Raw genomic sequence first — 179,303 nt, 5'->3', positions numbered from 1 at the left:
CGCTGCGGGTGACTGTACAACAGTACCTTATAAACAAATCATCATTGCCACTGGTGAAGGCGCGAAAGCATCACTGTCAGCGTTTGATTACATCATTCGTTCTGGACAGTAATTTCAGCCTTAATATACCGCATTAAAGTGTAGCCCTGAGAAAACTCTTTCTCGGGGCGTTTTTATAAGCCAATATTATCTTTACAATTTTTGAATAAAACTTTATTTAAAATCTGCTTATATTGTTCTCATCCATGCTACTTGGATACTCATTGAATTAAAAAAGGAAGATAAAATGAATAAGATTCTTGTTGCTTTAGGTCTTGCTGCTACAGTTGCTTTGGTTGGGTGTAATAAGGATAAAGCTCCTGAAACTGGCGCGACAACTGGTGAACATTTAGAAAATGCCGCTGAACAAGCAGGTGCAGATATTCAGAATGCGACTGAAGATGCAGCTCAATCAACTGCAACTGCAGTCGACAATGCTGCTGATGCGACAGCGCAAGCTGCAGATAATGCTGCTGCACATGCTGAAAATGCTGCGCACAACGCTTCAGAAGCGGCTAAAGAAGCAACTGCTAATGCAGCAGCAGCTGTAGAAGAAGGTGCAGCGAATGTAAAAGAAAAAGCTCAACAATAATTTGAGTTCTACCAATTAAAGCCTCTTTAGAGGCTTTAATTTTTTCTCTAACAGAGCAATTTTACAGCCCCAAGATACGAATCAAGCCTATACTGTATGAATAACAACTCTTTTTTGAATAACATTTTCAGATAATAAGACAAAATCCTATGAGCTATTCACATCATACAGAACCACATTATATACATCGCACAGGTTGGTTAAGAGCTGCTGTTCTTGGTGCCAACGACGGTATAATTTCAGTCACTAGTTTAATCATGGGGATGGCAGCAAGTGGCGCGAATCAACATACCCTTTTAATCACTTGTATTGCTGGTTTGATTGCAGGCGCAACGTCCATGGCAGCTGGTGAATATATTTCAGTAAAATCTCAGTCTGATATCGAAGAAGCTGATCTAAAGTTTGAAGCAAGTGAGTTAGCACGCAATCCACAAATCGAACTGAAAGAATTAACGCATATTTATATACAAAGAGGACTATCACCCGAACTTGCTCATCAAGTTGCTATACAACTGAGCGAGCATGATGCGTTAGCTGCACATGCACGTGATGAAATTGGTATCCATGAAAATACAACAGCTCAACCTTTTCAAGCCGCTTGGTCTTCTGCCACCGCCTTTTCAATAGGTGCAGCTTGCCCTATGATCGCTATACTGATCAGTCCTCCTGCATATTTAGAATACAGTGTTGCCTTTTTTTGCATTTTAGCGTTATTTATTCTAGGGGCTTTATCTGGATATTTTGCTGGAACGTCTAAAGTAAAATCTGCATTGCGAATTACGCTTTGGGGAATCGCAGCGATGGCATTTTCAAGTTGGATTGGCTCACTGTTTAATGTACATGTCGGCTGACATATAAGAATTACAAATATATAAAATCAATATTACTCAGCAGCATTTAATGCATAAATGCAGTGTAGGACTATCAACCCACAATCAATCAATTAAAATACTGATGTGTTTTATCAGCTTTTCTTATCTTCATGTCCATTATTGCAGCTCAATCTGACCGATCACACTCATCGGTCTGGATCGCTATTGTTTTATTGATTGTAGGCACCCTTGGTGCTCATCAAATTGTGGGAATTAATCAAGCCCTGTTATTCCTTATTGGTGGTGCGCTTGGTATGACGCTCTACCATGCATCATTTGGTTTTACATCGAGCTGGCGCGTTTTTATTAAAGAACGCAAAGGTCGTGGTTTACGTGCACAAATGATTATGCTCGCACTGGCAGTGCTGCTCTTCTTCCCAGCTTTAGGTGCAGGTGAATTATTTGGTCAACCAGTTAAAGGCAACGTCAATCCCGTATCGATGTCCGTGATGATTGGTGCATTTATTTTCGGAATTGGCATGCAACTGGGTGGTGGTTGCGCATCTGGGACACTCTATACAGTCGGTGGTGGTAGCTCACGTATGCTGATCACTCTATTCTTTTTCTGTTTAGGCTCACTGATCGCTACTTCACATATTGAATGGTGGTTTGCACTGCCACACTTAGCCCCTATTTCAGTAGTACAAAGCTTTGGTGTTATTCCAGCGCTAATACTCAATTTCGTGCTATTTGGTTTGATCGCATTAGCAACAGTCTACTTCGAGAAAAAACGCCACGGTCAGCTTGAACAAGAACCTGTTGCAGCACATCAAGGCTGGAAACGTTTCTTAAAGGGACCATGGCCTTTAATTTGGGGTGGTATTATTCTCACCCTGCTTAATTTCGCCACGCTTGCATTGGCTGGTCGCCCATGGGGTGTCACATCTGCACTCGCAGTATGGGCAGCGAAAGGTGCAACATTAGTCGGAATTGATGTAACAGCTTGGGACTATTGGCAACAACCTGGAAATGCTAAAGCTTTAGCAAATTCGTTGTGGTTTGATATCACCTCTATGATGAATTTTGGCATCATGCTCGGCGCTTTACTTGCAGCAGGTCTCGCTGGAAAATTTGCACCGAGTCTCAATATCCCTAAACGCTCAATTCTAGCAGCAGTCATTGGGGGGATCATGTTGGGTTATGGCGCTCGATTAGCATACGGTTGTAACATCGGTGCTTATTTCAGCGGCATTGCATCAGGCAGTCTACATGGGTGGTTATGGCTGATTTTCGCTTTTATTGGTAATGGTATAGGTGTGAAACTTCGTCCACTATTTTTCCCGAATGAAAAGCCTCAGCCTGAAAAACTTACAGGTTGCTAATCAGCAAATATCGATATTTGAGAACGCCTAATTTCAATTGGGCGTTTTTATCTTTCTATAGTGCAATTACAACCACTTAATAGAAAAAGAAAAAGAAAAAGAAAAAGAAAGGAGTATTAAATTTCAGCTGATTGAAATCAGCTAAGTCACCAAAGTTTGTTCTTATAATAAATCTGAATGTGCTTACTTTGAGTTTGTTAAATGCTGCATCATCTATATAAAAACCCATCCGAAGATGGGCTTAAGATTTAGATATTAAAAATGAAGTCAAGCCTCTACTTTCTTTTTCAAAGTTGCATCTAATTGTTCTTTATCTAATGCATTATCCCAACGTGCTACAACGATTGCTGCACAAGCATTGCCAACAAGATTAGTTAATGCGCGGCATTCAGACATAAAACGATCGATACCTAAAATAAGTGCCATCCCTGCAACAGGTAATGCTGGAACAACGGATAATGTAGCTGCCAGAGTAATAAAGCCCGCACCCGTTACACCTGCAGCCCCTTTTGAACTAATCATCGCAACCAACAAAATTGTGATCTGTTCCCAAATGGTCAAATCGATATTACAGGCTTGAGCAATAAAAAGAGCAGCCATCGTCATATAGATATTTGTACCATCTAAATTAAATGAATATCCAGTTGGAATGACCAAACCAACGACCGACTTTTCACAACCCGCTTTTTCCATTTTATTCATCAGCGTTGGCAGTGCAGCTTCAGAAGAGCTCGTGCCTAATACTAACCATAATTCATCTTTGATATAGCGGATGAGATCAATGATAGAAAATCCATTGTATCGTGCAACTGCTCCCAGAATAAGCAGAACAAATAAAAGTGAAGTAATATAGAACGTTACGATTAATAATAGTAAATTTCCAATACTCGAAATACCGAAAGCACCAATCGTATACGCCATCGCACCAAATGCACCAATTGGAGCTAGTTTCATCAACATACCGACAAGGTAAAATACCGGAGCGGTCAGTGTCGTTAAGAAGTCTGTAACTGGTTTCCCTTTTTCACCCACCGCTGCAAGCGCTAAACCAAATAGAACAGCAACAAATAAAACCTGAAGAATATCACCACCCGCCAAAGGACTGATTAAAGTCTTTGGTATGATATTCATGAAGAAGTCAACAATAGAGGCATCCTGAGCTTTTTCAACATAAGTTGAAACTTTGTCACCTTCTAAAGCAGCAGGATCGATATTAAGACCTTTACCCGGCTGAATAAGATTAGCAACAATCATGCCCACAATCAGCGCAAGCGTAGAGAAAGTTAAAAAGTAAGCCATTGCTTTACCCGTCACTCGCCCCACTGCGCCCATATTCGTCATACCAGCAATACCCGTGACCACAGTCAAGAAAATAACGGGTGCAATGATCATTTTGACGATTTTAATAAAAGCATCGCCAAGAGGTTTTAAACTTGCCCCCAACTCCGGCATAAAATGTCCAAGTGTGACACCCGCAATAATTGCAAAGATGACTTGAACATATAAAATTTGATAAAACTTTTGCTTCTTAGGTGGTTGAGATTGCTCATCAACGTGAATATCCATGGAAGACCCTTCTAATTCAAAAAAGTGAATCCATTGTTAAATGCAATAAATTTCACACTCAAAAATGAATTGCGCGTTAAATAATTTCAAAGGTCGAAATTCTAGTGACATTCACTTTTTGAATGAAAAAGTCGGGCTTAACTATTAGTCTAAGAAAAAAAGATTTATAGAGTCCAATTGGGCTGAGATGACTAAATATGAATCGTCATAAAAATTAACTCATATAAAATTAAGTTTTGATATTTTTAGAAAAAAAATGAAAATTAAAAATTCATAAGTTAATTTTGAATATTAAAAATACAAATAATTTTATTTTATGACCTAATATATACCTATAAAGTATAATTAAATTTCAATGCAATCTAAGAACAATATATATAAATATATAATTCAATATCTTATGTAAATAACCCTTAAAGAAATATAATCAAAAAATATTAATAATTTTAGTAGTATAAATTTAAAACACTCTTAAAAAATTGTTTTTATTATATTTTATCAAATAAATTCAACAGCTTATTTTTAAAAAATCATACTAAACCCGTTTTTCATTCATATATCTCCAATACCTTTTAGGTACGTATTGAACATGCAACTTAGGATTATCACGTGCCACTATATTTACACTCTTAAAATAATCCTTCCAAAGTTGATCATATAGCTCTTCTTGATCATCGAGTTCAATCATGAATGATTGACTAGAACCTAAATGGATATTTTGATCAATTTCGGCCGCATTCAAATTAACTTGATGGACTTGCTTCAAATCATAGTAAATTCCGTAGCGTCGCTTTTCATCATAAATTAACCAACGCTGATCTTGATAACGTGCTTTGAAATGCTTAGAGATTAAAGGTAGAACATTAAAATCTGGTCTTACTAATGATAAAAATAAACCATCCTTACACTTTTTAAAGCGAACAAATGCCTCCATTCGGTGCTTTTCACGACCAACTTGTTTAGCCCATTGTGCAAGCGCTAAAACATCATGATGACCGAAATTTTTTTCAACGGCATATTGGTGCTTAAAGATATAAATGGAATAATCAAATAGATGTTGGTATGCCACTTCCTGCTCAGACAAAAAAGTAAAATACCAATTACGCAAACTTGAAGCAGAAATTTTAGATTTTAAACCTTGCCAGACTCGTTCAGCTTGCTTTTCTTCACTGTAAACTCGGACTGACTCATCAAATAAATTCTGGTGAGCGTTTCCTTCAGTTTGAACTTTTACGTCGAACTCTTTGAATTGAAAAGCTCTAAAAACACAGCACAGCAACCCAGTCATCGTACCATCAAAAACATACACAGCCATTTAAAACCCAAATCCTAGTTGAGGTGACAGTTGTTTCACATATTTTGATTGCCCACTTTGTAAAATTTGCTGGCGGATCTGATGAGCGTGCTGTTCTCTTTTAAACTTAGGTGTATCAGCACATCGAATAAAATGTTGAGCACGATTATAAGCAACGCCTAAGCGCTTTAACTGATCGATATGAATTTTTCCAAAACGGCGAGCCTGTACAATTTTCTTAGCAGATCTCACACCAATGCCAGGAACACGCAAAATCATTTTATATTCAGCAGTATTAATATCCACTGGAAACTGCTCTGGATGTCTTAAAGCCCAACCTAATTTAGGATCAACCTCTAAATCTAAATTGGGATGTGCTTCATCCACAATTTCGTTGGCTTCAAATCCATAAAAACGCATTAACCAATCTGATTGATATAAGCGATTTTCTCGCAATAACGGCGGTGCAGAACCTACAGCAGGTAAAGCAGACTCTTCTGGATTGATAGGTATATATCCTGAGTAATACACCCTTTTTAATTTAAAATCTTTATAGTGCTTGTCAGCCATCAAGATTACATCACGATCTGTTTCGTGATGCGCACCGACCACCATTTGAGTTGTCTGACCTGCAGGCACAAATTTAGGAACCGACTTGATTAGTTTTCTCTCATCTTTCAACTCAATCAAACGGTCTCTCACAATACCTAAATCTTTCTGCACTTCTGCATGCGACTTTTCAGGTGCAAATTTCACCAAGCCTTCTTCTGTCGGCATTTCTAAGTTAATGCTCATCCGATCGACATACAGTCCAGCCTCATGAATAATTTCTTGCGAAGCACCCGGAATAGTTTTGAGATGAATGTACCCATTAAAATTTTCTTCCAGTCTTAATTTTTTTACGACTTGAAGCATTCTCTCCATGGTGTAATCCGCGGATTTAAAAATTCCTGAACTTAAAAATAACCCTTCTATATAGTTTCGACGATAAAAATTAATGGTCAGATCTACCACTTCTTGGACGGTAAATGCTGCTCGCTTTACGTCATTTGAACGGCGAGAGACACAATACGCACAATCATAAATACAGACATTTGAGAATAAAATTTTTAATAATGAAACACAGCGACCATCTTCGGTATAACTATGGCAAATTCCGGAACCTGTATTACCAAGACCTTTATCTTTGTTCTTGCGGTTACTACCACTTGAGGAACAAGACACATCATATTTGGCAGCATCAGCTAAAATCTGTAATTTTTCACGGATACGATCAGACATATATGTATGGGGAAGCAATGAGATTTCGAATATTATAATTGTTTATTAATTCTACCAAATGTCAGTGATCACTCATGCGACACAGTTTGACGCTTTGCATTTTCACACTAAATAATGAATATAATTTGATTCTCTGACCATGATTGTGCAAAGTGAAATTGAATCATGGAGCTTGATTATGTCTTTACTCGAACAATTATCCATTCAGCACCCCATTTTTTTAGCGCCAATGGCTGGGGTATCCACACCAGAACTGGCAGCTGAAGTATCCAATCAAGGTGGATTGGGGTCTCTTGGTTTAGGTGCTGCCAGTATCCAAAATGCTCGACAACAAATAGTTGCAACTCAAAAATTAACAGATTTACCCTTTCAGGTGAATTTCTTTTGCCACAAACCAACTGAACTTGATTCTGAACGGAATCTAAATTGGATAAATTATCTAAAACCCCACTTTGATAACTTTAATACTGAACCACCCAAAGAATTAAAATGTATTTACCCCAGTTTTTTAGATAATGATGATTTTTTAGATTTAGTCTTAGAAACTCGACCTAAGGCGGTGAGTTTTCACTTTGGGATACCTCATGCACATCAAATAGCTGCCCTCAAAGAGGCTAGTATTATTACGATGGTATCAGCAACGAACTTAGCGGAAGCTAGAGCAATTGAAGACGCTGGGATTGATATCATCATTGCACAAGGTATTGAAGCGGGAGGACACCGTGGTATTTTTAATGAGCATTTTGACAGTGCAATCAAAACAGCAGATTTAATAAAATTACTTGTTCCTACCTGCAAGATACCTGTCGTAGCAGCTGGTGGAATCATGAATGGCTTTCAAGCTAAATATATGATGAATCTCGGAGCTTCAGCCGTACAACTCGGTACTGCATTTGTACAATGCAAGAGTTCAGCTGCAAATGCAGCTTATCGTAATGCATTATTAAGTAAGCCTTTAACTCAAATTACATCAAGCATCTCTGGGCGACCAGCGAGAGGGATAATCAACAGTTGGTCAACTCTCGTAGATTTACCTCAGCGTGAGTTAGTTGCTCCCTACCCTTATGCATATGATTTAGGTAAACAACTAAATGCAGCAGCATTAACCAACAAAGATGAAAGTTTTGGTGCATTCTGGGCAGGAAGTAATGTAAATCAAATCAGAGTTTTAGAAGCACCTGATTTAATCAATCAAATCATATTAGAAATTGATCAATATGATGCTTAAATAATCGATAAAACCCATACCGAGCTGTAGTTTTTTAATTTACAATGAATTGTTAAATTATGTAGCGAAAAGTATGGGTTTTGTATTATTAGCACTTATGGCGTTTGGATTCGGAATAGACACCTATTCACATGCTCAAGATAAAGATCAGTCCACTCAACATAATGTTGAGCAGCTAGATGCTCAAATTTTAAATCAAGATCAATCACATTCTTCTGAAGAGAAAAAATCGTATTCTGAAATAAATTTACAACCTCTTGAATTTAAACAGTAGAATCTATGAATAACTTATTTCAGTTAAGTGCAGACATATAGAAACTCAACCTGATTTTAATAAATCCACAGATTCCACTTGAACATCACTCATAATTTGCCCTTCTGCCAAAAGTAAATCGAAATAATTGGCTACGACTTTGGCTTGTTCCGCTGTACTTTCTACTTTGTACATATTCTGACGAAATTCATTACTTGAGTGGAGACCTTTGGTGTACCACGCGATATGTTTACGTGCAATGCGACAGCCTGAATACTCACCGTAAAATTCATATAGCTCATTCAGATGACCCAATAGAACTTCTTTTACTTCAGCAATCGATGGCGCTGCAAGTGGCTGTCCCGTTTTTAAATAATGAGCAATTTCTCTAAAAATCCATGGACGACCTTGTGCTGCTCGACCAATCATCACGGCATCAGCACCAGTATGATCTAATACATACTTGGCTTTTTCTGGGCTATCAATATCTCCGTTTGCAATGACTGGAATAGAGATATTTTGCTTCACTTCTTTAATTAGATCATAACGTGCAGTATTTAAATACATATCTTCCCGTGTACGACCATGCAATGCTAAAGCTGCAATACCCGCTTGTTCTGCGCGCTTCGACACACGCATAATATTTTCATGTCCGTTTAAAAATCCTAAGCGCGTTTTAAGTGTTACAGGGACATCTACTGCCTCCACCACCGCATCTAAAATTCTGGCTACCAAGTCTTCATCTTGTAAGAGTGCAGAGCCTGCTAATTTATTGCACACCTTTTTCGCTGGGCAGCCCATATTGATGTCAACGATTTGAGCACCATTTGACACTTGATATCGTGCAGCTTCAGCTAAATCCCGTGGGTCTGATCCTGCTATTTGTGCTGAAATTGGAGCAATTTCACCATCAAAGTTGGCTCGGTAGAGACTTTTCTTGCTCATACGCAGCGTTTTGTCAGAAGTCATCATTTCACTAACTGCATGTCCTGCGCCAAAATATTTACACAATGTTCTAAATGGTCGATCCGTTACACCTGCCATGGGTGCTACAAAAACAGGAGTTGTTTTTTCGCGATCAAATAAATCACGGATCACAGGATGTTGAGACATGAATAATACCAATGATGATGAAACAGTTTCAGAATGCTTAACTTTTTAAATCTGCACTCATTGAGAGATTGAAATTAGATACAAGCATTAAATTATATAACGTTTGAAACTAAAAATATGTTTTATCTCATTTTGCTTGAATGTTAATGGATGAACTTAAGCTCAACACTTAGATTTATATTTGAAGCATGCTGCCATTATCTTGTATACATATAAGTTCTCACAAATCGTGAATGAAATAGTATACTTCGCTAGAATCTTTATCCCTGATACTTTGCATTTATGAAAAATAGCTTTCGCTCTAATGTAATTTTTAAAGCCTGTAGTGTTGCTACATTAAGTTTATTCATGAGTGCTTGTGGTGACTCATCATGGTGGAACACACAAGATAAAACGATTGATGCAGAACAAATCTCAAAACTCATTCCTGGCCGTGTTAATAATCGTGGTTCATGGGCCGAGGATATTTATAAAATAACCGAGCAACTCGGTATACCCCAAACGAAAGAAAATGTGTGTACCATTATTGCTGTAGTCGATCAAGAATCTAATTTTGTTGCAGATCCCCATGTACCCGGACTAGGTGCCAAAGCAGTTAAAGAAATTGAAGATCGTTTAGATGAAAAATTTAAAGATAAATTAGGAGATAGTATCGGAGGCACCGTTGCGGGGTATTTCCAAGAAGTCTTAAAAAATCAACCAACACCTGAAGACAATTATCTAAAACAAATGCGAAAAGTCTCCACCGAACGAGAATTAGATGAATTGTATCGTGAGATTTTTGCTCACATGGCAAAACACTACCATGTCAGTGCACTCACTGGTGCAGCTAAACTCGTTGGTCAAGATATTGGTGAAAAACTAAATCCCATTACCACTTTAGGCTCTATGCAAGTTCATATTAGCTATGCAAAAGATCATAAGCGCCAAGGTGGAAGTATCGCAGATCTAAGATCAGACCTTTATAGTCAATATGGCGGACTCTATTATGGTATTCACCGCCTGATGATGTATCCAGCAGATTATGATCAACCCATATATCGCTTTGCAGACTACAATTCAGGCATGTATTCAAGTCGTAACGCCGCTTTCCAAAGCATGCTCAATGAATTAACAGCAGCGGAGTTAACGCTTGATGGAGACTTATTACTGTACAATAAAAATGGCAATCCAAAAGCTGAAAAGAGTCAATCTGAACAAGAACTTATCAATGTATTTGCCGCAAATAATGTATTTATTACACCTCGTCAAATTCGAGCTGATTTAAAGAAAGAAAAAGAGAAAAAGTTTGAAGATACGCAAACCTATAAAGCTGTGACTGAGCTTTACGAAAAGAAAATTGGAAAAGAAAAATTTTATGCCATTATGCCTGAAGTGGTTATTTCAGGTCCTAAGCTTAGTCGCGACTACAATACCAACTGGTTTGCTACGCGAGTTAACGGTCGATATCAAACATGTATGCAGAAAGCAAAAAGAATCAAAACCTAGCATTATTTGATTTTGATGGAACATTATGTGATAAAGATAGTTTTACTAGCTTTATCTTTTACGCCTTATCAAAACGACATATTGTTAAGCAAGGACTAAAAACCCTGCCTTGGATTCAAGCCTATTTTTTAAATATTTACCCCGCGCACGCAATGCGCCCTAAGCTATTCAAGGCAATGTTTACTGGATTTTCTAGGTCTGATGCAGATCCGATTGCACTTGAATACGCCCATTCATTACAACAACACTTAAACTCACCCATTTATGAACAATTGATCAAGCATCAACTCCGTGGTGACCGCATTGCGATTGTCTCTGCATCCATTGATATTTATTTAAAACCCATTTCTCAGATTTTAAATGTAGATTTGATTTGTACTGAAACTGAAGTGCTCAATCAGTTTTATACGGGTCATTATTCTTCTCCTGATTGTAGTGGCGAAGAAAAAAGACAGCGCATACTCAAGCAATATGATGTAGACCAATTTCAATCAATTTATGCTTATGGAAATTCTTATGAGGATCAAGCGATGTTAGATATGGCTGATTATCCTTATATGGTCGGATCATCTCATCAATTACCCGATCTTGACCCACAAAAAAAGCTCGCCTAAGCGAGCTTTTTTTAATAAGAAATTAATAGATCGCCATATGATTGCGATGAATCATTTCTAATGAACGTGCTTCACCTAGAACTTGGTGTACCTTATCTGAGGGTAAGCCTTTGACAATTTCAGCGCTACGTGAACTAAAGTTAACACGACCAACTGCGACGCGATGCCGTTGCTGATCCACACACTCCACCACATCACCACGCTCGAAATGCCCTTCAACTGCTTTCACACCTACAGGCAATAAACTCCGATGATTTTCTTTGATTGCTTTCACAGCACCATCATCAATCACCAATCGCCCTGCAGTTTGCAAATGTGCAGCTAACCATTGTTGGTGAGCAGTGATTCGATCATTATCAGTGATAAACAACGTACCCAGCATCTCACCCGACATTAATCGAGTTAACACATGATTACTGTCTCCACTGGCAATCAGTGTAGGACATCCTGATTTCGCAGCTAAACGAGCAGCACGTACTTTGGTCAGCATTCCACCTCGACCAAACTTACCACCACCACCTGCCATATCAAACAAACTTTCATCTAATGCGCGAACTGTATGAAACAACTTCGCATTAGGATTTGAGCGAGGATCTGAATCAAACATCCCCTCTTGGTCTGTCAAAATAATCAATAAATCAGCATGAACTTGGCCTGCAACCATTGCAGCTAAAGTATCATTGTCTCCGAATCGAATCTCATCAGTAGATACAGTGTCATTTTCATTAATCACTGGAATCACTTTCCAATCGATTAGATGTTGTAAAGCATCACAAGAATTCAAATAACGGCGACGGTCAGCCAAGTCATCATGAGTCAATAAAACTTGGGCAGATTGAATATTGTGATTCAACAATACACTTGACCAAGTTTGTATGAGCCCCATTTGACCAATGGCAGCACAAGCTTGAAGACTGGGTAGATCCGTGGGTCGATTCTCAAGTTTCATTCGAACCATACCTTCAGCCACAGCACCGGAAGACACGAGAATAATCTCATGCCCTGCATTGTGTAGATCTGCAATTTGCCCCGCCCAATGCGAGATTGCATCTATATCTAAACCTTTTCCGTTTGCTGTGAGTAAAGATGATCCGATTTTAACAACGATTCTTTTGCAACCCTTGAGCTGACGTTGCCCATCTACCACTTCTATCATCTTGTCCTCTGTCTCTTATATAAAGAGATTAACGTACGTAGTACACTTCCATTTCGCCATCATCTTCATCATCGTCAAAATCGTCATCCTCTTGACTGGCAAGACGTTGTTTACGACGCATTTCACGATAAGCCTCTTTTGCGGCAATGGTTTGTTCACGTGTTTCAGCTTCAAGCTGATCACGGAATGCTTGCATTTCTGCTGCATACTCTGGATCTTCAACTTCGCGTTCGCGCTGTTGTTCAATTTGATCCATTAAATAATAAACGACTTCTTTGGTTCCCTCAGACATCAAGCCTGAAGTCTTAAATACTGGACCCTCCCATTTCAACTCTTCAAGGATGTGATTGCACCACTCATCTCTTGAGTCTTCAGGCAACTGATCTACTTTATTTAAAACCAACACCACTGGGAGTTTTGACAATGTTGGAGAGAACTTTAAAAGTTCATTTAAAATTGCCTTAGCATTATAAGCTGGATCTGATCCATCAATTGGCTGTACATCCACGATATGTAGAAGAATACGAGTACGCGCCAAATGTTTTAAGAAGCGAATACCAAGACCTGCACCTTCTGCAGCACCTTCGATCAAACCTGGAATATCAGCCATTACAAATGAACGGTGACGATCTGCATCTACAACACCAAGATTAGGTACCATAGTTGTAAATGGGTAATCTGCTACTTTTGGTTTTGCTGCAGAGACAGCACGAATAAATGTTGATTTGCCCGCATTTGGCATACCTAATAAGCCAACATCTGCCAAAACTTTCAGCTCTAGGCGAATTTCGCGGAACTCACCTTTGTTACCATGTGTACATTTACGTGGAGCACGGTTCGTTGATGACTTAAAGTGAGTGTTACCTAAACCACCGTCACCACCTTGAGCAACAAGAACACGTTGACCATTTTCAATTAAATCACCAATGATGTCGCCAGACTCAGTATCTACAATTGTTGTTCCTACTGGAACATATAGTGTTACGGATTCACCACCGCGACCTGCACAGTTTGCGCCAGCACCATTTTTACCACGTTCAGCACGAAATCTACGGGTATAACGATAATCTACAAGCGTACTGGTGTTGTCATCAGCTTGAATATATACGCTGCCACCACGACCACCATCACCACCATCTGGACCACCAAATGGTACGAATTTTTCACGGCGAAAACTGGCTACGCCATTGCCACCGTCGCCAGCCTCTACGGTAATGACTGCTTCATCAACAAAGCGCATAATGCCAATCCTCTAAAAACTTTAAAACCGCCTATTCTGCCATATTTTAAAGTATTTCTCGACTATATTTATGCAGGTTGAGAATAAGTTAGCGACTTTTTTCATAAATTGAGTCTTTAATATTTTGGTGTATCACTGCATTAAATTTGATTTATTCATTACTCATTGTTTTATCAAATGACATCATTGGTTTTATTTATTTCTGAAACCATAAAATAATGCCTATAGTGCATTAAATTGCACTCTAAGATTTTGACATGGATCGCTCTGCTACCCCTTTATCCTCACAATTCGTGCTTGTTATGGCTTTGGCCTGTGGTGTCTGTGCAGGTTCAGCTTATTTCAATCAACCACTGATTTATTCAATCGAAAGAAGTTTAGAAATTTCGACCAGCCAAGCTGGATTTACCGTGGTTATCGCTCAAGTGGGTTATATGCTCGGACTCATGCTTTTGGTACCCCTTGGAGATTTTTTTAATAAACGAAAACTCATTGTGAGTTTAATGATATTTGCGGCAATTTCGCAGATCCTTTTGTCTTTCAGCTCAGATATCAGCACTTTATATATCTTTACACTCTGTGCAACATTTGGAGCCATATCAGCACAAGTATTAATTCCTTTTGCTTCTTCCATTAGCCCACCTGAATTAAGCTCAGCAGTTGTAGGTAAACTCATGAGCGGACTGGTCATGGGGATTATTTTATCTAGGACATTTGCCGGCTTTGTTTCAACTTATTGGTCTTGGGAAGGCGTTTATTTTAGTAGTGGTATTTTGACTTTATGTTTTGCATGTTTAATGTGGAAAAAACTCCCCAACACTCAACCTGCTTCGCATTTACAAGTCACCGATATTTACAAATCACTTTGGAGCATCGCAAAGCATAATCCGCATCTCATACGCCGTGCCTGCGCGGGTGCCCTAGGATTTGGCATTCTCTCAATGGTGTTTACATCGATGACTTTTGTTTTAGGGAGTGCCCCATATCAATTTACTGATTTTCAAATTGGTCTATTTGGTCTGTTAGGTATTATCGGAATTTATTCCTCGAGTTGGTCTGGTAAAACAGTTGGCAAAGGGAAAGAAGAAATTGTCGCTCAATTATGTATCACCTTGATGCTGTTCTCTTGTATTCCATTATATTTCGCGCAACAGAACATCTTCATTTATGCACTTGGCGTATTGATGAGCTATTTTGGTCTCACTGCATTTCATGTTTTGAATCAAAATCTAGTCTATCGTATTGATGGTCAAGCACGCTCACGAATTAATGCTGTATATATGACCATTTACTTTTCAGGCGCTGCATTAGGTTCTTTAGGTGCTGTCTATGCTTGGGAACATTATGCATGGATTGGTTGCGTTGCTTTGGGACTGTTTTTCTCAATTTTAATTTTATGTATTGATCGTTATGATTTTAAGATCATGAAAACCATATAAACTTCTCGCTCAGTACACACTTTAAACTGAGCGATAACGAAATGATGAAGTATAACTATCGCGTAATAAGTGCCTTACTTTCCAAAATCTCGGGTAAATTTCGCTCTATCCAATGGATCAACTCATTTAATTTCATCGCTGCATTTGAACCCAATACAGTGAGTTGATACTCCACCTTTGGAGGAACTACTGGATAAACAGTGCGCAAAATAAAACCATCTTTTTCTAAGGTTTTTAGTGTCTGAGCCAACATTTTTTCGCTCACCCCCTCAATTCTTTGTTTTAGCTCACTAAAACGATGCACACCATCACTCAAGCAACTTAGGACGAGAACTGACCATTTACTGGTGAGATGCTCTAAAATTTCACGAGAAGGACATTCACTGGATAAAACTTGACCTAATAAATCACTATGCGCATATGTACTCATCATTTTTCTCTTAACAGTTAATAACTTACTTTTAGGTACGTACTTTCATTAAGTAAGTTAACAGATTAATATGCCTGCATCAAGTTTATTTTTTAGCCACATTAAGAGGAAATTAAAATGAAAATTGCGATTACAGGTGCAACTGGTGAATTAGGTCGTTTAGTTGTTCAAGAACTTAAAAAAATTCATAGCAAGCATGAAATTATTGCTTTGGTTCGCAACCCAGAAAAAGCTAAAATTTTATTTTCTGAAGATATTCAAGTACGCAAATTTGATTATGATCTGCCAGATGATCTCGCAAATTCCCTTCAGGATGTTGATAAACTCCTGCTCATTTCTGCCAATGAAATTGGTCGTCGCACTCCACAACATAAGGCTGTTATTGATGCTGCGATTCAAGCTAGAGTTCCTCACTTAATCTATACCAGCTTACTGAACGCAGATCATTCTCCGCTTGGCTTAGCCAATGAACATCGAGAAACGGAAAAATTAATACGTGAAAGTTCTATTACCTACACCTTTTTAAGAAATAATTGGTATAGCGAAAACTATTTATCTGCGCTCACCCATCAAATCGAGACAGGCATTGTGTACGGAGCGGCTCAAGATGGTTTAATTAGTTCAGCTTCTCGTTTGGATTATGCCACTGCTGCAGCTCAAATATTAAATGATGAATCCACTCAACATTTCAATAAAGTTTACGAGCTTGCTGGTAGCGAAAGCTTTAGCTTAAAAGATTTTGCGACCCTACTTTCTGAGTTTTCACAACAGCCTGTGAAATATCAAAACTTATCTCCAGAAGATTATCGTCAAGGATTAATTCAAGCTGGTTTACCAGTAGGTCTCATTGACGTCATTGTAGATGCAGATCTTCACACTTCCCATGGTGCGATGTACAGTGAACACAAAGATCTTGAACATTTAATTGGTCGAAAAACCACATCGATTCGTGAAAGCATTCAGCAAGCCCTGAATGCTTAGAGGATAGACTCCCCTTAAAGGGGAGTTTTTACTTTTTAATATTGCGAAGGGGTAAATCCAAGTTCATATCTAAATTCGCCTTTGTTTGTCGCTCCAAGTTATACATTGTTGCTCTAAAACTAGATATATCCTTCATCAAAATTGGATCATTTAAATGCAATACCGGTTTGAAAACATGATCAATATCCACATCAAGCTGCTCATGCAAATCTAAATAGACAGGACCATCAAAATCAATCGTAATCGGAACCTGATAAGTCCGCTTTAAATGAAATGGAACTTCAAGCTGAATAGGCAAATCTAAATTTAACGGAAATTTAGGTAAAAATCGTGTTTTATACACCAAATCTGTTGTTGCACTAATTGGAATCGTTTGATCGATTTTTACTTTCGTTTGATAATCCACACTCACAGAAACAGGGACTTCGACTTTAAACTTGAGATTGGTTTTGTATTTACCCTGCAAATCTAAATCAATATTTTCCTGTACTTTAATTTGTGTATTTAGCGCGCCAATCGCTTGTACCTCAAGATAATTCCCAACATCAATTTTGGTCGGCAATGATTCTGACAACTGTACACTTGCATTCTTCGCACTGACTTGAACAGATGCTTGAATATTGAGATATAGCCAAAAACCTACGGCGACAATGCTTGCCACGATAATAAATAAGAGCGAACCATATCCCACGATTTTTTTAGCACTCATGCTTCTCGAGCTCACTGGGCTTTCACCGATTCAGCAGATTGATCATCCTTCTGAACTTTAATGGGTGATGCTGCTTCCACTTTTTGATTTTTTTGTAATGTTAAAGTATTGAGTGGGATAACCAACTCACCTTTTTGTATTTTAATTGGCAAAGTATTTTGTACGTTGACTGAAGCCTCTAACGCAGTTTTAATTGGTGCATTCAAATGACCTTCTACTGGTATATCCACATCTAAATCCGTTTTTAATGGGATGCGTAGATTCTCTTTTAAATCCGCTTGAACAGGTGCTTGAAATTTCAAGTGAACCATTTGATCTAAGGGAACATCCATTTCAACAGGTACATCAAGTTTAATTGGAATCGTCCCTTTCAATGGCAATGTAATATCTTTGCCCAAAATGCGAACCTTTACTTTAGTATCTACTGCTAAATTTTGATCTACAATCAAATTTTCACGGACTGGAATAACCGTTTTAATTGGTACTTGATTGTCGAAATGAACCATAGGATTCAATGTTTGTTGTACAGGAATAGAAAGATTTTCTCGTATTGGAATGGTCGTTTTCACACGACCTGTCACATTTACATCCAAAGCATCATGAATTTGAACTTTCGCTTGCAATGGCTCCTGAAGATCAATATTCACGGCTTGATCTTCAAGTGGAATGTAAATTTTAAAATGTTGAAAAACCCAGAAGGCAATTGCTATACCACTCGCGGCAGCCAAAGCAATCAGCACGAAGCCAATGACAAGATATTTGATGCGCAAAAATATAATCCTTTAACACTTATTTTTTTAATCACCTGCTCACAATCCATATTTTATGTGAACAAATACGCAATTTTTCAATATTAAACCACTTATTTTGAAGAAACCATATTGCTCTAAAGTCTTAATTACGTAAATTTAGGCAAATAAAAAAGAGCCTCGAAAGAGGCTCTTTTTATGCCTTACAAATTATGCATTTGTTTCAGCAGGAACTTTTGGATAGCTTACGCCGCCCATTTGTTCAGCGATACGCAGAACTTGGCAGCTATAACCTACTTCGTTGTCGTACCATACATATGCTGTTAAACGGTTACCAGACGTAATTGTTGCTTGCGCATCAAAAACACCTGCAGTGCGTGAACCGATAAAGTCAGATGATACAACTTCAGTAGAGTTTGTATAACCGATTTGACCTTGTAGATTAGAGTTGATAGAAATTTGACGAATATATTCGTTCACTTCATCACGATCAACTTCTTTATCTAAAGTCAGATTAAGGATTGCTAAAGACACGTTAGGTGTTGGAACACGTACAGAGTTACCAGTTAATTTGCCTTTAAGCGCTGGAAGTGCTTTAGCAACTGCTTTAGCAGCACCCGTTTCAGTGATCACCATGTTCAACGTTGCAGCACGGCCACGACGGTCAGCTTTATGGTAGTTGTCGATCAAGTTTTGGTCGTTCGTGAATGAGTGAACTGTTTCAACGTGACCATTAATCACTGTATATTTGTCATGAAGTACTTTCAACGTCGGTGTAATCGCGTTTGTAGTACAGCTTGCAGCAGAGATGATTGTATCTTCATCAAGAATGTCAGCTTGGTTAACACCAAACACAACGTTCTTCATATCACCTTTACCAGGTGCAGTTAAAATTACACGTGCAGCGCCTGGGCATTTAAGGTGCTGAGCAAGACCTTCAGCGTCACGCCATTTACCAGTGTTATCAATCACCAATGCATTTTCAATACCATATGCAGTGTAATCCACTTCTGATGGATTAGATGCATAGATCACTTTGATGAATTGACCATTCGCAATAATTGCTTCGTTCTCTTCATCTACAGAAATCGTACCTGCAAATGGACCATGAATAGAGTCACGACGAAGTAAAGAAGCACGTTTCTCTAAATCACCATCAGATGATTTACGAACAACAATCGCTTTAAGGTTTAGACCACGACCAAGACCAGACTGACCAATCATAAGACGTGCAAGGATACGACCAATACGACCAAAACCATAAAGCACAACATCTTTATGCTCAACAGATGCGGCATTGCCTTGTAGTGATTTAACAGCGTCAGCAACGAATGCATCTACATCGCCACCTTTTGCTTTAAATTCTACAGCAAGTTTGCCTAAATCGATTTCAGCTGTGCCGATATTTTGTACTTTAACCAATGCTTCAAGGATTGGGAAAGTATCTACAGCAGAAAGTTCAACGTCTAAAACACGTGTACGACGGTGAGCTTTAAGAATTTGGATAACCGAGCGGTTAATTAAAGAGCGACCGTATACTGTAGCTACGATATTTTTTTCACGGTATAACTGACCAACAAGGGCAATCATACGTTCCGCGAGTTCTTCACGGTTTTTCCAGCGACCTTGGTGCTCTGCATGTAGGGCAACGATAGTGTCTTTGCTCACAGATACGTCCTCTAATTAATTGTAAATCTAAGCATAAATTTCAAAACCCCATAATTGTAAAGGAATTAACTCAGAGTTGAAATGAAAACTCGGTTTATTTTTTACTAAAGCAATTTTCTCTTTGTAAAAAATATATTTTAGCCATTGAATTACAATATAATTTTTTGGGTAAATGATTTCATTTAGATATCAAATACTGATCATTAAGCCTACAAATCCAATTTCGACACTGAGTTGCAGCTAGTTCAACTAAATACTGGTGAAGCCGAAATATCCTGACTCAACATCATATTTAAATCTTCTAAATTAAAATCTTCTAAGTTTTCTGGGAGTTTGACCAATACTGGAAGCTTAGTTAAACCATTTTGCCCCGAAGGGAATGCATAATGTCGTTCAAAATCACTTGTAGCTGAAAAACTTTCAAATTCAATAAATACACTATATTTTCGATAGTTTTTAGGCACACTTAAAATATCTAGATAAGCCTGCTTCTTGATTTTCACCATGGCCAATGAAGTTTGTTGAAGTTCTTTTTCTAGCTTTTCTCCAGCCACCATTCTTTTTAAAAATGAGCCTTGAACTTCAGCATAATCTCGTTTCAAACGCATCGTATGAGACAGCATTTCTCGGTAATCTTGAATATGTTGGCTTAAATCTTCTTGTAATGCATTTAACGGTTTCTTGGAGCGCTCATGCATGACTCCACGCTCATACATATTCAATGGTACAAATATTTCATCTTTACGCTTTTCAAGTAGTTTTAAATAGGCTAACAACTTGTATTCAAACAATTGAACTGAGGAATTAAAAAATAATGAAGGCTGTTGTTTAAAATCTTTATAATTCGCCAGAATATCTGAAAATATGCGATGCACACTTTTAAACAGATGCTCATATTCTTCAATATGTGATAAATGCTGTTCTAAAGCCACCACGAGAGGTTGTAGCAATTCGACAGTCAATGCTTGCTCAATCTTCCGTAAATGCTGTTTGGCTACAAAATCACTATTACTTCCAGCCATCCCTAAATTTTGTGTCAAAAGCGGTAATATCTTCTGTTCAGCAACATCTTCAAATTCTTGCACAATTTGAATGACATCTTTATGCACTTGATGCTGAATAGTAACCATCATCTGCACGTGTTCCATAAACTGTTTGATATACCCCTCTTCATTGTAACGGCGCATATCCAAAACCAACCCATTGAGATAAATTTGCTGGTTGTATTCCATTCGATCTTCAAATAAAAAACGACGGATCGAAAATGGATTCTGTTCAAACTGACTGGTTGGTGCGATGACGAATAGAAATTCAGAGGTTTTAACAATATCAAAGTGTCGAATGGACTGTTCTTTCAGCAACCATTGTGCAAAAAAAGGATGCTCCATGATCGATGAGCTTCTAGGTAGAAGGGGTTTAAACCAATACCCCAATAATTGTTGCTTAATAAATACTTCTATCATAAAGCTCTTAATCTGAGCTGAAGTTAACTGACGAGCTCCAACTGGTGTTTCAAGATTTAATTCACGAATTAACTTAGCAACATCTTGCAAAAAAACCCGACGCATTAACATTTTTTCGCGTTGTAATTTTAAATTGTCCTCAACAGCAATCTGGTCAATTTGATACAGCGCATTTTCCAAATAGTCCGCCACTTGTACGCAATCCGTCATCTCCTTCAACCATTGGATAGATTGACATAACTTTGCTGCAATGGAGCGCATTCTTTCACTAGAAAAACTGTGCTTTAAAATTCCCAGCGACGTCGTGACTTTATATTCGAACGTGTTATTCACACGATTCCAAAATATATCTTTAGGTTTTAGAATTTGACGATCAATTTCTTCGCGAACATCACTATCAGAATGTTGAAATATACGCTCTAAGAGTCTTTGCCAGTTTAAATCCAGACTAGGCTCCATCTGTAATAATGCTGCTCTTGTTTGGTACTGAATCATGATTGTTAAATTAGAATTATTATTGATTTAATAAATTTATCACATTTTTATATTTTAGTTAATTGTGTCACAAATATTTTTAAAGAATAAGTAATTATTCTTATCATTCAGTCAAAAACTCTTATGTACAACTCATCCTTATGTAATGATATGAAACTTAGTGCTCATCATTTTGGGCTAGACGCGATTGTAGTTTCTTATGTTGATATTGAAGTAACTTTTCAGTTCTTCTTTGACGATAGAGATAAATTGCACCCTCCAAAATAAGGAGCAATACAGCAAACCAAATTGGAATATAAGTCAACCATTCTCCTGCTTCCACGCGTTCACCCATTGCCATTGATGCTCCTGCCAACAAAATCGGCTCTAAATAACTCAATAACCCAAAAATCACAAATGGAAGATATCTGCTCGCCAAGATGTAACTTCCAAGCCCTAAGGCACTTAAGCAACCTAGACCCAGTACTGCTAAAATGAGATATTTAAACTCAATAATCAGAGGTAATGTGTTTGAATAAAAAAATGCTAGAAAAACAGCAACTGGAATCACCAGCAATAAATCCCACCAGAATCCACCTAAATGATCTGTTGCAAATTTTCTTCTTAAAAAAAAGTAGATCGGATAAGCCACAGCAACATACATGGTTTCCCATGCCACAGTACCGATGCGCCAGATTTCATGGCTGACACCAAGAATTGCAAAAAACACTGCTGCGATTTGCCACTTTGAGAGCTTTTCTTTGTAAAGAACGCAACCAAAGAGAACCATCACCAGAGGCAACAAAAAATATCCTAAAGAAACCTCAAGCCCCCGACCATTGATTGGTCCCCACAAAAATAACCAGAGTTGAGTTGTACACAAAAACGAACTGATCAAGAGCCAAATTAAAATAGATGGTTGTTTGCAAATTTTATTATAAATTTCTCGAACATATTTTAGATCACCCGACCACCACATAAACAGCGTTAAAAAAGGTAACGTGGCTAACATTCGCCAAGCAAAGGTTTGCTCGCTGTCTAGTGGTCTAAGAAAATACGTATAAAAATATAGCACCCCAAATGTCACTGATGCCATAACTGACAATGCTATACCTTTTAACATATCTGAACCTAAATTTTACCAAACGATATTATAGCTAGAATTCATAGCAATAGATGTTGATGCATAAAAAAACCACGCCTTAGCGTGGTTCTCATCATTTTCAACATTATTTTGTTGAACCAGGTGCTTGACCCGTTTGCTTTGTACGTATCACATCGCTTAAGTCATAACCAACGGATTTAGCATAATCAAGATACTCATTCACAACTGCTTGATCAGGATTATGCGTGCGAGAAAGCACCCACATGTACTTACGTTTAGGCTCACCCACAAGTACAGTTTGATAATCCTCATCCAGTTTCAGCACCCAATAATCGCCACGACCAACTGGTAACCATCGAATAGCACTCGGCAAGAAACTAACTTTCAATTTTGTATTAAATGGCTGATTTTGTACAAATGCCTCACCCACTGACTGAGTAACTTTACCGTCAGCAGTAAAACAACGGTTATCAACATTGACATTACCATTTTCATTTAATGTATATGTCGCAGTCACATCACGATCACACTTGTTTTGGAAATAAAGTGGCTTACGTGCTACTTCATACCAAACACCTAAGTATTTATCGAGTTCAACTTTCTCAACAGTGTTGAGTGGCTTCTCCTGAGCATAAACCATCGTTGCTGCCCCTAAACCAACCAATAACGCACCACCCAATACAATCTTGCTAACATTGAAACCAGCAGATGGGAGACTCTTGATCATCTAAATAACCCCTATTTATTGAATTTGTTTGTGAGTATTCATTTACTCTTCAACAATAACGGTTATTTTTCGGCTTAATGTTACGTTATGTGATGATTTTACAATGTTTTCTGTAAATTAAATCACTGAATTAACTGTGCTTTTAAACGCACGATCTCATCACGGAAACGCGCTGCTTGCTCAAACTGAAGCTCTTTCGAAGCTTTGAGCATTTCCTTCTCCAATTTAGCCAAATGTTTTGCCAATAGTTTTGGATCGGAAACTATATGGCGCTCATCCGCACTTAATGCACGTTCTTGTCCTGATACATTCTCATCAATTGACTCATCATCATACACTTCACCAGTATCAATTTCTTTGATGACTTGGCGGACTGCCGAACGCGGAGTGATGCCATGTTCTAAGTTAAAATTAATTTGTTTGGTACGGCGACGCTCCGTTTCATCAATCGCTTTTTGCATTGAATCCGTAATACGATCCGCATATAAAATAGCCTTTCCCTCAACATTTCGAGCAGCACGACCAATGGTTTGGATAAGTGAACGTTCAGAGCGTAAAAAGCCTTCTTTATCGGCATCTAAAATTGCAACTAAAGATACCTCAGGCATGTCTAAACCTTCACGGAGTAAGTTAATTCCAATCAATGCATCGTAGACACCTGTTCGTAATTCATGAATGATCTTCACACGTTCAACAGTATCGATATCAGAGTGCAAATAAGCCACTTTGATCCCATACTCTTTTAAATATGAAGTCAAATCTTCAGCCATTCGTTTGGTTAACGTTGTGACCAAGACGCGTTCATTTTTATCTTTACGTTGATTAATCTCCGAAAGGACATCATCCACCTGAGTCAATACTGGTCGAATTTCAATGACAGGATCAATCAATCCTGTTGGACGCACCACCTGCTCAGCAATTTGTTCTGATTTTTCTAATTCATAATTTGCAGGCGTCGCACTGACATAAATTGTAGTAGGAATAATACGTTCCCACTCTTCAAACTTCATTGGTCGATTATCCAATGCACTTGGCAAGCGGAAACCATAATTCACTAGGTTTTCTTTACGTGATCGATCGCCTTTATACATCGCACCAATTTGAGGAACCGTAACATGTGATTCATCAATAATAAGTAATGCATCCTCAGGTAAGTAGTCGAAAAGCGTTGGTGGAGCCTCTCCAGCTGGTCGCCCTGATAAATGTCTCGAGTAATTCTCAATACCATTGGTATAACCAAGCTGTTGCATCATCTCAAGGTCATATCGAGTACGCTGTTCAATACGTTGAGCTTCAAGTAATTTATCTTCGGCTCTGAAATATGCCAAGCGCTCTTTGAGTTCTTCACGAATCGTTTCGATCGCACGCTGCAAGTTATCTTTAGGCGTCACATAGTGACTTTTAGGATAAATCGTGATTCGTGGGACTTTACGAATCATTTTTCCAGTCAAAGGATCAAACCAGCGGATCGAATCCACTTCATCATCAAATAGCTCAATCCGCACTGCATTTTGTTCTGACTCTGCGGGGAAAATATCAAGAATTTCTCCACGAATTCGATAAGTACCTCGTAAAAATTCGAGTTCATTACGCGTATATTGCATTTCTACCAATCGACGAATCAACTCATCACGGCTGACTCGATCACCTGTCACAATATGTAAGAGCATATTCATATATGCGTTAGGATCACCTAAACCATAAATGGCGGACACCGAAGCAACGATAATAGCATCCTTACGCTCAAGCAAAGCACGCGTTGCGGACAACCGCATCTGATCGATGTGATCATTAATAGCAGAATCCTTTTCAATAAAAGTATCAGATGACGGTACGTATGCTTCTGGCTGATAGTAATCGTAATAACTTACAAAATACTCAACTGCATTATGTGGAAAAAAAGCTTTAAATTCTCCATAGAGTTGAGCCGCAAGGGTTTTGTTGTGTGCCATTACAATAGTAGGACGTTGTAATTGCATAATCACATTCGCCATCGTATAGGTCTTACCAGAGCCTGTTACCCCTAATAGCAATTGATCCTTAAAACCTTGATGTACTCCTTTAACAAGTTTCTCAATCGCTTGAGGTTGATCTCCTGCAGGCTCGTAATTAGTTACTAATTCAAATGGACGACTGTCACTCACTCGATAATTCTCGCTATACAGATGATGAAAATATGCAATAACACTGGTAATGCATGGCTTGCTTGCTCAAATCTTTATGATTTACTCATCTGATGATGAGGGTGAAAACCATAAATTCAATCAATTTTACTTGACCCTTACAGCAATCAATTGCACCATGAACTTAAATTGCATGTTGATGTAAAAAACTATGACTTACCAATATCACGATGAAACGATTATCAACAGTTTAAATGAAGATACAGTATTTGTATTTGGTAGTAATTTAGCAGGCACGCATGCAGGTGGTGCTGCAAAAATTGCACTTCAACATTTCGGTGCGATTAAAGGTGCTGGCCGCGGCTGGGCTGGACAGAGCTATGCAATACCTACCATGAATGAGCATTTGCAACAAATGCCTCTATCCCAGATTGAACACTACATCAATGATTTTAAGATCTATACAAAAAACCACCCCAAGATTAAGTATTTTATTACAGCCGTTGGTTGTGGTGTAGCAGGTTACAAAGTTGCTGAAATAGCCCCCATGTTCAAAGGTATATCAAAAAATGTGATTTTCCCGATTTCGTTTAAACCTTTCGTTGAACGAACCTTTCCTAAATTAAACCAACCTTTATTACATGCCATTTTTTCTTCCGAACTGCTGTTCGCGGATTCTTTAGAAACGGCATTTGAGCAACTTAATTTAAATGAATCTGAAAAAAAACTAGCCAATATTTTGATTGAAACTCCGATGTTCCCTGTGGATAGTAATGGACGTGAACGCATATTTGAAATCGAAGATATCCTCTATCATCTAAAAGATCAAACCTTCCAATATGAACCAAAGTCCGATCGTGCATTCATGATGGGTGGTGTGGTATTGGCTTTACTTGAACTCTACCAAATTAATGAACAAGATTTTGTTGATGTTTGGCAAGGGCTTAAGTCAATTTCTGCGCCAAAACCTGAGCATCGAGCAAAAAAATCAGTTTAATAAGATGTTGATTTTATAAGATTCATTCACTTATATTGTATAAATGAATGAATTTTAAACACCAAGGCTCGCATCTATGGATCATTTAGATCTGACCATCTTTGATTTATCTCCAATTGCGATGTGGCTACAAGACTTCAGCGGTGTTAAACAAATTTTTGAACAATGGACTGCTGAAGGTATTGAAGATATTGAAGCATATTTGATGGAGGATCACAGTCGTCTCCACCTTTGCTTGAGTACGATTCATACCTTACGTGTTAACCAAAGTACGCTTAAACTGTATGAAGCAAAAAACTTAGAAGAAATTTTAGAAAGTTTTCAGAAGTTCCTTCATCCTGAAGTCAGCACTTTCCAAATCCAATTTTTTGTATCACTTTGGAAGAATACTGAACATCATATTCCAGTGATCAATTATACGACCAATGGAAAGCGTTTAGATGTTCAATTACGCGGTATGAAATTAAAAGGTTATGAGGATAATTGGAAATGCCTACTCATGACCACCGAAGATATTTCCCAATATCAAAAAGCACGTCATTTTGCCGAATCTTTATTTACTTATAATCCAACAGCACTATGGATCATGGATTTTAGCCAAATTAAAAAAAGATTTGAGCTGCTCCGTTTGCAAAACATTGAGAATTTAGACCAACACATTCATCAACATCCAGAATTTGTTGTGGAATGCTTTGAGCAAATAAATTTCATTGATGTCAATGAAGCGGCGCTCAAACTTTTTGCTGTGAAAGATAAATCTCAATTTTTACATCATTCTCATGATTTATTTGATATTAAACGTTTGGAAAATTTTAAAAGCCAGTTACTACAATTGTGGAATCATGAAGAATATCAACAGCGAGAAAGTAGTTTCTACAACGCGAATGGAGAACAAATCTTCGTTTTAGAACAATTAAATATTTTTCCACATAATTTAGATGATTGGGCGGTGATACAAGTCGCCCTTACAGATATCACTGAGCGAAAAAAATTAGAAAATCACTTACATTATTTGGGTCAACATGACATTTTAACGGATTTACATAACAGAACTTATTTTAATGAAGAAATTGAACGGATTGAGCAACTTGATCTCTATCCAGTGTCTTGTATTTACATTGACATGAACGGTTTAAAAATCATCAATGATCAGTTCGGACATGATGTCGGTGATCAGTATCTAAAAAACTTTGCCGAAATTCTTCAATTTGTCACTCACAAAAAAGATTTTTCAATTTCTAGAATAGGTGGCGATGAATTTGTATTATTGATGCCTCATGCCGATGTTGAGCAAGTTAAAATCCTTGTTCATGATCTTGAAACTCAAATACATCAACATAATCTAGATCACCCTCATCTTTCTATCAGCGTTTCACTCGGACATGCCACAAGACTTAAAGGCGAAACCTTAGAAGATATGTTACGCCGTGCAGATAAATGCATGTATATTAACAAGCATCATTTTTATCAAAATAAAAATCTAACGAATTGAGCTTAGGATTTAGCTCAACGTTAGCTTAGCTTAAAAAAGTGTCTTAAATCACGTAAATAATAAAAAATTTGAATTTTATATCAAAATAATTTAGTGCTATATTATCCACAATTTATTGTTTTAAAAGAAAAGTTCAAGGATAGTTATGGAGATACTTGATTCATCAATTTTTGATTTATCTCCTATCCCAATGTGGTTGGAAGATTTTAGTGCCATTCAAACCATCTTTAACCAATGGCGTAGTGATGGGGTTACTGATTTAGCTTTACATCTGCAGCAAAATCCAGATCTTGTGACTTTATGCGCACATCAAATTAAGATTGTTAAAGTAAATCAAAAAACACTCGATCTTTTTGAAGCACAAAGCCTTAAACATCTCACCCAAAATTTAAGCACCATTTTCCAACATCAAATGTTTGATGCACATGTAGCGGAATTAGTTGCACTTTGGAAGGGTGAATTAGAGTTTACAAGTACAACCACTAATTTCACCTTGAGTGGTCAACCCTTAGACATAAAACTGCGAGCTGTCGTTTTACCTGGTTCAGAACAAAGTTTAGACCGTATTTTGCTTACTACAGAAGATATTAGTGGTTATATGCAAGCTCGGCGTTTAGAAGAAAAAAATCGTCGATTAGCTGAAGCAAGATTTAGTTATTCACCCACATCATTATGGGTTGAAGACTTTAGTCGCATTAAATTAAGACTCGATCATCTTAAATCAATTGGTATTGATGATTTCAGAACTTTTTTAGATGTGCATCAAGATTTCGTACAACAATGCATTGAAGACATTGTATTACTTGACGTCAACCAAGCAACATTGGATTTGTTCAAGGCATCGACGAAATCAGATTTATTTCAAAATCTAAAAAAAGTTTTCTCGAAAGAAATGCATCAAACTTTTAAGGAACAATTGATCGAACTATGGAATGGGAAAATTCATCATAGTCGTGAAGCGATCAATTATGCTTTGGATGGTTCAATTCGCTATGTTTTACTTCAATTCACTGTGTTTCCAGGTTATGAAGAAGATTGGGGACTTGTACAACTTGCCCTAACGGACATTACAGCGCGAAAAAAAGCTGAGAGCTATTTAGAATATTTAGGTAAACACGACGTTTTAACAAAACTCAAAAATCGCTCGTTCTACACTGAAGAAATCCATCGATTGGAACGCGCACTTATTCGCCCAGTTTCTGCAATTTTTCTAGATATGAATGGCCTTAAACCGATTAATGATCAATTTGGTCATGATGTAGGTGATGAGATTTTACGCAGAATGGGTAATATCTTAAGTAGAACGATTCACAATACCAGTTATACAGCCTCTCGAATTGGAGGTGATGAATTTGTTATCCTGATGCAAGGTGCAAATGAAACTACCGTTCAGTCGACGATTTTGACCATTCAAGAATTATTGAATATCGATAATCAATATTATTCTAACCATATCATCAGTGCATCAATGGGATTTGCTACAAGCCTTGAGAATGAAACAATTGAGGATATGTTAAAGCGTGCAGACCAATCCATGTATGATCACAAGAGACAATACTACAAATATTTATCCAATAAAAATCAATAATTTACAGTATTTATATTTTTAGATCATACATTTTATTTGCCCTTGAAACACTAGTCATTGCACTGGTGTTTTTTTTTTAAAAAAATCAATCTTATTTAGTTCTCATATAAGCTTTACTATATTTTTCATTAAATTATGACAAAAAATTCATGATCTTGTCTAACAAAAGCAATTGATTTTAAATTAATAAAATGTGATTCTCATCACACTTTAATCACGAACAATGATTAAAAACACTTTATTTTTATAAGAGACTATAACAATGGCTTTGTTCAATTATAAATCATTCGATTACTTACCTAACTTTAAATTAAGTTCAGTTCTCTCAATTCCAGCTCAACTCGTTGGTAATGGTCTAATCGCTGCCACCAATGCTGTGAATACTGTTCTTGATGTAGTATCTCCTATTGGTTTAGCAGGTAATGCTTTACTTGGCAAACCTTTCGAAGCAGTGCACGAACTTGGTGATAAAATTATTGATGCAGCTTCAGATGCAGTGAATTCAGTGGGTAAAGCACTTGGTGCAACCATCGAACCGAATGACACTCATCATAAAAATGAGTGGGAAGACAAAGAACTCAGCTTAGATAACATTTTAAGCCTTCCTGGGGATTTAATTGGAAACACCATTATCGGTGCAACCAATATTGCCAATGATATTCTTGATGCTGCTGCACCGATTGCTATTGCAGGAAATGCGCTTATCCCTGGTTTTGATGTTGTTCATAAAGCAGGTGATACGATTATTGATGCTGTCTCTGATGTGGCTCATGACATTGGCTCAGCGATTGGCGGGACAATTGAACCTAAAGATACTCATTATGATAATGAATGGTCTCAAGAGCTTCCATCAGCTACTGAAAACCTAAAATCAATTGTGAATACAGTTGCAAATCAAGTTGAAAATGCACTTGAACCTATTTTCGATTATGTTCCTGATTTCAAATTTAGCTCAGTACTTTCTATTCCAGCTCAGTTACTAGGTAATGGTTTAGTCATGACAGCAAATTTAGTCAATACAGTTTTAGATGTGGCTTCGCCTATTGGCCTAGCAGGTAATGCTCTACTTGGTAAACCATTTGAAGTTGTTCATGAGTTAGGTGACCGCATTATCGATGCAGCATCGAATTTACTCAGTGGTGCTGGTGAGGCCCTCGGCTCAAATGTAGAAGCAAAAGATACACACCACAAAAATGAATGGAAAGATGGCGAACTTAGCCTTGATTCAATTTTAAAAATTCCAAGTGAGCTGGTTGGTAATTTGATTATCGGCAAAGATGGCATCGTGAATGATTTATTAGATAGCGTTGCGCCATTGGTTAAAGTTGGTGATAAATTCATTCCTGGTTTCGAAGAAATTCATAAAGCCGGTGATGCAATCATTGATCAAATTTCAGACATTATCGTAAATATTGGTAAGGATATTGGTGCCACTCTTCCACCTTCAGACTCACATTTTGATCGAGAATGGGGGCAACCAAAACAACCAGATCAATCTAATCCATCAGATGACGGTCGTCCTAAATTCTACAAAATTGACAATCAATTCAGTTACCGCGTAAGTGAATCTGCATTTAAACAAGTTCAAGAACTATATAACAAGTTTATCTCAACTGGTTCTTTACAAGGTAAAAATTTCTGGCGCCCTATTTATACCGTGATCAAAGAAGATTTAGCATCAAATGACGCAGTTGATCAGGGTACTAAAAACTGGCTAAAAGTTGCTGAAGCTGTTGCAATAGCTGATCCTCAGAGCTTCCTTTATCAATATGTTCGCTTAGGAACAGGTAAATCACTCGCAGATAAAGGCATCTATATTACGGATGAACAATTCTGGCAAGCATCAAATGTATTGATCAAAACTTTAGCTGACAATTTCTTGAATGGCGTTAAAAATGCTGATGGCGAGACTGTTGTTCCAGCAGGATATTTACCAAGCTCTGATGGTAAGTTTGGATTGGTACTTATGGATGCAACTCAAGCTCTTGAAAACTTGGGTGGCGAGCTAGGTGATTGGACAGGTATCACACCATTAAGTATTCTTGATCACTATTTAGGTGTGGATACTTCACAATTGAACGGTGGTGATAGCCGTCCGTTTACTTGGTATTTAGAGCTATTAGGTGATGTGGTTAAAGCGAACTTAAAAGCTGGTGCGAGTATCTTTGATGTTGTGAATCAAATCGTGACTGAGGGCTTAAACTTCGTTGGACAATTCATCAAAGGTGAAATATTTGATGATGGCTTCTCTTCACGTGATCAACTTGTAAATACATTGACTCAACTTGCTTACGCATATGCAGGTGATTTAGCTGGTTCTGTAGCAGTAGCGACAAACTTATTTAACCCTAACACCAACATTATTACCACTTACTCAGTTTTCGGACGTACCTTAAACGGTAAAGATGGTAATGACATCATTAAAGGCGGTGTCGGCAACGATACGCTTGTAGGTGGTAAAGGTGATGACTTGCTCTTTGGTGGTTGGGGCAATGACATTCTAAAAGGTGGTGAAGGCATCAATGTCCTCGTAGGTGGTCGTGGTGACGATACCTATTATGTACAATCAAAATATGACTTCGTACTTGAACACAACTATGAAGGTACAGACACTGTCATTAGTTCTGCAGATCAGTATCAATTAACCGAAAATATTGAAAACCTTACGCTGATCAATCCAATCAAAGAACTTTTGATTGCTGGATCAGAAATTCAACAAAGTGGTACGGGTAACCAATCTGACAACATTATCACAGGTAGCAAATTCGTAAATAACGAACTAAAAGGCCTCGCTGGAGATGACACCTTAATCGCAAACGGGGGTCTAATTAACATCTTAAATGGTGGTATTGGTAACGACAAATTGTATGGCGATCTTGGTAACGAGACATACTATTTTGATCAAGGCTTTGGAATAGATACAATCTATGAAAAAGGTGGTCAAGATACCATTCAATTTGGTGCTGGTATCTCAATTGATGATTTACTCGTTCAAGACTCTGGGAATGATCGTATCATCAAACTTAAAGATTCTGCTGATCAAATCACTATTAAAGATTGGGCTAAAGGTGAAGCACATCAAGTTGAATCAATCGTATTTAAAGACGGTTCTACATTCAACTTACTGACTCTAGATCAAAACTTAAGTTACGTGTAATTCTTCCCTGCAAAAAAATAGGTGCTTAAAGCACCTATTTTTTATCTTTTACCCATCGAGCGACGTGTACCACGGGGCGGCATCCATGTGCGATCAGCATAGCGCTGAGGCTTTGGACGTAGAACTTCGATTTCTTCATCAGCTTGCTTTGCGTCATTCACTTGCTTGATAGGAAATGGAAGATTCACTACAGGCTTCTTTTTGGGAGAATTTTCCGAACTCATTTGAGACTACTCATTTCAATCTAACGCTATTGTACGGAAATTTGTTTTTTTATGCGACCCACGTTGTTTAATGTGGATATGTATCATTGCATTAAAATTCGGTGAATTTCGTGATTTTTTGCTAATTTGCCTAGATATTGGACGACTAAAACATTCAATTTAAGCTAAGATAGTGTGCTTTTTATTTTTTAATCCCTATAAGAAGGAATACTGCCGTGGACGTACGTCTCTCTGATCGTGTCAATGCCATCAAACCGTCCCCAACGCTTGCTGTGACCAATAAAGCTGCAGAACTTAAAGCTGCTGGTAAAAACGTTATTGGCTTAGGTGCAGGTGAACCGGATTTCGATACACCACAACACATCAAAGATGCAGCAATTGCAGCGATTAACAACGGTTTCACTAAATACACCGCAGTTGACGGTACGCCAGGTCTTAAAAAAGCAATTATCGCTAAATTAAAACGTGATAATAACCTTGATTATGCTGCTAACCAGATTCTCGTTTCTTGTGGCGGTAAGCAATCATTCTTTAACCTTGCGCTTGCATTGTTAAATAAAGGCGATGAAGTAATCATCCCTGCTCCATTCTGGGTAAGCTATCCAGATATGGTGATCATCGCAGAAGGTGTGCCAGTTATTGTTAAATGTGGTGAAGAACAACGTTTCAAAATCACACCAGCTCAATTAGAAGCTGCAATTACTGATAAAACTCGCCTAGTTGTTTTAAACAGCCCATCTAACCCAACAGGTATGATTTATACCAAAGAAGAATTAGAAGCATTAGCTGAAGTTCTTCGTAAATATCCTGAAGTATATGTTGCTTCTGATGATATGTACGAACCAATTCGTTGGGACGACGAGTTTTATAACATTGCTACAGTTGCACCAGATCTTTACGATCGCGTAATCGTTCTCAACGGTGTATCTAAAGCATATGCAATGACAGGTTGGCGTATCGGCTATGCAGCAGGTCCTGCTAAATTAATCGGCTCAATGAAGAAAATTCAATCACAATCTACTTCTAACCCAACTTCAATTTCGCAAGTTGCGGCAGAAGCTGCATTGAATGGTCCTCAAGATGTACTTAAACCAATGATTGAAGCTTTCAAACGCCGTCATGATTTGGTTGTTAATGGCTTGAATGATATCAAAGGCATTACATGCTTACCTGCTGACGGTGCATTCTATGCTTATGCAAACATTCGTCCATTGATCCGTGCAAAAGGTTTAAAATCTTGCACAGAATTCTCTGCATGGTTATTGGAAGAAACTGGTGTTGCGGTTGTTCCTGGTGATGCATTCGGTTTAGGCGGTTATATGCGTATTTCATATGCAACAGCAGATGAAGTATTGGTTGATGCGCTTGCACGTATCAAAAAAGCAGCTGACTCAATCGAAGGCGTAGATGCAGCAATTGCTTCTATCGCAGCTGAAAAATAATCTGATAAATTAATCAGATCAAAAAACCCGCGATTTTCGCGGGTTTTTTTTATTAAATCTAAACCCCTTCATGCACCTACATAACCCAATACGCAACATAAAACCTTTTGGTTAATACGCTCTCTCACTGAAGCGAAAAAAGTGTGCTTTTAGGATTGGATAAACGTCGGAGGTTTTTTTAAAGCTATCCAAACATGATCCATCAGTGATCCAAATAGAATATTGAAATTTAAACACTATTCATAGTATCGATAGCTCATTCTGAAAGATCATATTTATCACTGAAAAATCCCATTTATAGATATGCTTTGCACCATCATATAGAAGTTGGAACTGATCTAAGTAACCATAATATGGGATTTAATTAATGAAAAATAAGTTCTAGAAACACCAATTCACCCTACTAAAGAAGATAAAATGACACAGGCTAACTTGGACTATATTAAAAAAAAATCAATTCACTCAACAATTTCAGATTTGACTTGTGAAAATTTGCCTAAACTGCAAGCTGTTTATTAAACAAATGCTTTGAAGGACGAGAACAACTTAGGCATTCAACATAATATTTAAGTGGTGACTTTAATAAAATCTCACTCACCGCATTCGATTCATTTAACCAAGCAAGCGATTTATTCGTGCCAAGAATGGCATTCCCTTTTATGGAGTAGATATAGACTTTATTTACGTTAGGTGTTAAGTCATTTGCTGCCAAATATTGTTCAAGCGTGAATGATTGATCTTGATCAACAGACCATTTTTCAGAAAACCACAGCTGTAATAACTCACCCAAAACCAGATGATGTTTTTTAAAAGGAAATACATCAATTACCGCGCCCTCTACTTCAATGAAATAAGAACTAGGCGAATTCAAGATAGACAGGTAATTTTGTTTATAGAATTCAAGATTAGAAAAGATCTGAGAAATGGTAAGCGTATTCATTCGCTTTCTCCTATTTTAGCCATTTAGTGCTGGCAAGTTGGTATAAATCCACACTGCTTAAAACTCTGTTTCAAGCGCTCTGTTGTTAAATAAATCTAACAAGCTCATTCTAAATTGGCAAGTAAATTTAAAAAAAACATTTTATTTGAGCAAATAAACAACATGCGGCTCAAAAGTGACAATTGTATGGCAATTTACACTTGACCCAATCTTAAATCCCCTTATAATCGCATTCAGATTCTCCAATAGCTCAGTCGGTAGAGCGACGGACTGTTAATCCGCAGGTCCCTGGTTCGAGCCCAGGTTGGAGAGCCAAATACTAAAAAGCCCAAGCATTTAAGACTTGGGCTTTTTTTTATGTCAAAAAAATCCCCCACTTGGGAGGATTTTCTCAACCATATTTTAAGCTGCTTTTGCTGGAACTCCACTGTGAAAACGGAAGGTTTCATCAGGTGTTAAGATGAGTTGCTTTTCAACTTCACGAATGTGCTCTATACGACTTTGAATATCCTCCTCAGGATCTTTCAATTTCGCAGTTTTAGCCACATCCAGAGCTAGAGCCAAATAATCCTCATAATGGCGTGATTCAGATTTTAGTAAGTAGCGATAATAGCGCCCTAATTCCTCATCGACTCTAGGCGCTAATGCATAAAAACGTTCACATGAGCGTGCTTCCACAAACGCACCAATAATTAAAACATCAATTAGCGCTTCTGGTTCATACGTCCGAATTTCTTTGCGTAAGCCACCCGCATAACGCCCAGCACTTAAACCGACCCATTGCTGCCCGCGCTTGTTCATAAACTCTAAAACCTGCTCATAATGCAGCATTTCCTCACGCACTAATTGAGCGAGCTTAACTTGTAAATCTACAAAAAAGCTGTATCTAAACATGAGATTCATGGCTGTACTGGCTGCTTTCTTTTCACAGTTCGCATGATCTTGCATCAAAATATCAAGATTATTTACAGCCTCATCTAACCAAGCTTGTGGAGTTTTGCAACCAAGGAAGCTTATGACAGGCTTCATTAATTCATCATAATCAATATTTGACATAGTACTCATCAATCTTATCGTGCAGCTTTGATTGCTGCTTTCATATCTTGAACTGCTTGCGTAAGTCCTTTGAAAACAGCATCGGCAATCAGAGAATGTCCAATATTCAATTCGTGTATTTGAGGAATTGCTGCAATAGGAGCAACATTGTCAAGATTAAGTCCATGCCCAGCATTTACGACCAAACCTTTAGCAGCAGCGTATTCTGTTCCACGGATAATACGTTGTAACTCTACCTGCTGTGCTTCTTCTGTTTCAGCATCTGCATAAGCACCTGTATGAATCTCAATAGTTGGCGCACCACAGGCAATTGCAGCATCAATTTGTTCAATATCAGCATCGATAAATAACGATACATCACATCCAATCTCTGCTAATTCCTGTGTAGCAGACTTAACAGCCTCAAAATTACCAACAACATCTAAGCCACCTTCGGTCGTGACTTCTTGACGCTTTTCAGGCACAAAACACACGTGATGCGGCTTTATTTCTTTAGCAAATGCCACCATCTCATCTGTCACTGCCATTTCAAGGTTCATGCGTGTTTTAAGTACAGGGCGCATGCGACGGACATCATCATCATGAATATGACGACGATCCTCACGTAAATGTAATGTAATGCCTTCAGCCCCTGCCTCTTCACAAATTAGTGCTGCCTGTACTGGATCCGGGTAGCGTGTGCCTCGAGCCTGTCTTAGAGTTGCAACATGATCAATGTTCACACCAAGCAATGCAGCCATAACATTTTCCTAATTTGATTTTGATTGAGCGTTTTGAATCCACAATTGACGACTTTTTAGTGGGCGATCACCCAATAATGAAGTAATCATTTGACGATATAATTTATTCAACAATTGTAACTGTTCAGCGTTGAAATCTGTACCATTTTCATAATTTATCATGCTGCGAATTTGCTCACCTGTCAGTGTAGCGGCACTTGAATACTGAACTGGTATGAAGCCTTCGTTTAATTGAAATTGATATTTTTGTGAAGTTAAAATTTCATTTTGGTGTGCATCTATCGAGTAATCAATCGCATAACCAAGCTCTTCTAGAAGTACGTATTCAAATTGACGAAGAATTTGCTTCAAGAATTCGTTAGGATTTGAATGTTGAGCTAATTTTTGTAAACTTTCTAATGTCTTGTGGTACTGTGCAAAAGTATCTGGCATTGCCTCTTCTAATGGACATAATCTCAATAAGATTTCATTTAAATAAAATCCTGAAAAGAATGCATCTCCATGAAAAAAAATAGGATGATTAACAATTTCTAATTTTGTGAAATTTTTTAATTCAGACTTACCTGTCGCTTGGAGTGCGATAGGCTGATATTGCGGTGGTGGAGGTTGTCTTAGTATGCCGTCAACTCGTCCATACTCTTCAGTGAATAAATGGACAACATGACTCCGCTCTCGATACTTTCGATGATGGATTAAGTATCCATGCAAAAGTTCATTTCGCATCGACTAATCTTATTATTTATCTTTTTTTAGTTCTTTTTCATCATCGTCATCACCATCGGGAATAACAGCCCCAACTACTGCTGCAGTACCTTTGACGACTCCTTTGGTGGTTTTATACGCAACTTTTACAGGAACTGTGACAACTTTATGAATGCAACCTTGTAAAACCAAAGCACATACAATTATCGCAACCATCTTCATCATCATCAGCTCCTATAACCGTTTAATCCTTAGATATCACTATATCCTAGGCTTTTTAATGCACGCTCATCATCAGACCAACCGCCTTTGACTTTAACCCAAAGGGTGAGCATGATCTTTTCTTCGAACATTTTTTCCATATCAGCACGTGCATCCATACCAATTTTTTTCAACTTTGATCCTTTTTCACCGATGACAATGGCTTTTTGCCCAGGGCGATCAACAAAAATCGTAGCATCAATATAGGTACAAGCAGGCTTCATACGACCAGTTTTCTCATTTAAAGTCGCTTCTTCTGTTTTAAACGATTCAATTTGAACCGTTAAATCATATGGAAGCTCTTCACCCAGTTGACGCATGATTTTTTCACGAATAATTTCAGAAGCTAAGAAGCGCTCAGAACGATCTGTGAGTTGATCTAGTGCATACAATGGTGGTTGAAACGGTAAGTATTTTTCGATCGTATCACGAAGATGATCAAGGTTAGCGCCACGCAATGCCGATACTGGAACGATCTCAGCAAAATTCATTAATTTAGTACGCTCTTGAATTAATGGTAATGCCTGATTTTTATTCTCAAATGTATCCAATTTATTAATGACCAAGATGACAGGCATTTCGGCATTTTTGAGCTTCTCAAGGACTAATTCATCATTTTGAGTCCATTTGTCAGCGTCTACAACAAACAGTACAAGATTTACATCACGCAAGGCTGAATGAGCTGCACGATTCATCATTTTATTGATAGCACGGACTTCTTTCTTATGCATTCCAGGGGTGTCAACAAATACTGCCTGAGATTTCTCACGCGTATCAATGCCCACAATCTTGTGTCGAGTTGTTTGAGGCTTACGAGACGTAATCGAAAGCTTCTGACCCAAAATATGGTTCATTAATGTAGATTTACCTACATTCGGACGACCTACAATTGCTACAAAGCCACTTTTGTAGTCTGAGGGAATTGTAGTACCTTGAGAACTAAAAAATTGATTGATTAAATCATTGCCGCTGTCTTGCGACTCGTGATCAGCATCGATGTGATCGGAATGAGTAGTCATGAAGACTTTTGCTCCAAAAATTTTAAAATTTCCGCCGCAACTGCTTGCTCAGCAAAACGACGACTTGAACCCTCACCCATACATTTTGGCAAGCCTTCAACCATACATTCCACTTTAAAATGTTGGTTTGGTGCATCACCCTGAATATCAACAACCTCATACACTGGGAGAGGTTTTTTACGAGCTTGAAGATACTCTTGTAAACGGGACTTAGGATCTTTCAATTGATCTGTTGGTTCAATATGATCTAAATAAGGTTCATACCATTTCAACACAATTGATTCTAACAACTTTAAATCTTGGCTATCAGTATAGATTGCACCAATAATCGCTTCGACTGTGTCAGCGAGTATCGACTCTCTATGATGACCACCAGATTTTAATTCACCAGTACTGAGTATTAAACTCTGACTAAGTTTCAAATCTGTTGCAATTTTGCCTAACGCTTCTTGTCGAACCAAAGTAGCTCGCATACGCGTCAGACGACCTTCGTTTTCATGTGGATAAGCATGATAAAGGTAATTGGCAATAATCATACCTAACAATGAATCGCCTAGAAACTCTAGGCGTTCATAGTTATGTTTATGGCTAACCGATCGGTGTGTCAATGCAAGTTGAAGTAATTCAATTTTCTTAAACTGATAACCGATGCGACTCAGTAAGCGAGAATCACTTACTTTGAACTGACCTTTGATCAAAACTTTTCTCGAATGTGAGGACTAAATCAATATTAAATAAGAATGGCTTTCTTACTTCATATTTCTTTGTCACTTGTAAACCTTGTTTAGATTTGACAGTCGCAATATCTTTGAACTCAATGTCACGGATATTGTTCATGCTAAATTTCTGCCCCATTGTTGAAGCAAACTGTTGTGGTGTTGTCGCCTTTGAGCTGATTGCAACTTGTTCTTCAATCAATTGATTGATTAGTCGGTCATCCCAATAAGGCTGCCACAATGCTACGAGCACTTTAAGTCCAAATGCCGCAACAATTACCCCTAATAAAATCGCTGTATACGATGCACCGCGTTGAGTGTTACGCATTTTTTATTATCCATATATTTGAAGATTACTGAATTTGACCATTACGACTGAATGATGGCAATTTCAAACCAGCTTCTTTATGCATCCATACATAAATTGCTTGTCCTGTTAAATTTGCCTCAGGTACGAATCCCCAGATTCGACTATCAGCACTCTGATCACGGTTGTCACCCATGGCAAAATAATATCCTTTCGGAACAGTTACTTCCCAGCTTTGACCATTTGTTCTCACAAAGCGATCATTCGCAGTGGCAACATAAGGAAGATCTTGTTTGGTTTGTGCATAATTGAAATGCGCAATAATCGGGTTTTGACCTTCCAAATTACGAACCAAATACTTATGATCACCTAAAGTTTCATAATGATAAATTGAATTTGGCGTGTCTGAAACATCTTTTACACGATTAAATTCAGCCGATTCCGTTACAACTTTTTCACCATTGATGGTTAATTGATTATTCTCAAAAACGATATGATCACCAGGTAAACCAATAATACGCTTAATATAGCTAATTGATGGGTTTGGTGGATATCTAAATACCGCCACATCACCACGTTCAGGCTCATTGACATTCAAGACTTTGGTGTTGCTAATCGGTAAACGAACACCATATTGATATTTGTTCACCAAGATATAATCACCCGTTTCCAATGCCGGAACCATGGATTCAGAAGGAATATTATAAGGTTCAAAGAAGAATGAACGCAGCACTAACACAACTGCAAGTACAGGCCAAAAATCATATGCCCATGTAATAATGAAATTTTCATTCCCTTTTCCTTTGGTTGCTCTTTGTTTGAGCACCAATTTATCCAGCAACCATAATCCAAAAAAGATTAGGGTTGCAGGTACGAGAATGAGGTTAAAATCAAAATCCATGGGATATTCCTTGTTGTTATCGCTCTACTTTTAACACAGCTAAGAAAGCTTCTTGTGGGATTTCTACACTACCCACCTGCTTCATACGTTTCTTACCTTCTTTCTGTTTAGCGAGAAGTTTCTTCTTACGTGAAACGTCACCACCATAACATTTTGCCAATACGTTCTTACGCATTGCTTTTACTGTTGAACGAGCGATAATTTGAGCACCAATCGCAGCTTGAATCGCCACATCAAACATTTGACGAGGAATCAAATCTTTCATTTTTTCTACAAGTGCAATACCACGATGACGCGCATCTTGACGGTGACAAATCATTGCCAATGCATCAACTTTTTCACCGTTGATCAAGACATCTACTTTTACAAGAGAAGAAGACTCAAAACGGACGAAGTTGTAATCTAATGATGCAAAACCACGTGAACATGATTTCAATTTATCGAAGAAATCCATCACGACTTCAGCCATTGGTATCTCAAATGTAATGGCTACTTGATTTGCCATAAATTTCATGTCTTTTTGAACACCGCGTCGTTCAACGCACAACGTCATTACATTACCAAGATATTCTTGTGGCACAAGGATATTACATTCTGCGATCGGCTCACGAAGGTCTTCTACAGTAGATCCATCTGGCATTTTTGATGGACTGTCGATATAAACTGTCTCACCACTCTTCATAACAGCTTCGTAAATTACAGTCGGTGCCGATGAAATCAGGTCTAGATCATATTCACGCTCTAAACGCTCTTGAACAATCTCCATGTGCAGCATACCCAAGAAACCGCAACGGAAACCAAATCCTAATGCATCTGAACTTTCAGGTTCAAAGAATAATGCTGAATCGTTAATTTGCAGTTTTTGTAATGCTTCACGGAAAGGTTCAAATTCACTCGAATCAATTGGAAATAAACCAGCGTATACCTGTGGTTTAACTTTTTTGAATCCAGGTAAAGTTTCTACTTCTGGCGTTGTAGCAAGTGTAATCGTATCTCCAACTGGCGCACCAAAAATATCCTTGATACCAGCAATCACAAAGCCAACTTCACCTGCTTCTAAAATATCAGTTTCTGTATGTTTAGGATTGAAAATACCGACAGAGGTAATGATGTGCGTTTGACCTGTTGATTTCATCAACATTTTATCGCCTTTACGCACCCGACCTTGCTTAATACGAACTAAGGATACAACACCTAAATAGTTGTCAAACCATGAGTCAATAATTAAAGCTTGAAGCGGCGCTTCACGGTCACCCGTCGGAGCAGGAATGGTATTCACAAGTGTTTCTAAAACACCTTCGATTCCTAATCCAGTTTTAGCTGAACACGTAGGTGCTTCAGTTGCTTCAATTCCGATAATGTCTTCAATTTCTTGAATAACACGCTCTGGTTCAGCTTGAGGTAAATCAATTTTATTAAGTACTGGAAGAACCTCAAGACCTTGCTCAATAGCTGTATAACAGTTTGCAACTGACTGAGCTTCAACACCCTGAGCTGCGTCAACAACTAAAAGTGCACCTTCACAAGCAGCAAGCGAGCGCGAAACTTCATATGAGAAGTCAACGTGCCCAGGTGTATCAATAAAGTTCAGTTGATATTCTTCGCCATTTGGGTGTGTATAATAAAGCGTCACAGATGCAGCTTTAATGGTAATCCCGCGCTCACGCTCAAGCTCCATTGAGTCTAGAACTTGCGCTTGCATTTCGCGATCTTGCAAACCACCACAGGTCTGAATAAAACGGTCAGCTAAAGTTGACTTCCCGTGATCAATGTGAGCAATGATCGAAAAGTTACGTATATTTTTGATATTTACGGATTTTTTAGCTTGCGCCATGGGTTACCTTGAACAATAAATTGCGCTATGCATGAAATAAAAACTACATAGCAAAAGCTGTTTAACAAATTGCGGACGATTATAGCAGATGGATTTTTCAAAGTATTCATAATAATGAACACCATGTGGTGAAATATTTAATTCGTTCGACTCAAGCAATTCTTTAGTTAGCGGGTAAAGAATAATCTTGAGTGAAATCCAAAGGATTTACTACCTCAGAAATAGGCTGATAAGCTTGAGTAAATGTTGGCGATAATCGTTTAGGTCTGCCTGTCGCAATCTCTACACAGGCCCATTTGGTATTTCCCACAAATAATAATGATTGGTCTGAAGGTCTAAAAAAAGCGTACTGACGGAATGAATACATCGCATTCAAATCATTAAGCCAAGTTCTTAAAATAATTTCATCATTTTCAAAACACGCCTTTCTGTAATTCATGTGATGCTCAACTGCAACCATGGCATGTTTGAGTTCTAGATATTGCTCAACCCCTAAACCCAGTTGTTCAATATGTGCTGTTGCAACATCTTGCATCCATTTTACATACACCACATTATTCACATGACCTAAAATATCAATGTCTTGTGCTGTTGCTTTTATTTTAAGGTCAAAGATTGTACTCACTGTATTCCCTTGTATTGCGTATTCATCATCAACATTCGAAAAGAGTTTAATATAATTTTAGGGTTAAATAAAAAAGACCTTGCTGTCGCAAGGCCTTTTATTCAATTTATGTTTATTTGATTCTTAATCCGATCATGGCATTTCGCCCTTCACGGATGATACCCACTCGTGCAACTGTATTCGTTTTAAGATTAGCCACCGCTTCCACAAAATCTTGTGTTGTACTTACATTCTTACCATTAATCGAGGTGATCACATCACCAGCCATAATACGAGATTGTGCCGCCAAACCTCCGCGTACAACCTCTTGAATGTAGACACCACCTTTAACACCAAGGCGTGTTTTTTCAACAGGTGCAAGTTCGCGTATCGCAACACCTAATGTAGGTCCGCGTTTTTTAGCTTCACTTACATTTTGCGCTTGTGCAGGTGTTTCATCTGGTGCTGATGCAAGTGTTGCTGAAATCGTACGTACACGTTCATCGCGCAAGATTTCTAGCTGAATTTTTTGATTTGGCTGTGTTCTATTTAAGTAATTTAATAGCTCACTCGTTCTTGAAATTGCAGTTCCGTTGTACTTCAAAATAATATCATTTTGCTTTAAGCCAGCGCGCTCTGCTGGGGAATTTGGCGCAATTTCTGTGATTAAAGCACCTTCAGGTTTTGGTAGTTTATAAGCTTCTGCGAGGTTACGATCAATCTCTTGTAAATGAATACCAAGATATGAGCGAGTAACTTTACCATTTTTCTTTAATTGATCCGCCACATCCATGGCTACATCGATTGGAATGGAGAACGACAATCCCATATATCCGCCAGTACCACTGAAAATACGAGAATTCACACCAATCACTTGACCTTGTTGATTAAACAATGGTCCCCCAGAGTTACCAGGGTTTAATGCGACATCAGTTTGAATAAACGGAACTGATGTTTCACCCAACATATTTCTTGATTTGGCACTGACAATCCCCGCAGATGCCGAGTACTCAAAACCAAACGGTGAGCCAATGGCAAGAACAGGTTCTCCAACTCTTAATTGGTCAATATTCCCAGTCGAAAGTGCTGGGTAGTTCGTACCTTCAACTTTCAGTAATGCCACATCAGTACGTTCATCACTACCAATAACTTTGGCATCAATCTCGCGACGATCATTTAACATGATGGTGATTTGTGAAGCATTTTCTACAACATGATGGTTGGTAATCAGGTAACCATCACGGCTAATAAAAAATGCACTCCCAAAACCCGTTTTCTCTTGAGGAGCTTGGCGCTGCGGAATAATAATTTGATTGCCGAAGAATCGTTTCAGTAGTTCAGGTACTTGTTGTTGAAGAATTTCTTCTTGTGTCATTTTCTTAACAACATTCACGCTGACGACACCCGGACTTACTCGCTCTACAAGATTTGAAAAGTCAACAGTAGCCGCCGCTTGAGTTTGCACTGCCGCAGTAAAGACTGCAGCAAAAAGTCCTGATGCTATAACGCCATTTTTCATGTTAAGTGAACTCTCATTTATGATTCTTGGATAAAATAATTTTTAGCACAATCAAAATTCTCTGTGCGTAAATAAATGTTTCTATATTAATAGAAAACAATACTTTACTTAAAATATGATTAAAAACTAATAGTTCAAGTGCATAAAAAAAAATTTGATCAATCAAACTCTTGAATTTTGCTTTGAAAAAGAGCCATATTAACGCACTTTTAAAATTCAGTTTGCGAATGGAAATGCCGAAAAATACAAGTGCGCATCAATTTGATGTGATTATTGTGGGCAGTGGCGGTGCGGGTTTAAGTCTAGCACTCTCATTACCTGATCATTTTAATATCGCAGTGTTAGCAAAATCTCATTTGAAAGATGCCAGCACGTATTATGCACAAGGCGGCGTTGCAGCTGTTCTTGATGAGGCTGATTCTATTCAACAGCATATTGATGACACGCTTATTGCAGGTGCCTATCTCTGTGAAAAACAAGCTGTTCAACACACGGTTGAAGGGGGAAAACCCTCTGTTGATTTTTTACTGAAACAAGGTGTTAAATTCACACTAGATGATGAAGATAACTTACATCTCACACGTGAAGGTGGGCATTCTCAGCGCCGCATTATTCATTCTGCCGATGCAACAGGGAAAGCTATTTCAACCACTTTAGTTGAACGGGCACAAGAAAAAAACAATATTCACATCTTTGAAAATTACATTGCGATTGACCTCATTACAGCGCATAAGCTGGGGCATTTGAATCAGGAAAATCGTGCTTTAGGCTTATATGCTTTAGATGAGCAAACCGAGCAAGTGCATACTTTCTTAGCACCATTTACTGCACTGGCATGTGGCGGTGCCATGAAAGCATATTTATATACCTCTAACCCTGATATCGCTACAGGCGATGGTATTGCAATGGCATATCGTGCTGGATGCCGCGTCGCCAATATGGAATTTAATCAATTCCACCCAACCTGTTTATATCACCCTCAAGCACGTTCCTTCTTAATTACTGAAGCAATGCGTGGTGAAGGCGCTTATCTTCGTTTACCTGACGGCGAACGCTTCATGCTTCGTTTCGATGAACGTGCAGAGTTAGCACCACGTGATATTGTAGCTCGAGCTATCGACTACGAAATTAAACGATTGGGTATACGACATGTATGGCTAGATATTACCCACAAAACCCCTGAGTTCATTAAAGAGCACTTCCCTACGTTGTATGCTCGCCTACTCGAGCTGGGTATTGATATTACCAAAGATATGATCCCAGTTGTGCCAGCAGCGCACTACACCTGTGGTGGTGTCGTAGTCGATGAACATAGTCAAACGGACATTCAAGGTCTATATGCGATTGGTGAGACGTCTTATACAGGTTTACACGGCGCTAACCGTATGGCAAGTAACTCACTTTTAGAATGTTTTGTATATGGCATGAGTGCAGCAAAGCATATTCAAGATCAACATCAAAATATTATAGATCACTATGAAGTCCCTGAATGGGATGCTTCTCAAGTCATGAATCCTGATGAAGACGTTGTCATTTTACAAAACTGGGATGAGTTACGTCAGACCATGTGGAACTATGTAGGTATTGTACGAACGACCAAACGTTTAGAACGTGCATTACACCGCGTTGAAATGCTGAAACATGAAATCACCGAATATTATCAAGATTATCATGTCAGTAAAAATCTAATTGAGCTTCGTAACCTTGTGCTCGTTTCTGAAATGATTATTCGTTGTGCGATGCAAAGAAAAGAATCACGCGGATTACATTACACTTTGGACTATCCTGAGCCTTCGCAAGAATTACGAAAAACCGTACTCACCCCACCAAATTTTGAAGTGGAAACACCTTTAGTTGAGGTTTAAGTTCAAATTAAAAAAAGCGAGTTCATACTCGCTTTTTTATGCCCTTTTGGGAGGAATTGAGTAAGTTCCAGTAACGTGAGCTATCGGCTCATCATTCCCAACAGAGTACAAGTAAACCTCTCCGACAACTAGAGTTTTGCCAACTTTCATTAATTTACAAACACCCTTGATGTCACAACCACCTTTCGGTTTTTTAAGAAAGTTTATATTCATATTGGTCGTCACTGTAAGACCTACAATACCAATTTCTCCGAGTATTGCGATATACAATCCATAATCGGCTGCTGTCATCATAGTCGGACCTGAAACTGTCCCTCCAGGTCTTAAATCATTTTCATCAACATGATAAATGACTGTAGCACCACGTGGCTCTACTGACATTATTTCACATTTTTGGAGACTTTGTGGAAATTCGGTTTGTAGGAATTTGAGTATTTCTTCTTTATTACTGATCATATTGAGTCTAATCGTTCTTCCATAAACAATGACTCAATATAAATCATATTTGCATCTTTTAATTAGCATTTATGCTCAGCTTTCCATGAACTAATTCGTTCAATTGCATCATTAAATACTTGCTCAGGACTTTGTGTTGCATCAATACGCTTAACACGATTCGGCTCTAACTGCTGCAATTCAGCAAATCCTGCACGTACTTTTTCAAAAAAAGCTGCTTTTTCTTGTTCAAACCGATCCAATGCTCCACGCGCTCGTGCTCGTTGCATCCCGAGTTCTGTCGGTGCATCCAACCAAAATGTCAGGTCTGGCATTTTTAGGACAAAGTTTTGGTTTAAAAGTGCTAATTTTTCACGACTTAACCCACGACCTGCACACTGATACGCGAAACTGCTGTCACAAAAACGGTCGCATAACACAATCGAACCATTTTCAAGTGCAGGTATTATGACTTGTTGCAAATGTTGCGCTCGAGCTGCGTACATCAATAATAGTTCAGTATCATTACTCATTCTTTCTTCATGATTCACCGTCAGAAGTACGGAACGAATTTGCTCAGCGAGCGGAGTACCACCTGGTTCACGAGTTAGAACAACTTGCTTTGATTGCTCAAGGAAGTAGTCACGAATTTTATGGATCAATGTCGTTTTACCAACACCTTCTGTGCCTTCAAAGCTAATAAACACGTCTATTTTACCCCTTATTTTTTAGATCGAATCACAGCAAGATATTCTTGAACAGCGCGATTATGGTCATCTAGATTGGTACTGAATTTGTGACCTCCATTTCCAGTCGCCACAAAATAAATATAGTCAGAATGATCTGGATGCATTGCCGCTTCGATCGCTTTATCACTTGGTAATGCGATCGGTGTTGGTGGCAATCCGTAAATCGTATATGTGTTATATGGTGTCGGCGTTCTTAAATCTTTACGGGTAATGTTGCCCGTATATTCATCACCCATACCATAAATTACGGTTGGATCAGTTTGTAAACGCATACCTATTTTTAATCGACGAACGAATACGCCCGAGACTTTATCTAACTCATGATCAACATTGGTTTCTTTCTCAATAATTGATGCCATGATGAGCGCTTCATATTTATTTTTATAAGGCAAATCAGAAGCTCGATTTTCCCAGGCTTTATCTAGTGCCTTCATCTGATGTTGATACAAATCAGTTAAAATTTTACGATCTGTTTCACCCTTCGCAAAAAAATAAGTATTAGGCGCAAATAAACCTTCTGGATGTGAAAATGGAATATTCAATTCCTTTAATATTTCTGCATCACTCAAATGAACCAGCTCTTTCGTCACCAATTCATCATTTTTGAGTGCATTTTTTAACTGCTTAAATGTTGTACCCTCAATGACCAAAATTCGATTCAGTTGTGCATTTTCAGAATTCGAAATCATGTCTAGAACTTGACGGACACTCATTCCCTCTTTAACTTCATAGACTCCAGCTTTCATGCTGTCATGAATCATGAATCGTTGATAAATCTTTAAAATAATGGGAAATGAAACTTGTTTATTTTGAGCTAAACGATCAATAAATTGTGAGTAAGTATCACCATGATTAATCGCGAGCATTTGCTTTTTACCTTCTACAGGATAATCCTTCCATAGACTTGCAGATAGAATCATGGTTGCAAGCAACATTAGGCCTGCAATAATGAATAAAAGCGCTTTAGGTTTAAAGGATGTCTTGCTGTTCTTTTTCTTTGTTGATTTCTGAGGAGAGGACATAAGCTTTAAATCTGATTAAGTTGAAGGTGGTGAAAAAGATCAATACACGCTTGTGTATCTAATCGACGATCATCAAGGCAAGAGGCGATTTTCATTGGGTGGAGCGCATTACAATAAAATACACTTTGAATGTGAAGAAGTTCATTCAAATCAATTACTCTTTTTTGGAACGTTATACAATAATGATTCATACGCTCCAAAATTTCAGCACGCATCACCCCATGAACGCCATTATAACGAAGTTCAGGGCAAATCCACGTATCATTCAATCGTATAAAGCAGTTGCTGCTGATTCCTTCAACAATATAGCCTTGCACATCTGTAACTAAGGCTTCTTGAAAACCCTTCTCATCGGCTTCCTGCTTTAGTAACACTTGTTCTAACCGATTCAGTGATTTAATTCCCACCAATTGTGGCATGGTTAAACCCATCGCTCGCTCAAGTAAACCACTCACAATGACTTCATAGTGATGATCAGTCACGTTTTGCGGATAATAATACAACCAAAGATCTGCTGAATGATGAGGTAAACTGTATCCTCGTTGCCCCTCACCTCGACTCAGTACAATTTTAATGGTCCCGTTTAATTGATCATACTTTTGCTGTAAATACTGGATAGACTCAGAAATATAGTCAAGATTAGCTTGAAGTGACAATCGCTCAATGGCGGTATTCAATCTTTTTAAATGACGTTCAAATAATTCAATTTTATTATTTCGAATTCTCGCCGTGGTAAAACAGCCATCTCCATAATGGAAGCCTCGATCAAAAATAGATATTGCATCCATTGGCTTGGCATTTTTTAAACAGATCATTTCAAGCAACCTCATTCCGTTCTCATAGTGTAAAAAGTCACTCACAAAATGAATAGCTGTTTTGATCATAACTTTTTCATTTCTTCTTATTTTTTTATTTTAAAAAATTTCCCTATGCTCAAATCATCAAAAAACGACAAACACATGGGATAATGATGCGTTCTTTTAAAATTGGGGTCATTGCGGCTTTACTTTCAGTCACTTCTGTTTCCACACTCGCAAAAGATTTTTTAAATGTTTCATATGATCCAACTCGCGAACTCTATGACAACTTTAATAAAGAGTTTGGAGCATATTGGAAAAAGCAGACTGGTCAAGATTTGAATTTTAAACAATCTCATGGTGGATCTGGTAAACAAGCGCGTGCTGTCATTGATGGCCTAGATGCAGACGTTGTGACTCTCGCACTCGCAGCAGATATTGATGCCATTGCTGAAAAAACCAATTTATTACCAAAAGACTGGCAGAAAAAATTCCCACAGAACTCTACACCCTATACCTCAACCATCGTGTTTTTAGTCAAAAAAGGCAATCCCAAAGGGATCAAAGACTGGGGAGACTTGATTAAAAATGATGTTGGAATTATTACGCCAAACCCTAAGACATCAGGTGGTGCACGTTGGAATTACTTAGCAGCATGGGCTTGGGCAAAACACCAACCCGGCGGTAACGATGCTAAAGCACAAGAATTTGTACGAAAAATTTATAAAAATACTAAAGTGCTAGACTCTGGTGCACGTGGTGCAACAACAACTTTTGCAGAGCGTGGCATTGGAGATGTACTCTTGGCTTGGGAGAATGAAGCACATTTAGCTCTTCGTGAACAACCTGGAAAATTTGAAATCATTACACCAACACTTTCCATTCTTGCTGAGCCCCCTGTAGCAATTGTTGAGAAAAATGCGCAAAAAGATGGCAACCTCAATGTAGCAAAAGCCTATTTGAATTATCTGTATTCTCCAGCTGGTCAAACCATTGCTGCCAAAAACTTTTATCGACCACGAAATGCAACGGTACTTTCAAAATATCAATCCGTGTTTAAACCTTTAAAATTAGTCACGATTGATAAAGAGTTTGGAGGTTGGACAAAAGTCCAAAAACAACATTTTGATAATGGCGGGATATTCGATCAAATTGTCAAAGCAAACAGTAATAAATAAATTAAGATTTAAGCATTAACTTATCGCTTGCCGATCATATTCATGATCGGCATTTTTTTAACAACACACATAAATCTTTTTTTTTCATATAAAGTTCATTTTTTATTATTTTTTATGCATAAAGATTAGATTTATTCTAGCGCCATGTAACAGAATATTTTCTTTTGAGGTTGCCATGCGCTTTTCAGCTAAATTAAAACTTGGGGTTCTCGCAGCTTTTGTTTCAGCTGCTTCGCTTAGCGCTTCCGCTAAAGATTTATTAAACGTCTCTTACGATCCTACTCGTGAATTCTACGTAGAAGTAAATAAAGAATTTGGTGCGTATTGGAAATCTCGGACTGGGCAAAACGTCAACTTTCGTCAGTCACATGGCGGTTCAGGTAAACAAGCGCGTGCAGTCATTGATGGTTTAAATGCAGATGTCGTGACTCTCGCACTGGCAGCTGACATTGATGCGATTGCTGAAAAAACCAATTTATTACCAAAAGACTGGCAGAAAAAATTCCCACAGAACTCTACACCCTATACCTCAACCATCGTGTTTTTAGTCAAAAAAGGCAATCCAAAAAATATTAAAGACTGGGGTGATTTAGTAAAACCGGGTGTGGACATTATTACACCAAACCCTAAGACGTCAGGTGGCGCACGTTGGAATTATTTAGCGGCTTGGGCATGGGCCAAACACCAACCAGGTGGAAATGACGCCAAAGCACAACAATTTGTTCAGCAAATTTATAAACAAACTAAGGTCTTAGATTCAGGTGCTCGTGGCTCAACTACAACTTTTGCTGAACGCGGTATTGGCGATGTTTTGCTTGCTTGGGAAAATGAAGCTCATTTAGCACTGCGTGAACAACCCGGTAAATTTGAAATCGTGACGCCATCACTTTCTATACTTGCTGAACCACCTGTAGCAATCGTTGAAAAAAATGCAGAAAAATCAGGCAATAAATATTTGGCGCAAGGTTATTTGAATTTCCTTTACTCGCCTAAAGGACAACATATTGCCGCAAAGAATTTCTATCGTCCGCGTAATCAAACTGTATTAAAACAATATTCATCAACATTTAAGCCACTGAAATTGGTCACAATTGATCAAGAGTTTGGTGGCTGGGCGAAAGTACAAAAAGCTCATTTTGAGAATAATGGTATTTTTGACCAAATTACCAAAGCAAATAACACAAAAAAATAACCAATGGAGCATGACATGATACATACACTCATTGTACCCGGCGTCGGCGGAAGTGATGAAAATCATTGGCAATCATGGTTGCAACGTCAAGTCATGCCATGCTCACGTGTTCAACAAGATGATTGGAACTTTCCTTTACTCTCAGATTGGATCCATCGTTTTGTAGAAAAAATTTCGCAGATAGATGCACCCGTACAGATTGTTGCACATAGTTTTGGCTGTTTAACGTCTGTCGCTGCTCTGCATCAGCACCCAGAAATAGCACAGAAAGTTAAACAACTGGTTTTAGTTGCACCAGCCAATCCAAGTCGTTTTGGTGAGAATGGTTTTGCTCGTTTGAGTTTGACTGATTATAGTTTTTACTTTCATCAAATTAAGATTAGCGTTCCCACAAAAATGCTCATCAGTGAAAATGATCCGTGGTTAGGTTTTGAGGATGCAAAAAAACTAGCAAAATCATGGGGTGTAAAACCGATTAACTTAGGTCAAGTTGGTCATATTAATGTTGATTCAGGATTTGGACCATTTCCAGAGATCTTCGATTTTTTGATTCATGATAAGCTGTCGAACTATATCAATAGTATTGATAATGGCAAGTTGTATTACAAATTTGCAATTTAAAGTTCGCCACTTATTCTTGATAAATTTTTCAATTCAATTGCTTATTGATTTCGGTAAGCTTTTTCTCTCATTTGAGGAGTAGTCATGTCGCAGCGATCCCGAGTGCTGCCAGGATTTGGTCTATCTCTAGGCTTTACCCTAGCGTATTTATCTTTAATTGTGCTCATACCCTTGTCGGCTGTTTTTATTAAGTCTTTAGGTATTGGCTGGGAAGGTTTATGGGAGATTTTAAGCTCTGAGCGTATCTTAAAATCATTACAACTAAGTTTCAGTGCTGCACTTATTGCTGCCTTCATTAATGTTGTATTTGGCTTATTACTCGCTTGGTGTCTCGTGCGCTATAGTTTCCCTGGTAAACGAATTGTTGATGCATTGGTTGATTTACCCTTTGCGTTACCAACAGCTGTTGCTGGGATTGCATTAACATCTTTATATGCTCCGACAGGCTGGATTGGTCAATATCTTGAACCCTTAGGAATTAAAGTCGCTTATAGTCCTATTGGGATTACATTAGCCCTGATATTTATTGGCTTACCTTTTGTGGTTCGTACAGTACAACCTGTACTGAGTGACTTAGAGACTGAACTTGAAGAAGCAGCGTCAGCATTGGGTGCGAATCGACTGCAAATTGTTACCAAAGTGATTTTACCAATTCTTTTCCCTGCTTTAATCACAGGATTTGCTCTCGCTTTTGCCCGTGGCGTGGGTGAATATGGTTCAGTTATCTTTATTGCAGGTAACCAACCCTTCGAAACTGAAATTGCGCCATTAATGATTATTTCTCGATTGGAAGAATATGACTATGCAGGTGCAACAACGATCGCCGTTGTCATGCTCCTTATTTCATTCGCTATCTTGTTCTTGATTAACTTGTTACAAGCATGGGCGAGTCGTCGTACAGGGAGAACTGCACAATGAGTTTGAATACAAATAGCAATGCTTTAGCGGAAAAATTGCAATCTCGTGATGCGACGCGTGAACCGACTTGGGTTCGTTATACACTCATTGTCATTGCCATGATTTTCTTCCTCAGTTGCTTAATCCTGCCTTTGATTTTAGTTTTTGTTGAAGCATTCAAACAGGGTATCGGCGTTTATGCGCAAGCTTTAGTTCATCCAGACACGTTGTCGGCTGTAAAGCTCACCTTACTGACAGCTGCAATTGCTGTACCGCTCAACGTAGTATTTGGTGTGGCGGCAGCTTGGTCTGTTGCGAAATTTAATTTCCGTGGTAAATCCATATTGACCACGATTATTGATATGCCTTTCTCAGTATCTCCCGTAATCGCAGGTCTGATGTTGGTATTGATGTTTGGTACGCAAGGTTGGTTCGGTGGATGGCTGATGGATAACGACATTAAGATTCTATATGCCGTTCCAGCAATTGTACTAGCAACCATCTTTATTACAGTTCCTTTTGTGGCGCGTGAGCTCATTCCACTGATGGAAGCTCAAGGTACAGAAGAAGAGGAAGCGGCAATCGTTTTAGGAGCTTCAGGCTGGCAAACTTTTTGGAAAATCACGATTCCAAATATTAAATGGGGCTTGATATACGGGGTTATTCTTTGTAACGCACGTGCAATGGGTGAATTCGGGGCAGTCTCTGTAGTATCGGGTCATATTCGTGGAGAGACCAATACATTGCCACTGCATGTAGAGATTCTCTACAACGAATATACCTTTAGTGCAGCATTTGCTGTTTCATCCCTCTTGGCTTTATTGGCGATTGTGACATTGATTCTTAAAACATGGGTCGAAATTCGCCAAGAGAAATTAAGCAAACGTAATGAAGATTCTACAGTTTAAAGGAAGTATCCGATGAGTATTCAAGTTAAAAATATTGAAAAACACTTTGGTGCTTTCCATGCACTAAACAATATCTCCCTAGATTTTCCTGATGGCCAACTCGTAGCATTATTAGGACCTTCAGGCTGCGGTAAAACAACTCTACTTCGCATTATTGCTGGTCTTGAATCTGCCGACAGCGGTCAAGTGATCCTCGAAGGTCAAGATTCAACGAATGTTCATGTCCGTGAACGTCAAGTTGGCTTCGTATTCCAACATTATGCTTTATTCCGTCATATGACAGTATTTGACAATATTGCTTTTGGTTTACGTGTTCGTCCACGATCTACACGCCCCTCAGAATCTGAAATCAAAAAACGGGTTACACGACTACTCGATTTAGTTCAATTAGGATTCTTAGCTGATCGTTATCCAGCACAATTGTCTGGTGGACAGCGTCAACGTATTGCACTTGCACGTGCGCTTGCAGTTGAACCTCGTGTACTACTTCTGGATGAGCCATTTGGCGCACTTGATGCAAAAGTTCGTAAAGAGTTACGTCGCTGGCTGAGAACTTTACACGATGAACTTCACATCACCTCGATTTTTGTAACTCACGATCAAGAAGAAGCGCTTGAAGTTGCAGATCAAATCATTGTAATGAATAAAGGTAATGTTGAACAAATTGGCTCACCTCGTGAAGTTTATGAAAAACCAGCAACGCCTTTTGTATTTGACTTCTTAGGTCAAGCCAATAAGTTCGAAGGTCATAATCAAGCGGGAATCGTACAGATCGGAAATGATCGCATTCAACTACCTTTAGCTAAAGATGCACCTGAAGGTAAAGTGATTGCCTTCATTCGACCAGATGAGTTCCAAATTCATGCTCAACCTACAGACAATGCAATTCAAGCAACGTTCTTACGTGAAGTTTGGATTGCAGGAAAAGTGGTTGCCGAACTTCAAGGTCAAGATGGCAATCTCATCGAAATTCTACTCACTCCAGATGAAGCTAAACTGCATCAATTCCGCCCAAATCAATCGGTTTGGTTAACGACTAATACATTGCACTTATTTGCACAAGAAAACGCATAAAAATGTGTAGATGGGGCTTTTATATAGCCCCATCATTTTAAAGGTAACAAAGACTATGAACTTTCAACAATTAAGAATTATTCGAGAAACCGTCAGACAAAATTTTAATTTAACGGAAGCTTCCGCTGCCCTTTACACGTCTCAATCAGGCGTAAGTAAACATATTAAAGATTTAGAAGATGAATTAGGCGTTCAACTATTTATCCGAAAAGGTAAACGCTTATTAGGGTTAACTGAACCTGGTCAAGCTTTGCTCGGTATCGTAGAGCGCATGCTGGTCGATGCAGACAATATTAAAAGATTAGCCGATGATTTTAATCGTGTAGATGAAGGTACATTAACCATCGCAACCACTCATACTCAAGCGCGATATGTATTACCACCTATCGTAAATTCATTCAAAAAATTATTTCCGAAAGTCCATTTGATTTTGCAACAAGCAAGTCCAACTGAAATCACTGAAATGTTACTTTTAGGCGATGCAGATATTGGTATTGCGACTGAGAATCTGACTACTGAAGAAAACTTAGCAAGTGTTCCTTTTTATAACTGGAAACACAGTATTATTACGCCTCAAGGTCATCCACTTACTCAAATAGCAGCGAGAGAGATTAGCTTAGAACATTTGGCAGAGTATCCGATTATTACCTATCACGGTGGTTTTACGGGACGTTCAAAGATTGATAAAGCCTTTGAAGACTCAGGACTTGATGTTGATTTAGTGATGTCTGCGCTTGATGCTGATGTAATCAAAACTTATGTGGAATTAGGTATGGGTGTCGGTATTGTCAACGATGTAGCCTACGATACAGAACGTGATCATCGCTTAAAACAAATTGATACTGATTTATTTGGGGTGAATACCACTTGGATTGCTGTACGTAAAGGTCATTTGTTACGTGGATACGGTTACGAGTTTATTTCGCTATGTGCACCTAGTGCTGATATTAAAGCGTTAAAACGTGTGGCTTATCCTGAAGATTAATAAGCTTCAAATAATAAAGGTGCAATAAGCGCCTTTATTATTTGCATTAATTTGCTTAAAAAAAACGAGCCGAAGCTCGTTTTTTTTAATTGGATCTTACCAGTGGAAGCTCACACCAACTTTACCAACTGGAAGCCATTCGTATTTGTCATCATTACGGATTTTATCTGCTTCGGCTGCAATAGATTGCTCAATTGTTGGGGCTCCAGCCGCACCAGTCAAATTACCATACGAGGTTAAGTTAACAGATGGATTACCAGTATAGAAGGCACCAACTTCACCAAACACACCGAAGTTTTTGTTGATTTTAGGAGCAAAACCAAAACCTACATATGGAGCAATTTCATTATCATAAGATAATTTACCATTCACACCACCGTTACCAACGTAAGCAACATTGTTAACCTCGATTGAGCCCTGTGCATTTTTATTACGTTTATCTAGATCATATTTTGTATCAACATAACCTACACCCGCTGCCATATATAAGCCTTGAGCCCATGGATTTTCGCTCGCACCCCAAGGACGAATTTCAGCGTTTAAATAAGCTACATTATTATCCATTTCAGCATCGTATTTAGTACCGTTGATTGATAAATCATCAGACCAAGAGATATCACCACCGTTGTAACCTAAAGCAAGACCAACGTATGGGTTAGCAGTCCAAAGTAATGCACCACCGTAACCAGTTGTACCAACTTCAGCACGAACACCAGTAGGGATTAATTGATTAGCTTCAAATACATTACCTGTACGTACAACTTGAGTGTCCGCCATAGCGAAACCTGAAACAGATAATGCTGTTGTAACAGCGAGTAATTTTAACACTTTCATTTTTTTCTCCTCAAAGAAATGAGTTGTTCTTTAATCATTAATGTGTTCGACTCGGAAGCATCTTAATGGAGATTTCAAAGCTGGTTAATATTCAAATTGATGCTTTTTTGTTATTTTTTGATACAATTTTGATTTAGTTGTTGTTTTATAAATAATTTGCACTTAAGTCTTTTATTAACTTTTATTAACATACTTATAAAGAATAGTCATTATTGTCGGACATTTTTTCAGGATTAATTGTAATTTTTATAATCAATTTAGTGTAAAATCTTTGAAATTTTTTTTGGAAGAGAAGATTATGTCTCAGCTTTCGTCAATCATCGAACAAGCGTTTGAAGATCGTGCAAACTTCACAGCTACAGATTGCCCTGCTGAAATTCGCCAAGCAGTCGAGGAAGCAATTGCTGGCTTAGATAATGGTTCATTACGTGTTGCTGAAAAGATTGATGGTGAATGGGTTGTTCATCAATGGTTAAAAAAAGCTGTTCTATTGTCATTCAAACTTAATGATAATAAACCAATCGAATCATGCGATCTCCAATTCTATGACAAAGTAGACACTAAATTTACAGGTTGGACTGAAGAGCAATTTAAAGCAGCTGGTGTACGTGTTGTACCGCCTGCAGTTGCACGCAAAGGTTCTTATCAAGCTAAGAATGTTGTACTTATGCCATCTTATGTCAACATTGGTGCTTATGTTGATGAAGGTACAATGGTTGATACATGGGCGACTGTAGGTTCATGTGCGCAAATTGGTAAAAATGTTCACCTTTCTGGTGGTGTTGGGATTGGCGGTGTACTTGAGCCTCTTCAAGCGAATCCTACGATCATTGAAGACAATTGTTTTATCGGTGCACGTTCTGAAATCGTTGAAGGTGTAATCGTTGAAGAAGGCTCAGTGATTTCAATGGGTGTTTACATTGGTCAATCAACTAAGATTTATGACCGTGAAACAGGTGAAATTCACTACGGTCGTGTTCCAGCAGGTTCAGTGGTAGTTTCTGGTAGCCTTCCTTCTAAATGCGGTAAATACAGCTTGTATGCTGCAATTATCGTGAAAAAAGTCGATGCTCAGACTCGTGCTAAAACAAGTTTGAACGACTTATTACGCGCTGACTAATTTTTTTATACTTTATAGTATTTGGAGTTACACTCCACATCTCTACGGTTAGTAATAATCGTAGAGATTTTTCTTTTATATAATCTCTATTTTAGTTTGGTTTTGTCGATATGAGTAATTTGCGATCTTCCGCTATTCCTGTTTCTGATCCGTCTGCGGGGTTACGTATTACGGAGATCTTCTATTCATTACAAGGTGAAGCCAACACTTCAGGCTTACCTACAGTGTTTATACGCTTAACAGGTTGTCCACTGCGTTGTACTTATTGTGATACCACCTATTCTTTTGAAGGCGGTGAACGACACTCTTTAGAGGATATTATCCAGACCACCCTTGATTTTAAGACACCTTATATTTGTGTTACTGGTGGTGAACCATTAGCCCAACCCAATGCGTTACCACTCATGGAGCGTCTAGCAGATTTAGGCTGTGAAGTTTCCCTTGAAACGAGTGGAGCACTAGATGTTTCAAAAGTGGATCGTAGAGTTTCCAAAGTCCTAGATTTAAAGACACCAACTTCAGGTGAAGACTCACGTAATTTAATGAGTAATTTAGACCATTTAACTCAACATGATCAGATTAAATTTGTCATATGCAATCGTGAAGATTATGAATGGTCTAAACAACAAGTGAATCAATATGAATTGCACAAGCGTGTAAGTACCGTTTGGTTCTCACCTGCGTTTGCTGTTGAAAAAGGTGCTGCAAAGTTACCGCAACTTGCGCGTGATTTAGCACAATGGATCTTAGAGGATCACTTACCAGTTCGTTTCCAGCTTCAATTACATAAGTTGCTCTGGAATGACGAAACAGGTCGTTAAAATGTAACAAATAGCTCAAATTAAAAACAGTACAGCACTTTTTGTGCTGTTTTTTAAAGAGAAAATGATCTTTTAGTGCGCTGACACTTTAATGGTCGTGCCATTTAAATTAATCCCTTTCATTGAAATATCCCCAATCTTATTATTTATTGTTGATGCATCTCCAACGCCTACTCCCCATAACATTGCATTAAAGCCATTCTGATCTCCAAGACGATTTATTTTGAGTTCCAGTCCATCTGTACGTATCGAACCTGCAACATCGAAATCAAGATTATTGATGCCGAAACGCCCTGGTTGAGTATTTTTTAAATTAATAAATTCTATTCCGAATGCGCCACCACCATCATGATCGTGGACTTTGAAGCCCTCTAAACGTAAGCCGTCTTTAAATATTCCATTCAGTTTTAAAAGACTGCCTTGAGGTGCTGAACCGAGCTGAATATTGGTAGAGAGATTGGATACATAAAATTTCATATTATCCATAATTTTAACGGGGTCACTATAGCCTCGTCCTGTTGGACTAACTTGACCCGATTTACCCACCCAAATATCACCGGTATTAATAATAATATCTTCAGGAACAAATACACCTAAATTCAGAAAAGGGCCTGAAGTACTACTCCCTCCTTGAGCATCGATTTTTAAGGTAATACTAATATCTGCCGAACCAGAAGAAAGTGATAATGGATTCTTACTACGTCCATTCGCTGTACCGAAAATTAAGGCACCTGCTTTTGTGTTTCCTTCGTTGTAATCTGGCCCGAATCCACTGTTATCGTGCCAAATCAAATCAGCTTGAATGGGTCCACCTGGTAAAAGGCTAATCGTAATACCATCTTGTGCTGCATATGTTGACAATTCTTGATCTGAAAGCTCCTCAAATGCAAAAGAATTTGTACTGATCAACGCAGCAGTGGTTAAAATTAAAGTATTAATTTGATTCATTTTCATTCCGTAAAAATTATTTTTGTAAGTTTTAATCAAGTGTTTGTTAAATTATATTTAATATTTAAACAAAAACAACAACTGTTTAAACTTTATTCGACTCAAAAGAGAGTTTTATCTCATCTTCTAAAACGAACATTTCACTTTCTTTATAATAATCTCATTTAGTCTTGTAACTTCTGCAGATCAATATATTCAAAAATTTATACCCCATTATTCTTTATATAATCAGTTATAATTCATTTTTTATTTGCTTTAATTTTTTGGAGTTCTCCTATGCGCCCTCGTGCCATTGTATTGTTATCAGGTGGTTTAGACTCAACGACTTGCTTGGCTTGGGCGCAAGCACGCTATGAATGTATCGCTTTAAGTTTTATGTATGGTCAACGCTCAACAACTGAATTGGATGCTGCACGTAAACTGACACAACAAGCAGGCGTTGAACATCGCGTGATTAATATAGATTTGGGTAATTTAGGTGGTTCTGCATTAACTGATCATTCCATTGATGTTCCTGATCAAGAACAAGAAGGAATCCCTGTCACTTATGTTCCAGCACGTAATACGATTTTCCTGTCTTATGCACTTGCAGCAGCAGAAGTGTTTGACGCAGAAGCCATCGTAATTGGAATTAATGCGGTAGATTATTCGGGTTATCCAGATTGTCGACCAGAATTTATTGAAGCATTTGCCAATATGGCAAGATTAGCGACAAAAGTAGGTGTGGAAGGAAAACCTCTTAAATTTGAAACACCTTTACTACAATTATCCAAAGCAAATATTATTCGCTTAGGCATCGAACATGGCGTAGACTACAGTCAAACGGTGTCATGCTATCAAGCAGATGACCAAGGACGAGCTTGTGGAAAATGCGACAGCTGTCGTTTGCGTAAACAAGGTTTTGCAGATGCAGGTGTTGAAGACCCAACTCGTTATATACCGTAATAACAGGGTGCCATATATGAAAAATTTAAAATCAAACATTATTCTTTCAGCCATTGTTTCTGCTGCAGCACTTTTCGGTTCTGCTGCTCAAGCAAATGAGCCGAATAATAAAATGCAGCAAGCCTACAAAAGTACTAACGTAAAATCTGCACTGATTAATGTTTGTAAGGAAGAAACTGCTAAAGGGAATAAGCTTTCTGCTGCTGAAGTCAGCAAATATTGTACTTGTGCAATTGAAGCAGACGGCAAGCTCACTAATGCTCAAAAATGGGAAATCCAAAGTGCGATTAACCAAAAGAAAAGCCCTTCTACCTTAGCTATCGTGAAGAAACAGAACGCTGATCTTCAAGCATGCTTCGGTCCACAGTTAACGTCTAAGCTACAGTCGTTAACAGAGGAAGCAATGAAAGCAGCACAAGCTAAAAAATAATCGCAGTTAACATAAGATAGCCACCTCGTGTGGCTATTTTTTTTGAATTCCCCTATAAATGTAGTGACAAATTTTGAGGAAAATATAATGTCTACGGAAACGATTAGTTTACCCAATCAAACATTCCCAACGACTACAGGTTCTGTGAATTTAACTGAGTTGAATGCAGATTGGCTCATCATTTATTTTTATCCAAAAGATTCAACGCCAGGGTGTACAACGCAAGCTGTTGGTTTTTCATGTTTGAAAGATCAGTTTGATGCGCTTCATACCACTATTTTCGGTGTTTCTAGGGACTCAGTGAAAGCCCATCAAAACTTCACCGAAAAGCAATCTTTAACAATTGATTTGATTAGCGATAAAGAAGAAGTGCTTTGCCAACACTTTGATGTGATTAAAGAGAAAAATATGTATGGAAAAAAAGTGATGGGGATTGAGCGCTCAACTTTTATTTTTCATCAAGGAAAACTCGTTAAAGAATATCGTAAAGTCAAAGCTGCAGGGCATGCTGAACAAGTGCTTGAAGATTTAAAAGCTTTGCAAAGCTAAGAAAAAAACCCACGATTGACGTGGGTTTCATCTATTTATACTTCTTTTTAACTACGATTAGAAATCAAAACTTACTCCAAGTTTATAAGTTCTTGATCCACCAATCAGCGCATAATTCGAGTTAAAAGCACCTTCCCAATATTTTTTATCTGTAATGTTATCAACATTAGCTAAGAACGTCGTATTCACGCCGCCAAGCTTGGTCTTATAACGTGCACCTAAATCGATGACAGTATAATCTGGAAGTTCCAAGGTATTGGTATCATTTAAATACTGTTCGCTGACATAACTTGCTCTGGCATTTAAATTTAATCCTTCGAGTTGTGGGACATCATAATCCACCCCAAGCGTTGCGGTAAAATCAGGTACGCCAAAAACTTGATTTCCTTGATTCATTTGAGCTTTGGAATATTTTGCATCAATATAAGCCATACTTCCCATTAGGTTTAAATCTTCAGTAATGGCTCCAGAAAATGACCACTCAATGCCGCGTGATCGAGTTTCAGCACCATCTGTTGTAATTTGATTAATTGTTACACCATTTTCTGTATAAGGTTCAATCGACTTGCTCATCGTGCTTGGTTTTTCAATTTGATAGAGTGCCAGCGTATTCAGCCAAGTTCCATGCTGATGTTTTGCACCTAACTCATATTGCTTCGTCACAAACGGCGCAAAAGTGACTTTGTCGTTTGCATCATTGACATTATCAACGGTCGATCCTTCTGATAACCCTTCTACATAGCTTGCATATAGTGACAAGTCTTCACCAAAAGGTTTAACGACGATCCCTAAACTTGGTGAAATACGGCCTTCTTGGTAATTTTTTTTGGTCTGTAAATTATTCGTTTCAATATCTTGATAACGAGCGCCTACAATCAATTGAAGCTGATCATTCAATAATGAAATTTGATCAGTCAATGTATAACTGATGTACTTATTATCTGCTAAAGGTGCAATTTCTGGACGCTGTAAAGGCATATTGCCTTCTTTACTTGGGTCATAAAGATTGGTGTTAAAATCTACAGGAGGAGCTCCACGTCCTTTATGTTGATCCGATTTTTTATTTAAATAATCTGCACGCAATCCAACATTATGCTGTATTCCAGCAGTATCAAATTTTCCTTCAACCCCAATGTGTGCTGTTTTATTTTTTTCATTTGCACCCACTCGGTAATATTGGGAAGAGGCATCGCCGTCCTCATTCTTTACGATCATTCGTGTACCGAATAAATGACCATCATATGATTTTTCAGCATATCCTAGACCAGCAAAGGTTTTCAAATAGGGAGAAAATTGATATTCACCTGATAAGCCAGCAAATTTACTGTCAGAATTCCCTTCTAACCACGGAAAATAGTTTTGGTCACCTTTAGGCGGTGCAATGACTTTGTTAACTGTATCTTTTCCACCCAGTGCAACCATTGTTGGTGACCCACCATCGCGATTTTGCTTAATAGCATAACTATCAAAATTAATTTTAAGTTTATCCGTGGTGTAATCCGCAGCGATGGAACCAAGAACTAGGCGATCATTCATATCATTAATGATATGTTCACCATCACCATATGCACCATTGACCCGAACACCAAACTCACGGTTTGCACCAAATCGTCTTGAGACATCAATACCTGATTGATAGTAGCCGCCATCTTGGTATTGTGTGTTTAGTCTTGTCATGTCTTGGTCAGCGCGTTTAGAGTTGGCAATGACCACACCACCAACGCCTCCATTCGGTGCCATACCAGCGACAATTGCATTTGGTCCTTTCAAAACTGTCACTGATTCTAAAAATTCAGTCGGCACTTTTCCGTATGGTGCAATACCATAAAATCCGTTGTAGTTCATATCCTCATGATTTAAGTCAAAACCACGAATTTTGAAGTTTTCGTTTAAATGACCTTGATTTGTCGTCAGTCGAATACTGGCATCATTTTTTAAAACATCACCTACGGTGGATGCCTGTCTTTCTCGTATTAATTGCTCCTCATATTGCATTACAGTGAATGGTGTATCGATTAATTTTTTTTCACCTAAAGCACCCAACTTAGATACATTGCTTAATTTTCCATCTGCATAAGCATTTATCGCTTCAGCTTGTGTTGTAATCGTAGGAAGTTGGTTTTGATCATTTGCCCATGTGATAGTCGCTATACCGCCACTCATCATAAGAACACTTACAGATTGAGAGAGTAATTTGGTACTGTAATTTTTCATTTTCGGAACAATTAATAATAATGAGAATCATTATTATATGATTCTCATTATTATCTTTATGTGAGTTTTTGTTCATTAAATGTTGTCATCTAATCGACGTACAAGCTTTAGAGGAATTTATCTAATCAATATTCATATAATTAAGTGATAGGCGATGTACCACATGATTAAAGCAATCAAAATATCCAAGACTTGCCATGCGCGGGGATTGTGAAAGTAAGCTGATAGATATTGCGCACCAAAACCCAAACTAAAGAAAAATAACCATGATGCCGTGATCGCACCGATAGCAAACGATAATAAGTGATCTTCAAATTGCGTCGATATTGCGCCTACAAGCACGACAGTATCTAGATACACATGGGGATTCAGCCATGTGAATGCCAAGCAAACGAGAATAATTTTAAACCATGAAACAGCCGTATGATGATCAAGACTCATCGTTTTTTTGGGCGAAAATGCTTGATAAAAATGATGGACACCATATATCACTAGAAATGCAGCGCCACCCCATTGTGCATATGTCATCACTTGTGGATGGACTGAGATAAACTGCCCAAATCCAAATACACCAGCCAAAATTAAAAGTGAGTCTGAAAAGGCGCAAATGAGGCAAATAGACAGAACATATTCTTTTTTTAAGCCCTGTTTAAGCACAAAAGCATTCTGAGCACCTATCGCCATAATCAAACTTAAACTCGTTACAAAGCCATTAAAGAGTACGGATAAAGACATAAAACACCTAATATTTATCATTAGGCGGATTATGAACAATTCAATCTTAAATTGAGTATTATTAAATTAATATTAAGTTCATTAAGTTTTATTAAATCATGATGTTCAATTATAAAGACTGTGTCGCGTTTATCACCGTGGCGGAAACTGGAAGTTTTGATCTGGCTGCTAAAAAGCTTTGTCTCTCTGCGGCTGCAATTACTCTTCGAATCCAACAATTGGAACGGCAGATTGGGCAGACATTAATCCTGAGAGAACGACCTTGTCGTGTGACACATTCAGGTGAAATATTGCTTGAACATTTATTAAGGCAAAAGCGTCAAGAAGAAAATGTTCTGCAACTTATTCAGGGGAAAAATCTAAATTCTGAGTTTTATAAAATTATCATTGGAACGAATGCAGATTCATTAGAAACTTGGCTTTTGCCCACGATTGCTAAACAATTAATAGAGCATAAAATCACAATACAACTTCGAATAGATGATCAGGATCATACGCATCAATTAATGGAATCTGGCTATGTAAATGCGTGTATAAGTGCTGAATCCCAACCTAAGACAGGTTGCCACTCAGAATTTTTGTTCACGATGCGTTATCAAATGGTATGTACGCCAGAATTCAAAATAACATGGTTTAAAAACGGACTAAATCGCGATTCCTTTCGCCGTGCGCCTGCGGTCATCTTTAATGATAAAGATCATTTACATGAAACGGTTCTATTGAATCAATTTGGATTACCGCAATCTAGTTATCCATATCATTATGTCCCCTCCTCAAAGTCATTTGTCGATGCAATCCAACTCGGCTTAGGCTATGGCATGGTGCCTGAACTGCAAATTCAACACTTACTCGATCAAGGACTATTGATTTGTTTGTTGCCTGAGGCAACACAAGACGTTGATCTATATTGGCATCATTGGAAACAGCAGTCCCTACAACTCAAACATATTACTGACATACTCATGACACTAAAAAAGCAGTGAGTGAATCACTGCTTTCTTTTCATCGATTTAGTTGGCTTTCCATTGCCCTTCAAGCTTGATATTCACTTTTTCGCCAATTCCACCAATCGCTTTGCGCATACCGAAATCACTCCGGTTGATGACTGTTGAAGATTGTACATTCAACACATTTGGATTCAATGCATTTGGAGTTAAAGTTGTATCAAATGAAACTGGGCGCGTCACACCACGCATGGTGAGTTGTCCATCAAATTTGTATTTATTATTTCCTAAAGCACGAATTTGATTACTTTGAAAGGTCACAGTTTTATATTTGCTTGCATGAAAGAAACTGTCACCAAAGACCATATCCTTTAAAGAGTTTTTGCTCAGTTTAAGGCTATTCACATCCATCACAAATTTAGCTGAACCTTGATTAGGCTGTGCCGGATCAAAACTCATCTGTGATTGATACTTTTGAAATTGCCCATTTACAATCGACATTCCTGCAGATCGGATATCAAAGCTGATCTTACTGCTAGGTGATAGTGTCCATGTTTGCGCTTGAGCAAAAACAGAAGCAGACAATAGCACTGTGGCCAAACTCATTTGTGTAATAGTACGCACGATTTCCCTCGGTTTTCTTGTGTTAAACACAATCATTCAATTGATTCACTCAAACTTGTACTGTCTTGACGTTGGTATTTAGTTTTCAGTTGTTTGTAAATTTCTAAATTTTGAAACGCTTGTAAAAATTGAATGGTTCCGTGGGGAAGTTCTTTTTCCATAATTTCCCCCCGATAGTATGCTTCACGAAGTGGTGTTGCAGAAATTGCACCTTTTAAACTATCGAGTTCCAACATCTCCCATTCTGGGAAAAATTTGAGGTAATAGGATGAGTCATCTTTAAAGTGACCGATTAAGCCGACTTGATCACTTGGCTGTACTACATCCGCCACTAAAGATTTGACCAATTTTTGCCATTTTTCATCATTATAAACATCAATGACGTGTACAAATTTGATTCTTGCCTGTTGATCAGGAGAAAAGTTAGACAAAATCATCTGTTCACGTTCAATGGCTAAAAATGGATTTTTTATATTCCGCTCTAATTGAGCAGAACCAAGCGCTAAAATAACGTTCTGGCTATGCGTCAGCGCAATTTTAATGGTTTCCATATGTGCCAAATGAAAAGGCTGAAAACGTCCGATATAAACCAAATAATCAAATTTATAATTCATCGCCAAGTCACGTTTATGAACTGATCAGTTATGTCACTCTTCGCCAGAATACGACATAATAGATTTCATAAAATCTATATTAATTGAAAGCAAGGATAGTACGATGTCATTAAGTTGTATTCAACAACCTCATGAGCATTTAAATGCAAAATTAGAAGATGGTGTGCTGACCTTGGCGATTAATCGTCCTAAAGCCAAAAATGCATTATACGGCGAATTATACCTATGGATCGCCAAAGCCCTTGATGAAGCAGACAAAGATCAAGCTGTTCGTGTGGTCATTTTACGTGGCGAAGATGCGGATTTCAGTGCTGGTAATGATATGCAAGACTTCATGAAATCTGCGGCGATGAAAGATCAAATTCGTCCAGAAGATGGTCCTCCTTTTGTGCTTTTAAAATCTGCTGCTAAATTTTCTAAACCCTTGATTGCTGCGGTACGTGGTGTCGCAATTGGTATTGGCGTAACGATCTTATTGCATTGTGACTTAGTTTATGCAGATAACACTGCTTTGTTCCAAATTCCATTTGTAAGCTTAGGTCTTTCACCTGAAGGCGCATCTAGTAAATTACTAGCACGTCAAGCAGGTCATGTGAAAGCAGCAGAACTTTTATTAACTGCTGATAAATTCGACAGTGAAAAAGCATTGGCTGCAAACTTGATCAACAGTATTGAATCTGACGTTTATGCAATTGCCGCTCAAAAAGCCACTCAACTGGCTTCACTACCACTTGCTTCTCTCGTGCAATCTAAAGCCTTAATGAAACATGATGTTGATGAGATCGTGTCCTGGATTGATCATGAAGCAGTAATCTTTATGGGGCGCGTCGGTTCTCCAGAAATGATGGAAGCTGTACAAGCTTTTATGCAAAAACGTAAACCTGATTTCACACAATTTAATTAAGCTAAAAGATCCGAGTCTCACGACTCGGTGAATACTCTCTATCTAAGGAATGGATCATGACGACTGAAAAAAAACGCTACTACGAACCTGCACCACAAGGCATTGATGTTGAAAATTTCAAAAAGGTCGTGACCAGTCGTCGATCTGTTCGGAAGTTTACAGAAAAACCTATACCGTCTGATATCCTCGATCAATGTTTAGATTTAGCACTCTTGGCCCCTAATTCATCTAACTTACAACCTTGGACTTTTTATGTTGTCCAAAATCCTGAAAAGAAACAAAAGATTGTAAAAGCGTGTCTAAATCAATGGGCTGCGCGCACAGCGGCTGAATTGATTGTCTGTGTCGCACGTACAGATCGAATTAATGAAATGGCAAAGCTGAATATTCAAGAATTTCCATTTCCTGAGATTCCTCCACTCGTCAAAAAATATTACACCTATATTCCACTGAATTATAAAACGGGTTACTTAAATGCAATTGGTAACTTTAAGAAAGTAACTTTCAAAGTAGCACGTACTTTTGACAAACAAATGCCTGTTACCGCTTTTACACCTGCGGATGCCAAACTTTGGGCAGCGAAGACAACAGCTTTAGCCTGCGAAAATCTTGTACTCGCGCTCAGAGCTTATGGATTCGACAGTTGTATGATGGAAGGTTTTGACGAACCTTTAGTATGTAAAACATTGGGGCTCAATGCTAAAGAGTTTCCAATTATGGTCATTGGTGCGGGAGAGCGTGCTGAAGATGGTGTGTTCTTCCCACAATATCGTTTCGATCGAGACTTATTTATTCAAAAAGTTTAAATGTAATATCACACATTTTTGATGACTTATTTTTCGTGTTGACACTTCAAACAATTGCTTAATGTTTGTAGTGTCAATTTTTTCTTTTATCTCGATTTATATTTTTGATTGTATTTTTCCAAAAATGATTTTAAGCCAAAATATTAATTGAGAATAAGATGAAAATTAAACTTCCCTCAAGCATTGTTAAACATATAGATTATTCATCTCTTGTAAATGGTCAAGCTTTTGATCCAAACACTGCGACACACACACCTGTCGGGAAATATACCTGTGTACACTACGGGATCATGATTCCTAATCTACCTGCCCCATTCAACTTTTTAAATATGATTGTGGTTGCAGGACAACCTCTCGTTAAAATATTCAGGTCAATTCAAAGGTCAGCATATTCAGGGTCGAGGTTATATTGAGTATATTGATCCTATAAGCAATTAAGCGCTTCAAAATAAACTTTCAATAATTAAGCCTCATGAGATGGGGCTTTGACATTTAAAGACATGTTCATTCATTCAAATTATTTCTAAACTCATTTCAACATTATAATTTCAGCATTTTAAACTGAGGATAGAGCATCCTTAGTTTTTCCAATGCATGACTTGAGTCTTGAATATCGGTATGAGCGCAAGAAAAAGTAAAATCAGAACCGATGCTGGTATTTTTCCAAGCATGGTATACGAGACAATGCAAAATATGGGCGTTGATGTGGATTTAATATTTTCGCAATTAAATGCGTTACAACATCCAATCGACTATCCTCAACGCGATTTAAGATATGACAATCGTGTTCAAAAAAAATTCTGGGAACTCACAGAAGTTATTACACAAAATTCCAATATTGGTTTAACTGTCGGTCACCATCTCCCCACTTTTCGTGGTCAACTTTTTGAATACATTTTTTTAAGTAGTGCAAATTTTGGCGATGCATTAAAAATAGCAATGAAATACTATCAATATTTCACTACAGGATTGGATATTGAACTTCACATAGAAGATGACACCGTTACCCTAAAAGGTTTTCATCACCCTGTCCGTCATTATTTAGAATGTACGATTACCATTGTTTTATCTTTTTTTGATTATATCAGTCAGGGAAAATTTCAAGCACAAGAAATTTGGCTCAGCTACGACAATACAGAATTTCAGGACTTATATCATGAGCTATGGCATTGCCCAGTTTATTTTAATCAGCCTTATGGTTGTATAAAATTCAAAGCAGAAATTCTAGAATATGCCTCTCCGTCTGCTCAACCTGATTTATTTCTGTTACATCAAGCTATCATTGAGAAGCACATTGAACTTGTAGATAAACATGAACTAGTCATTCAAATTGAAGAGGCTTTAGGCGAACAACTAAAATTAAGACAATTCGCTCTAGAAGATATCGCAAGAATTCTTCAGCTTTCCCCGCGTAAAATCCAAATTTCACTCAAAGATATTGGAACGAATTACGAGAATGTTCTAACGTCATTCAGACAAAAACTTGCTCGTCAGTTATTAGCGAAAACTACACTCAAACATGATGAAATAGTCTATTTAACAGGGTTTTCAGAGCCATCAGCCTTTTCTCGAGCCTTCAAATATTGGACAGGAGAATCTCCATCCTCGTATCGTCAGCGCATACAAAATTCAACCGATCATGGGTCAATAGAGATAATGTGTAAGAATTCAAAAGCTGGTTCTTCATAAGGATGACTGGCTTTTAATGCACGTGCCACTTCTATGGCTTTATCTTCAGGCACAATAGTTTCTACACGCCACTCTTCAACTTGTTCAAGCTCTCCAACTTGACCTATAAATGGTTGAGCCCCATTCACGGGTTTAAATTGACCTAAGCCCTTGACCTGCCAAGCACACTGCTCATAATCACCAATTCCGCCTGCACCTGCTTCAAATACTGCCTGCTTCGTCAACTCTAGATGTGATTCTGGTACAAAATAGATCAGTTTAAGCATGATTAACCTCTTCCACGCTTTTCCCCTCTGTTGTCATTTGCATAAGGGCTTCAGTAATCATTTTCAATGCAATATTGTTTGAATGACGATGATAATTCGCATATAGACCAAGCTGTGGTAATTGCTCATCTGTTTTCACAATTTTGATATTATGATTTAAAAACTTCAGGAGGTATTCGGGAGCAAAACTAAAGCCCATTCCCAAATTAATCAGATTGATATGCTGTAATACATTAGTCACCCACAGCATTTGATCATCCATCTTTTCGAAGGGAACTAGAACATTTAATTTGTCATAGAATACTGGTGAAGCATTTTGTTCACACATAATCACTGATGAATTTTTTAACTCTTGTAGTTTCAATGTCCGTTCTGAAGGATGAAGATTGTCCGCAGCCACCAAATAAATTTGTTCTGTCAGAATATGGATATCTTCATAATCTGAATGATCCATTTTGTATCGAGTAAAACATATATCAAGTTCAGCATTTCTAAGTTTTTGTATTTGCTCAGTACAGGTCAAACTGTGTAAATGAATTTTAAGATTAGGAATATTCTTTCTTAACTGTGCCAGAATGCTAGGCATCAATTTCAGTTCAGCTACATTCAAAAATCCAATGTGAATCTGATTATTCTTTTGCTGAGCGACCTGTCTGGCTGCAGCTACAGCTTGCTTGGCATTGTCCAGCGTCAAAGCTGCATATTTTAAAAATGCTTCCCCCTCATCAGTCAGTTTGACTTTACGAGTGGTCCGATCAAATAAAGTAACACCGACTTCGTGTTCAAGATCTTTAATTTGCTGACTGAGTGATGGTTGTGCGGTATAGAGCTTTTCGGCAGCTTTAGTAAAGCTTTGCTCTTGAGCAACAGTCATAAAATACCGTAAATGTCGTAATTCCATATCTCAATCAGCCCATCGTGCATAAGTGCACGTTCATTACTTTGAATTTTATATAGATCGATAGTTTATATGAATACGACTATAGATCACTGCACTTTTTTTCTAGACTGACTCAATTCAAAAACTCTCCCCATGTATTCAATTCATATAGGAAAAAGCATGTCTCAACATTTTGACACTGATGTTCTTGTCATTGGTACTGGTCCTGCTGGTTCAACTCTGGGGCTTGCCCTTGCCAATTATGGCGTCAAAGTTCAATTGTTTACCCAGTTTAATTGGTTAGCCAACAGTCCTCGTGCACATATTACTAATCAACGTGCCATGGAAGTCCTCCGTGATTTAGGTATCGAAGAACAGGTGAAGGAAATCGCAACACCTTGGGAACACATGGGTGAAAGCCTGATCACAACCAGTTTAGTCGGCGAAGAAATTGCCCGTATCAGTGCTTGGGGCACAGGTGATGAGCGTCATGGCGATTATATCAAAGGAAGTCCATGCCCTTTAGTGGATCTTATCCAACCTAAAATGGAAGCACTGCTCGTTAAAAATGCGGCTGAACGAGGCGCTATTTTTAACTTCAATACTGAATATTTATCTCACGTACAAGATGAACACGGCGTGACTGCGACATTCCTCAATCATATTACCAATACCGAATTTAGTTTACGTGCAAAATACTTGGTGGGAATGGACGGTGCACGTTCAAAAGTTGTTGAACAATTGGAATTACCACTTGAAGGCGTTATGGCGCGGGCTGGTACAGTGTATGTGACCTTTAAGGCGGACTTATCTAAATACGTTCAGCACCGCCCTGCGATTTTGCAATGGATTGTCAATCCTGAAGCAAGTTTTGGTGATTTAGGTATGGGGCTATTGCGTGCCATCACCCCATGGAATGAGTGGATAATGGGTTGGGGCTTCGATATTTCCAAAGGCGAGCCTCAAGTGACTGCAGAGCAAGTTCGTGCACGTTTAGATGCTTTCGTGGGTGAGCATGTTGAAGATGTTGAAATTCAAAAATTGTCTTATTGGTATGTGAACCAAACATGGGCAACTGAATATTCGAAAGGTCGTGTATTCTGTGGTGGTGATGCAGTGCATCGTCACCCACCATCAAGTGGTTTAGGCTCAAACACCTGCATGCAAGATGCCTTTAATCTCGGTTGGAAACTTGCATATGCAGTTAAAGGTTGGTCTCAACCTACGCTTCTCGATTCTTATACCGTTGAACGTGCGCCTGTAGGTAAGCAAATTGTTGCACGTGCCAACCAATCACGATTTGATTATAAACACCTCAAAGAAGTTTTTGGTTTTGATCAAGGTGTAACAACCCAAAAGCAAATGCTGGAGCGTATTTTTGCTGAAAATGAACAAGGCGCTGAAATACGTACAAAACTCTACAATGCATTAGCAATTAAAAATTTTGAATTTAATGCTCAAGGTGTTGAACTGAATCAGCGTTATAGCTCAAATGCTGTCATCTCTGAATCAGAACCTGAAGTCTTTAAACAAGATGATCAACTTTACCTTCAAGCCACTACACGCCCAGGAGCAAAAGTACCGCATACTTGGCTCATCAATGCTAAAGGTCAAAAAGTTTCAACTTTAGATATTACGGGCAAAGGTCGTTTTACCTTACTCACTGGCCTGTCAGGCAAAGGCTGGAAACAAGCTGCTGAACAGCTTAATCTTGAGTATTTAGATGTCATTCAAATCGGTTCAAGAGATTATCGTGATGTCTATGGTACATGGAATGCGAAGTCTGAAATTCATGAATCTGGTGCTGTTTTAGTACGTCCAGATGGCTATGTCGCTTGGCGTTATCAAGACAGTACCAATCAATCTTTTGATTATGAAAATACTCTGAGAGCAGTTCTAAAACAGATTCAACTTACTGTTTAAATAATAAAAGCCACCTTAAGGTGGCTTTATTCTGCTGAATTTTTTGGCTAACGTCAGGATTAATAAACAAAGTGTCTTATGATCATGGTCGAAATTTGTTAGATATGTTTATTTGACTTCCTTCATCGTATATACACACAGCTCAACTTGGTATTTCCCTGAGGTGTTTCATCCAAGCTCAGCTCACTAATCCACTTCTCGCCAAAGTATTTTTTCAGTTGATAAAGTACAGTCGATGGGTGTCCTTCAAAAATAAAATAATAAGTGCCAGATTCACTCTCTGAAGTTTTAATTGCTTGAAATGCAATTTTGATAACTCGCACACCATACTTTTCAAAATTCACAGCAAAATCATCTTGAACCATATGTTTGGTTTTATAATTTTGATAAGCATAAATTCCCTGATAAACATTATGGGCTAATTTAATTTCCTGTTTCGTCTGATTTACTTTAATTCCACGCTTTTTTTGTTCATTAAGATCATTTGAAATTTGAAAGATTTGCGCTGACGATTGACAGTTTAAAGAATTTAATTCATCAGTTTATCAACTGTAATATTTGTTGGATAATCATGACTGCAAATAAGTGCCAAGCCTGTTAAGATCAATATTTTTTTCATAGTGACTATTCTAAAATCTAAAATTTATAAAACATTATAACCACGAACAATCTGATGACTCGATTGAGTTTTAAAGTTAAATAATAGTTACTCAGTTTAATTTTACAGGTATTTTTAAGTTCCAAATGTATTTTTCATATAATTCAACAATTTAAAAAATATTTACTCTACAAAATTCTTTATTTAATTGTTTATTGAAATAGTAGAATTAACTTATAGAGGGCTTTTGATAAAAATCTGCCTCACTACTTGTGAGTGACTGTTTGGATATATTCCGTTATTGAACAAAATAGTCATTATTAAGTTTTATTTATACAAATCATCATTAAAGCAAAAAAATTAGCTGGGAATTCAAAGGATTGTCACATTTCTTTCATATCATGACATGGTTCAATTATGAACATATTATAATGAAAGGAGTTTAAAATGAATAAGTTAATTTTATCATCCCTACTTTTAGGTTTGTCTGTTCCAGCGCTCGCTGACTTTAATTGTAACGGTGTAATTAAGAATAAAACCATTGATGACAATGTAAAAGTGACACAACCATGTACGCTTGATCAAGTTACAGTCAAAGGCAATGTAATGCTCTATTCAAATGCGCAAGCAACTATTTTAAATAGCACGATTGACGGTAACCTCGAATCTAAAGGAAATTTTGGTCAAGTGACGGCTAAAAACAATAGCATTGACGGCAATATTCAACTTGAAAAAGGTAAAACGATCCAACTGCACAATAACCGTGTAGATGGCAATATTGAACTTAAAGAAAATCGTTCAAGCATTCAGGTTACTGCAAATCAGGTCGATGGTAATTTAAAATGTGAGTCAAATAGCCAAACTCCAAAAGGCGGACAAAACCGCGTTAAGGGGGACAAAGAAGGACAATGTCGTAGCTTGTAATCATTTATTCGATCAGCATCAACTTAAAGATTCATGAACTGAGCTTTAAATTCGAATTTAAAGAAAGCCACCTTAAGGTGGCTTTTTTTTACGCAGTTAAGAAATAACCTGCAATTAAAAATAGGATTTGAAGACTGGCCACAAAAGCGAATAGCTTCCAGCCTTTTTGCCTCAACTCGTGTTTGTTCAGTATCATCATTGTTTTGGTCATATCGTCACCTCATACCTGAGTTAAAAACGAACCGCATTAAATTCTTACTTATTATGGTTAGCTATATGTCCAATAAACACACTTGTCCTAACCTCTATATAAAAGCAAAAACCAAACCAAGTCCAGTGGGAGAAAGATTTTGAAACCAAATCTATAAAAACAAAAAACCACCAAAATGGTGGCTGAATAAGCTCATGTTAGCGAATCTAAATTTATTTTTCCATAAGGTAAATTTAAGATACTATTTAACAATGCTTTTTATTAATAAATTTATTCATTATTTTTCTTTTAAGCTCCACGTTGAAAATAAAAAAACTGACATTGATCCAGCTAAATTGACTGCCAATTCAGCATGACGCGATGCAGGCTTAAAATTCTTTTTGCCCTGACCATGTGCATCCCCTACTTTGTTTCTCAATGATCCTAAGCCTTCAATCACTGAACTACATCCTCCAAGAATCTGTTTAAAAGTTTGTTCTGTGTGTTGAGAAGGCGCTAAATTTAATTCTTTACTGACTAATCTATACAGTTGATTAATATCAGGTGCATTTCCATAGTCAACTTGATGTTCATCAAGAATATATTTACAAGTCGATTCTAAAAGTGTCCTTGCTAATGTAATAGCACCATCAGGATCAGTTACTCTCCGCTCTAATGCTTTCTGCCATATTTGATGAATATAATCAGAACTTAATTCGTTAATTCTCAACTCCACTACTTGATCTAAGGGAGAAGTATTTCGTCTTTCTAAAACATTCAATAACTCTTTAAATTCTGAATAAATATAATTCTCACGTTCCACATAAGATTTAAAATCCCATTTAATTCTCGCTTCAAACTCATCTAAGGTATTGTATCTTTAACAATAAATGGAATATATCCATAAAGGTTTTTTTTATCAGCAATTCTTTTCTAAGCTCTTTAAATGCCTCTGAGGCACCTTTTTCATAACTATCTGTAGCCCTAGCTATTAGCAATTCACGTAAGTGTAATACTTTTTCAATTAAACCAGACATTTGAGAACTCTTTATTTATTTTCAACTCAATTTTACATCTTCAAAACAATAATTTACTTATGAAAAAGCCACCTTATGGTGGCTTTTTCAATCTATTGATTTAATCAACCAATAAACTTACGAGCATTACGGAACATACGTAACCATGCACCATCTTGATCCCAATCTTCAGGTTTCCAAGAGTGCTGAATCGCACGGAAGTTACGCTCTGGATGAGGCATCATAATCGTTGCACGACCATCAGTTGAAGTCACACCTGTAATTGCTTCAGGTGAGCCGTTCGGGTTCAATGGGTAATGTTGAGTTGGATTACCTTGGCTATCAACATAACGTAAAGTCACTTGATTACCCGCATTCAATGCAGCAATAGAGCTGTCCGCTGCAACAACGCGACCTTCACCATGCGCCACAGCAATTGGTAAAATCGAACCTTCCATACCTTCTAACAGTACAGATTTAGATTTTTCAACACGAACGTTTACAGCTCGCGCTTCAAACATTTCTGATACGTTACGATGGAAACGTGGCCAGTTTTCAGCACCTGGAATGAGTGGAGCCAATTGAGACAACATTTGGCAACCGTTACAGATACCGAGTGAGAATGTTTCTTGACGGTTAAAGAATTTCTCAAATTGATCACGAAGTTTAGGATTGAACAATACTGACTTCGCCCAACCACCACCAGCGCCTAAAACGTCACCGTAAGAGAAACCACCACATGCCACTAAACCTTCAAATTCATCAAGGCTTACACGACCAGCGAGTAGGTCACTCATATGGACATCAATCGTATTGAAACCAACTTTGTCGAATGCAGCTGCCATCTCCACATGACCATTTACACCCTGCTCACGCAAGATTGCCATATTCGGACGACGTGTATTGATATACGGTGCTTCAATTTCTTCATTCAAATCGAATGTCGCTTTTGCAATAAGACCTTTATGATCTTTATTCGCAATTAGACTATATTCTTGATCTGCAGTTTCCACGTTGTCACGTAAACGTTGAATCTGATGTGACACTTCAGTCCAAGCTTGTTGCAGTTCAACACGATCTAGCGTTAAACCATTGATCGTTAGCGTATCAGTAGTATTCACTGTACCAACGACACTGATCGCATCTTTTAAGCTTGATGCTGAAACTTCAGTCTGTAGTGCATCCCAATCAGCTTTAGCAATTTGTAATACTGCACCAATTTCTTCAGCAAATAAGCTTGCTACAGATTGATCTTCTAAAGCCACACCCAAACGTGAAGCGAACATCATCTCTGCAACAGTTGCGATTAAACCACCATCACCGATATCATGGTAAGCTTTAATTAAGCCACGGTTGTTCCAATCTTGCACCAATGCAAAGAATGCTTTGAAGTCATCGAAGCTATCTACATCTGGTGTAACCGAACCAATTGCTTTATACACTTGCGCAAGGATCGAACCACCAAGACGGAATCGACCTTTAGACAAATCAATACGTACAAGTACTGAATCTAAGTTTTTCAATTCTGGTGTTAATGTCTTACGCACATCAGTCACTGGTGCAAATGCTGTGATCACACCTGACATTGGAGAAGTTACAGACTTATCTTCACCTTCGTCATTCCAAGTCGTACGCATCGATAAAGAATCTTTACCTACAGGAATTGCGATGCCAAGCGCAGGACACATTTCCATACCGATGGCTTTTACACCTTCAAATAATGCTTGGTCTTCGCCTACTTGACCTGCTGCAGCCATCCAATTCGCAGACAATTTAATGTCGCTGATTTTCTCGATTTTTGCAGACATGATGTTGGTGATTGACTCAGCCACTGCTAAACGTGCAGATGCCGCAGGATTTAACAATGCTACAGGTGGACGTTCACCCATTGCCATTGCTTCGCCTGTGTAGCCCACTAAACTTGTTGTTGTTACCGCAGCATCTGCTACAGGCACTTGCCATGGACCAACCATTTGGTCACGTGCAACCATACCTGTAATTGAACGGTCACCAATGGTAATTAAGAATGATTTAGACGCAACTGTTGGGTTCTTAATCACACGGTAAATCGCATCTTTAAGATCAGTCACTTGTGCAGCATCAAAGTCATCACCGTGACGTTCTATACAGTCATACGCGCGGCTCATACGTGGCGTACCACCTAAGATCACTTGCATTGGTACATCAACTGGGTTGTTACCAAACAATGGATCTTCAACCGTTAAATGACGCGCTTCAGTCGCTTCACCTAATACGGCAAACGGACAACGTTCACGCGCACAGATTGATTCAAATAATTCTAATGAAGATGGACGGATCGCCAATACATAACGCTCTTGCGCTTCATTTGACCAAATTTCCATTGGCGCCATACCTGGCTCCAATGATGGTACTTTACGAAGATCAAGTTTTGCACCTAATTCGTGGTCATTTACCAGTTCAGGCATCGCATTTGAAATACCACCTGCACCCACGTCATGTACAGACACGATTGGGTTGTGGTCTTCCATACGCCAGCAGGTATCAATTACTTCTTGGCAACGACGTTCCATTTCTGGGTTTTCACGTTGTACAGAAGCAAAGTCTAAGTTCTCGCCCATTGTACCGCTATCTACAGAAGATGCCGCCCCCCCCCCAAGACCGATGAGCATTGCAGGACCACCAAGCACGATCAATAAATCGCCCGGTTGGATCGCATCTTTTTCAACATGGTCAGGACGGATGTTACCGTAACCACCAGCAATCATAATTGGCTTATGGAAACCTTTTACATCTCCATTTACATTTTGCTCGAATGTACGGAAGTAACCATTTAACGCAGGACGACCAAATTCGTTGTTAAAGGCAGCACCACCCAATGGACCTTCAATCATAATTTGAAGTGGAGATGCCATACGAGATGGTTTACCGTAGTTTTCTTCCCATGGCTGTTCGAAGCCTGGAATATTCAAGTTAGATGTAGTGAAACCTGTTAAGCCTGCTTTTGGCTTACCACCACGACCTGTTGCACCTTCATCACGGATTTCACCGCCCGAACCTGTTGCCGCACCTGCAAATGGTGCAATCGCTGTAGGATGATTGTGGGTTTCCACTTTCATTAAGATGTGGGCAGCTTGGCTCTTATATTTATAAACATAATGACCGTTTTCATCTTTTTTCGGATAAAAACGTTGCGTATCAAAACCAACAATCACTGAAGCATTGTCTTTATATGCTGACAATACATCTGTAGGTGATTCTTTATAGGTATTTTTAATCATTTGGAACAATGACAATGGTTGGACTTCACCATCAATTGTCCATTCTGAACCAAAGATTTTATGACGACAATGCTCAGAGTTCGCTTGTGCAAACATCATGAGTTCAATGTCATGCGGATTGCGACCTAACTTGATAAATGCATCAGTCAAGTAATCAATTTCTTCATCCGATAAAGCAAAACCAAATTCAGAGTTTGCTTTAACGAGCGCTTCTTTACCTAGACCTAGAATATCAATCGAGTTCAGCGGTTTTGGCTCAGTTTCAGTGAATAAAGCAGCAGCATCGTCAATTTGATTGAAAACACTTTCTGTCATTCGGTCATGCAGAATTTGCTTAATTTCATTTGAAACGTCTTTTACACCCTTCAAAGTAAACAAAACACCGCGTTCAAGACGATGAACCGGTGTGTTGCAGTTCGCGAAAATATCGGTCGCTTTTGAAGACCACGGCGAAATTGTGCCTACGCGTGGAGTGACTAAGATTTGAATCTCATCTGTGGCTGCTTGGCGTAATTCAAATGACGCACCATCATTTAGAAGCTGTAAAGCGGATTGCTGTTGTTGCTCGTTGAGCGCTTGGTCGAATAAATAAACCCATTGACTTTCTATTGATTGAACCGAACTAATTGACTGTAAACGAGTTAATAGTTGCGTTTGCTTAAAAGAAGAGTGTGCTGGTGCACCGGCCACGATAAACATGCTGATTTTGGCTCCACGGGATGGTCTTTTGAACCATGCCACAATGTGACTTGAAGAGAGCGCATATTCTACTGTGTATTGCAAAATTCAGCTAGATAGCAAAACTGCTTTAAGACATATTTTCGATCGAGTTTACGAATAAATCTTTTTTATTCAGTAAAAAAAATTGAATTGCACCCTATGATGCAATTCAAATGAGATACGCCTAAATAATTCTTCTGTCATCTCAACTATTGAGTGTTGGTTACTTTTAACAGATGTTGAATCGCCTCTAGAGCCATAATCATAGATTTTGGATCAACTAAATCCTTGGTATCACAAGCTTGGTGATAACATGGCGCAAAATCTAAAATTATCTCCCCCTCTTTTGCACCTGGACGTTCTTGTTCATTAAATAAAATGATCAATGTGACCGGCACTTTTCCTAGAAATGGTGATGTGTCGCTTGCTGTTAAAGTGGTGATGTCTTCTTTGATCGTTAAGTTCTTTGCTTTAAAGAATGATTTTAAATGTTCTTCAAGCGCAGTATCTTCTGGATGACTAGGTAAAGACTTTAAGCCATCAATCATTGGTTTATAGTCAGATTCAGATAATCCAGCAGACTTAAATTGGGCTTCTAAATCTTTTAATGAAGATTTATCTACATCAGCAACCAAAATATTCGGATTTTTTGTACCGACCATATCAACATTGATATAAGCCTTTATTCCCTTCAGCTGTTCAGGTGTCATTTTAGCAACAAAATCTTGCGAACCTCCGATACCATCTTCTTCAGAATCCCAAAATGCAAGGTAAATTGTATTTTGAGGATGATTTTCAGATTTTGAATAATGTTGTAATAGCTCTAATAGAACGGCTACACCTGTACCATTATCATTGATCCCAGGTCCTGTGGTCACAGAATCATAATGCGCACCGATTATCGTAGCTAAATCAGGATTTTTACCTTTGATTTCGATAATAATATTCTGACCTACAATCTTATTGCGATTTTCAAACGGCAACATCTGAGCGTGCAAACCAGCTTTTTTTGCCTCTTCAATAATATAGGTTGCAGTTGTCTTACCACCATCCGTTCCAACTGCGCGATTACCGCCATGAGCTGATGCAATATCTTCTAAGGCACTAAGATGACTCATGAGACGTTGTTCGATCAAATTCGAAGTATTGATTTGCGTGGTTACTTGTTGATTTTGATTTGGTGTATGTGAGCAAGCACTCAACATAAAAATACTGGTCATTAATGCTGTTAAACAAAGTATTTTTTTCATTGTCATCTGGATATCAGTTTATTAAGAATTCCATTTTAGGGAATAACCTTATTTCATCCACAGATTTTTGTAATAAAAAAAGAGCCCGAAGACTCTTTTTATTTATGTTTCTAAATTTTTAATTAACCAAATCGACCCGTAATATATGCCTCAGTCAATTGATGATCAGGTTGAGTAAATACTTTTTCTGTCGAATTCACTTCAATCAAATCACCTAAATGGAAATAGGCAGTACGGTCTGATACACGTGCAGCTTGTTGCATTGAGTGCGTAACAATTGCAATAGTATATTGTGTTGAAAGCTCAGCGATTAACTCTTCAACTTTAGCCGTAGCAATTGGGTCAAGTGCTGAACAAGGTTCGTCCATTAAAATCACTTCTGGCGAAACTGCAATAGTTCGAGCAATACATAGACGTTGCTGTTGACCGCCTGATAAACCAGTTCCAGGCTGATTCAAACGATCCTTAACTTCATCCCACAAGCCCGCTTTACGTAAACTATTTTCAACGATCTCTTCTAAATCATATTTGTCACGTGCTAAACCATGGAGTTTAGGTCCGTATGCAACGTTTTCAAAAATTGATTTTGGGAATGGGTTTGGCTTTTGGAACACCATACCCACTTGCGCACGAAGTAGTACTACGTCGAGATTAGGATCATAAATGTCTTGATTATCCAACATGACTTTACCCGTTACCCGACAACTATCTATCGTGTCGTTCATACGATTTAAAGTACGTAGGAATGTTGACTTACCACATCCAGATGGACCAATAAAAGCAATCACTTCATTTTGGTAAATATTAAGATCAATGCCTTTAATCGCTTCAGATTCACCATAATAAACATGAACATCAGTTGTACTCAGTTTTACAACATCCGATTTTGCTTCTTTTTTATTTTCGCTTTGCGTGTCAAATTGTGAAACAAACGAAGTTGACGTTTTTTGATTTGCATCTTGAGATGTAAATTGTGTTTGATCTGAATTCACTGATTGATCCTTTTTTAAGGAATTTTGAGTTACTTGCGAAGTTACTGTATTCATATTTTGCTCCGACTACCAACGGACTTCAAATTTCTTACGTAACCAGATCGCTAAACTATTTAAGCTAATCATCATCGCAAGGAGAACAATAATGGCTGCAGCAGTACGACCTTCAAAGAAGTTACGAAGTTCATTACCCTGCCACAAGAAAATCTGTACAGGCAGCGCTGTAGATTGATCGAATGGGCTTGCTGGAACACTGGCTACAAAAGCACTCATACCAATCAACAACAACGGCGCAGTCTCACCCAATGCTTGAGCCACACCAATAATCGCACCTGTTAAAATACCTGGTAATGCCAAAGGCAGGACGTGATGAAAAACAGTTTGCAGTCTTGATGCACCCAATCCCAATGCAGCTTGGCGAATCGAAGGTGGAACGGCTTTTAAAGAAGCTCGTGTCGTAATAATCACCGTTGGCAACGTCATTAAACTTAACACAAGACCACCTACCAAAGGGGCAGATAATGGTAAATGCATCCAACCAATAAAAATTGCAGCACCAAGCAAACCGAATACAATCGATGGAACAGCAGCCAAATTATTGATGTTGACTTCTACAATATCTGTAATCCAGTTCTTTGGTGCGAACTCTTCAAGATAGATCGCAGATGCAACACCGATTGGAATCGAAATAAAGATTACAATCAACATCATGAACAATGAGCCCATGAATGCACCAGCTAAACCAGATGTCGCTGGTGAACTACGAGAGTCAGGACTCGTGAAAATATTCGTGTTAAATGAATTTTCGATAACACCTTTAGCCTTGAGTTCATCGGCAATTTGACGAATCTCAGGACTAAGTTGTTGCTGTTCATCTGGCAAAGAACGATCAATATTACCTGCAAGCCACACATCAATATTTGCATCAGCAAGGACTTTTACATCCACTGTTTTACCAACCAAGCTTGGATCATTCATCACCATATCACGGATACGATATGCTTCAGAGCTCGTATAGATATAGCTTAACTCATCACGTTGGGCTTCAAGTTGAGGGTCTTGTTTGATCATGGCATTGATGATCAATGCATCCCAATCCACCATGCCAACTTCAGTCTGCCACTCAATAAAGCGTTCTTCATACTGAGCTGGATTCTCACCTTCAGCCAGTACAGGCTTTGGACCAACTTCAACAATTTTTGGATCGAAATAGATTGGCAAATTCATGCTACTTTGCCAAAAAGCAGGCAAGCCTTTCGCTAAAATACTACCGAATAGCAATACTACGAAGAATAAGCCAGCAATCACTGCTGAAAAACCGAAGAAACGGAACGTCTTTTCTTTACGATGACGTTTAGCTAAAGAATTCTGAATAGTCTTCTTACGCTTTTCTCTAAGCTGCTCAGCTGTTGCTGAATCAACTGTCTCGAGAGTATTAGGATTAGAAGTACTCATTAGTCGTATTGCTCACGGTATTTACGCACGATGTAAAGTGCAACAATGTTCAAACCTAAAGTAATCACAAACAATGTAAGTCCTAGTGCGAAAGCGACTAATGCTTGCGGACTTGCAAAGTCAGTATCACCTGTTAATTGATTAACAATCGTAATCGTTACGGTCGAAACAGCTTCTAATGGATTTGCGTGTAAAAGAGGACTGTTACCAGCTGCTAGAACTACGATCATAGTTTCGCCAATTGCACGGGAAGCAGCCAATAAAAATGCACCAATAATGCCAGGCAACGCTGCTGGAATGACCACTTTACGAATCGTTTCAGATTTGGTCGCCCCTAATCCTAAAGATCCATCACGTAATGCTCGAGGCACTTGAGTAATAATGTCGTCAGATAAAGAAGACACAAAAGGAATGATCATGATTCCCATGACAAAACCTGCAGTGAGCGCACTCGTTGCGTTGATATCAATACCAACCATTGCCCCTACAGTTTTAATAAATGGGCCAATAATCATGAGTGCAAATACACCATAAACGATCGTTGGAATACCAGCTAAAACTTCAATGGTCGGTTTTGCCCAAGAACGGAAGCGAGGAGAAGCATATTCAGCCAAATAAATCGCGATCATTAAACCTACTGGTACAGCAACCAATAGTGCGATCCCACTGACCATGAGCGTACCCCACAACAATGGAAGTAAACCATAGCTTCCTTCTGCACTTCCCGAAGTACTGAAACCCGGGTTCCACTCTGTTCCAAAGAAGAAATCAAAAGGATTAACAAAGCTGAAGAAGCGCATCGCTTCTCCAAACATCGACATTACAATTCCAAGTGTTGTAAGAATTGCGACACCAGAACATAAAGCTAAGCCAACATTGATGACTTTCTCGACCTGATTACGCGCTCTAAAATCTTGGCTAATTCTTTTTTTTGCCCATACTAACCCTGCCAATGCAGCGCAAATGACAACTGCTAATTTTGCAAAAGAGCCAATAGTTGAAAATTTACTCAGTTGCTCTGCAGCTGCAACTTCATAGGACGTTGCTGTATCACTGACACCAAATCCGGATGCAATCGCTTGAACACGGTCAACAACTACGTTTAGGCTTGCTGGATCTAGACTTGCTTTAATATCCTGTGGCAAATGATTAAGCACCACCTGCTCCAAGATCGTTGGCTCAACCAAGTTCCAAACAATCAAAATTAAAAATGCAGGGATACCACACCACAACGCAACTAATGCCCCATAGTAACCAGGACGTGAATGCAAAGCGGCAGAGTTATTTCCCTGACCTGCTAAGTTACGGCTTTTGCGTAATCCGATTTGATAGGCAATGGCGATGATCGCCAGTAACACACCTATAAGTAGCAGATTCATGTATTCTCCACTGTCTTTTCAATTTTCATGGTTTGAAAAAACTTTTTTCAATGAAAAAACCAATGGCAGGATAATTCCTGCCATTAGTTTGTCTTTTGATTACTTAACAGCTTTACCTGCTTTAAAGTTTGCCAAAATTGATGCGCGTTCTTTGTCAGAGAGTGAAATTAAGCCCGCTTTTTCTAACTTAGAACCTTTACCTGAAACACGCTTGTTTAAGAAATACTCAGTAAACTGTGGTAAACCTTTGATTGATTTCAAGTGTTCACCTTTTACATAGAAGAATAATGGGCGTGATACAGGGTAAGAACCATTTAAAATCGTGTTTTCAGACGGTGCCACATTGTTCACAGTTGCAACGCGTAAACGGTCACGGTTTTGATCATAGAAACCTAAACCAAACACACCAACAGCACTTGGAGAAGTTTTTAAGCGTGCAAGTGTTTCTGTATAGTCACCCGCAATTTCCACAACACGACCATCTTTACGGAACGTTGTGCAAGCTTTCTTTTTGGCATCTTTATCTAAAACTTTAATAGCAGCATACGATTCACAACCAGCGTCCACCATTTTCTCCTGGAAGACTTCACGTGTACCATGATTCGAAGCTGGGATTACAAGCGTGATTGGCTCATTTGGTAATGATTTATCAATTTGATTCCAACGTGTATATGGGTTTTTTACCATTTTACCGTTTGAAGGCAATTCAGCTGCCAAAGCTGCAAATACATGTTGTGGACGTAATTTATAAGCTGCTTTGTTAGCATTTGAAGCAAATACGATACCGTCGTAACCGATTTTAATTTCTAATACTTGGTTAACGCCATTTTTCTTACATTCAGCCAATTCGCTCGATTTAATTGCACGAGATGAGTTAGCAATATCGATCGTATTGTCGCCAACACCATTACAAAATTGTTTTAAACCACCCGACGAACCGCCTGAACCAACTACTGGTGTTTTAAATTGAGGGAAGTTATTACCGAATTCTTCAGCCACAATACTTGCATATGGCAATACTGTAGAAGAACCCGCAATTTGAATTGTGTCACGTGCTGCATTTGCGGTTGTTGCTACAGCTGCCCCAGAAAGTGCTAATGCAATTGCAATATTTGTAAAGCGCATCATGTTATCTCTCAATTTATGCAAATTTGGAGTACGCTACTTTTTATTGAAGTATTGTACTTATTTCGATACATGCATTTTGATTTGATAATATGACAATAAGGTTACAGCTTTATTACGATTTTATTATTTTTATTACACCAACCTGCTTATTTATTTTTTAATTATATTTCAACGATTTATAATAATTACGGTTAAATACTGATATTTTTATTACCTACTTATTCTTTAATAATTATCCCCCTAATTCTGCATAAAGATTTCTTCAATCATGATCTAAAAATATGTCAAAGTTATGAATTTTGAATATCAAAAAAGCGCTCAATTGAGCGCTTTTTTTCAAAAACAATCTATTAATCGATTGGTGGCGTATATGTACCATCAGCAATTGAAGCTTTGATGCGATCAGACTCAGCCAGTACAAGCGCAAGCAAGTTCTTCACATTGTCTAAAGTTGCCACTGGACTTAAAGTTGTCATTTTCAATGATTGAACCTGACCTACTTTAGTCACACCAATATTCGCTTCACCACGTGCAAACAATTCATCCGCAACGTTTTGGTTCAGTGTATCGAGTAATTCTGTTGGGTAACCTTCAGGAATTACACGGAATAAGACTGATGCAAATTGTGGCTCAACCAATAACTCTAAACCATCTGTTGCTTTAATATAATCTGCAACATCACGCGTTAAAGTAACACCATGATCAATCATAGAGCCGTAAAGCTCTTCACCGAGTGCTTCAATCGTCATCCACAATTTCAACGCATCAAAACGACGTGTAGTTTGTAGAGATTTAGAAACAAGGTTTGGTACGCCATGCTCTTCATCATAAGCAGAGTTTAAGTATTCCGCTTCATAATGCATAAAGCGATAGTTCGCTTCATCTTTAAGTAAGAATGCACCACAAGAAATCGTTTGGAAGTAATGCTTATGGAAATCAAGTGTGATTGAATCAGAAAGCTCGATACCATCTAACAAATCACGGTGATTATTAGATAGGATTAAAGCACCGCCCCATGCTGCATCGATATGCATCCACGCGCCGTACTTGTTGGTGATTTCACGGACTTTCTTTAAAGGATCAATTGCACCCGCATCGGTAGTACCTGCAGTTGCAACCACACATGCCACAATTTTGCCTTCATTTTGAAGGTGTGCCATGGTTTTCTCTAGTGCATCCATGTCCATACGCGCATTTTCGTCAACAGGCACAGTCACTACAGATTGGAAGCCCATTCCCATCATCGCCATGTTCTTTTGCACAGAGAAGTGAGCATTTTCAGAACAAATGACTTTAACGTTACGCATCGCTTCCGCAGGTACGCCATCACGCTGAACAGACCACGGATTGCCGTTTTCGTCTTTCCAGTTTTTCGCGATACATGCATCACGTGCAAGCAATACACCCATCAAGTTTGACTGCGTACCGCCAGAGGTGAACACACCTGCTTGACCTGCACCATAACCAACTTTTTGACGAAGCCAATCGATCAACTGAACTTCCATCAATGAACCTGCAGGGCTTTGATCCCATGAGTCCATCGATTGGTTAGTTGCGTTAATGAGTACTTCTGCGATTTGGCTAGTCACCATAGTAGGACAATGCAAATGCGCCAAAGAATGAGGATGATGTACTTTTAAGCTCTTATTAAGGAATAGCTCAACCATACGCTCTAATGACTTTTCCACACCCAATCCTTCTTTAGAAGGATTAAATGCAATTGCACTGCGAAGCTCTTTAATGCTACCGCCTGTGTACATTTTGTCATTTTGTAACCAAGCTGCTACTGCTTGAGTTGCCTGATCCATTGCTGACGTATAGTCAGCAATGGATGCAGCATCATTACAGAGCAAAGCTTTACGGTGTTCTGCAAAATCTACCATGAATTAAGCGCCTCGTACCGCAACTAATGCTTCAGAAATTGCTTTCTTAAAGCGCACAATTACTTCTTCACATTCAGCTTGGTTAATAATTAATGGGCAAAGTAGACGAATCACTGTACCGTTACGTCCACCCTTTTCTAACAACAATTTGTTGTTGAAACACGCTGCTTGGATTGCAGCAGCCAATTGACCATCTGCAGGAAGTGAACCCATATGGTCAGCAGGTTTACGCTCATCAACGATTTCGATACCGATCATTAAACCGCGGCCACGTACATTACCGATACATGGGAATTCTGCAGCTAATTTCTTCAATTCAGCTTGAAGGAAATCACCGCGCTCTTGTGCGTTTTGCGCAAGATTTTGTTCTTTAATCGTTTTGATCGTAGCAAGACCAGTACCCATAGCCAATTGGTTACCACGGAAAGTACCCGTGTGACCTGCAGGCTGCCAAGCATCAAACTTACGCTTAATACCAAGTACTGCAAGTGGTAAGCTTCCACCTACTGCTTTCGACATCACTACAACATCAGGTTCGATACCCGCATGTTCAAAGGCAAACATTTTTCCTGAACGCGCGAAACCAGCTTGTACTTCATCAAGAATTAAAACGATATTGTGCTTTTCAGTCACTTCACGAATTTTTTTCAACCATTTCACAGGTGCTGTAACCACACCGCCCTCACCTTGAATCGCTTCAAGGATAACTGCAGCAGGCTTAGTCACACCGCTTTCAACATCTTCGATGAAATTTTCAAAAAAATAAGTAAGCGCGTCAACACCCGCTTCACCACCTAAACCTAGTGGGCAACGGTATTCATGTGGATACGGCATAAATTGAACGCCTGGCATTAAACCATTAACAGCGTTTTTAGCAGACAAATTACCTGTCATTGCTAATGAGCCGTGAGTCATACCATGGTAGCCACCAGAGAAGCTGATCACAGTGCCACGGCCAGTATATGTTTTTGCAAGTTTAATTGCTGCTTCTGTACCATCTGCACCAGATGGACCACAGAACTGTAGGCAGTACTCTTCTTTACCACCCGGTAATTCAGCAAGTAAAGCTTCAGTAAAAGCATCTTTTAAAGGTGTCGTTAAATCCAAAGTATGTAATGGAAGACCACTCGCTAAAGTGTCTTGAATACTTTGAATGACCGCAGGATGATTATGGCCCAAAGCCAATGTTCCTGCCCCAGCTAAACAATCGAGGTACTCTGTACCTTCAACATCAGTAACCCAGCAACCTTGAGCTTTTGCTATCGCTAACGGCAATTTACGTGGATAGCTACGAACATTAGATTCCATCTGACTTTGGCGAGTCAAATAGTATTCGTTAGTAGAATTAGGTGCAGGATTTACAGAAGAAACGCTCATATCGAATTACCATCTCTGATATGGGTTAATAGAAATAAGTCGGGTGACTTGCGGTCCTTTGACTCGGTGCTTTATAGAGTTCTAGTTAGCCTATTGTGTAGAGTTATAACTAGAGGGCGCGATGATAACGAATTTTGAAATAAAATAAATAGATTTCTATCGTTTTCACCAGCAGATTCTAAAATATTAATGTGACAAATTGATAACTTGTATAGATTTCAAACTGTACCACTTCTATTTTAGATAAGTTTGAACTTGAGCTAAAGTAAAACAGTCCAAATTATGCAAAAAATGTTCAATTTTTTTTGCTGATTTGAACTGACTTTTTCAGTATTCCTAAATTCGAGCTTGGGCTAAAGCATAGTTTTGTAACATTATGAATCTTATATATTCATGTAGTTGTACGTGTGTGATTAAAACCACTTTTTTTCACTCATTTTTTTAAGAATAGTTTCAAGAGTTCTCGATTAAAATACATCAGCAACCCCATCATCACAACGACAATCCCCCACAAGGCTTCATTATGAATAATTTCATTATTTAAGGATGCCCCCAAAACTAGGGCGATGACTGGCGTCATGACATTACTCAAAGACACTGTCGACGCTGCTAAGCGGCGGATTAACCAAAAATAGCACAGCATCGCAACAATTGATGACATGATCATTGTAAACAAAAAACCCACCATCGCTTGCGTACTTGGTAGCACAGTTGGGATTTGTTGCCAAATGAATGGAATGATTAAGAGTGATCCTAAAGCTGAAACGATTAATGAACCTGTCGCCTGACTCATGGGGCTTAAAGGTGCATTAATTTCTTTGACCCAAAAAATCGAACTGATATACGACACCATACTGATCAGCATCAGAACCACACCCCAAGGATTGACTCGCTCATCTGCAGATTCTGCAAAAACAAATGTGAGACCCAATACGGCAATGACCATTCCACTCCATTGTAAAATAGACAACTTATGTGTTTTTAGGATGAGATGTCCAATGAGACCTGCAATTAATGGCGAGAATCCGAAGATCAGTGCCATTAAGCCTGACGTTAAATAATTTGCTGCTAAGTAGATAAATAACTGCGCACCTATTAAATTTAGGCTACCAGCCACATAACTTTTCAGCGATACATGATCAAACGGGAGTGGATCACGCATCATTTTGAGCAATACCAAAGCAATTATAGATGCACCAAAGTATCGAATGATGAGCACCCACATTGGATGAATTTCTGCAACACTCCATACAATGGCAAGTGGTGTTGCAGCCCATATCAATACCAATAAGGCATATATACTCGCAACAACCATTATATTCGCGGAACTAGAATTCATAATTTGCTCAAAATTAAATCAATATTTTCTTAGGCACATAAAAAACAGACCTAAGTTACCCTAGGTCTGTTGCACAATCTCACCAAGTTTACTTCACAAGTTTACGAAGGTCTTGGCTAAGATCTAAATATTTATCTGCTTCAAATGCAGCTTGTTTGCTAATCAATTTTTTAAGATGACGCATTTCTTTAGCCGCATTTACCGTAATACCACCAACAATAATACCGTCAGTCACACCGAACAATACAAATGAAGATTCTGCACGTAGCTCAGGATTGATTTCACCACGTACTAACCACTCAGCTGCTGCCATATCACCTACGAATTGGTAGTTAATGTCCAACTGATCTGTCCAGAACCATGCTGGATTAGGAGTAGGATGTTCTACACCCATCACATGGCGTGCAAAGATACCTGCTTGAAGATTGGCATTTTCCCAAGTCTCAACACGACGGTGGTTACCACAGTCACGAAGTTGAGTTGCCACATCACCTGCCGCATAAATATCAGCATTCGAGGTTTGGCAATTTTCGTTTACTTTGATCGCGAGATCAACGTCAAGACCAGCATCAACTGCCAACTGTGCATTTGGCACAATACCGATACCGTAAACCACAGCATCCGCACGAAGTTCTTCGCCATCAGCTAAAGTCACCACAATTTCTTCGCCATCAAGCTTGCACTCTGCAATTGAAGTTGAAAGACGAACATCCACACCTGCCAATTTTTGCTGTTCAAGCAAGAATTCACTCAAGATGCGTGGCGATGAACGCCCCATCACCATTGGTCCCATTTCAATGACAGTGACTTCACATTCTTTGAAACGTGCAGATGATGCCAGCTCAAGACCGATTACACCACCACCAATCAGGATGATACGTTGACCTTTTTGTAACACTGGTACAAGGGCTTGTGAATCTTCAAGATTACGCAGCGTGTAAACATGTTTGCCAAGTGCATCGAAGTTTGGAAGACGACGTGCTGCACCGCCAGTTGCAATCAGCAATTTGTCATAAGCAACAACATCACCATTTTGAAGTTCGACAGTTTTGGCTTCAGCGTTGATTTTCACGACACCATTACCGCGAATTGCTGTCACACCAAGATCTGCTAATTTTTCTTCAGATAAAATTTCAATCTTGGTTTCTTCAGGTTTTAAAATCACGTCTTTAGACAGTGGTGGACGCTCATAAGGAAGATGCGTTTCATCACCAATTAATGTGATTTTACCTTCATATTTGTTTGCACGAAGCTCAAGGATCGCACTTGCGCCTGCTTGACCCGCACCAACGATGACGATGTTGTTTACATTGCTCATGGGATTAACCTTTTAATTCCGCAGATACGATACCGAAGCCCGCAATCCACTCACTAATATCTTCATAGCAGTGAGTTGTCATTTCATACTCACCAACTTCGCTCAGTGCAGCAAATGCTGCCATCCAGCAACGCACTTCTTGACCACCACGACCACCTTCGACACGAATTTCTGCCTCAGTCATCGCTTCCATTGCAGCAAAATCTGCTTGTTTAAATTTCTCAAGCAATGCGATATCCCACTCAGGGCTCAGCGGTACTGCAACTGATGTATCTCCAGCAGCAAGTTTCTGACCAACTGCAATAATTTTCGCTTGACGCGCATTACGTGCTTGTTCAGTTGGATTACGGCCAGCAATTAAAAACTCTTCAACTTCTGGTGGCACTGAACCCATTTGAGGTGTTGGTGGATCATGAGACAAACCACCTGTACCCAATACAAGTACACGCTCATTTTCAAGATTAAGTGACTTTATATATTGTCCAACCGCACGACCTAAAGCAATAGTACGCTTTGTGGTTGGCATTGGAGCGGCAGCGCCATTAATAAATATTGGAATCGTTTTATAACGATCAAGTTTTCCATCACAAAGGAAGTGTAATGGTTGAGTCACACCATGGTCAGCCTGCATACGATATGAGTATGCAACATCAATACCCTCATCTAGAACTTGACGCACAAGCGCCAAAGCCTTGTCTTCAGGAACATCGATTTTATTGTCAATTTTACCGTAATCCCAGTCACCAGCAGCCGTAGCACGGATACCGACACAGAAACTTGGCATAAGGTCGTAGAAAAAACCGTTAAAATGGTCTGGACCAAAAGTAATGATCAGTGTTGGATCGTAAGCTTTTACTTCAGCAGATAATTGTTCAAAAGCAGCACGTACTTTTTGCTCTTTTGACTGATCTTGAGGTGAAGCAAATTCCATTAAAGGACTGTGCGAAGCACAAATAAGTTTAACGGCCATGAGAGACTCCTTAAAAGGAAGGCAGCCTTAGAACAGGCTGCCGATAAGTCCATTTTTTAGACTAGATTTTATTCGTCAAAGAAACCAGCACGTGGTTGACGTAGACCACGAATACCCAAACCACATTCTGCATTGATCAGAACACCAGTTAAAGGTCGGTTATTTTGACGAGATGCCAAGAGCACATAAGAACCTGTCATTTCTTCAGGCTCAGGTAAGAAGTTCAACGGCATACCACGCGCGATTTTCTCAGGATCACGCGCATCTAAAAGACCTAGATTTTCTTGGCCTAATGATGCAGCACCTTTAATGTTTACATTCATACCTGACGGCGCAACAGCATTCACACGAACTTTGGGTGCAAGCTCGTACGCCAATTCCTTCATGATGCCTACGCCAGCATGCTTAGATGCTGTGTAAACTGGACCACCACCCGCAGAATATAATGCTGAGTTAGATAGTGTGAAGATTATCGAACCTTCAGATTTTACTAACTCATCAAGTGCAGCTTTAGCACCTAGAATTAATGCTTTCGTATTAATTCCCATGATTTCGTCAAACGCTTTATCAAGTTGCTCACCTGAAGTATTGACGATATCTGCGTAGTGATCCCAGATTCCTGCATTACCAATAAAGCAATCAAGCTTACCAAAACGCTCAACAGTTGCTTTTACAGCACGGACATTGTCTTCATAGTTGGCAACATCACCAGCGATTGCAACAATTTGATCACCAAAGCGTTCTTTTAAAGCATCGACTTTAGATTGTGAACGTTGTAACACACCAACGTGTGCACCTTCTTCAAGGAAGCGTTCAACTAAAGCCCAACCTAAACCAGAACCACCACCTGTGATCAGTGCAACTTCGCCTTTAAGCCAACCCATGATTACTCTCCTGCCATCTCAACGTATAACGCACCATCTTCAACAATCACTGGGAAAGTTTGAATTGGATCTGTCGCTGGTAAACATAATGCTTGACCGGTTTTTAAACAGAAGCGAGCTGAATGCAATGGGCATTCGACAGTGCCATCGTCTTCAAGATAACCTTCTGACATTGAAGCATTACCATGAGAACAACGGTCATTCATTGCGAAGAACTCACCACCATTGTTAAACACTGCAAGCGCATCGATACCGTTAACGCCGCAATCTACTTTCAACGCTTCGCCTTCGTCTAATTCGTCAACTTGGCAAACAAAAATCTTATTCATTAGAAGAATACACTCAGGTTGTGAGAGTTATAGGTAACTTGATCAAGCGTGATCTTACGGTTGAAAATTTGGAAGCCTAGGCCACCTTCAACTTTACGGATCTTGTCATGACGTTTACCACAGTAAATCGTGACATCTTTCTCTTTTTGTGTACGGTACAAAAGATATGTAACGTATACATCGTATTCGCCTTCAACTTCAGTAGCTTCTACGATCACGTTACTCACCATATGAGTTGTACGTGATGGAGGCTCTTCAGCCCACGCCATACCTGTTTCAAGACGAGCAACACGACGCTCTAAAAGATCTTTCGTATCATTGAACACCCAAGTTGTAGGTGGTTCAATTGAACGACGACGGTCACGCGTTTGAGCATTTGGTGTTGTACGTAGCGTGTAAGAAATATCTTCAGCTAACGTATCTAACCAGTCGCGAAATTTCCAATCGTCAAGCAATTTCGCTTCACGATAGAGGAATTGGCTAATTTGATGGTGAAGTTCTAAACTCACTTGACTCATTTCATAAGCTCCTTCTCATATTCGTCAGCTGCTTTCTCAACATCTTCCCATTTTTCATGGATTAGCAAGTCTGCCCAACGACGGTACATGCCGCGTGCCGCAGTTTCTGAGAAAATATAGTTAGTGATACCAGGGATACCATCTTCACGAATTTTCTCGTTACCAAGACCCATTTCCATAATGAGTTTGTTTTGACGCGCTTTGTAACCACGTAAGACTTTTTGAATTTCGATCCAGTTTTCAGAGTCATCTTGCTCTAAGAAACCAGCTGGACCAAATGCACGTGTCGCAGAACGTTCAAACGCTTCTTTCACTTCTTGTGACGCTTCAGCATCCGCAATACAGAACGCCCATACTTCAGTTTTGTTTGGACCACGTGGATGCCATACGCGAAGTGTTGCTGTACCGTTTAACCAAGACAATGTTGGGAACATCGTGTTGTGACCAGCAAGACGTAACGCACGGATTTCACCAAGACGCTCTTTAACTTCTTCGTAAGTTTCGCGGAAATAGTTTGCTACTTCACCATCAACCCATACGTTTGCATCTGGTTTCTCTGTAAAGAAGAAGCCTGAACCGTGACCACGTGAACCATATTGGATTGCGTCTTTCGCAGTTTCCCATACCGGACGTGCAGTTTGCGCAGCACCTAATTTCTTAGTAGATTCGTCATCAGGTTTAGCACCTAATACTTGAATCGCAGATGCGTGAGAGAACAATGCATGATATTGGTCAGATGCAAACTGTTCAGCCGCAAATTTCCAGTTACATTCGATTTCCCACTTATGAACACCACCGATGATCTCAGTACCACCTGGACGACGATCTAATACGCCATCTAAGTACCAAGCGATATCACCCATGTATTCTTCAAGGTCTGGAGTTGTTTCATCCCAACAACCGAAGATTAAGCCTTTATAAGACTTCACACGGTTTACTTCGATCAAACTCCACTTCTCTTTACATGCGCCTTGAGGGAATGCACGATCTTCAAGAGGAATATCTTTAAGAGAGCCGTCTACGCCATAAGACCAACCGTGGTATGGACATGTAAATGCACGAGTGTTACCGCAGTCAGCAAAGCTCACGCGCATTGAACGGTGACGACATTGGTTTAATAATGCTTTGATTGAACCGTCTTTTTGACGTACCACGATGATCGGATCTTCACCCATATAGGTATTGAAGAAATCACCAGCCTTTGGAATTTGGCTTTCATGGCAAAGGAATAACCATGTACGACCGAACACACGTTCAAGTTCTAGTTCATAGATATCTGGATCTGTATAAATAGATGGCGTGATACGTCCATTTTGTGCATCGACTAAAGCATCGATTTCGCGCACATCAATTTTCCCACTCATGAAAAGCTCTCCTGTGACTAAATTAGACACAAACTAATAGACTCAACTTTGCAGAGATAATGAGTTTTGAACGAGTTTTGGGGAAATATTTTTTTTGTTTGAATCAAGATGTTTTATCGATAAATTAATCAATCGCTCAATACGTGAATTTTACCATATTTTAATAATAACGTTGATATTTCAATATGCTCAGCCCCACTTCACCGAATATCCATTTGTGAACTATACTCGCACTTGATCATATTTAGACATTATATGAATCAATCTTTGGATGATTTTTTTATGGAACTACGACACCTACGATATTTCATTGCTGTGGCAGAAGAACTCAACTTCACCAAAGCAGCCTTGCGCCTTTATACTGCTCAGCCATCATTGAGCCAGCAGATTAAAGATCTTGAAGATGAAATTGGCGTCCCTTTGCTTTATCGTACAAAACGTAAGGTAGAACTCACTGAGGAGGGTCAAGTCTTCCTTGAACAAGCTCGCCTCACGATAGCCCAAGCAGACAAAGCAGTCGCAATGACTCGTCAGATTGCCAAATCTAAACAGCAATTGTTACGTATCGGCTTTGTTCCCGTCGTTGAAATGAAAATTTTTCCTTACGTTCTCCCTAATCTTCGTGTTCAAAACCGGGATTTAAAGATTGAATTGTTAAGCTTAAACAACTCCGATCAGTCAAAAATGTTAAAAAAAGGCGAAATTGATATCGCTTTTACTCGTCAAAATCTATTTAGTGATGAAATCGAAAGTCAATTTGTTTTACGAGAACCTTTGATTTTCTTACTCCCCAAAGATCATCCACTCGCTAAATACGATCGCATTCCAGTAAAAGAGCTCGATGGAATCGATTTCATTATTCCTTCTGAACAGCAATCTCAAACCCTAAATAAGATCATTCTAGATTTTGCAAAATACCATCAAATCAATTTAAATATTGTTCAAACTGCAGACAATATCCTCTTTAACATTAATTCTATTGGCATGAACCTGGGCTGTACTTTTCTACCTGGATATATCGCACCACTGACGATGAACAACACCGTGATTCGCCCGCTAGACGTGGAATTACCTTCAATCGATTTATTTGCAAGCTATAGAAAAAGTACTAACTCAGAAGGCGTCAAAAAATTTATGGACTTACTGAGCTCTGTTTTTTACCTTGATATTAATCGTAATTAATTAATTTTTTTTTCAAATTAATGATCACCGTTAAACATAGCGGTGATTTTTATTTTTTATTTCAACCATCAGTCTTAGACTTTAGTCTAATAAAGTTTTACGAATATCATCATAAATTGTATGAATTCAGGCTTTAGATTAGACTGATTTTTAAACAACTCATTAACTAACTAGACTTGCTCTACCACTTAAGTCTAATGCATTAAAACAGATCAATGCTCAATATTGATTATCAATATGCAGATTTAAACGTATTAAACACATGTTCTGTATTTTCAGTTTTAAAAAAGAGGATGATTAAATCATCCTCTTTTTTAGTTTTTTAGGTTCTTAAATTATTTAACACCATGAACTGCTAGATAATTTTTGATCACCGTATTAAATTCTTCTGCTTTTTCAACTTGTGACCAGTGACCGCACTGACTGAAAATATGTGCATCAGCATTAGGAACGATATTTAAAATGTCCCAAGTACGAGACACAGGAATCACCACATCTTGAGTACCATGAATCAATAATACAGGAACTGTAATATCTTTCATTTTTTCAAAGTCTAATGGGAACTCGAAACGATCACGGTCACGCGCACCCACAACATCCATTAAACGATCAGATGCGTAGTCATTCGCTGCAGAATCAAAACGTACTTTTACCAGCTCATCTGTAATTAAGTCTTTATTTACAACGAACATTGAAAGTGTCTTACGAATACCTTCTTCTGTTAAAACTGGGTTTGCATGCGCTTTTAGGGCTGCAGTTTGTTTTGCACCACCTGTACCCATTGAAACAATACCGAGTACACGCTCTGGATAATCAAGTGCCAATTGGAATGCTAACCAACCACCTAGCGAATTACCTACTAACCATGTTTTTTCAATACCAAGTGCATCAAGAGTACGAATTGCATGATCAACCCATGCACGGATACCGTATTGAGTTCCTGGTGCAACGACAGTTTGACCATAACCAATGGTATCAATTGCGATACAACGCGCTTGCTCACCAATTGCAGGTAAATTCAACCACCAGTTAGCAGCTGCTGATACACCAGTACCAGAACCATGAAGGAATAAAATAGGCGTGCCTTCACCAATTTCATGATAATGGGTTAACTCACCTTCAGCAGTTTCGATCCATTTATCTTCTAAACCAAAGAATGAATCCGTTTTATATTCTGGAATTTGAACAGTGCTCATCATAGTCCTCTAACTGTCTATAACTGATCATATATTTGTGAAACAATCATCAGTTGATGTTTACAAATGATAGTTTTACAGGCTTATATTAACTGCTCTGTACCTTTCAACTGATACAAATTTACGATTGCATCCATCTTTTTACCAATTAAATAAATTACTGTTTTTTCTTATTTTTTTAAAATCAATATTCACCCTCTGAATATGACTTGATAAGATCTCGATATGATCCTTGCTCATCATATCGAGATCAATTTCATTTTAGAATTTATAACTATAACTTAACGCCACACGATGCTCTTCTAAATCACTCAAGGTACCTGGAACATTGATGTTGTTATAATTAGTATCAATGAACATATAGTTGAAACCAAGACCTTTATACTTACCTTCTGGCACAACATAGTTCACGATGATGTTATTTTCATTCTCGCGACCTCGACCTGGTGTTGCCGTATCAATATTCCAACCTTGGAAATGACGTACAGTGGCAGATAATCCTGGTACACCCATTTCTTTAAAATTATAGGTATAACCTACACTCCAAGATTTCTCATCCTTACGGATAAAACTCGCGACTGACCAGTTATCTAAATAAGGTTGTGGCACCCAACCACCCAATGTTGGGAATAGTGTCGCTTTATCTCCATGCTCGCCAAACATCTCTTGATAACCCAATTGAACAGTATGCATACCATGATTGACTTTCGCCCCCATAGAAATTGCTTGGCTATCAATTTCACCAAAAAGTTTATCGCCAGTTTCACTGTTATCGAAGTAACGAATATGTGCATCTAAATTCGTTTTTTCATCAAGTTTAGTTTTATAGCTTGCAGCAACATAATGTTGCTTGAAGATGTCAGTTAAATCAGCGAACCAATAACTACCACCAATCTTTGATGTAAACTGGTGATCAACACCAACAATATACATTCCATCATCAGTTGTGAGACCTTGAGCTTCTGCCTTCGCAAAATCATTGTTTGGGAATAAGGTCAAATCTTGATACTGATTATCGTAACGCGAATTAATACCATCAATATAAGCTAAGGTTAATTTAGTATCCTGAATATCTTTCGACTCTAACCATGCACCACTATAAGTAGTTAATAATTGGCGTGATGGATCGAAGAAAATAACTGGTGACATCGGCAATAAATCACCTACTTTAAGTTCAGTTTCAGAAACTTTAACTTTTAAAGTCGCACCGAATTTAGCATTATCGCGTTCTGTACGACCTTGACTGTTATCATATGGCATATGAATGTCATTTACAGAATCACGCGATTTCAATCCAATTGCATATTGAGCCAAGAGATCTGCACCAACTTGAATGCCTGCACCAATATCGTGATAACCCGATTTAGCATCTAAAGTGATTGCTTGCGTCCAGTTACCATAATCTAGATTTGGTGCTGTATCGTAATTACGTTCTAAATAGAAATTTTTAAATTTAAGCTGAACATTTGAATCAGCCACAAAATTCGCGTGAGCAGCAGTTGTCCCTAGAGTTGTTGCAGCAATCATTGCTAGCCATAATTTTTGATGACGCATGGCTTCATCCTATACTCAAATCAGCGTTGATGAGCATATTGCTAAATTGTGCACTCTGAAGAAATCAGACTAGAGTCTAAAAAAAATTTAGACTTTTCCGATGAAAAACAATACTTTAAAAACTCTCATTGTTATAAACAATTAATAATAGCTCAGTAACTAAGCAAATTAACTTTTACTATGGATAATTTATTATATTTTAATATCTTACAAATTAACCCAGAAGCATTTTGCCATTTTATTTAATAGTTTTTAAGTTTAACACTCACGATACGCTCTACACCAAATCACTCAATATAAGCACCCAAACATCTCACGCAATTGTTTTTTTATATGTATCTTTTCTAAATTCATAAAAAAAGCACTCCTAAGAGTGCTCTTTCAAATCACTTTTAAATTATGCGTTAAGTTCTTTTGCTTTAGCCATAGTCAAAGCTAGATCTTCAATCATGTCTTCCTGACCACCAACAGTACCACGGCGACCAAGCTCCATTAAGATTTCACGCGCAGATACGCCATATTTCGCTTCAGCACGTTTAGCGAACAATAGGAATGAAGAGTAAACACCCGCATAACCTAAAGTAGCTGCATCACGGTCTGCACGAATTGGGTTGTGCATCATTGGAATCACAAGATCTTCAGCAACATCTTGTACTTTGAACAAGTCAACGCCTGTGTCCATACCCATACGATTTGCAACAGCGATGAACAATTCAAGTGGTGTGTTACCTGCACCCGCACCGAGACCTGCAGATGCCAAGTCAACACGTAGCGCGCCTGCTTCAACAGCAGCAACAGTATTTGATACACCCATACCTAAGTTGTGGTGACCGTGGAAACCCAACTCAATGCTTGGGTCCAAGTGTTGACGTAAGTGTCCAACGCGATCAATTACATCTTGAGGAAGCATGTAACCTGCTGAGTCAGTCACATAAATACAGTTTGCACCGTAAGACACCATCTTCTTCGCTTCTTCTAAAAGACGCTCTGGAGATGCCATGTGAGCCAACATTAAGAAGCCCACTGTGTCCATTTCTAATTTACGCGCAGCGGTGATGTGCTGTTCAGAACAGTCAGCTTCAGTACAGTGAGTTGCAACACGAATCGTTGATACACCGATTTCATGTGCCATTTTCAAGTGGTCAACCGTACCGATACCAGGAAGAAGAAGTGCAGAAACTTTTGCATTCTTCATACGCGGTACAACAGCAGACAAGTATTCTTCGTCAGTCGCAGCAGCAAAACCGTAGTTTACTGATGAACCACCAAGGCCGTCACCGTGAGTGACTTCAATTAATGGTACGCCTGCATCATCAAGTGCTGTTGAAATTGCAATCATTTGCTCAACAGTCGTTTGATGGCGCTGCGGATGCATACCATCACGTAAAGTCATATCATGAACAATAATCTTAGACATGCGGTTGCTCCTTAAGCTTCTTCTTTGTTGAATACGTGTTCAGCAAACATTTCTGCTGTACGAGCAGCTGCAGCTGTCATAATGTCGAGGTTACCTGCATATTTCGGCAAGAAATCACCCAAACCTTCTACTTCCAAGAAGATAGAAACACGGTTACCATCAAAAATTGGACCATTTACAAGTTTGTAACCTGGTACATATTTTTGCACTTCTTTAATCATCGCGTGAACTGATTCAGTGATCGCAGCTTGATCTGGCTCACCTTCAACAAGACAGTGTACTGTGTCACGCATCATAAGTGGTGGCTCAGCAGGGTTAATGATGATGATCGCTTTACCTTTTTTCGCACCACCAACTTTCTCAATAGCACCCGCAGTTGTACGTGTGAATTCGTCGATGTTTTTACGTGTACCAGGACCTACAGATTTTGTAGACACAGTCGCGATGATCTCACCATATTCAACAGGTTGAACACGTGAAACTGCTGCAACCATAGGAATTGTCGCCTGACCACCACACGTTACCATATTCACGTTAGGCACTTCACCTTCTGCAAGTAAAGCTTCTAAGTTCACAGGTGGAACACAGAAAGGACCAATTGCAGCAGGTGTTAAGTCAATCATCAGTACACCAAGTTCATTTAACTTGCGGCTGTTTTCAGCATGTACATATGCAGACGTTGCATCAAAAGCAATTTTAATATCATCTTCAATGACGTGAGGAAGAAGACCATCAACCCCTTCTGCAGTGGTTTTTAAACCCATTTTCGCAGCACGAGCAAGACCTTCAGAAGTAGGATCGATACCCACCATCCAAACTGGCTCTAACCATTCGCTACGTTGAAGTTTGTAAAGCAAATCAGTACCAATGTTACCTGGTCCGATCATTGCACATTTAATCTTTTTCATTAACGTACTCTCTCAAAATTCCGACTTATTCAGCAGCGAAAGCAGCAGTCACTGAACCAAAGCCTTCAATCTCAACTTTGAATTCATCACCTGGGTTTGCTACAACCATAGGGCCTAATGCACCTGTTAAAATAATGTCACCAGCTAACAATGGACGACCACGACGTACCATTTCATCAGCAAGCCAGACAGCTGCATTTAAAGGGTTTGCTAAGCAAGCCTTACCAACACCTTGAGACACAACTTCTTCACCACGTGTCATGATCATTTTACAATTCGCTAGATCAAGGTTATCGAGTTTTACAGGACGTGACCCCAATACAAATGCAGCTGAAGATGCATTATCTGCGACAGTGTCAATCAAACTGATCTTCCAGTTTTCAATTCGACTATCCACCACCTCAACAGCAGGAAGTGCATAATCAGTCGCGCTGATAATGTCAGCATAAGTGTGTTTTTCTTTCGTTAAATCTTGTTTGATCACCAAAGCGATTTCCGCTTCTACTTTAGGTTGGATCAATAGACCTGCAGGAATCGCCTCTCCATCACCATAAGCCATGTCTGCAAACAGCATACCGAAGTCAGGTTGATCTACACCGAGTTGTGCTTGAACCACTTTTGATGTCAAACCGATTTTACGCCCAACTAAACGACGACCTTCTGATAAGGCACGCGCTGTATTCACTTCTTGTACAGCGTAAGCGATATCTACATCAGCAGCTTCACCACCCAACGTTGGGCGAATTGGTGCGATTGCACTTTGTGATAATTCAGCAGTTCGTAACGCTTGTGCTACTGATTCAACTACAGCAGAATTAGACATCAAGACTTCCTTCAACTTCATTCGATGATCTATTTGACCTTAGGAAAATTGCTTGAAAACAACCTTCTGGGGGACAAATTCTTTTAGAGAGATACCTGCATCTCTGATGAGAGCTAGAATGGAAAAATCTTGACCTATATGCCAATACTTATTTTCTTTATGACAATAGTTTCAGACTATAAATAATTTATCAAATCAAGACACTATCTTATTGTTTTACATGTTTTTAAAATTTTATTATTTAAATATACAGAATGTTTAATCTATTTCTAATACTACTTATTAGACCATTGATAATAGAATTATCCATGAATTACAAATTATTAATGCACTAATCCAAAGACAAGTTATATTCTCTTATTGTTCAACTACAATTCAATTAAAATACATTTTAAAAGCCTTGTTAAGGCGACTTAAGTCGTAAAATCAGTGTTGAATATTACAATTGCTACTATCTCATCACCAAATAATCACATTTTCTCTCCATCAAAAAAGATTAGAATATTCTGTAGAATATTCATCAGGTGAAGATACAGAGATAACAATGAAATTATTAAAACTGCCACTATTGATCTTAGCTACCGGGATTAGCTTTTCGGTACTTGCTGACACAGAACCTAAAACTAATATTATTAATCTTCAAGCAGACGCTTCTAAACAAGTCTCTAATGATGAAATGCACGCCATTCTATTTATTGAAAAAAGTAATAAACAGCCTGCACAACTTTCAACACAAATGACCCAATTGATGAATCAGGCCATCAACATCAGTAAAAAATACCCCCAAGTTAAGGTCGAAACAGGTTCTCAGACCACTTACCCTGTCTATGACAACAACAATTCAACAAAACTGAAGGAATGGCGCGGCCGCGCTGAAGTGAATATTGAAAGCAAAGATTTTAAAGCAGCGAGCCAGTTAATTAGCGAGTTACAACAAGATTTTCAAACACAATCGATTAATTTCACTGTTTCCACTGAAAAACGAAAGCAGGTTGAAAATGAGTTATTGACAGAAGCCACGCAAAATTTCCAACAGCGCGCTCAGGTTCTCACTAAAGCTTGGAATCGTTCTAGTTATAACTTGGTTAACTTGAATATGAACACCAATAATTATTCACCAAGACCATTAGCCATGGCACGTGCCGCAATGGTTGTAGAGAGTGCACCCGCTGCAGACTCACAAAATATGGCTGCTGGAGAATCAACAATCACAGTCAATGCAAATGGATCAATTCAATTAAAATAGTTCGCTATTAAAGTTCAAAAAGCCACTCAATAAGTGGCTTTTTTTGTTTCTTACTTTTTAAATGGGAAGGCATATTTCACAATACGTCCCAAAACCTGACCATATTGTTTAAATAAACTCGCATTATTGTAATTCAAGCCGTATTTTTCACACACCGCTTTCACTTTAGGCCCCATTTGACGGTAACGTCGAGCAGGAATATCTGGATAAAGATGATGCTCAATCTGATGACTCAAATGCCCCGTCAAAATATGGAATCCTTCAGAACCTGTCAGGTTAGAAGACCCACGAATTTGACGCATATACCAATGGCCACGGCTTTCATTTTCTAAAACTGACTTCGGAAAAACTTCCACATCTTTGGTGAAGTGACCGCAGAAAATGATACTGAATGTCCAAATATTACGAATACCATTAGCGACTAAATTACCTGTGAAAACGGGTAATGCTGCAGGACCTGCAATGAGTGGGAAGAAAACATAATCTTTAAATAACTGTTTCCCCATTTTCTTTTTCATCGGGTTCAAACGTTGTTGAAATTCTTCTTTGGTCATGCGCCCTTTTAAGCGCTTACCAATTTCTAAGTTCTGAATCGCTACACCCCACTGGAATAACAAACAGAATGGAATACTGTAAAGTGGTTGTAATAAATATCCTTTTTTCCAGCGTTGCTCTGGGAACAAACGAAGAATTCCATAACCAATATCATCATCCATACCTTTAATATTGGTATAGGTATGGTGTTTGTAGTTGTGGGTTTGGCGCCAATCATCAGATGTGCCGACGATATCCCATTCGTAAGTTGTCCCTTTAAATTTAGGGTCGTTCATCCAATCATATTGACCATGCATCACATTATGGCCCAACTCCATGTTTTCCATGATTTTGGCAAAACCAAGCAAGCCTGTGCCTAAAAGCCATGCTGGAGGAAACCAGCCAGCAAATAAGCATGCACGTCCAAGGATTGAACTGTAGCGAATCGCTGCATACACTCGCTTAATATACTTTTCGTCTTTTTCACCTAAATCATCAAGAACTTCCTGCTTAATTGCATCAAGTTCACGTGCGAGTTCATCAAGTTGTGCATCAGTGAGTTCACGATTTTTTGGGTTTTTGAAATATTGTGCTTGAACTGGCATATTCATGATTATTCTCGCTTATAGGTCGATAGTGAGATCAGACTGAGCTGAATTGATACAGATTTTGAGCAGATTTCCAGGCTCAGTATTTTCTGCACCATTGACGAGGTTTTTAGTTGCACCTTGCGCTTTATGGCATGCACATTTATTACATACCCCCATGCGGCAACCGTGCTGTGGGCGAATATTTTGTTGCTCTAAACTTGCAAGTATTGATTGTCCCTTTGGAATCGTGACGACCTTATTTGATTTCGTAAGTGTGACCTGAACAAAACCAGTTTCATCACTAATGAATGGTTCAACACTGAATGCTTCACCTTTAAATTTATGAACACGAGTATCAGTTAGTTGTTCAGCAACTTGCACAAATCCTGCTGGACCACATGCATAAACCGTATATTGATCTAAGGATTCGATAGCAGTTAAATGAGAATCTTCTAAACGGGAATCAGCCACTTCATCTTGAGTGGTAAAAAATTCAACATTAAAATTTGAGTGTTGATTCGCCAAAGCAATCAACTCTGTTTGAAATGCTAAATCTTCTGTTTTTTTTGCCCAGTACATCAATTTAACTGGCTGAACTAATTTTTTTTCTTGCTGCAATAATGCCTTGATCAAGCTGTACATTGGAGTAATACCACTCCCTGCGGCCAGCATTAATAGAGGTGTATTTACACTTCCAAGTGTCATATCTCCATAGGGTGCACCAAACTCAACAATATCGCCTACCTCAGCAATATCGTTAATCCAAGAACTGACTACACCCTGATCGACTTTCTTAGCAGTCAATAATACATGTTGAGTGTCGATTTTGGTCAAACTATAGGTACGTTCAAAACAACGACCTCGTGTCGTGACAATAACTGGATGATGTTGCCCTGCTTCACCAAACTGAAATTTTCGATTAACCGCAATTTTTAAGCTGACCGTATCATTTGCAACTTGTGTACGTTCAACAATTTTGCCTAATGATTGATTCACCGACCAAATTGGATCGATCTTTTGCAACCAAAAATTGGCAGCATTCGGATCAAATACAGCATTTACTGCGGATCTAATCAAATTTTTAGGTTGCTTAACTGCTTGCATTATGGGCTCATCACAGTGGGTTTAGAATTATTATACACATGTATATATATTTGTATAGACACTTGTATATCATCTATTGATTTCCATATCCTGACACAGAGCGATATAATGCAACTCTAACTGTAAACTTCTGATATTTATGAGCAGCTCTACGATTACTCTTTCTCCTCTACATGCCAGTGAATCCGCATCCATTTTGGAGCATCCAACTGCACGTACAGTCGGAAGAAAAGCCACAATCACGAAAGAAGAATTATTCCAAGCTGCTCTCAACCTTATCGGACCTCAAAAAAGCATCGCATCTTTAAGCTTGCGCGAAGTTGCCCGTGAAGCAGGAATTGCGCCAAACAGTTTTTATAGACATTTTAAAGATATCGACGAACTTGCCATTGAATTGATTGATCGCTCAGGTATTGTTTTACGTCAAATCTTGCATCAAGCTCGCTTAAAAGCAGTTCGCAATTCAAGTATTGTGCGTAGTTCAGTTGAAGTATTTATTGAACAGTTAGATGCTGACGAAGGTAATCTGAGCCTGTTGTTACGTGAAGGTTATACTGGTTCTGCCTCTTATAAAGAGGCGGTTGAAAAACAGCTCAATTACTTTCAGCAAGAACTCATGGATGATCTTGTTCGTCTCGAGCAAAATAACTCTCATAAAATCAAGCATCCAGAATTGGCTGCAAAAGCGATTACTCAATTGGTATTCACTATGGGTGCTAAATTAATCAACATGCCACACGATGAAAGAAAAGTTGTAGCTGAACAAACGATGACGATGATCCGAATGATTTTAGAAGGCGCACGTCATCTGAAAGAATAAATACTGAGTGTAAAAAAAGCCCTTCAGTTGAAGGGCTTTTTTATTACTTTTCCCAAATAACTTCTTTATTTTGAGCAACCCAAGTTGGAATAAGGGCTTCGTACTTCGCCTCAATTTTATTACGCTTAATCTTCATAGTCGGCGTCAACATATCGTTATCCATCGTCCACAAATCCATAATGACCACAAAGAATGCAATTTTTTCATGTGGCTCAAGCTTTTCATTAATTTCATTCTTCAACTCAATTAATTTTGCTTCGATATCATCACGTTTATTATCTTGTTGCAATTTATTGCGAATTTCTTCTGCCAACATCACAAAGGCGATCGGCTGTTTATGGCTTGCACCACCAACACAGACAGATTCAATCATTTGGTTATTACCAATCTTTTGTTCAATTGGTACAGGCATCACATACTTACCTTTCTGAGTTTTAAAGATGTCCTTTACACGTCCAGTAATTTTTAGACGGCCAGTCGCATCAATTTCACCCATGTCTCCTGTTCTTAAATAACCATCCTCAGTCAAATCTTCAGCTGTTTTTTCTGGGTTCTTGTAATAACCCAACATTGTTCCTGGGCTTCTGACTAAAATCTCACCATTCTCATCAATCTTGCAGTCTACTCGTGCTTGAACATGTCCGACATATCCACTCATATATTCACCCATACGTGTGATATGCGAGTATCCACAGTTTTCTGTCATTCCATAAACTTCAAGCAACTCTAAGCCCAAATTACGATACCATTTAATAATATCGACGGGTAAAGGTGCAGAACCCGTTAAAGCATAACGAACATGATTCAAACCCAATTTTGCCAAGAGTTTTTGCTTAATCTTATTGCCCAAGAATGGGATTTTAAACAACACGTTTTGTACATTAAGTGGAATTTTTTCATTAATCCCCAAATAAAATTTAGTCCATAAACGTGGCACAGAAAAGAAGATCGTTGGTTTTGCACGATTAAGATCTTCAATAAATGTATCTAATGAATTGGCAAAATAAACGGTAAAACCACAAATCATCACCGATGATTGAATAAATACACGCTCTGCAACATGAGCTAGCGGCAAATAAGATAAAGCACGATCTTTTTCTGAAACACCAAACGTAGATTTCAGCTCACTCGCAGGTGAGAGTAAGGTCTTATAACTTTGCATAACGCCCTTAGGTAGACCTGTACTGCCCGAGGTATAAATAATGGTCGCAAGCTCATCCTCGTTTGGAAAATAAGGCTCACTGGTTGGTGCTGTTTTTGCAGTGATTTCATCCCATGTCGGCGCATTATAGTCAGGCGCCAATGGCAATTTAATACAATGCATATCTTGCGGGATGATTTGTTTTACATCGTTCCAACTATCTCCAATGCCATCCAACTTACCGATAAACAGAGCCTTAGTTTCACTATGATCTAGAACATATTTGGTGCCTTCACCATTGAGAGTCGTATATAAGGGAACCGACACGTGCCCTGCCATCCAAATGGCAAGATCTGCCATGATCCAGTGCGCACTATTTTTACCAAAAATTGCAATCTGTGAGCGGCCTGGCAAATTCAGAGATTGTAAATAAGCAGCCATTTTTTTGACTTGACTGGCCACTTCTCCCCAGGTGTATTTAATCACCTGACCATTTGGTAAAGGCTGAACCAAGAAATCTTGGTCTGGCGATTTATTTTCCCAATACATTAAGTAGTGAATATGAGTTGGTAAAAACTCAAATTGGTTGTTGTGCTGATTTACTTCCATGTGAAATGACTCCCAATAACGCATCATTGTTGTTATGTAATGACTCATAACCGAAAGCTGATTTAATCGTTTTAAACTCGTCCTGAGTTCCTGATTGCCGAGTAAAAACTACAGCTTTACGATTTAAATTTTCGAATTATTTTCTATTTTCTATCATGAATTCTGATCAAAATCCAACCATTATTTTGCTCAGTTTAATTGCGCTATATTTTTGATAAAATTGTAATTTAAGACCAATGTGTTGATGATTATCGCCAATGTACTTGGACAATGATTATCCTATAACTAAATCAAACTCATGGATAGAGATTGATCATTATGGCTCAGATTGCCACTATTTTACGTGCAAAAACTCAACTCATGGCTGTCAAAGCCCTCACCCTTGCAATTCCAGTATCACATCCTCTCGTATTTGCGGGTGAAGATTCATCAATGCAATTGTGTGGCAATATTGCTCAGCTCGGCATGAAAAAAGTGATGATTGTGACTGATGCAGTATTAGTCAAATTAGGTGTCATACAACCCATTCAAGATCAATTACAGCACAATGGGATTGAAGTTGTTATTTTCTCTGATGTAAAACCTGATCCAACTTGTGAAATTGTCGAAAAATCTCTAGCACTGTTTAAAAATACCGGATGCGATAGCGTATTGGGTATAGGGGGTGGTTCGACGATTGATACAGCAAAAGTATTAGCACTCGCAGCCGCAAACCATAAATCGCCTAAACAACTTTTTGGAATTTTAAAAAGCCGTAAACCTGCATATCCATTGTTCGTGATTCCAACCACCGCAGGTACAGGTTCTGAAGTTACCATTGCCGCAGTTATTTCAGACAGTGAAACTCATATTAAAGGCTTAGTTATTGATCCCAAAGTCGTTCCATTAGCAACTGCTTTAGATCCCGTCATCATGAAAGGCATGCCACCTGCTATCACTGCTGACACTGGTATTGATGCCCTTACTCATGCAATTGAATCGTGGGTAAGCGGATTCGCCAACAAACAATCAGATTATTACGCCAGTGCAGCCATGAAATTGATCATGGAAAATTTAAAAACTGCATTTGAAGATGGTCAGAATATTGCAGCACGTGAAGCAATGGCGCTCGGTTCTCATTATGCTGGTTTGGCAATGAATAGTGCTGGAATTGGCTATGTACATGCTTTGGCGCATCAATTAGGGACTCAATATCAAATCCCACACGGACGCGCTAATGCCATTATCTTGCCTCATGTTCTAGAATTTAATCGTAAAGCATCAGAAAAACGCTTAGCACTAGCAGCGAAGAAAATTGGTTTAAGCTCGTCACACACTTCGGATGAACAAGCCGCAAATATATTCATTCAAAGCGTAAAGCAATTACTCAAAGATTTGAAAATCAATACTGAGATTCCGAATTTAAAAAAGCAAGATTTCCCTGAGATGATTAAATCTGCTTTTACTGAAGCCCATGGAATTTATGCCGTACCAAAATACATGAATTATTCAGATGCTGAGCAAATTTTAAATCGACTTTAATGCCAATAATAAGGCACGAATAAAAGCTCAGTATACCATTGTGTCTACTGAGCTTTTTTAATTTGCGACAAGGAATGCCGCCATGTTAAAAAATTTAGATTCACTAAACCCTTTTATTCATGTCACGATTGAGAATAGAATCCTGACCATCAAAATTGATCACCCCGAGCAAAAAAATGCTTTAACTGGGGAAATGTACAATGACATTGCAAAAATATTGGATGCGGCAGATCAATCTCAACAAGTGAATGTTGTGATTTTACAGGGTAACGAACAGGATTTTACCGCAGGAAATGATCTGAAAGATTTTATGTCTGCCGCTCAAAAATATGTTGGTTTAGCCGCTGATGCTACACCACCCTTTGTCTTCCTAAAAGCGATCGCAAGATTTTCTAAACCTATTATTGCTGCGGTACGTGGCTGCACTATAGGCGTTGGCGTCACTATGCTATTTCACTGTGACATGGTATACGCCCACCCCGATACAGAATTTCAAATTCCATTTGTAAGTTTGGGATTATCTGTAGAGGGTGGCACCAGCCTTCTTTTCACTGAGTTGGCTGGTTATCATATGGCTGCCGAATTATTGCTCACAGGTCGAAAATTTTCAGCGGAAGAAGCGCTAAAATGTCGAATCATCAATCAGATTTGCGAGCAACCTGAACAATTAGCTTTGCAGCGAGCTCAACAGATGAGTCAACTGCCAATGACCACGCTAAAAATTATTAAAAAACAAATTCGACCCGAGCAAGATCAAATTCTGAATTGTATTGTTCAGGAAGCTGAGGTTGTTGCAGAACGTTTAACATCACCTGAAATGATTGAAGCCGTGATGGCTTTCTTACAAAAAAGAAAACCTGACTTCAATCAATTTCTGCAGTCCTAAAAAAAGCACCCTAGGGTGCTTTTTTTATTTTATGGCTTTACCACCACCAAGACTCGAATCGCTTCAGGCGTTACAGCTAAACCTTCTAAAAGGCTTAAGCCTTCTTTTTGAAGCTTCTGCAAACGTGCAATTTCATCTTCGCGAATACTTGGGTTAAATTGTTTCAAATAACTTAAACGATCAATTTCATATTGCCATTTATTGCTATAGATTTCTTTCGCTTGCTGTTTTAATTCAGGCAAAGCACCTTTTGCAATGTCTAAAGCTTGTGCATAACGTTGTTCAACGACATCACGACGTGCTTTCACCACTTGGCGACAACTATTACCGTCAAGATGATGTAAGTATGGTTTCAAAATATCTGGTGCAATTTTAGCTGATAAATCTTGGCCCTTTTCACTTAATAACACACGAATCAATTGTGTTGGTAAACTCGCTGGCAAGTTCAATGCTTTCGGTGCAATCACATCCACTTTGAACCACACCTCAACTAAAACTGAACCTTGTGGTAAAGCTGCAGACTTCAATAACGCCACATTGGTACTACCAAACGATTGCGTATTGATCATTTCCATGACACTTTCAGTGAAAGGATGCTCAAGCGTTATGTATTGCGCATCTTCACGGATCTGAGCCTGATCACGATAGAACGTCACGGTCATGCCATCCTCATCCAAAGTCAGACCTTGGACTTGCATTTGATCCGTAGGCTTAATAATCACCGTGCCATTACTTTGCTCATCAAAATCAATATTGGTTGACGCCATGAAGCGTTTCATAAACATTGGCAAAGTCGTATTGTCATCATACTCTTCAAGCGCTTGCACAATTTCTTGCGCAACCATTGGGCGACAAGAATTGTATTCCAATAAACGATCACGTCCAGCTTGTAGCTCTTGCTCTAAAGCTTCACGTTGCACACTTACGGCTTCAAGCAAATCTTCAAAGGCTTGACCTTTATCAGCCAACAAGCAATCTTTAAGATCAATAATAAAGTTTTCTTGTAAGGTTTGCGCGGTCGGAGAAATATTGCTGAAAATATTTAATGCTTCATTGTACCAACGGAACATACGCTCTTGTGCAGTGCCCACTAAATATGGCACATGAATCTGAATACGGTTTTCTTGACCAATACGATCCAGTCGACCGATACGCTGTTCAAGCACATCAGGGTTTGCTGGCAAATCAAATAGGATTAAATCTGAAGCAAACTGGAAGTTACGACCTTCTGAACCAATTTCTGAACACAATAAAATCTGAGCACCATAGGAATCTTCTGCAAAATAAGCAGCTGCTTGGTCACGCTCTAATAGACTCATGCCTTCATGGAACATTGCTGTACGAATCCCTGCATGGATACGTAATGCATTTTCTAAAGCTTCAACTACAGGCCCACTACGCGCAATGAGTAAGACTTTTTTATGCTTTAACTGAGTACGGAGCATTTCCATAATCCACGTTACACGCGGATCAGTTTCCATCCAAGCACCGTCCAATTGCGCTTCTTCTGGCCACATTTGTTCACGAAGTTTACCATCCATCGACCATCCTTCTGGCGCAGGTAATGGTGCAGGCTGACAATCGCGACCAGGGAAGCCTTGTATCGCTTCACGTGTATTACGGAATAGTACACGTCCTGTACCGTGACGATCTAACAATTCATGAATTGCACGGAAACGCTGTTCTGGATCATCTTCAATCTTGTGACCTAGTAACTGCTCAATTGCTTGGAAATGATCAGTTTCAAGGGGTTGATCCGACATCAGCACTTCTGCAATTTGAGCAGTTTGCTGATATTTTTCTTCTTCATCTAAGAAACGATCAAGTGAACTGAAACGTTGCGGATCGAGCAAACGTAAACGAGCAAAATGGGACTCGACCCCTAACTGTTCAGGCGTTGCAGTCAGTAAAAGTACCCCTGCTGTTTTTTCAGCAAATTCTTCAACAAGGTCATAGCGGTCATTACCACCTTCTTCTTCTGACCACATCAAGTGATGTGCTTCATCCACCACAAGCAAATCAAAACCAGCTTCGAGCGCTTGCTCACGTAAATCTTCATGGTCGATCATAAGATCAACAGACGCAATGATGCACTGTTCAGTTAAGAACGGATTCAATTCTGGATCATGTTCTTTGATCGAAGCAGTACGCGTTAAATCAAATAGGGAGAAATTCAAATTGAAACGGCGACGCATTTCAATCATCCACTGATATTGCAGCGAATCAGGCACTAAAACGAGGATGCGTTCAGAACGTCCTGTTTTCAGTTGCTGGTGTATGATTAAACCTGCTTCAATGGTTTTACCTAGACCAACTTCATCCGCCAATAAGACACGTGGGGCAAAGCGCTTACCTACTTCATGCGCGATATAAAATTGGTGAGGAATCAATCCAACACGAGCACCCACCATGCCACGTAATGGACTATTTTGCATATTAGCTTGCATTTGTAATGCTTCAATACGCAGGTCATACCATTCTTTATAATCAATTTGGCTTGCCAATAAACGATCAAGTGGTTTAGACAATTGAATCGTCGCGCCAACACGAGTTTCATTTAATGATTTGCGTTCATCAGTACCATCTTGTAACTGACGAATGACGTTGTAACGAATAACGCCACCACGCTCTTCTAATGATTCGACTTTCCAGACGATGCCCTCTTGGTCTTGAAGCTCATCATTCACATTGAACACAATTCGAGATAAAGGTGCGTTACTACGTGCATAGACACGGGTTTCGTCACTTTTAGGAAAAAGGATACTAATTGATCGTTCATTTACATCAATCAAAACCCCTAAACCTAACTCTGTCTCTGTGTCTGATAACCAACGTTGACCAATAGCAAACTGCTGCAATTTTTCCACCTTATCTCAAGTTAGGACTGAAAACTTATGCTCAAACAGGAGATGATTTGAGCAAAATTTAACGTCTATAAGCAATATATTTTGACATAAAGCCCACCAAAAAGTGAGCAATATTTAGCACCGATCTATTTAATTGATCATAACCAAGATTTCATTATGATCAGATCATAAAATATTCGTATGCTGATTTAAAAATGTGTATTTAGAACGGCACTGGACAATGAAAGTTCAGTCGTTCACCGGTAACAGGATGATTGAAACTTAACTGCTCTGCATGCAAACAGAGTCGATCTTTCAAAGCTTGTTGCGCTGGTGTTGCATACAAAGTATCCCCTACGATGGGATGCCCTAAATGCTGCATATGAACGCGAAGTTGATGTGCTCGACCTGTGATTGGCGTTAATATTACGCGTGTCACCCACTGATCTTGAATTTGAAATTGTTCAACTGCTTCCCAATGCGTTAACGCTGCTTTATTGTGATGCGCATCTACGATATGCAATGGCGGACGCGATGGGTCGTAAATCACGGGAATATCTACAGTTCCTTGACCTTTTACACATCCCACGACTAGTGCTTGATAAGTTTTATCCGTTTCACGTTCTTGAAATTGGCGCGAGATCGATTTTTGACCTGTTTTACTGAGTCCAAACACCAATAAGCCTGATGTATCACGATCTAAACGATGAATCAGAAGCGTACGTGGTTCTTCTTGAAGAAGACGATTGATAACGCAATCTTGAAGATCAGGCGTTTTGCCCGGAACAGAAAGTAATCCAGCTGGTTTGTGAATCACCATAAAATCTTGATCACGATGAATGAGATGTTCCTGAAGAAAATGACTCAAATTTCTATTCCTAGCAGATCGTGAAAACAAGGCGGCAATAATAGAAAGCTTAGCGATAAATTACAATCTTGAAATGGACAAACAGTGATGATTTTTCCGATATCTGATAGAAATTAAATCAATCTAACGATTCAAATGAATTAAGTTTTATTTTTGACATCTAGCAGTCTTTTCTCAGGATAGGAAGCAATTGAGAAAGTGTGCAATTTTGCACAAATGATTCAAAATCTATATGTGCGCCATTGGCTCTCCACAAGCCAATCAAACTCACCATTGCGACTGAATCTAAGCCATAGTTCCGTAAATCTTGAAATGGATCAATTTCTAAAATATCGAATTCGAGGTATTCAGCAATAGACAGTAATATGCCCTTTTCAGAAAGAATAAACGAAGTCGGCGCACTCAATTCCAGCATTCGAATCATGGCAGAGGTGTTCATATGATGAATACCTTGTTCTACATAGTTCTCAATCCACTGTAAATGTTGGCTCTTCGTTTCTAGATGAACAGCATCGTTCACCACACAAATTTGAGGAGTAATCGAAATGATATGCTGTAAAAGTTGTTTTATAGGTGAATTGATCATGCCAGAGACAATGAGTTGTTTCTTTTCTGCGAGTAATTCACCCAACTGCGCTACTTTAGAAAATGATTGCTGCTCTTCAATTTCAATCACTTCAATATCTAAAGCCTGCGCTTTTTTAATTAACCAATTTAAATGAATTAATAATTCTTGATGTTGGTCATTGCTATATTCAGTTAAACCTTGAAATCCAAAAACCACCAAGACGCATTGTTCAGCTTCAATGGACCACTTTGCCAAACTCGCGCTGAGTTCAATTTTTTTGGGTGGTGTATAAAAATATGACATTGCCACTTTAATCAGCTAAAGCCAAGAAAACTTCAATGGCATGCAGCGCAATTTCAGCATCTTCAAAAGATTTAGCACCTGAAACTCCCACGGCTCCCACCAATTGCCCTTGATAAATAATGGGTTCCGCACCTTCTAACATTCCCGACAATGAGTGAACAGTCAGAAAACCCAATTGCCCATCTTTGATCAGCTCTTCAAAAATTTGAGATGGGTGGCGGCTCAAAGCTGAACATTTTGCTTTTTCAGCTGACAAATTCGCAGTCATCGGAGATGCACCATCCATGCGTTTCATTGCAAGTAAACTTCCAGTTTCATCTACAACAGAAATACTGACATTCAACTTTTTATCAATCGCATATTGTTGTGCACGCGTCAGTAAGAACTCCGCGTCTTCTAAAGTTAAATAATGTTTTAATTTCATTTCTATTTTAAGTCCGTGAATTTTATACGTGCAAAAAAGCCTACAGTATTTACACTGTAGGCTTATGTTAATAGATTTTCAAAAAAATTCTATTTTAAACGCGCAAATACATTCTTAGCTGCTTGAATAGTGAACGCAATATCTTCATCGGAATGCGCACTTGAGATAAAGCCGGCTTCAAAAGCAGAAGGCGCTAAATTTACACCTTCATCCAACATGCCATGGAAGAATTTACGGAACATTTCAACATCGCATTTCAACATTGAATCAAAGCTTGTGATGTCTTCTTGATCAGTGAAATACAATCCAAACATACCTCCAACCTGTTGAGTCTTAAATGGTATACCTGCTTCATCTGCGGCAGTCTGTAAACCAATCAATAACTTTTCGAGCTGTGCAGTTAGATTTTCATAGAAACCAGGTTGACGAAGATGTTTAAACATCTCAATACCAGCTCTCATTGCCAGCGGGTTACCTGACAAAGTTCCCGCTTGGTAAACTTTACCAAGAGGTGCAATACATTCCATCACTTCGCGCTTACCACCAAATGCGCCTACAGGAAGACCTGCACCAATAATTTTACCTAGCGTAGTTAAATCAGGTGTAACGCCGTAGTGTGCTTGAGCTCCACCTAATCCCACACGGAAACCGGTCATCACTTCATCAATAATGAATACTGAACCATGCTCATCACACACATCTCGAATGGCTTGCAAGAATCCATCAATTGGTTTAACCAAGTTCATGTTACCTGCAACAGGTTCAACAATAACACCCGCAATTTCGGAACCAAATTTAGCAAAGCATTCTTTTAAAGTCGTAATATCATTGTATGGAAGCGTCAAAGTATGTTTTGCAAAATCAGCAGGAACACCCGCTGATGTCGCCTCGCCTTCACCACTTGTGAGTAGACCAGAACCTGCTTTCACTAAAAGTGAGTCTGAGTGACCATGGTAACAGCCCTCAAACTTAACAATCTTGTCACGACCTGTATACCCACGTGCAAGACGAATCGCAGTCATTGTTGCTTCTGTCCCTGAGTTGGTCATACGTACCAATTCAATCGACGGCATAATTTCACAGATAATATCTGCCAATGTCGTTTCATGCACTGTAGGTGCACCAAAACTTAGACCATCAACAGCGGCGTCTTGAACAGCTTTAATAATCGCAGGGTGTGCATGTCCTAAAATCATTGGTCCCCATGAACCCACATAATCTACATAGCGTTTGCCATCTACATCATACAGGTAGGCACCTTGAGCTTTTTCAATAAATACCGGCGTACCGCCTACACCATTAAAAGCACGTACTGGAGAATTCACACCACCAGGAATATGTTTGCTGGCTTGTTTAAATAGTTGTTCTTGCTTAGGAGATAAACTCATGAAAATCACTCAACTCGAAAAAGTAAAAAAATTAAGCTTGTTTAGCAAATAGCTCTGACCAGTCGTAAACACGTTGACCAACAGTTGACATAGACCGACCCAATACATCGCTAATGACAGCACAAAGATCTGCTCCAGCAGCAATCACTTCAGCGCCATTTTCAACCGTCAAACCTCCAATCGCGCAAATAGGTACATTTAATTTTGCTTTTGCAGCTTTTAATGTTTCTAAACCAATATTACCTGCTTCAGGTTTGCTTTGTGTCGCATAAATTGCGCCGAATGCTACATAATTTGCGCCGTCTGCGATCGCTTGCTCAGCTAGTTCAATAGAATTATTACAACTACGTCCAATTAAGACGTTTTTTGGCAATCTTTCCACAGCCTCTTGGATTGAACCATCATCTTGACCAAGATGCACACCCACGCCATATTTGACTGCGGCCTCTAAATCATCATTGATGACAAAAGGAACCTTATATTGATTACACATATTCTTCATGTATTCAATTTCATAAGCTTGATCTTCTTTCGCAACGTTTTTACGACGATACTGAAGTACTGCAACTTCATAAGTTGCCATCGCTCCTTCAAGCTTTGCTAATAGAAGTTCAATAGGATCATCGTTGGTGATTAAATACAAACCGCGCATAAAGAATAACTCTAGGCAAATACTAAAAATTTAAAACATTATAGGACAAAGCCTTGGAAGAACACATTGATAAAATGTAGAAATTAACAGGCTCTATTGTTGACTAAGCGTATTAAAGATATTGATTGAAATGAATTTGTGAAATTTAATCCAAGAAAAATTGGCTCCAATACGTTTGAATATATTCCATCTAGTTCTTCGAAAGACACACTTAAGTACATAAAGGAAATTTGCGAAAAAAGAGATATGTTGCCTGCGAAGGAGCCTATACCTGGCATTAGTTATAAACGAATCAGTATGAAAACACCTTTTGGCATGTTATGTACATCAAATGACTAAGAGATTACCTTTTAAGATTAGGAGGCAAATAAAATATTATTAAAAATCATAAATTTATGTATAAAAATAATAGTAAGGACTTAGTAAATGTAATTATTGAAAAGTAAATAACGATTTATCTAATTAAACCACTTTCAGTGAAAATTTTCTGACACGAGTAAAGAAAGTCAAATTGAATTTATTTGTTTTAAAGAAAATTTAGTAAATATTTATTTTGATTTTGAAGAAATTTCGGTAGTACTAGATGGCAAAGACATTACGTCCGACTATCCAGTAAAGAAAATAGATAGCAGAAGAATATTTGAATTATACAAACCGCTTACATGTGTAAGGTGTAGTTAAAAAAGATGGTGTTGCACTTCAAATGCTAATCTAAGATTTATGAAAGAGATCTATATGTTCTAAAAAGTTCTTATTTGAACAACAATACACCATATAATTGAATAATTCAGGATCTCAACGTAATATTATTTATATCCTAACCAATATTTATAGAAGAGAAAAATGGATCAATTAAAAAAAATAAATGATGATTTGCATCAAGCCGCTATATTATTAGACAGTATTCCTAGTAAGATTCAATCAGATCCATCACTAGAAAATAGAGAAAATATATTACTGATAGGAAAAGCTCTAAGTCATATTTTTGAACTCCAAAATAATATTTATAAAATTCGACCTGATTTAAAAAACTTAGGATGAGCTCTATTATGTTAAATAGTCGCATTTAATTATTTGATTCATCACTTAATCCATTCAATTCTATAAAAAAGTTATCATATGAGTTAATTATATCATTCATCATACGTCCTCTTTATTTATTCTATTGATGGCTCGCTCTAATTCATCATAATGATGAATACTCTAATCTGTAATAGGTTTTTTTAGTATTTGATTTGGGTGAAAAAAATAGTTTTCATACCAACATTTTTTGCACCTTCTATATCAGCTTTAAGATTGTCACCAATAAAAATACAATCAGAAGGTGAACAATTTAACTGGTAACAAACATAAGCAAATATTTTTTTATCGGGCTTTCTTAAGTCAATCGCTTCTGAAACTATGATAGTCGAGAAATATTCGGTAAGACCTAAAGCATAAAAATTATGTTCCTGAAATGGGCTTTTTCCATTGGAGACTAACCCAATCTTATATCCCTTTTGATAAAGATCTGAAATGACTTTTTGGACGTCATCAAAACCAATTGAAAATTTATTGAAATCAGTAATGTAAGAATTAAGTAATTCATCAACAGTAAATTTTTTATATTAAAATCTTTGATTAATTGACTGTAAACGATATCTTTCCAAACATTTCCATTATCATCCAATTCAATAAATTTTTTTATAAATGCATCTTTTAGTTCTTGTGGTACTAATTGGAAAAAATTTACTTACCAACATATAAAACGAATAAGTGACTCATTCCTATTCAAAATAGTTTGATCCAAATCAAACAGAAGTATGTTTCGCATTAAAAATACTCACTCTCATAATAAAAGTTCTATATATAGTTCATCTTCTTTTTTCAGTATTATTTAAATTAACATAATATGTATTATATGCGGTTTATCAGAATAATACCGTTAACTCATCTAACTGAATACATTAATTTTTTTATTTAATCCCAATATTTATAATTTGGATTTATTCATTGGATCTTAAGCCTTTCCAGCTATCATATAATCATATTTTTGTGTAGCTTTCTTAAAACATTTCATGACAAAAAAAGCCCAGAATCTGCTGAGCTTTTTTAACAATATATAAATTTAGCTATCAATTTTATCAAATTTACGATCTTTCAAACTTAAGTTTCCGCGCAAAATATCCGATAACATTCTCCAGTCTGAAATAAAGCTATACAACGGTTGTTTAAAGCTTGCTGGCTTATTTTTTTCAAAAACAAAATGCCCCACCCACGCGCATGCGTAGCCTGAAACTAATCCGTAGACCAGATATTTAGCTTTACGCTGACGAATCGCTTGAGTAAAAAAATAAATACCGATTGAGCTACCTGCTGCATGTAAACGACGACTCATAATGCTGCGGTGTTCAGTCAAATAAAAACGATAAAATTCTGAGTAATTCTTGATGGGTAATTGAAATTTAGCTTCTTCTTGCGATGAAGATGGCTCTACATAAGCATTCATTGTTGTATTCCTGTCCTTTTTTTGACCACCATAATTCAAAAAATCGCACTTGAAAAGCTTATCTTACAAATATTGTGATTAATCATTCATTCAAGTAAACGTAAGTGAATTGTCAAGATTGTGGTTCTAACTGAATCAGTTACAATCCCCTTTAAATTAAAAGGCAATCAAATGTCTTAATTCTACGAAAATGATTGATCGATTAGGAAAATCACATGCTTGAAATTGAATTAAAGTTTCAGATCCCAGAAGCTCGACGGAATGCGATTTTAAAAGCAATCGATCCAAAAAAGTCTGAACTCATTCAAATGCAAGCAAAGTACTATGACACTCCTGATCGCCTACTCTTTCAGCATGGGATAGCTATTCGACAACGTCTTGAAAATACCAATTGGGTTCAGACCTTAAAAGCGACGAAAAGTAAAAGTCATTTACACCGTTTCGAACATAATCATGATTTAGGTAATCTTGAGGCTGCACCGAATTTAGATCTATCTATTTATTCAGATGATTCCGAAGCTTATAAGGTCTTAAATGACGCATTAAAAGGTGATTTTGACCAATTAGTCTTGCAGTTTGAAACAGACATTCAACGTACAGTCCGAGTGATTAGCTTTGAAGATGCTGAAATTGAAGTGTGTCTAGATATTGGCGTTGTACGATCAGGTGATCGAGAACATGAGATTCATGAAGTAGAGTTTGAACTCAAACAAGGAAAAGTTGAAACATTACTAGCGTTTAGTTTTGAGTGGGTCAAAAAATATCAACTTTGGCTAGATGTTCGAAGTAAAGCTGAGTTTGGAAATTTATTGGTTTCAAATTTAGTTGTAAGCCCAGCGCGAACTGAAAAAGAATGGATCGTTGCAAAAAAAGAAAGCGCAGAAAAAACGATTCGACTGATGATCGGTCATCATATGCAACATTTGCTGCCGAATATTGCTGCGATTTCTGCGGAAGTGGCTGAACAGGAACACATCGAACAAGCACATATTGCTTTGAACTATTTGTTTTTAAGTCTATCTATTTTTAAAGACTGGACATCAAAGAGCACAGATAAATGGGCACATCAGTTATCTGCATTTAAAAGTCATTTTGAAAACCTAAAACATTATGAGCATATGCAACACACCTTAGGTGCTATTCTGCAAAACCCTAAAACTGCTGAAATGCTCAGCAAAGATGTGCTCTACGCCCGAGAAAAATTAAACAACTTAGTCAAATCTACCCAAAACGTTCAACACTATCTTGAACTTTTGAGTTTTAGTTTAGGCAATTCTAAGAAGGTGCAAACCCAAGACCTCAAAACCTATGCTCAAAATACGCTTCAACAACAGTATAAAGTTTTACAGGAATGTCTGAATGAAGCTGATCCTTCTAACTTTGATATTCTTGACCAATTGGCAATACATTTAAGTGAATTAAAATTCAGTTTCCCAGTCTTAACACAAATTTTTGATGTGAAAAATTTACAAAAATACGGCAAGGCGCTTAATGATGCACATTATGCAGCTGAACAATATCAAGTATTGTCTTCCTCATCATCCTACTTACAGCAAACAGAATTAGAAGCCAGTGACTGGTTCGCCTTAGGTTGGTTGACGGCAAAGCAAGAAATTTACGCTGAAAAACTTTTGGAAGCGACTGAACAATTCTTAGTAAGCCGAAAATTTATCAAGTCATAAAATTCAAGTCAGAACTTTTCGTAAGTGAGAAGTTCTGACTTAAAAATGATCCCAAGTTTGCATCGCCATGTGTACAACGCTTTCCAATTGTTCAAAAGTAGCCCCATCACGTGCTTGTAAGCTTAGTCCTTGTAAAATCGTCATATAATAATCTGTCATTGCCTGAATATTAGTTTGTGTACTAATTTCACCTGAGGCTTGGGCAGCTAATAATTTTTCTAGTAAATTCGATTTAGATAACTGTCTTTTTTCCGAAATTGATTGTTGTATTTGTTGATTTTGAATCGAACAGTTCATTGTCGACACGACCAACATGCATCCTTTCGGTTTGTCTTTCTGCACCAGTCGTTTTAGATTTTCAATCAAATAAAGTTCCATTGCTAATTTTATGGAATGTGCATGTTTAAAAATCATTTCCATCGAGCATGATTCGTGCCTGAGATAATAGTCAATGCAACGATTAAAGAGCTCTGATTTATCACCATACGTACTATAAAGACTAGGTGCAGTGATTCCCATGGCGAATGTTAAATCACTCATTGAAGTAACTTCATAACCGTATTTCCAAAATAGTGTCATGGCTTTTTCAAGTGCTTGTTCTTCATTAAAACACTTAGGACGTCCACGCCCCTTAGATATTGATTTGGCACTATCCATTTGATTTATTGGCTTTGAACTTTCCTGCATATTCAACCCAATTAATTTTATAATGATCATTAATAAATTAATTGACCCAGATCTTAAATTCAAATATTTTATTTTTATAACAATCATTATGAAATTATTTTCAAGGAGCGTTGGTCAATGAAATCTGAATCTCATCTGACTGAAACCGCTGTTAATTCTCCATCTCCTACAAAAAATCAAGGAAATTGGTTTGCTGTTATTACACTTTCTATCACCGCTTTTATATTAGTGACCAGTGAGTTTCTCCCTATTGGTGTGCTCAATGCAATCGCACTAGATCTCAACATTTCAGTCGGTACTGCTGGCCTGTTCATTACCCTTCCAGGCGTGATGGGTGCTTTCGCAGCACCGCTTATCTCGGTCTGGGTGAAGCAACTTGATCGACGCTTTTTATTAATCGCACTCACAGCGGTCATGGTCATTGCAAATTTCATTACGAGCTATTCAGAAAGTTTCACTTGGATTCTATTGAGTCGTTTTTTCTTGGGTATCGCGATAGGCGGATTCTGGGCAACTGCAATCGCCTTAAGTGGTCGTGTTGCACCTCCTCACCTACCCATCGCCAAAGCAACAGCTATCGTCATGGCTGGCGTGACTCTGGCAACTGTGCTGGGTGTTCCGGTTGGAACATGGCTAAGTGAAATTTACGGTTGGCGTAATGCTTTTATGATCACCTCAGTGATTGGTGCCATTATTCTGTTATTTGAGATTAAATTCCTACCGAAATTACCGCCGACTTCAGCTATTCAATATAGCGATCTACCCGCATTGTTTCGAGATCCCAAAGCTCGTAAAGGCTTAATCATTGTTTTATTTATCGGATTAGCGCATTTTTCAACGTACAGTTACTTGGCGCCATTCTATAAAAATGAAGCAGGATTTGATGGTTCAACCATCAGTTCATTGCTTCTTATTTATGGAGCAGCAGGCTTCGTAGGCAATGCATTCTCCGGTTATAGCAGCAATATCAATGTCCGCTATACGCTTTTTGCTGTTGCATTGTGTTTAGCGATCGTATTCCTTACATTCCCGGTTTATGCCAAATTCTTAACTGGTGCATATATTCTTACAGCATTATGGGGTTTTGCTTTTGGTGCCTTTCCTACGACAGCCAATATTTGGATGTTTTTACATGCGCCACATGCGGTTGAAAAAGGGATGCCTCTTTTTGTCAGTATGTTCCAAATCATGATTGCAGCAGGCGCATTATTTGGTGGTTTTATGGTAGATCACTTCAATACCAGTACCTTAATTTACAGTGTATTGATTTTTATCTCTTTAGCTGTAATTGCTGTATTCACTCATAGTCGAGGATTGAATAATCCTAAAGCTCAGCAATGTACATCAATTAATTGAGTTGAGTTGAGTTGAGTGTAATTTTTTACGCTCAATTCTTAAATAATTCTATGAAATATAAACTCATTTCGTTTAGTGAAATCAATTTAAGAAATTAACGCGCTAAATTCTCAACCATCATTCAAATCGATCAATGCACCAATTCGGTGACATTTGCACAAAAATGATGAATTTTTTCATGAAAAATCCGTTAATCACTCCTCCATATTATTAATTATACCTAAATTATATATTTATCATTATTTATTAGTTGGCATACAAAATGCATTCATTATGATGAGTCTATCGTTTAACGCTAGTTATTCGATTTACTTGAAAATAAAATCAAACATGAATGGTGAATACAATGAATAATTCAAATCCAACAACTTTAAAAGAACTTACATTAGATGAAATTGAAGCAGTATCTGGTGCAGGTTTAGTGACTAATTTGCTTGGTACTGTCGGCTCTCTTGTAGGATTAAAAGATCCTTTAGTGAAAATTGGCACTGGCGTAAATGAAACACTTAATGGAACAATTGATTCACTAGGATTAGGTGTATTAAAAGGTGTTGTAGACACGTTGATTTAATTTTAAAAATCTTATGAACAATAGACTTTTTAATCTTTCAAATCACTCATCAAAAGGCTCATGAATGAGCCTTTTGATTGATATCCTACAAGATTTTGAACTAGAATGCTCTATACATGGATTGTTCAGCAATACAATAATTTTCCTCTATTTATGGCATCTAAGTTCGGGGTTAATGTGAATTCTTCCGATGAGAAGCTTACTCAACCATAAGATTGGTAAATTCTGCTGCTAAACTTATATACATTCATCCCTAAAAATACACATCAAAAGCTGAACTTTTCTCACTTTGATTAAGTCATTATTTTAAAAAGTAGCAATTTCATACTCGATAATTTTCATTATATTGATAAATTAAATATTTAATTTTTAAAGGTGCGAACTTGAAGACAATTGGTTTATTAGGTGGAATGAGTTGGGAGTCGACTGATTTGTACTATCAACAAATCAATAAGATGGTTCAAACGAAACTTGGCAAGTTACACTCTGCTAAGGTTATTCTTATTAGCGTTGATTTCGCTGAAATTGAGGAATTACAACGCAAAGGATTATGGGAAGATGCAGGAATCTATTTAAGAGATCAAGCCATACAATTAGAAAAAGCAGGTGCAGATGGCATAGTACTTTGTACAAATACAATGCACAAAGTAGCAACTTATATTGAGGAATCAACCAACATACCATTTATTCATATAGCAGATGCGACAGCCATGGAAATCATGAGCCAGAAAATTACAAAAATTGGGCTGCTTGGTACTGCATTTACGATGGAACAAGATTTTTATAAAAGCAGATTGGAGGAAAAAGGACTTAAAGTAATAACACCTAATAAAGCGAGTAGAAAAATTGTTCATGATATTATTTACAACGAATTATGTTTAGGCATGATTAGCGAAGCTTCGCAAAAGAAATATATTCATATTGTCGAAGAATTAATATCTTCTGGCGCTGAAGGAATCATTTTAGGATGCACTGAGATTTGTATGCTGATAGGAGATCTAAAATTCTCAGTCCCTCTATTTGATACAACTTCTATTCATGCGCAAGCAGCTGTAGATTTTGTATTATCATAAATATTTCATAGCATAAACATCATTCAGCTCATGCTAAAAAATATTTAACTGACATCAAAATCTATCATCAAGTACATGAATCGTTGCTCAAGACTAAATTTAATCAAATAAATACATATTTTAAAAATCGCTTTTTTTGATTGATATACATGCCACAACAATCATCATTTAATCCTCATCGATAGAATTTAGAATGATGTTGAAATCAATAATTTCATCTGCGATTTCAGTCGCCATACGTTCATGAGAAATCATAATGACCGTTTCAACTCGCTCTTGAATAATTTTTAAAATTTTCGAACTTGTTTTTTCGTCTAAAGCTGCTGTAGGTTCATCTAAGATCAGAAGCTCTGGTTGCTTTAATAATGCACGAATGATGTTCAATCGTTGTTTTTCACCACCAGAGAAGTTTTTATAAATTTCTTGTATATCATCGTCTAACTCAATTTGATTTTTTTCCAGCAAATGGAGTAAATCGAACTCTTTTAGCCAATGTTTAAGCTCCTCATCAGAATATTTGATCTCAGTATTTTGAATCAAATTTTGTCTTAATGAGGTTGAATATACGATCGGAGTTTGGCTGACCACAGCAATCTGATCAAATATCTTTTCTGAAAATACTGAAGTGATCTCTAAATTTCTAAAGAATAGTCGTCCAGATTTGATCTTTTCTATTCCCACCAAATAATTAAGAAAACTTGATTTTCCAATACCTGTTCGACCTTGAATTAAATATATTTTTCCACACACAATGTCTAAATTAAAATTTTCAATCGTCTGCTGACCTAGATCAAATGTCACACTTTGAAATGAATACGCCACCGCACTTTCTTTCTGTTCCTCAGCTGTTAGATCATTCGTATTGAATGACTCATGTTCCAATTCAAAATATTCTAGGTACTGATTAATAGCCACAATATGACCTTTCAAATGAATGATATTTTGAGACATCATCATTAAAGGAATGGTTAAACCTATAATATAGGTACTGACTAAAACAAAATCACCTGAACTAAAACTTTGATATTCAAACATATAGACTGACAAAACCATGAATACCAAAAGAAAAAATGACACAAATAACAGTTGATATATCATGAGATACTGAAGTTTTTTATAGGTATCCTGAGTATTTATTTTATAGTCATCGATTCTGCGGCTAAACTCTTCAAATTCGTAATATTTCGAATGACTGAGTTTGATATCATAACTTTGTTGTAGTTTTTCAATCACAAATTGATTCAGTTGATTTCGAGCACCATACATAATCGTAAAGATATCTTGTGTCTTAAAGGTAATGATGAGCGATAAAGCAACTGTACAAGCTGAGAATACGAAAAAATACACACCAAATTCAAGATTGATCGTATTTCCAAGCACATACACCATACCTAAGATTTTAAATACCGTAGGTACAATGACAAAAAATATAGTAAAAATAATTGTACCAAGTGCTTCGCTGCCACGAATTAAATTTGCATTAAATACACCGATATCTTGTTGACGTTGATCTTTTAATTTCAAATCTAGAAAATTAAATACACCAGCTTTAAGCATGGATGCATCAACATTTCTGATCATCATAGACATGGCAAAATTATTTACATTCTTCATCCCTTCATTGATAAACCAAGCGAGTGCATAAGCCACGGCGAATAAATAGAGCAGATGAATTTGAAAAAAGTCTTGAATCGAATAGTAATGATCAGGTTCACTGGTCTGGTCAATCAGCAGCTTAAACAAATACGGTAAACCAACACTTGTACCGATAATTAAAATTTGAAGTATGGCTAAAACGAAGAATACACCTAATCCATTTTCATCATATTGACGAAATAACATCCACGCCTTTTTAAATTGTTTAATCTTTTCAGTCATCATTCTTTAAATTAGTTATTTTTTGTGATGACTATTTTAAACAATACTTATCAATAGGTTTGGATATTGATCGTAGAAGCTTTGTACTTATAAAGTAGCTAATCATTGATTCTAATGTCTAAACTAAGTTCAATCAGCCCAACTAACGATATTTTCCATAAATACGCCACGTGTTGTTATCCGCCAATGGATCGCTATATGAGTCATTTCGTTGCTTACGTGGTTTATCGCGAGCATCAACCAACTCGAAATGAGGCTCAACACTTAAGACAATACCATTTACATAAAAACGTGTTCTCGTATATTCACTTTGCCCATGCTGAAATACATAAGTTCTTAAATCTATAAATTCGCGATGCGCAACTAATGCAGCAGTGTCATCATGATCCAACCAACGACTCATTGCCAAAACTTGTTCAGGTTCAAACTGTCCACACTTCTCTAATACACTAGCAATACCACGAAAAGTCTTTGATTCCTTTGCACGTGTTTTGTTAATGCGAATTCGGTCTACATGAAAATAAAACAGCGGTAAATTTAGATGACTCGGTAAATGAATGGCATCTAAAACCTCATCTTCCATAAAAGGTTGAAATAAATCTTGTGCCCTTTCGATTAGACCTGTCCACTGCTGGTAATAAGCAGCTACTTGCTCTTTGCTTCCATAATAAATGGGAAGACCTTCGACATTCGCAAGATCAACAGGTGGCCAAATATTCTGTCTCAGTAACGCAATATCACTTTTTAAACTTTGAACTGCGATAGCATCTTGCATAGAAAAGCTCATAAAAAAATTACTTAGGCTATTTTTAGATTAAGTGAAAGGTTTAGTTTATGCAAGCCTTTGCCTATAATAGTGCTTGAATTAAGTTATTTATTAGGAACAATTCATGGTTCAAAAGATTCAAGCGACTGATGTCACTGAAGAAGAAGCATTGAAAGCGATTTTCTTCGAACGTGCTGATGAATTTATTAAGCAAGCCAATGAATTTTGCCGTGTTGAAAAAGGTTCTACTGTTAAACCAGCCGATGCTCGTGGTCAAGTCAGTGCTGCGATGCTATTTGGTACTGCTCGTTTTAATACATGGGTTGCTGCCAATAACTTTAAAGATGGCAATGAAATGCGTGATGCTAAAGAACAAGTGATGTCTTATATCATGCAACAGTTTCATATGATGCTTGAAGATAATTATGACGAATACTGCGAACAGTTTGAGAACTACCTTCGCTTCCGTCGTAATGAAGAGTTTCATGCAAATAAACATGACCACGAACATTAAATAGATTTGCATTGTGTGCATTGGGCCTCCTATAGGGGGCTTTTTTAATGCTTAAACTCTAATATTCAAACGAAAATGCAATTCAAAAATTGATCAATTTCTCGTATGTTATTCTTATTGATGACTCAACTAAGGATAGCGATGAATCAACTCAACTTTCCCATCGTCGATGCTCATATCCATCAATGGGATCCTTATCACACACCGCATGCTGCCGCTTTAGCTGTTAAGCTTTTTGGAAAACATCCAAAAATATTGGATAAAGTCGTTCGTCTCGTAAAACCTAAAGATTTAATTGATACAGTAGGACTTACAGATTACATCACAGCACCCTATTTACCAGCGGATTACCACAAAGACATTGGACACTATACTGTGAGCCGTGTTGTACATGTCGAAGCCAGCTGGCATCATCAAAAAGGGACTGGCGTTGTAGAAGAAACGCAATTTATTCAGCAGCTTCCTTTTTCTCAAGAAAACATCAAATTGGCTGGAATCGTTGCAACAGCTGATCCTCGTGAAAGTAATTTCAAAAAAATTCTTAAAATGCATAAAAAGGCATCTCCGCATTTTCGTGGTATTCGAAAAATGGCTGCACATCATGAAGATCCTGGAATTCATGCATGGAACGATGATCCCCACCTCTACACTGATCGAAAATTTTTAAAAGGTTTTGAAGCCTTAGCCCAGTACAATTTAAGCTTTGATGCTTGGGTTTATTCTAGCCAGCTTAAAGATGTTATTGCTTTGGCAAAACGTTTTCCTGAGACTTCGATTGTCTTAGACCATTTGGGCACACCAGCAGGTTTATTCGGCCCAGTAGGTAAACACACAGGAATCACCCAAACTGCGCGAGACAATATCTATTTCCACTGGAAAGAAGATCTTGCAGAATTAGCTCAATGTCCGAATGTATATACAAAAATGTCTGGACTCTTCATGCCTGTTTTAGGTCATCAATTTCATACACGACGAACACTAGCATCTAAACAACAAATCATTGAATTGGTCTCTCCTATGATTATTCATGCTTTACAATGTTTTGGGCCTTATCGTGTCATGTTTGCATCCAACTTCCCGATGGATAAAGTGAGCACATCACTCACAAATATCATTGATGCCTTTAGCGACATTGTCGCTACCTATAATTCAGATGTTGTTGAACAGATATTTTGTAAAAATGCGCAGCAATTTTATAAGCTTTAAAAAAAAAAAGGCTCATTCACGATCGAATGAGCCTTTTTGAAACGTACATTGTGGCTCTAAGTTTTAGGCTTTAAAATCATTTCAGGTTGTGGTTTACCATACTGATCTGCCATAACTTCAACCAAAAACTCAGGCTTAATATATTTTTTGATCACTGCATCTATATCTTGCTTCGTCAGTTTTGCAAATGCCTGATCTCGCTCTAGTCTTGAAAGCTGTGTTTTATTTTGCTCAAGCTGACTGTTCAATCCACGATGAATACGGCGCTCATCCTCTAAATTCGTGACACGCTGTTTCATAATATTGGCTTTAGCCGCTTCAAGCTCTTGCTCCGTCACACCATTCTTTAATAAGTCAGTGAATACTTTATGCACACCTTGAGAAACTTGAGCTGATTTTCCTGCTGCATAATTAGCACTTACACCTAGAGCACCAGCATTGATAAAATTATCCAAACTCAAACTACTTCCAAAGCTGTAAACCAACGCATTTTTTTCACGTAACTCCATGGCAAGGCGTGATGATAATTGTGACTCGCCTAGAATATGGCTCAACACATATAATGCTTCTGCATCAGGATGATTATTACCCACTGGAATGGCAATAACCGCTTGATAATTACCAAATTGACGCTGTTCAGCCAGCGCATGAACTTTTTGAGCAGGATAATCTATATGACTACCCTGCAAACGTTGGTATGGTTCTTTTGTCTTAGACTGACCTAAAGATGAATTCAAATATTTCAGAATGGCTTTGTCATCAAAATCGCCAGTCACCGATATTTGACCATTTTGAGTTGTAAAATACTTTTGGTACAAAGCTTTAATTTGATCATTGGTGATGGTTTCAATTTGCTGCTTTGCTAGCTCAGGTTCAAAATGATATCGCAAATCACCTGGTTCATATCGCTCTACGATTCTAGCGATAGTCAGTCCTGCAACAGTTTCAGGCTCTGTATATGGTCGATTTAATGACGATAATGTTTGCGATTTGATGAGGTCAAACTGACTTTGCTCAAATTTCGGATTATTCATAACGTCGACAATAAACTTGAAGAATTCTGGAAATTTTTCTTTCTTCGCAGATACGTTAATCACAATACCATTAGCAACAGCTGAAGCAGATGCTCGTCCACCCGCCTCGATTGATTTGTCTGCAATATCTTGCAGGCTATACTGCTCAGATGCTCTCAATAGCAAATAAGACATAAAGCCTAGCGCTTCACCTTGGTTTTTAAGTGATTGTGCTGTCCCAAAATTTAAAGATATCGATGCGTAAGTTTTGTCATCGCGTGTTGACGTTGGGAATAGTGCATACTGCATCCCATTTTTCAAAGTACCACGCTTGATTTTTTTCTCTAACTTTTCAACATACTGTTTGGAATTTTTTAGGTGCTCAGCCACTTCAGCTTTATACACAGCTGGGTCTTTTAAAGGCTCTTCTTGAGTTGTCACTTGATCTAAAGTTTTTGACTCTTGCTCATGAGCGTCTAGCTCGAGTGCCTTTTTTTGATCCTCAGGCGTAGGTTGTATGTCTCCCGAAATACGATGCTCAGCAACCAAGAATTGATTTATTGCCTGATTAACCTGATCGACATTTAAACTTTGTATCTCTGCTTGGTCTTTAAAATATTTTGTCCAATCCCCATTGGATGAAACCACATAATCACTAATGAAACCACCCACAGAAGAGGCATTGGTCATCATGCTCTCTTGACCATTTTTAATCATGTTTTTGACACGATTTAATTCTGTTTCATTAAATTGATGCTTTTTCTCAATTCCTTTTTCTAGAGACTGGGCAACTTTTTTCTCATCATGATTAGGAGCATACACTGCCCCCATAAAAACAAGATTAAAATCAGGTGTTAACCATGTCGTCGATTGAACCTGTGTAGCTGTACCTGTTTCCACAATATCTTTGTACAAATGACCACTAGGTTGCATTGTAAATAAATAAGGTGCTAAAGCGAGTGCGGTCTGTGTTTTTTGCTGGGCGCCATTGATATAAATATTGTATTTGCCTAAATCACTTCCCTTTTGCACGATAAATTGACGATCTTTGATCTTGGTCGAATCAAGCATTGGAACTTGGGTTGACTCAGGAATTTGACGCGCAGGAATTTGATTAAAATTTTTATCCACTGCTTTCAGGATATCCGCTTTATTAAATTTACCTGCAATCACTAGAACTGCATTATTCGGTGCATACCATTGTCGGTAAAATTGATTCAGTTCCTTCATGTTGATTGACTGAAGCTCAGTTAAATCACCAATCGGTAGACGACCTAGATACTGATTTCCGTAAGCAGATTTCCAAATTTGATCCATCAATACTGAAAAAGGTTGATCCATTCGAACCTCACGCTCTCGTTTTACGATTGCGATTTCTGACGGAACAAATTTTTCCTGAAGTACGAGCTTATCCATTCGCTCTGCCTCCAGATACAACATTTCATCAATAGCTTTTTTTTCTGGACGGATGACACTCATATACTGGGTAGAATAGTAGTCAGTCATCGCATTACTCATGAGCGTATGCTGATCTAGACGACGTTGAAACTCATCTCCTTTTACATTTTCTGTGCCTTTAAACGCGAGATGCTCAAGTAAATGTGCTAAACCACCTTTACCTTGTGGGTCATTCAAAGCTCCCGTTAAATACACCATATTCATAAAAATTTTATTTTCTTTAGGTATTGGTGCCAAAATTACCCGTAAACCATTTTCTAGTTTGTATTCTTCAATATTTTGTTCAGTCTTGACCAAAACAGGTTGTGCTAAACCGCTAGAACTGACCGCAACGATCATTAAAGTAAGTGAAAGTTTTTTAAAACGAGTTAGCATTGTTCTTCCAATTATTGATATAAAAAAATTGATCACACGCCTGACAAGGGTATGATCAATAGGGTTTATGCTTTAAAGGTAAATTTCAGCTTTCATATAAAGTTTGGCATAGCCAGAAATTTCAATTCTTTGATTCTCTTTAAGTTGGCAATACAACACGCCACCTCGTTCTGAGCTTTGAAAAGCAATAAGTTCTGTTTTATTCAATTTCTCAGCCCACAAGGGTGCTAATCCTGTATGCATAGAACCTGTTACAGGATCTTCATTGATGCCTTTATGTGGTGCAAAATAACGTGCCACATAATCATATTGTTCTGATGCTGCAGTTATAGCAATATCGGGATGATCGGATGCTGTAATACAAGTACTAACCTCATATGCTTCAGCAATTGCATTAATATTGGCAAAATTAGGTTTGGCATCAAGCACATCTTGTTCACTTTCCAAGACTAAAATATAAGCTTGTTGATTTAGATAAATTTCCTTGATTGGACGATCAACCACTTCTTTTAATAACTCAGGAAACTCTTCAGTTAAATGAGGGATTCGAACAGGGAAATTCATTGTAATTTTTCCATCATCTTGTCGAGTGATGGTAAAAATTCCTAAATCTTTGACATGAAATTTAATTTTTTTCGCTTGAGTATACTCATTAAAAAGTACATAACTGCTCGCCAAAGTGGCATGACCACAAAAATCGACTTCAACTTTAGGTGTAAACCAACGGATTTCATAATTTTCATCATCAATAATTTTAACAAAAGCCGTTTCAGCCAAATTATTTTCAAATGCAATATTTTGCATGAGTGATGTATCAAGCCATTCTTCACTGACCACTACAGCTGCAGGATTCCCCTTAAACAACGCTGTAGTAAAGGCATCAACTTGATACATTTTCATAAATACACCCTAATATTTCCAAACTTCTAATTGAGAATAATAATCTTTTATCATTTCAAATCATAGATTAATTTCAATCTTGACTATAAATTATTGCTTCACAAAGATTCGTTCATAAACTGTATATTTCTAATGATCTTCCATAAAAAAACCCTCACATGAGGGTCTTTTGCTATTTACGCTTTTTGAGCGCTTTCTTTAAATCTTTTAACTTAGATTCATGCTTAGAAATTTTCTTAAGTCTCGATTTAATTTGATCTTTTAAATCTTTAATTTTTAACTTGGACTTATTCGCCATATCTTATCTTCCTCGTGTCATTCACTTTAAATTGTTAATGCTTGAATTTACTGACAAGAATGGGCATTCATCCCTAAATTCCCATTCAATTCATGATTAATGGATTAACGATTTTGTTGATCTAAATCAGATTGCTGTTGTGATTGTTGACGGGACTGTTGCTGATTCTGCTGCTGTTGATCTTGTTGCTGTTGCTGCTGATTGGGTTGCTGTTGATGTGGCTGTTGACCTTGTTGACGTTGCTGGTGATTTTGTTGCTGTTGCTCATTTTGATCTTGATTGTATTGATTACTCATTTCATATCTCCATGATTATCAGATTTTGATACTGATCTTGAATTCTTTTTCACTTGAATTAGACCAATACAAATAACCATAACCCTTTTGCACGAAACTGCGAGCATAGAGCTGTATCAAAATACTGCATCGTAACTTCCATTGTGTAAGCTATTTAAATTTCAGAGGATTAAAATTGATATATGTTACGAGGCTTACAAGGCTCTCTCATTTGTTTACTTGTATTAACGAGACTTATTCCTCTGGTTTTAAATCTGGTTTTAAATATGGATATGGATTTGTAGCACCACTCGTTAAATAAATCCCATAATGTAAATGTGGAGGTGTATTGATCGCATTGCCAGTATTTCCCACATATCCTAATACTTCACCGACTTCAACCCAGTCACCTTCTTGGATGTGTGCTGCATATTCATCTAAATGTGCATAGTAATGGCGACTTAACTGAGGTCCTACCACCCAGATGACTTTACCTCCCAAACTATTTGTGCCGATACGACTTACAATACCTTGTGTTGTACTCAATACAGGCGTACCTCGTTTGGCAAAAATATCAATTCCTTGATGTGTACGACCATTTGAACGTGCTGCCCCCCAAGTATCTGCTATTTGAGTTACTTTGACTCCTTCAACGGGTATCGCCAACGGCTCTGTCAACGCTTGCTGTTGAAGTTTCCAGTATAAATATGGATATTGTATTCCTGCTGTTGCGCCTGAATTTGGGGGCTGACAAGCAGTAAGCATCCAACTGATTGCAATGAGTGATCCGATAATCCTTTTTTTCATATACAACCTAACATCTTAAATTGAGTTAAATTTTAGCGTCTGATCGACGTTTGCATTGTATTGTTTAAATTAAAAGCACTTGTCAGAAACCAATAAAAGCCTGCTTATACCGATTAAATCGTCAGAATTACATATTTTTTTTGATCAATACGATACTTTCTTTTTTGAATCACGCATAATAGTTACCAATTCCCCGATTTATTTTGTTTGACTTCAATGATCGAATCCTCAGATCAATTCAGGATGTTCATAAATTCTTGATAAGTCAGACCTTTCACTATTTGCACATTATTGAAGTTTTTATATGAAAATCGTCATTCTCAATAAACCTTATGGCGTTCTCTCCCAGTTTCGTAAAGACGAAGCGCATATGACAATGTCTGATTTCGTTGACGATCCGACTTTACGTCTTGCTGGACGTTTAGACATGGACTCTGAAGGTCTAGTGTTTTTAACCGACCATGGTGGTTTAAATCAGTACATTACCAACCCTGCCAATAAGAAATTTAAAACTTATTTGGTTCAAGTTGATGGTGATGTGACTGAAGAGGCTTTAGAACAGCTTCGTAAAGGTGTAGAGCTTAAAGACGGTATGACTCTACCCGCAAAAGCTGTAAAAGTTGAACAGCCTGAGTGGTTATGGGATCGTGATCCTCCTGTTCGTTTCCGTGCTTCTGTACCTACTTCTTGGGTTGAAATTTCGATTTGCGAAGGTCGTAACCGCCAAGTTCGACGTATGACTGCAGCAGTAGGTTTCCCAACTTTACGTCTTATTCGCACTAAAATTGGATCAATAGACTTAGTACAGATGGGTCTTGAATCTGGCGAAACTAGAGAAATTGAACCATTACTTTATCCTGACTTTCAAAATGTTCCTGCAGAAGAGCCATACCGCTCACGCTCTTATGTGAAGAAACCAGGCGGTACAGGTGGCAAGCCGATTAATAAGAAAGTCAATAAAGATGGTACTAAGAAAAAATCGGGTACTAAACGTATTTGGCAAATGGAAGAACATGAGAAACCACGTCGTAAGACCAATGGTACTACTCGCCCAAATACAAAAGCTCCACGTGGACGCGCACGCTAAGCTCAAGCTATTGTATAAAAAGTAAAAAGGATGCGATTGCATCCTTTTTTTATACATAAATTAACTTAAATAATCTCTCATTTTAAGTACACTTTTTCGATTATTTGCTTATTGTGAGTTGATACTTATGAAAAAATTTACGCTTGCTCTTTCAGGTTTTGCATTCTCAACATTCACTTTGGCAAATCCTTTAAGTGTTCATGTGCTTAATCAAGAAACTGGTCTTCCGTCTTCTAATATTGCAGTTACCCTTGAAGCGCAGCAGGGTGAAAAATGGATAAAGCTCAACGAAGCTAAAACGGATGAAAATGGTCGTATCAAGGCTCTATATCCAGCCGAAACAGATCTTCAAAAAGGTGTTTACAGAGTAACTTTTAAAACTGGTGACTGGTTTAAAGCAAATAACAAACGTACTTTCTTCCCAGAAGTGCCAGTGGTTTTTGTGATTGATGGTAGTTTAGATCATTACCATATTCCGTTGTTATTAAGTTCATATGGTTATTCAACCTATCGGGGTAATTGATTTTAGAAGACATCCTTCAATCTAAATCAATCCATTTCTCTATCTTTTCTAGTAGCTCTGTCATATTGAGTTCAAATAAACCACTTGAGAAATCTTGTTTTTTATCTCCTAAGCGCCAACCTGAGTCAATTTTTTTCTATGAAACTCTGGATAAAATTTACCAATTTGTGCAATGTTTCTAGCCATTGAATCCCAAAGTTCACCATGCTTAGGAGATACTTCGTTAGCAGTTATGCTCAAAAAATTAAAAAGTTCAAAAGACGATTCACAAATTTCATAAAAAGCTTTTTCTGCTAATGAATTATAAATTTTTTTATTATCCAATTGATCTTTTACTTCTTTTAAGAAAATTAAATGTTTTTTCTCAAATGGTAGGCAATGAATATAATGTTTATCCCAACTGTACGGATTACCATTTTTTGCTTCAATAATTAACATCAAAGCTTTATTTAATCTCTTTAACTTGGAGTTTTTAACTCTATTTTCTGGTAAATAAATATTTAAATACCAAAAAATTGAACTAACTAATATACCAATACTCAATGCATTTAATATGTTATTCCCTTCTGCAAATTGATAAAAAAAGCTTTCTAAAAAAGTACCTTGAATTAATGAAAATATAGGATCACTACTTGTCTTAAAATAAACTAACAATGATACTAAACATAAAACAACCATAGAGTAAAGTTGCTTCTTATTTTCAGAAAAATTATTTAACATTTTGATTTTGATAAAATTATATATAAATATCATTATTATATTATCTGTTTTTAATTTTCAATTTTTTCATAAAACTTTTCAAAAAAAAACCAGTGCATAAACACTGGTTTTTTTAAATCCTAAGTTAAATTAAGCTTTAAGCCATTTATCAACTTTAGATTGATCTGTAACCTTAAGTTCCACTTCAGTGAGTTCACTACCACCTGATTGAACTTCAAATTGCATTAATTCATCACGACGGAAAGCATGTACATTAAAAGTAACTTCCAATTTTGCATACTTGTCGAGTTGCTTAGTGGTCGCCTTTAAACCATCAACTGCGATGATAATATCATGAGCAGAAAGCCCAGCTTTAACACCAGCGCCATCACGACGAGCAGACTGAATTAATACACCTTCAGGTTTATCTACAAGTTTTAAACCAAATGGTAAAGATTTATCATGCTTTAAAACATAGTCTAAGCCAAATTCAGGGAACAACTGATCAAGCGGTAACTCATCCGTGGTATTAATCAAATGGTTAATTTGTTCAGACCAATCATCACCTGTTAATTCTTGGCATAGTTCATAGATGGTACGTTCATGAACCTGTATACCCTGTTGCGCATTTTCATACAGCTTACGCATCAATGCATCAAGACTTGAACCTCTTAAACGTAAACCTAAATCTAGACACAGCGCTACTAAGCAACCCTTGTTATAGTAACTTGTGCCAGAATTGTTAGAGTTTTCATCTTGACGATAGAATTTGACCCATGCATCAAAACTTGACTCTGCAACAGTTTGAACAAAACGACCTGGATTTTGCAAATAACGATCGATCTGCGCCTTTAACAACTTCAAGTAAGATTCCTGAGAAATCACACCACTACGAAGTAGAATTAAATCATCATAGTAGGACGTAAAGCCTTCAAAAATCCATAACAAAGAGGTATAGCCTTCTTTGTCTAAATCATAATTCACAAAATTTTCAGGGCGAATAAATTTCACCAACCATGAATGAAAATATTCATGGCTACACAAACCTAAGAAACGCTGATAATCAGCGGAAGGTTCAACAGGCTCATTGGACTTAGGTAGATCATCACGTGGAGAAATCAAACTGGTTGAGTTCGGGTGCTCTAAACCACCATAACTGTTACCCGTCGCGATGGTCATAAAAGTGTAGTTTTCAAATGGTGCTGAACCAAACATGGATATTTCTGTCGCACAGATTTTCTCAATGTCTTGTTTCATACGTTGGACATTCATCGCATGTTTGCCAGAAACCACAAAATCATGTGGAATACCATTTGCTTCAAAAGCAAAACGAGTTTGATCTGCAAGCTCAAATGGTGCATCAATCAATTCAGCGTAGTTTTTTGCCTTAAGCGTATAGCGACCACGCACTAAACTTTTAGATGCCAATCCTGTAGCGAGTTGGAAATGTTTCAATTCATCTGGCAAAAATAACTCAACTTCTACCGCTTTATCTTCTTGTCCTTCTAAACCTAAACATGCACAAGCAGGATTCACATATAAGCGTGTTTCATCAACATAAGCACCACGTACTGAGAGGTCGTATGCATAGACGTCGTACTCAACCGTAATCAGCTCAAAATCAGTATTAAATAACTGCCACTTATTTTTTTCATTTTTACGAATCTTGAGTATTCGACCATCTTCATCATAGGCACGAACAGACTCAATATGTTTTGAAAACTCTCGAATGAGATAACTTCCTGGAATCCAAGTTGGCAAGCTCAATACTTGAGTTGGTTGAGCAACGAAACGAACAGTAACGTGAATGAGATGCTGACGAAAGTCGTCAAATTCGATCTGATAATGCAACATAATGTCTTAATTGAGAAACTATAGAACCAACTTGTATTTAGAGTAGCATTTTTTTACTTGGAGTTGCGCGATTCGTATTAATTGTCTACAAATCTGACTAGAGTTTCAGAAAAAAAAGGCATAGCATGCGGTGTGCTTGATGATCTATGCCATTGGATTGGCTTATATAGGTAAACCCGTTGAAACTCTACTCTGCTCTACTCATAATTTTTAGTTTTTTTATTGTAAATATCACACATGCTTCCTTGTTCGAAGTTGCACCAGAAAGTTTAGAAGCTGAAGCATGGACTGTCTTAGATCCACAATCAGGTCAAGTCATTACTGAACACAATAGCCATGTCCAACGTGCACCAGCTTCGTTAACCAAAATGATGGTGGCATACATCGTTCTGAAAGACATTCAAGCAGGTAAAATTAACAAAAATGAAGTTATTACTGCCACACCAGTTGTCAATGTAGTTCAATGGGATGAGTCTCAGATGTATCTGAAGCCGACTCAACAAATTACGATTGATCAGCTTTTAGCAGGCTTAATTATCATGTCTGCCAACGATGCTGCTGTCACATTGGCTGAACGAATTTCAGGATCAGTGCCTGCATTTGTTCAACGCATGAATCAAGAAGCCAAAGCAATTGGCATGAAAGATACAAACTTTGCCAATCCTGCGGGCATTACAATGGATATGCACTATTCAACAGCGCATGATTTAGCCGTGCTCGCACAAGCACTCACCAATGAAACACCCGATTACCTTGACTACTCGAAACAGCAAAGTTTTACTTACAATCAGCATTTTCACCGTGCAACGAATATCTTACTAAAACAAGATGCTACTGTTGATGGTTTAAAAACAGGGTTTACTCGTGCTGCAGGCTATAACCTTGCACTTACAGCCAACCGACCAACTCAACAATTTGAGCTCAATCAAAGAAGACTTATTGTTGTGGTACTCGGTGCTCAAAGTGGCTTCAAACGCGCTGAAATCGCACATCAACTTTTAAACCTATCCTATGCTTATACACGCAATGAAATTGCAATTAAAAATAAGCAACTAATTGCTGAACTCCCTGTAGTCGCATCGACCTTAAAAATGTTCAGAGTCGAAACTAAAAAGCCAAGTATCGTGACGACCTCTTTGTATAACACGAATCAAATGATTGATATGCGTAATTTTGACAATCAAACTCATCGTTTGATTCAAACAGATGCTTTTGGATTAACTTCAGCTCTTGAGCCTTTACAGCAAACTCAAACGCATATGAACGTCGAGCTACTAACACAATCATTAACCGCACCTATAGCGCAAATTCAGCAGTTGGCACGTATTCATATCTATCAAAATAATCGACTCATTCAAACGGTATTGATTGAGGATGAACTTCAAATTGATGAAGCATCATGGTTTGAAAGTATTTTGAATTGGTTTAAACAATTATTTAGTTTCGGATCTAGCAGTGCAAATCAAGCAAAAATCTATCCTTTAAACTGATTGCAGTTTTTTATTGTAAATCTGTAACTTGTAATACAAAAAGAACAATTCTTTAAAAAAGAGATGGCATATTAACCCCCATCTCTTTTTTATTTATGACGCTATAAAAATAGGAATATTAAATGTCGAATCTTCATCATATTGTCATTGTGGGTGGTGGTGCTGGTGGCTTAGAACTAGCAACACAACTGGGTGACACGCTGGGCAAATCTAAAAAAGCAAAAATTACATTAGTTGACCAAAAGCTTACACATATTTGGAAACCACTTTTACATGAAATTGCAGCAGGTACGTTAAGCCCAAGTGATGAAGAAACAAACTATTTTGGTCATGCTGCGAAGCATCATTATGAGTTTGTATTGGGTAAATTCGAACAATTAGATCGTGAAGCCAAGACCATTCAATTGCTCAAACCTGTGGCGTCAACCTATGATCAATCGACTGATCATTTAACGCTAAGTTATGACACTCTTATTCTAGCGGTTGGTTCGGTTTCCAATGATTTCAATACTTCAGGTGTGCAAGAACATTGTCACTATTTAGATAATCCAAAACAGGCTGAACAGTTCCAGCAGCATCTACTTCATCTTTATATCGAAGCTCAAAATAACAATGACCATCGTGAGCTGCATATTGGCATTATAGGTGCAGGTGCAACGGGTGTTGAGCTTGCAGCTGAATTAGTTCAAGCCAAACAAAACTTCTTTAAATATGGTCTTAATAAAATTGATCCTAAAAACGTCAAAATTTCGTTAATCGAAGGCGCTGATCGTATTTTACCGGCTCTTTCTGAAAAAATGTCAGACCACAGCACTAAGCAGCTTAAGCGCATGAATGTGGATATTTTAACGTCTAAGCGTGTCGAAAAAGTGGATGCTGATCAAATTTACTTTAATGATGGAAGTTCAATTCCAGCACAATTAAAAGTTTGGGCTGCAGGCATTAAAACTCCAGCAGTGATTCAAAACCTAGAAGGCTTCGAAAAAGATCGTATGGGTCGCTTACACGTATTTGCAACACTCCAAACAAAAGCAGATCCGAATGTGTTTGCTTTCGGTGATTGCGCATACTGTATTTTAGATGCCCGTGAAACAGCTTTAGGACCGCGTGCGCAAGTTGCAAGTCAACAGGCTGCTTTCCTCGTTGATGCTATGAAAGCGCGAATTTCAGGAAGATCACAACCGATGTTCAATTTTTCTGACAAAGGTTCACTTGTGTCTTTAAGTGAGAATAAAGCAGTCGGCGAATTACTAGGTCAGGTCAATGTTCAAGGATTTGTGGCGAAGTCGATGTATGTATCTCTTTACCGACTGCATCAAGCCACGATTTATGGTTATGCACAGGCAGGGTTACTCACAGCCAAAGATTTTGTGACCAGAAAAATAGCACCTAAAATCAAATTGCATTGAAAAATCTAAAAGACGCCCCAATGTAATATTTAAGCGTTATAAATTATCGAAACTGCATTTTTTTTAGAAAATTGTCTACAAAAATTGGTTTTCACTTTATGATGTACCCTTAAAATATTTGAATGGATCATTAACATGACAGTTATTGCAAATGACCTTGTGGTTTTATTTAACTATAAATTGACTAATGCAGAGGGTGAAACTCTCGATCAATCTCAAGGTGAACCACTTGCATATTTGCAAGGCGCTGGCAACATTATCCCTGGCTTAGAAAAAGCAATGTTAGGTAAAACGACTGGTGACAAATTCACAGTAACGATTCCTGCTGCTGAAGCTTATGGTGAGTACAACACTGATTTAGTTCAAGAAGTACCTAAACAAATGTTCCAAGGCGTAGACAACATCGAAGCTGGTATGCAATTCCAAGCGCAAACTGATGATGGCGTTCAAATTGTGACTGTTAAAGCTGTTGAAGGCGAAAACGTAATCGTTGATGCTAACTTCCCGCTTGCTGGTCAAGACTTAACATTTGATGTTGAAATCGTTGAAATCCGTGAAGCAACTCAAGAAGAGTTAGATCACGGTCACGTTCACGGTGTAGGTGGTCACCACCACTAAGATCTACGGATTTTAGGACAAAAAGGTGAAGCTTCTGCTTCGCCTTTTTTTTATGCAAAAAATTACAATGCTTAACGATTTAAATGATTCAAATTCTTATAATTTCCTGAGGATATTTGGATATTAATCATATGAATCTCATTTGGTTTCGTCAGGATTTAAGAGTTAGGGACAACACGGCGTTAATGGAGGCAACCCAGCATGGGAATACTTGTGCAGTGGTGATACTTTCGCCTGAACAATGGAAATTGCATGATGATGCAGTGATTAAAATTGACTTTTATCTTCGCCAACTTAAATCACTTGAAATTGAGTTAAAGCAATTTAATATCCCACTTATGGTGGAAATCGTTCCCCAATGGGACGATGTACCAGCTAGATTATTAACTTTCGCAAATAAATATCAAGTTACTGTGATACACGCCAACATTGAAATCGGCGTGAATGAGTTACATCGTGATGCACAAGTGCAGACCTTATTAGAATCGCATCAAGTAACTGTCGAGTATTATCATGACCGCACAATTTTCCCACTTGAATCAATTCGTAATCAGGCGCACCAGCCTTATCAAGTTTTTGGTGCTTATAAACGTGCATGCTATGAAATCTTGAATATCTCTGTTCCTCAACCACTCCCTGTACCTAAAGTACAGCCTCATGAGCTTATACAACGCTTTCATACCTCCAAAATTCCATCGATACATGATTTTTATCCTGATGCTCAGATTAAATATCAATGGCCTGTTGGAGAGTCATTTGCACTACAAATGCTCGAGAAATTTGTTGATGAGAATTTAGAGACGTACAAACAACAACGCGACTTTCCAAACATTGATGCAACCAGTCAATTATCACCGTATTTAAATCTAGGAATTATTTCGATTCGACAATGTTTGGCTGCAATTTTTAGTCGCTCAAATGGCAATTTTCATCTCTACTCTGATGGTCAACAAACTTGGTTAGATGAGTTATTATGGCGAGAATTTTATCAACATATCCTGTTTGACTTTCCAAGATTATCGAAATATCAACCATTCAATTTAAACACGTCTAATGTGCCATGGCGTGACGCACCCGATGAATTAAATGCTTGGAAGTTTGGACAAACTGGGATTCCAATTGTGGACGCTGGAATCCGTCAAATGCTTGAAACAGGATGGATGCACAATCGTGTCAGAATGATTGTCGCCATGTTCCTTAGTAAGAATTTGCTCATCGACTGGCGTAAAGGCGAACAATGGTTTATGCAACATTTGATAGATGGGGATTTAGCGGCAAATAATGGTGGCTGGCAATGGTGTGCTTCAACAGGTACAGATGCTGTACCTTATTTCCGTATTTTTAACCCCATTAGTCAATCACAAAAATTTGATAGTCAAGGTGATTATATTCGCAAATGGATACCTGAATTAGCTCATCTTGATGCGAAAATCATTCATGAGCCTTATGCTAAATATCCGAATCTTAAACTCAATTATCCAAAACCTATTGTTGATTTAAAGATGAGTCGACAGCGCGCATTAGCTGCTTTCAAATCAGCCTAACGAATGCTCGTTCTAAATTTTGTTTGGCTTGATTTTCTAAAGTGTCATGAAAATATGCTGTTTTATAAATGGATTCCATTTGATAAAAGCTATTAAGAACTTCATTTCGTTTTAATGTATAAATTTCAGAGGGTACCCAACTGAATTCTTGATGAATTTGCTGTTGATATTCTTCAAAACGTTTGGCGTTTGAACCGAGAATTGCAAGATCAATATCAAGTAAATAGTTAAGATCCGAATCAGATGCACAACGATGCTCTTTGGTCGCTAATATCCACTGATGAATTTTCTCACATCTCATCATCTCCATGTGAGGAGATATGATGTTCAGCATCAGATCAGCACTTTGTTGTTCATTATCGTGTGCCTTAGGCTCATAAATGACATCATGAAACCAAAGAGCCATAGAGACTGACAAAGGATCTTTTAAATTTGGTAGAACCAATTGTAAGTGTTCCATACATTCAACGATATGCTGCACTGTATGATAATGCCGATGAGGCTCACTGTAATGAACTTCTAATCTATCAAGAATAGCTATGGAATCCTCTGAGGATAGTTCAAGCTGTTGTGCAGTAGCGGCCCAGTATCTTCTGAACTGTTTTAAATATGAATCAATCATCAGACACCTTGCCCCGCTACCGCCTATTTATTTTTAAGCCGCCTGCTCATCACGTTTAAATACGAGCTCACCTTTCAAAGAACTTTCAGCATCGAAATAATAGCCGTCTGTATTGAATGATTTAAGATCATCCACAGTATTAGGTTTATTTTCGATAATATAACGTGCCATCAATCCACGCGCTTTTTTAGCATAGAAGCTTATCACTTTATATTTCCCATTTTTCTGGTCTAAAAACACGGGCTTGATAATTTCAGCTTCAATTTTGCTTTCTTTCACCGATTTATAATATTCATCGGATGCGATATTGACCAATAAATCACTTTTGGCTTCTGATAAGTCTTGATTGATCAATTGGGTAATTTCATCTCCCCAAAATTCATAAAGATTGTGACCTCGTGGATTTGCTAATTTCGTGCCCATTTCTAAACGATAAGGCATCATTAAATCCAGTGGTCGAAGTAATCCATAGAGACCTGATAGCATTCTTAAATGGCGTTGAGCATATTCTAAATCAGCTTGCGTAAGCGAATACGCATCCAGACCTGTATAAACATCGCCCTTAAAGGCAAAAATTGCTTGGCGTGAATTTGATAAATCAAGGTCTGATTGCCAATCTCTAAAGCGTTCCACGTTAAGATTCGCAATTTTTTCACTTACACTCATTAATTTGGCGATTTCTGAAGCAGACAGTTTACGACTTACGTCTATAAGCTGTTGTGAGTGGTCAAGCAATCTTGGTAAAGTATGCTCATCAGTTGGAAGTGTAGATTCATAATCTAATGTCTTAGCAGGAGAAATTAAGGCAAACATAGAAACCTGATCAAAAAACAATTAATCAAACTATAACAGTAGACTTATTTTATTTCCAATTGTGTTTTTTTTAATTATTGACGTTAAAATATACGATTCTCCTGCACGTTAATCGGTATTTTTATGTCTGAACAAATGTTCATTCAAGGCCCTGTTGGCAAAATTGAGGTTTTTGTAGATTATCCTCAGTCTGAAGTAAAAGGATTTGCGGTCGTTTGTCACCCTCACCCGCTTCAAGGTGGTACTCCTCAGCACAAAGTTCCCACTCTGCTAGCTCAAATGTTCCTTGAGCGTGGTTATATCGTTTATCGTCCAAGTTTCCGTGGATCAGGTCAAAGTGAAGGGGTTCACGATGAAGGATTCGGTGAAACAGAAGATATTTTAGAAGTCATTCGTCAAGTACGCGCGAAACACCTTACATTGCCTTTCTATGTTGGAGGCTTTAGTTTTGGTGCACATGTCATGGCGAAGGCATATCATGCACTACCTCAAGAAATTCAACCTGAACAAGTTATTCTATGTGGTTTACCAACAGCTACAGTTGCTGGTATCCGTCACTATGTTACTCCGGCAATTAAAGGTGATATTCTGTTTATTCATGGTGAGGCAGATGAAGTCACTTTATTATCCGATTTGATTGAATGGGCAAAGCCTCAACGCCATATTATTACAGTGCTACCTGGTGCTAATCACTTCTTCACAGGTTATTTGAAGCAACTTCGCGTCGCGATCACTCGCTTCCTTACGGCTTAATATAAATATTACGTGTTTCAGAAAAACCCAGTGTAGATTCTTTACATTGGGTTTGTTTTATTCCTCGTTAGGATTTCCATTCTAGCGACTGGAACGACTCATCTTCTCTTAATGTCTGCTCTACTGCTTGCGCAAGTTGTTTAATCACACTCTGCGTCTCAATTTTTTGGAACCAATCCTGTTCCTCATCTGCATGCGCACTTATTTCACATACAAAATGTCCTTCGCCATCTGGTTGATTACAGTTCACCCCTAAAGCGATTGGGTGATCAGAGACACTGACTTCTAATTCATGCGGATTCGTAGTTTGAGTGTGAAATCCATGTTGCACCAACTGTTCAGATAACAATGCTGTAACGTAAGTTTGTGCATTATCATGAGAATGACTTGAATGAGCCTTAGCGTATTTCGTTTGATCAACTAAAAATTGTAATTTTTTCATTTCCTCATCCAAAGGCTTTTTAATTATATAGAATTAGAATAAGCAATATAAACAAAACAGCCAAGCTTTTGCTTGGCTGTTTGAAAAGAAATATATAAATCTTTGGTCGTATTATTCACTAACTTGAATAGATAAACCCGCTTGTTCAGTGAGTTGAGTAAATGTTGGGAAACTTGTTGCAACGGTTTCAGTTCCCACAATTTTAATTGCGCCTGAAGTACGCAGACCCGCAATGGAGAAACTCATGGCAATACGATGATCATGATGTGACTCAATTTCACCACCTGTAAAGATAGCAGACCAATCACCAGACTTACCTTTACCTTCAATAATAATACCGTCATCCGTAGGCGTACAATCAACACCCATTGTTTTCAATCCATCAGCCATCACTTGGATTCGATCAGACTCTTTTACACGAAGTTCAGCTGCACCAGTTAACACTGTTTGACCTTCAGCACAAGCTGCAGCAATAAATAATGCTGGGAATTCATCAATCGCTAAAGGTACTTGATCTTCAGGCATGTGGATGCCTTTCAAAGTACGAGTGCCACGAATTCGAATATCAGCGATTGGTTCACCACCTGCAATTCGTTCATTCTCGACTGAAATATCAGCCCCCATTTGCTTCAAAATTTCGATCACCCCAGTACGAGTAGGGTTAATACCCACTGCCTCAAGTGTTACATCTGAATTTTCAGTAATGGCAGCACCCACCATAAAGAACGCAGCAGATGAAATATCTGAAGGCACTTGAATATTCGTGCCAACTAACTTACCACCACCTTTTAAAGAAATACGGTTACCTTCAGTTTTCACATCATACCCAAATGCACGTAACATACGCTCAGAGTGATCACGTGTCGGTTCTGGCTCAGTCACCGACGTTACACCTTCTGCCCATAAACCAGCGAGCAGAATGCCAGACTTCACTTGTGCAGAAGCCATCGGTAAATCGTAATGAATACCTTTAAGTTGCTGATTACCTGTGATCGATACTGGCGGTGTGCCACGCTCACCTGTTGTTTGAATTTGAGCACCCATTTCACGGAGTGGCTTTGCAATACGTTCCATAGGACGTTTGCTCAACGATGCATCACCAGTCATTACTGAGTCAAATTTTTGCGCAGACAACATCCCTGACAGAAGACGCATCGAAGTCCCAGAGTTACCCATATAAAGCTCACTTGCTGGAGCTTTAAGGCCATGCATTCCTACACCATGAATGGTGACTTCACCATTTTTTGGACCTTCAATATTTACACCCATATCACGGAATGCTTGAAGTGTTGCTAAGGCATCTTCACCTTCTAAGAAACCAGTAACATGTGTTGTACCTTCAGCGATCGCACCAAACATGATTGAACGGTGTGACACAGATTTGTCACCTGGCACGCTAAATTTTCCAGTAAATGATTTAGCACCCGGCAGAATATTAAATTGCTGTGTCACAGTTTTGTTCTCCATTAAAGGTTTCTTGGCAAGCATATGGTTAAAATGTTGGCGTGCTGCTTGAGCATGTCCAAGCAATCCCATGAGTGCTTTTGAATCTTCGTTTTCAATGAGCTGTCGAATATGAGCCAATTGGTTCTCAAATCCATCAACAGCATTCAAAATCGCTTTTTTATTGGCAAAGAATATGTCATGCCACATTTGTGGATCACTCGCCGCAATGCGAGAAAAGTCTCTGAAACCACCTGCTGCATAACGGAAAATGTCCAGATTATCTTCACGATTTGCAAGTTGCTCAACCAAATTGAATGCCATTAAATGTGGCAGATGACTTGTATGCGCAAGCACCTCATCATGCTTTTCCACATCCATACAAATTACTTCAGCTTGAGCAGCTTGCCATAACTGAATCAGTTTTTGCACTGCCCACTCAGCACTTGTTGCTAACGGCGTTAATATCACTTTGTGGTTAGCAAATAAATCTACTTTACCTGCATGAACACCAGTATGTTCAGCACCAGCTATTGGATGCCCTGGAACAAAACCTGCGGGTAACTGCTCACCAAAAACCGCAATTGCAGCCTCAACCACATTGCCTTTGGTACTGCCCACATCTGTAATTATAGTATCAGGAGTAATCACAGATTTGATCGAGTTTAATACAGATTGTGTAGCTCTCACGGGTAAAGCAAGAACAATTAAATCTGCATCAACCACTGCATCTTTGGCATTAGCATATCCTTCACTAATCAAACCTAAAGCTTTAGCATCTTCTAACGTTTGAACAGATCGCGTAGATGCCACAACATTTTCAGCAAGACCATGTGCTTGAATGACACGTGCTAAACTTGATCCAATCAATCCTAGCCCAATAAATGCAACTTTTTTAAATAAAGGTTGAGACATATCTAAGTATCAACTCTTTTTAAAGTACCGCAATCGGGTATGAACCAAGAACACGGATTTCTTTGACTAATGGACGAATTTCTTCGACAGCCGCACGTACGTTCTCTTGTTCGATATGCCCTTCTAAATCGATAAAGAATACATAAGCCCATTTTTCAGGCAATGCAGGTCTTGTTTCGATACTGGTCAAGCTAATGTTATGTTTAGCGAACGGCGCTAAAATTTCTAATAACGCACCTGCACGGTCATGTGCAGAGATCAATAAAGAAGTTTTATCATTACCACTTTGTGGTACTTTTTCACGCCCAATAACTAAGAAACGTGTTGTATTTTCTGGATTATCTTCAATATTGCTATGTAAAATTTCTAAATCATATAAGCTCGCAGCTGTTTCAGATGCGATTGCCGCAGAATGCCATTCATTACGGATACGGCGAGCAGCTTCAGCATTCGAACTCAAAGCCACACGTTCAACACCTGGATAATGAGCATCGAGCCAGCCACGACATTGAGCTAAAGTTTGTTGATGCGCATAGATTTGTTTAATGCTGTCTTTACGCGTATTTGAAGAAATCAAAAATTGATGATGAATACGTAATTCAACTTCACCAATCACATTTAAATGTGACGCTTTGAAACAATCAAGCGTGTGGTTAACCACACCTTCAGATGAGTTCTCAACAGGTACTAAACCATAATGTGCACTGCCTGCTTCGACTTCTCGGAACACTTCATCAATTGTAGGAAGTGGGCGCACAACCGCATCATGTCCAAAATGCTTGAGTACTGCGGAATGCGTATAAGTTCCTACTGGACCAAGGAAAGCAATGCTTTGTGGTGCTTCTAAAGCAAGACATGCAGACATAATTTCTCTAAACAAACGCGCCATCGTCACGTCAGATAAAGGACCTTCATTACGCTCCATCACATTACGCAAAACTTGTGCTTCACGCTCAGGACGATAAAACATTGGATTTTCTTCAGAAGCAAATTTTGCTTTTGCTACAGCTTCAGCAAGTCGTGCTCGACGGTTAATCAGTTGTTGGAGTTGTTGATCTACTGAGTCGATATCTTCGCGGATTTTAGCTAAGTCTAAAGAATTCGTCGTGTTTTGATCATCGTTGATCATTGTAATGTCGCCTTACAGAATCAGTTATGTAAACAGTATAACAATAGTTAGCTTTCAAATGTTAAGCAACCAAACTTTATGGCAATAAGACTTAAAAATATACAGTTGAAATAATCATCAATCCAATATGCGCTATAAATTAGAAAAAAGACAAGAACATTGAATAGGATAGCTTTAATCTTTTTTTTAAATCAGTTCGTTCTATAAGTTTTAAAATTGAAAACACATTTGAATACATCTCGCTTGTATTCATCAAGCGAGATGTAAATACGGATAGAAAATTAACGTCCTAGCATGCCACGTGCTACGATTTCTTTCATGATTTCGTTGGTTCCGCCGTAGATTCGTTGAATACGTGCATCCACAAAGAAGCGTGAAATAGGATATTCCGTCATATAGCCATAGCCACCAAAGAGTTGCAGTAGATTATCCGCCACTTTCATTTGCATATCTGTACTGAAACTTTTTAATGCAGCTGCTGTTTCAACATCCAATTTCCCTTCTTTATACAATGCTAGGTTTTGATTATAAAACGCGGCTGTAGCCAGTTCATCGATTTTCGCTTGTGCTAAAACAAAACGAGAATTTTGGAATTGTCCAATTTTTTGACCAAAGGCCTGACGCTCTTGGACATATTGAACAGTCACATCAATTGAACCTCGAATTGCCCCTAATGCTGTCGCAGCAATCGCTGTCCGCTCACGTGGTAATTCTTGCATCAAATATGCAAATCCCTGACCCGCTTGACCTAAAAGCTGATCAGCTGGAACTTTTACATTGTCAAAAAAGAGTTCCGAAGTATCTTGGGAATGCAAACCGATTTTGTCGAGATTTGTGCCTTTTTTAAACCCTTCTAAATGAGTATCAACCAATAGAAGTGAGACGCCTTTAGCACGTGCCTGAGGATCTGTTTTAACGGCAAGCACAACCAAGTCTGCATGCTGACCATTTGAAATAAAAGTTTTAGAGCCATTCAAAACATAATGATTACCATTCAAAATGGCATTCGTACGGATGGCTTGTAAATCAGAACCAGCACCTGGCTCTGTCATTCCAATTGCCCCGACCACTTCACCAGAAACCATTTTTGGCAACCAGTATTTTTTTTGTTCTTCGTTCGCGATATGTAGAATATATGGTGCTGCAATTTCTGAGTGACATGAAATACCTGTCGATAATGCGCTATAACCTGCACGTGCCGACTCTTCAACCAACATTAAAGAATATTCTGTTGGAACACCATAACCACCATATTCTTCAGGAACATCTACGCACAAGAAGCCATTTTCACCAAGTGCATTCCACACTGAACGTGGCATTTTTCCTTCGCGTTCCCACTGCTCATAATAAGGAGCAACGTGCTCACTCATAAAACGTTTGAAATTATCACGGAATAATTCTAAATCTGCATCATATGCCAACATTCTTGTGTTCCTTACACTTCATTTTTTTATAAGTTTTCATGCTATCCCGTTTTTTTCCAGTTGTCATGGACAAAAGCGCTTGAAAATTCATACAATTTGGTCAGTCTCAAAAGCTAAAAATAATGCTTGATCATTGAATTTGATATTTAGCTTTTATTCGAAGCATCATTCCACGTTACAATGTCATTAAGAACATCCAACTGCATTGATCATGAATACAAAACGTAATTTATATAAAGACTTTGAACATCCATTTGCGCAATTTGTTCGTATTCTTGGCAAAGGAAAAAATGGTGCGCGATCACTGACCTATGAAGAAGCCTATCAAGCATTTGAGATGATTTTAAAAAATGAGGTATTAGACGTTCAGCTGGGTGCTTTTTTAATGCTTTTACGAGTGAAAGAAGAATCTGTAGATGAACTGGCTGGCTTTGTGCAAGCGACTCGTGATCAACTTAAATTTAGAGCTATTGATGTCGACCTAGACTGGTCTTCTTACGCGGGGAAACGCAAACACTATCCGTGGTTTATCTTATCGGCGTTAACCTTAGCAAAACATGGTCATCGTATTGTAATGCATGGGGCTTCTGGACATACCATCAATCGATTATATACAGAACAAGTTTTAGAGTATTTAGGTTATACCATTTGTCAAAATGAAAACGAAGTGGCATCAGAACTGAATCAGCATAACTTTGCCTATATACCACTCGAAGTCATTTCACCTACCTTGAGTGATTTAATTGCATTACGCAATATCATGGGCTTACGCTCACCCATTCATACGCTTTCACGACTCATCAATCCCTTCAATGCCAAAGCCACTTTGCAAGCAATATTTCACCCTGCGTATCGCAGTTCTCATCAACAGACTGCTGCCAAATTAGGTTACGTTAACAGTGCGGTGATTAAAGGTGAAGGCGGTGAATTTGAACGAAACCCAGATGCAAAAACCTTAATTTGCGGTATACGAGACGGTGAACTGTATGAGCTTGAACTTCCGAAACTCACAGCTGATCGTTCAGCAATTGAAGAAGAGTTGAACTTAGATACTTTCAATGCCGTATGGTTAGGTGATGCCCACCATAGCTATGGAGAGGTGGCTGTTATTGAAACTATGGCAATCGCAATCTACACTATGAATGTGGCTGAAACATTTACACAAGCACAGACCTTGGCTCAAGAATACTGGCAGTCACGTCATCGAGTTTAAATTCGGATTAAAAAAAGACACTATCAGGTGTCTTTTTTAACATAGAAGATTATACAAAACGTATAGGTTGAAATTCTGGCTCTGGAACATGTGAATCACATTCATCACCTTCCTCTTTATGACCTTTATCAATATACCCTGATCTTTCTGTTTCTGGCAGATTTTTAGCTTCCCAAGCAATGACTGCTTGCATTGAAATCTGACGCTGCTCTTGAGTTAAAGCTACACCGTTTGGCCATTTACCGATTTCAACGGCAGTTCTTAAACGAGCAACGATGTCTGCATCCAAAACTGATAACATTTGTTCAATATTCATGTTTAGTCCTGCTGATGAAATGAATCGTAATCTTGATTCCATCCTAGTTTGGTACGACATGCCATATAAAAGTCGTATCCAGGTGGATGTAATAAAGTAAGTTTGAAAGGATGTTTGCGAATATGCAACCAATCACCTTCATTTAAAGAAACACTGTGTTGCCCATCAGCACTCACCATTGGCAACACTCGATTCTTACGAATTTGAATTTTAATTTCACTTTGACCACCCACCACAATCGGACGAGAAGAAAGCGTATGCGGGTGCATTGGCACTAGCGCGATCGCATCCATACTTGGGTGCAAAATTGGACCGCCACCAGAAAGTGCGTATGCTGTTGAACCCGTAGGTGTCGATACAATCAAACCATCACTGTGTTGGCGATAAACATATTGACCATCAATATGAAGATCAAACTCAATCATATGGACTGACTTACCTGAATGCAGAACCACATCATTCAATGCTATTGCATCATAAATCAGTTCATTTTTACTACGAACTTCGACTTCTAATAAAAAACGGCGATCTAGCTGAAACTCACCTTTCAAGACTTGATCTAATTTAAATAACACTTCTGTCGGTTTGATATCTGTTAGGAAACCTAAACGCCCACGGTTTACCCCGATGACGGGAGTATTGTATTTCACTAAAGATCTAGCCGCTTGAAGCAATGAACCATCACCACCTACGACAATCACCAAATCTGTAACTTCACCCAATAAAGCTCGACTGACCGTTTGCGAATTTTTATAAGGGACCAATTTAGCGGTTTCTGAATCAAAAACTGGATGCAAACCTAAACTAATCAAATGGTCATGAATTAGACTTAAAGTCTCAACCACAGATGATTTATCTGGTCGTCCAATTAATCCAATATTACGAAATGACTTTGCTGAAAGTTGCACGTATGCTACGGCTCCAGATGAATTGTTGAGTATCATATCATCATCATTCTGTGACTTACATATTTCAAGCCTGTTTCATGTTATGAATTTCACGAATAATTTCACATTTCCCCAACTTAAAATCTTAATTTTCTCCTTAATATTGAATTAGATAAATCATTACATTTATCTAAAAAAGGCATAAATTCACAGTTTAATTATTGCAAATTATAAAAAAGCTTCGCATGATGAGCGCAATAAAACAGGGTTTTGCTTTTTGATCTATGAAGTTTGAACGTGGTATTGGCTTAATTGCATTGATTTTCTCAGTGCTGGTGATTTCTGCATTTGTGGCTTTTAGTATTTATCTAATCCGCTTAGATAATATTATTCGCGATAAATTTGAAGGCAATCGTTGGGATATTCCAGCGAAAGTATATGCACGCCCCTTGGAAGTTTATGCTAATGCACCCGTTGAGCAACAAAACTTCATTCAAGAGCTAGGTCTGTTGGGTTATAAAAACGCTGAAGACTATACCAAGCCAGGTAATTTTTTGGTTCAAGGCAATACTATATATGTCCACACGCGTGGCTTCGATTTTGGTGATAGTGTAGAACCAGAACAAATCCTCCAAGTCAGTTTTGGCGCTAGTCAAATTTCAGAGATTAAAGCAACAAAACCATCGAGTACGGGGATTGCCCGTCTAGAACCAATGTTAGTTGGGGGAATCTACCCTCAACACAACGAGGACCGTGTTCTCATTAAACTCAATCGTGTTCCTAAACCTTTAATTCAAGCGCTTATTGCCACTGAAGACCGCAACTTCTATCATCATCACGGCGTCTCGTTTCGTGGTACAGCACGCGCAGTTGTAAGCAACGTTACTGGTGGTAAGCGTCAAGGTGGTTCTACACTCACACAGCAATTGGTTAAAAACTTTTATTTGACCCCTGAACGTACAATCAAACGTAAAGTGAATGAAGCCTTTATGGCGTTGTTGCTTGAGTTTCATTATGACAAAGATGAAATTCTGGAAGCATATTTGAATGAAGTTAATTTAGGACAAAATGGTAATTACTCGATCAATGGCTATGGTTTAGCGTCTCAATTTTATTTTGGTTTACCACTTAGAGAATTGAGTATAGCGCAACAGGCTTTCCTTGTCGGACTCGTTCAAGGTCCTAGCTTATACAATCCTTGGAGAAATCCTGAAAGTGCATTAAAACGCCGTAATGTTGTTCTAAACAATATGTTAGTCATGGGATATTTGACTGAAGAGCAATATGAAACTGAGTCAGCTAAACCTTTAAACGTGATTAAAAAACCGACTTTAGGCCCAGCTCGCTTCCCTGATTTCCTAGACATCGTTCGTCGTCAACTCAAAACAGAATACCAAGAAAGCGATTTAACGAAACAAGGTCTTCGAATTTTCACCACATTAGATCCAATCGCACAAATCAAAGTACAAAAATCATTTACAGATTCAGTATCAAGACTGTCTAAGACCAATCCTGCACGCTTGAAAGAGCTTCAAGGCGCGGTATTAGTTTCTCACCCTGAAAATGGTGAATTGATTGCAGCCGTAGGTTCAGTATCTGACTTCACAGGTTTTAACCGCGCAGTTGATGCAAAACGTCAGGTAGGCTCATTATTAAAACCTGTTATTTTCCTAACTGCTTTGGAATCTGGTCGTTATAACTGGGCGACGGCAATCGAAGACTCGCCAATTAGTGTGCCAGTCGATCGCAATCAGACTTGGACACCCAAAAATTATAGCGGAACTTCGTATGGTTACGTCCCAATGGTTCAAGCTTTAGCCAATTCGTATAACCTATCTACAGTTCGCTTAGGACAAGAATTTGGACTTTCTTCATTTACCAATCATTTAATGAAGTTTGGCGTGACTTCACCTATTCCAAATTACCCATCGATTTTCTTAGGGGCTGTTGAAATGTCGCCTATGGAAATCATGAATATTTATGGCAACTTTGCAACTGGAGGGTTTAAATATCCTACAAAATCTATCCGAACAGTTGTTGATACCAATGGGCAGCTCATTAATCGCTACAGTTTAAATGTTCAACAAACGATCGACCCATCGGCTGCTTATATTTTAAATTACGGATTACAACGTGTGATGTCGGCAGGTACAGGACGTGCTGCTTATAACGGCCTCGCTCCGAATCTAAATCTAGCGGGTAAATCAGGTACGACCAATGATACAAGGGACTCGTGGTTCGCGGGGTATTCAGGTAATCATTTGGCAGTTGTCTGGCTTGGATTAGATGATAATAAAGTGACAGGCTTAACGGGCTCATCTGGCGCTTTACCCGTGTGGACCAACGTAATGAAGCAACTGAAGCAAAAACCTGTCAATTTACGTCAACCTGATGAAGTACAGTGGCATTGGATTGACTCAAATAGCGGTGAGCTTTCAGCACAAGGTTGTCAAGGTGCGCTCTATGTACCGATACTTAAATATACTGTTCCTCGTCGCGCAACAGCATGTGGCTTACCACACTACCAAGTAGAGCCGACTTACGTTCCTGAAACGAATGCAGAAGAAATTCCAGCAGAAGACAGCATCGACCAATATATTCGTGAGAGCGAAACAGAAATGGAACGGGATTTAAATACGAATGCCACTCGAGTACTTTCGAGTGGAAGTTATAATCCTTAAAATAAGTTTAGGAGGAGTTAAGGTTAATGACAAAACTGAATTTTAGCGTACTATTCGCCAGCATATTACTCTTAGGCGGTTGCCAAACTTTAACCTCCCCTAAAAACTCACAACCGTCTCAGAAACCTAAACAAGCTGAGACTAAAACAACACCATCTCAAAAAGATGCCGATGGTATTAAAATTACGCCTTATGATCGACCCGAGATTAAACGGGAACAATTACAAATTGTTATTCCTGAACAGAAAAGCTCAACTCAAAAATTCGATGATGGCCGCCAACTTCCCGCATTTAAAAATCTAATGCAACAAACCCATCATGCATTTCGTCAAGCAAAATGGAGTGAAGCTGAGAAAGCCGCACTCCAAGCACAAAGACTTGCCCCTCAATCTGCAGAGACCTATATGTATCTCGCGATGATTGCCAATCAAAAAAATGAGGCAAAAAATGCTGAATCGTTGGCAAAACGAGGTCTCAGTTATGCTCAAACAGCAACGATGAAGCGACAACTTTGGCAAATTATTTTGAAATCAGGTCAACTCCAAAAAAATCAAAAACTCATCCAAGAAGCACAAAACCAAATCAAGAAATTTTGATGTAAGCATGAGTTTTGCTTTTTTAATGCCTTTAAAAAGCACGAATACCAGCAATTCCATAAGCTCCATGTTGTATGGCCTGATCTAATAATTCAGGCTTCATACCGCCTAGCGCATAAACTGGTATATGTATATCTTTTGATAACAATTCAAACTGCGTCCAACCTAAGGGTGCTTGCTGAGGATGCGATGTTGTACACAGTACTGGACTTAAAAATATTGCATCAAAACCTAACGCTACAGCTCGACTGACACTAGAATGGTCATGACAGGATGCGATGCGTTTAATGCCCTTCCATTCCTCCATAAATGAATCAGAATTTAATTGCATCAATTGATCATGTTTAAATTGTACGGCAAATACTTTTTTCTGATTTGATTCTGATAATCCTATCCACACATCACGATTGATAATGAGCTGATCCAGTTGATTATACTGGTTGAGTTGCAGCGCAAAATCTAAAGCATTTTCAGTTCTCAAATAGCTAACTCGATTAAGATCAATGGTTGTATCGAGACGATCTATATTTTTTATTGCAATTTTATTCGGCCAGAGTAGTCGTTTAACAATGGCATCATTGGCTTTAGGAAAATTCAAAATGGTTAGTGCTGAACGATCATGCCATGTCCAAGGACTTTCAATATGATCTAGTAGAGACTGATCTACATAAGCCTGATAAATGTGCAATTTTACGATTAGATCTTCATATTCATGCGTAATAATATCGAATAAATAGACATGATCTAGAAAAATTCCCACCTCTTCTTGAACTTCACGCTTGCAAGCTTGTTCAGGAGTTTCACCTAACTCCACTTTTCCTCCAGGAAACTCAGCTTTATCCCCCTGATGTAAAGAGACTTCTCTCCACCCGACAAGAACTTGATTTTTGTGGAATAACAACGCTATAGAAACATTAAGTGTTTTTTTTGACATGATTATCTTTCAAAAAATGAGTGCTTAATTGTAAGCATTTTATGTTTTTTTATAAATGAGAAAAATTATCGTTGACAGCCCTATTCGATAATGATTATCATTTAAATCGTTCACCACATACCACGGAGTCCAAGGAATGAACGCACCATTTAACTTATTCACACGTAATAACGAAAACCACCAAGCATTACCAATGCTTCACTCAAATAATCTATTTGCTCTAGGCAGAGAAATTCGCATCATGCATGCAGGAGAAGAATATCGCCTTCGTCTCACACGAAATAATCGACTCATTTTGACAAAATAAAAATTCTAAAATTTGATAATAATAATCGTGGAACTAAGCAGTATGAATCAGCGCATACTGCTTCTTTAATTTTATTTCTTCAAATTTGTTGATAATTAATTTTAATGAAATTTAATTTCAACTTTTAACCCACCTAACTCCGATTTCTTAAATACAATCTCGGCTTGATGTAGTTCGACAATTTTACGGCAAATTGATAATCCTAATCCTGAGCCCGATGTACGTGTGCCTAACTTACGATAAAATCTTTCTCCCAGCCGATCAATTACTGTTTGCTCAATGCCGTGACCTTCATTTTCAATCACAAATAGAATTTCATTATTATTTTGTTTGATTGAAATATCAACGATTCCATTCGGTGGCGTATAGCGGATTGCATTATCGACTAAATTTCGGATGCAGCTAAACATTAACTCAGGATTTGCATTAATCGCATGATTTCCTAACTCAGTTTTAAACTGAATGTTTTTTTCTTGGCTCAAAGGTTGTACTGAATGTAAAACCTCTTTCGTCAAACGGTCTAAATCTATGGACTGTATCGGTACATCTTGCGTTGAAGATGGGTCAAGTCTAGCCAACAAAAGTAAATTTTCTAAAATATTTGAGCCTCTACTCACATCTTTTAGAATCTGCTCTAAGTCTTGTGACAAATCCTCATGATCAGACTGGTATTTTCGTTTTAAAAGTTGTAACCGCATTTGAATCGCTGAAAGTGGCGACCTTAATTCATGGGATGCATCTGCTGTAAAACGTTGTTCCGCAGTAATTGCCCGATCTAAACGCTCCATCATTTGGTTTATTTGACTCACAATAGGTTGCAGTTCTTTTAATTCTGGTTTTGAAGGTGTAATCGGTGATAAATCCTTAACGGTCTTTTGCGATATTAATTTTGAAAGTTGGTGAATAGATCGAAACTGACGTCGTATAATAAAGTGTAGAATAAACCATTGAATGCCCCATAAAATAATGAGAACACCACCGTAGCCCAGCAAACTTTTGAATAACTGATCAACACGCGCTGACATGGGTTGAAGCATAGTTAGAATTTGCTGATCGCTTTGTTCACTGTAATAACGAAATAATCGTCCTTCTAGCCAAACATAACCAAAGTGATCATTCTGAAAAAAGACCTTGGAACCAATTTGACTGAAAGCAAGGTCTTGCGATTCAATCAAAATAAGTTCATTGAGCTTTAACTCATATTTGATATCAAATTGTTCACTTAAATCATCTAACTCATTTCCCACATGACTTGAAATATCACTGACCAAAATCAAATCGGCGATTTCATCCATCATATTGTCATGGGTCTGCATGTTCTGGTAAAACGAGATCACCAATAAAAGAATTAATGCGACAACGCCCGCCAACATCGAACTGAGCATTGAAGACTTAACAAGACGATGTTGTAAAGATATAGGTTGCTGATCCAACACTGTTCTACCTTAAACCTGATCCAGATTCATTCGATAACCTAATCCACGAATCGTTTTAATCATGGTTGAGCCTATTTTTTTCCGAATCTGATAAATAAAAACTTCAACTGCATTACTTTCGATTTCATCACCCCATGCATATAAGGACTCTTCTAGTTGCTCACGTGTCACAACACGTTCAGGATGTTGCATCAACTTATATAAAATTTGGTACTCTTTCGCTGTAAGATTGACAATTTCTGAATTCAATTTAACAACTTTGGTTTGGGGGTCCAAACTCACGGATCCATACATTAGGATTTGAGACGTGCCTTTGTGCTGAGTACGTAGTTGTGCTCTCACTCTCGCCGAGAGCTCATCTAAACTGAATGGTTTAACTAGATAATCATTAGCACCCAAATCAAGTCCTCCAACACGATCTTGGATACTGTCTTGGGCTGTAATAAAAATAACTGGTGTATTGTGTTGGTGTTTTCTTAAATGTGTCAGAATGTCATCACCAGTTGCTTTCGGTAATCCACGATCAAGTAATAAACAATCATATTGATGCTGCTCAATTGCTAATATCGCATGATCTCCACGCTCGACCCAATCAACACTATATCCATCCATTTCTAACCAAGCTTTGATACTTTCAGCTTGTGACACATCATCTTCTGCTAATAATATACGCATGTCTCTCTTCACTAAGTCACAATTCATTCACTATAAAGTTTTTCAAAAAAAGATGCATAAAAAAACCACATTTCTGGAGAATGTGGTTTTTTTGGTTTGAGTACTTGAAAGCCATAAATCAAATACTCAATTTAGTAGATAGCTCATTAAAATTGAACTTGATCTACATCAATTTCTACACGCTTAGCAGGCTTATAATCAATATCCACTTCACCAATTAATACCACAGGTGTTTTTGCAGAGATTGGTTTACCTTGCCAAAGTTCATCATCAATATCCACAGTGATCACACCCGTGCTATCGCGGAATTGATATTTTTCATCACCAGTTGCCTTAACAATATAGCCTTTTAATTTCACTGGCGTATCATCTTTGGCAGTTAAAGCACTTTTAACAGTCGTAATTGCTTGCGGTGCAATTGCTGCATGATTAACAGCACTTTGGTTCACTGCCGTATTAGCCATTGCAAATGTAGTTGCACCGACTAAAGCTGTCGCGATTAAAGCTTGATTTAACACTTTCATTTTCTATACCTTTTCAAGTGATGTTTGTTTCGATGAAGCTATTAAAACAAACAAAGCTGAAGCGAATCTTAAGAAATATGAATATTTATTAATCTTTGACAATTAACTTAGTGGTACGACTCTTAGCACCTCTTCTAACGTCGTTACCCCTTCAAGGACTTTTCGAGCACCCGCAATACGCAACGGTTCTACACCTTCTTTTTTTGCGTGAGCACGTAATTCATCTAAATTAAGATTAGCACTGATTTTTTGTTTTGTTTCTAGAGACACAGGCATAAACTCATATATACCCACCCGACCCTTATACCCTGTGTGACGACAATGTTCACAACCTTTGGCATGATACACTTGAGCAGGCATCTTCACTAAATACCCATAGGTCAGATGCTCCCATTCTTGAGCATTAGTTTCCCGTTTTTCTTTACAATGAGAACATAATTTTCTGACTAACCTTTGCGCCAATACCCCTAAGATTGTTGCCGCTGTTAAAAATGGCTGCACCCCTAGATCATGTAAACGAGTCAAGCTTGAAGGTGCATCATTTGTATGAAGTGTTGAAAGTACGAGATGACCTGTTAATGCAGCTTGAATCGCCATATTTGCTGTATCTTGGTCTCGGATTTCCCCAACCATGATAATGTCTGGATCTTGGCGCATAAGGGCACGTACACCATCGGCGAAATGAAGATCAATTGCAGGGTTTACCTGCATCTGATTGAAGCTCGGCTCTATCATCTCAATAGGATCTTCAATCGTACAAACATTTAATTGCTCAGTCGCAAGTTGTTTCATTGATGAATACAAGGTTGTGGTTTTACCTGAACCAGTTGGACCTGTCACTAAAATGATGCCGTGACTATTTTTGGTAATGGCATTCCATTGCTCTAGCAGTTTTCCTTCAAAACCCAGTTGTTGGAAACTCCTCACTAATACTTCAGGATCAAAAATTCGCATTACCATTTTTTCGCCTGCCGCAGTAGGCAGAGTTGATAAACGTAGTTCAGTTTCTTGCCCCTTAGGTGTACGCGTTTTTAATCGCCCATCCTGAGGACGTCGTTTTTCTGCAACGTTCATACGACCCAGAATTTTAATACGAGAAATTACTGCCGTGAGTGTATTGCTAGGCATGTTATAAATCGTGTGCAGCACGCCATCGATACGGAATCTAACGCGTCCTTTCTCCGAACGAGGCTCAAGATGAATATCACTCGCACCCTGTTCAAAGGCAAATTGAAGCAACCAGTCGACTAATTTTACGATGTGCTGATCGTTGGCATCAGGATTTTGACTATCACCCAATTGTAAAAGGGATTCAACACCTCGGCTCTGTCGGTCGTAAGCTCCTGAATATTGAGAGGAGTTTACTGCTCGGCTCACTTGATAATATTCAATCAAGTAACGTTGTAACTGCTCTGGATTCAATAAAACCTTAACAATTTTTTTAGGACTTAAGCTCTTTTCTAAATTCTTGACCCAATCATCCAAGAATGGTTGATCTGTACCAATTAAGATCTGATCAGGATGCACTTCCACAGCAAGAATTTTATTTTTGAATGCATATTCTTGTGACATGACCTGAGTCAGTGCTGCAACATCTGCTTTAAGCGGGTCGATCACATAATATTGGAGTTGTGTTTTTAATGCTAACCACTCGCATAAACGTTGCAGTGTTAACTTATGTTGAGGTTGAACTTGATCTACCAATTCAAAATGAGCAATCCACTGCAATGGATGCCATTTAAATTGATCTTTTTGGCGGTGTCGGGTTTGTATGAGCAACTTATCTCGCTCTAAAATACGACCATCTTTTAGTAGTTGTTCTAAACACCATGTTGTATCAATTTCAAAATTAAAATTCATTCAAATTGCCCCATTCCTTGAGCCCAACTATAGCAAATTCTTTATTCAACATTAGCCTTTAGCCTATTCAGAATTTACAATTAAATTCATTAGATCAAATTCAGCTTTAAATACATCAGTCCAACAATTTATTCGTTTGCACAAAGTTCCAGTGCAAAGATCTCAACCTCAGTATCCACTTTAAATTTGACATTTAAGAGGCCGAAACTTAGCCCATAAATTCGCTCAGGATCATTTTGATAAGATGGTCTTGGGTCAAATGACAAAACTTGTTCCAATTCCTTGATTAAACTTTCAGCGACACATTGTTGATCCAACAGTTGATTTCGCTGAATTTCAGCAGTTTTTGACCAAACAACTTTTTTTTGAATTGGCTTATCCTGTGCATAACCGCTCGTCGCCTCAACCACGGCATCAGAATATTGAATATATGGTTTGATATCGATAACGGGTGTTCCATCTAGTAAATCACTGCCAGACACATACAATCTCAAAGAATCACCTTCTTTAAAAAGTTTTTTGAATTGTACGACTGACATGCCGATAGGTGCTGGACGGTACATGCTTCTTGTCGCAAAGACTCCCACTTTTTTATTTCCACCTAAACGTGGTGGTCTGACTTGAGGCTTAAATTTTTGATTATCTTGATTTTTATTATCGTGAAACTGCCAAATCAGCCATAAGTGACTGAAATCATGTATACCTTCAAAAGCCAGTTCATCATTATATGGCGCCAATAGTTCAATATAACTTTCAACATTTACTAAATTTGGCTGACGTGGAATACCAAACTTTTCTTTGTAGGGAGATCTCATTATACCAATCACAGGTAAAGTCAGCTCATTCATAATCACTTTTTTTGATAAGCTCAATTAAATATATTCAGTTTATCGAGAATGGTTTTAGTTTAGAATAGCAAGCTGTTCTAATTTGATAATTTATTGAGACCTTTAATGGCTGCTTTTAACGTCGAAAAGATTACTCACGTACACCACTGGAATGACACATTATTCAGTTTTAAAACGACTCGCGATACAGCATTGCGTTTTAAAAATGGTCAATTTGTGATGATTGGTTTAGAAGTCAATGGCAAGCCTTTAATGCGTGCGTATTCGATTGCTAGCGCGAACTATGAAGAAGAACTTGAGTTTTTCTCTATTAAAGTTCCAGATGGTCCTTTGACATCAATCCTACAAAAAGTAAAAGTTGGTGATGAAATTTTAGTTTCTAAGAAACCGACTGGTACACTTGTTCTTGATGATTTAAATCCTGGTAAAAACTTGTATCTTTTATCATCAGGTACTGGTTTAGCTCCTTTCCTTTCGACTATCCGTGATCCTGAAACTTATGAGCGTTTCGAGAAAATCATCGTTGTACACGGTACACGCTATATCTCAGAATTGGCTTATCAAGACCTTATTCAAAATGAAATTCCAAACCATGAGTTCTTTGGGGAACTTGGTGCGAAAGAAAAGTTAATTTATTACCCAACAGTTACACGCGAAGACTTCCATACTCAAGGTCGTGTTACAACTGCGATTGAAACTGGTGCTCTTTTCGAGAAAATCGGCTTACCTCGTTTTAATCCTGAAACTGACCGTGCAATGTTATGTGGTTCTCCTGCATTCCTTGACGATGTAGCTGCACTTCTTGATCAACATGGCTTAAAAGAATCTCCACGTATGGGTGTTCTTGGTGATTATGTGATTGAACGTGCTTTTGTTGAAAAATAAAATTACGTACAAAAAAAAACCGAGCTTTTTTGCTCGGTTTTTTTATGGAGTGTTTTATTTTCCCTATTATTTAAATCGATTTTATCTTGATTTAACTCTGTAGTAACTTTATTCAGCAATGCTGAACTAGAAGCAATATCGTCATTTCAGATATTCAACATTCACAGTAATCACTACCACTTAGTTTCTAATGTATTAACTTTAATACTAGTAAACAATAGGGTTCTTTCATAAATCATTTTTTACTCAGTTCCATATTGTATATTCCAGCAATTAAATTGAATCTTAAACCCAGTCTTTTTCCTCGATTACGATATCGCTCGGCAAGGATTTTGAAGGTCTTCAAAGTTCCAAATACATGCTCAATCCCAATTCTTCTTTTATTGATTTCTTGGTTATAAAGTTTTAGCTCAGGATGTAGTTTACAGCGCTTTTTTGCTTTTAATGGCAATAGACTATTTGGATACACTGCATAGATCCCTTGATAGCCTTTATCTGCAAGAATAAAGGTATTTGCAGGAATTTGATTTAAGTTCTGTTTGAAGAGCTCGAAATCATGTACCGCTCCACGACTTGTACATAAACTCAGAATTTGCTGAGTTCTATAATGAATAATGGCCTGTACTTTAAAGGTATGCGCTTTCTTTTTGCCACTATAGCTTTTCTTCTGTTTTTTTAGGTCTTTGTATTGGTATTTCTGTAGCATCAACAATCACCACATTCCAGTCGATGCCTTCACCTTCAGGCAAATTCTTCGGTAAATTAAATAGATTGGACTTGATCAGGCAGTCTTCTACATGACGTACGACTCTTGAAGCAGTGGGCTCTGACACACCAAAGCTTGTTGCAACATGGAATAAGGTTCTGTATTCGCGCCAATAACTTAAACACAGAAGGATTTGATCTTCTGTGCTCAATTTAGTTGGTCTACCTTTAGTAGGGACATACATTTTTAGTTGTTCAACCATTGAATCAAAGGTTGACCATGAGATGCTTGTGTATCGCTTAAACTGTGTTTCAGAAAGCTTCTTTGAATCAATGTATTTCATCCGCAGATTATGCATGAAGATTTAAAATTCTTCGGTACAAATAATCAACTAAAGATAGATCTTTTTTGATTTATGAAAGAGATATAATAGAGCTATTATTTTCTAATAATATATTTTCCCAATAATTTATTGAATCCTTATCTTTTTTATTAAGACTTTCATAACCCTTACTCATTTTAATTTTTTTATTTTTAGAATTAAATTTGTATTATCCCCCTTTGATAATAATTCATTTAAAAGCAACAAACCACCACCATTATACTCTAAATTTTTTGAGCCCAATATTATTATTGAATAGTAAAAATCATCTTGGTCTTTTTGATTTTTTCTTTCAATTTCTAATGACTGCTTTTCTAACCCACCAAATAAATAAAAATCTTTAAGGAAAAAAGAAATTAAAACTTTAGATGACTCTAATTGAAACCTCGAGTCAATCGATTTAAATTTATATAATAAAGCTAAATATAATATCAATATAGCCAAAATTAATACAAAAAAATGTAAGAAATTTTTTTTAAAATCATAACATATTCCATTCTAATTTATTTAACATGTAATATTCCATAAAGTTTAAGCTGTCTATTCTTTCTGTACCATTTATCCTCATACTCAATCGTTGAAGTCGATGTTTTGTCAAGCATTTCCTTTAATTTACCCCAACTCTCTCTCCCTTGTTGATCAAAACTACTGATTGTTACACAACCATGACTAACAGTACCCGGATGAAGGCGAAAACCGAATCGTTTATTACCATATTGGTCTATAATCTCATCATCTATTTTTTCATCAATTTTTAATAACCCGTACCAATGATTATTATTGGGTCTGTCTGGATTAGGATATTCCGTTATATAATATGATCCTGGTGGTATTGGTTTTTCGTAATTATTTCCATTAGCGTTAAATACTCCCTCTTGACTAATATGACCACCAGTGAAAGCACCTATCCTCATTGATTCTTTCGTATCAACATCTGTAATAATCATTGTATTATTTTTACTACTAAATCCTATTCCAACTTGCAACCCCATTGGATCGACCCACTGATTCGGATCACTTACATAAGCGAAGTTATTTAAACCACCTAATAGACTGATCGGGTCTTTACTTATATACCGTGCACTAAATGGTTCATAATATCTGTAACGGTTGTAATGTAATCCTGTTTCCTCATCATGATATTGCCCTTGGAAACGGATATCACTTTGTTCTAATGGGTTCTCTTGGTGCTTCACTTTGATCTGTTGTGTTTGTCCCCATGTATTCAGCGTTAACTCCCAAATACATTCACCTTGTTCATTACTTAAGGCTTGAGGTGTTCCAACTTGGTCACAGTGGTAGAACGCAATCTGTTCTAACTCTGTTCGACTCTTCCTTGAGTCTGTTCTCCACACTGGATCTTTATGGATGGAATACGGTTCTGTTTTAAACCTTTGGTAATTCGGTGTTTCTATCAGTTGTATAAAGTGTTGATACCCTGCTTGGAATAGCGGTACAAAGCTATTCGGCTCATAGATATAGTGTTTGATATAGCTTTGATTGCCTTGTTCTGTGTTGTTTTTATCTAATGAGTGCTCGGTTATATGCAGGCCAATTGGTTGTGCTGTAGATTTTGTGTGTAAGCTTCTTCATTTGAAAATTATATGGCTGAAGAAGCCCTTAAGAATAGCTTTGTGCAACAAAGCCATAAACACAATAAAAATTCTAGCCTACTATTTCATTTTTTTAAAATACAATATCAATAGGCTTTAAATTTACTAATTTTGATTTAAAACATCTAGTCTTTCTAAGTTTTCTTTAGCTAATAAAAATCCATTACTCAACGATAGTTTATACCAATATTTAGCTTTAACCATATTTTTTTCGACACCTTCGCCATGCTCATACATCCAAGCTAAATTATTTTGTGCTAATGAATCATTCATATTAGCAGCCAGTTGAAAATAATGGAACGCCTTATTATTATCTTTCCGAATTATCTTCCCATCGTAATATTGCACTCCAAGCTCAGTAATTGATGGCAAGAAATCGTTTTCAACTGAAAACTCTAAGTTTTCTAACATTTTATTACTATTATTTTGATCTCTATAAATTAAAGCCAATTGATAAGCCCCTAAACTATCTCCCAAGTTTTTGGCAGACAAAAACCACTTCTTAGCTTTTTCAACCTCATTTTTTTCTAGATACAAAAAACCTAAGGAATAATGTGCCGGCGAAAAACAATATTTAGCTGACTCAATTAACAAAATCTCAGCCTTTTCATAATCTACTAGAACATTATTCCCAACCAAATAAGAATAACCATAATAATAACTTTTATAAAAATTATCATTCATTTTGTTAATATTATACTTAACTTTCTTATTATTTCCCTGTAAATTATATAAACTATTCTCCATAACTTTATCCGCTATCGAATAATCAATATCAATACAGTTTGCATATACAAAAAAAGGGGAAAATAAAAATATAAACAAAAATTTAATCAAAGATCACCTCAACATAACAAATATAGAAATTAAAAACATGACCAAAAATACTATTTGCACTATATAAAAAATTTTTATTTTTTCACTATAATAGCCACCACCCCCTCCTTTAAATAAAATTTTTTTTATATATACAATATGATTTATACTTTTTAAGTTAAAATCAATATAACTTTCAACCTCTCCTTTTTCTAAAAGATATTTATACAAATAAAACCGAACTAAACAAAAACTTATTATAAAAAAAAGCAAACTCAAAATAAAAATTAAAACAATTAAACCATCAGTCATTATCTTAACCCCCCGAAATCTAAAGGTTTTGTTGGAAGCATTCTTTGATTTTGCCTAATTTGTTCATAATCAATTTTTGTTTCAGGAGCCAAGGCATCTTTTGATCTTTTCTCCCCACTTACTCCACTTACAGCTGCTCCTAATCCCACACCCACTGAAGCATTTCCATAAAGCCCTCCCCCCCTTGAATAACCAACACAAGTTTGTACTGCTAATCCTAGTCCTGCGCTAGCACACAATTCATAATATTTACCATCTGTTTGCGTACCCGCATTAATAACCTCTCTTGTTGAAGTAACTTCCAAAGCAACTCCGTATGCATTTCCGCCTCTAACATTATACTTCCCATTCCCATCATAGCCTGCAGATGCTGTTACACCAACTAAAGCTGCAGCAGTAGCGTTTACATTCATACCAGTAAGTACCCTATCAGTCATTTGATATAGTTCTGGTGCATCCTTAAGTCTAGTTGGTATTTTTGCTCCAGGAATGCGTTCAACAAATGCCTCTCTCATAGCGCTACCAAGAGTTTCATCCAACCCCAACGGATCCACCCACTGATTCGGATCACTTACATAAGCTGAGTTATTTAAACCACCTAATAGACCAATCGGATCTTTACTTATATACCGTGCACTAAATGGTTCGTAATATCTGTAACGGTTGTAATGTAATCCTGTTTCCTCATCGTAATATTGCCCTTGGAAACGGATATCACTTTGTTCTAATTGGTTCTCTTGGTGGTTCACTTTGATCTGTCGTGTTTGTCCCCATGTATTCAGCGTTAACTCCCAAATACATTCACCTTGTTCATTGCTCAATGCTTGAGGTGTTCCTACTTGGTCACAGTGGTAAAACGCAATTCCTTCCAACTTCGCTCTATTCTTTCTTGGGTCTGTTCTCCATACTGGGTCTTTATGGATTGAGTAGGGTTCTGTTTTAAATCTTTCGTAATTCGGTGTTTCAATCAATTTAATGAAACTTTGATACCCTGCTTGTAAGAGCGGTACAAAGCTATTCGGCTCATAGATATAGTGTTTGGTATAGCTTTGCTTGCCTTGATCTGTGTTGTTTCTATCTGTTGGATATAAACTGGTTTTTGATTCCCAGATCATTAAATCCCCATCCCAACCAAATAAGGTCAGGCTGTTGATTGTTTTGTTGGCTTTATATAAGCGTCGTCCAAAAACATCGTAGCCGTATTCAGTAATTTGCCCATTATGGTCGCTTTCGATTAAGCGATTTAAATTGTCCCACTTCAGTTTTAGTTGTTGGTCTGCCTGCTGGGTTTCAATCACATTACCTTGGGCATCGTATTTGTAGTGTTTGCCTTGATAGTGTTTCACCAAGTTGTTATTGATTTCTGCACTTTGCGTTACAACTGGGTCTACTAAGTTGCCCGCTGGGTCAAAATGGTAACGTTCAGTTTGCTTTGAGCTTTGCGCTTGTATTAAGCGACCAATCGCATCGTATTGATAACTAAGTATGCCTTTTTGACTGTCTTGAACTTGAGTCAACAAGTAGTTGGCATCATAAGTGTATTGGCGTTGTGCCTGATGTTGTGTTCTATTGGCTGTTTCTTGTTCTACGTGTATATGCTGTGCAATCAGCAATCCAACGTCATTATATTGGTTGCTTTGGATTAAACCATTGGCAAGGTAACGTTCTGTTTCTCGGTGTAGGTCATCACGTTTAAAACCAACCATATCTTTTTTATTTAGGGCAATACCGTAGATATGTCCTGATCCATAAGTTAAGTGGCTAATTTCCTGACCATCCGGACGAACAGTTTTGATGAGATTGCCGAGTTCATCGTATTCATAGCGTAGTACTGCAGTCATTGGTTTCAGATTTGGCACTTGGTAGTGTTGGTGTTCTCTAACCAATTGTCCTATCGCATTATGGTAGAAGTCGTTTTGGCTCTGTTGGTTCTTTGCTTGAATTAACTGGCTATTCAGATTGTAAGTAAACTCTTCTGTTTGTTGTTCTTTACTTTTGCGGTGAATGTAGGTTTTTGACGCAATTTGTCCGTCTTCATAGTAGCCAAATTGTGTGATGATATTCGGTTGTTGAATGTGGCTAAGTCGACCAAGCTCATCGTAACTATAGTGTTTTTCTTCACCATCAAAGGCTTGTTCTCGTGTGAGATAACCATAACTGTTGTATTCGAATACATATTCTGCATGGTTTTGGTTGATAAGTTTCTGTATACGCCCTTGTTTATCCCAGTGATAAGCAATTTGGTGTTTGTTGGTATCAAGGCGTTTTTCTAATAGCCCCACTGCATTGTAGTGATATTGAGTCACCAGTCCTTTGGTATCAATGTGTTTGAGAAGGCGTCCTTCTTGGTCATGTTCAAAGTGTTCTTTTTGTTCATCTGGGTAAATGATCGTTTTGAGTTGGCCTTTGTCTATACCTTGATCACTATAGATGTATTGCACACCTGTTTGATCTGCGGCTTGTTGTTGCTTAAGTAGCCCTTCCTCATCATATTGCCAAGCACTTTCTTTACCCGAACAATCGATATAGGAGATCATTTGTCCAAGGTCGTTGTATTGGATTTTCTTAACACCACCTTTGGCATCAGTAATTTCAATCAATTGACCTTCGGCATTGTAATTATATTGTGTTGTGTGACCCAATGGATTGATTTCTTTGGTCATCAAGCCATCTGCATTGTATTCGCGTTTCCAAATATGACCTTCAGGATCTTTTATTTCAGTTAGATTTTTATATTCATCATAAGCAAATCGAATCACTCCGCCATTTGGTTGAATGATTTTACTCAGCTGACCTTCTTCATTGTATTGCTGTTGAGTTTCACGACCACTGTAATCAATCTCTCGAGTGATACGTTTATGTTGATCACGTGAATACCATTTTTCACGACCATCTGCTAATCGAATACGATAAGTAAAACCATCTAAATCAAAGTAGTAATAAGTCGGCACGTTGTAAGCATCATACACAGCGACTTGACGCAGACGAGGATGCCATTTTAAAGTTGTTTTAAAGCTTCCATCATCCGCCCATTCTTCAATGGCTTTTGCATTTGGTTCATTCGAATCATAACGAATATTTTGACCACGACCTGATCGATCGGTATAACGTGTTAATTGATGATACGCATTATATGAATACTGACGAGCGTGACCATTCTCATCATATGCTTCTACTAAATTTCCGTCATGATCGTACCCATAACGAGCAAGAGGTTGTTCTTGATCATCCACAAATATGGCGATAATTTTTGCTTGATCATTGTAAGCAAATTTCAAAATTTGCTGAGTCTTCTTAAAATTAAAATGGACGGTTTGTAAATAAGCTTTGCTATTTAGCAAGATATAACGAAGATCAACTTGTTCTTGAGTTGATGAATTTTTCTCTTGTGTAAGCTGATAACTTTGACCTTGATCGAATGTACTAAATTGATAATCCCATTCTGTTCCAAAATTTAGGACTAATTCACCCTGTTCATTTAGACGCGTTGTAATACCTTGGAATGGAACTTCATAGGATTCACTCATAATGATCGATGGCAATTGTTGTTTTCTGCCTTTCGCATCAATAAACAAATAACCCTTTTCATTTGGAACAATCAAATTAGAAAAAGGCATTAACCAACGAGTACCCAAAGCACCGTTATCGAATTCCGCCATTTGGGAGTTATAAAGTCGATTGAATACTAATCCCAGCTTAGGTAGGCTGAAGTCTACATGGGAAACTCGTTCAGCACCTATAGAATAGCTAATACTATGAGCAGTATTGGTTTCAGCACTTGTTGTTGGTTCAGCTGGATTCAAACATGGAGGATCCATTAATGCATCTGCTTGCAAACTTACAAATTCAAGGATATCGCCATCAGTTTGACGCTCAAATTCACCAGTTTGATTAATCGGAACACTGGCATTTCCCTTATTTTGATTATCTTGAATAGCTTTAAGTGTTTGTTGAATGAGCCAACCAAGACTGTATTGCAAGCTTGGGTTTGTCTGATTCTGCAAATCGTTACTAATCGAAGTAATCGCCTCTACAAGTAAAGTTTCAAAATGACTTGAAGTTGCTTCAATTTTAGGCGTTAAATCTGCTTGAGGCTCAACACTGAGTAAATCTATTAATGGTATTGCCCAATTTTGAAATTGTAAATTTGGATCTCTTTTTTCAGCTGATGCGCTCGATGTTGTTTCCGTTGCAACAGACGATAATGAAGATGATTGAAGAGATTTTAGAATCTTAACAGCCAAGGCATTTGCATTCGTTAATAAGTCCGCTAATTTAGCTTGTGTCTCTTTTAGATAGGTCTCTAAATTCCCTGCCATTCTTGCATTAAGATGTAATTCCATACGTCGAATGTCAGTTGACTTAATTTTACCATTTTCAGGATATAGACATTCAGCCATTAATCCTAAAATGGGACGTAAACCCATCCTTGCATGTGCTTCATGTTTAGGCTCTGCAAACAATCCAATTAAATTCGCACCAAGCAAAGCATTTCGTTGTATTGAAAGCACTTCTGTTTGAGGAGACATTGCATACAACAATAAATCAAGCACACTTCCACTTAAAGCATATATATTAGCTACAGTAGTTATATGGGCATTTGCTTTGACTTTAAGTAATGATGTTTGGCCACAGACCACAAGGAAATTTTCAATTTGATTAGCAATAACTTGTAAGTCAGCTACACTACTCACACTGTCTAAATTAAATACAGCAAGTTCAACACTCGATTGTGCATTATTAGAAACTTGTTCGTTTTCAGTTGCCATGACTAACCTATATATTTTTAATCTTTTAAGTTTTTCGCGTTATATTGTTCTAAATCAGGACGATCATTACTCGTTTTTAATCGAGTTGTTTCCGTATATTTAATGCCGCCAGATTGATAATATTTTTGTGAAATAAACTGATCATCTGCTGATGTTGAATTGTTTGTACTCACATCTACTTTATTCACTTGTATAGGCTTATTAATCTCAACAGTCTTTTGATTTGTTAACAATGGAGCTGGATTCGATTTCGTACTGATTCTTGTTGTTTCGGTATACGTTAATCCGCCAGATTGATAATATTTCTGTGCAATGTAGTCATCAGTTACAATGACCTTTTCAGATTGATTCGTAATATTTTCCTGATCCAATGCTGTATCAAAATTTGTATTTGGCATAAACCCAGTTGAATTCATAAAATTCGGAATCAACTTCGATGTGGCCTGCTGAGTTATAAAATCAACGCCTTGCGTACGAATCATATCTAGTGATTGAGAAGGATTTACTGCCATTTGGCTTATAGTCTTCAATTGATCAGGACTTAAACCTAAATTTAATTTTTCTGAAATTCCACCTAAAGTAGAACTTGCCACTTGATTTTTGAGTTGCCCAACAGTTTGGTCTGCTAGACCTTTTAAAGCATTCTTGCCTATATCCTTTAAATTCATACTATCAAGTTGAGTCAAATTATTTTTAACTTGAGCCATTAAATTCTGACCCAGCTGATTTAAGCTCGAGTTCACAAAATTAGATGCACCAGGAATTACTGCATCTGCCCAATCATAACTTCGCGAAAAATGACTTGATAATGCCCAAGGACTTCGCTCATCTTTATCAAAAATCACTTGTGCACCACCAGGAGCAATTCCTGTTACTTGAGAAAAACCATTCGCATCTAATTTCCCTGTTATTGTCTTCCCAAGAGAGTCAATAACTTTATATCCAGCTCCTTTAAAGAATTCACTTCCACCATAACTTCTTAAAAGATTCAATGCGCCTTTTAACGGTTGCATTGTTGGCAATTGAGCTGAAGTACTTACACTCGCTCCCGGCTTAAATAAATGTTGTCCAGCTTTGACTTCAAACTTACCAGCTGTGGTCGGTAAAACTCCCGAACTGCTAATTTCAATCTGTGAGCCGCCACCGATCAACACTATTTTTTTTGCCGCTTTAATTTCAATTCGATCTTCCGTGGAAATAATCTGCACACCCTTTCTTGCAATCAGATCAGCACCATCTCCTTGAGCTTGAATCTCGATCTTGCCTTTCCCTGCATACAGTCGTGCCCCTTCTTGCGTTGCAAATAAGCTGATCTTTTTGCTGGCATGTCCGATGATACTGTCTTGCGTGCTGGTGTTAATGCTTCCTTGTGCAATTTGGTTGATCTGCCCATCTGCACTGAGGTGGATGTCTTCGTTACTTTCTATGGCAATTGAACTTGGTGAAGCCAAGAGCATGATCGCTTGTTTAAAAGCCGCGGCTTTGCTTTGGTCTTCGCTCTCTAAGTTCTTGAGATAGCCCTGTAGGTTTTCGAGTAAGCTCAGTGGATCAGTTTGTTGATTTTTTGCCACTTCACTCAAAGCTTTGGCATTGTTTAAGCTACTTTCGAGTTGTTGTTTGGCTTCGCTTGCATCGAGATGGTTTGCTTTGGCTTGTTCTTGTTTGTAGGTGGAGATGAGTATGCCTTCGCCTGCTCGTACTGCACCCCATTGGTCTGTTCTGAGTTCGAAGCCTTCACCTCGTCCTTCACTTTCTGCGGTTGCTTTGGGATGACTGAGATTCCCTAGGTTGAGTTGGCTCGCCCCGTGGGTGTTTTGCAGTTGAGTGGAAATTTGTCCTGTGGTGTCATCAAAGCGGAGTTGTCCATAGCCTTCGCCTTGGACTTCTTTACTTTTAATCCCTGCGAGTTTTTTGGTATCTGGCAGTTGGCCTTGACTGTCAAATCGAGTTGGGCTGCGTTGGGCTTCATGTAGGCGGCCCACCACAAAGGGACGGTCGATGTTGCCGTCAAAGAAGTCGATGACCACGATTTCATTGATTCGAGGAAGGAAGCGTGCACCATAGCCTTCGCCTGCCCATGGGGTCAGTACATCGACCCAAGCTGAATCGGTGTCGTTGTTGTTACTGCCGGCACCGCCATCAAATTGGTGGTCTTCTGCTCGGGTAAACAGGAAGCGTACTTTGATGCGTCCCCATTCATCGACATGGATTTCTTCTCCTGCAGGTCCCACCACTTTGGCGCGTTGCGGATGGGTGCTAGGTCGATGTTGTAGTGGGTTGTATTCGGGTACGGTTTTGATGTTGCGTCGTTGTAGGATGAGTTCGCTGGCTTGGCGTTCTTGGTCCGTGTGGGTTGCTTGGTTGGTGTTTGTCTTGTGTTTTGGCGTCCATTGGCTGCGTTGTAGCAGTTGTTGGACTTGTTGGTCTAAGTCTTTGGGTAGGTTGTTTTGGTTGTAGTAGCGTTTGCCAACAATGAGGAATTCTTGGTCAGCTCCGCTGTGTTGTTCAATTTCTGGATGGCCATCGAGTTTGAACCAGTAGCCGACTTGGCTGTCTCTGACGCTGGCTTTGGCGATGAATTGTTTGCTTTGTCCGGCGTAGTAGTCGCTGAGGTGTTGGTTGAGTTTTTCAACTTGACCGTTACCTGAGGCGGTGGCTTGGTCTTCGCCTTTGAGGTCTTGGATCCATGCAGGGCTGATGTGCCATGCTTGTTCGAGGCCTAGGCTGGCATTGTCTTGGTGGTCACTGTGTTGGTGTTTGCTTTGTACTGACCCTGCGCCTTCTTCTTGTTCGAGGGCTGTGGCTTGCCAGCGTTGTAGGTGGACTGCGGTGGGTTGTAGGCTGCGTTGTCCGATAAAACTGGTGATGCTATCAAATTGTTCTGTCGCATCACTACGGTGGTAGCGAATGTTGCGTCGGTTAAGCGCTTGGTATTGGCTGTTGTCATCAATCAGGCGGAGCTTTTGTGCTTCAATCGGGCTGTTGTTGCTCGATACAATCGGTTGGGCTTCATCAATGAGCCAGTTAATGCCTTCACTGCGTAGTAAGCGAGTCAGAAAGTCGTAGTCACTTTCGTTGCTTTGCATGATGAAGGGTCGGATATCGTATTGTTGTTGTAATCCACTATGGTCTAGGCTGAAGCTCGAGGCAAAGAGTGGGCTTTTGTTTTGCCATTCTTCAAAGAGGATTTCCACCACTTCGACCACGGATTTGTTCATAAATACGCGGCTGTTGCGGCGTTTGTGCCACAAGTTTGTTGCATCGTTGAGCGTGAGTTTGTAGAGGGTCAGTGCCCCATCGCTTTGTCCTTGTGAGGCTTCGGTGATGATACCAGTGGTTCTAAACAGGGTGCCTTGATCAGTGACTTGATCGACGGCCACTTGTGTGCCGATGAATTGTTTGAGTGGAATTAAGGCATTGGTCGAGAGACAGATGAGTTCTGCTTGCACGCCTTCGTTAAGGGCATGGCTGCCATCGATGCGTTGTAGGAAGACTTGGCTATTCAGTTGTGAATGACTGAATTGGATGTGGAGGGCTCTGTTTTGGGCGGTTAGGCCGAGCTG

161 protein-coding genes, 1 tRNA gene and 4 pseudogenes are annotated in these 179,303 nt (G+C 38.2%); 59 read left to right on the top strand and 107 right to left on the bottom strand.

Features of this window, described 5'->3' with window-relative positions; all coding sequences use genetic code 11:
- From AC1M9K_RS08710 to AC1M9K_RS08695, 4 genes and pseudogenes are all read left to right on the top strand, one after another.
- A pseudogene (locus AC1M9K_RS08710) lies at positions 1 to 112 on the top strand (FAD-dependent oxidoreductase); the annotation flags it as partial.
- Between the two features lie 174 nt (positions 113 to 286).
- The gene (locus AC1M9K_RS08705; RefSeq protein WP_035265393.1) at positions 287 to 631 is read left to right on the top strand and encodes a hypothetical protein; all 345 of its coding nucleotides are present in this window, start codon (positions 287 to 289) and stop codon (positions 629 to 631) included.
- 149 nt (positions 632 to 780) lie between these two features.
- A complete protein-coding gene (locus AC1M9K_RS08700; protein ID WP_035265394.1) occupies positions 781 to 1,482 on the top strand; it encodes a VIT1/CCC1 transporter family protein in 702 nt (233 codons plus the stop codon).
- Between the two features lie 131 nt (positions 1,483 to 1,613).
- Entirely contained in the window at positions 1,614 to 2,825 is a 1,212-nt protein-coding gene (locus AC1M9K_RS08695) for a YeeE/YedE family protein (RefSeq protein ID WP_481589047.1), read from the top strand.
- Positions 2,826 to 3,092: 267 nt separating this feature from the next.
- Here AC1M9K_RS08695 and AC1M9K_RS08690 read toward each other — a convergent pair whose 3' ends face one another.
- The 3 genes from AC1M9K_RS08690 to AC1M9K_RS08680 all read right to left on the bottom strand — a co-directional run bounded on the left by AC1M9K_RS08690 (position 3,093) and on the right by AC1M9K_RS08680 (position 6,966).
- Entirely contained in the window at positions 3,093 to 4,391 is a 1,299-nt protein-coding gene (locus AC1M9K_RS08690; RefSeq protein WP_035265514.1) for a dicarboxylate/amino acid:cation symporter, read from the bottom strand.
- Between the two features lie 535 nt (positions 4,392 to 4,926).
- Complete coding sequence (locus AC1M9K_RS08685; RefSeq protein WP_481589046.1) at positions 4,927 to 5,706, bottom strand: TIGR03915 family putative DNA repair protein; 780 nt, start codon at positions 5,704 to 5,706, stop codon at positions 4,927 to 4,929.
- Positions 5,707 to 6,966, bottom strand: a complete 1,260-nt coding sequence (locus tag AC1M9K_RS08680) for a putative DNA modification/repair radical SAM protein (protein ID WP_180028409.1) — start codon at positions 6,964 to 6,966, stop codon at positions 5,707 to 5,709.
- A 178-nt stretch (positions 6,967 to 7,144) separates the two neighbouring features.
- Here AC1M9K_RS08680 and AC1M9K_RS08675 point away from each other — a divergent pair, with 178 nt between their 5' ends.
- Positions 7,145 to 8,194 (top strand): NAD(P)H-dependent flavin oxidoreductase, encoded by a 1,050-nt coding sequence (locus tag AC1M9K_RS08675; RefSeq protein ID WP_481589045.1) that lies wholly within the window; start codon positions 7,145 to 7,147, stop codon positions 8,192 to 8,194.
- 73 nt (positions 8,195 to 8,267) lie between these two features.
- A complete protein-coding gene (locus AC1M9K_RS08670) occupies positions 8,268 to 8,468 on the top strand; it encodes a hypothetical protein (RefSeq protein WP_481589044.1) in 201 nt (66 codons plus the stop codon).
- 45 nt (positions 8,469 to 8,513) lie between these two features.
- On the opposite strand, the gene dusB is transcribed toward AC1M9K_RS08670, so the two are convergent.
- The gene (gene dusB / locus AC1M9K_RS08665) at positions 8,514 to 9,560 is read right to left on the bottom strand and encodes a tRNA dihydrouridine synthase DusB (RefSeq protein WP_481589043.1); all 1,047 of its coding nucleotides are present in this window, start codon (positions 9,558 to 9,560) and stop codon (positions 8,514 to 8,516) included.
- Positions 9,561 to 9,842: 282 nt separating this feature from the next.
- On the opposite strand from dusB, the gene AC1M9K_RS08660 reads away from it, so the two are divergent.
- Positions 9,843 to 11,048: a DUF1615 domain-containing protein gene (locus tag AC1M9K_RS08660; protein WP_035265483.1), complete on the top strand. Its 1,206-nt coding sequence runs from the start codon at positions 9,843 to 9,845 to the stop codon at positions 11,046 to 11,048.
- Positions 11,015 to 11,662: an HAD-IB family hydrolase gene (locus AC1M9K_RS08655; RefSeq protein ID WP_481589042.1), complete on the top strand. Its 648-nt coding sequence runs from the start codon at positions 11,015 to 11,017 to the stop codon at positions 11,660 to 11,662. Before AC1M9K_RS08660 ends, AC1M9K_RS08655 begins: the two co-directional genes overlap by 34 nt.
- Positions 11,663 to 11,684: 22 nt before the next feature.
- Here the strand turns inward: AC1M9K_RS08655 and proB are convergent, their stop codons facing one another.
- On the bottom strand, positions 11,685 to 12,818 hold the full coding sequence (gene proB / locus AC1M9K_RS08650; protein ID WP_035265485.1) for a glutamate 5-kinase: 1,134 nt from the start codon (positions 12,816 to 12,818) through the stop codon (positions 11,685 to 11,687).
- A gap of 28 nt (positions 12,819 to 12,846) precedes the next feature.
- Complete coding sequence (gene cgtA / locus AC1M9K_RS08645) at positions 12,847 to 14,058, bottom strand: Obg family GTPase CgtA (protein WP_092767039.1); 1,212 nt, start codon at positions 14,056 to 14,058, stop codon at positions 12,847 to 12,849.
- 257 nt (positions 14,059 to 14,315) lie between these two features.
- Between cgtA and AC1M9K_RS08640 the strand changes: the two genes are divergently transcribed.
- The gene (locus AC1M9K_RS08640) at positions 14,316 to 15,497 is read left to right on the top strand and encodes an MFS transporter (protein WP_180028415.1); all 1,182 of its coding nucleotides are present in this window, start codon (positions 14,316 to 14,318) and stop codon (positions 15,495 to 15,497) included.
- 55 nt (positions 15,498 to 15,552) lie between these two features.
- Here the strand turns inward: AC1M9K_RS08640 and AC1M9K_RS08635 are convergent, their stop codons facing one another.
- Positions 15,553 to 15,927 carry a winged helix-turn-helix transcriptional regulator gene (locus tag AC1M9K_RS08635; protein ID WP_180028416.1) on the bottom strand — a complete coding sequence of 125 codons (375 nt, stop codon included), beginning with the start codon at positions 15,925 to 15,927 and terminating at the stop codon, positions 15,553 to 15,555.
- 117 nt (positions 15,928 to 16,044) lie between these two features.
- Between AC1M9K_RS08635 and AC1M9K_RS08630 the strand changes: the two genes are divergently transcribed.
- The gene (locus AC1M9K_RS08630) at positions 16,045 to 16,908 is read left to right on the top strand and encodes an SDR family oxidoreductase (protein ID WP_481589041.1); all 864 of its coding nucleotides are present in this window, start codon (positions 16,045 to 16,047) and stop codon (positions 16,906 to 16,908) included.
- 28 nt (positions 16,909 to 16,936) lie between these two features.
- Here AC1M9K_RS08630 and AC1M9K_RS08625 read toward each other — a convergent pair whose 3' ends face one another.
- The 7 genes from AC1M9K_RS08625 to uvrB form a co-directional block, all read right to left on the bottom strand.
- Complete coding sequence (locus AC1M9K_RS08625) at positions 16,937 to 17,617, bottom strand: hypothetical protein (RefSeq protein WP_481589040.1); 681 nt, start codon at positions 17,615 to 17,617, stop codon at positions 16,937 to 16,939.
- An 11-nt stretch (positions 17,618 to 17,628) separates the two neighbouring features.
- The gene (locus AC1M9K_RS08620; RefSeq protein ID WP_481589039.1) at positions 17,629 to 18,387 is read right to left on the bottom strand and encodes an MFS transporter; all 759 of its coding nucleotides are present in this window, start codon (positions 18,385 to 18,387) and stop codon (positions 17,629 to 17,631) included.
- A gap of 189 nt (positions 18,388 to 18,576) precedes the next feature.
- On the bottom strand, positions 18,577 to 20,034 hold the full coding sequence (locus tag AC1M9K_RS08615) for a glyceraldehyde-3-phosphate dehydrogenase (RefSeq protein WP_180028420.1): 1,458 nt from the start codon (positions 20,032 to 20,034) through the stop codon (positions 18,577 to 18,579).
- Between the two features lie 245 nt (positions 20,035 to 20,279).
- On the bottom strand, positions 20,280 to 21,992 hold the full coding sequence (locus AC1M9K_RS08610; RefSeq protein WP_481589038.1) for a hypothetical protein: 1,713 nt from the start codon (positions 21,990 to 21,992) through the stop codon (positions 20,280 to 20,282).
- 157 nt (positions 21,993 to 22,149) lie between these two features.
- Positions 22,150 to 23,094 carry an EamA family transporter RarD gene (gene rarD / locus AC1M9K_RS08605; RefSeq protein ID WP_481589037.1) on the bottom strand — a complete coding sequence of 315 codons (945 nt, stop codon included), beginning with the start codon at positions 23,092 to 23,094 and terminating at the stop codon, positions 22,150 to 22,152.
- 106 nt (positions 23,095 to 23,200) lie between these two features.
- A complete protein-coding gene (locus AC1M9K_RS08600; RefSeq protein WP_481589036.1) occupies positions 23,201 to 23,803 on the bottom strand; it encodes a lipocalin family protein in 603 nt (200 codons plus the stop codon).
- A gap of 122 nt (positions 23,804 to 23,925) precedes the next feature.
- Positions 23,926 to 25,947, bottom strand: coding sequence for an excinuclease ABC subunit UvrB (gene uvrB / locus AC1M9K_RS08595; protein ID WP_092767049.1), 2,022 nt, complete (start codon positions 25,945 to 25,947; stop codon positions 23,926 to 23,928).
- 190 nt (positions 25,948 to 26,137) lie between these two features.
- On the opposite strand from uvrB, the gene AC1M9K_RS08590 reads away from it, so the two are divergent.
- The 4 genes from AC1M9K_RS08590 (at position 26,138) to AC1M9K_RS08575 (ending at position 33,160) form a co-directional block, all read left to right on the top strand.
- On the top strand, positions 26,138 to 26,923 hold the full coding sequence (locus AC1M9K_RS08590; RefSeq protein ID WP_092767050.1) for an A1S_2505 family phage non-structural protein: 786 nt from the start codon (positions 26,138 to 26,140) through the stop codon (positions 26,921 to 26,923).
- A 76-nt stretch (positions 26,924 to 26,999) separates the two neighbouring features.
- The gene (locus tag AC1M9K_RS08585; protein WP_092767051.1) at positions 27,000 to 28,415 is read left to right on the top strand and encodes a sensor domain-containing diguanylate cyclase; all 1,416 of its coding nucleotides are present in this window, start codon (positions 27,000 to 27,002) and stop codon (positions 28,413 to 28,415) included.
- A 145-nt stretch (positions 28,416 to 28,560) separates the two neighbouring features.
- Entirely contained in the window at positions 28,561 to 30,003 is a 1,443-nt protein-coding gene (locus tag AC1M9K_RS08580; RefSeq protein ID WP_481589035.1) for a sensor domain-containing diguanylate cyclase, read from the top strand.
- A gap of 262 nt (positions 30,004 to 30,265) precedes the next feature.
- Positions 30,266 to 33,160 (top strand): calcium-binding protein, encoded by a 2,895-nt coding sequence (locus tag AC1M9K_RS08575; protein ID WP_481589034.1) that lies wholly within the window; start codon positions 30,266 to 30,268, stop codon positions 33,158 to 33,160.
- Between the two features lie 41 nt (positions 33,161 to 33,201).
- Here the strand turns inward: AC1M9K_RS08575 and AC1M9K_RS08570 are convergent, their stop codons facing one another.
- The gene (locus tag AC1M9K_RS08570; RefSeq protein WP_092767054.1) at positions 33,202 to 33,384 is read right to left on the bottom strand and encodes a hypothetical protein; all 183 of its coding nucleotides are present in this window, start codon (positions 33,382 to 33,384) and stop codon (positions 33,202 to 33,204) included.
- A 215-nt stretch (positions 33,385 to 33,599) separates the two neighbouring features.
- Between AC1M9K_RS08570 and AC1M9K_RS08565 the strand changes: the two genes are divergently transcribed.
- The gene (locus AC1M9K_RS08565; protein WP_481589033.1) at positions 33,600 to 34,826 is read left to right on the top strand and encodes a pyridoxal phosphate-dependent aminotransferase; all 1,227 of its coding nucleotides are present in this window, start codon (positions 33,600 to 33,602) and stop codon (positions 34,824 to 34,826) included.
- Between the two features lie 496 nt (positions 34,827 to 35,322).
- Here AC1M9K_RS08565 and AC1M9K_RS08560 read toward each other — a convergent pair whose 3' ends face one another.
- Complete coding sequence (locus tag AC1M9K_RS08560) at positions 35,323 to 35,766, bottom strand: hypothetical protein (protein WP_481587793.1); 444 nt, start codon at positions 35,764 to 35,766, stop codon at positions 35,323 to 35,325.
- A gap of 239 nt (positions 35,767 to 36,005) precedes the next feature.
- Here AC1M9K_RS08560 and AC1M9K_RS08555 point away from each other — a divergent pair.
- A tRNA-Asn gene (locus AC1M9K_RS08555) sits at positions 36,006 to 36,081 on the top strand.
- 87 nt (positions 36,082 to 36,168) lie between these two features.
- Here the strand turns inward: AC1M9K_RS08555 and AC1M9K_RS08550 are convergent.
- From AC1M9K_RS08550 to AC1M9K_RS08500, 11 genes are all read right to left on the bottom strand, one after another.
- Positions 36,169 to 36,822, bottom strand: a complete 654-nt coding sequence (locus tag AC1M9K_RS08550) for a MiaE family protein (protein WP_481589032.1) — start codon at positions 36,820 to 36,822, stop codon at positions 36,169 to 36,171.
- 14 nt (positions 36,823 to 36,836) lie between these two features.
- Positions 36,837 to 37,562, bottom strand: a complete 726-nt coding sequence (gene pdxJ / locus AC1M9K_RS08545; protein WP_481589031.1) for a pyridoxine 5'-phosphate synthase — start codon at positions 37,560 to 37,562, stop codon at positions 36,837 to 36,839.
- Positions 37,563 to 37,571: 9 nt separating this feature from the next.
- Positions 37,572 to 38,285, bottom strand: a complete 714-nt coding sequence (gene recO, locus AC1M9K_RS08540; protein WP_481587792.1) for a DNA repair protein RecO — start codon at positions 38,283 to 38,285, stop codon at positions 37,572 to 37,574.
- 12 nt (positions 38,286 to 38,297) lie between these two features.
- Positions 38,298 to 38,489, bottom strand: a complete 192-nt coding sequence (locus AC1M9K_RS08535; protein ID WP_180028433.1) for an NF038104 family lipoprotein — start codon at positions 38,487 to 38,489, stop codon at positions 38,298 to 38,300.
- Positions 38,490 to 38,515: 26 nt separating this feature from the next.
- A complete protein-coding gene (gene era / locus AC1M9K_RS08530) occupies positions 38,516 to 39,544 on the bottom strand; it encodes a GTPase Era (RefSeq protein ID WP_035267178.1) in 1,029 nt (342 codons plus the stop codon).
- Entirely contained in the window at positions 39,541 to 40,242 is a 702-nt protein-coding gene (gene rnc, locus AC1M9K_RS08525) for a ribonuclease III (protein ID WP_035267179.1), read from the bottom strand. The genes era and rnc overlap by 4 nt, the downstream gene beginning before the upstream one ends.
- Positions 40,214 to 40,588: a DUF4845 domain-containing protein gene (locus AC1M9K_RS08520; RefSeq protein ID WP_035267180.1), complete on the bottom strand. Its 375-nt coding sequence runs from the start codon at positions 40,586 to 40,588 to the stop codon at positions 40,214 to 40,216. The genes rnc and AC1M9K_RS08520 overlap by 29 nt, the downstream gene beginning before the upstream one ends.
- A 25-nt stretch (positions 40,589 to 40,613) precedes the next feature.
- Positions 40,614 to 41,468 carry a signal peptidase I gene (gene lepB, locus AC1M9K_RS08515; RefSeq protein WP_481587791.1) on the bottom strand — a complete coding sequence of 285 codons (855 nt, stop codon included), beginning with the start codon at positions 41,466 to 41,468 and terminating at the stop codon, positions 40,614 to 40,616.
- A 16-nt stretch (positions 41,469 to 41,484) separates the two neighbouring features.
- A complete protein-coding gene (gene lepA, locus AC1M9K_RS08510) occupies positions 41,485 to 43,302 on the bottom strand; it encodes a translation elongation factor 4 (RefSeq protein ID WP_180028436.1) in 1,818 nt (605 codons plus the stop codon).
- Between the two features lie 163 nt (positions 43,303 to 43,465).
- The gene (locus AC1M9K_RS08505; RefSeq protein WP_180028437.1) at positions 43,466 to 43,927 is read right to left on the bottom strand and encodes an acyl-CoA thioesterase; all 462 of its coding nucleotides are present in this window, start codon (positions 43,925 to 43,927) and stop codon (positions 43,466 to 43,468) included.
- Positions 43,928 to 44,039: 112 nt separating this feature from the next.
- Entirely contained in the window at positions 44,040 to 45,425 is a 1,386-nt protein-coding gene (locus AC1M9K_RS08500; RefSeq protein ID WP_481589030.1) for a Do family serine endopeptidase, read from the bottom strand.
- A gap of 233 nt (positions 45,426 to 45,658) precedes the next feature.
- On the opposite strand from AC1M9K_RS08500, the gene nadB reads away from it, so the two are divergent.
- The gene (gene nadB, locus AC1M9K_RS08495) at positions 45,659 to 47,290 is read left to right on the top strand and encodes an L-aspartate oxidase (RefSeq protein WP_416224321.1); all 1,632 of its coding nucleotides are present in this window, start codon (positions 45,659 to 45,661) and stop codon (positions 47,288 to 47,290) included.
- A 36-nt stretch (positions 47,291 to 47,326) separates the two neighbouring features.
- Here nadB and AC1M9K_RS08490 read toward each other — a convergent pair whose 3' ends face one another.
- From AC1M9K_RS08490 to pabC, 4 genes are all read right to left on the bottom strand, one after another.
- Positions 47,327 to 47,746, bottom strand: a complete 420-nt coding sequence (locus AC1M9K_RS08490) for a PaaI family thioesterase (protein WP_481587789.1) — start codon at positions 47,744 to 47,746, stop codon at positions 47,327 to 47,329.
- Between the two features lie 62 nt (positions 47,747 to 47,808).
- Complete coding sequence (tmk, locus tag AC1M9K_RS08485) at positions 47,809 to 48,432, bottom strand: dTMP kinase (RefSeq protein WP_481587788.1); 624 nt, start codon at positions 48,430 to 48,432, stop codon at positions 47,809 to 47,811.
- A gap of 14 nt (positions 48,433 to 48,446) precedes the next feature.
- Positions 48,447 to 49,496, bottom strand: coding sequence for an endolytic transglycosylase MltG (gene mltG, locus AC1M9K_RS08480; protein WP_481587787.1), 1,050 nt, complete (start codon positions 49,494 to 49,496; stop codon positions 48,447 to 48,449).
- A gap of 5 nt (positions 49,497 to 49,501) precedes the next feature.
- Positions 49,502 to 50,311, bottom strand: a complete 810-nt coding sequence (pabC, locus tag AC1M9K_RS08475; RefSeq protein WP_481587823.1) for an aminodeoxychorismate lyase — start codon at positions 50,309 to 50,311, stop codon at positions 49,502 to 49,504.
- A gap of 152 nt (positions 50,312 to 50,463) precedes the next feature.
- On the opposite strand from pabC, the gene AC1M9K_RS08470 reads away from it, so the two are divergent.
- From AC1M9K_RS08470 to AC1M9K_RS08440, 7 genes are all read left to right on the top strand, one after another.
- Complete coding sequence (locus AC1M9K_RS08470) at positions 50,464 to 51,471, top strand: sulfate ABC transporter substrate-binding protein (RefSeq protein ID WP_481589029.1); 1,008 nt, start codon at positions 50,464 to 50,466, stop codon at positions 51,469 to 51,471.
- Positions 51,472 to 51,646: 175 nt separating this feature from the next.
- Positions 51,647 to 52,663, top strand: a complete 1,017-nt coding sequence (locus tag AC1M9K_RS08465; RefSeq protein ID WP_481589028.1) for a sulfate ABC transporter substrate-binding protein — start codon at positions 51,647 to 51,649, stop codon at positions 52,661 to 52,663.
- A gap of 15 nt (positions 52,664 to 52,678) precedes the next feature.
- Positions 52,679 to 53,284: an alpha/beta hydrolase gene (locus AC1M9K_RS08460; protein ID WP_092767068.1), complete on the top strand. Its 606-nt coding sequence runs from the start codon at positions 52,679 to 52,681 to the stop codon at positions 53,282 to 53,284.
- Positions 53,285 to 53,368: 84 nt separating this feature from the next.
- Positions 53,369 to 54,202, top strand: a complete 834-nt coding sequence (gene cysT, locus AC1M9K_RS08455) for a sulfate ABC transporter permease subunit CysT (protein ID WP_035267202.1) — start codon at positions 53,369 to 53,371, stop codon at positions 54,200 to 54,202.
- Positions 54,199 to 55,089 (top strand): sulfate ABC transporter permease subunit CysW, encoded by an 891-nt coding sequence (cysW, locus tag AC1M9K_RS08450; RefSeq protein WP_481589027.1) that lies wholly within the window; start codon positions 54,199 to 54,201, stop codon positions 55,087 to 55,089. Before cysT ends, cysW begins: the two co-directional genes overlap by 4 nt.
- Before the next feature lie 12 nt (positions 55,090 to 55,101).
- On the top strand, positions 55,102 to 56,163 hold the full coding sequence (locus AC1M9K_RS08445) for a sulfate/molybdate ABC transporter ATP-binding protein (RefSeq protein ID WP_035267206.1): 1,062 nt from the start codon (positions 55,102 to 55,104) through the stop codon (positions 56,161 to 56,163).
- A gap of 55 nt (positions 56,164 to 56,218) precedes the next feature.
- Complete coding sequence (locus AC1M9K_RS08440) at positions 56,219 to 57,148, top strand: CysB family HTH-type transcriptional regulator (RefSeq protein WP_092767071.1); 930 nt, start codon at positions 56,219 to 56,221, stop codon at positions 57,146 to 57,148.
- Between the two features lie 96 nt (positions 57,149 to 57,244).
- On the opposite strand, the gene carO is transcribed toward AC1M9K_RS08440, so the two are convergent.
- Complete coding sequence (gene carO / locus AC1M9K_RS08435) at positions 57,245 to 57,982, bottom strand: ornithine uptake porin CarO (RefSeq protein WP_481589026.1); 738 nt, start codon at positions 57,980 to 57,982, stop codon at positions 57,245 to 57,247.
- Positions 57,983 to 58,280: 298 nt separating this feature from the next.
- Here carO and dapD point away from each other — a divergent pair, with 298 nt between their 5' ends.
- The gene (gene dapD, locus AC1M9K_RS08430; RefSeq protein ID WP_179997889.1) at positions 58,281 to 59,102 is read left to right on the top strand and encodes a 2,3,4,5-tetrahydropyridine-2,6-dicarboxylate N-succinyltransferase; all 822 of its coding nucleotides are present in this window, start codon (positions 58,281 to 58,283) and stop codon (positions 59,100 to 59,102) included.
- A gap of 110 nt (positions 59,103 to 59,212) precedes the next feature.
- A complete protein-coding gene (gene queE, locus AC1M9K_RS08425; RefSeq protein WP_481589025.1) occupies positions 59,213 to 59,923 on the top strand; it encodes a 7-carboxy-7-deazaguanine synthase QueE in 711 nt (236 codons plus the stop codon).
- A gap of 72 nt (positions 59,924 to 59,995) precedes the next feature.
- Here the strand turns inward: queE and filA are convergent, their stop codons facing one another.
- Positions 59,996 to 60,871, bottom strand: a complete 876-nt coding sequence (gene filA / locus AC1M9K_RS08420; RefSeq protein WP_481589024.1) for a putative pilus system protein FilA — start codon at positions 60,869 to 60,871, stop codon at positions 59,996 to 59,998.
- A gap of 276 nt (positions 60,872 to 61,147) precedes the next feature.
- Between filA and queC the strand changes: the two genes are divergently transcribed.
- From queC to AC1M9K_RS08405, 3 genes are all read left to right on the top strand, one after another.
- Positions 61,148 to 61,816: a 7-cyano-7-deazaguanine synthase QueC gene (gene queC / locus AC1M9K_RS08415; protein ID WP_180028449.1), complete on the top strand. Its 669-nt coding sequence runs from the start codon at positions 61,148 to 61,150 to the stop codon at positions 61,814 to 61,816.
- 16 nt (positions 61,817 to 61,832) lie between these two features.
- Positions 61,833 to 62,246: a hypothetical protein gene (locus AC1M9K_RS08410; protein ID WP_035267219.1), complete on the top strand. Its 414-nt coding sequence runs from the start codon at positions 61,833 to 61,835 to the stop codon at positions 62,244 to 62,246.
- Positions 62,247 to 62,333: 87 nt separating this feature from the next.
- Entirely contained in the window at positions 62,334 to 62,795 is a 462-nt protein-coding gene (locus AC1M9K_RS08405) for a peroxiredoxin (RefSeq protein WP_481589023.1), read from the top strand.
- 57 nt (positions 62,796 to 62,852) lie between these two features.
- On the opposite strand, the gene AC1M9K_RS08400 is transcribed toward AC1M9K_RS08405, so the two are convergent.
- The gene (locus tag AC1M9K_RS08400) at positions 62,853 to 65,009 is read right to left on the bottom strand and encodes a TonB-dependent receptor (protein WP_481589022.1); all 2,157 of its coding nucleotides are present in this window, start codon (positions 65,007 to 65,009) and stop codon (positions 62,853 to 62,855) included.
- Between the two features lie 132 nt (positions 65,010 to 65,141).
- On the bottom strand, positions 65,142 to 65,744 hold the full coding sequence (locus AC1M9K_RS08395; protein ID WP_481589021.1) for a LysE/ArgO family amino acid transporter: 603 nt from the start codon (positions 65,742 to 65,744) through the stop codon (positions 65,142 to 65,144).
- 101 nt (positions 65,745 to 65,845) lie between these two features.
- Between AC1M9K_RS08395 and AC1M9K_RS08390 the strand changes: the two genes are divergently transcribed.
- Positions 65,846 to 66,727, top strand: coding sequence for a LysR family transcriptional regulator ArgP (locus tag AC1M9K_RS08390; protein WP_481589050.1), 882 nt, complete (start codon positions 65,846 to 65,848; stop codon positions 66,725 to 66,727).
- A gap of 27 nt (positions 66,728 to 66,754) precedes the next feature.
- Here AC1M9K_RS08390 and AC1M9K_RS08385 read toward each other — a convergent pair whose 3' ends face one another.
- Together AC1M9K_RS08385 and AC1M9K_RS08380 are read right to left on the bottom strand one after the other, a co-directional pair.
- Positions 66,755 to 67,312, bottom strand: coding sequence for a YceI family protein (locus AC1M9K_RS08385; RefSeq protein ID WP_481589020.1), 558 nt, complete (start codon positions 67,310 to 67,312; stop codon positions 66,755 to 66,757).
- 32 nt (positions 67,313 to 67,344) lie between these two features.
- Positions 67,345 to 67,926, bottom strand: a complete 582-nt coding sequence (locus tag AC1M9K_RS08380) for a nicotinate-nicotinamide nucleotide adenylyltransferase (RefSeq protein WP_481589019.1) — start codon at positions 67,924 to 67,926, stop codon at positions 67,345 to 67,347.
- 103 nt (positions 67,927 to 68,029) lie between these two features.
- Here AC1M9K_RS08380 and AC1M9K_RS08375 point away from each other — a divergent pair, with 103 nt between their 5' ends.
- From AC1M9K_RS08375 to AC1M9K_RS08365, 3 genes are all read left to right on the top strand, one after another.
- Positions 68,030 to 68,830, top strand: coding sequence for an enoyl-CoA hydratase-related protein (locus AC1M9K_RS08375; RefSeq protein ID WP_180028453.1), 801 nt, complete (start codon positions 68,030 to 68,032; stop codon positions 68,828 to 68,830).
- A gap of 56 nt (positions 68,831 to 68,886) precedes the next feature.
- Positions 68,887 to 69,636, top strand: a complete 750-nt coding sequence (locus AC1M9K_RS08370; protein ID WP_481589018.1) for a nitroreductase family protein — start codon at positions 68,887 to 68,889, stop codon at positions 69,634 to 69,636.
- 606 nt (positions 69,637 to 70,242) lie between these two features.
- Positions 70,243 to 71,325 carry a helix-turn-helix domain-containing protein gene (locus AC1M9K_RS08365; RefSeq protein ID WP_481589017.1) on the top strand — a complete coding sequence of 361 codons (1,083 nt, stop codon included), beginning with the start codon at positions 70,243 to 70,245 and terminating at the stop codon, positions 71,323 to 71,325.
- Here the strand turns inward: AC1M9K_RS08365 and AC1M9K_RS08360 are convergent.
- Positions 71,274 to 71,591, bottom strand: a complete 318-nt coding sequence (locus AC1M9K_RS08360) for a YqfO family protein (protein ID WP_092767083.1) — start codon at positions 71,589 to 71,591, stop codon at positions 71,274 to 71,276. The genes AC1M9K_RS08365 and AC1M9K_RS08360 overlap by 52 nt on opposite strands.
- A complete protein-coding gene (locus AC1M9K_RS08355; protein ID WP_481589016.1) occupies positions 71,584 to 72,492 on the bottom strand; it encodes a LysR family transcriptional regulator in 909 nt (302 codons plus the stop codon). The genes AC1M9K_RS08360 and AC1M9K_RS08355 overlap by 8 nt, the downstream gene beginning before the upstream one ends.
- Before the next feature lie 159 nt (positions 72,493 to 72,651).
- Here AC1M9K_RS08355 and AC1M9K_RS08350 point away from each other — a divergent pair, with 159 nt between their 5' ends.
- Positions 72,652 to 74,394 carry an FAD-dependent monooxygenase gene (locus AC1M9K_RS08350; protein WP_481589015.1) on the top strand — a complete coding sequence of 581 codons (1,743 nt, stop codon included), beginning with the start codon at positions 72,652 to 72,654 and terminating at the stop codon, positions 74,392 to 74,394.
- A 122-nt stretch (positions 74,395 to 74,516) separates the two neighbouring features.
- Here the strand turns inward: AC1M9K_RS08350 and AC1M9K_RS08345 are convergent, their stop codons facing one another.
- Positions 74,517 to 74,738 (bottom strand): hypothetical protein, encoded by a 222-nt coding sequence (locus tag AC1M9K_RS08345; RefSeq protein ID WP_481589014.1) that lies wholly within the window; start codon positions 74,736 to 74,738, stop codon positions 74,517 to 74,519.
- A 701-nt stretch (positions 74,739 to 75,439) separates the two neighbouring features.
- On the opposite strand from AC1M9K_RS08345, the gene AC1M9K_RS08340 reads away from it, so the two are divergent.
- Positions 75,440 to 75,916 (top strand): hypothetical protein, encoded by a 477-nt coding sequence (locus tag AC1M9K_RS08340; RefSeq protein ID WP_481589013.1) that lies wholly within the window; start codon positions 75,440 to 75,442, stop codon positions 75,914 to 75,916.
- An 88-nt stretch (positions 75,917 to 76,004) separates the two neighbouring features.
- Here AC1M9K_RS08340 and AC1M9K_RS08335 read toward each other — a convergent pair whose 3' ends face one another.
- The 18 genes from AC1M9K_RS08335 to hcaE all read right to left on the bottom strand — a co-directional run bounded on the left by AC1M9K_RS08335 (position 76,005) and on the right by hcaE (position 97,288).
- Positions 76,005 to 76,112 (bottom strand): KGW motif small protein, encoded by a 108-nt coding sequence (locus AC1M9K_RS08335; RefSeq protein ID WP_373687177.1) that lies wholly within the window; start codon positions 76,110 to 76,112, stop codon positions 76,005 to 76,007.
- Between the two features lie 292 nt (positions 76,113 to 76,404).
- On the bottom strand, positions 76,405 to 76,929 hold the full coding sequence (locus tag AC1M9K_RS08330; protein ID WP_481589012.1) for an abortive infection family protein: 525 nt from the start codon (positions 76,927 to 76,929) through the stop codon (positions 76,405 to 76,407).
- 37 nt (positions 76,930 to 76,966) lie between these two features.
- Positions 76,967 to 77,143, bottom strand: coding sequence for a hypothetical protein (locus AC1M9K_RS08325; protein ID WP_481589011.1), 177 nt, complete (start codon positions 77,141 to 77,143; stop codon positions 76,967 to 76,969).
- Between the two features lie 104 nt (positions 77,144 to 77,247).
- Positions 77,248 to 81,081 carry a phosphoribosylformylglycinamidine synthase gene (gene purL / locus AC1M9K_RS08320; protein WP_481589010.1) on the bottom strand — a complete coding sequence of 1,278 codons (3,834 nt, stop codon included), beginning with the start codon at positions 81,079 to 81,081 and terminating at the stop codon, positions 77,248 to 77,250.
- A 230-nt stretch (positions 81,082 to 81,311) separates the two neighbouring features.
- Positions 81,312 to 82,358, bottom strand: a complete 1,047-nt coding sequence (locus AC1M9K_RS08315; RefSeq protein WP_481589009.1) for a M20/M25/M40 family metallo-hydrolase — start codon at positions 82,356 to 82,358, stop codon at positions 81,312 to 81,314.
- 116 nt (positions 82,359 to 82,474) lie between these two features.
- Positions 82,475 to 83,398 (bottom strand): phosphate ABC transporter ATP-binding protein PstB, encoded by a 924-nt coding sequence (pstB, locus tag AC1M9K_RS08310; RefSeq protein WP_035267112.1) that lies wholly within the window; start codon positions 83,396 to 83,398, stop codon positions 82,475 to 82,477.
- A 12-nt stretch (positions 83,399 to 83,410) separates the two neighbouring features.
- Positions 83,411 to 84,799 (bottom strand): phosphate ABC transporter permease PstA, encoded by a 1,389-nt coding sequence (gene pstA / locus AC1M9K_RS08305; protein WP_481589008.1) that lies wholly within the window; start codon positions 84,797 to 84,799, stop codon positions 83,411 to 83,413.
- Entirely contained in the window at positions 84,799 to 86,178 is a 1,380-nt protein-coding gene (pstC, locus tag AC1M9K_RS08300; protein ID WP_092767091.1) for a phosphate ABC transporter permease subunit PstC, read from the bottom strand. Before pstC ends, pstA begins: the two co-directional genes overlap by 1 nt.
- A gap of 99 nt (positions 86,179 to 86,277) precedes the next feature.
- On the bottom strand, positions 86,278 to 87,303 hold the full coding sequence (locus tag AC1M9K_RS08295) for a substrate-binding domain-containing protein (RefSeq protein ID WP_481589049.1): 1,026 nt from the start codon (positions 87,301 to 87,303) through the stop codon (positions 86,278 to 86,280).
- A 353-nt stretch (positions 87,304 to 87,656) separates the two neighbouring features.
- Positions 87,657 to 89,189, bottom strand: coding sequence for a pyridoxal phosphate-dependent decarboxylase family protein (locus tag AC1M9K_RS08290; RefSeq protein WP_092767092.1), 1,533 nt, complete (start codon positions 89,187 to 89,189; stop codon positions 87,657 to 87,659).
- A gap of 3 nt (positions 89,190 to 89,192) precedes the next feature.
- Positions 89,193 to 90,566 (bottom strand): diaminobutyrate--2-oxoglutarate transaminase, encoded by a 1,374-nt coding sequence (locus AC1M9K_RS08285; RefSeq protein ID WP_035267118.1) that lies wholly within the window; start codon positions 90,564 to 90,566, stop codon positions 89,193 to 89,195.
- 433 nt (positions 90,567 to 90,999) lie between these two features.
- Positions 91,000 to 91,905, bottom strand: coding sequence for a DMT family transporter (locus tag AC1M9K_RS08280; protein WP_481589007.1), 906 nt, complete (start codon positions 91,903 to 91,905; stop codon positions 91,000 to 91,002).
- Between the two features lie 88 nt (positions 91,906 to 91,993).
- Complete coding sequence (gene hcaD, locus AC1M9K_RS08275; RefSeq protein ID WP_481589006.1) at positions 91,994 to 93,223, bottom strand: 3-phenylpropionate/cinnamic acid dioxygenase ferredoxin--NAD(+) reductase subunit; 1,230 nt, start codon at positions 93,221 to 93,223, stop codon at positions 91,994 to 91,996.
- Between the two features lie 4 nt (positions 93,224 to 93,227).
- The gene (locus AC1M9K_RS08270) at positions 93,228 to 94,193 is read right to left on the bottom strand and encodes a 3-carboxyethylcatechol 2,3-dioxygenase (RefSeq protein WP_481589005.1); all 966 of its coding nucleotides are present in this window, start codon (positions 94,191 to 94,193) and stop codon (positions 93,228 to 93,230) included.
- 68 nt (positions 94,194 to 94,261) lie between these two features.
- Positions 94,262 to 95,077, bottom strand: coding sequence for a 3-phenylpropionate-dihydrodiol/cinnamic acid-dihydrodiol dehydrogenase (gene hcaB, locus AC1M9K_RS08265; protein WP_035267124.1), 816 nt, complete (start codon positions 95,075 to 95,077; stop codon positions 94,262 to 94,264).
- Between the two features lie 2 nt (positions 95,078 to 95,079).
- Complete coding sequence (gene hcaC / locus AC1M9K_RS08260) at positions 95,080 to 95,406, bottom strand: 3-phenylpropionate/cinnamic acid dioxygenase ferredoxin subunit (protein WP_005181999.1); 327 nt, start codon at positions 95,404 to 95,406, stop codon at positions 95,080 to 95,082.
- Complete coding sequence (hcaF, locus tag AC1M9K_RS08255; protein ID WP_035267127.1) at positions 95,406 to 95,924, bottom strand: 3-phenylpropionate/cinnamic acid dioxygenase subunit beta; 519 nt, start codon at positions 95,922 to 95,924, stop codon at positions 95,406 to 95,408. The genes hcaC and hcaF overlap by 1 nt, the downstream gene beginning before the upstream one ends.
- Positions 95,921 to 97,288, bottom strand: a complete 1,368-nt coding sequence (gene hcaE / locus AC1M9K_RS08250; protein ID WP_092767097.1) for a 3-phenylpropionate/cinnamic acid dioxygenase subunit alpha — start codon at positions 97,286 to 97,288, stop codon at positions 95,921 to 95,923. Before hcaE ends, hcaF begins: the two co-directional genes overlap by 4 nt.
- A gap of 282 nt (positions 97,289 to 97,570) precedes the next feature.
- Here hcaE and hcaR point away from each other — a divergent pair, with 282 nt between their 5' ends.
- A complete protein-coding gene (hcaR, locus tag AC1M9K_RS08245) occupies positions 97,571 to 98,470 on the top strand; it encodes a DNA-binding transcriptional regulator HcaR (RefSeq protein WP_035267131.1) in 900 nt (299 codons plus the stop codon).
- A 335-nt stretch (positions 98,471 to 98,805) separates the two neighbouring features.
- Here hcaR and AC1M9K_RS08240 read toward each other — a convergent pair whose 3' ends face one another.
- The 5 genes from AC1M9K_RS08240 to AC1M9K_RS08220 all read right to left on the bottom strand — a co-directional run bounded on the left by AC1M9K_RS08240 (position 98,806) and on the right by AC1M9K_RS08220 (position 104,368).
- The gene (locus tag AC1M9K_RS08240; RefSeq protein WP_035267132.1) at positions 98,806 to 99,666 is read right to left on the bottom strand and encodes an alpha/beta fold hydrolase; all 861 of its coding nucleotides are present in this window, start codon (positions 99,664 to 99,666) and stop codon (positions 98,806 to 98,808) included.
- Positions 99,667 to 99,927: 261 nt separating this feature from the next.
- On the bottom strand, positions 99,928 to 101,220 hold the full coding sequence (locus AC1M9K_RS08235; protein WP_481589004.1) for an OprD family outer membrane porin: 1,293 nt from the start codon (positions 101,218 to 101,220) through the stop codon (positions 99,928 to 99,930).
- 397 nt (positions 101,221 to 101,617) lie between these two features.
- Positions 101,618 to 102,637: a 4-hydroxy-2-oxovalerate aldolase gene (dmpG, locus tag AC1M9K_RS08230; protein WP_481589003.1), complete on the bottom strand. Its 1,020-nt coding sequence runs from the start codon at positions 102,635 to 102,637 to the stop codon at positions 101,618 to 101,620.
- An 11-nt stretch (positions 102,638 to 102,648) separates the two neighbouring features.
- Positions 102,649 to 103,545 carry an acetaldehyde dehydrogenase (acetylating) gene (locus AC1M9K_RS08225; protein ID WP_035267137.1) on the bottom strand — a complete coding sequence of 299 codons (897 nt, stop codon included), beginning with the start codon at positions 103,543 to 103,545 and terminating at the stop codon, positions 102,649 to 102,651.
- Between the two features lie 25 nt (positions 103,546 to 103,570).
- Complete coding sequence (locus AC1M9K_RS08220; RefSeq protein WP_481589002.1) at positions 103,571 to 104,368, bottom strand: 2-keto-4-pentenoate hydratase; 798 nt, start codon at positions 104,366 to 104,368, stop codon at positions 103,571 to 103,573.
- A gap of 544 nt (positions 104,369 to 104,912) precedes the next feature.
- On the opposite strand from AC1M9K_RS08220, the gene AC1M9K_RS08215 reads away from it, so the two are divergent.
- Positions 104,913 to 105,614 (top strand): SIMPL domain-containing protein, encoded by a 702-nt coding sequence (locus AC1M9K_RS08215; RefSeq protein WP_180028835.1) that lies wholly within the window; start codon positions 104,913 to 104,915, stop codon positions 105,612 to 105,614.
- A 50-nt stretch (positions 105,615 to 105,664) separates the two neighbouring features.
- On the opposite strand, the gene AC1M9K_RS08210 is transcribed toward AC1M9K_RS08215, so the two are convergent.
- Together AC1M9K_RS08210 and AC1M9K_RS08205 are read right to left on the bottom strand one after the other, a co-directional pair.
- The gene (locus AC1M9K_RS08210) at positions 105,665 to 106,759 is read right to left on the bottom strand and encodes a fatty acid desaturase family protein (protein ID WP_035267144.1); all 1,095 of its coding nucleotides are present in this window, start codon (positions 106,757 to 106,759) and stop codon (positions 105,665 to 105,667) included.
- 12 nt (positions 106,760 to 106,771) lie between these two features.
- Positions 106,772 to 107,842, bottom strand: a complete 1,071-nt coding sequence (locus tag AC1M9K_RS08205) for a flavin reductase family protein (protein WP_180028834.1) — start codon at positions 107,840 to 107,842, stop codon at positions 106,772 to 106,774.
- A 139-nt stretch (positions 107,843 to 107,981) separates the two neighbouring features.
- Between AC1M9K_RS08205 and fabR the strand changes: the two genes are divergently transcribed.
- Complete coding sequence (gene fabR, locus AC1M9K_RS08200; RefSeq protein WP_092767102.1) at positions 107,982 to 108,662, top strand: HTH-type transcriptional repressor FabR; 681 nt, start codon at positions 107,982 to 107,984, stop codon at positions 108,660 to 108,662.
- A gap of 43 nt (positions 108,663 to 108,705) precedes the next feature.
- Here fabR and AC1M9K_RS08195 read toward each other — a convergent pair whose 3' ends face one another.
- On the bottom strand, positions 108,706 to 110,412 hold the full coding sequence (locus AC1M9K_RS08195) for an AMP-binding protein (RefSeq protein ID WP_180028833.1): 1,707 nt from the start codon (positions 110,410 to 110,412) through the stop codon (positions 108,706 to 108,708).
- A 318-nt stretch (positions 110,413 to 110,730) separates the two neighbouring features.
- Between AC1M9K_RS08195 and AC1M9K_RS08190 the strand changes: the two genes are divergently transcribed.
- Both AC1M9K_RS08190 and AC1M9K_RS08185 read left to right on the top strand, forming a co-directional pair.
- A complete protein-coding gene (locus AC1M9K_RS08190; protein WP_481589001.1) occupies positions 110,731 to 111,933 on the top strand; it encodes an iron-containing alcohol dehydrogenase in 1,203 nt (400 codons plus the stop codon).
- 82 nt (positions 111,934 to 112,015) lie between these two features.
- The gene (locus tag AC1M9K_RS08185; protein ID WP_481589000.1) at positions 112,016 to 112,819 is read left to right on the top strand and encodes an enoyl-CoA hydratase-related protein; all 804 of its coding nucleotides are present in this window, start codon (positions 112,016 to 112,018) and stop codon (positions 112,817 to 112,819) included.
- A gap of 29 nt (positions 112,820 to 112,848) precedes the next feature.
- Here the strand turns inward: AC1M9K_RS08185 and rapA are convergent, their stop codons facing one another.
- The 6 genes from rapA to thiE all read right to left on the bottom strand — a co-directional run bounded on the left by rapA (position 112,849) and on the right by thiE (position 119,868).
- Entirely contained in the window at positions 112,849 to 115,686 is a 2,838-nt protein-coding gene (rapA, locus tag AC1M9K_RS08180) for an RNA polymerase-associated protein RapA (protein ID WP_481588999.1), read from the bottom strand.
- Positions 115,687 to 115,888: 202 nt separating this feature from the next.
- A complete protein-coding gene (locus AC1M9K_RS08175) occupies positions 115,889 to 116,533 on the bottom strand; it encodes an RluA family pseudouridine synthase (RefSeq protein ID WP_171260699.1) in 645 nt (214 codons plus the stop codon).
- Between the two features lie 160 nt (positions 116,534 to 116,693).
- Entirely contained in the window at positions 116,694 to 117,404 is a 711-nt protein-coding gene (locus tag AC1M9K_RS08170) for a phosphopantetheine-binding protein (protein WP_481589048.1), read from the bottom strand.
- Between the two features lie 7 nt (positions 117,405 to 117,411).
- Positions 117,412 to 117,828, bottom strand: coding sequence for a GlcG/HbpS family heme-binding protein (locus AC1M9K_RS08165; RefSeq protein WP_035267160.1), 417 nt, complete (start codon positions 117,826 to 117,828; stop codon positions 117,412 to 117,414).
- An 89-nt stretch (positions 117,829 to 117,917) separates the two neighbouring features.
- Positions 117,918 to 119,216, bottom strand: a complete 1,299-nt coding sequence (hemL, locus tag AC1M9K_RS08160) for a glutamate-1-semialdehyde 2,1-aminomutase (RefSeq protein WP_481588998.1) — start codon at positions 119,214 to 119,216, stop codon at positions 117,918 to 117,920.
- 31 nt (positions 119,217 to 119,247) lie between these two features.
- The gene (gene thiE, locus AC1M9K_RS08155) at positions 119,248 to 119,868 is read right to left on the bottom strand and encodes a thiamine phosphate synthase (protein WP_481586403.1); all 621 of its coding nucleotides are present in this window, start codon (positions 119,866 to 119,868) and stop codon (positions 119,248 to 119,250) included.
- Positions 119,869 to 120,711: 843 nt separating this feature from the next.
- On the opposite strand from thiE, the gene AC1M9K_RS08150 reads away from it, so the two are divergent.
- On the top strand, positions 120,712 to 120,909 hold the full coding sequence (locus AC1M9K_RS08150; RefSeq protein ID WP_481588997.1) for a hypothetical protein: 198 nt from the start codon (positions 120,712 to 120,714) through the stop codon (positions 120,907 to 120,909).
- Positions 120,910 to 121,071: 162 nt separating this feature from the next.
- Here AC1M9K_RS08150 and AC1M9K_RS08145 read toward each other — a convergent pair.
- Together AC1M9K_RS08145 and AC1M9K_RS08140 are read right to left on the bottom strand one after the other, a co-directional pair.
- A pseudogene (locus tag AC1M9K_RS08145) lies at positions 121,072 to 121,681 on the bottom strand (HAD family hydrolase).
- Positions 121,682 to 121,975: 294 nt separating this feature from the next.
- The gene (locus AC1M9K_RS08140; protein WP_180028595.1) at positions 121,976 to 122,356 is read right to left on the bottom strand and encodes an Mpo1-like protein; all 381 of its coding nucleotides are present in this window, start codon (positions 122,354 to 122,356) and stop codon (positions 121,976 to 121,978) included.
- Between the two features lie 215 nt (positions 122,357 to 122,571).
- Here AC1M9K_RS08140 and AC1M9K_RS08135 point away from each other — a divergent pair, with 215 nt between their 5' ends.
- Positions 122,572 to 124,038, top strand: coding sequence for a CYTH domain-containing protein (locus AC1M9K_RS08135; protein ID WP_481588996.1), 1,467 nt, complete (start codon positions 122,572 to 122,574; stop codon positions 124,036 to 124,038).
- Between the two features lie 39 nt (positions 124,039 to 124,077).
- Here AC1M9K_RS08135 and AC1M9K_RS08130 read toward each other — a convergent pair whose 3' ends face one another.
- Positions 124,078 to 124,725 (bottom strand): TetR/AcrR family transcriptional regulator, encoded by a 648-nt coding sequence (locus AC1M9K_RS08130; protein ID WP_481588995.1) that lies wholly within the window; start codon positions 124,723 to 124,725, stop codon positions 124,078 to 124,080.
- 117 nt (positions 124,726 to 124,842) lie between these two features.
- Here AC1M9K_RS08130 and AC1M9K_RS08125 point away from each other — a divergent pair, with 117 nt between their 5' ends.
- From AC1M9K_RS08125 to AC1M9K_RS08115, 3 genes are all read left to right on the top strand, one after another.
- Complete coding sequence (locus tag AC1M9K_RS08125; RefSeq protein ID WP_481588994.1) at positions 124,843 to 126,081, top strand: MFS transporter; 1,239 nt, start codon at positions 124,843 to 124,845, stop codon at positions 126,079 to 126,081.
- A 346-nt stretch (positions 126,082 to 126,427) separates the two neighbouring features.
- Entirely contained in the window at positions 126,428 to 126,652 is a 225-nt protein-coding gene (locus tag AC1M9K_RS08120; RefSeq protein WP_180028591.1) for a hypothetical protein, read from the top strand.
- A 383-nt stretch (positions 126,653 to 127,035) separates the two neighbouring features.
- Positions 127,036 to 127,725 (top strand): aspartate/glutamate racemase family protein, encoded by a 690-nt coding sequence (locus AC1M9K_RS08115; protein ID WP_481588993.1) that lies wholly within the window; start codon positions 127,036 to 127,038, stop codon positions 127,723 to 127,725.
- Between the two features lie 168 nt (positions 127,726 to 127,893).
- On the opposite strand, the gene AC1M9K_RS08110 is transcribed toward AC1M9K_RS08115, so the two are convergent.
- Entirely contained in the window at positions 127,894 to 129,567 is a 1,674-nt protein-coding gene (locus AC1M9K_RS08110) for an ATP-binding cassette domain-containing protein (RefSeq protein ID WP_481588992.1), read from the bottom strand.
- Positions 129,568 to 129,745: 178 nt separating this feature from the next.
- On the bottom strand, positions 129,746 to 130,378 hold the full coding sequence (locus tag AC1M9K_RS08105; protein ID WP_035268706.1) for a hypothetical protein: 633 nt from the start codon (positions 130,376 to 130,378) through the stop codon (positions 129,746 to 129,748).
- 115 nt (positions 130,379 to 130,493) lie between these two features.
- Here AC1M9K_RS08105 and AC1M9K_RS08100 point away from each other — a divergent pair, with 115 nt between their 5' ends.
- On the top strand, positions 130,494 to 130,883 hold the full coding sequence (locus AC1M9K_RS08100) for a DUF3144 domain-containing protein (protein ID WP_481588991.1): 390 nt from the start codon (positions 130,494 to 130,496) through the stop codon (positions 130,881 to 130,883).
- A gap of 141 nt (positions 130,884 to 131,024) precedes the next feature.
- A complete protein-coding gene (locus AC1M9K_RS08095) occupies positions 131,025 to 132,089 on the top strand; it encodes an amidohydrolase family protein (RefSeq protein ID WP_481588990.1) in 1,065 nt (354 codons plus the stop codon).
- Positions 132,090 to 132,145: 56 nt separating this feature from the next.
- On the opposite strand, the gene AC1M9K_RS08090 is transcribed toward AC1M9K_RS08095, so the two are convergent.
- The 5 genes from AC1M9K_RS08090 to AC1M9K_RS08070 all read right to left on the bottom strand — a co-directional run bounded on the left by AC1M9K_RS08090 (position 132,146) and on the right by AC1M9K_RS08070 (position 137,215).
- Positions 132,146 to 134,935 carry a M16 family metallopeptidase gene (locus AC1M9K_RS08090; RefSeq protein WP_481588989.1) on the bottom strand — a complete coding sequence of 930 codons (2,790 nt, stop codon included), beginning with the start codon at positions 134,933 to 134,935 and terminating at the stop codon, positions 132,146 to 132,148.
- Between the two features lie 72 nt (positions 134,936 to 135,007).
- Positions 135,008 to 135,835 carry a PhzF family phenazine biosynthesis protein gene (locus AC1M9K_RS08085; RefSeq protein WP_092767133.1) on the bottom strand — a complete coding sequence of 276 codons (828 nt, stop codon included), beginning with the start codon at positions 135,833 to 135,835 and terminating at the stop codon, positions 135,008 to 135,010.
- Positions 135,836 to 136,007: 172 nt separating this feature from the next.
- Positions 136,008 to 136,133, bottom strand: coding sequence for a hypothetical protein (locus AC1M9K_RS08080; protein WP_257219857.1), 126 nt, complete (start codon positions 136,131 to 136,133; stop codon positions 136,008 to 136,010).
- Positions 136,134 to 136,237: 104 nt separating this feature from the next.
- A complete protein-coding gene (locus AC1M9K_RS08075) occupies positions 136,238 to 136,429 on the bottom strand; it encodes a hypothetical protein (protein WP_035268717.1) in 192 nt (63 codons plus the stop codon).
- 234 nt (positions 136,430 to 136,663) lie between these two features.
- Complete coding sequence (locus AC1M9K_RS08070; protein WP_035268718.1) at positions 136,664 to 137,215, bottom strand: M23 family metallopeptidase; 552 nt, start codon at positions 137,213 to 137,215, stop codon at positions 136,664 to 136,666.
- A 304-nt stretch (positions 137,216 to 137,519) separates the two neighbouring features.
- On the opposite strand from AC1M9K_RS08070, the gene AC1M9K_RS08065 reads away from it, so the two are divergent.
- Both AC1M9K_RS08065 and uraH read left to right on the top strand, forming a co-directional pair.
- Complete coding sequence (locus AC1M9K_RS08065; protein WP_035268720.1) at positions 137,520 to 138,302, top strand: rRNA large subunit pseudouridine synthase E; 783 nt, start codon at positions 137,520 to 137,522, stop codon at positions 138,300 to 138,302.
- Between the two features lie 127 nt (positions 138,303 to 138,429).
- Complete coding sequence (uraH, locus tag AC1M9K_RS08060; protein WP_481588988.1) at positions 138,430 to 138,825, top strand: hydroxyisourate hydrolase; 396 nt, start codon at positions 138,430 to 138,432, stop codon at positions 138,823 to 138,825.
- Between the two features lie 108 nt (positions 138,826 to 138,933).
- On the opposite strand, the gene AC1M9K_RS08055 is transcribed toward uraH, so the two are convergent.
- Both AC1M9K_RS08055 and AC1M9K_RS08050 read right to left on the bottom strand, forming a co-directional pair.
- A complete protein-coding gene (locus AC1M9K_RS08055; protein ID WP_180028580.1) occupies positions 138,934 to 139,545 on the bottom strand; it encodes a hypothetical protein in 612 nt (203 codons plus the stop codon).
- 129 nt (positions 139,546 to 139,674) lie between these two features.
- Positions 139,675 to 141,378, bottom strand: coding sequence for a M61 family metallopeptidase (locus AC1M9K_RS08050; RefSeq protein ID WP_481588987.1), 1,704 nt, complete (start codon positions 141,376 to 141,378; stop codon positions 139,675 to 139,677).
- A gap of 179 nt (positions 141,379 to 141,557) precedes the next feature.
- Between AC1M9K_RS08050 and AC1M9K_RS08045 the strand changes: the two genes are divergently transcribed.
- From AC1M9K_RS08045 to AC1M9K_RS08030, 4 genes are all read left to right on the top strand, one after another.
- The gene (locus AC1M9K_RS08045; protein ID WP_481588986.1) at positions 141,558 to 142,868 is read left to right on the top strand and encodes a D-alanyl-D-alanine carboxypeptidase family protein; all 1,311 of its coding nucleotides are present in this window, start codon (positions 141,558 to 141,560) and stop codon (positions 142,866 to 142,868) included.
- A gap of 122 nt (positions 142,869 to 142,990) precedes the next feature.
- A complete protein-coding gene (locus tag AC1M9K_RS08040; protein ID WP_481586420.1) occupies positions 142,991 to 144,277 on the top strand; it encodes an NAD(P)/FAD-dependent oxidoreductase in 1,287 nt (428 codons plus the stop codon).
- A gap of 135 nt (positions 144,278 to 144,412) precedes the next feature.
- Positions 144,413 to 144,895 (top strand): FKBP-type peptidyl-prolyl cis-trans isomerase, encoded by a 483-nt coding sequence (locus tag AC1M9K_RS08035; RefSeq protein WP_092767151.1) that lies wholly within the window; start codon positions 144,413 to 144,415, stop codon positions 144,893 to 144,895.
- 131 nt (positions 144,896 to 145,026) lie between these two features.
- Positions 145,027 to 146,439 (top strand): cryptochrome/photolyase family protein, encoded by a 1,413-nt coding sequence (locus AC1M9K_RS08030; protein WP_481588985.1) that lies wholly within the window; start codon positions 145,027 to 145,029, stop codon positions 146,437 to 146,439.
- Here the strand turns inward: AC1M9K_RS08030 and AC1M9K_RS08025 are convergent.
- Positions 146,426 to 147,061 carry an HD domain-containing protein gene (locus tag AC1M9K_RS08025; RefSeq protein WP_481588984.1) on the bottom strand — a complete coding sequence of 212 codons (636 nt, stop codon included), beginning with the start codon at positions 147,059 to 147,061 and terminating at the stop codon, positions 146,426 to 146,428. The genes AC1M9K_RS08030 and AC1M9K_RS08025 overlap by 14 nt on opposite strands.
- A 33-nt stretch (positions 147,062 to 147,094) precedes the next feature.
- Entirely contained in the window at positions 147,095 to 147,874 is a 780-nt protein-coding gene (yaaA, locus tag AC1M9K_RS08020; RefSeq protein ID WP_481588983.1) for a peroxide stress protein YaaA, read from the bottom strand.
- Between the two features lie 123 nt (positions 147,875 to 147,997).
- Here yaaA and AC1M9K_RS08015 point away from each other — a divergent pair, with 123 nt between their 5' ends.
- Entirely contained in the window at positions 147,998 to 148,627 is a 630-nt protein-coding gene (locus AC1M9K_RS08015) for an alpha/beta hydrolase (protein ID WP_035267316.1), read from the top strand.
- A gap of 67 nt (positions 148,628 to 148,694) precedes the next feature.
- Here AC1M9K_RS08015 and AC1M9K_RS08010 read toward each other — a convergent pair whose 3' ends face one another.
- The 4 genes from AC1M9K_RS08010 to AC1M9K_RS07995 all read right to left on the bottom strand — a co-directional run bounded on the left by AC1M9K_RS08010 (position 148,695) and on the right by AC1M9K_RS07995 (position 153,980).
- Positions 148,695 to 149,069, bottom strand: coding sequence for a hypothetical protein (locus AC1M9K_RS08010; RefSeq protein WP_092767159.1), 375 nt, complete (start codon positions 149,067 to 149,069; stop codon positions 148,695 to 148,697).
- Between the two features lie 111 nt (positions 149,070 to 149,180).
- Positions 149,181 to 151,427, bottom strand: a complete 2,247-nt coding sequence (locus AC1M9K_RS08005; RefSeq protein WP_481588982.1) for a bifunctional prephenate dehydrogenase/3-phosphoshikimate 1-carboxyvinyltransferase — start codon at positions 151,425 to 151,427, stop codon at positions 149,181 to 149,183.
- A gap of 19 nt (positions 151,428 to 151,446) precedes the next feature.
- Positions 151,447 to 152,556: a prephenate dehydratase gene (gene pheA / locus AC1M9K_RS08000; RefSeq protein ID WP_035267321.1), complete on the bottom strand. Its 1,110-nt coding sequence runs from the start codon at positions 152,554 to 152,556 to the stop codon at positions 151,447 to 151,449.
- Between the two features lie 281 nt (positions 152,557 to 152,837).
- Positions 152,838 to 153,980, bottom strand: coding sequence for an acyl-CoA dehydrogenase family protein (locus tag AC1M9K_RS07995; RefSeq protein ID WP_481588981.1), 1,143 nt, complete (start codon positions 153,978 to 153,980; stop codon positions 152,838 to 152,840).
- A gap of 211 nt (positions 153,981 to 154,191) precedes the next feature.
- Between AC1M9K_RS07995 and AC1M9K_RS07990 the strand changes: the two genes are divergently transcribed.
- Positions 154,192 to 155,193 (top strand): glycosyl transferase family protein, encoded by a 1,002-nt coding sequence (locus tag AC1M9K_RS07990; RefSeq protein WP_481588980.1) that lies wholly within the window; start codon positions 154,192 to 154,194, stop codon positions 155,191 to 155,193.
- Between the two features lie 49 nt (positions 155,194 to 155,242).
- Here the strand turns inward: AC1M9K_RS07990 and AC1M9K_RS07985 are convergent, their stop codons facing one another.
- On the bottom strand, positions 155,243 to 155,509 hold the full coding sequence (locus tag AC1M9K_RS07985) for a YeaC family protein (protein WP_035267325.1): 267 nt from the start codon (positions 155,507 to 155,509) through the stop codon (positions 155,243 to 155,245).
- Between the two features lie 2 nt (positions 155,510 to 155,511).
- Positions 155,512 to 156,453: an NAD(+) kinase gene (locus AC1M9K_RS07980; protein ID WP_092767167.1), complete on the bottom strand. Its 942-nt coding sequence runs from the start codon at positions 156,451 to 156,453 to the stop codon at positions 155,512 to 155,514.
- Positions 156,454 to 156,680: 227 nt separating this feature from the next.
- On the opposite strand from AC1M9K_RS07980, the gene mrcB reads away from it, so the two are divergent.
- Both mrcB and AC1M9K_RS07970 read left to right on the top strand, forming a co-directional pair.
- Positions 156,681 to 159,077 carry a penicillin-binding protein 1B gene (mrcB, locus tag AC1M9K_RS07975; protein WP_092767169.1) on the top strand — a complete coding sequence of 799 codons (2,397 nt, stop codon included), beginning with the start codon at positions 156,681 to 156,683 and terminating at the stop codon, positions 159,075 to 159,077.
- Between the two features lie 26 nt (positions 159,078 to 159,103).
- Positions 159,104 to 159,673 (top strand): tetratricopeptide repeat protein, encoded by a 570-nt coding sequence (locus AC1M9K_RS07970; RefSeq protein WP_092767171.1) that lies wholly within the window; start codon positions 159,104 to 159,106, stop codon positions 159,671 to 159,673.
- Positions 159,674 to 159,704: 31 nt separating this feature from the next.
- Here the strand turns inward: AC1M9K_RS07970 and AC1M9K_RS07965 are convergent, their stop codons facing one another.
- Positions 159,705 to 160,607 carry a thiamine phosphate synthase gene (locus AC1M9K_RS07965; RefSeq protein ID WP_481588979.1) on the bottom strand — a complete coding sequence of 301 codons (903 nt, stop codon included), beginning with the start codon at positions 160,605 to 160,607 and terminating at the stop codon, positions 159,705 to 159,707.
- Between the two features lie 136 nt (positions 160,608 to 160,743).
- On the opposite strand from AC1M9K_RS07965, the gene hemP reads away from it, so the two are divergent.
- Complete coding sequence (gene hemP, locus AC1M9K_RS07960) at positions 160,744 to 160,914, top strand: hemin uptake protein HemP (RefSeq protein WP_481588978.1); 171 nt, start codon at positions 160,744 to 160,746, stop codon at positions 160,912 to 160,914.
- A 101-nt stretch (positions 160,915 to 161,015) separates the two neighbouring features.
- On the opposite strand, the gene AC1M9K_RS07955 is transcribed toward hemP, so the two are convergent.
- The 5 genes from AC1M9K_RS07955 to tsaA form a co-directional block, all read right to left on the bottom strand.
- Positions 161,016 to 162,350: a sensor histidine kinase gene (locus AC1M9K_RS07955; protein WP_481588977.1), complete on the bottom strand. Its 1,335-nt coding sequence runs from the start codon at positions 162,348 to 162,350 to the stop codon at positions 161,016 to 161,018.
- 9 nt (positions 162,351 to 162,359) lie between these two features.
- Positions 162,360 to 163,025 carry a response regulator transcription factor gene (locus tag AC1M9K_RS07950; protein ID WP_481588976.1) on the bottom strand — a complete coding sequence of 222 codons (666 nt, stop codon included), beginning with the start codon at positions 163,023 to 163,025 and terminating at the stop codon, positions 162,360 to 162,362.
- A gap of 146 nt (positions 163,026 to 163,171) precedes the next feature.
- Positions 163,172 to 163,549 carry a NirD/YgiW/YdeI family stress tolerance protein gene (locus tag AC1M9K_RS07945; RefSeq protein WP_035267340.1) on the bottom strand — a complete coding sequence of 126 codons (378 nt, stop codon included), beginning with the start codon at positions 163,547 to 163,549 and terminating at the stop codon, positions 163,172 to 163,174.
- Positions 163,550 to 163,651: 102 nt separating this feature from the next.
- Positions 163,652 to 165,409 (bottom strand): type IV pilus assembly ATPase TfpB, encoded by a 1,758-nt coding sequence (gene tfpB, locus AC1M9K_RS07940; RefSeq protein WP_180028566.1) that lies wholly within the window; start codon positions 165,407 to 165,409, stop codon positions 163,652 to 163,654.
- A gap of 128 nt (positions 165,410 to 165,537) precedes the next feature.
- The gene (tsaA, locus tag AC1M9K_RS07935; RefSeq protein WP_481588975.1) at positions 165,538 to 166,257 is read right to left on the bottom strand and encodes a tRNA (N6-threonylcarbamoyladenosine(37)-N6)-methyltransferase TrmO; all 720 of its coding nucleotides are present in this window, start codon (positions 166,255 to 166,257) and stop codon (positions 165,538 to 165,540) included.
- A gap of 105 nt (positions 166,258 to 166,362) precedes the next feature.
- On the opposite strand from tsaA, the gene AC1M9K_RS07930 reads away from it, so the two are divergent.
- On the top strand, positions 166,363 to 167,142 hold the full coding sequence (locus AC1M9K_RS07930; RefSeq protein WP_035267346.1) for a ferredoxin--NADP reductase: 780 nt from the start codon (positions 166,363 to 166,365) through the stop codon (positions 167,140 to 167,142).
- A 235-nt stretch (positions 167,143 to 167,377) separates the two neighbouring features.
- Here AC1M9K_RS07930 and AC1M9K_RS07925 read toward each other — a convergent pair whose 3' ends face one another.
- The 9 genes and pseudogenes from AC1M9K_RS07925 to AC1M9K_RS07885 all read right to left on the bottom strand — a co-directional run.
- Positions 167,378 to 167,848, bottom strand: coding sequence for a transposase family protein (locus tag AC1M9K_RS07925; protein WP_481588974.1), 471 nt, complete (start codon positions 167,846 to 167,848; stop codon positions 167,378 to 167,380).
- Positions 167,796 to 168,110, bottom strand: coding sequence for a transposase family protein (locus AC1M9K_RS07920; RefSeq protein WP_481588973.1), 315 nt, complete (start codon positions 168,108 to 168,110; stop codon positions 167,796 to 167,798). Before AC1M9K_RS07920 ends, AC1M9K_RS07925 begins: the two co-directional genes overlap by 53 nt.
- Positions 168,111 to 168,362: 252 nt before the next feature.
- Entirely contained in the window at positions 168,363 to 168,674 is a 312-nt protein-coding gene (locus tag AC1M9K_RS07915) for a hypothetical protein (protein ID WP_481588972.1), read from the bottom strand.
- Between the two features lie 59 nt (positions 168,675 to 168,733).
- Positions 168,734 to 169,060 (bottom strand): annotated as a pseudogene (locus tag AC1M9K_RS07910) (tlde1 domain-containing protein); the annotation flags it as partial.
- A 153-nt stretch (positions 169,061 to 169,213) separates the two neighbouring features.
- Positions 169,214 to 169,729: pseudogene (locus tag AC1M9K_RS07905) on the bottom strand (RHS repeat domain-containing protein); the annotation flags it as partial.
- Between the two features lie 219 nt (positions 169,730 to 169,948).
- The gene (locus tag AC1M9K_RS07900; protein ID WP_143047428.1) at positions 169,949 to 170,590 is read right to left on the bottom strand and encodes a tetratricopeptide repeat protein; all 642 of its coding nucleotides are present in this window, start codon (positions 170,588 to 170,590) and stop codon (positions 169,949 to 169,951) included.
- A 93-nt stretch (positions 170,591 to 170,683) separates the two neighbouring features.
- Positions 170,684 to 170,971 carry a hypothetical protein gene (locus AC1M9K_RS07895; protein ID WP_481588971.1) on the bottom strand — a complete coding sequence of 96 codons (288 nt, stop codon included), beginning with the start codon at positions 170,969 to 170,971 and terminating at the stop codon, positions 170,684 to 170,686.
- Positions 170,971 to 175,740, bottom strand: a complete 4,770-nt coding sequence (locus tag AC1M9K_RS07890; RefSeq protein WP_481588970.1) for an RHS repeat-associated core domain-containing protein — start codon at positions 175,738 to 175,740, stop codon at positions 170,971 to 170,973. The genes AC1M9K_RS07895 and AC1M9K_RS07890 overlap by 1 nt, the downstream gene beginning before the upstream one ends.
- Positions 175,741 to 175,757: 17 nt before the next feature.
- Positions 175,758 to 179,303: type VI secretion system Vgr family protein (locus tag AC1M9K_RS07885; RefSeq protein WP_481588969.1), on the bottom strand; the 3,546-nt coding region annotated here is incomplete at its 5' end.

This window comes from Acinetobacter sp. 24-47-67 (assembly GCF_056779735.1).
The sequence above is the reverse complement of the archived record's forward strand: the minus strand, read 5'-3'. Positions and strand labels throughout refer to the sequence as shown.

Bases quoted from the DNA above. Each gene is read 5' to 3' on its own strand.
- AC1M9K_RS08705 (WP_035265393.1), top strand. From the start codon at position 287: ATGAATAAGATTCTTGTTGCTTTAGGTCTTGCTGCTACAGTTGCTTTG.
- AC1M9K_RS08700 (WP_035265394.1), top strand. From the start codon at position 781: ATGAGCTATTCACATCATACAGAACCACATTATATACATCGCACAGGT.
- AC1M9K_RS08695 (WP_481589047.1), top strand. From the start codon at position 1,614: ATGTCCATTATTGCAGCTCAATCTGACCGATCACACTCATCGGTCTGG.
- AC1M9K_RS08690 (WP_035265514.1), bottom strand. From the start codon at position 4,391: ATGGATATTCACGTTGATGAGCAATCTCAACCACCTAAGAAGCAAAAG.
- AC1M9K_RS08685 (WP_481589046.1), bottom strand. From the start codon at position 5,706: ATGGCTGTGTATGTTTTTGATGGTACGATGACTGGGTTGCTGTGCTGT.
- AC1M9K_RS08680 (WP_180028409.1), bottom strand. From the start codon at position 6,966: ATGTCTGATCGTATCCGTGAAAAATTACAGATTTTAGCTGATGCTGCC.
- AC1M9K_RS08675 (WP_481589045.1), top strand. From the start codon at position 7,145: ATGTCTTTACTCGAACAATTATCCATTCAGCACCCCATTTTTTTAGCG.
- AC1M9K_RS08670 (WP_481589044.1), top strand. From the start codon at position 8,268: ATGGGTTTTGTATTATTAGCACTTATGGCGTTTGGATTCGGAATAGAC.
- dusB (WP_481589043.1), bottom strand. From the start codon at position 9,560: ATGTCTCAACATCCTGTGATCCGTGATTTATTTGATCGCGAAAAAACA.
- AC1M9K_RS08660 (WP_035265483.1), top strand. From the start codon at position 9,843: ATGAAAAATAGCTTTCGCTCTAATGTAATTTTTAAAGCCTGTAGTGTT.
- AC1M9K_RS08655 (WP_481589042.1), top strand. From the start codon at position 11,015: ATGTATGCAGAAAGCAAAAAGAATCAAAACCTAGCATTATTTGATTTT.
- proB (WP_035265485.1), bottom strand. From the start codon at position 12,818: ATGATAGAAGTGGTAGATGGGCAACGTCAGCTCAAGGGTTGCAAAAGA.
- cgtA (WP_092767039.1), bottom strand. From the start codon at position 14,058: ATGCGCTTTGTTGATGAAGCAGTCATTACCGTAGAGGCTGGCGACGGT.
- AC1M9K_RS08640 (WP_180028415.1), top strand. From the start codon at position 14,316: ATGGATCGCTCTGCTACCCCTTTATCCTCACAATTCGTGCTTGTTATG.
- AC1M9K_RS08635 (WP_180028416.1), bottom strand. From the start codon at position 15,927: ATGAGTACATATGCGCATAGTGATTTATTAGGTCAAGTTTTATCCAGT.
- AC1M9K_RS08630 (WP_481589041.1), top strand. From the start codon at position 16,045: ATGAAAATTGCGATTACAGGTGCAACTGGTGAATTAGGTCGTTTAGTT.
- AC1M9K_RS08625 (WP_481589040.1), bottom strand. From the start codon at position 17,617: ATGAGTGCTAAAAAAATCGTGGGATATGGTTCGCTCTTATTTATTATC.
- AC1M9K_RS08610 (WP_481589038.1), bottom strand. From the start codon at position 21,992: ATGATTCAGTACCAAACAAGAGCAGCATTATTACAGATGGAGCCTAGT.
- rarD (WP_481589037.1), bottom strand. From the start codon at position 23,094: ATGTTAAAAGGTATAGCATTGTCAGTTATGGCATCAGTGACATTTGGG.
- AC1M9K_RS08600 (WP_481589036.1), bottom strand. From the start codon at position 23,803: ATGATCAAGAGTCTCCCATCTGCTGGTTTCAATGTTAGCAAGATTGTA.
- AC1M9K_RS08590 (WP_092767050.1), top strand. From the start codon at position 26,138: ATGACTTACCAATATCACGATGAAACGATTATCAACAGTTTAAATGAA.
- AC1M9K_RS08585 (WP_092767051.1), top strand. From the start codon at position 27,000: ATGGATCATTTAGATCTGACCATCTTTGATTTATCTCCAATTGCGATG.
- AC1M9K_RS08580 (WP_481589035.1), top strand. From the start codon at position 28,561: ATGGAGATACTTGATTCATCAATTTTTGATTTATCTCCTATCCCAATG.
- AC1M9K_RS08575 (WP_481589034.1), top strand. From the start codon at position 30,266: ATGGCTTTGTTCAATTATAAATCATTCGATTACTTACCTAACTTTAAA.
- AC1M9K_RS08570 (WP_092767054.1), bottom strand. From the start codon at position 33,384: ATGAGTTCGGAAAATTCTCCCAAAAAGAAGCCTGTAGTGAATCTTCCA.
- AC1M9K_RS08560 (WP_481587793.1), bottom strand. From the start codon at position 35,766: ATGAATACGCTTACCATTTCTCAGATCTTTTCTAATCTTGAATTCTAT.
- AC1M9K_RS08550 (WP_481589032.1), bottom strand. From the start codon at position 36,822: ATGTCAAATATTGATTATGATGAATTAATGAAGCCTGTCATAAGCTTC.
- pdxJ (WP_481589031.1), bottom strand. From the start codon at position 37,562: ATGGCTGCATTGCTTGGTGTGAACATTGATCATGTTGCAACTCTAAGA.
- recO (WP_481587792.1), bottom strand. From the start codon at position 38,285: ATGCGAAATGAACTTTTGCATGGATACTTAATCCATCATCGAAAGTAT.
- AC1M9K_RS08535 (WP_180028433.1), bottom strand. From the start codon at position 38,489: ATGATGAAGATGGTTGCGATAATTGTATGTGCTTTGGTTTTACAAGGT.
- era (WP_035267178.1), bottom strand. From the start codon at position 39,544: ATGACTACTCATTCCGATCACATCGATGCTGATCACGAGTCGCAAGAC.
- AC1M9K_RS08520 (WP_035267180.1), bottom strand. From the start codon at position 40,588: ATGCGTAACACTCAACGCGGTGCATCGTATACAGCGATTTTATTAGGG.
- lepB (WP_481587791.1), bottom strand. From the start codon at position 41,468: ATGGATTTTGATTTTAACCTCATTCTCGTACCTGCAACCCTAATCTTT.
- lepA (WP_180028436.1), bottom strand. From the start codon at position 43,302: ATGGCGCAAGCTAAAAAATCCGTAAATATCAAAAATATACGTAACTTT.
- AC1M9K_RS08500 (WP_481589030.1), bottom strand. From the start codon at position 45,425: ATGAAAAATGGCGTTATAGCATCAGGACTTTTTGCTGCAGTCTTTACT.
- nadB (WP_416224321.1), top strand. From the start codon at position 45,659: ATGCCGAAAAATACAAGTGCGCATCAATTTGATGTGATTATTGTGGGC.
- AC1M9K_RS08490 (WP_481587789.1), bottom strand. From the start codon at position 47,746: ATGATCAGTAATAAAGAAGAAATACTCAAATTCCTACAAACCGAATTT.
- mltG (WP_481587787.1), bottom strand. From the start codon at position 49,496: ATGTCCTCTCCTCAGAAATCAACAAAGAAAAAGAACAGCAAGACATCC.
- pabC (WP_481587823.1), bottom strand. From the start codon at position 50,311: ATGATCTGTTTAAAAAATGCCAAGCCAATGGATGCAATATCTATTTTT.
- AC1M9K_RS08470 (WP_481589029.1), top strand. From the start codon at position 50,464: ATGATGCGTTCTTTTAAAATTGGGGTCATTGCGGCTTTACTTTCAGTC.
- AC1M9K_RS08465 (WP_481589028.1), top strand. From the start codon at position 51,647: ATGCGCTTTTCAGCTAAATTAAAACTTGGGGTTCTCGCAGCTTTTGTT.
- AC1M9K_RS08460 (WP_092767068.1), top strand. From the start codon at position 52,679: ATGATACATACACTCATTGTACCCGGCGTCGGCGGAAGTGATGAAAAT.
- cysT (WP_035267202.1), top strand. From the start codon at position 53,369: ATGTCGCAGCGATCCCGAGTGCTGCCAGGATTTGGTCTATCTCTAGGC.
- cysW (WP_481589027.1), top strand. From the start codon at position 54,199: ATGAGTTTGAATACAAATAGCAATGCTTTAGCGGAAAAATTGCAATCT.
- AC1M9K_RS08445 (WP_035267206.1), top strand. From the start codon at position 55,102: ATGAGTATTCAAGTTAAAAATATTGAAAAACACTTTGGTGCTTTCCAT.
- AC1M9K_RS08440 (WP_092767071.1), top strand. From the start codon at position 56,219: ATGAACTTTCAACAATTAAGAATTATTCGAGAAACCGTCAGACAAAAT.
- carO (WP_481589026.1), bottom strand. From the start codon at position 57,982: ATGAAAGTGTTAAAATTACTCGCTGTTACAACAGCATTATCTGTTTCA.
- dapD (WP_179997889.1), top strand. From the start codon at position 58,281: ATGTCTCAGCTTTCGTCAATCATCGAACAAGCGTTTGAAGATCGTGCA.
- queE (WP_481589025.1), top strand. From the start codon at position 59,213: ATGAGTAATTTGCGATCTTCCGCTATTCCTGTTTCTGATCCGTCTGCG.
- filA (WP_481589024.1), bottom strand. From the start codon at position 60,871: ATGAATCAAATTAATACTTTAATTTTAACCACTGCTGCGTTGATCAGT.
- queC (WP_180028449.1), top strand. From the start codon at position 61,148: ATGCGCCCTCGTGCCATTGTATTGTTATCAGGTGGTTTAGACTCAACG.
- AC1M9K_RS08410 (WP_035267219.1), top strand. From the start codon at position 61,833: ATGAAAAATTTAAAATCAAACATTATTCTTTCAGCCATTGTTTCTGCT.
- AC1M9K_RS08405 (WP_481589023.1), top strand. From the start codon at position 62,334: ATGTCTACGGAAACGATTAGTTTACCCAATCAAACATTCCCAACGACT.
- AC1M9K_RS08400 (WP_481589022.1), bottom strand. From the start codon at position 65,009: ATGAAAAATTACAGTACCAAATTACTCTCTCAATCTGTAAGTGTTCTT.
- AC1M9K_RS08395 (WP_481589021.1), bottom strand. From the start codon at position 65,744: ATGTCTTTATCCGTACTCTTTAATGGCTTTGTAACGAGTTTAAGTTTG.
- AC1M9K_RS08390 (WP_481589050.1), top strand. From the start codon at position 65,846: ATGTTCAATTATAAAGACTGTGTCGCGTTTATCACCGTGGCGGAAACT.
- AC1M9K_RS08380 (WP_481589019.1), bottom strand. From the start codon at position 67,926: ATGAATTATAAATTTGATTATTTGGTTTATATCGGACGTTTTCAGCCT.
- AC1M9K_RS08375 (WP_180028453.1), top strand. From the start codon at position 68,030: ATGTCATTAAGTTGTATTCAACAACCTCATGAGCATTTAAATGCAAAA.
- AC1M9K_RS08370 (WP_481589018.1), top strand. From the start codon at position 68,887: ATGACGACTGAAAAAAAACGCTACTACGAACCTGCACCACAAGGCATT.
- AC1M9K_RS08360 (WP_092767083.1), bottom strand. From the start codon at position 71,591: ATGCTTAAACTGATCTATTTTGTACCAGAATCACATCTAGAGTTGACG.
- AC1M9K_RS08355 (WP_481589016.1), bottom strand. From the start codon at position 72,492: ATGGAATTACGACATTTACGGTATTTTATGACTGTTGCTCAAGAGCAA.
- AC1M9K_RS08350 (WP_481589015.1), top strand. From the start codon at position 72,652: ATGTCTCAACATTTTGACACTGATGTTCTTGTCATTGGTACTGGTCCT.
- AC1M9K_RS08340 (WP_481589013.1), top strand. From the start codon at position 75,440: ATGAATAAGTTAATTTTATCATCCCTACTTTTAGGTTTGTCTGTTCCA.
- AC1M9K_RS08335 (WP_373687177.1), bottom strand. From the start codon at position 76,112: ATGATACTGAACAAACACGAGTTGAGGCAAAAAGGCTGGAAGCTATTC.
- AC1M9K_RS08325 (WP_481589011.1), bottom strand. From the start codon at position 77,143: ATGTCTGGTTTAATTGAAAAAGTATTACACTTACGTGAATTGCTAATA.
- purL (WP_481589010.1), bottom strand. From the start codon at position 81,081: ATGTTTATCGTGGCCGGTGCACCAGCACACTCTTCTTTTAAGCAAACG.
- AC1M9K_RS08315 (WP_481589009.1), bottom strand. From the start codon at position 82,358: ATGACAATGAAAAAAATACTTTGTTTAACAGCATTAATGACCAGTATT.
- pstB (WP_035267112.1), bottom strand. From the start codon at position 83,398: ATGAATACAGTAACTTCGCAAGTAACTCAAAATTCCTTAAAAAAGGAT.
- pstA (WP_481589008.1), bottom strand. From the start codon at position 84,799: ATGAGTACTTCTAATCCTAATACTCTCGAGACAGTTGATTCAGCAACA.
- pstC (WP_092767091.1), bottom strand. From the start codon at position 86,178: ATGAATCTGCTACTTATAGGTGTGTTACTGGCGATCATCGCCATTGCC.
- AC1M9K_RS08295 (WP_481589049.1), bottom strand. From the start codon at position 87,303: ATGCGCTTTACAAATATTGCAATTGCATTAGCACTTTCTGGGGCAGCT.
- AC1M9K_RS08290 (WP_092767092.1), bottom strand. From the start codon at position 89,189: ATGGTAGATTTTGCAGAACACCGTAAAGCTTTGCTCTGTAATGATGCT.
- AC1M9K_RS08285 (WP_035267118.1), bottom strand. From the start codon at position 90,566: ATGAGCGTTTCTTCTGTAAATCCTGCACCTAATTCTACTAACGAATAC.
- AC1M9K_RS08280 (WP_481589007.1), bottom strand. From the start codon at position 91,905: ATGAATTCTAGTTCCGCGAATATAATGGTTGTTGCGAGTATATATGCC.
- hcaD (WP_481589006.1), bottom strand. From the start codon at position 93,223: ATGAGCAATGTAAACAACATCGTCATCGTTGGTGCGGGTCAAGCAGGC.
- AC1M9K_RS08270 (WP_481589005.1), bottom strand. From the start codon at position 94,193: ATGGCCGTTAAACTTATTTGTGCTTCGCACAGTCCTTTAATGGAATTT.
- hcaB (WP_035267124.1), bottom strand. From the start codon at position 95,077: ATGGGTTGGCTTAAAGGCGAAGTTGCACTGATCACAGGTGGTGGTTCT.
- hcaC (WP_005181999.1), bottom strand. From the start codon at position 95,406: ATGAATAAGATTTTTGTTTGCCAAGTTGACGAATTAGACGAAGGCGAA.
- hcaF (WP_035267127.1), bottom strand. From the start codon at position 95,924: ATGAGTCAAGTGAGTTTAGAACTTCACCATCAAATTAGCCAATTCCTC.
- hcaE (WP_092767097.1), bottom strand. From the start codon at position 97,288: ATGAGTGGGAAAATTGATGTGCGCGAAATCGATGCTTTAGTCGATGCA.
- hcaR (WP_035267131.1), top strand. From the start codon at position 97,571: ATGGAACTACGACACCTACGATATTTCATTGCTGTGGCAGAAGAACTC.
- AC1M9K_RS08240 (WP_035267132.1), bottom strand. From the start codon at position 99,666: ATGAGCACTGTTCAAATTCCAGAATATAAAACGGATTCATTCTTTGGT.
- AC1M9K_RS08235 (WP_481589004.1), bottom strand. From the start codon at position 101,220: ATGCGTCATCAAAAATTATGGCTAGCAATGATTGCTGCAACAACTCTA.
- dmpG (WP_481589003.1), bottom strand. From the start codon at position 102,637: ATGTCTAAGATTATTGTTCATGATATGACTTTACGTGATGGTATGCAT.
- AC1M9K_RS08225 (WP_035267137.1), bottom strand. From the start codon at position 103,545: ATGAAAAAGATTAAATGTGCAATGATCGGACCAGGTAACATTGGTACT.
- AC1M9K_RS08220 (WP_481589002.1), bottom strand. From the start codon at position 104,368: ATGTCTAATTCTGCTGTAGTTGAATCAGTAGCACAAGCGTTACGAACT.
- AC1M9K_RS08215 (WP_180028835.1), top strand. From the start codon at position 104,913: ATGAAATTATTAAAACTGCCACTATTGATCTTAGCTACCGGGATTAGC.
- AC1M9K_RS08210 (WP_035267144.1), bottom strand. From the start codon at position 106,759: ATGAATATGCCAGTTCAAGCACAATATTTCAAAAACCCAAAAAATCGT.
- AC1M9K_RS08205 (WP_180028834.1), bottom strand. From the start codon at position 107,842: ATGCAAGCAGTTAAGCAACCTAAAAATTTGATTAGATCCGCAGTAAAT.
- fabR (WP_092767102.1), top strand. From the start codon at position 107,982: ATGAGCAGCTCTACGATTACTCTTTCTCCTCTACATGCCAGTGAATCC.
- AC1M9K_RS08195 (WP_180028833.1), bottom strand. From the start codon at position 110,412: ATGGAAGTAAATCAGCACAACAACCAATTTGAGTTTTTACCAACTCAT.
- AC1M9K_RS08190 (WP_481589001.1), top strand. From the start codon at position 110,731: ATGGCTCAGATTGCCACTATTTTACGTGCAAAAACTCAACTCATGGCT.
- AC1M9K_RS08185 (WP_481589000.1), top strand. From the start codon at position 112,016: ATGTTAAAAAATTTAGATTCACTAAACCCTTTTATTCATGTCACGATT.
- AC1M9K_RS08170 (WP_481589048.1), bottom strand. From the start codon at position 117,404: ATGTCATATTTTTATACACCACCCAAAAAAATTGAACTCAGCGCGAGT.
- AC1M9K_RS08165 (WP_035267160.1), bottom strand. From the start codon at position 117,828: ATGAAATTAAAACATTATTTAACTTTAGAAGACGCGGAGTTCTTACTG.
- hemL (WP_481588998.1), bottom strand. From the start codon at position 119,216: ATGAGTTTATCTCCTAAGCAAGAACAACTATTTAAACAAGCCAGCAAA.
- thiE (WP_481586403.1), bottom strand. From the start codon at position 119,868: ATGCGCGGTTTGTATTTAATCACCAACGATGATCCTATTGAACTTCTA.
- AC1M9K_RS08150 (WP_481588997.1), top strand. From the start codon at position 120,712: ATGGATCAATTAAAAAAAATAAATGATGATTTGCATCAAGCCGCTATA.
- AC1M9K_RS08140 (WP_180028595.1), bottom strand. From the start codon at position 122,356: ATGAATGCTTATGTAGAGCCATCTTCATCGCAAGAAGAAGCTAAATTT.
- AC1M9K_RS08135 (WP_481588996.1), top strand. From the start codon at position 122,572: ATGCTTGAAATTGAATTAAAGTTTCAGATCCCAGAAGCTCGACGGAAT.
- AC1M9K_RS08130 (WP_481588995.1), bottom strand. From the start codon at position 124,725: ATGCAGGAAAGTTCAAAGCCAATAAATCAAATGGATAGTGCCAAATCA.
- AC1M9K_RS08125 (WP_481588994.1), top strand. From the start codon at position 124,843: ATGAAATCTGAATCTCATCTGACTGAAACCGCTGTTAATTCTCCATCT.
- AC1M9K_RS08120 (WP_180028591.1), top strand. From the start codon at position 126,428: ATGAATAATTCAAATCCAACAACTTTAAAAGAACTTACATTAGATGAA.
- AC1M9K_RS08110 (WP_481588992.1), bottom strand. From the start codon at position 129,567: ATGTTATTTCGTCAATATGATGAAAATGGATTAGGTGTATTCTTCGTT.
- AC1M9K_RS08105 (WP_035268706.1), bottom strand. From the start codon at position 130,378: ATGCAAGATGCTATCGCAGTTCAAAGTTTAAAAAGTGATATTGCGTTA.
- AC1M9K_RS08100 (WP_481588991.1), top strand. From the start codon at position 130,494: ATGGTTCAAAAGATTCAAGCGACTGATGTCACTGAAGAAGAAGCATTG.
- AC1M9K_RS08095 (WP_481588990.1), top strand. From the start codon at position 131,025: ATGAATCAACTCAACTTTCCCATCGTCGATGCTCATATCCATCAATGG.
- AC1M9K_RS08090 (WP_481588989.1), bottom strand. From the start codon at position 134,935: ATGCTAACTCGTTTTAAAAAACTTTCACTTACTTTAATGATCGTTGCG.
- AC1M9K_RS08085 (WP_092767133.1), bottom strand. From the start codon at position 135,835: ATGAAAATGTATCAAGTTGATGCCTTTACTACAGCGTTGTTTAAGGGG.
- AC1M9K_RS08080 (WP_257219857.1), bottom strand. From the start codon at position 136,133: ATGGCGAATAAGTCCAAGTTAAAAATTAAAGATTTAAAAGATCAAATT.
- AC1M9K_RS08075 (WP_035268717.1), bottom strand. From the start codon at position 136,429: ATGAGTAATCAATACAATCAAGATCAAAATGAGCAACAGCAACAAAAT.
- AC1M9K_RS08070 (WP_035268718.1), bottom strand. From the start codon at position 137,215: ATGAAAAAAAGGATTATCGGATCACTCATTGCAATCAGTTGGATGCTT.
- AC1M9K_RS08065 (WP_035268720.1), top strand. From the start codon at position 137,520: ATGAAAATCGTCATTCTCAATAAACCTTATGGCGTTCTCTCCCAGTTT.
- uraH (WP_481588988.1), top strand. From the start codon at position 138,430: ATGAAAAAATTTACGCTTGCTCTTTCAGGTTTTGCATTCTCAACATTC.
- AC1M9K_RS08055 (WP_180028580.1), bottom strand. From the start codon at position 139,545: ATGTTAAATAATTTTTCTGAAAATAAGAAGCAACTTTACTCTATGGTT.
- AC1M9K_RS08050 (WP_481588987.1), bottom strand. From the start codon at position 141,378: ATGTTGCATTATCAGATCGAATTTGACGACTTTCGTCAGCATCTCATT.
- AC1M9K_RS08040 (WP_481586420.1), top strand. From the start codon at position 142,991: ATGTCGAATCTTCATCATATTGTCATTGTGGGTGGTGGTGCTGGTGGC.
- AC1M9K_RS08035 (WP_092767151.1), top strand. From the start codon at position 144,413: ATGACAGTTATTGCAAATGACCTTGTGGTTTTATTTAACTATAAATTG.
- AC1M9K_RS08030 (WP_481588985.1), top strand. From the start codon at position 145,027: ATGAATCTCATTTGGTTTCGTCAGGATTTAAGAGTTAGGGACAACACG.
- AC1M9K_RS08025 (WP_481588984.1), bottom strand. From the start codon at position 147,061: ATGATTGATTCATATTTAAAACAGTTCAGAAGATACTGGGCCGCTACT.
- yaaA (WP_481588983.1), bottom strand. From the start codon at position 147,874: ATGTTTGCCTTAATTTCTCCTGCTAAGACATTAGATTATGAATCTACA.
- AC1M9K_RS08015 (WP_035267316.1), top strand. From the start codon at position 147,998: ATGTCTGAACAAATGTTCATTCAAGGCCCTGTTGGCAAAATTGAGGTT.
- AC1M9K_RS08010 (WP_092767159.1), bottom strand. From the start codon at position 149,069: ATGAAAAAATTACAATTTTTAGTTGATCAAACGAAATACGCTAAGGCT.
- AC1M9K_RS08005 (WP_481588982.1), bottom strand. From the start codon at position 151,427: ATGTCTCAACCTTTATTTAAAAAAGTTGCATTTATTGGGCTAGGATTG.
- pheA (WP_035267321.1), bottom strand. From the start codon at position 152,556: ATGATCAACGATGATCAAAACACGACGAATTCTTTAGACTTAGCTAAA.
- AC1M9K_RS07995 (WP_481588981.1), bottom strand. From the start codon at position 153,980: ATGTTGGCATATGATGCAGATTTAGAATTATTCCGTGATAATTTCAAA.
- AC1M9K_RS07990 (WP_481588980.1), top strand. From the start codon at position 154,192: ATGAATACAAAACGTAATTTATATAAAGACTTTGAACATCCATTTGCG.
- AC1M9K_RS07985 (WP_035267325.1), bottom strand. From the start codon at position 155,509: ATGAATATTGAACAAATGTTATCAGTTTTGGATGCAGACATCGTTGCT.
- AC1M9K_RS07980 (WP_092767167.1), bottom strand. From the start codon at position 156,453: ATGATACTCAACAATTCATCTGGAGCCGTAGCATACGTGCAACTTTCA.
- mrcB (WP_092767169.1), top strand. From the start codon at position 156,681: ATGAAGTTTGAACGTGGTATTGGCTTAATTGCATTGATTTTCTCAGTG.
- AC1M9K_RS07970 (WP_092767171.1), top strand. From the start codon at position 159,104: ATGACAAAACTGAATTTTAGCGTACTATTCGCCAGCATATTACTCTTA.
- AC1M9K_RS07965 (WP_481588979.1), bottom strand. From the start codon at position 160,607: ATGTCAAAAAAAACACTTAATGTTTCTATAGCGTTGTTATTCCACAAA.
- hemP (WP_481588978.1), top strand. From the start codon at position 160,744: ATGAACGCACCATTTAACTTATTCACACGTAATAACGAAAACCACCAA.
- AC1M9K_RS07950 (WP_481588976.1), bottom strand. From the start codon at position 163,025: ATGCGTATATTATTAGCAGAAGATGATGTGTCACAAGCTGAAAGTATC.
- AC1M9K_RS07945 (WP_035267340.1), bottom strand. From the start codon at position 163,549: ATGAAAGTGTTAAATCAAGCTTTAATCGCGACAGCTTTAGTCGGTGCA.
- tfpB (WP_180028566.1), bottom strand. From the start codon at position 165,409: ATGAATTTTAATTTTGAAATTGATACAACATGGTGTTTAGAACAACTA.
- tsaA (WP_481588975.1), bottom strand. From the start codon at position 166,257: ATGAATGAGCTGACTTTACCTGTGATTGGTATAATGAGATCTCCCTAC.
- AC1M9K_RS07930 (WP_035267346.1), top strand. From the start codon at position 166,363: ATGGCTGCTTTTAACGTCGAAAAGATTACTCACGTACACCACTGGAAT.
- AC1M9K_RS07925 (WP_481588974.1), bottom strand. From the start codon at position 167,848: ATGCTACAGAAATACCAATACAAAGACCTAAAAAAACAGAAGAAAAGC.
- AC1M9K_RS07920 (WP_481588973.1), bottom strand. From the start codon at position 168,110: ATGGTTGAACAACTAAAAATGTATGTCCCTACTAAAGGTAGACCAACT.
- AC1M9K_RS07900 (WP_143047428.1), bottom strand. From the start codon at position 170,590: ATGGAGAATAGTTTATATAATTTACAGGGAAATAATAAGAAAGTTAAG.
- AC1M9K_RS07895 (WP_481588971.1), bottom strand. From the start codon at position 170,971: ATGACTGATGGTTTAATTGTTTTAATTTTTATTTTGAGTTTGCTTTTT.
- AC1M9K_RS07890 (WP_481588970.1), bottom strand. From the start codon at position 175,740: ATGGCAACTGAAAACGAACAAGTTTCTAATAATGCACAATCGAGTGTT.